The sequence below is a fragment of the Fictibacillus sp. S7 genome (assembly GCF_004127935.1).
Lineage (GTDB): Bacteria > Bacillota > Bacilli > Bacillales > Fictibacillaceae > Fictibacillus_C > Fictibacillus_C enclensis.
In genome coordinates this window covers 130,377-361,062 of the sequence record NZ_QJKL01000001.1, presented here as the reverse complement: position 1 = coordinate 361,062, position 230,686 = coordinate 130,377, and the positions used below count along the sequence as shown (strand labels likewise).

The 230,686-nt window shown below is 42.1% G+C and carries 229 protein-coding genes, 1 other RNA gene, 11 pseudogenes, 1 riboswitch and 2 other annotated features (1 of these 244 running past the window's edge); of the genes and pseudogenes, 56 read left to right on the top strand and 185 right to left on the bottom strand.

Annotation, left to right across the window (positions count from 1 at the left end; genetic code table 11):
* On the top strand, positions 1–437 hold the end of the coding sequence (gene ispG / locus DMO16_RS01790; RefSeq protein WP_090234370.1) for a flavodoxin-dependent (E)-4-hydroxy-3-methylbut-2-enyl-diphosphate synthase. 664 nt of this gene lie to the left of the window's left edge; 437 of the gene's 1,101 nt are visible here — the last part of the coding sequence; its start codon lies off the left edge, out of view; it ends in the stop codon at positions 435–437.
* A gap of 55 nt (positions 438–492) precedes the next feature.
* Here the strand turns inward: ispG and DMO16_RS01785 are convergent, their stop codons facing one another.
* The 6 genes from DMO16_RS01785 to DMO16_RS01760 form a co-directional block, all read right to left on the bottom strand.
* The gene (locus DMO16_RS01785; RefSeq protein WP_129475002.1) at positions 493–870 is read right to left on the bottom strand and encodes a hypothetical protein; all 378 of its coding nucleotides are present in this window, start codon (positions 868–870) and stop codon (positions 493–495) included.
* Between the two features lie 128 nt (positions 871–998).
* Positions 999–1,211, bottom strand: coding sequence for a DUF1540 domain-containing protein (locus tag DMO16_RS01780; protein ID WP_061971114.1), 213 nt, complete (start codon positions 1,209–1,211; stop codon positions 999–1,001).
* Positions 1,212–1,271: 60 nt separating this feature from the next.
* Positions 1,272–1,685 (bottom strand): Fur family transcriptional regulator, encoded by a 414-nt coding sequence (locus DMO16_RS01775; protein WP_061971117.1) that lies wholly within the window; start codon positions 1,683–1,685, stop codon positions 1,272–1,274.
* 15 nt (positions 1,686–1,700) lie between these two features.
* Positions 1,701–2,552, bottom strand: coding sequence for a metal ABC transporter permease (locus DMO16_RS01770; protein WP_129475000.1), 852 nt, complete (start codon positions 2,550–2,552; stop codon positions 1,701–1,703).
* Between the two features lie 15 nt (positions 2,553–2,567).
* Positions 2,568–3,335, bottom strand: coding sequence for a metal ABC transporter ATP-binding protein (locus tag DMO16_RS01765; protein ID WP_061971121.1), 768 nt, complete (start codon positions 3,333–3,335; stop codon positions 2,568–2,570).
* A 63-nt stretch (positions 3,336–3,398) separates the two neighbouring features.
* The gene (locus DMO16_RS01760) at positions 3,399–4,079 is read right to left on the bottom strand and encodes an HAD family hydrolase (protein WP_164988834.1); all 681 of its coding nucleotides are present in this window, start codon (positions 4,077–4,079) and stop codon (positions 3,399–3,401) included.
* A 150-nt stretch (positions 4,080–4,229) separates the two neighbouring features.
* Here DMO16_RS01760 and DMO16_RS01755 point away from each other — a divergent pair, with 150 nt between their 5' ends.
* Positions 4,230–5,504 carry an NCS2 family permease gene (locus tag DMO16_RS01755; protein WP_129474996.1) on the top strand — a complete coding sequence of 425 codons (1,275 nt, stop codon included), beginning with the start codon at positions 4,230–4,232 and terminating at the stop codon, positions 5,502–5,504.
* Positions 5,505–5,593: 89 nt separating this feature from the next.
* Positions 5,594–5,854: a DUF2624 family protein gene (locus DMO16_RS01750; RefSeq protein WP_061971128.1), complete on the top strand. Its 261-nt coding sequence runs from the start codon at positions 5,594–5,596 to the stop codon at positions 5,852–5,854.
* A 60-nt stretch (positions 5,855–5,914) separates the two neighbouring features.
* Here the strand turns inward: DMO16_RS01750 and DMO16_RS01745 are convergent, their stop codons facing one another.
* Complete coding sequence (locus DMO16_RS01745) at positions 5,915–6,808, bottom strand: deoxyribonuclease IV (RefSeq protein ID WP_061971130.1); 894 nt, start codon at positions 6,806–6,808, stop codon at positions 5,915–5,917.
* 28 nt (positions 6,809–6,836) lie between these two features.
* Positions 6,837–8,123, bottom strand: a complete 1,287-nt coding sequence (locus tag DMO16_RS01740) for a DEAD/DEAH box helicase (RefSeq protein WP_129474994.1) — start codon at positions 8,121–8,123, stop codon at positions 6,837–6,839.
* A 178-nt stretch (positions 8,124–8,301) separates the two neighbouring features.
* Between DMO16_RS01740 and vrrA the strand changes: the two genes are divergently transcribed.
* The gene (gene vrrA / locus DMO16_RS01735; RefSeq protein ID WP_164988833.1) at positions 8,302–8,988 is read left to right on the top strand and encodes a VrrA/YqfQ family protein; all 687 of its coding nucleotides are present in this window, start codon (positions 8,302–8,304) and stop codon (positions 8,986–8,988) included.
* A gap of 123 nt (positions 8,989–9,111) precedes the next feature.
* Positions 9,112–10,053, top strand: a complete 942-nt coding sequence (locus tag DMO16_RS01730; protein ID WP_129474990.1) for a 4-hydroxy-3-methylbut-2-enyl diphosphate reductase — start codon at positions 9,112–9,114, stop codon at positions 10,051–10,053.
* Positions 10,054–10,091: 38 nt separating this feature from the next.
* Here the strand turns inward: DMO16_RS01730 and DMO16_RS01725 are convergent, their stop codons facing one another.
* The 37 genes and pseudogenes from DMO16_RS01725 to gpr form a co-directional block, all read right to left on the bottom strand.
* Positions 10,092–11,213, bottom strand: a complete 1,122-nt coding sequence (locus DMO16_RS01725; protein WP_129474988.1) for a Nif3-like dinuclear metal center hexameric protein — start codon at positions 11,211–11,213, stop codon at positions 10,092–10,094.
* A complete protein-coding gene (locus DMO16_RS01720) occupies positions 11,210–11,926 on the bottom strand; it encodes a tRNA (adenine(22)-N(1))-methyltransferase (RefSeq protein WP_061971142.1) in 717 nt (238 codons plus the stop codon). The genes DMO16_RS01725 and DMO16_RS01720 overlap by 4 nt, the downstream gene beginning before the upstream one ends.
* A gap of 114 nt (positions 11,927–12,040) precedes the next feature.
* A complete protein-coding gene (gene cccA, locus DMO16_RS01715) occupies positions 12,041–12,385 on the bottom strand; it encodes a cytochrome c550 (protein ID WP_061971144.1) in 345 nt (114 codons plus the stop codon).
* Positions 12,386–12,607: 222 nt separating this feature from the next.
* The gene (locus DMO16_RS01710) at positions 12,608–14,233 is read right to left on the bottom strand and encodes an AMP-binding protein (RefSeq protein WP_129474985.1); all 1,626 of its coding nucleotides are present in this window, start codon (positions 14,231–14,233) and stop codon (positions 12,608–12,610) included.
* 21 nt (positions 14,234–14,254) lie between these two features.
* Complete coding sequence (locus DMO16_RS01705) at positions 14,255–15,394, bottom strand: acyl-CoA dehydrogenase family protein (protein ID WP_129474983.1); 1,140 nt, start codon at positions 15,392–15,394, stop codon at positions 14,255–14,257.
* A 256-nt stretch (positions 15,395–15,650) separates the two neighbouring features.
* Positions 15,651–16,775, bottom strand: coding sequence for an RNA polymerase sigma factor RpoD (rpoD, locus tag DMO16_RS01700; protein ID WP_061971150.1), 1,125 nt, complete (start codon positions 16,773–16,775; stop codon positions 15,651–15,653).
* Positions 16,776–17,363: 588 nt separating this feature from the next.
* Positions 17,364–18,623, bottom strand: a pseudogene (gene dnaG / locus DMO16_RS01695) (DNA primase); the annotation flags it as partial.
* A 70-nt stretch (positions 18,624–18,693) separates the two neighbouring features.
* Positions 18,694–19,164 carry a YaiI/YqxD family protein gene (locus tag DMO16_RS01690; protein ID WP_074440499.1) on the bottom strand — a complete coding sequence of 157 codons (471 nt, stop codon included), beginning with the start codon at positions 19,162–19,164 and terminating at the stop codon, positions 18,694–18,696.
* A 274-nt stretch (positions 19,165–19,438) separates the two neighbouring features.
* Positions 19,439–20,263, bottom strand: coding sequence for a pyruvate, water dikinase regulatory protein (locus DMO16_RS01685; RefSeq protein WP_074440500.1), 825 nt, complete (start codon positions 20,261–20,263; stop codon positions 19,439–19,441).
* Positions 20,264–20,285: 22 nt separating this feature from the next.
* Positions 20,286–20,936 carry a helix-turn-helix transcriptional regulator gene (locus DMO16_RS01680; RefSeq protein ID WP_061971155.1) on the bottom strand — a complete coding sequence of 217 codons (651 nt, stop codon included), beginning with the start codon at positions 20,934–20,936 and terminating at the stop codon, positions 20,286–20,288.
* Positions 20,937–21,018: 82 nt separating this feature from the next.
* Positions 21,019–21,762 carry a DNA repair protein RecO gene (gene recO / locus DMO16_RS01675; protein ID WP_061971157.1) on the bottom strand — a complete coding sequence of 248 codons (744 nt, stop codon included), beginning with the start codon at positions 21,760–21,762 and terminating at the stop codon, positions 21,019–21,021.
* Between the two features lie 35 nt (positions 21,763–21,797).
* Entirely contained in the window at positions 21,798–21,941 is a 144-nt protein-coding gene (locus tag DMO16_RS01670; protein ID WP_074440501.1) for a YqzL family protein, read from the bottom strand.
* A 94-nt stretch (positions 21,942–22,035) separates the two neighbouring features.
* On the bottom strand, positions 22,036–22,944 hold the full coding sequence (gene era / locus DMO16_RS01665; RefSeq protein WP_061971159.1) for a GTPase Era: 909 nt from the start codon (positions 22,942–22,944) through the stop codon (positions 22,036–22,038).
* On the bottom strand, positions 22,937–23,335 hold the full coding sequence (locus DMO16_RS01660) for a cytidine deaminase (RefSeq protein WP_061971161.1): 399 nt from the start codon (positions 23,333–23,335) through the stop codon (positions 22,937–22,939). The genes era and DMO16_RS01660 overlap by 8 nt, the downstream gene beginning before the upstream one ends.
* An 80-nt stretch (positions 23,336–23,415) precedes the next feature.
* Positions 23,416–23,781, bottom strand: coding sequence for a diacylglycerol kinase family protein (locus DMO16_RS01655; RefSeq protein ID WP_061971163.1), 366 nt, complete (start codon positions 23,779–23,781; stop codon positions 23,416–23,418).
* A gap of 5 nt (positions 23,782–23,786) precedes the next feature.
* Complete coding sequence (ybeY, locus tag DMO16_RS01650) at positions 23,787–24,257, bottom strand: rRNA maturation RNase YbeY (protein ID WP_061971165.1); 471 nt, start codon at positions 24,255–24,257, stop codon at positions 23,787–23,789.
* Complete coding sequence (locus DMO16_RS01645; protein WP_061971167.1) at positions 24,258–26,396, bottom strand: HD family phosphohydrolase; 2,139 nt, start codon at positions 26,394–26,396, stop codon at positions 24,258–24,260.
* Between the two features lie 146 nt (positions 26,397–26,542).
* Positions 26,543–27,511, bottom strand: coding sequence for a PhoH family protein (locus DMO16_RS01640; RefSeq protein ID WP_061971169.1), 969 nt, complete (start codon positions 27,509–27,511; stop codon positions 26,543–26,545).
* A gap of 5 nt (positions 27,512–27,516) precedes the next feature.
* Positions 27,517–28,710, bottom strand: coding sequence for a sporulation protein YqfD (gene yqfD / locus DMO16_RS01635; protein WP_061971171.1), 1,194 nt, complete (start codon positions 28,708–28,710; stop codon positions 27,517–27,519).
* A gap of 21 nt (positions 28,711–28,731) precedes the next feature.
* Positions 28,732–29,019 (bottom strand): sporulation protein YqfC, encoded by a 288-nt coding sequence (gene yqfC / locus DMO16_RS01630; RefSeq protein WP_061971698.1) that lies wholly within the window; start codon positions 29,017–29,019, stop codon positions 28,732–28,734.
* A gap of 106 nt (positions 29,020–29,125) precedes the next feature.
* Complete coding sequence (locus DMO16_RS01625) at positions 29,126–29,575, bottom strand: hypothetical protein (protein ID WP_129474978.1); 450 nt, start codon at positions 29,573–29,575, stop codon at positions 29,126–29,128.
* Entirely contained in the window at positions 29,575–30,588 is a 1,014-nt protein-coding gene (gene floA, locus DMO16_RS01620; protein ID WP_061971176.1) for a flotillin-like protein FloA, read from the bottom strand. The genes DMO16_RS01625 and floA overlap by 1 nt, the downstream gene beginning before the upstream one ends.
* Complete coding sequence (locus DMO16_RS01615; RefSeq protein WP_129474976.1) at positions 30,589–31,929, bottom strand: NfeD family protein; 1,341 nt, start codon at positions 31,927–31,929, stop codon at positions 30,589–30,591. It abuts the gene before it with no gap.
* Between the two features lie 166 nt (positions 31,930–32,095).
* A complete protein-coding gene (locus tag DMO16_RS01610; protein ID WP_061971179.1) occupies positions 32,096–32,539 on the bottom strand; it encodes a GatB/YqeY domain-containing protein in 444 nt (147 codons plus the stop codon).
* Between the two features lie 15 nt (positions 32,540–32,554).
* Positions 32,555–32,728: a 30S ribosomal protein S21 gene (rpsU, locus tag DMO16_RS01605; RefSeq protein WP_007202240.1), complete on the bottom strand. Its 174-nt coding sequence runs from the start codon at positions 32,726–32,728 to the stop codon at positions 32,555–32,557.
* 114 nt (positions 32,729–32,842) lie between these two features.
* Positions 32,843–33,517, bottom strand: coding sequence for a deoxyribose-phosphate aldolase (gene deoC, locus DMO16_RS01600; RefSeq protein WP_129474974.1), 675 nt, complete (start codon positions 33,515–33,517; stop codon positions 32,843–32,845).
* A 121-nt stretch (positions 33,518–33,638) separates the two neighbouring features.
* Positions 33,639–34,991, bottom strand: coding sequence for a tRNA (N(6)-L-threonylcarbamoyladenosine(37)-C(2))-methylthiotransferase MtaB (gene mtaB / locus DMO16_RS01595; protein WP_129474972.1), 1,353 nt, complete (start codon positions 34,989–34,991; stop codon positions 33,639–33,641).
* Between the two features lie 5 nt (positions 34,992–34,996).
* Entirely contained in the window at positions 34,997–35,749 is a 753-nt protein-coding gene (locus DMO16_RS01590) for a 16S rRNA (uracil(1498)-N(3))-methyltransferase (RefSeq protein ID WP_129474970.1), read from the bottom strand.
* A gap of 1 nt (position 35,750) precedes the next feature.
* Positions 35,751–36,707: a 50S ribosomal protein L11 methyltransferase gene (gene prmA / locus DMO16_RS01585; RefSeq protein WP_061971188.1), complete on the bottom strand. Its 957-nt coding sequence runs from the start codon at positions 36,705–36,707 to the stop codon at positions 35,751–35,753.
* 27 nt (positions 36,708–36,734) lie between these two features.
* The gene (dnaJ, locus tag DMO16_RS01580) at positions 36,735–37,853 is read right to left on the bottom strand and encodes a molecular chaperone DnaJ (protein ID WP_129474968.1); all 1,119 of its coding nucleotides are present in this window, start codon (positions 37,851–37,853) and stop codon (positions 36,735–36,737) included.
* Between the two features lie 183 nt (positions 37,854–38,036).
* Positions 38,037–39,869, bottom strand: a complete 1,833-nt coding sequence (dnaK, locus tag DMO16_RS01575; protein ID WP_061971193.1) for a molecular chaperone DnaK — start codon at positions 39,867–39,869, stop codon at positions 38,037–38,039.
* A gap of 45 nt (positions 39,870–39,914) precedes the next feature.
* A complete protein-coding gene (gene grpE, locus DMO16_RS01570; protein ID WP_061971196.1) occupies positions 39,915–40,511 on the bottom strand; it encodes a nucleotide exchange factor GrpE in 597 nt (198 codons plus the stop codon).
* A gap of 39 nt (positions 40,512–40,550) precedes the next feature.
* Positions 40,551–41,573, bottom strand: coding sequence for a heat-inducible transcriptional repressor HrcA (hrcA, locus tag DMO16_RS01565; protein WP_129474966.1), 1,023 nt, complete (start codon positions 41,571–41,573; stop codon positions 40,551–40,553).
* A 90-nt stretch (positions 41,574–41,663) separates the two neighbouring features.
* The gene (gene hemW, locus DMO16_RS01560; RefSeq protein ID WP_129474964.1) at positions 41,664–42,803 is read right to left on the bottom strand and encodes a radical SAM family heme chaperone HemW; all 1,140 of its coding nucleotides are present in this window, start codon (positions 42,801–42,803) and stop codon (positions 41,664–41,666) included.
* A gap of 84 nt (positions 42,804–42,887) precedes the next feature.
* Complete coding sequence (gene lepA, locus DMO16_RS01555; RefSeq protein WP_061971203.1) at positions 42,888–44,711, bottom strand: translation elongation factor 4; 1,824 nt, start codon at positions 44,709–44,711, stop codon at positions 42,888–42,890.
* A gap of 142 nt (positions 44,712–44,853) precedes the next feature.
* Positions 44,854–45,204 (bottom strand): DUF3679 domain-containing protein, encoded by a 351-nt coding sequence (locus DMO16_RS01550; RefSeq protein WP_240482247.1) that lies wholly within the window; start codon positions 45,202–45,204, stop codon positions 44,854–44,856.
* A 63-nt stretch (positions 45,205–45,267) separates the two neighbouring features.
* A complete protein-coding gene (gene gpr, locus DMO16_RS01545) occupies positions 45,268–46,383 on the bottom strand; it encodes a GPR endopeptidase (protein ID WP_129474961.1) in 1,116 nt (371 codons plus the stop codon).
* 153 nt (positions 46,384–46,536) lie between these two features.
* On the opposite strand from gpr, the gene rpsT reads away from it, so the two are divergent.
* Entirely contained in the window at positions 46,537–46,803 is a 267-nt protein-coding gene (gene rpsT / locus DMO16_RS01540) for a 30S ribosomal protein S20 (protein ID WP_061971210.1), read from the top strand.
* A 100-nt stretch (positions 46,804–46,903) separates the two neighbouring features.
* Here rpsT and holA read toward each other — a convergent pair whose 3' ends face one another.
* A complete protein-coding gene (gene holA, locus DMO16_RS01535; RefSeq protein WP_129474959.1) occupies positions 46,904–47,923 on the bottom strand; it encodes a DNA polymerase III subunit delta in 1,020 nt (339 codons plus the stop codon).
* 340 nt (positions 47,924–48,263) lie between these two features.
* Between holA and DMO16_RS01530 the strand changes: the two genes are divergently transcribed.
* Positions 48,264–48,398, top strand: a complete 135-nt coding sequence (locus tag DMO16_RS01530) for a YqzM family protein (RefSeq protein WP_074440502.1) — start codon at positions 48,264–48,266, stop codon at positions 48,396–48,398.
* Positions 48,399–48,431: 33 nt separating this feature from the next.
* Here DMO16_RS01530 and DMO16_RS01525 read toward each other — a convergent pair whose 3' ends face one another.
* From DMO16_RS01525 to DMO16_RS01515, 3 genes are all read right to left on the bottom strand, one after another.
* On the bottom strand, positions 48,432–50,729 hold the full coding sequence (locus DMO16_RS01525; RefSeq protein WP_129474957.1) for a DNA internalization-related competence protein ComEC/Rec2: 2,298 nt from the start codon (positions 50,727–50,729) through the stop codon (positions 48,432–48,434).
* Between the two features lie 2 nt (positions 50,730–50,731).
* Positions 50,732–51,313: a ComE operon protein 2 gene (locus DMO16_RS01520; protein WP_061971218.1), complete on the bottom strand. Its 582-nt coding sequence runs from the start codon at positions 51,311–51,313 to the stop codon at positions 50,732–50,734.
* Between the two features lie 70 nt (positions 51,314–51,383).
* Positions 51,384–52,049, bottom strand: coding sequence for a helix-hairpin-helix domain-containing protein (locus DMO16_RS01515; RefSeq protein WP_129474955.1), 666 nt, complete (start codon positions 52,047–52,049; stop codon positions 51,384–51,386).
* A gap of 87 nt (positions 52,050–52,136) precedes the next feature.
* Here DMO16_RS01515 and comER point away from each other — a divergent pair, with 87 nt between their 5' ends.
* Positions 52,137–52,973, top strand: a complete 837-nt coding sequence (gene comER, locus DMO16_RS01510; RefSeq protein ID WP_061971222.1) for a late competence protein ComER — start codon at positions 52,137–52,139, stop codon at positions 52,971–52,973.
* Positions 52,974–53,036: 63 nt separating this feature from the next.
* Here the strand turns inward: comER and DMO16_RS01505 are convergent, their stop codons facing one another.
* The 8 genes from DMO16_RS01505 to DMO16_RS01470 are packed head-to-tail and all read right to left on the bottom strand — an operon-like array spanning position 53,037 to position 58,070.
* Positions 53,037–53,777 (bottom strand): class I SAM-dependent DNA methyltransferase, encoded by a 741-nt coding sequence (locus DMO16_RS01505; protein WP_129474953.1) that lies wholly within the window; start codon positions 53,775–53,777, stop codon positions 53,037–53,039.
* 15 nt (positions 53,778–53,792) lie between these two features.
* Positions 53,793–54,146 (bottom strand): ribosome silencing factor, encoded by a 354-nt coding sequence (gene rsfS, locus DMO16_RS01500; protein ID WP_129474951.1) that lies wholly within the window; start codon positions 54,144–54,146, stop codon positions 53,793–53,795.
* A 2-nt stretch (positions 54,147–54,148) separates the two neighbouring features.
* Complete coding sequence (yqeK, locus tag DMO16_RS01495; protein WP_129474949.1) at positions 54,149–54,736, bottom strand: bis(5'-nucleosyl)-tetraphosphatase (symmetrical) YqeK; 588 nt, start codon at positions 54,734–54,736, stop codon at positions 54,149–54,151.
* On the bottom strand, positions 54,714–55,304 hold the full coding sequence (locus tag DMO16_RS01490) for a nicotinate-nucleotide adenylyltransferase (protein WP_129474947.1): 591 nt from the start codon (positions 55,302–55,304) through the stop codon (positions 54,714–54,716). The genes yqeK and DMO16_RS01490 overlap by 23 nt, the downstream gene beginning before the upstream one ends.
* A 12-nt stretch (positions 55,305–55,316) precedes the next feature.
* A complete protein-coding gene (gene yhbY, locus DMO16_RS01485) occupies positions 55,317–55,607 on the bottom strand; it encodes a ribosome assembly RNA-binding protein YhbY (protein ID WP_061971234.1) in 291 nt (96 codons plus the stop codon).
* The gene (aroE, locus tag DMO16_RS01480) at positions 55,594–56,433 is read right to left on the bottom strand and encodes a shikimate dehydrogenase (protein WP_129474945.1); all 840 of its coding nucleotides are present in this window, start codon (positions 56,431–56,433) and stop codon (positions 55,594–55,596) included. The genes yhbY and aroE overlap by 14 nt, the downstream gene beginning before the upstream one ends.
* An 18-nt stretch (positions 56,434–56,451) precedes the next feature.
* Positions 56,452–57,552, bottom strand: coding sequence for a ribosome biogenesis GTPase YqeH (gene yqeH, locus DMO16_RS01475; protein WP_061971239.1), 1,101 nt, complete (start codon positions 57,550–57,552; stop codon positions 56,452–56,454).
* A 2-nt stretch (positions 57,553–57,554) separates the two neighbouring features.
* Complete coding sequence (locus DMO16_RS01470; protein ID WP_061971241.1) at positions 57,555–58,070, bottom strand: YqeG family HAD IIIA-type phosphatase; 516 nt, start codon at positions 58,068–58,070, stop codon at positions 57,555–57,557.
* Between the two features lie 425 nt (positions 58,071–58,495).
* Here DMO16_RS01470 and DMO16_RS01465 point away from each other — a divergent pair, with 425 nt between their 5' ends.
* The 8 genes from DMO16_RS01465 to pssA all read left to right on the top strand — a co-directional run bounded on the left by DMO16_RS01465 (position 58,496) and on the right by pssA (position 64,843).
* Positions 58,496–58,651, top strand: a complete 156-nt coding sequence (locus tag DMO16_RS01465) for a sporulation histidine kinase inhibitor Sda (RefSeq protein WP_061971704.1) — start codon at positions 58,496–58,498, stop codon at positions 58,649–58,651.
* Between the two features lie 234 nt (positions 58,652–58,885).
* Entirely contained in the window at positions 58,886–61,237 is a 2,352-nt protein-coding gene (locus DMO16_RS01460; RefSeq protein ID WP_241840415.1) for a Na+/H+ antiporter subunit A, read from the top strand.
* Positions 61,237–61,575 (top strand): Na(+)/H(+) antiporter subunit C, encoded by a 339-nt coding sequence (locus tag DMO16_RS01455; RefSeq protein WP_061971246.1) that lies wholly within the window; start codon positions 61,237–61,239, stop codon positions 61,573–61,575. Before DMO16_RS01460 ends, DMO16_RS01455 begins: the two co-directional genes overlap by 1 nt.
* On the top strand, positions 61,568–63,046 hold the full coding sequence (locus DMO16_RS01450; protein WP_061971249.1) for a Na+/H+ antiporter subunit D: 1,479 nt from the start codon (positions 61,568–61,570) through the stop codon (positions 63,044–63,046). Before DMO16_RS01455 ends, DMO16_RS01450 begins: the two co-directional genes overlap by 8 nt.
* A 7-nt stretch (positions 63,047–63,053) precedes the next feature.
* Positions 63,054–63,530, top strand: coding sequence for a Na+/H+ antiporter subunit E (locus tag DMO16_RS01445; RefSeq protein WP_061971251.1), 477 nt, complete (start codon positions 63,054–63,056; stop codon positions 63,528–63,530).
* Positions 63,527–63,817 (top strand): Na(+)/H(+) antiporter subunit F1, encoded by a 291-nt coding sequence (locus tag DMO16_RS01440; protein ID WP_061971253.1) that lies wholly within the window; start codon positions 63,527–63,529, stop codon positions 63,815–63,817. Before DMO16_RS01445 ends, DMO16_RS01440 begins: the two co-directional genes overlap by 4 nt.
* The gene (mnhG, locus tag DMO16_RS01435) at positions 63,798–64,136 is read left to right on the top strand and encodes a monovalent cation/H(+) antiporter subunit G (protein ID WP_061971256.1); all 339 of its coding nucleotides are present in this window, start codon (positions 63,798–63,800) and stop codon (positions 64,134–64,136) included. Before DMO16_RS01440 ends, mnhG begins: the two co-directional genes overlap by 20 nt.
* 167 nt (positions 64,137–64,303) lie before the next feature.
* Positions 64,304–64,843: a CDP-diacylglycerol--serine O-phosphatidyltransferase gene (pssA, locus tag DMO16_RS01430; protein ID WP_061971705.1), complete on the top strand. Its 540-nt coding sequence runs from the start codon at positions 64,304–64,306 to the stop codon at positions 64,841–64,843.
* A 60-nt stretch (positions 64,844–64,903) separates the two neighbouring features.
* Here pssA and DMO16_RS01425 read toward each other — a convergent pair whose 3' ends face one another.
* A complete protein-coding gene (locus DMO16_RS01425; RefSeq protein ID WP_129474941.1) occupies positions 64,904–66,685 on the bottom strand; it encodes a M3 family oligoendopeptidase in 1,782 nt (593 codons plus the stop codon).
* Between the two features lie 539 nt (positions 66,686–67,224).
* On the opposite strand from DMO16_RS01425, the gene DMO16_RS01420 reads away from it, so the two are divergent.
* Complete coding sequence (locus tag DMO16_RS01420) at positions 67,225–68,448, top strand: Nramp family divalent metal transporter (protein ID WP_061971707.1); 1,224 nt, start codon at positions 67,225–67,227, stop codon at positions 68,446–68,448.
* Positions 68,449–68,489: 41 nt separating this feature from the next.
* Here DMO16_RS01420 and DMO16_RS24080 read toward each other — a convergent pair whose 3' ends face one another.
* A complete protein-coding gene (locus tag DMO16_RS24080; protein ID WP_156412566.1) occupies positions 68,490–68,639 on the bottom strand; it encodes a hypothetical protein in 150 nt (49 codons plus the stop codon).
* A 216-nt stretch (positions 68,640–68,855) separates the two neighbouring features.
* On the opposite strand from DMO16_RS24080, the gene DMO16_RS01415 reads away from it, so the two are divergent.
* Positions 68,856–69,410 carry a hypothetical protein gene (locus DMO16_RS01415; protein WP_129474939.1) on the top strand — a complete coding sequence of 185 codons (555 nt, stop codon included), beginning with the start codon at positions 68,856–68,858 and terminating at the stop codon, positions 69,408–69,410.
* Positions 69,411–69,476: 66 nt separating this feature from the next.
* On the opposite strand, the gene sigK (DMO16_RS01410) is transcribed toward DMO16_RS01415, so the two are convergent.
* The 3 genes from sigK (DMO16_RS01410) to DMO16_RS01400 all read right to left on the bottom strand — a co-directional run bounded on the left by sigK (DMO16_RS01410) (position 69,477) and on the right by DMO16_RS01400 (position 71,495).
* Positions 69,477–70,202 (bottom strand): RNA polymerase sporulation sigma factor SigK, encoded by a 726-nt coding sequence (gene sigK / locus DMO16_RS01410; protein WP_129474937.1) that lies wholly within the window; start codon positions 70,200–70,202, stop codon positions 69,477–69,479.
* Positions 70,203–70,436: 234 nt separating this feature from the next.
* Positions 70,437–70,922, bottom strand: coding sequence for a GyrI-like domain-containing protein (locus tag DMO16_RS01405; RefSeq protein ID WP_129474935.1), 486 nt, complete (start codon positions 70,920–70,922; stop codon positions 70,437–70,439).
* 162 nt (positions 70,923–71,084) lie between these two features.
* Complete coding sequence (locus DMO16_RS01400) at positions 71,085–71,495, bottom strand: VOC family protein (RefSeq protein WP_129474933.1); 411 nt, start codon at positions 71,493–71,495, stop codon at positions 71,085–71,087.
* A 557-nt stretch (positions 71,496–72,052) separates the two neighbouring features.
* On the opposite strand from DMO16_RS01400, the gene DMO16_RS25095 reads away from it, so the two are divergent.
* Positions 72,053–72,187 (top strand): hypothetical protein, encoded by a 135-nt coding sequence (locus DMO16_RS25095; RefSeq protein WP_277873752.1) that lies wholly within the window; start codon positions 72,053–72,055, stop codon positions 72,185–72,187.
* 512 nt (positions 72,188–72,699) lie between these two features.
* Here the strand turns inward: DMO16_RS25095 and DMO16_RS01395 are convergent.
* The 9 genes and pseudogenes from DMO16_RS01395 to DMO16_RS24740 form a co-directional block, all read right to left on the bottom strand.
* A pseudogene (locus DMO16_RS01395) lies at positions 72,700–73,302 on the bottom strand (aminotransferase class I/II-fold pyridoxal phosphate-dependent enzyme); the annotation flags it as partial.
* A gap of 470 nt (positions 73,303–73,772) precedes the next feature.
* On the bottom strand, positions 73,773–74,309 hold the full coding sequence (locus DMO16_RS01390) for a DUF4309 domain-containing protein (RefSeq protein WP_129474929.1): 537 nt from the start codon (positions 74,307–74,309) through the stop codon (positions 73,773–73,775).
* A 1,303-nt stretch (positions 74,310–75,612) separates the two neighbouring features.
* Positions 75,613–76,485, bottom strand: coding sequence for an aminoglycoside phosphotransferase family protein (locus DMO16_RS01385; protein WP_129474927.1), 873 nt, complete (start codon positions 76,483–76,485; stop codon positions 75,613–75,615).
* 371 nt (positions 76,486–76,856) lie between these two features.
* A complete protein-coding gene (locus DMO16_RS01380) occupies positions 76,857–77,159 on the bottom strand; it encodes a Type 1 glutamine amidotransferase-like domain-containing protein (RefSeq protein WP_061971271.1) in 303 nt (100 codons plus the stop codon).
* A 598-nt stretch (positions 77,160–77,757) separates the two neighbouring features.
* Positions 77,758–78,483: pseudogene (sigK, locus tag DMO16_RS01370) on the bottom strand (RNA polymerase sporulation sigma factor SigK).
* A gap of 993 nt (positions 78,484–79,476) precedes the next feature.
* The gene (locus DMO16_RS01365) at positions 79,477–80,571 is read right to left on the bottom strand and encodes an Ig-like domain-containing protein (protein ID WP_129474925.1); all 1,095 of its coding nucleotides are present in this window, start codon (positions 80,569–80,571) and stop codon (positions 79,477–79,479) included.
* Between the two features lie 379 nt (positions 80,572–80,950).
* Positions 80,951–81,655: a YrrS family protein gene (locus tag DMO16_RS01360; protein ID WP_129474923.1), complete on the bottom strand. Its 705-nt coding sequence runs from the start codon at positions 81,653–81,655 to the stop codon at positions 80,951–80,953.
* A gap of 561 nt (positions 81,656–82,216) precedes the next feature.
* The gene (locus DMO16_RS01355; protein ID WP_129474921.1) at positions 82,217–83,311 is read right to left on the bottom strand and encodes a hypothetical protein; all 1,095 of its coding nucleotides are present in this window, start codon (positions 83,309–83,311) and stop codon (positions 82,217–82,219) included.
* A 454-nt stretch (positions 83,312–83,765) separates the two neighbouring features.
* Positions 83,766–83,981 (bottom strand): hypothetical protein, encoded by a 216-nt coding sequence (locus DMO16_RS24740; protein WP_241840414.1) that lies wholly within the window; start codon positions 83,979–83,981, stop codon positions 83,766–83,768.
* 544 nt (positions 83,982–84,525) lie between these two features.
* On the opposite strand from DMO16_RS24740, the gene DMO16_RS01340 reads away from it, so the two are divergent.
* Positions 84,526–85,272 carry a COG4705 family protein gene (locus tag DMO16_RS01340; RefSeq protein ID WP_082635785.1) on the top strand — a complete coding sequence of 249 codons (747 nt, stop codon included), beginning with the start codon at positions 84,526–84,528 and terminating at the stop codon, positions 85,270–85,272.
* 322 nt (positions 85,273–85,594) lie between these two features.
* Here the strand turns inward: DMO16_RS01340 and DMO16_RS01335 are convergent, their stop codons facing one another.
* Entirely contained in the window at positions 85,595–86,962 is a 1,368-nt protein-coding gene (locus DMO16_RS01335; protein WP_129474919.1) for a HAMP domain-containing sensor histidine kinase, read from the bottom strand.
* A gap of 1 nt (position 86,963) precedes the next feature.
* On the bottom strand, positions 86,964–87,665 hold the full coding sequence (locus tag DMO16_RS01330) for a response regulator transcription factor (RefSeq protein WP_129474917.1): 702 nt from the start codon (positions 87,663–87,665) through the stop codon (positions 86,964–86,966).
* A 171-nt stretch (positions 87,666–87,836) separates the two neighbouring features.
* Here DMO16_RS01330 and DMO16_RS01325 point away from each other — a divergent pair, with 171 nt between their 5' ends.
* Complete coding sequence (locus tag DMO16_RS01325) at positions 87,837–88,433, top strand: undecaprenyl-diphosphatase (RefSeq protein WP_129474915.1); 597 nt, start codon at positions 87,837–87,839, stop codon at positions 88,431–88,433.
* A 130-nt stretch (positions 88,434–88,563) separates the two neighbouring features.
* Here the strand turns inward: DMO16_RS01325 and DMO16_RS01320 are convergent, their stop codons facing one another.
* The 7 genes from DMO16_RS01320 to DMO16_RS01290 form a co-directional block, all read right to left on the bottom strand.
* The gene (locus DMO16_RS01320; protein WP_129474913.1) at positions 88,564–89,232 is read right to left on the bottom strand and encodes a phosphatase PAP2 family protein; all 669 of its coding nucleotides are present in this window, start codon (positions 89,230–89,232) and stop codon (positions 88,564–88,566) included.
* Complete coding sequence (locus DMO16_RS01315) at positions 89,205–89,654, bottom strand: GtrA family protein (RefSeq protein WP_347232822.1); 450 nt, start codon at positions 89,652–89,654, stop codon at positions 89,205–89,207. Before DMO16_RS01315 ends, DMO16_RS01320 begins: the two co-directional genes overlap by 28 nt.
* Positions 89,647–90,642 carry a glycosyltransferase family 2 protein gene (locus DMO16_RS01310; protein WP_129480283.1) on the bottom strand — a complete coding sequence of 332 codons (996 nt, stop codon included), beginning with the start codon at positions 90,640–90,642 and terminating at the stop codon, positions 89,647–89,649. Before DMO16_RS01310 ends, DMO16_RS01315 begins: the two co-directional genes overlap by 8 nt.
* Before the next feature lie 2 nt (positions 90,643–90,644).
* Positions 90,645–92,339, bottom strand: coding sequence for a DUF6044 family protein (locus DMO16_RS01305; RefSeq protein WP_129474911.1), 1,695 nt, complete (start codon positions 92,337–92,339; stop codon positions 90,645–90,647).
* Positions 92,340–92,696: 357 nt separating this feature from the next.
* A complete protein-coding gene (locus DMO16_RS01300; protein WP_129474909.1) occupies positions 92,697–94,073 on the bottom strand; it encodes a sensor histidine kinase in 1,377 nt (458 codons plus the stop codon).
* A complete protein-coding gene (locus DMO16_RS01295; RefSeq protein WP_129474907.1) occupies positions 94,051–94,764 on the bottom strand; it encodes a response regulator transcription factor in 714 nt (237 codons plus the stop codon). Before DMO16_RS01295 ends, DMO16_RS01300 begins: the two co-directional genes overlap by 23 nt.
* A 16-nt stretch (positions 94,765–94,780) precedes the next feature.
* A complete protein-coding gene (locus tag DMO16_RS01290) occupies positions 94,781–96,058 on the bottom strand; it encodes a VTT domain-containing protein (RefSeq protein WP_129474905.1) in 1,278 nt (425 codons plus the stop codon).
* Between the two features lie 304 nt (positions 96,059–96,362).
* Here DMO16_RS01290 and DMO16_RS01285 point away from each other — a divergent pair, with 304 nt between their 5' ends.
* Positions 96,363–99,485: an efflux RND transporter permease subunit gene (locus tag DMO16_RS01285; protein WP_129474903.1), complete on the top strand. Its 3,123-nt coding sequence runs from the start codon at positions 96,363–96,365 to the stop codon at positions 99,483–99,485.
* Positions 99,486–100,292: 807 nt separating this feature from the next.
* On the opposite strand, the pseudogene DMO16_RS01280 reads toward DMO16_RS01285, so the two are convergent.
* Positions 100,293–100,641 (bottom strand): annotated as a pseudogene (locus tag DMO16_RS01280) (sigma-70 family RNA polymerase sigma factor); the annotation flags it as partial.
* Complete coding sequence (locus tag DMO16_RS01275; protein ID WP_129474901.1) at positions 100,628–101,608, bottom strand: NAD(P)-dependent alcohol dehydrogenase; 981 nt, start codon at positions 101,606–101,608, stop codon at positions 100,628–100,630. The gene DMO16_RS01275 and the pseudogene DMO16_RS01280, both read right to left, overlap by 14 nt.
* Before the next feature lie 770 nt (positions 101,609–102,378).
* On the opposite strand from DMO16_RS01275, the gene DMO16_RS24530 reads away from it, so the two are divergent.
* The 3 genes from DMO16_RS24530 to DMO16_RS01260 all read left to right on the top strand — a co-directional run bounded on the left by DMO16_RS24530 (position 102,379) and on the right by DMO16_RS01260 (position 105,197).
* Positions 102,379–102,627, top strand: a complete 249-nt coding sequence (locus DMO16_RS24530; RefSeq protein ID WP_241840413.1) for a hypothetical protein — start codon at positions 102,379–102,381, stop codon at positions 102,625–102,627.
* 1,195 nt (positions 102,628–103,822) lie between these two features.
* Entirely contained in the window at positions 103,823–104,479 is a 657-nt protein-coding gene (locus DMO16_RS01265; protein WP_240482250.1) for a carboxymuconolactone decarboxylase family protein, read from the top strand.
* Between the two features lie 229 nt (positions 104,480–104,708).
* Positions 104,709–105,197 (top strand): hypothetical protein, encoded by a 489-nt coding sequence (locus DMO16_RS01260; protein ID WP_129474899.1) that lies wholly within the window; start codon positions 104,709–104,711, stop codon positions 105,195–105,197.
* Positions 105,198–106,142: 945 nt separating this feature from the next.
* On the opposite strand, the gene DMO16_RS01255 is transcribed toward DMO16_RS01260, so the two are convergent.
* Together DMO16_RS01255 and DMO16_RS01250 are read right to left on the bottom strand one after the other, a co-directional pair.
* Positions 106,143–106,535, bottom strand: coding sequence for a hypothetical protein (locus tag DMO16_RS01255; protein WP_129474897.1), 393 nt, complete (start codon positions 106,533–106,535; stop codon positions 106,143–106,145).
* Entirely contained in the window at positions 106,525–108,039 is a 1,515-nt protein-coding gene (locus tag DMO16_RS01250) for an FTR1 family iron permease (protein ID WP_129480282.1), read from the bottom strand. The genes DMO16_RS01255 and DMO16_RS01250 overlap by 11 nt, the downstream gene beginning before the upstream one ends.
* A 637-nt stretch (positions 108,040–108,676) precedes the next feature.
* Between DMO16_RS01250 and DMO16_RS01245 the strand changes: the two genes are divergently transcribed.
* Positions 108,677–110,122 (top strand): metallophosphoesterase family protein, encoded by a 1,446-nt coding sequence (locus DMO16_RS01245; RefSeq protein WP_206738040.1) that lies wholly within the window; start codon positions 108,677–108,679, stop codon positions 110,120–110,122.
* Between the two features lie 1,079 nt (positions 110,123–111,201).
* On the opposite strand, the gene DMO16_RS24735 is transcribed toward DMO16_RS01245, so the two are convergent.
* From DMO16_RS24735 to DMO16_RS01225, 3 genes are all read right to left on the bottom strand, one after another.
* Entirely contained in the window at positions 111,202–111,411 is a 210-nt protein-coding gene (locus tag DMO16_RS24735) for a hypothetical protein (RefSeq protein ID WP_241840412.1), read from the bottom strand.
* A gap of 38 nt (positions 111,412–111,449) precedes the next feature.
* On the bottom strand, positions 111,450–111,662 hold the full coding sequence (locus DMO16_RS01230; protein WP_061971344.1) for a hypothetical protein: 213 nt from the start codon (positions 111,660–111,662) through the stop codon (positions 111,450–111,452).
* Between the two features lie 310 nt (positions 111,663–111,972).
* Positions 111,973–112,464, bottom strand: a complete 492-nt coding sequence (locus DMO16_RS01225) for a GNAT family N-acetyltransferase (RefSeq protein ID WP_129474891.1) — start codon at positions 112,462–112,464, stop codon at positions 111,973–111,975.
* Positions 112,465–112,986: 522 nt separating this feature from the next.
* Here DMO16_RS01225 and DMO16_RS01220 point away from each other — a divergent pair.
* A complete protein-coding gene (locus DMO16_RS01220) occupies positions 112,987–113,466 on the top strand; it encodes a YndM family protein (protein ID WP_129474889.1) in 480 nt (159 codons plus the stop codon).
* A gap of 319 nt (positions 113,467–113,785) precedes the next feature.
* Here the strand turns inward: DMO16_RS01220 and DMO16_RS01215 are convergent.
* A pseudogene (locus DMO16_RS01215) lies at positions 113,786–113,944 on the bottom strand (sigma factor); the annotation flags it as partial.
* A gap of 290 nt (positions 113,945–114,234) precedes the next feature.
* On the opposite strand from DMO16_RS01215, the gene DMO16_RS01210 reads away from it, so the two are divergent.
* Both DMO16_RS01210 and DMO16_RS25365 read left to right on the top strand, forming a co-directional pair.
* Entirely contained in the window at positions 114,235–115,716 is a 1,482-nt protein-coding gene (locus DMO16_RS01210) for a S8 family peptidase (RefSeq protein WP_241840411.1), read from the top strand.
* Between the two features lie 114 nt (positions 115,717–115,830).
* Positions 115,831–116,027 (top strand): annotated as a pseudogene (locus DMO16_RS25365) (IS5/IS1182 family transposase); the annotation flags it as partial.
* A 316-nt stretch (positions 116,028–116,343) separates the two neighbouring features.
* Here the strand turns inward: DMO16_RS25365 and DMO16_RS01205 are convergent.
* The 3 genes from DMO16_RS01205 to DMO16_RS01195 form a co-directional block, all read right to left on the bottom strand.
* Positions 116,344–116,547, bottom strand: coding sequence for a hypothetical protein (locus tag DMO16_RS01205; protein ID WP_061971355.1), 204 nt, complete (start codon positions 116,545–116,547; stop codon positions 116,344–116,346).
* Between the two features lie 174 nt (positions 116,548–116,721).
* Positions 116,722–117,720 (bottom strand): aldo/keto reductase, encoded by a 999-nt coding sequence (locus tag DMO16_RS01200; RefSeq protein ID WP_129474887.1) that lies wholly within the window; start codon positions 117,718–117,720, stop codon positions 116,722–116,724.
* A gap of 689 nt (positions 117,721–118,409) precedes the next feature.
* Complete coding sequence (locus DMO16_RS01195; protein WP_129474885.1) at positions 118,410–118,805, bottom strand: hypothetical protein; 396 nt, start codon at positions 118,803–118,805, stop codon at positions 118,410–118,412.
* Between the two features lie 990 nt (positions 118,806–119,795).
* Here DMO16_RS01195 and DMO16_RS01190 point away from each other — a divergent pair.
* A complete protein-coding gene (locus DMO16_RS01190; protein WP_061972869.1) occupies positions 119,796–120,068 on the top strand; it encodes a stage V sporulation protein S in 273 nt (90 codons plus the stop codon).
* A gap of 545 nt (positions 120,069–120,613) precedes the next feature.
* On the opposite strand, the gene DMO16_RS01185 is transcribed toward DMO16_RS01190, so the two are convergent.
* From DMO16_RS01185 to DMO16_RS25355, 4 genes are all read right to left on the bottom strand, one after another.
* Positions 120,614–120,835: a hypothetical protein gene (locus DMO16_RS01185; protein WP_062234420.1), complete on the bottom strand. Its 222-nt coding sequence runs from the start codon at positions 120,833–120,835 to the stop codon at positions 120,614–120,616.
* A 463-nt stretch (positions 120,836–121,298) separates the two neighbouring features.
* Positions 121,299–121,613 carry a hypothetical protein gene (locus DMO16_RS01180; RefSeq protein ID WP_129474883.1) on the bottom strand — a complete coding sequence of 105 codons (315 nt, stop codon included), beginning with the start codon at positions 121,611–121,613 and terminating at the stop codon, positions 121,299–121,301.
* A gap of 262 nt (positions 121,614–121,875) precedes the next feature.
* The gene (locus DMO16_RS25360) at positions 121,876–122,064 is read right to left on the bottom strand and encodes a DinB family protein (protein WP_129480280.1); all 189 of its coding nucleotides are present in this window, start codon (positions 122,062–122,064) and stop codon (positions 121,876–121,878) included.
* A 193-nt stretch (positions 122,065–122,257) separates the two neighbouring features.
* Positions 122,258–122,578 carry a YggT family protein gene (locus DMO16_RS25355; RefSeq protein WP_425590055.1) on the bottom strand — a complete coding sequence of 107 codons (321 nt, stop codon included), beginning with the start codon at positions 122,576–122,578 and terminating at the stop codon, positions 122,258–122,260.
* A gap of 362 nt (positions 122,579–122,940) precedes the next feature.
* Here DMO16_RS25355 and DMO16_RS01165 point away from each other — a divergent pair, with 362 nt between their 5' ends.
* Both DMO16_RS01165 and DMO16_RS24730 read left to right on the top strand, forming a co-directional pair.
* On the top strand, positions 122,941–123,111 hold the full coding sequence (locus tag DMO16_RS01165) for an imidazoleglycerol-phosphate dehydratase (protein ID WP_129474879.1): 171 nt from the start codon (positions 122,941–122,943) through the stop codon (positions 123,109–123,111).
* A 24-nt stretch (positions 123,112–123,135) separates the two neighbouring features.
* A pseudogene (locus tag DMO16_RS24730) lies at positions 123,136–123,278 on the top strand (Fe-Mn family superoxide dismutase); the annotation flags it as partial.
* A gap of 208 nt (positions 123,279–123,486) precedes the next feature.
* On the opposite strand, the gene DMO16_RS01155 reads toward DMO16_RS24730, so the two are convergent.
* Complete coding sequence (locus DMO16_RS01155) at positions 123,487–123,702, bottom strand: hypothetical protein (protein ID WP_129474877.1); 216 nt, start codon at positions 123,700–123,702, stop codon at positions 123,487–123,489.
* Between the two features lie 125 nt (positions 123,703–123,827).
* Here DMO16_RS01155 and DMO16_RS24075 point away from each other — a divergent pair, with 125 nt between their 5' ends.
* Positions 123,828–123,977, top strand: a complete 150-nt coding sequence (locus tag DMO16_RS24075) for a hypothetical protein (RefSeq protein ID WP_164988832.1) — start codon at positions 123,828–123,830, stop codon at positions 123,975–123,977.
* 587 nt (positions 123,978–124,564) lie between these two features.
* Here the strand turns inward: DMO16_RS24075 and DMO16_RS01150 are convergent.
* From DMO16_RS01150 to DMO16_RS24070, 5 genes are all read right to left on the bottom strand, one after another.
* Complete coding sequence (locus DMO16_RS01150) at positions 124,565–124,756, bottom strand: YbxH family protein (RefSeq protein ID WP_061972838.1); 192 nt, start codon at positions 124,754–124,756, stop codon at positions 124,565–124,567.
* A gap of 554 nt (positions 124,757–125,310) precedes the next feature.
* Complete coding sequence (locus DMO16_RS01145) at positions 125,311–126,150, bottom strand: DUF2935 domain-containing protein (protein WP_129474875.1); 840 nt, start codon at positions 126,148–126,150, stop codon at positions 125,311–125,313.
* 207 nt (positions 126,151–126,357) lie between these two features.
* Positions 126,358–126,654: a peptidoglycan-binding domain-containing protein gene (locus DMO16_RS25350; RefSeq protein WP_129474873.1), complete on the bottom strand. Its 297-nt coding sequence runs from the start codon at positions 126,652–126,654 to the stop codon at positions 126,358–126,360.
* A gap of 22 nt (positions 126,655–126,676) precedes the next feature.
* Positions 126,677–126,862 (bottom strand): hypothetical protein, encoded by a 186-nt coding sequence (locus DMO16_RS01135; RefSeq protein ID WP_061972831.1) that lies wholly within the window; start codon positions 126,860–126,862, stop codon positions 126,677–126,679.
* 5 nt (positions 126,863–126,867) lie between these two features.
* A complete protein-coding gene (locus DMO16_RS24070) occupies positions 126,868–127,008 on the bottom strand; it encodes a hypothetical protein (RefSeq protein WP_164988831.1) in 141 nt (46 codons plus the stop codon).
* A 249-nt stretch (positions 127,009–127,257) separates the two neighbouring features.
* Between DMO16_RS24070 and DMO16_RS25345 the strand changes: the two genes are divergently transcribed.
* The 3 genes from DMO16_RS25345 to DMO16_RS01120 all read left to right on the top strand — a co-directional run bounded on the left by DMO16_RS25345 (position 127,258) and on the right by DMO16_RS01120 (position 130,729).
* The gene (locus DMO16_RS25345; RefSeq protein ID WP_129480279.1) at positions 127,258–127,407 is read left to right on the top strand and encodes an Ada metal-binding domain-containing protein; all 150 of its coding nucleotides are present in this window, start codon (positions 127,258–127,260) and stop codon (positions 127,405–127,407) included.
* A 165-nt stretch (positions 127,408–127,572) separates the two neighbouring features.
* Entirely contained in the window at positions 127,573–128,922 is a 1,350-nt protein-coding gene (locus DMO16_RS01125; RefSeq protein WP_129474868.1) for an amino acid permease, read from the top strand.
* 379 nt (positions 128,923–129,301) lie between these two features.
* Complete coding sequence (locus tag DMO16_RS01120) at positions 129,302–130,729, top strand: PQQ-dependent sugar dehydrogenase (RefSeq protein ID WP_129474866.1); 1,428 nt, start codon at positions 129,302–129,304, stop codon at positions 130,727–130,729.
* A 133-nt stretch (positions 130,730–130,862) separates the two neighbouring features.
* On the opposite strand, the gene DMO16_RS01115 is transcribed toward DMO16_RS01120, so the two are convergent.
* From DMO16_RS01115 to DMO16_RS01105, 3 genes are read right to left on the bottom strand one after another with little or no spacing between them, the layout of a single operon-like run.
* The gene (locus DMO16_RS01115) at positions 130,863–131,468 is read right to left on the bottom strand and encodes an FMN-binding negative transcriptional regulator (RefSeq protein WP_129474864.1); all 606 of its coding nucleotides are present in this window, start codon (positions 131,466–131,468) and stop codon (positions 130,863–130,865) included.
* Positions 131,469–131,491: 23 nt separating this feature from the next.
* Positions 131,492–132,010, bottom strand: coding sequence for a GNAT family N-acetyltransferase (locus DMO16_RS01110; protein ID WP_129474862.1), 519 nt, complete (start codon positions 132,008–132,010; stop codon positions 131,492–131,494).
* Positions 132,011–132,026: 16 nt separating this feature from the next.
* Positions 132,027–132,479 (bottom strand): MarR family winged helix-turn-helix transcriptional regulator, encoded by a 453-nt coding sequence (locus DMO16_RS01105; RefSeq protein WP_129474860.1) that lies wholly within the window; start codon positions 132,477–132,479, stop codon positions 132,027–132,029.
* Between the two features lie 120 nt (positions 132,480–132,599).
* On the opposite strand from DMO16_RS01105, the pseudogene DMO16_RS24725 reads away from it, so the two are divergent.
* A pseudogene (locus tag DMO16_RS24725) lies at positions 132,600–132,680 on the top strand (YitT family protein); the annotation flags it as partial.
* 99 nt (positions 132,681–132,779) lie between these two features.
* On the opposite strand, the gene DMO16_RS01100 reads toward DMO16_RS24725, so the two are convergent.
* From DMO16_RS01100 to DMO16_RS01085, 4 genes are all read right to left on the bottom strand, one after another.
* The gene (locus DMO16_RS01100; protein WP_061972816.1) at positions 132,780–133,379 is read right to left on the bottom strand and encodes a response regulator transcription factor; all 600 of its coding nucleotides are present in this window, start codon (positions 133,377–133,379) and stop codon (positions 132,780–132,782) included.
* On the bottom strand, positions 133,376–134,503 hold the full coding sequence (locus DMO16_RS01095) for a sensor histidine kinase (protein WP_129474858.1): 1,128 nt from the start codon (positions 134,501–134,503) through the stop codon (positions 133,376–133,378). The genes DMO16_RS01100 and DMO16_RS01095 overlap by 4 nt, the downstream gene beginning before the upstream one ends.
* A gap of 127 nt (positions 134,504–134,630) precedes the next feature.
* A complete protein-coding gene (locus DMO16_RS01090; protein WP_129474856.1) occupies positions 134,631–135,668 on the bottom strand; it encodes a fatty acid desaturase in 1,038 nt (345 codons plus the stop codon).
* 234 nt (positions 135,669–135,902) lie between these two features.
* Positions 135,903–136,745 (bottom strand): STAS domain-containing protein, encoded by an 843-nt coding sequence (locus DMO16_RS01085; protein ID WP_129474854.1) that lies wholly within the window; start codon positions 136,743–136,745, stop codon positions 135,903–135,905.
* A 281-nt stretch (positions 136,746–137,026) separates the two neighbouring features.
* On the opposite strand from DMO16_RS01085, the gene DMO16_RS01080 reads away from it, so the two are divergent.
* Both DMO16_RS01080 and DMO16_RS01075 read left to right on the top strand, forming a co-directional pair.
* Positions 137,027–137,830: a ComEC/Rec2 family competence protein gene (locus DMO16_RS01080; protein ID WP_061973061.1), complete on the top strand. Its 804-nt coding sequence runs from the start codon at positions 137,027–137,029 to the stop codon at positions 137,828–137,830.
* Positions 137,830–138,051, top strand: a complete 222-nt coding sequence (locus DMO16_RS01075) for a DUF3006 domain-containing protein (protein ID WP_129474852.1) — start codon at positions 137,830–137,832, stop codon at positions 138,049–138,051. The genes DMO16_RS01080 and DMO16_RS01075 overlap by 1 nt, the downstream gene beginning before the upstream one ends.
* Before the next feature lie 28 nt (positions 138,052–138,079).
* Here DMO16_RS01075 and DMO16_RS01070 read toward each other — a convergent pair whose 3' ends face one another.
* The 3 genes from DMO16_RS01070 to DMO16_RS01060 all read right to left on the bottom strand — a co-directional run bounded on the left by DMO16_RS01070 (position 138,080) and on the right by DMO16_RS01060 (position 140,492).
* Positions 138,080–139,171, bottom strand: a complete 1,092-nt coding sequence (locus DMO16_RS01070) for a sensor histidine kinase (protein WP_241840410.1) — start codon at positions 139,169–139,171, stop codon at positions 138,080–138,082.
* Positions 139,146–139,844, bottom strand: coding sequence for a response regulator transcription factor (locus tag DMO16_RS01065; protein WP_129474850.1), 699 nt, complete (start codon positions 139,842–139,844; stop codon positions 139,146–139,148). The genes DMO16_RS01070 and DMO16_RS01065 overlap by 26 nt, the downstream gene beginning before the upstream one ends.
* A gap of 81 nt (positions 139,845–139,925) precedes the next feature.
* The gene (locus DMO16_RS01060) at positions 139,926–140,492 is read right to left on the bottom strand and encodes a YdhK family protein (protein WP_129474848.1); all 567 of its coding nucleotides are present in this window, start codon (positions 140,490–140,492) and stop codon (positions 139,926–139,928) included.
* A gap of 235 nt (positions 140,493–140,727) precedes the next feature.
* On the opposite strand from DMO16_RS01060, the gene DMO16_RS01055 reads away from it, so the two are divergent.
* Positions 140,728–141,120: a glyoxalase superfamily protein gene (locus DMO16_RS01055; protein ID WP_129474846.1), complete on the top strand. Its 393-nt coding sequence runs from the start codon at positions 140,728–140,730 to the stop codon at positions 141,118–141,120.
* Positions 141,121–141,565: 445 nt separating this feature from the next.
* Here DMO16_RS01055 and DMO16_RS01050 read toward each other — a convergent pair whose 3' ends face one another.
* The 3 genes from DMO16_RS01050 to DMO16_RS01040 all read right to left on the bottom strand — a co-directional run bounded on the left by DMO16_RS01050 (position 141,566) and on the right by DMO16_RS01040 (position 146,071).
* Complete coding sequence (locus DMO16_RS01050; protein ID WP_129474844.1) at positions 141,566–142,789, bottom strand: ATP-binding protein; 1,224 nt, start codon at positions 142,787–142,789, stop codon at positions 141,566–141,568.
* A 190-nt stretch (positions 142,790–142,979) separates the two neighbouring features.
* Positions 142,980–144,386: an MFS transporter gene (locus DMO16_RS01045; RefSeq protein ID WP_061972795.1), complete on the bottom strand. Its 1,407-nt coding sequence runs from the start codon at positions 144,384–144,386 to the stop codon at positions 142,980–142,982.
* An 800-nt stretch (positions 144,387–145,186) separates the two neighbouring features.
* On the bottom strand, positions 145,187–146,071 hold the full coding sequence (locus tag DMO16_RS01040) for an SDR family oxidoreductase (protein ID WP_129474842.1): 885 nt from the start codon (positions 146,069–146,071) through the stop codon (positions 145,187–145,189).
* 216 nt (positions 146,072–146,287) lie between these two features.
* On the opposite strand from DMO16_RS01040, the gene DMO16_RS24065 reads away from it, so the two are divergent.
* On the top strand, positions 146,288–146,431 hold the full coding sequence (locus DMO16_RS24065) for a hypothetical protein (protein WP_156412586.1): 144 nt from the start codon (positions 146,288–146,290) through the stop codon (positions 146,429–146,431).
* Positions 146,432–146,498: 67 nt separating this feature from the next.
* On the opposite strand, the gene ppdK is transcribed toward DMO16_RS24065, so the two are convergent.
* The 3 genes from ppdK to DMO16_RS01025 all read right to left on the bottom strand — a co-directional run bounded on the left by ppdK (position 146,499) and on the right by DMO16_RS01025 (position 152,083).
* Entirely contained in the window at positions 146,499–149,174 is a 2,676-nt protein-coding gene (gene ppdK, locus DMO16_RS01035; RefSeq protein WP_129474840.1) for a pyruvate, phosphate dikinase, read from the bottom strand.
* Positions 149,171–149,989 carry a pyruvate, water dikinase regulatory protein gene (locus tag DMO16_RS01030; RefSeq protein ID WP_129474838.1) on the bottom strand — a complete coding sequence of 273 codons (819 nt, stop codon included), beginning with the start codon at positions 149,987–149,989 and terminating at the stop codon, positions 149,171–149,173. The genes ppdK and DMO16_RS01030 overlap by 4 nt, the downstream gene beginning before the upstream one ends.
* 261 nt (positions 149,990–150,250) lie before the next feature.
* Positions 150,251–152,083: a terpene cyclase/mutase family protein gene (locus tag DMO16_RS01025; protein ID WP_129474836.1), complete on the bottom strand. Its 1,833-nt coding sequence runs from the start codon at positions 152,081–152,083 to the stop codon at positions 150,251–150,253.
* Between the two features lie 176 nt (positions 152,084–152,259).
* Between DMO16_RS01025 and DMO16_RS01020 the strand changes: the two genes are divergently transcribed.
* Positions 152,260–152,451, top strand: coding sequence for a hypothetical protein (locus DMO16_RS01020; protein WP_129474834.1), 192 nt, complete (start codon positions 152,260–152,262; stop codon positions 152,449–152,451).
* A gap of 30 nt (positions 152,452–152,481) precedes the next feature.
* Positions 152,482–152,568, top strand: a pseudogene (locus tag DMO16_RS25340) (hypothetical protein); the annotation flags it as partial.
* Between the two features lie 308 nt (positions 152,569–152,876).
* On the opposite strand, the gene DMO16_RS01010 reads toward DMO16_RS25340, so the two are convergent.
* The 4 genes from DMO16_RS01010 to DMO16_RS01000 form a co-directional block, all read right to left on the bottom strand.
* Positions 152,877–153,077, bottom strand: coding sequence for a cold-shock protein (locus tag DMO16_RS01010; protein WP_026694123.1), 201 nt, complete (start codon positions 153,075–153,077; stop codon positions 152,877–152,879).
* Between the two features lie 600 nt (positions 153,078–153,677).
* A complete protein-coding gene (locus DMO16_RS01005; RefSeq protein WP_241840409.1) occupies positions 153,678–153,893 on the bottom strand; it encodes a group-specific protein in 216 nt (71 codons plus the stop codon).
* A gap of 307 nt (positions 153,894–154,200) precedes the next feature.
* Positions 154,201–154,470, bottom strand: a complete 270-nt coding sequence (locus DMO16_RS25335) for a virginiamycin B lyase family protein (RefSeq protein ID WP_425590054.1) — start codon at positions 154,468–154,470, stop codon at positions 154,201–154,203.
* Positions 154,471–154,627: 157 nt separating this feature from the next.
* Complete coding sequence (locus DMO16_RS01000) at positions 154,628–155,254, bottom strand: zinc dependent phospholipase C family protein (RefSeq protein ID WP_241840408.1); 627 nt, start codon at positions 155,252–155,254, stop codon at positions 154,628–154,630.
* Positions 155,255–155,421: 167 nt separating this feature from the next.
* Here DMO16_RS01000 and DMO16_RS00995 point away from each other — a divergent pair.
* A protein-coding gene (locus DMO16_RS00995; RefSeq protein ID WP_129474832.1) for an IS3 family transposase occupies positions 155,422–156,770 on the top strand; the annotation gives its coding sequence in 2 pieces (ribosomal slippage) (positions 155,422–155,881 and positions 155,881–156,770; 1,350 coding nt in all).
* A 55-nt stretch (positions 156,771–156,825) separates the two neighbouring features.
* On the opposite strand, the gene DMO16_RS00990 is transcribed toward DMO16_RS00995, so the two are convergent.
* Positions 156,826–159,186: a heavy metal translocating P-type ATPase gene (locus tag DMO16_RS00990; protein WP_241840407.1), complete on the bottom strand. Its 2,361-nt coding sequence runs from the start codon at positions 159,184–159,186 to the stop codon at positions 156,826–156,828.
* Positions 159,187–159,307: 121 nt separating this feature from the next.
* Positions 159,308–159,631 (bottom strand): ArsR/SmtB family transcription factor, encoded by a 324-nt coding sequence (locus DMO16_RS00985; RefSeq protein ID WP_061972775.1) that lies wholly within the window; start codon positions 159,629–159,631, stop codon positions 159,308–159,310.
* A gap of 282 nt (positions 159,632–159,913) precedes the next feature.
* On the opposite strand from DMO16_RS00985, the gene DMO16_RS00980 reads away from it, so the two are divergent.
* Positions 159,914–160,831, top strand: coding sequence for a cation diffusion facilitator family transporter (locus DMO16_RS00980; protein WP_129474827.1), 918 nt, complete (start codon positions 159,914–159,916; stop codon positions 160,829–160,831).
* A gap of 190 nt (positions 160,832–161,021) precedes the next feature.
* On the opposite strand, the gene DMO16_RS00975 is transcribed toward DMO16_RS00980, so the two are convergent.
* Positions 161,022–161,861, bottom strand: coding sequence for an aldo/keto reductase (locus tag DMO16_RS00975; RefSeq protein ID WP_129474825.1), 840 nt, complete (start codon positions 161,859–161,861; stop codon positions 161,022–161,024).
* 160 nt (positions 161,862–162,021) lie between these two features.
* Between DMO16_RS00975 and DMO16_RS00970 the strand changes: the two genes are divergently transcribed.
* Complete coding sequence (locus tag DMO16_RS00970) at positions 162,022–162,222, top strand: hypothetical protein (RefSeq protein WP_129474823.1); 201 nt, start codon at positions 162,022–162,024, stop codon at positions 162,220–162,222.
* 516 nt (positions 162,223–162,738) lie between these two features.
* Here DMO16_RS00970 and metC read toward each other — a convergent pair.
* The 7 genes from metC to DMO16_RS00935 all read right to left on the bottom strand — a co-directional run bounded on the left by metC (position 162,739) and on the right by DMO16_RS00935 (position 169,771).
* The gene (metC, locus tag DMO16_RS00965) at positions 162,739–163,917 is read right to left on the bottom strand and encodes a cystathionine beta-lyase (RefSeq protein WP_061972762.1); all 1,179 of its coding nucleotides are present in this window, start codon (positions 163,915–163,917) and stop codon (positions 162,739–162,741) included.
* Complete coding sequence (locus tag DMO16_RS00960) at positions 163,910–165,028, bottom strand: methionine biosynthesis PLP-dependent protein (RefSeq protein WP_129474821.1); 1,119 nt, start codon at positions 165,026–165,028, stop codon at positions 163,910–163,912. Before DMO16_RS00960 ends, metC begins: the two co-directional genes overlap by 8 nt.
* A 79-nt stretch (positions 165,029–165,107) precedes the next feature.
* Positions 165,108–165,222: riboswitch (SAM riboswitch) on the bottom strand.
* Between the two features lie 74 nt (positions 165,223–165,296).
* On the bottom strand, positions 165,297–165,845 hold the full coding sequence (gene hxlB, locus DMO16_RS00955) for a 6-phospho-3-hexuloisomerase (RefSeq protein WP_061972757.1): 549 nt from the start codon (positions 165,843–165,845) through the stop codon (positions 165,297–165,299).
* Positions 165,842–166,480, bottom strand: a complete 639-nt coding sequence (hxlA, locus tag DMO16_RS00950; protein WP_129474819.1) for a 3-hexulose-6-phosphate synthase — start codon at positions 166,478–166,480, stop codon at positions 165,842–165,844. The genes hxlB and hxlA overlap by 4 nt, the downstream gene beginning before the upstream one ends.
* On the bottom strand, positions 166,477–167,757 hold the full coding sequence (locus tag DMO16_RS00945) for an MFS transporter (RefSeq protein ID WP_129480275.1): 1,281 nt from the start codon (positions 167,755–167,757) through the stop codon (positions 166,477–166,479). The genes hxlA and DMO16_RS00945 overlap by 4 nt, the downstream gene beginning before the upstream one ends.
* A 53-nt stretch (positions 167,758–167,810) precedes the next feature.
* Positions 167,811–168,581 carry a hypothetical protein gene (locus tag DMO16_RS00940; protein ID WP_129474817.1) on the bottom strand — a complete coding sequence of 257 codons (771 nt, stop codon included), beginning with the start codon at positions 168,579–168,581 and terminating at the stop codon, positions 167,811–167,813.
* An 86-nt stretch (positions 168,582–168,667) separates the two neighbouring features.
* Positions 168,668–169,771 carry a LacI family DNA-binding transcriptional regulator gene (locus DMO16_RS00935; protein ID WP_241840406.1) on the bottom strand — a complete coding sequence of 368 codons (1,104 nt, stop codon included), beginning with the start codon at positions 169,769–169,771 and terminating at the stop codon, positions 168,668–168,670.
* Between the two features lie 231 nt (positions 169,772–170,002).
* On the opposite strand from DMO16_RS00935, the gene DMO16_RS00930 reads away from it, so the two are divergent.
* Entirely contained in the window at positions 170,003–171,736 is a 1,734-nt protein-coding gene (locus DMO16_RS00930) for an ABC transporter ATP-binding protein (protein WP_241840405.1), read from the top strand.
* Between the two features lie 50 nt (positions 171,737–171,786).
* Here the strand turns inward: DMO16_RS00930 and nasC are convergent, their stop codons facing one another.
* Genes nasC through nirB form a run of 3 tightly spaced genes read right to left on the bottom strand, consistent with a single transcriptional unit; the run spans position 171,787 to position 176,701 of the window.
* Positions 171,787–173,928, bottom strand: coding sequence for an assimilatory nitrate reductase catalytic subunit NasC (nasC, locus tag DMO16_RS00925; RefSeq protein WP_241840404.1), 2,142 nt, complete (start codon positions 173,926–173,928; stop codon positions 171,787–171,789).
* Positions 173,929–173,963: 35 nt separating this feature from the next.
* The gene (nirD, locus tag DMO16_RS00920; RefSeq protein WP_061972743.1) at positions 173,964–174,269 is read right to left on the bottom strand and encodes a nitrite reductase small subunit NirD; all 306 of its coding nucleotides are present in this window, start codon (positions 174,267–174,269) and stop codon (positions 173,964–173,966) included.
* 23 nt (positions 174,270–174,292) lie between these two features.
* A complete protein-coding gene (gene nirB / locus DMO16_RS00915) occupies positions 174,293–176,701 on the bottom strand; it encodes a nitrite reductase large subunit NirB (RefSeq protein ID WP_129474810.1) in 2,409 nt (802 codons plus the stop codon).
* Positions 176,702–176,923: 222 nt separating this feature from the next.
* On the opposite strand from nirB, the gene DMO16_RS00910 reads away from it, so the two are divergent.
* Positions 176,924–178,129, top strand: a complete 1,206-nt coding sequence (locus DMO16_RS00910) for a nitrate/nitrite transporter (RefSeq protein ID WP_129474808.1) — start codon at positions 176,924–176,926, stop codon at positions 178,127–178,129.
* A 230-nt stretch (positions 178,130–178,359) separates the two neighbouring features.
* Here the strand turns inward: DMO16_RS00910 and DMO16_RS00905 are convergent, their stop codons facing one another.
* Complete coding sequence (locus DMO16_RS00905; RefSeq protein WP_061972732.1) at positions 178,360–178,560, bottom strand: CsbD family protein; 201 nt, start codon at positions 178,558–178,560, stop codon at positions 178,360–178,362.
* 152 nt (positions 178,561–178,712) lie between these two features.
* Between DMO16_RS00905 and DMO16_RS00900 the strand changes: the two genes are divergently transcribed.
* Together DMO16_RS00900 and DMO16_RS00895 are read left to right on the top strand one after the other, a co-directional pair.
* On the top strand, positions 178,713–179,279 hold the full coding sequence (locus DMO16_RS00900) for a LemA family protein (protein ID WP_061972730.1): 567 nt from the start codon (positions 178,713–178,715) through the stop codon (positions 179,277–179,279).
* Entirely contained in the window at positions 179,279–180,013 is a 735-nt protein-coding gene (locus DMO16_RS00895) for a TPM domain-containing protein (RefSeq protein WP_129474806.1), read from the top strand. Before DMO16_RS00900 ends, DMO16_RS00895 begins: the two co-directional genes overlap by 1 nt.
* On the opposite strand, the gene DMO16_RS24060 is transcribed toward DMO16_RS00895, so the two are convergent.
* The 3 genes from DMO16_RS24060 to DMO16_RS00885 form a co-directional block, all read right to left on the bottom strand.
* Positions 180,014–180,181, bottom strand: a complete 168-nt coding sequence (locus DMO16_RS24060; protein ID WP_164988830.1) for a hypothetical protein — start codon at positions 180,179–180,181, stop codon at positions 180,014–180,016.
* 97 nt (positions 180,182–180,278) lie between these two features.
* Complete coding sequence (locus DMO16_RS00890; protein ID WP_129474804.1) at positions 180,279–180,428, bottom strand: YrzI family small protein; 150 nt, start codon at positions 180,426–180,428, stop codon at positions 180,279–180,281.
* Positions 180,429–180,562: 134 nt separating this feature from the next.
* Positions 180,563–180,712, bottom strand: coding sequence for a YrzI family small protein (locus DMO16_RS00885; RefSeq protein WP_240482347.1), 150 nt, complete (start codon positions 180,710–180,712; stop codon positions 180,563–180,565).
* A gap of 109 nt (positions 180,713–180,821) precedes the next feature.
* Here DMO16_RS00885 and DMO16_RS24525 point away from each other — a divergent pair, with 109 nt between their 5' ends.
* Positions 180,822–181,022 (top strand): hypothetical protein, encoded by a 201-nt coding sequence (locus tag DMO16_RS24525; RefSeq protein ID WP_206738039.1) that lies wholly within the window; start codon positions 180,822–180,824, stop codon positions 181,020–181,022.
* A gap of 293 nt (positions 181,023–181,315) precedes the next feature.
* Complete coding sequence (menA, locus tag DMO16_RS00880; protein WP_129474802.1) at positions 181,316–182,206, top strand: 1,4-dihydroxy-2-naphthoate octaprenyltransferase; 891 nt, start codon at positions 181,316–181,318, stop codon at positions 182,204–182,206.
* 67 nt (positions 182,207–182,273) lie between these two features.
* Here menA and DMO16_RS00875 read toward each other — a convergent pair whose 3' ends face one another.
* The 26 genes from DMO16_RS00875 to DMO16_RS00755 form a co-directional block, all read right to left on the bottom strand.
* On the bottom strand, positions 182,274–182,513 hold the full coding sequence (locus DMO16_RS00875) for a YrhC family protein (RefSeq protein ID WP_061972722.1): 240 nt from the start codon (positions 182,511–182,513) through the stop codon (positions 182,274–182,276).
* 145 nt (positions 182,514–182,658) lie between these two features.
* A complete protein-coding gene (locus DMO16_RS00870; protein ID WP_061972719.1) occupies positions 182,659–183,792 on the bottom strand; it encodes a bifunctional cystathionine gamma-lyase/homocysteine desulfhydrase in 1,134 nt (377 codons plus the stop codon).
* Positions 183,793–184,716: a PLP-dependent cysteine synthase family protein gene (locus DMO16_RS00865; RefSeq protein ID WP_129474800.1), complete on the bottom strand. Its 924-nt coding sequence runs from the start codon at positions 184,714–184,716 to the stop codon at positions 183,793–183,795. It lies immediately after the preceding gene.
* A 14-nt stretch (positions 184,717–184,730) separates the two neighbouring features.
* Entirely contained in the window at positions 184,731–185,198 is a 468-nt protein-coding gene (locus DMO16_RS00860) for an S-ribosylhomocysteine lyase (RefSeq protein WP_061972714.1), read from the bottom strand.
* Positions 185,191–185,895 carry a 5'-methylthioadenosine/S-adenosylhomocysteine nucleosidase gene (gene mtnN, locus DMO16_RS00855; protein ID WP_129474798.1) on the bottom strand — a complete coding sequence of 235 codons (705 nt, stop codon included), beginning with the start codon at positions 185,893–185,895 and terminating at the stop codon, positions 185,191–185,193. Before mtnN ends, DMO16_RS00860 begins: the two co-directional genes overlap by 8 nt.
* Before the next feature lie 24 nt (positions 185,896–185,919).
* Positions 185,920–186,567 carry a class I SAM-dependent DNA methyltransferase gene (locus tag DMO16_RS00850; protein WP_129474796.1) on the bottom strand — a complete coding sequence of 216 codons (648 nt, stop codon included), beginning with the start codon at positions 186,565–186,567 and terminating at the stop codon, positions 185,920–185,922.
* Positions 186,568–186,764: 197 nt separating this feature from the next.
* Positions 186,765–187,394 (bottom strand): YrrS family protein, encoded by a 630-nt coding sequence (locus tag DMO16_RS00845; RefSeq protein WP_061972706.1) that lies wholly within the window; start codon positions 187,392–187,394, stop codon positions 186,765–186,767.
* 86 nt (positions 187,395–187,480) lie between these two features.
* Positions 187,481–189,217 carry a peptidoglycan D,D-transpeptidase FtsI family protein gene (locus DMO16_RS00840; RefSeq protein ID WP_129474794.1) on the bottom strand — a complete coding sequence of 579 codons (1,737 nt, stop codon included), beginning with the start codon at positions 189,215–189,217 and terminating at the stop codon, positions 187,481–187,483.
* Positions 189,218–189,313: 96 nt separating this feature from the next.
* Entirely contained in the window at positions 189,314–189,790 is a 477-nt protein-coding gene (greA, locus tag DMO16_RS00835) for a transcription elongation factor GreA (RefSeq protein WP_061972701.1), read from the bottom strand.
* Between the two features lie 163 nt (positions 189,791–189,953).
* Positions 189,954–190,595 carry a uridine kinase gene (gene udk, locus DMO16_RS00830; protein WP_061972698.1) on the bottom strand — a complete coding sequence of 214 codons (642 nt, stop codon included), beginning with the start codon at positions 190,593–190,595 and terminating at the stop codon, positions 189,954–189,956.
* A 22-nt stretch (positions 190,596–190,617) separates the two neighbouring features.
* Positions 190,618–191,274, bottom strand: coding sequence for an O-methyltransferase (locus DMO16_RS00825; protein WP_129474792.1), 657 nt, complete (start codon positions 191,272–191,274; stop codon positions 190,618–190,620).
* Between the two features lie 62 nt (positions 191,275–191,336).
* Positions 191,337–192,491 carry an endolytic transglycosylase MltG gene (gene mltG / locus DMO16_RS00820; RefSeq protein ID WP_241840403.1) on the bottom strand — a complete coding sequence of 385 codons (1,155 nt, stop codon included), beginning with the start codon at positions 192,489–192,491 and terminating at the stop codon, positions 191,337–191,339.
* A gap of 154 nt (positions 192,492–192,645) precedes the next feature.
* On the bottom strand, positions 192,646–192,942 hold the full coding sequence (locus tag DMO16_RS00815; protein ID WP_061972691.1) for a DUF1292 domain-containing protein: 297 nt from the start codon (positions 192,940–192,942) through the stop codon (positions 192,646–192,648).
* Between the two features lie 9 nt (positions 192,943–192,951).
* A complete protein-coding gene (ruvX, locus tag DMO16_RS00810; RefSeq protein ID WP_061972688.1) occupies positions 192,952–193,380 on the bottom strand; it encodes a Holliday junction resolvase RuvX in 429 nt (142 codons plus the stop codon).
* Positions 193,380–193,652 (bottom strand): IreB family regulatory phosphoprotein, encoded by a 273-nt coding sequence (locus tag DMO16_RS00805; RefSeq protein ID WP_061972686.1) that lies wholly within the window; start codon positions 193,650–193,652, stop codon positions 193,380–193,382. The genes ruvX and DMO16_RS00805 overlap by 1 nt, the downstream gene beginning before the upstream one ends.
* A gap of 61 nt (positions 193,653–193,713) precedes the next feature.
* The gene (alaS, locus tag DMO16_RS00800) at positions 193,714–196,350 is read right to left on the bottom strand and encodes an alanine--tRNA ligase (RefSeq protein ID WP_129474790.1); all 2,637 of its coding nucleotides are present in this window, start codon (positions 196,348–196,350) and stop codon (positions 193,714–193,716) included.
* 81 nt (positions 196,351–196,431) lie between these two features.
* Positions 196,432–196,650: a binding site (T-box leader), on the bottom strand.
* Positions 196,651–196,675: 25 nt separating this feature from the next.
* Positions 196,676–197,758 (bottom strand): AI-2E family transporter, encoded by a 1,083-nt coding sequence (locus DMO16_RS00795; RefSeq protein WP_129474788.1) that lies wholly within the window; start codon positions 197,756–197,758, stop codon positions 196,676–196,678.
* Positions 197,759–197,866: 108 nt separating this feature from the next.
* Positions 197,867–198,052: a hypothetical protein gene (locus DMO16_RS24055; RefSeq protein WP_141687091.1), complete on the bottom strand. Its 186-nt coding sequence runs from the start codon at positions 198,050–198,052 to the stop codon at positions 197,867–197,869.
* 10 nt (positions 198,053–198,062) lie between these two features.
* Positions 198,063–198,260 carry a hypothetical protein gene (locus DMO16_RS00790; RefSeq protein WP_129474785.1) on the bottom strand — a complete coding sequence of 66 codons (198 nt, stop codon included), beginning with the start codon at positions 198,258–198,260 and terminating at the stop codon, positions 198,063–198,065.
* Positions 198,261–198,283: 23 nt separating this feature from the next.
* A complete protein-coding gene (locus tag DMO16_RS00785; RefSeq protein WP_162264554.1) occupies positions 198,284–198,754 on the bottom strand; it encodes a PRC-barrel domain-containing protein in 471 nt (156 codons plus the stop codon).
* A gap of 43 nt (positions 198,755–198,797) precedes the next feature.
* Positions 198,798–201,098: an SF1B family DNA helicase RecD2 gene (gene recD2 / locus DMO16_RS00780; RefSeq protein WP_129474781.1), complete on the bottom strand. Its 2,301-nt coding sequence runs from the start codon at positions 201,096–201,098 to the stop codon at positions 198,798–198,800.
* 45 nt (positions 201,099–201,143) lie between these two features.
* Positions 201,144–201,785 (bottom strand): tetratricopeptide repeat protein, encoded by a 642-nt coding sequence (locus tag DMO16_RS00775; RefSeq protein ID WP_129474779.1) that lies wholly within the window; start codon positions 201,783–201,785, stop codon positions 201,144–201,146.
* A gap of 100 nt (positions 201,786–201,885) precedes the next feature.
* Positions 201,886–203,010: a tRNA 2-thiouridine(34) synthase MnmA gene (gene mnmA, locus DMO16_RS00770; protein WP_129474777.1), complete on the bottom strand. Its 1,125-nt coding sequence runs from the start codon at positions 203,008–203,010 to the stop codon at positions 201,886–201,888.
* Between the two features lie 37 nt (positions 203,011–203,047).
* Positions 203,048–204,187 (bottom strand): cysteine desulfurase family protein, encoded by a 1,140-nt coding sequence (locus DMO16_RS00765; protein WP_129474775.1) that lies wholly within the window; start codon positions 204,185–204,187, stop codon positions 203,048–203,050.
* A gap of 25 nt (positions 204,188–204,212) precedes the next feature.
* On the bottom strand, positions 204,213–204,632 hold the full coding sequence (gene cymR / locus DMO16_RS00760) for a cysteine metabolism transcriptional regulator CymR (RefSeq protein ID WP_061972664.1): 420 nt from the start codon (positions 204,630–204,632) through the stop codon (positions 204,213–204,215).
* Complete coding sequence (locus DMO16_RS00755) at positions 204,565–205,272, bottom strand: YczE/YyaS/YitT family protein (RefSeq protein ID WP_129474773.1); 708 nt, start codon at positions 205,270–205,272, stop codon at positions 204,565–204,567. Before DMO16_RS00755 ends, cymR begins: the two co-directional genes overlap by 68 nt.
* A gap of 147 nt (positions 205,273–205,419) precedes the next feature.
* Between DMO16_RS00755 and DMO16_RS00750 the strand changes: the two genes are divergently transcribed.
* Complete coding sequence (locus DMO16_RS00750; protein WP_129474771.1) at positions 205,420–206,754, top strand: AAA family ATPase; 1,335 nt, start codon at positions 205,420–205,422, stop codon at positions 206,752–206,754.
* A gap of 116 nt (positions 206,755–206,870) precedes the next feature.
* Positions 206,871–207,611 carry an RsfA family transcriptional regulator gene (locus tag DMO16_RS00745; RefSeq protein WP_164988829.1) on the top strand — a complete coding sequence of 247 codons (741 nt, stop codon included), beginning with the start codon at positions 206,871–206,873 and terminating at the stop codon, positions 207,609–207,611.
* A gap of 28 nt (positions 207,612–207,639) precedes the next feature.
* Here the strand turns inward: DMO16_RS00745 and DMO16_RS00740 are convergent, their stop codons facing one another.
* From DMO16_RS00740 to DMO16_RS00690, 11 genes and pseudogenes are all read right to left on the bottom strand, one after another.
* Entirely contained in the window at positions 207,640–208,407 is a 768-nt protein-coding gene (locus DMO16_RS00740) for a tRNA threonylcarbamoyladenosine dehydratase (protein WP_129474769.1), read from the bottom strand.
* A 203-nt stretch (positions 208,408–208,610) separates the two neighbouring features.
* A non-coding RNA gene (gene ssrS / locus DMO16_RS00735) (6S RNA) lies at positions 208,611–208,788 on the bottom strand.
* 89 nt (positions 208,789–208,877) lie between these two features.
* A complete protein-coding gene (aspS, locus tag DMO16_RS00730) occupies positions 208,878–210,665 on the bottom strand; it encodes an aspartate--tRNA ligase (protein ID WP_061972651.1) in 1,788 nt (595 codons plus the stop codon).
* A 14-nt stretch (positions 210,666–210,679) separates the two neighbouring features.
* Complete coding sequence (hisS, locus tag DMO16_RS00725) at positions 210,680–211,948, bottom strand: histidine--tRNA ligase (protein WP_061972648.1); 1,269 nt, start codon at positions 211,946–211,948, stop codon at positions 210,680–210,682.
* An 86-nt stretch (positions 211,949–212,034) separates the two neighbouring features.
* Positions 212,035–212,270: a binding site (T-box leader), on the bottom strand.
* Positions 212,271–212,345: 75 nt separating this feature from the next.
* Entirely contained in the window at positions 212,346–212,519 is a 174-nt protein-coding gene (locus DMO16_RS00720) for a hypothetical protein (protein ID WP_061972646.1), read from the bottom strand.
* A gap of 58 nt (positions 212,520–212,577) precedes the next feature.
* A complete protein-coding gene (dtd, locus tag DMO16_RS00715; RefSeq protein ID WP_129474767.1) occupies positions 212,578–213,021 on the bottom strand; it encodes a D-aminoacyl-tRNA deacylase in 444 nt (147 codons plus the stop codon).
* A 19-nt stretch (positions 213,022–213,040) separates the two neighbouring features.
* The gene (locus DMO16_RS00710) at positions 213,041–215,221 is read right to left on the bottom strand and encodes a RelA/SpoT family protein (RefSeq protein ID WP_129474765.1); all 2,181 of its coding nucleotides are present in this window, start codon (positions 215,219–215,221) and stop codon (positions 213,041–213,043) included.
* 154 nt (positions 215,222–215,375) lie between these two features.
* Positions 215,376–215,888, bottom strand: a complete 513-nt coding sequence (locus tag DMO16_RS00705) for an adenine phosphoribosyltransferase (protein ID WP_129474763.1) — start codon at positions 215,886–215,888, stop codon at positions 215,376–215,378.
* A 20-nt stretch (positions 215,889–215,908) separates the two neighbouring features.
* Entirely contained in the window at positions 215,909–218,248 is a 2,340-nt protein-coding gene (gene recJ / locus DMO16_RS00700; RefSeq protein WP_129474761.1) for a single-stranded-DNA-specific exonuclease RecJ, read from the bottom strand.
* A gap of 77 nt (positions 218,249–218,325) precedes the next feature.
* Positions 218,326–220,522, bottom strand: a pseudogene (gene secDF, locus DMO16_RS00695) (protein translocase subunit SecDF).
* 208 nt (positions 220,523–220,730) lie between these two features.
* The gene (locus DMO16_RS00690) at positions 220,731–220,982 is read right to left on the bottom strand and encodes a post-transcriptional regulator (protein ID WP_061972636.1); all 252 of its coding nucleotides are present in this window, start codon (positions 220,980–220,982) and stop codon (positions 220,731–220,733) included.
* A 133-nt stretch (positions 220,983–221,115) separates the two neighbouring features.
* On the opposite strand from DMO16_RS00690, the gene spoVB reads away from it, so the two are divergent.
* Positions 221,116–222,666, top strand: a complete 1,551-nt coding sequence (gene spoVB, locus DMO16_RS00685; RefSeq protein WP_129474758.1) for a stage V sporulation protein B — start codon at positions 221,116–221,118, stop codon at positions 222,664–222,666.
* 26 nt (positions 222,667–222,692) lie between these two features.
* Here spoVB and DMO16_RS00680 read toward each other — a convergent pair whose 3' ends face one another.
* Positions 222,693–223,367 carry a DUF421 domain-containing protein gene (locus DMO16_RS00680; protein ID WP_129474755.1) on the bottom strand — a complete coding sequence of 225 codons (675 nt, stop codon included), beginning with the start codon at positions 223,365–223,367 and terminating at the stop codon, positions 222,693–222,695.
* A 170-nt stretch (positions 223,368–223,537) separates the two neighbouring features.
* Here DMO16_RS00680 and DMO16_RS00675 point away from each other — a divergent pair, with 170 nt between their 5' ends.
* Positions 223,538–223,915, top strand: coding sequence for a TIGR04086 family membrane protein (locus tag DMO16_RS00675; RefSeq protein ID WP_338082335.1), 378 nt, complete (start codon positions 223,538–223,540; stop codon positions 223,913–223,915).
* 49 nt (positions 223,916–223,964) lie between these two features.
* On the opposite strand, the gene yajC is transcribed toward DMO16_RS00675, so the two are convergent.
* The 9 genes and pseudogenes from yajC to DMO16_RS00630 all read right to left on the bottom strand — a co-directional run.
* Positions 223,965–224,225 (bottom strand): preprotein translocase subunit YajC, encoded by a 261-nt coding sequence (gene yajC, locus DMO16_RS00670; protein WP_061972633.1) that lies wholly within the window; start codon positions 224,223–224,225, stop codon positions 223,965–223,967.
* A gap of 29 nt (positions 224,226–224,254) precedes the next feature.
* Positions 224,255–225,397, bottom strand: coding sequence for a tRNA guanosine(34) transglycosylase Tgt (tgt, locus tag DMO16_RS00665; protein WP_129474753.1), 1,143 nt, complete (start codon positions 225,395–225,397; stop codon positions 224,255–224,257).
* Entirely contained in the window at positions 225,375–226,436 is a 1,062-nt protein-coding gene (queA, locus tag DMO16_RS00660) for a tRNA preQ1(34) S-adenosylmethionine ribosyltransferase-isomerase QueA (RefSeq protein ID WP_061972631.1), read from the bottom strand. Before queA ends, tgt begins: the two co-directional genes overlap by 23 nt.
* 43 nt (positions 226,437–226,479) lie before the next feature.
* The gene (locus DMO16_RS00655) at positions 226,480–226,677 is read right to left on the bottom strand and encodes a DUF2905 domain-containing protein (RefSeq protein WP_061972630.1); all 198 of its coding nucleotides are present in this window, start codon (positions 226,675–226,677) and stop codon (positions 226,480–226,482) included.
* Complete coding sequence (ruvB, locus tag DMO16_RS00650; protein WP_061972629.1) at positions 226,677–227,675, bottom strand: Holliday junction branch migration DNA helicase RuvB; 999 nt, start codon at positions 227,673–227,675, stop codon at positions 226,677–226,679. Before ruvB ends, DMO16_RS00655 begins: the two co-directional genes overlap by 1 nt.
* A 13-nt stretch (positions 227,676–227,688) precedes the next feature.
* Positions 227,689–228,282: a Holliday junction branch migration protein RuvA gene (ruvA, locus tag DMO16_RS00645; RefSeq protein ID WP_061972628.1), complete on the bottom strand. Its 594-nt coding sequence runs from the start codon at positions 228,280–228,282 to the stop codon at positions 227,689–227,691.
* 187 nt (positions 228,283–228,469) lie between these two features.
* Complete coding sequence (locus DMO16_RS00640) at positions 228,470–229,066, bottom strand: YhcN/YlaJ family sporulation lipoprotein (protein ID WP_061972627.1); 597 nt, start codon at positions 229,064–229,066, stop codon at positions 228,470–228,472.
* Between the two features lie 87 nt (positions 229,067–229,153).
* Positions 229,154–230,143 (bottom strand): phosphotransferase, encoded by a 990-nt coding sequence (locus DMO16_RS00635; protein ID WP_129474751.1) that lies wholly within the window; start codon positions 230,141–230,143, stop codon positions 229,154–229,156.
* Positions 230,133–230,686, bottom strand: a pseudogene (locus DMO16_RS00630) (hypothetical protein); the annotation flags it as partial. The gene DMO16_RS00635 and the pseudogene DMO16_RS00630, both read right to left, overlap by 11 nt.

Below are 230,686 nucleotides of genomic sequence, written 5' to 3'. Positions count from 1 at the left end.
TGGCCGTTATTTTAAACAAAGGCATCGGAAATACACTTCGTGTTTCGCTTAGTGCCGACCCGGTAGAAGAAGTAAAAGTAGCAAGAGAACTTCTCAAATCCTTTGGATTGCTTTCTGATGCTGCTACACTGATCTCCTGCCCGACATGCGGAAGGATTGAAATTGATCTGATTTCTATTGCCAATGAAGTGGAAGAATACATTTCCAAAGTGCGTGCTCCAATTAAAGTAGCGGTGCTCGGATGTGCCGTAAACGGACCTGGCGAGGCCCGTGAAGCTGACATCGGAATTGCCGGTGCCAGAGGCGAAGGGCTGCTTTTCCGCCATGGCGAAATCGTACGCAAGATCCCTGAAGATCAATTGCTTGATGAGCTTAAAAAAGAAATAGACAAGCTGGCTGAAGAATATCATGCCAAACAGCAAGCTGAACTTGTATAAATGGAAAACCCCTGCCATGCTGGCAGGGGTTTTTTATGTGCTCCACAGATTGTTTCTAAAAGAAAGGTGCAAACAGCAAACTGATTACGATAGAAGCAATTCCAATTCCGATCGCCCAGTAACCGGAAGTGGCAGCTCCGCGCTTTACAGCAACAAATCCTCCGATAATACCGGCGGCGCCAAAAAGCACGGGAAGAATAAACAATGACAGGACAGAGAGAATAACCGAAAACATGCCAATGACCCTTCCGGTTTGGCCTGCATCCTCCCTGGCTTCCTGTCCTTTTCGCCTTTCATGAATCTCTGAGTCGTCTCGCGGACGCTCGTATTCCGGCAGTGCTGTACCACTTGTGATGGGCACAACATCTGCAGCCATTTCCTCTCTGTAATCCGGATCACGGTTAACCGGTTCCGATTCATTATTTTCTGCCATACTAATCCCTCTCTTTCTGAATTGGAGCGTTTTTAGTATGTCTTGATCCCGTTGAAATATAGTTGTTAATAATTATGAAATTTAAAAGGTCCAAAATAAAAAGGAGCGCGCGTGCGCTCCTCTTTTTATTACTGCTTTTGTTTAAACGTATGGCAGCATGTTTCAGCAGATTTATCCGCGCTGTCTTTATGCCTGGCATCTCCGATCAGCTCTCCGCTTGCTTCCATTTTGTAGTCTTTATTGGCATGCTTATCGATTTCTACAAGGATGGCATCGGCAACACAATTATTGCCTTCTCCCCAATAGGTACAATTTGCTACATTACATTTTACGGTTGGCAAATGACTCTCCTCCTTTTACAGCTAGGATGCGCCATTTGGAGAATCATCATACCGGCCATTTCAATTCACACACACTTGGCAGACACCGTAAATTTCGAACTTATGGCCCGTTACCTGAAAGTCGGACAAATCCGTTGCTACATTTTCCATGGGACACGCATTGACCTCTTTTGTTTTTCCGCATTTCAGACAGATGAGATGATGATGATGCTCCTTGGTCGGACACGTAAAGCGGAACTTCTTTTCTCCTTCGAGCTCAGTCTCCTCAAGAATATCGAGCTCGGAAAAAGTGGAGAGATTCCTGTAAATGGTATCAAAGCTAAGTCCTGGATAATTTTCCTTTAAGGCATCCTGAACCTCTTTTGCACTTAGATATCGTTTTTCATCCGAAAATAATTGCAGCAAATCCCTGCGTTTGTCGGTGTATTTAAAGCCCTTCTTTTTTAATAAATCCATCGCGGTTAAAACGTCCAAATTTTTCCACCTCCACTATTCACTCAATATCGGTTTTCTGGCTCTCCATTTTTTCCAGGCAAGAGAAAGCAGTAATATCAACACAGAGATCATAACAATGGTTCCGCCGGGAGCCAGGTTCAAGTAGTACGAAGATATCAAGCCAAGGATCACGGCTGTCTCACCAAAAATAACAGAAAGAACAAAGGTCTGCTTAAATCCATTGGCAATGCGCAGACTTGCCGCAACCGGAAGCGTCATCAGTGCGGAAACCAGAAGTATTCCAACAATCTTCATGGAGGATGCGATGACCAAGGCTACCATGATAATAAACAAAAATTGAATCCACTTTCCTTTAATTCCTGAAACAGCTGCCTGTTCTTCGTCAAAAGAAAGCACAAAAAGTTCCTTGTACAAAAACAGGACAAAAGCAAACACGAGCAAAAGGATGAAAAAAACGGTCCAAACATCCGATTGTTTCACAGCCAGCACACTTCCAAAAAGATAATTAAATAAGTCCGTATTAAAGCCGTTCGCCAATGAAATAAAAATGACGCTGAGTCCAATACCTGCAGACATGATGATAGGAATCGCCAGCTCTTCATAATGCTTATAAACCTTCCGGAGCTGCTCGATTCCAATTGCTCCACCTACTGAAAAAACCATCCCCATATATAACGGGTTCAACCCCTGGAAAAACCCAGGGCTCCGGCCCAGCATCAAATTGGCTGCGATGCCGGCCAGCGTAATGTGCGAGAGTGCGTCGGCGATCAGGGACTGTCTTCTGACAACGATAAACACGCCAAGAACCGGGGCCAAAAGGCCGATCATGATGCCGGTTAAAAACGCGTTTTGTAAAAACTCATAATGAAAAAACGGAAATGACATCCAAACTTCCTCCGGTTAATGAAGATGTTCCAGTACATGGACATGATGCCCATACATCTGAGAGAAACCCTCTTTTGAGATTTCTTTGAATTCTTTTGTATCCCCATGAAAATGCAACTGATTATTTAAACAGGCAACATGGGTTACATAGTCGGACATTACACCGACATCGTGGGTGACGAGCAATAATGTCAGTCCTTTTTCTTCGTTGAGGCTCTTAAGCATCTGATAGAAGTTGGATACAGATGCGGCATCCACTCCTACTGTCGGTTCATCAAGAATGAGCAGCCTTGGATCACTGACCAGGGCTCTTGCGATAAATACTCTCTGCTGTTGGCCGCCAGAAAGTTCACCGATATTCCGGTGAGTGAATTCGGTCATACCCACCGTTTCAATGGCCCCCATTATTTTTTGTTTGTGTTTTTTCGTTAAAAAACGAAAAAGCCCGACCTTACCGAACAACCCCATTGACACCACTTCATATACGGTTGCTGGAAAAGCCGTGTTAAAACTGTTCGCTTTTTGGGAAACATACCCAACTTCTTCCCAATTTTTAAATCGACCGAGAGGAATACCAAAAAAGGATACCCTTCCGGATTGGGGCTTCAGCAAACCCAGAATGCATTTAATCAGGGTGGATTTTCCGGAGCCATTTGGACCGACAAGCCCGATAAAAGCACCATTCGGTATTTCAAAATTTATGCGATCAAGAACATACCTGTCTCCGTAATGAAAAGATAAATTCTCGATTTTCACGGCAGCCGTATTATCGTGTTTTGACATAAGCGCCTCCAAGCAATAGTAACGATTACGATTTATATTCCTGTAAAGTATACAAGAATCCCTCTATTTTGTAAAATCCCTCGCCTGCACACCAACTTCACTCAATAAGTACTCTTTAAGTTCTTGATGATGCTTCAAAATGTCATTCGCCAAAATCAGCTTCTCTTCAGGCAGTGTAGTTAAAAGAGCCAGAACGAATGCTCCTGAAGCCACAGCTGCCTGGATGCCAAGCGGTGCATTTTCAACCACGATCCATTCATTTGGACGGTATGAAAATTGCGCAAAGACCTTTTCGTAAGGTTCAGGTGAAGGCTTTCCCTTTTCCACATCATCACCTGTAATCACCGCATCAAATGTTATACCCATCTCCTCAAGCCTTTCCAGTACCTCGTTCACAAATTCCTTCCGGCTGCCCGTGGCCAAACCGATTGGAATTCCGGATTGGGATAAACCTTTAAGAGCCTGTAAGGTGTGTTGATAAAACCCATACTTGGAATGCTTCACAAAGTGGGCCCGCTTGTTGCGGTAGATCGCCTCCTGCTGTTCCAAAGGAAGCTGCAGTCCGTAAATACGGTTCACATGAAGAATAGTCTGCATGCCTGGCATACCTTCCAACTCGTAAAAATCGGCCGCTTTGACTACATGCCCCTGTTCGCGGAACGCGTGGTGCCAAGCCAAAGCATGATCGTCCATTGTATTTACCAATACTCCATCCATATCAAAACAAACTGCTTTATAGTTCATATGTATCATCCTTTTTTCGCTCAAAACCAATCTCATTCTCAAAAGAAGAAGTAGTCAAAAGATTAGCGGTGCGTTATAATTTTTAATTGGCAGCCTGCGATAGCAGGATGCCGGGTGGGCGAGGGATAAGTAAATAAAGAAGGGAAACACTTGAAGTTATCAAGATTTTTTGAAGTAGAAAAGCACCACAGTACAGTGAAACGGGAAATATTGGCGGGGGTTACATCGTTTTTTACGATCGCCTATATCATTATCGTCAACCCGCTTATATTGGCGGACGCCGGAATGCCCTATTACGGTGTACTGCTGGCTACCATTCTGACATCAGTTGCTGGATGTTTCTTTATGGGGTTTTACGCCAATGCCCCTATCATATTGACTCCGGGAATGGGCGTCAACGCTTTTTTTACCTATACGATTATACAGGGTATGGGGCTGTCCTGGAGAGAAGCGCTCGCTGCTGTTATTCTCTCAGGCATTTTATTTCTTATCATCGCATCAACAAAGCTTAAAGATGTCCTGTCAGAAAGCATCCCAGCTTCCTTAAAGCATAGCATAACCGTAGGAATTGGTTTGTTCCTGGCGTTTATCGGCCTTCAAAAAGGCGGTATTATTGAAGCGAGCACAACCACATTTGTGAAACTTGGCCATTTAAGCCATCCCACAACCTTGCTGACCATCATCGGTCTTATTATTACTCTGTTTCTTTTTTCAAGAAACATAAAAGGAAGCTTTCTTATTGGAATTGCGGTCACCTGTCTGATTGGCTATGTTACAGGATGGGCACATGCGGCCGAAGACAAATTGGAACTTTCTCCATTTATGCAGCTTTTTTTCGGAGCCGATTTTAAAGGAATGTGGAGCCTTCCTTTCTGGATCGCTACATTTTCCTTAACCATGATTGTAACATTTGAAAACATGGGACTTTTGCACGGCCTTCTTCCGGACCAAAAAAAGTTTCCAAAAGCGTTTCAGGCCAATGCTGTCACGTCTCTTATCTCGGGAGTTTTCGGGACAAGTCCTACCATTTCTACCGTAGAAAGTGCGGCCGGCATCTCAGAAGGCGGTCGGACCGGGCTGACAAGTGTGGTGACTGGAATCCTGTTCCTTGCTTCCATTGCCGTTACGCCGTTTTTAAGTCTGATTCCGGATGGGGCGATTGCGCCTGTTCTGATTATTATTGGGGGATTGATGGTTCAAAACATACAGCAGATTCCTCTCTCCGATTTTACAGAAGGATTTCCTGCATTTTTGATCATCGCGCTTATTCCGCTCACTTACAGTATTGTGGACGGGCTGGCATTTGGCTTCATCGCCTACCCTATATTAAAATTGGCTGTTGGGCAACGAAAGCAGATTCCTGCCCCCATGTACATCATCGCTTTATTATTTTTAATTAACTTTGTCTTTCATTCTTTCATATAAATGATCACCCAAAAAGCCGTTTTAAACGGCTTTTTTCTGTTCACTTTTTTTCCGCTCCTTCATAGGATAGGGTGACAGGAGGGGATATAATGAATCCGATTATGGTTCATATGATCAACAACAAGTTAAATCAGCTTACTGCACAAGAGCTCGTCGGTCTGGCCGCACAGCACCAGTTTCCCGTTTCGATGCAGGAAGCCACTCAAGTAGTAAACATTTTAAGAAGATATAACATAAACATAATGAATGCTGCACAACGGGAAGAAATCATTCAAGCCATAGCTCATGAAGTCAATCGCGAAAAGGCAGCAACCATCCAATACTTAATCAACAATTATTTAAACAGATAAAAAAAAGAGACGGACATGAACAGCATACCCTGGTGCAGTTCACCTTCCGTCTCTTTTTAGTCATACCGTCAGCAGCTGCTCCTGCAGAGTAGGAACAAATTCTTTATTCTTCAACATCTCGATCTCCAATTGGTAAGGAGGCTTTTTGTTGTTTTTATCTGTTCCCACATAAGGAGTTTCTAAAATTTTTGGAATATCGTCTAGCTGCGGGTGATGGACGATGTAATTCAATGCATCAAATCCAATTTTCCCAAACCCAATATTTTCGTGACGGTCTTTGCTCGCTCCACATTCGTTTTTGCTGTCATTAATATGAAGGACTTTCAGACGGTCAAGCCCGATAATTTTATCGAATGAATTGATAACGCCATCGAAGTCATTGATAATATCGTAGCCGGAATCGTGCGTATGGCACGTATCAAAACAGATGGAAAGCTTGTCATTTTGATGTACCCCTTCAATAATAGCTGCAAGCTCCTCAAAGGTACGCCCGCACTCTGAGCCTTTTCCGGCCATGGTTTCAAGTGCAATTTGCACGGTTTGATCCGGTGTAAGTACTTCATTTAATCCTTCAATGATCTTTTTGATTCCCTCTTCTGTTCCGGCACCCACATGTGCACCCGGGTGAAGGACAATCTGCTTTCCGCCGATTGCTGCAGTCCGTTCAATTTCCGAACGCAGAAAGTCTACTCCCAATTGGAACGTTTCAGGCTTCAATGAGTTTCCGATATTTATAATATATGGTGCATGCACCACGAGTTCCGTCATGCCGTTTTCTTGCATATGCTTGATCCCGGCCTCAATGTTAAGGTCTTCAATCTTTTTTCTGCGCGTGTTTTGGGGAGCGCCGGTATATACCATAAAGGTGTTTGCTCCGTAGGAAGCTGCTTCCTCACTTGCGCCAAGCAGCATTTTTTTTCCGCTCATAGATACATGTGATCCTAGTTTTAGCATCGCTTGTTCTCCTTCTCTAACCGGTTTGTTACTTTTTATTGCGGTTTTGCCTTTTTTCCATTCTTCTCTTTTCTTCAGCCATCTTTTTCTTATAGCCCGGCTTTACTTTTTTGGGCTTTGGAAGGCTTGCTCCCTGCTTTCCTTTTTCAACGGAAGCTTTTTTCATCCGTACAGGAACTTCAATCCATTCACCGTTCTTGATTTCTTCCTGGACAAAATGAATCTTGCGGCTTTGCAGCTTTTGGATCGCAAGCTGATCGGATGGTTCATAAATGGTTGCGGCAATACCAGACATGCCCGCACGTCCCGTCCTGCCTGTACGATGAATATAATAATCCAAATCAGACGGCAGTTCAAAATTAATGATGTGGCTGATGCCTTTAATATCGATACCACGCGCAGCCAGGTCGGTCGCAACTACATATTGGAACTCGGCTTTTTGTACGCGTTTCATGATGTTTTTTCGCTCACGCGGAGGCACATCCCCATGAATGCGTTCAACATTCATTCCCTCTGCAAGCATTGCATCCGCGACCTCGTCCGCTGTTTTTTTCGTATTAACGAAAATTAAGCAAAGATACGGATTATAGGCCTTTGCCACCTCAATCAGTGTTTTCTTTTTATCCCTGTGTTTTAACGGGATTAACACGTGCTTGATTTCTTTGGCCGTTGCCTGTTCCGGACTGATATGAACATGCCGGGGATTATTCATGTACTTTCTCAGGAAAGGCTGCAGTTTTTCAGGTATGGTTGCTGAAAACACCAGCATTTGAATTTCATTTGCCATGCGTGAAGCGACCTGGTCAACGTCCTCAATGAATCCCATATCAAGCATCTGGTCCGCTTCATCCACAATAAGTGTGGTTGCCGAAAAAATACTGATTCCTTCGTTGTTAACCAGATCCTTAATGCGGCCCGGTGTTCCTATGATAAGATGGGGTGCATTCTTCAAACGGTCTGCCATTCGTTTCCGGTCGGTACCACCGACCACGGTCTTGGCTCGCACATACTGGTCTTCCGGAAAATAAGGAGTCAGTTTTTCGTACTCATCAAAAATCTGTTGTGCCAGTTCTCTTGTTGGTGCGGTAATCACAGCTTGAATTTCATTTCTCGCTGGATCGATCTTGCTCAGAACCGGAAGCAAAAAAGCAAGAGTTTTTCCTGATCCGGTTTGTGACTGGCCGATAATGTCGTGGCCCTTCAATATCCCGGGAACAACCCGTTCCTGAATATCGGTTGGTTTTTTAAAACCTTGCTCGGTCATTGCGTTTAATAAAAAAGGTTTTATATTTAAACGGTCAAACGCTGTTTTCATTTTTTATCACCTGACTTTTTACATTTGTAGGGTCTACTTTTAGTATTATAGAGGAAGTCTTTGAATTTAGCCATGTAGAATAGGAAATCCGCCTAATAGCATGACATCCGCACACCTCCTGGCCATCCATTTCATATCTTTAAGGGAAGGGTATTTTTTTGAAGGGAGGGTCAAAACCATGTATCCATTTCCCCCTAGAGGTCCTCAGAGAGGACGTACGCCTCATGCCAACGTGCCGCCCGGACAACGATTCGCTCCTCCAGGCGGCATGCGTTCCCTGCCAGGCCTGGGCGGTGCGGCAAGATCACCATTGAACATGCTGACGATGGTGGAAAACGTCCAGAAAATGTTGCAAGTGGCTGAAACTATGGGCCCGATGGTTAAACAGTACGGACCAATGGTTAAAAATCTGCCAGACATGATGAAATCGCTGAAGGAATTCAGAGATAATACCAATAAAGCCTTTAAAGAAAAAAAGGAAGCAAGAGAAGAAGCCAAAGTCCAAAAAGCAAACACAGTCCAAGTTCAGGCAGAATCACCAACCAAAAAGAAAGAAAAGCCTGCTGCAAAAACCAAAAAGACACCAAAGGTTCAGCAAAAGCGCCAGTCCAAACCACCTGTTAAAATCGAAGTAAACAGTGAATGGCTGGATGAAAGCAGTTTTCCTTATGATTTGCCTGTAAATGGAGAGAGCTCAAGCTTTCCGTATGACATCCCCGAAGGAACACCAGAAGATGCAAAAATTATGATCGGTCCTGCCGCTGCCCCAGCTGCCCCAAAGGTAAAGAACATCCAGGCACCACCAAAAGCTCTAAAAAAAGGGCCGGTCAAAAAGCTGCAGCCTGCACCAAAACTGTTTATCTAGCGGTGCAGGGTCCCTTCATTGTTTTCTGATACACTCTCCTTTATAATGGTATAAGGTGTTCAGACCGTCTTCGTGACGGATTCTGCATATCCTACTTTTACGTTGTATAAGGGAGAGATGTACATGAAGGTAGTAAGAATATCTCCTCGAGGTTATTGCTATGGCGTAGTCGATGCCATGGTATTAGCAAGACAGGCGGCTAAAGACCCATCATTGCCCCGTCCTATCTATATTCTGGGCATGATTGTTCATAATAAACATGTAACTGACGCTTTTGAAGAAGAGGGAATTATTACATTGGACGGCAAAAGCCGTCTCGATATTATCCGAAACATTGAATCCGGCACAGTGATTTACACCGCCCATGGTGTATCACCTGAAGTGCGGCGCCTCGCCCATGAAAAAGGGCTGATGGAAATAGACGCCACCTGCCCTGATGTAACCAAAACCCACGATTTGATCCGTGAAAAGGAACAAGATGGGTATGAAGTGATCTACATTGGAAAGAAGGGTCACCCTGAACCCGAAGGAGCCATCGGTATAGCGCCCCGGGCAGTTCACCTTATCGAGAATGTGCAGGATATTCAAAACTTGCAAATCGATAACAAAAAGATCCTGATCACTAACCAAACAACCATGAGTCAGTGGGATGTGGCCGAGATTATCAAACAGCTGCTTGTAAAATATCCTGAAGCCGAGGTTCACAAAGAAATTTGCCTGGCGACTCAAGTCCGTCAGGAGGCAGTTGCCGAACAGGCTAAGGAATGTGACCTCGTTCTAGTAGTTGGAGACCCAAAAAGCAACAATTCCAACCGTCTTGCACAGGTTTCGCAGGAAATCGCAGGAACACCGGCACACCGGATTGCAGATGTGACTGAAATTGAACTGGATTGGCTAAAAGGTGTGAAGACACTCGGTGTTACTTCAGGAGCCTCCACCCCAACCCCGATTACAAAGGAAGTCATCTCTTTCCTCGAACAATATGATGAAATGGATCCTTCGACATGGGAAAAAGAACGTAAAGTAAGTTTGGCCAAAATATTGCCAAAAGTAAAAGCAAAATAAAAAAAGTCTGGTTCAAGATATTTGAACCAGGCTTTTTTTTAGAAAAAGAGAAAAGGATCGGTATGAACTTCGGAAGAAACGACTCCGGTTGAGTATCCCTTTTTTTCCAAACTTGCCGTGAGATACTCCCGAAGCCCTTTCTTCATGATTTTCTCTACATTATGTCCTGGATCCACAATCGAAAGGCCCGCCGCTTGAGCATCATGTGCATTGTGATAGTACATATCACCGGTTACAAGAACATCTGCACCTTTCATAATCGCGGAAGAAATAAATTTATTTCCATCCCCTCCAACAACTGCAACCTTTTGTACCTTTTTATTGTTCCCTTTCACCGCGCGCAGCGAACGAACATCCAGCGTTTTTTTCACATGGGCAATAAACGCTTCAAACTCCATTGGTTCTTTCAGCATTCCGATTTTGCCAATCCCGAGAGCTTGTCCTTCGTTTTTCAGTTCGTACACATCGTAAGCCACTTCTTCATAAGGATGAGCCTGAACCATAGCTGCCACCACCTGATTCATTCGTTCTTCCTGAACAACCGTTTCGATTTTAAGCTCGCTGACCGTCTCTAGCTGGCCTTTTGTTCCAATGAAAGGATCAGTTCCTTCTAGCGGCTTAAACGTGCCTTCGCCGGATGTGTTAAAGGTACAATGGCTGTAATTTCCGATATGTCCCGCTCCTGCAGCAGCCATCGCATCTCTCACTTTTGTGCTGTGCTGCTCTGGAACATAAACAGCCAGTTTGTACAGCCGCTTCTTAACCGTGGTTTTAAGCACTTCTGTGTTTTGAAGCTCCATCGCATTTGCCAGCCAGTCATTCACTCCACCCTTAGCAATATCAAGGTTCGTATGTGCCGCGTAAACAGCAATATCATGCTTAATCAGCTTCTCAATCATCCTTCCCTGCGAAGTGGATAGATCGACTTTCTTTAAGGGACGGTAAATCATTGGATGGTGGGCAATGATGAGCTGTACTTCTGATTCAATAGCTTCATCCACCACCTCCTCCAATACATCCAGTGCAATCATTACCTTTTTGACCGGTTGGTTAAGGTTTCCCACCTGCAATCCAATCGGATCCCCTTCTTCTGCCAGTTGTTTGGGTGCGAGGACATGCAAATCTGAAATGATCGTTTGTCCGTTTGCATATTTACTCATAGACTTAACTCCTCCTTCACCGAATCAATGCGCTTTTGCAGACTTGCTTTTCTTTCGGCCAGATCAGGGGATTCACTTCGTTCCATCTGCTGCAGAATCTTTTCCCACTGACGAAGCTCGCCTTTCCACTTTTCAACAAATGCCTCGTTTTTCTCTTTCATGAGGAATGGACCAAGAAGCAATTCCAGCTCTTCTTTTTCGCTATAAGGCTGCTGTTCTTTTTTGTCCCAGTCCCAATCAGCCACAAGTACTTCGTATATTTTACCGTCCTCTTTAATAATTTCTTCATGCACAAGGATCCAGTTTTCTTTCATAAGCCATTTTCTTACAGTATCTGCGCCAACATTGGGCTGCAGCACGAGCCTTTTTACACCTTCAATTTTCGTTTTTCCCTTTTCCAGAATACTCGAAATTAATTGGCCGCCCATTCCGCAAATGGTGATCACATCTGCCTCGTTTGGTGAGAGGATGTCCAAACCGTCTCCCTTGCGCACTGATATTTTGTTTTGAAGGTTGGCCGCCTGAACTTCGTGGAGAGCGGATTGATAGGGGCCTTCATTAACTTCACCAGCAATCGCATAGACCACCTGATGTTCAAGGATTAAATAACACGGAAGATAGGCATGGTCAGAACCGATATCCGCCATCACTGCCTCCCTGTGTATATGGGCTGCCACCGTTCTCAGCCTGAGGGAAAGGTTATCTCGTTTCATTAATTCCACCTGCTTTTATTTTCATAGTTCTTATTATGAACAACTCGTGCTAAAAAAACAAAAAGCTGGCTCTTCACAACACATCACCTGTGTCGTCCGGAGTCAGCTTTTCTATTACTTTTTCTTTGAAAGCCATTGAGCGATAATTTGTTGCTCTTCACCTTTTACAACACCCGCCGGCATTCCGCCTGATTTACCATTTTTAAGAATGTTGGTAATCTGCTCTTTTGAATACTTGCCTCCAACCTTTTGAAGATTCGGTCCAACCGCGCCTTCAAGGTTTTGTCCATGGCAGGAAGAACAGTTTTGTTTAAAAATCGCTGCCGGATCCAGTGCTGCCTGTTCTTTTTCTTTTTTCGCTTGTTCCTGATTATGTATTCCCCAAAACGACATGCCAATAACGAGAATAATACCAATCACTGCAGTGAATATAAAAGGAATAAGCGGATTTCGTTTCATGATTTTTCCTCCTTCGTCTGTTATACAATTGGTGTACATTCTGCCTGCTTATGTAAGTGCTAACAATCCATATCCTATTTTACTTGAAAATAGAGTTGAAGGAAAGAAAAAGTTAAACTTTTGCTAGTTTTATCAATCTTACACAAGTATCGGTACAACACTTTACTTTCGGGCCTGCCTCTTGGACTTGATGAGAAAAAACCGTCCGCTGGGCGGACGATTTTACCTTACCAGGCCTTCTTTTACGTTCATCAGTCGTTGTGCCTCTTCACGGAGTTTATACTTTTGAATTTTACCTGAAGCGGTCATGGGATATTCTTTCATAATGAAAATATGCTCCGGGATCTTAAATTTGGATATTTTCCCTTGGCAATAATCCACCAATTCTTCCTTGGTCAGCTGTTCCCCTTCCTTCAGCTGCACACAGGCCGCTACTTTTTCACCATATTTCTCATCGGGAATCCCAATCACCTGAATATCAAGAATCGATGGATGGGAGTATAAGAATTCTTCCACCTCACGCGGATAAATATTTTCTCCACCGCGTATGATCATATCCTTTAAACGTCCGGTGATTGCCACATAGCCATCATTGTCCATAACAGCCAGGTCGCCCGTATGCAGCCAGCCTTCAGAGTCAATAGCTTTAGCTGTTGCTTCAGGCATCTTATAGTAACCTTTCATCACATGATACCCTCTTGTACAAAGCTCTCCCTGCATTCCCGCTTTCAAAAGATCTCCTGTAACAGGGTCGATCACCTTCACTTCAACCCCGGAATGCGGCTTTCCTACGGTTTCCACCCGTTTTTCAATGGGATCATCAGGAACCGTCTGTGTAAACACAGGAGAGGTTTCCGTCTGACCATAGGCAATGGTGATTTCTGACATCCCCATTTTGTTGATAACACTTTTCATCACTTCAATTGGACAGGTAGATCCCGCCATCACACCTGTTCTTAGCGAGCTAAGGTCATAGCGTTCAAAGTTCTCGTGGTTTAGCTCGGCAATAAACATGGTTGGAACACCATGAAGAGCCGTACATTTTTCTTTTTCAACCGTATCCAGCACTTCTTTCGGGTTGAACTGGACGACAGGCACCATGGTGGCGCCTGCCGAAACAGCTGTGAGCGTTCCTATGACACATCCAAAGCAATGAAAAAATGGAACTGGGATGCAAAGTCGGTCCTCACTAGTGAGTTTCATTGATGCAGCCAGCCGGTGGGCATTGCCCATTATGTTGTTATGCGTCAACATAACGCCTTTGGGAAAACCTGTCGTCCCTGACGTATATTGCATGTTGATGACATCATCCGGGTGCAGGCTTTCCTCTCTTTGGGCAAGATCATCATCCCAAACGGCTTCGCCAGCGTCCAGCATTTCTTCCCAGGTCAACATGTTGTCATGTGCTTCATTGCCCATAAATATCAGCTTTTCAAGAAATGGGAATTCTTCTTTTTTCGCCTGAATGGTTTGTGCCATTTGTACATAGGATGTATCTTTAAATCCTTCGATTAAAAAAAGGGCTTTGGCATCCGACTGTTTGAGCAGATACTCGAGCTCGTTTTGCTGATAACTTGTATTTACCGTTACAAGGACAGCACCAGCTCGTGCAGACCCAAATTGAAGCAAAATCCACTCCGGAACATTGGTCGCCCAGACTGCAATATGGTCCCCTTTCCTGACCCCGAGGGCCATTAAGCCTTTTGCCACTTTTTCGGTTAACTCATAAAACTCCTGATATGAATAACGAATTCCGAGCGTGCTGTAAACAACGGCTTCATGTGAGGCCAGAGCATGTGCCTGCCCTTCAAGGTATTTGCCAATTGTCAAAGAACCATTCACAGCCATAGTTCACCCCTTCTACTGGATTTAACAGCCAATTTCTCTTGCGATAACCATACGTTGGATCTCCGATGTGCCTTCACCGATTTCTGTCAGTTTGGCATCCCTGAAATATCGTTCTACGTGATAATCTCTCATATAGCCATAGCCGCCATGAATCTGTACGGACTCGGAACAGATTTGCATGCAAATCTCTGATGCATATAGTTTCGCCATAGCCGCTTCTTTTGAAAACCTCTTACCCTGGTCCTTCAGCCATCCTGCCTTATAGACCATGTTTCGTGCCAGTTCAATCTTCATGGCCATATCCGCAAGTTTGAACTGAATCACCTGAAACTTCGAAAGAGAGGAACCGAATTGCTTCCTTTCCTTTGAATATGCAAGCGCTTTATCGTAGGCTGCCTGGGCAATGCCTACAGCCATCGCTCCGATGCCGATCCTTCCCCCGTCCAGGGTAATCAAAAATTGCTTAAAGCCATCTCCACGTTTTCCAAGCAGATTTTCCTCCGGCACGTTGACACCGTCGAGAATCAATTCAGTTGTATTGGAAGAATGAAGCCCCATTTTTTCATAGTTATCAATAACCTTAAAACCTTCTGCATCCGTTGGAACAATAATAGCGCTGATTTCTTTTTTGCCGTTACTCTTTCCAGTAACCGCCGTGAGCGCCAGGTGCTTTGCATAACTCGCGTTTGTAATATAGCACTTGCTTCCGTTGATGGTCCATTGACCATCTTGATTGATCGCTGTTGTCTGTGTACCCCCTGCATCTGAGCCAGCGTTCGGTTCGGTTAGTCCAAAAGCACCCATCGATTCACCTGTACAGATCGGCACAAGGTATTTTTGTTTTTGTTCTTCTGTTCCAAACATATAAAGAGGAGCGCCACCCAGTGATACATGCGCAGAATAGGTAATGCCTGCAGAACCACAGGCTCTGCTGAGCTCTTCTACGGCGATAGCAAACGATATGGTGTCGGCTCCTCCACCTCCGTATTCTTCCGGAAATGGAAGACCCATGATTCCAAGCTTCGCGAGCTTTTTAAAAATTTCCAGAGGAAACCTTTTTTCTTTGTCGCGTTGTTCGGCACCCGGAGCCACCTCTTCGTCCGCAAATTCCTTCATCATTTTTTGAATCATTGCCTGTTCATCTGTTAATGCGTAATTCATGGCAGACCCACCTTTTGTGTAATTTCACCATTGTGTGTAATCGCTTTCAAGTTTATTATAGATATAAAGGCAGAATTTTTACAACATTAACATTTTTGATTTCTTTCTTTTTTTACCTCTTATTGGAAGTCTGTATTTCTCAAAGGCATTTGCATTCCGTTCTCAGAATCAGTAAAATACATATTAATAAATGGTAAATTTGGAAATCACATCAACAAAAAAGCCTGCCCTAAGGCAGACTTGATCATTCACTATTCTATTCCAAGAAGTCCTTGAGTCTTTTGCTTCGGCTTGGGTGACGAAGTTTACGAAGAGCTTTTGCTTCGATTTGGCGGATCCGTTCACGTGTAACACCGAACACTTTGCCGACTTCCTCGAGCGTTCTTGTACGCCCGTCATCCAGGCCGAATCGTAAGCGAAGCACGTTCTCTTCCCTGTCAGTAAGGGTATCAAGAACGTCTTCCAGCTGTTCCTTTAAGAGCTCATAAGCGGCTGCCTCTGAAGGAGCAAGTGCATCCTGGTCTTCAATAAAATCACCAAGATGGGAATCATCCTCTTCCCCGATCGGTGTTTCCAGAGATACAGGTTCTTGAGCTATTTTCAAGATCTCACGCACCTTGTCAGGTGTAAGTTCCATTTCTGCTCCAATTTCTTCCGGAGTTGGTTCACGGCCCAAATCCTGAAGAAGCTGCCGCTGGACACGGATCAGTTTATTGATGGTTTCAACCATGTGAACAGGAATTCGGATGGTTCTTGCCTGGTCCGCTATCGCACGGGTAATCGCCTGTCTGATCCACCATGTGGCATAAGTACTGAACTTATATCCTTTACGGTAATCAAATTTTTCAACGGCTTTGATCAATCCCATGTTACCTTCTTGAATCAGGTCAAGAAAGAGCATTCCGCGGCCTACGTACCGTTTGGCAATACTGACAACGAGCCTGAGGTTGGCTTCCGCCAGACGGCGTTTTGCTTCCTCGTCTCCTTCTTCAATTCGCTTTGCAAGAGAAATTTCTTCTTCAGCGGAAAGAAGGTCCACACGGCCGATCTCTTTCAGGTACATTCTGACGGGGTCATTTATTTTAACACCTGGAGGAACACTCAAGTCATTGAGGTCAAATTCCTCTTCTTCTTTACCGGCTTCAAATTTTGGCTCTTCCTCATCGCCATCGGTTTCATCGGAAACTTCTACCCCTTGTTCTTCAAGGAAGTTGTAGAACTCATCCATTTGTTCGGAATCCTGGTCAAAAGGAGCCAGTTTATTTGTGATGACGGTATACGTCAGCACCCCGTTCTTTTTACCTGCTTCAATTAGTTGCTCTTTTACTTGATCGATGGTTAATTCGCCTTCCGTCTCCTGACGGTTTGGTTTTTCAGCCATTCGATCCCCTCCTTCCACACTTCACCAAAAAAATTATGAACCTTTTAACTCTTTTTGCATATGAAGTATTTCCATTGCTATTTGGGCCGCCCTGGCAAAATCCTGCCCGCGTTCCGCTTCCTTTTTTTGTTTCTCTTTACTCTGTATCTCCAACCATTTCGGATAGTTGGTGATCTGCCTTATATAATCACTCATTTCCCTGTCGGAAAGATGTTCATTGACAGTCAGCATGGCCAGTTCGGATGCAATCTTGTTTAACCTTTCATCTTCAATGCGCTGCAGGAATAAACCAACATTGGGCAAATTTCCTTCTTCGTAGAAGGCATATAAATAAGCTGCAACTGCATTGTGTTCTTCAATGTTAAATGACGCTCCAACTGACTCCTGAACCCTAATGGCCACATCGGTGTTTTTCAGCATATGTGCAAGAAGAATCCGTTCAGCATTATGATAGGCAGGCAAAAGCGGTTTGTTAAAATATGTTTTATACCTAGGATTATTATTCCTGTTTGGTTCCACATTATCCTTTTTTCGCTTCTGCTGCTTTGCAGTAAGGTACTGCTGCTGTTTAAGTGCCTCCAGAGAAAGGTTGAATTCATCGGAAAGCTGCCGTAAATAATGGTCTTTTTCGACAGCATTGGACAGCCTGCTGATTTCCTTAATAATCTCTTCGATGTAGAGCATGCGTTCTCCTTCATCGTTAAGATTTTTCCCTCTTCTGAAGTATCGAATCTTGAATGCCATTACGGTTAAACTTGCCCCTATTACATCCCTATTAAACTTCTCAGTGCCAAATTTTTGGATGTAGTCATCGGGATCAAGTCCATCAGGCATCTGCGCAATTCTGACATTAACGCCAGCTTTTTGAAGAATGGCAGAGGCACGGAAGGCAGCTTCCACACCTGCATTATCCGAATCATAGCAAATGACAACGGAAGGAACATTCCGTTTCAGCAATTTAGCCTGCTCCTCGGTCAGGGAAGTACCAAGTGTGGCCACCCCGTTCTCCACGCCAGCCCGCCATGCCGCAATCGTATCGACATAGCCTTCAAACAGAACCGCCTGCTCTTTCTTCCTCATTTGCGGCCGCGAAAGATGCATGGCATACAGGTTGTTCCCTTTATTAAACAGCATGGTTTCAGGACTGTTTAAATACTTGGGTTCACCGCTGCCGAGGATTCTTCCACCAAAAGCAATGACCTTGCCGTTTCTATCCCAAATCGGAAACATTATCCGGTTTCGGAAACGGTCAAAAAACTTCCCGTCAAAATCACGTGTACCGAGCAAGCCCGCTTTTTCACAGAGATCGAGCGAAAATTTTCTTCTCTTTAAAAAATTGGTCGCCGCATCCCATGAGTCAGGAGCAAAACCGATCTGAAAGCGTAAGATAACTTCATCCGTAAATCCCCGGTTCTTTAGATACTCCAGCGCCTTAAGCCCTTGCTCAGTGTTGAGCAGGTAATGGTGATATAGCTTTGCCAATAGCTCGTGGGCCTCTGTCATCACCGCACGGCTATCGGAAGCCTTAGAGTTCCCCTGCTGGCGTTCCAACTGAGGTAAATCTATTCCGGTTCGCTGTGCAATATGCTTGACGGCTTCCAGAAAGGAAAACCCTTCAATATTCATTAGAAACGAAAAAACATTTCCGCCCACCCCGCAGCCAAAACAGTGATAAATCTGTTTGTCCGGTGCAACGGAAAAAGAAGGAGATTTCTCACCGTGAAAAGGACATAACCCAAAATAGTTGCGCCCTTGTTTCTTTAAGTTTACGTATTCACTGACAAGCTCAACAATATCTTGAGACGTTCGAACCTTTTCAATTAGTTCGTCCGGAATTCGTTCTGCCATGTTTAAACACCGCTTTATTTACTTTCCTGTCTCAGAAAAATTCAGACAGGTAATAATTATTCGTTATAAATTAATGAAGTCCTTCAATATTCGACAATAATTTTTGAAATTGTTCAGAGAACCGTTCCAGATCACTTTCACGGAACTTCGATGGGCCCTTTGTTCGCTTCCCTGCTCTTCTCTGTTTCCCGGAAATGTATCTTTCAAAAAGTATTTTTTCCATTTCTTCCTCCTGGTAAATGAATCCACGGGGATGAAAGGTCACCACACCTTTTGGAACGAGAATGCTTGCCAAGCCAAAGTCCTGTGTAATGGCAATATCTCCCTTCACTGAATGATTCATAACATATAAATCTACTTCTTCCCGGTTGGAATCGACAAGCACCCATTCCACACCAGGCGCAGGATCCGTGTAGTGGGCATAAGAGATAACAAAAAATACCGGTACTCCAATTTCACGACAATGTTCGATAATTGCCTTTTTTATCGGAGCCGGACATGCATCCCCATCAACCCATACTTTTACTTTAGAATTTAGCATAAATTACAATTCTACATCCTTCATAGGTTTCCTTCTGTTAAAACCATTTTGTCGAAGAAAACCTCTTTTTGTTTTACTGCTGTAGAAGAATGTTGTTTCATAGAATTCCGCAAGCATGCCCTTAGAAAGAACATTCCAGTCCTATTCTTGGTTGCATTGCTAACTTTTAATCACAATTTTATATTATAACTAAAAATTAATCATAATGCCAGAGAAAATAATCACCAGGAAAAGGCGCACAAAATCCATTTGATTTCGTACGCCAGACAGACGTTTATCTGTAATTTTTCCCTGTGTATATATTGTAGATCAAATTTGCCGATTCTTCGACCGCTTTATTTGAAACATCAATGACTCTGCAGCCAATGCGGTCTATCGTTTTATTGAAATAATCAAGCTCCTGGCGAATGCGATCCATATTCGCATAGTTCGCTTCTGAATTTAACCCGAGAGCCATCAGGCGTTCCCGACGGATATTATTCAGTTTTTCAGGTGTAATACTTAAACCGAAACACTTTTTGGCAGAAACCTTAAAAAGCTCCTCTGGCGGTTCAACTTCGGGCACCAACGGAACATTGGCCACTTTCAGCCGCTTATGTGCCAGATACTGGGACAACGGAGTTTTCGAGGTTCTTGAAACCCCGACCAGAACAATATCTGCCTTCAAAATTCCGCGCGGATCTCTTCCATCATCATATTTGACGGCAAATTCGATCGCTTCCACTTTTCTGAAATAATCATCATCCAGTTGATGTACAATGCCAGGCTCATAACGTGGAACCTGCTGAAGCAGCTGCTGCATCTGGCTCATCATTGGACCGATAATGTCCACGGCAACAACACCTGACGCTAACGCTTGTTGAAGCAAGAATTCTTTCATCTCGGGTATAACGAGTGTGAACGCAATCAGCGCGTTGTGCTCTTTGGCCAAGGCAACGACTTCTTTAATGGTGCCCTGGTCCTCCACATAGGGTACTCGTTTCAATTCAATGGCTGCGGTATTAAACTGGCTGGCCGCGGCTTTAACCACAAGCTCTGCCGTTTCCCCCACAGAATCAGATACAATATAAATCATTGGTCGATCTATTTTGTCAGTCATCCTTACCTCCTGATAGTTAAGATCAAAGGATCATTTCATCCCTGGCCAATTCAACAAAGGCCTTGGTGACGTTCGTTTTTGTAATCCTGCCCACGACTTCATAGCCTTCGCCGGCTGTGGATTGCTTTACGACCGGAAGTCCGTCAATTTGCTTGTCAATCATGATTTGTGCCACATCGAGCAAATGGTCTTCCTTGAAACAAAACGTGATATTTGGCATTCTGGTCATAATAATATTGATAGGAATGGCGTTCAGTTCCTGTTTGCCCATACTTGCCCTCAGCAAATCTTTCCTTGAGACCACACCAACAAGATGAGACTGTTTATTTACGATAAACAATGTTCCTACGTCTTCTAGAAACATGGTACAGATCGCTTCATAAACCGTGGAGGATTCTGAAACTACGACCGGGATGGATGAAAATTCGTGTACCTCTATTTTTTTGATTTTCTCGGTCAATAGCTGCGATCCGGTTTTTCCCGTATAAAAATAGCCTACTCGCGGCCTGGCATCCAAATAGCCAGCCATTGTCAGTATGGCAAGGTCCGGCCGCAGCGTGGCCCTCGTCAGGCTCAGACGGTCAGCTATGTGTTCCCCGGTTATCGGCCCATGATCTTTTACGATCTGCACTATCGTTTCTTGCCTCTTATTTAGTTCGATTGTTCGCACCACCTTAGCAAACTTTTAAATGTGTTATACTCTTAATTAAACATTATATACTAATTAAGGGAGCAAACGAAACCATAACACAGGGTTATTCAAATTTATTCAATTGATTGAGAAACTTTTTTGATTTAAAAACCATGCCTGAATTTTCATCGATATATGTAGTCAGGACAAAACGGATCTGATCTTTTGTTTGTTTTTTTAATGATATGTTTCCCAGACGGTTCAGGTCGAAATGATAAAAAAGCCGGAGAAGCCTAGCGGCCGGCTGTGACAAGGGTATCCGGTTCGGATCCAAGTGGCTGCATCTTTCACAAAGTAAACCACCCTCCCGAATTGAAAAGGAAAATTCTCCTTCCGTTCGGCCGCAATTGGCGCAGTGATCCACCTGAGGGCCGATTCCGGCCTGCCGCAGCATTTTCATCTCAAAAATAAAGGTAATAACTTCAGGATCTGCTCCTTCGTCCAGTTGGTGCAGGGATTGCCACAGGTGCTCAAATAAATAAGGCTGAGGGTTCTGCTCCTCAGTCACTTTATCCAAAAATTCAATCATATACGCACAATAGGCGGTTTTAAACAAATCTTCTTTAATTCCCCGAAATGAGTCAATAATTTCTCCCTGATTAAGGGTACCCAGGCCTCTGCCCTGTTGATAAACAAAATGACCGTATGTAAAAAGCTGCGCAACAGAAGAGAGGCGACTTTTAGGTTTCTTCGCCCCTCTTGCCATAACACCGATTTTACCTTTTTCCCGTGTAAAAAGAGTCAGGATGACATTTGTTTCACCGTAGTCCACTTTTCTGATGACAATTCCTTCAACCTTTTGCAGCAAGTTTACCACCACCAGGTTCTTTTAATGAAGGCTCCTTATTGGATGGGAGAGTCAATAGGTGCTTGAGGATCCTCCTCTTGTACCGTTCTCGCTGACATGTCCACTTCAAGTTCTTTAAACAACAAATAGGTATCGATACTGCCCGTTTCGCAAAATACCTTCCAGGTAAATTCTTTCATGGGAATGTTCCACCTTTCACGTTGTTTTTTTAAACTCTCTTGTCCTTAGGGTTGCCTTATAACAAAAATTAAATGTGAAGGAAAATATGGAAGCTTAATACTCGTCTTCGTTAAATCCAAATTCTTTCAGATTGCTCGTTTTATTTCTCCAATCCGCCTGAACTTTTACAAACAGCTCAAGAAAAACTTTGGTTCCCAGCAGGTTTTCAATATCAGTGCGTGCCCGCTTGCCCACTTCCTTGAGCATGGAACCTTGTTTTCCAATAATAATTCCTTTTTGCGACTTTCGTTCAACAATGATGGTAGCATTGATAAAGACGACATCGCGATCTTCGCGGCGCTGCATTTGTTCAATCACGACAGCAATCGAGTGAGGAATTTCCTCACGAGTCAGATGAAGCACTTTTTCCCGAATCAGTTCTCCGACAATAAAGCGTTCCGGATGATCAGTGACCTGATCCTCGGGATAGTACTGCGGTCCTTCCTCAAGGTATTCCGTAATCTGATTCATCAAGGTGTTTACATTATTCCCCTGAAGCGCGGAAATAGGAATGACTTCCTGTACCTCGACTTTATTGCGGTAAAATTCAATAAGCGGCAGAAGTTTATCTGGATGAATGGTGTCGATTTTGTTGATTACCAGAAAAATCGGCTGGTTGATTCCCTGAAGTTTATCAATGATAAATTGATCGCCCCGTCCATAGCCTTCCTCCGCATTAATGACAAAAAGGATCAAATCCACTTCTCTTAATGTCTGCTGGGCAATCTTTGTCATAAAATCACCCAACCGGTGTTTTGGTTTATGAATACCCGGAGTATCGATAAAAATAACCTGTGCTTGGTCAGTTGTATAAACTCCTTGGATTTTGTTTCTTGTTGTTTGCGGCTTATCACTCATAATGGCAATTTTTTGGCCGATGATATGGTTCAATAACGTTGATTTTCCTACATTTGGCCGTCCAATGATGGATACAAAGCCTGATTTATAACCAGTTTTATTCATTTAAATCCCCCGGTGAAAACGCTCCAGGAAGCAACTCTTCCACAGTCGTTTCCAAAATGTCTCCTTGTAAATTGGTTAAATACACTTTCATGTCAGATGGGCATAATTCCGAAATGACCTGTCTGCAGGCTCCGCAAGGCGGAACCGGACGTTTTGTGTCTGCCACAACAGCCAGTGCAGAAAATTCTTTATCGCCCTCTGAGACCGCCTTAAAAAGCGCGGTACGCTCCGCGCAGTTTGTCACACTGTAGGCCGCATTTTCGATATTGCAGCCATGATAGACCTTTCCGTCTTTGGTCAGAAGGGCTGCCCCCACCTGGAATTTGGAATAGGGAACGTACGCACGGTCTCTGGCTGTAACCGCTTCCCTGACCAGTTTGTCTTTTTCCATATTCGTTCCACCTTTCAACATTCATCCTTTATCCTACTGATTGATACAATGCTTCATCTATTTTGTTTACGTTTATGGCTTTAAAAAAGATAATGCAAGACAGGTTTTACAAATAGCAGTAATCCGATTATAACAGCAATCAGTGAAAAAACCAAAACGGCACCCGCTGCCATGTCCTTGGCCTGCTTGGCCAAAGGATGGAATTCCTCCGTAACAAGATCTACCACCCGTTCAAGAGCAGTATTGACGATTTCCAACGAAATGACAACTCCAATGACAATGAAAAGAATCGCAAATCGCACTACAGAAAAATCCAGCACATACGCAGTACCCAAAACAACCAGGCTGATCAAAAGGTGGATTTTAATATTTTGCTCCCCTGCTAAAGCGGTCTTTATACCGGACCATGCAAATTTGAAACTTCGAAAAAACCGGCGGGCAGCCATCCCTGTTATCTCGTCAGGCCGTATGCATTTAGGATTTCATCCTGCCGGCCAAACATTTGTTTTTCATCCTGCTCACATAGATGATCGTAGCCTAAAAGGTGAAGAAAACCATGGACCGCAAGAAATCCAATCTCCCTCATCAAGGGATGCCCGTATTCTTCGGCCTGCTGCTTTGCAGTATCCACGGAGATAATAATGTCCCCAAGGATTCTTGGCAGTTCGGCTCCCGTGATTTCAATTTCCCCTTCGCCCATTTCTTCCATGGCGAATGAAATCACATCCGTTGGCCGGTCCTTGTCCCGGTATTGTCTATTGATTTCGTGGATCCTCTCATCGGTCACGAATGTTAATGACAGCTCGGTTTCATCAGGCAGCTCCTCCATGGCTGCAGCATGATTGAGAAGATTGGTCAATTCCTCTACCTGCTCCGGTGTCACCTGTTCGGTTTCGTCAGTAAAATCAATGTGTAAGCTCATTTATAAATCCACCTTCTTTTTAATTTGCTGTTCGGGGTATTCAATCCTCGAATGGAAGATACCGTTCAATGTCTGGCTTAGCGTTTTAGCGACCGTATCCAATTCTTTAAAGGTCAGTTCACACTCGTCAAACTGGCCATCCTCCAGCCTGTCTGTGATAATTTTGCGAATAATGGAGTCAATTTTAACCGGTGTCGGCTTAGATAGAGAACGCACGGCTGCTTCGACACTGTCTGCAATCCCTACAACAGCAGATTCCTTTGATTGTGCTTTTGGACCCGGGTATCTGAAATCCGATTCCGGAATATCTTTTTCGCTCTGTTCTGTTGCCTTATGGTAAAAGTATTGAAGCAGTGTGGTTCCATGGTGCTGTTCGGCAATATCAATAATTTCTGCCGGCAAGTTATATTCTTTCAACATCTCCGATCCATCATACGGATGCGCAATAATGATGGTCTTGCTCAGCTGTGGAGTTAATTTCTCATGGGGATTGTCCATATTCATCTGATTTTCAATAAAAAAGTGCGGCCTTTTTGTTTTTCCAAGATCGTGATAATATGAGCCCACCCTTGCAAGCAACCCGTTCGCACCGATAGATTCACAGCCTGCTTCGGCAAGGTTGGCAACCATGACGGAATGATGATACGTCCCCGGCGCTTCAAGCAAAAGCTTGCGCAGAAGGGGATGATTTGGGTTGGAGAGTTCAATCAGCCTTGTTGTGGATAACACACCAAACCATGATTCAAATACAGGCATCAGACCCAACGCGAGCACGGATGCCAAAAATCCGGAAACAAAACCAAACCCAATCTCGACTCCAATCTGTACGGGTGAATATTTTCCGTTTTGAAGCAGCAGAATGATCAGTATCGATACAACATTAATAAACGAAACGAGAAGCCCCGCTTTCAGTATCCTTGATTTTAAATGGCGCTTGCCCAGATAAATAACGCCTGCAATACACCCCAGCAGTACATAGATCCCGAGCGGAAAGTTAAATGTACCGGTCGATCCTTCATTAAACATCAATGTGGCGCACAGCGCAAATAAAACACTTGAAAGAATAGCTGTAAATTCGTTAAAGAGCATTTTGATCATCATCGCTCCTGCTGCAATAGGAACGATAAAAAAGATTCCTGTAATCTCCATTTTGTCAATGAAGCTGGACAGCTTCATCACCAGGAGGGAAAAAGCCATCAGGATGATATAAAGGAGAATCTGTTTCCTTTTGCTGCTCTCTTTGGCAGCAAATGAATCTCTTATTAAATAATACAAGCCTATGACCAGGATAAGAACAAAAAGGAGCAATCCAACATAGGGATATACCGCAACTTCTTTATCCAGCAGACCGACTAGCTTTAACTGTTTAAATTTTTCAGGCGTTATGACATCGCCCTCTCTTACGATGATTTCCCCTTCTTTAATCTCCACAGGCTCTGCTTCATCAATGGCTTTTTGCTTGGCAAGCTTCGTTTTATCCACATCAAGCAGATAATTAGAAACAATATTGCTTCTCGTCAGCTCGATTACTGCACTTTTTAAAGAAGAAGCAAAGTTGGAATTTTGCTGGATGTTATCTTCGGCCCGGTCGCGAAAAAATCCAAGTTGGTCCACTCTGATTTTATTTTTCAGAGTGTCATTGATAACCGAACTAGCCAAATCTCTTGCTGAACGCAATTCTGAAGAAGATGCATTAAACAGAGCAGTATAAGCTTCGGGTGAAATTTGATTGTTGCCGACCATGCCCTTGATTTGATCGATTTTCTGATCGAGTGTAAGTGGTTCTTTGTCTTTGTCCTTTTTTTCCGCTTCGTTAATTTTTTCAATGGCCTTGAAGATTTCATTTGATTTTTCAGCTTGTTTGAGCGGACTGTCTTGATCATAGGAATAGATATTTTCTACCTTATCCGCCGCATCCTTTTGCTTTTTTAGCGTGTCTTCCTTCATTTCAATGGTGATCGGTGATTGTATGTCCCGAGGAGAAATGGAATACGGCTCAGCATCCACCGTATCAGGTGTGACATTGCTTAATAAAGTCGAGTAAATGATCAAGGCCAATAATCCAAAGAGCGGGATCGACCAACTTTTAGGTGAGTTCTTTCTTTTAAGCTTAAACCGTTTTATCACATTATTGCTCATCACATTCAGCCCCCGCCTGTCACTGCTTTGTATTTCCATATTAACAAAAACTGGACAGAGAAGGTATAGCAGAATTGCAAGCGTAAATTTTTCTCTGCAAAAAAAGAAGAAGCCTCAGGTTTTATTTAATAAACCTGAGGCTTCTTCTACTTGCCACCCTCGTTCTTTTCGTAGGCCGAAATGATGCGCTGGACCAGCGGGTGTCTTACCACATCAAGCTGCTTTAAGAAAATAAACTGTATGCCTGGCACGCCATTCAAGGTGCGTTCTGCCACTTTTAACCCTGACTCTTTCCCTCTTGGAAGGTCAATTTGGGTTAAATCGCCCGTAATGACCATTCTTGAGCCAAAGCCAAGGCGTGTCAGAAACATTTTCATCTGTTCTGGAGAGGTATTTTGAGCTTCATCAAGAATGACAAAACATTCATCGAGCGTTCTTCCCCTCATATAGGCGAGCGGTGCAATTTCGATGGTGCCTCTTTCAATCAGTCGTTCTGTATGTTCCATTCCCAACAAATCATGAAGAGCATCATACAGCGGACGTAAATAGGGGTCGACCTTTTCTTTCAGGTCGCCAGGGAGGAAGCCAAGGCTTTCACCAGCTTCAACTGCCGGCCTTGTCAAAACAATCTTTTTGATTTTTCCTTCTTTCAAGGCAGCTACTGCCATAACCACAGCCAAGTAGGTTTTCCCTGTACCTGCAGGGCCAATCCCAAAGACCAGGTCGCCTTTTTTCATCGCTGTTACATAATGACGCTGACCGAGTGTTTTTACTCTGATTGGTTTGCCTTTTACGTTGGTTGTAATCTCCTGCTGATACAATTCAGTGATTTCATCGAGCATTTCCCGTTCCGCCAGCTGAACAGCATAAACAATGTCTCGTTCGGAAATATGAATTCCTTTTCGGATCAATCCCAGTAGCACGATCAGCACATCTTCCACCTTTTGAACGGCATCATCCGTTCCCGTAACCGATATGTCTTCGCCTCTTGTGACAATGGTGACTGAAAGCTTATCTTCGATAATATTCAGAAAAGCATCGTTCGGTCCGAAAAGCGCCAGGGCTTCTCCCTGATCTTCTAGTTGTAATCGCTGTAATTTAGTGGTTTCTGACAAACTACTCAGTCTCCTTGTTGGATAAGTATAGGTTGTTCAGATGCAATATTTTCAATTACCTGGTAGTGCATCGATAAATTTACTTTACCATTTGAAACGGACTGGCGCAAAATTTTTTCTCCCTTAATTTTCGCATCGTGGGACAGCAGTTTCCTTACTTCTTTTCTGGCCATTGCTTTCCCTGCCTGGATGGCTTGGGAACTTGTATACACACGGTGCACGCCATCCGTTTCCCTGATTTCCTTCTTTATATAAGAAATCGGCAGTGTCCATTTCCAAAATTTCAGCGGAGTTTCATTCTTGCTGACCTCTTGTGTTTTATATTCCTCGTCTTTCCAGCCCCAAATCGGAATTTTGAGACCAAACAGATTTATTTTATGCTGCGTTACCATGTTTCCCGTAAAGGTTTGAAATTCCGTTTTTAGCGGAACGGTCACGCTTGTCGTATACCATGTTTCCCCCCAGACTACTCCCTTGGCCGGGACAAGCTTGGTTTTCCCTTCCTTTCCAATATATCCGGATACGAGGAGACTGCCCTTATAGACAAACTGATGCGGGGAAACCACGGGTTGTCCTTTTTCAACGAACATATCATAGATCACCGCATCCTTTTTTGCCACCAGATGCTTTGGTGATGACGTTTCCTTTCTTTTAGGGATTTCCTTTTCTACAACCTGAAAATTATAGGTTGTCCCATTCAGACTGACTCCGATCCAGGTTACATTGTCCATGGCGTTGGTCAGCTGCTGCTGAAGCTGTCTGACATTGGGGAGAAGGAAGATAAACTTGCCTTTTTTTATCCCCAATTCTTTTGCCGCTTTGAGAAGCTGGTATTCTGTTTTAGGATTTGCTCCTGTCACATTAATATTCCAAACCATATTGGATAGCAGAAATAAAACCACAAAAAAACCTGCAAGTCCAAGCAAGAGGCCGTTCCTTTTCCACATCCTGACTGCCCAAAACGGCAGACCGTTCTTCTCTAACAGGCGAAACTTGCACCTTGTTTGTTTCATAAGCGGCCGTACTTCTTTCATGTTTTTGGTATAAAGGCAGGCGGATACTGACCCCTCTACTGTCCGTTCGATGTTCCAGATTGCGATCCCCCGGGCCAGGCATTCATTGATGAAACCTTCAATATCGTCGCCTCTCAATTCGATTTTCACATAACTGTTTATCGGCTCCAGCCAGTCCTTTTTCATAGCGGCCTCCCGTACTGGTTTTTAAGTGGATTTGTCATAATAGACCCCTTCAATGGTTCCTTCAAGCAATATTTCTTCGGGAAGAATGGTTTTAATAACAAAGTCCTGACCTTTGATCACAAGGTGTCCCTGCTTTAAACGAAGCTTTAGTTCTTCCCTTGAAAAGGCCATAACCCCTCTGTGATTTTCTATATAGATATGTAACTGGCCAATCATCGTAATGCGGGGTAAATCCATCATGGCATCAGCTGGGAGATCAAGTTTTTCCACTAACCATTTTGTTACTTGCTGCCTCCACTTTGCCATCAGCAACACCCCTCTCATCTCATTTTTATGAAAGGGTGAGATAAACTATCACCATAAATTAAAAAAAGGACCGCATAAGATGCAGTCCCCTTTGACACATGGTTCTTCTTCATTTTTTTCTGTGAAGCGGCTGATAAGCGCGTGGCTTGCCAAGAATCTCCGACCAAATAATTCCCTCCACGAGATTCTCTTTTTTTACCGTAAAAGATACAATTTCATTGCTTCGGTCCTTGTATCTGTCGTTTAAAGAGACACCGGACCGGGAAGTTGAAGATGACCGTGGCTTCATCTGGATGTTTTGATAACTTTCCAGCATCGTTGTTGCTGAAGAAACTTCTTCTAACTTTTCATTCTTTGCGGTCTTTTCCATTTTTGCTTTCTGGGCAGCTGCAGCATCCGAAGCTTCCACTGTTCTCCTTTGAACCCGCCGGTGTCGCTGATGATCATTCTGCTGCGACAGACCTTTTTTAATCAATCCATACAGCCCCACGACCACAAAAATGATAAATGGAAGCAAATCACCGATGGCATCGAAAAGATGATTGATAAGGGTATCCATTATTTCTTCCCTTTAGTGCCCGGCAAATCATCTTCTCCTAATGAAGGATTCGCCTGTTTTCCAATCGATTCTCTCATGTTTGTGTCTGCAATCACGTTGGTCAAATTGGCATAATCAAGCACACCCATATTTCCCGAACGAAGTGCTTCGGCCATGGCAAGTGGCACCTCGGCTTCGGCTTCCACCACTTTTGCACGCATTTCCTGAACCCTGGCGATCATTTCCTGTTCGTTGGCAACAGCCATGGCCCGGCGTTCTTCTGCCTTCGCCTGTGCAATATTTTTATCAGCCATCGCCTGGTCGGTTTGCAGTGCTGCCCCAATATTCTTGCCAATATCAATATCAGCAATATCAATTGACAGAATTTCAAACGCGGTTCCGGAATCCAGTCCTTTGGATAAAACGGTTTGCGAAATGGTGTCCGGATTTTCCAGAACCTTTTTATGATTCTCACTTGAACCAATCGTAGAAACAATACCTTCCCCTACACGGGCAATAATGGTTTCTTCTCCTGCTCCCCCGACCAGGCGTTCAATATTGGCTCTAACAGTTATTCTCGCTTTCGCTTTTACTTCAATGCCATCCAGTGCCACACCGGCAATAAACGGCGTTTCAATTACTTTGGGGTTAACACTCATTTGTACGGCTTCCAGGACGTCTCTTCCGGCTAAATCAATCGCTGCCGACCTTTCGAACGTCAAATCAATGTTCGCTCTGTGTGCGGCAATGAGAGCGTTTACCACACGGTCTACATTTCCTCCCGCCAGGTAATGGCTTTCGAGCTGATTGGTCGTAAGATTTAACCCGGCTTTTTGTGCCTTGATCAGCGGATTGATGACCCTTGAGGGGATAACCCGTCTTAACCTCATACCGATCAGTGTAAAAATCCCAACCCGTACTCCTGCAGCAAGTGCTGAAATCCAAAGAGCAACCGGTACAAATGTAAATAGAATTGCAAGCACAATAATAATAACGCCAATTAAAACAAGCGTTGCGATGGAACCTGAAAACATTTAATCTCCTCCTTTTTCTGATAAATCTTCTTTTACTTCTCTAACTACGATTCTAGATCCCTGTACTTTAACAATTTTTAACTTTTTCCCTTTTGGAATAAAGCTGCCTTCTGTTACAACATCCAGATATTCTCCATCGAGATCTGCTGTACCAGATGGTCTAAGAGGCGTGATAGATTCCGCAATCCTCCCTGTAAGATCCGCTCTCTGGTCATTTGAAATGTATCCCTTTTCCGTGCTCGTGCTGTCAAACAAGATCAGTTTTCTCAGTGGTCCCCGATAGCCAAAATATTTAAGGAAAAAGAAAGATCCTACTACAGTAACAATAAAAGCGATTCCTATCGAAATGGCTACAGTCGTTACCGATCCTGCTGCCATGACCAAGCTTGCAATCACTGCAACCACCCCCAACACTCCTATAATGCCTCCCGGAACAAAAATTTCCAGGAACAAAAACACAAGACCCAGCACAAAAAGCGCGACGGATTCCCACCCGGCAAGTCCTGCAATCATATGACCAAAGAAATAAAGACCCATTGAGAGAAGACCGATGGTGCCAGCAATACCGAAACCAGGTGTAAAAAGTTCAATGGCGAGCCCCAAAAATCCAACAGAAAAAAGGATGGCTACTGCAATTGGATTTGTAACCACACGAGCTACTTTTTCGGCCAGGCTTAAATTTACTTCCGTAATTTTTGCGTCATCCAGCTTAAGATACGAAAGCAGTTCATGCCGGTCATTCACTATTTTTTCTGCATAGCCTACCTTAAGCGCCTGATTGGCTGTCAGGGTTAACAGTTTCCCTTTCTCAAGGCCCAGGTCCTTGATTTCTATGTTTTCATCTGCCATGGCCCTTGCATATTTGGGATCGCGGTTGTTGAGTTCTGCTGCCGCTTCCATTTCTGCAATCCAGGCGGATTCTGCTTTTTTCCCAGCAGTATTGCCCTGTGCATTGATTACAGCAGCAGAGCCCATTGTTGTTGACGGTTTCATAACAATTTCATTTGCATTCAATGCAATATACGCTCCGGCAGAAAAAGCATCTTTAATTATGTAAGCAGTAGTGGGTATTTGCGTAGATCTGATCAGCTGGGCAATCTTATTAGCTGAATCCACTCTTCCCCCTGGCGTGTTGATTTCAAAAATAATGTGGTCTGCACCTGCTTTTTCGGCATCGTCCAAACTTCTCTCAAGGAAGGCTTCAAGACCTCTTTCAATTTCCTGCTGTACCGGAATTACATATACCGTCTCGCCATTCCCTTCACCGGCCGCCGGCTTGATGACCGTCAGCAGCGGGAGCATCATTAGTCCAAGGAAGAATATCATCCGGATTATTCTCAACGTTTCCCCCCCTTTTTAATCTCCCTTTATTCATACGACTGACCAACAAAAAAGTTTCAATATCTGGAAAGTTCCCTCTCCATTGTATAGTATGTATTTTGGAAAAACCAAGGATAATTAACGCAAAAAGACGCCTTAAGGCTAAGCCTCAAGGCGTCTGTTCGATTTAAGATAAATTTTGTTGAACGAGCTTGTTGACAAGAGAACCATCGGCTTTGCCTTTTACTTGAGGCATCACCACTCCCATCACCTTACCCATATCCGCTTTTGATGAAGCACCAACTTGTTCGATGGCTCCCAGGACAATCTCTTTCACTTCATCCTCGGATAATTGTTGTGGCATATAGTCCGTAATGATGGCAATTTCTTCTTTCAAAGGATCTGCCAAATCATTGCGTCCAGCTTTTTCAAATTCTTGGAGGGAGTCTTTTCTTTGTTTCATTTCACGTGCAAGAACAGTGAGCTCTTCTTCTTCATTCAGGTCGTGCCCGAGCTTGATTGATTCGTTTTGAAGGGATGCCTTCACCATGCGAATCACAGAAAGCTTTTGCTTGTTTTTGTCCTTCATCGCTTGTTTCATATCCTGGTTTAATCGATCAAGAAGACTCATAAACTTACACCTCTCTTAGAACTTGCGCTTTCTTGCTGCCTCAGCCTTCTTCTTACGTTTAACGCTTGGCTTTTCATAATGCTTGCGCTTTTTCACTTCTGCCAAAGTTCCATCTTTGGAAACGGATCTTTTAAAACGACGAAGAGCATCATCAATGGATTCGTTCTTACGAACACGGGTTTCTGCCATTTTCTTTCCCTCCCTCCAGACCATTTCAGTCACCATGAGTGATAGAAATGCGTCACATATCTTTTGCCATTATAATATATCAATTGATAATGGTCAACAAAAATCCGCTTTGTTTTAATAATCTGATTCTGAGCTTACGCCTTTAACAATGGCAATTCCTGCACTTGCCCCGATCCGGGTTGCCCCAGCTTCCACCATGGCAATCGTGGTTTCCCTGTCGCGTACTCCGCCTGAAGCTTTTACGCCAATATTCGGGCCGACCGTCTCTCGCATAAGGCGGATGTCTTCTACCGTTGCTCCTCCTGTGGAAAACCCGGTAGAGGTTTTCACAAATTGGATGCCAGCTTTAACAGCGATTTCACAGGCCTTTACTTTTTCTTCATCTGTAAGCAGGGACGTTTCAATAATGGCTTTGGTCAGTGCACGCCCCTTTGCAGCTTCAACGACAGCACGGACATCTCGTTCAACCAGATCATACTCTTTCCCTTTTAAAGCACCGATATTGATTACCATGTCCACTTCAGTTGCCCCGTTTTCAATGGCATTTTTTGTTTCAAATGCCTTCACTTCAGGGGTGCTCGCACCAAGCGGAAAACCAATGACTGTACAAACAGCCACGTCTGTACCTTTCAGTTGCTCAAACGCAGTGTATACCCAAACCGGATTAACACAAACTGAAAAAAAATCGAATTCCTTTGCCTCGGCACACAATTTTAAAATATCTTCTTTTGTTGTTTCCGGTTTTAAAGCGGTATGGTCAATGAGTTTAGCAAGATCTGATGCAGCCATTTTTTATCATCCTTTCTACACTTCTTCTCTTCCTATGTATTTTACCAAAACCCGACATTAAAATACAAAACCCTGGTTTACACAAAAAAAGAAAGCCCGGGTATCCGGACTTTCAGTGGTATTAGAAGTTTGCAATTTCTTTGGAAAGATGATCATCGATTACTTTTACAAACTGGCCGTCATTATACGGGTAACCCGCTTTCGAAATTTTCACAAGGACTTGTTTTCCGATCATCTCTTCGGTTGCAGGGAACCTGACTTTGAGATAGTTCGGTGTGTACCCAACATACAGGCCTGTTCCCTTTTCTTCCTTATATGCTTCTTCAGGAATTACCTCTACGACTTCATCTTCGTAATCTGAAGCATATTCTTTGGCGAGCTGATCTGAAAGCTCGATCAAGCGGTGAACTCGTTCGTTCTTCACCTCTTCAGGAACTTGTTCCTCCATCCGTGCGGCGGGTGTGCCGGTGCGCTTGGAATATGGGAATACATGAAGCTCGGAAAATTTGTGGTCGCGGATGAAATTATAGGTTTCCATAAATTCTTCTTCCGTTTCCCCGGGAAATCCGACAATGACATCTGAAGTAATCGCCAAACCAGGAAGTGCATTTTTCAACTTGGTAATGCGCTCTGCAAAAAGCTCCATAGTATACTTTCTGCGCATTCTTTGAAGAACCGTGTTGGAACCGGACTGAAGCGGGATATGAAGATGGGGAACGACCTTATCGGATCGGTTCATGACCTCGATCACTTCGTCCGTAATCTGGCTCGCTTCAATGGAAGAAATGCGAAGCCTTTTCAATCCTTCCACTTTCTCATCCAATTCTGAAAGAAGCATGGCAAAGTTGTAATCTTTCAAATCTTCACCGTATCCCGCAGTGTGAATGCCAGTAAGCACGATCTCTTTATATCCGGCACTGACAAGCTGCTGCGCCTGATGGATGACTTCTTTTGAATCCCGTGAGCGCAAGAGCCCGCGTGCCCAGGGAATGATACAAAATGTACAGAAGTTGTTGCATCCTTCCTGAATTTTCAGGGATGCACGTGTACGGTCCGTAAATGATGGAACATCAAGTTCTTCATACACACGTGCTTTCATGATGTTGCCGACACCATTGATAGGAAGCCGTTCTTCTTTAAACTGCTCAATAAACCCAAGCATCTTCCCACGATCCTGGGTTCCGACCACAATGTCCACACCCGGGATCGCCATGATTTCCGCAGGAGAGGTCTGGGCGTAGCAGCCCGTCACACAAATGACCGCATCCGGGTTTTTACGGATCGCCCGGCGGATCACCTGACGGCTTTTTTTATCGCCTGTATTGGTTACAGTACATGTATTAATTACATAAACGTCAGCTGTCTGCTCGAACTCTTTACGTTCATAACCTTCACTCTGGAACAGCTGCCAAATCGCTTCTGTTTCGTAATGGTTTACTTTACAGCCTAATGTATGAAAAGCCACTGATGGCATTTCAATCACCTCATTAATTCAAAATGATAGGAAACAGCGCTAAGGAGATAAGAACTTGCTGTTTCTGTACGCAGTATTCGGGGGCCAAGTCCACAGGAAACAAAACCAGCTTCCTTTAATTCAGATACTTCCTGCCCGCTAAATCCGCCTTCCGGGCCGATGGCGCAAAGGAGCGTCGAACCGGGAGACATGGAATACAGGACTTCAGCCAGCCGCTTTGTCTCTCCCTCTTTCGCTTCTTCTTCATAAGCCACAATTTTATAATCAAAATCAGTTGCTTGTTTCAAAAGAGTTGTAAAGGAAACAGGCGAAAACACGTCAGGAATGACGCTGCGGTGTGACTGCTCAGCCGCCTCTTTTGCAATTTTTGCAAGCCTCAGGATTTTTTTCTGACCTTTTTTTTCATCCCATTTTACAATACACCGTGATGAAGAAAAAGGCAAAAATCCCTTTGCCCCTAGCTCGGTTCCTTTTTGTACAATCGTTTCCAGCTTATCTCCTTTAGGAATTCCCTGGGCAATGGTGACCTGTATAGGAGATTCCTTTTGTTCCTGTATCTCTTCGATCACAGAGGCATGGACAGAATCCCGGTCGACCGCCGTGATTTCACAGAGCACCGTCCGGCCCTGACTATCGGAGCAAATAATATGATCGCCGTTTTCCATTCTCATTACTTTTGCAATATGATTTGCATCATCGCCCGTGATTGTCACGTTGGTTTCGCCCATATCGTTTCCTGAAACAAAGTACCTTTGCATGTTAGACCTCTTTCGAGTCCGAAAGATTGCGCGCAATGATTGCTACCCAGTCTTCCATCTCCAGCACTTCTACAATGGTAAACCCGTTTTGTTTCAGCTCTTCTTTTACTTCGTTCTTTTTTCCTTGAATAATGCCTGAAGTAATAAACAGGCCATCTTGTTTAAGCACCCTTGCGGCATCTGGAACAAAACGCAGGATAATATCAGCAAGCAGATTGCCCACAATTAGATCGGCAGGACCTTCAATACCGTTTAACAAGTTATTCTGCTTTACAGTGATTTTTTCCGCTGCTTTATTCAGTTTCACATTAATATTGGCGCTTGAAACTGCTACTTCGTCCAAGTCAAATGCCTGAACATGCTTCGCTCCCAGGTGGGCCGCAGCGATACTTAAAACACCGGAGCCGGTTCCTACATCAATGACCTCATCCCCTGGGTTCAGGTATTTCTCGATGGCTTGCAGGCACATGACCGTTGTTGGATGGGTCCCGGTGCCAAAAGCCATTCCCGGATCCAGTTCAATGATTACTTCATCAGAGCTCACCGGCTGATAATCTTCCCATGTCGGTGTAATGGTTATCTTTTCGGAAATTTTTACCGGCTTGTAGTATTTCTTCCAGGCGGTTGCCCACTCTTCTTCATTTACCTCACTGATGGTTACATGGTTATGGCCGAGATCGATATCATAGGTCATTAAATTATTAATGGCTTCTTTGACCTCATCTACTGTTTCACCGAGAAAACTTGTTACCGGCAAATACGCTTTTATCAGTACGCCTTCTTCAGGATAATCATTAGGATCGAGTTGATAGATTTCCCCAAAAACGGATGTTCTCTCTTTTATTAAATCTTCCGGATCTTCTATCACCACGCCGCTGGCACCTGCTTCGTGTAGAATGTTTGAGATTGGTTCAACCGCTTCCTGGGTAGTATGAATGCTAATTTCTGACCATTTCAATTCTATCAACTCCATTCCTATGATCCATTACTCGCCCTTAAAGGCTCTTTTTACTTTGTCAAAAAAGGATTCTTCATGCTCATCCGGCACATCTCCGCCGATTTCGGCAAAATCCCTCAGCAATTGCTTCTGTTTGTCGGAAAGCTTGGTAGGTGTCAGCACTTTCACTTGGATGTGCTGATCTCCCTGACCGCGTCCCCTGACATTTTGAACTCCTTTTCCGCGCAGACGGAAATGAGTTCCGGTCTGTGTTCCAGCCGGTATTTTCAATTTGATTCGCCCGTGCAATGTAGGAACTTCAATTTCATCTCCCAAGGCAGCCTGAGCAAAGGTAATAGGCATTTCACAATAAATGTCGTCTCCGTCTCTCTCGAAAAATTCGTGAGGAAGAACTCTGAAAACCACATAAAGGTCTCCTGGAGGACCTCCGTTTACGCCTGGTTCACCGTGCCCGGAAAGGCGGATTTGCTGGCCGTTATCCACGCCTGCAGGAATTTTCACATTGATTTTCTTTGTGGTAGTTACTTTCCCTTTACCATGGCACGTACCGCATTTTTCTTTGATAATCTTGCCTGTTCCGTTGCAGTACTGACATACTCGTTTGTTGACGATGCGTCCAAACGGTGTATTTTGCTCGACGTTCAGCTGGCCTGCACCTTTACAGTGTGAGCATGTTTCCGGTTTCGTGCCAGGCTTCGCGCCTGATCCGTGACATGTTTCACATGTTTCTTCCTTAGGAAGCTCAATTTCGGTTTCTTTACCGAAAACCGCTTCCTCAAACTTGAGGTTCATGTTGTACTGTAAATCTGATCCCTGTCTCGGGGCATTAGGGTTTCTTCTTCCCCCGCCGCCGAAAAACATATCAAATATGTCTCCGAAGCCGCCAAAGTCAGCTCCTGCGCCTCCAAAACCGCCAAATCCCTGATTAGGATCCGTATGGCCAAATTGGTCGTACTGTGCTTTTTTTTGAGGATCTTTTAACGTATCATACGCTTCCCGCACCTCTTTAAACTTCTCGGCAGCATCCGGTTCCTTGTTTACATCAGGATGGTACTGCTTAGTCAGTTTGCGGTAGGCTTTTTTTATTTCTTCGGTGGATGCATTCTTATCCAAACCGAGTACTTCATAGTAATCTCGTTTACTCATAGAAACCCACTCCCGAATCTTCACATAAAAATTATCTTACCATTGTTGCTTTTCTTTTTTCAACAAAGATCGTTAAATATGTGAATTGTTTTTAACATCTGCAAGTGAAATGCATCAAAACGGAAAAAAGTCAAAGCCAAGATGATCGCCTGACTTTGACTTTTTCCTTACCAAATCACATTATTATTTCTTTTCGTCGTCGTTCATTTCTTCGTATTCCGCATCTACCACGTTGTCATCGGCTTTCTTCTCGCCCTGCTCTTGGCCTTGAGCTGCCTGTTGTGCTTGTGCAGCTTGTTCATAAAGCTTAACGGATAGCTGTTGAACAACTTCGCTCAACGCGTCTTTTTTCGTTTTAATCGCTTCGATATCCTGGCCTTCAAGCGCTGTTTTAAGCTCTTCTTTTGCTTCGTTTGCTTTGGTTACTTCGGCTTCATCAACCTTGCCTTCAAGATCCTTAAGCGTCTTGTCTGTTGCAAAAATTAGCTGGTCAGCTTCATTACGAAGGTCAATCTCTTCACGTCTCTTCTTGTCAGCTTCTGCATTTTCTTCCGCGTCACGTACCATTTTTTCAATCTCTTCTTCTGAAAGACCTGAAGAAGACTTGATGGTGATGGACTGTTCCTTGTTTGTTCCAAGGTCCTTCGCACGCACGTTTACGATACCATTCGCATCAATATCGAAGGATACTTCGATTTGAGGAACACCGCGTGGAGCTGGAGGAATGTCTGACAATTGAAAACGGCCCAGTGTTTTATTGTTTGCAGCCATTTCGCGCTCACCCTGCAAAACATGAATGTCAACAGAAGGCTGGTTGTCAGCAGCTGTAGAGAATACCTGAGATTTTGTAGTCGGAATCGCAGTGTTTCGGTCAATCAGCTTTGTGAATACACCGCCAAGTGTTTCAATACCAAGAGATAGAGGAGTTACGTCAACAAGAACAACGTCTTTAACGTCACCAGTAATTACTCCACCCTGGATTGCTGCACCAAGAGCTACTACTTCATCAGGGTTAACCCCTTTAAATGGATCCTTTCCTGTGAACTTTTTGATCGCTTCCTGAACAGCTGGAATACGAGTAGATCCCCCCACAAGAATAACCTTGTCAATGTCGCTTGGTGAGAATCCTGCGTCGTTCAATGCCTGGCGAGTCGGCCCCATAGTACGCTCCACAAGGTCAGAAGAAAGCTCTTCAAATTTCGCACGGCTCATGGATACTTCCAAGTGCTTAGGACCAGTTGCATCAGCGGTGATGAAAGGTAGTGAAATTTGAGTTTGAGTGACACCAGAAAGATCTTTTTTCGCTTTCTCTGCAGCATCTTTCAAACGCTGAAGCGCCATCTTATCTTGAGAAAGGTCGATGCCGTTTTCTTTTTTGAACTCAGATACAAGATGATCAATGATTACTTGGTCAAAATCGTCACCGCCCAGCTTGTTGTCACCTGAAGTTGCAAGAACATCAAAGTTACCATCACCGATTTCAAGGATGGATACGTCAAAAGTACCGCCACCAAGGTCAAATACGAGGATTTTTTGATCGTTCTCTTCTTCAAGACCATATGCAAGTGCAGCAGCAGTCGGCTCGTTAATGATACGTTCTACTTGCAGTCCTGCGATTTGCCCAGCATCTTTGGTTGCCTGGCGCTGTGCATCGTTGAAATAAGCAGGAACAGTGATTACTGCACGTTCTACTTTTTCTCCAAGATAGCTCTCTGCATCACTTTTCAATTTTTGAAGGATGATCGCAGAAATTTCCTGAGGTGTATATGCTTTGCCCTCTGCTTCCACTTTATGATCAGAACCCATATGGCGTTTGATAGAAATGATGGTATTCGGGTTGGTAACCGCCTGGCGTTTTGCCACTTCCCCAACTGAACGCTCTCCATCTTTAAAGGCTACAACCGAAGGAGTTGTGCGATTGCCTTCCGGATTCGGAATAACCGTCGCTTCTCCGCCTTCCATTACAGCAACACAAGAGTTTGTTGTACCTAAGTCAATTCCAATAATTTTGCTCATGTAACATACCCTCCACTTTTATATGTAATATTAAGTGCCTTAATATTACTGATTTACTTTTACCATTGCCGGCCGAATGACTCGGTCCTTTAATTTGTATCCCTTTTGCAGGGTTTCAACGATCACGTTGGACTCATATTCTTCATCCTGGACTTGCATGACCGCCTGGTGAAGATTCGGGTCAAATGCTGCTCCCTCGGTTTCAATAACTTCCAGTCCTTCGCTCTTCACCGCCTCAAGAAGCTGGCGATACACCATTTCCACTCCTTGCAGAACAGAAGCGGCTTGAGCATCTTCCACCTTAACATCCATGGCTCTTTCGAAGTTATCAAGAGCAGGCAACAGCTGTGTAATCAGACTTTGAGATTTATATTTTAACTGAGCCGCCTGGTCTTCCCGTGTACGGCGTTTGAAATTTTCAAAATCGGCCTGTACACGAAGCAGCCGGTTCTCAGTATCAGCCAGGCTGGCTTCCAGTTGAGCAATTCTGCTGTCTTCCACAACAGGTTCAGATGATTCAGCCGCTTGATCTTCATCACCCTGCGCGTTTGGAACTTCATGTTGTTCAGCCTCAGCAGCTTCCTCTTGCAAAGTATCATTCATTTCCTCAAATTCAGCAGTATCTTTATGATTGTTTTCCATGTTGTCACCTCCCTAACCTGATACGGTGTTCGTTAAGATTTAATATCTCGCATTAAACAGATTCGTAAATTCTTTACTGATGGTATCAAGCAGACCGATAACCCGTTTGTACTCCATTCGGGTCGGCCCGATTAATGAAATTGTGCCGATATGCTTTCCGTGAAAAGAGTAGGATGCTTTAATCAGACTACAATTCCGGACCGCTTCCACCTGGTTTTCCTGTCCAATCGTTACGGTTATCCCTTCATTATTCGCAGATAACAGCTGTTCGATGACCGTCTTCTCTTCCAGTGCATCAAGCAGAATACGGACTTTTTCCACATCCCTGAATTCTGGCTGATACAGCATCTTTGTTTTTCCACCAAAGAATATTTTATCCCTGTTGCTCCACTTAAAGATATCATCGATAAACAATGACGCTTGCTGGTGATTATTAATATGCTTTCTGAACACAAGATTAAGCTCATCTCGTATTTTTTGGTGGAGCTCCGCGAGCGGAACACCCGTCAATTTTTCATTCAAAATATTGACGAGTGTTTCAATTTCTTCGGGCGCTATGCCACCCGGCAAGGAGATATGCCGGTTTTCCACATGGCCCGTGCTTGTGACGAAGATCGCGACGGCCTGCTGTCCTCCCAACGGAATCAGCTGAATGTGCTTTAATGTCGTTTCCAGAGCCTCAGGTCCCAGGATAATGGAAGTGTAATTGGTAAGTTCGGATAGAATTTTGGCGGATTGCTCAAAAATCCGTTCCGTTTCTGCCAATTTCTCATTGAATAAATCCTGTATGTTAAAAATGTCAGCTGTTGAAAGAATGGTCGGGCTCAACAGATGATCCACATAGAAACGGTACCCTTTTTCAGAAGGCACCCGTCCGGAAGAGGTGTGCGTTTTTTCAAGATACCCCATGTCCTCCAGATCAGCTAATTCATTTCGAATGGTAGCAGAACTGAAATGAACGTCTTCTCTTTTAGAAATCGTCCGGGATCCAACAGGTTCAACGTGCTGGATGTAATCATCGATCAGCACCTGAAGTATAAAAAGCTGCCTTTCAGATAACATCCTTTTCACCTCCGTGGCTGTTAGCACTCCAAAAGAGTGAGTGCTAAATCTAATATTAAATTACCAAATGCCACTAAAGATTGTCAACGATTAAACTACTCCGATAAATTCTTGAAACACTTCATTGCCCAAAAACGTTCCATTCCTGGTTAATGCAAGCATCTTCCCCGATCGTTTGACCAACCCACGCTCCAGCAGTTTATCGATTTGACTTCCGAACACATCAAACATCGACAGCCCGTAGCGTTCCATAAATCGCTGATCAGAAACACCTTTCATTTTCCTGAGTCCCATAAAAAGTTCCTCTTCCATTTTCTCGGAAGATGACAGAACATCTTTATGTATATAAGGAAAACCCGTCTCATCAATGAGCGACATATACTTTTTCAGCGGTCCTGCATTAGCATTTCGTGTTCCGTGCACATAACTGTGAGCCCCCGCACCAATACCATAATATTCGTTATTATCCCAGTATTGCAGATTGTGCCGGCTTTCATAACCACGTTTCGCAAAGTTTGAGATTTCGTATTGAACATAACCATGCTTATCCATCTCTTCCATGAGCACCTCATACATCCGCGCCTCTTCTTCCTGTTCAGGCAGCAGAAGTTCCCCTTTGGCAGCACGATTATAAAAAACGGTTTTCCTTTCAAGCTGCAGGGAATAGGCAGAAAAATGAGGCACCTCAAGCGAAAATGCGATATCAAGCGTTTCCTTCAGCATCTCAACCGTCTGGCGTGGAAGACCGAACATAATATCGAGTGATATGTTATCAAGCCCCAGCCTTTTGGCCTCCGAAACCGTTCGTACAACATCCTGCTGGTTATGAGTCCGTCCGAGCTCTTTCAATAAATTATCCTGAAATGCCTGTACACCAATGCTCAATCGGTTAACACCCGCATCTCTCATGATTTCAAGTTTTCTTAGATCCGTCTGTTCCGGGTTGGATTCCACCGTGAATTCCTGCCGGTCAAAAGACGAGAAGTACTGATTAACCATGTTTAAAAACCGTTCAAATTGCTCATAATCCAGAGCAGTCGGAGTCCCTCCTCCAACAAAAAGTGTCTTCATGCTGGAGAACGGTGACTGTTTTAGCGTGTTTTTCATTTCCTTTTCCATATAGTCCAGGTACTCGTTGACAGGCTGGCCCTTCAGGAAAACTTTATTAAAATCACAGTAATGACAGATGTTCACACAGAATGGAATATGAAAATAAGCCGCATCCGGCATACGATCACTGCTTTCGTTTCTAAAATTTGTGAAGACCGCAAAAAATCTGCGGTCTTCTCTTGGTGCCTATTTTATTCGGCTAAATCAATCATTGTCCATGCGCAGGACCGCCATAAACGCTTCCTGAGGGACTTCAACACGCCCGATCGTCTTCATCCGCTTTTTACCTTCTTTTTGCTTTTCAAGAAGCTTTCGCTTACGAGAGATGTCACCGCCGTAACATTTCGCCAGTACATTTTTACGCAATGCTTTAATGTTCGATCTGGCAATGATCTTCTGACCGATGGAAGCTTGAATAGGAACCTCAAACTGCTGGCGCGGAATAAGCTCTTTCAATTTTTCGACGACTACTTTCCCCCGCTCATACGCGAAATCTTTATGAACGATAACCGATAGTGCGTCAATCTTTTCCCCGTTAAGCAAAATATCCATCTTTACCAGTTTGGAAGGCTTGTAGCCGATCAATTCATAATCGAGTGAAGCATAGCCCTTTGTGCTTGACTTCAATTGGTCAAAGAAATCATAAACAATTTCAGAAAGAGGGATTTCATACAGCACATTGACCCGATTGTTTTCAAGATAGTCCATGGTCTGGAAAATCCCGCGTTTTTTTTGACAAATTTCCATGATCGTTCCAACATAATCATTCGGTGTCATAATCGTCGCTTTTACATACGGCTCTTCCACCGTCTGAATGAGTTGGGCTTCAGGCATGTTGGCCGGGTTATCCACGATGACCTGTTCACCATCGGTCATCGCCACATTGTAAATAACACTTGGAGCAGTGGCGATCAGATCGATGTTAAACTCTCGCTCGATTCGCTCCTGAATGATTTCCATATGAAGCAGGCCAAGGAAACCGCAGCGATAACCGAAGCCAAGCGCCTGGGAAGTTTCTGGTTCATATTGCAGTGCTGAATCGTTCAACACAAGTCGTTCCAATGCTTCGCGCAAATCATTATATTTGGCATTGTCCACCGGGTACAGACCGCAATAAACCATCGGGTTCATTTTTCGGTAACCCGGGAGCGGTTCTGCCGCCGGTTTAACCGCGCTTGTAATGGTGTCACCCACCTGGGTATCCCCAACATTTTTAATCGCCGCGGCTAAATAGCCAACATCGCCGACCGTTAAAAAGTCTTTGTTGACCGCTTTAGGGGTAAAGACTCCAAGCTCCACGACCTCAAATTCCTTTTGGGTGGCCATCATACGGATCTTATCCCCCACTTTTACCGTTCCTTCTGTCACCCTAATATATGTGACAACTCCGCGGTATGGATCGTAAAGGGAGTCAAAAATAAGGGCTTGAAGCGGGGCATCGGGATCGCCAGCCGGTGCCGGAACTTTCTCAACAACCTGCTCGAGAATTTCTTCAATACCAATTCCCGCTTTAGCAGAAGCGAGGACAGCTTCAGACGCATCAAGACCAATTACTTCTTCTACCTCATTCCTTACCCGCTCCGGCTCTGCACTTGGCAGATCGATCTTATTGATGACCGGAAGAATTTCCAGGTCGTTTTCAAGCGCCAGGTAAACGTTGGCAAGCGTTTGTGCTTCAATCCCTTGAGCAGCATCAACAATAAGCAGGGCTCCTTCACAGGCAGCCAGGCTCCTGGATACTTCATAGGTAAAGTCAACATGACCCGGGGTATCGATCAAATGAAAAATGTATGTCTCCCCGTCTTTTGCTTTGTAATTCAATTGCACAGCATTCAGTTTTATCGTAATTCCACGCTCACGTTCAAGGTCCATGGAATCAAGAAGCTGTTCTTTCATCTCCCTTTGGGTAAGAGCGCCGGTTTTCTCTAAAATCCGGTCTGCCAGCGTGGACTTTCCATGGTCAATATGAGCAATGATGGAAAAATTCCGAATCCTCGATTGCCTCTCCAGTTTTTGTTCTCGGTTCATTCATTTCACTCCTACATTTTTGCGCAAAGTACACTAGTTTAGATTATAGCAATACAAGCACTGTTGTTCAATGCTGAACCCACCTAATTGCGAAAGCGCTTATAAAGCAAAAACAGTTATTTTTCCGCGAGAAAAATAACTGTCAGCTCAGGGAACCAAAAATTTGTGAAAGGATGGCTGAAATCAGACTCAATATTCCTTGGAATAAGGAAGAAACAAGGCCGGACACTTTCTCTCCCATTGAAGAAAAAAAGTTAAACGCTTTTGATTCTTCCAGCTGCTTTTGCTTTGTTTTTAAGTCATGCACATCGACCTGGGTGCCAAGTACTTCAGCCTCCCCAGCACCTTTGCCTGTTTCAAGCGTCAAGGTTTCACCATTCTCCTTATTTCCTTTTAATGCGCTCATTCCATCAGAAGCCTGTTGCATTCCAAGAAGAACGCCGAAAAAAAGGACAGCAGTAATTAAAAAACACTTGATCATAAATTTCGTCACAGGACCCACTCCGTTCACCTTCAATTTAATACATTCGTATGTGAAAGCTTGTCCTATTATGTGTTAATGCGTATAAGAAGAGCTGTTCGATTGGTCCACCTGTCTGTGAAGCGAGGTATTCAGCCCCACTGCGATCACGTTGGCCATGTCCTCCACAAACGTATCCACTTCCTTCGGAGTTACCATTAAATTATGACCGATCGGTGACAGAACTTCTCTTATCAATGCCCTCTTTTCATCTTCCTCCAATGTGCCCACCATTCCAAGAAACGACTGTCTTTGCTCTTGCGCCGGAAGATCATCCTCATTCAGTACCTTTTTTTCTCCAAATGTCATCCATGAAGGAGCAAGAGATTTAGAAGGCTTATCCTTCTCTTTAATTTCCCGTCCAAAATGTTTCAAAATATAGTCAATCGTGTCACTTGCAATGGTAACTGCATCCACAACCGTTGGAACGCCAATTGCAATCACGGGGATACCAAGCGTCTCCTTGCTGAGTTCCTTTCGTTTGTTGCCTACCCCTGAACCCGGATGGATTCCACTGTCAGAAACCTGAATGGTGGTGTTTACCCGTTCAAGCGAGCGTGACGCAAGAGCATCTATGGCAATGACAAAATCAGGATTGACTTTTTTGATCACACCTTCAATAATATTGCTTGTCTCTATACCGGTGATTCCCATCACTCCTGGAGAAATGGCGCACACCGGCCGAAACCCCTCCTCCACGTTCTCAGGAGATATATCAAATAAATGTTTGGTGATCAGCAGATTTTCCAATACGTTTGGACCCAGTGAATCAGGTGTGACGTTCCAGTTGCCCAGACCGACGACCAAAGCAGTATCCGTCTCCTGGATGCCCAGCTCGTTCATAAAATTTCTGAAATCGTGGGCAAATACTTCCTGAACCCGCTCCTGCAGAGCGGAATCCTTTTCTCTGATGCCCTGCATTTCAAACGTTAAATATGTACCTGGCTTTTTGCCTGTAGCCTCTGCTCCACGTTCATCAATTTCCACCCGGGTCAGTTTTATCCCGTCATGATCCTGTTCTTTAATGATGATTCCTTCTATTGTGCTTTCTTTCTCCTTCATCTTTTCATCATTGACCAGCATTTCATGCGCTTCAATCGCTAAATCGGTCCGGACATTGTATTTGTTCAAATCGAGATCTTTGCTGTTCATTTAGGCACCGTCCTGTCATGGGATATATTGTCTCTATTTTTGCCCGCAAAAACCCTTTTCATTCTTGTATTGCAATTGAAGAATGAAACTGATAGAATACTTTGTGTCCTATTTTTTTGCAACCCAAGTTGCAATGTTAGGGAGGTGAATGGATTGGCTAATATTAAATCTGCTATTAAACGTGTAAAAACGAACGATAAGAACCGTGCTCACAATGCATCTTTAAAGTCTGCTATGCGTACAGCTGTGAAAAATTTCGAAACGAAGGTCGCTAACAACGATGCTGAAGGTGCGAAAGAAGCTTTTGTAGCTGCTACTAAAAAAGTTGATAAAGCGGCAACTAAAGGACTTATCCATAAAAACGCAGCATCACGTCAAAAGTCTCGTCTTGCTAAAGCGTTGAACGGAATTAACGCGTAATACGGGAACAGACATGAAACGACCTTATGGGTCGTTTTTATTTTTGGAGCAGAATCTAAATAAAAACGAGGAAGAATCCCTTTTACGGGTCTTCCTCGTTTTATTTGGCCATTTTTAGCATGATAAGCTCCAAAATCAGCTGCTTGTCCATTTTACCGGTTTTCATTTCATAATCGGCTTCTGCAATCCGGTCCAGAAGGGTAAACAGTTCTTGTTCGTCAAACATCCTTGCCTGTCTGGAAGCAAGTTTGACCGCATAGGGATGCAGCTTAAGCGCCCCGGCAATTTGCTTTTCTCCGTATCCTTTGGCAAACAGCTCTTTCACACCAAAGATAATCCGGAATTGACGAGCCATTAAAGAAAGAATTTTAATGGGCTCCTCATTTTGTTTCATTAAATCATAAAATGTTCTGAGAGCCTCATCAATTTTCTTATGAACGATATCATCAATCAGGGAAAAGATATTGTCTTCAAGCGTGCGGGGAACCAGCTGATCAATGACTTCAATGGAAATGTTGTTCCCCTCACCTACAAACAATGCAAGCTTATCCATTTCCTGCACGAGAGCCATCAGCTCATTACCGACTTTTGAACTCAAATATTGGGCAGCATCTGCATCTATAAAAACGCCATGCTGCATGGCACGGTCCTTGATCCATTCAATCGCAGAATCCCCGCTTAGCGGGGAGGCGGCAAGAACCTCGCCGTTTTTCTTCAATGTTTTGACAATCTTTTTCCGTTCATCCAGCTTTTCAGCCGGCACCACAAAAACAAGTATTGTAAAATCAGCAGGATCCTGTATGTACCGTTCGACGGTGGATAAATCATGCTCCACCTTGCTTTTGTATTTTGCTCCCGTAAGAAAAAGGGCATTTTTTATGACAACCACACGCCTGTCTCCCATGAACGGGAGTGTCTCTGCATCCTCCATTACCGCCTGTACCGGCGTTTCCTGATAGTCGTATACTGAATAATTGAAATCCTTGTCTTCATCGTTCAATGCGTAACTCACAATAGATGAAATGGCTTTCTCTATAATATAAGATTCTGTACCGTACAAAATATAATAGGGAGCAAATTGATTCTGTTTTAATTTCTGTTGTAATGCTGTAATTGACAAACCCTTCACCTCAAACTTTCTCTATTCTATCGTAAGACGGAACGCATTTTTTTTCAATAGTGGAACCTCATTGCATGTAATGCAGAAAGAAGAAGCAGCATATGCTGCTTCTTCATTTATATTAAACACCGGTTACCAGGAACCCGGGACTCCCGGCAGCCAGCGAGTAAACCCTGAGATGCCCTTTAATGTTATGATATCCTATGCGGCTCAGCAATATTGGTGACAACAGTTAGCAAAACAGGCAAAGAATACAGGATTTGCTGTGCAATTCTGAATCCTTTATGGATTTTTTTTTAGGGATAGCTTATACTTATATCGATATGGGAGGGTTGCGGAAATGAATCAGTTCGAAAAAGACGTTCAAAGCAAACGGAATGATTTAATCGATTCAGGCATGGGCTTTGTTTGGTCCTTTGGTTTTTTCACGTTAATCTTTGCACTGGGAGTTATCATCAAATTAATTGCATCTTAATACATAAAAAGAAGCCCCCAGTGAGGCTTCTTTTTATTTTTTGGAGGCGGTTACACTATGCCGGATTTTCCAGCCTCCACCTGTAACCGTAACTTCTACATCACCCTGTTCATCCGTTCGGATTGTTTTAACCCCCCGGTCAAGAAATCGTTTCATCACTTCAGGATGGGGATGCCCGTACCGGTTATTTTTTCCGGCTGAAATCAAGGCATAGGACGGTTTTACTTGATCAATAAACGCAGCAGACGAGGAAGTCTTGCTGCCATGATGGCCAGCCTTAAGAAAGGTCGCCTCAGTCGCCTCCCCCTCTCTCAGAATCCGCTGCTCTCCCCCCTCCTCCAGATCTCCGGTAAATAAAAAGGAAGTGGCATTTATTTGTGCCCTGATAACAATGGAGCGTGCATTGCTTTCCGTTTCGTCTCCATAGGGAGACAGCACCTCAAACACCCCGCCTCCCCTTTTACCCCGCTGTGTAACGGTGATTGGCACGTGTCTTTTTGCCGCCTCATATAATACCCGTGTTTCCAGCGGTTCTTTGATCGTTCCCTTCGGAAACAGCACTTCTTTCACCTTTATACCTGATAGAAGGGTTTGTGCCCCGCCGATATGATCCATGTCACCATGTGTGAGAATAAGTTTATCAATTTCCCTTATTCCCCTCGCTTTTAAAGCCGGAAGCACTACCTCCTTTGTGACATCATACTCCTTCTTTCGTTTCTTCCACGCTTCCGTTGGAAAATGGATGGTGCCTCCTGTATCAATCAAATAGACTCCCTTACGAAATGGGAGCTCAATCAATGTACTGTCCCCTTGTCCCACATTTAAATAAGTCACTCTTGCCTTATTATCGATAAGATGAATATTCCAATGCAGGATCCCGGCAGAAAACAGACAGAGGAGCGGCGGGATCAACATCCGGGTCAGACCACCTTTTTCCAAACAAATCAAAAAGTATAAAATCCCCGCGTAATAAACAGGGAACATAATGAACGGCGGTTTACCAAACGTCATGGCATAGGTACCAAGATCCAAGCCAAGAAGCGTGTGGTTTGTAAATTTCAGGACAAGCACTGCCGGATTAAAAAGAAGTTTAGCTAAAGAAACCGAAACAAATGAAAAAAGAACACCAAGGATGGCACTGGGAAGAGCAATGATAGATAATAACGGGATGAAGAGGAGATTTAGCGGCAAAGACCAAAGGGAAACTTCATAAAACGAGGTAATAATCAGCGGGTAGGACACCAACTGGCAAATCAAACTGGACATGAAGATTTGAACCCAGTAGGAAGAATAGCGGATGAAAATAAAACGGGAAGAAACCATCAGCGCAAACACATTCAAAAAAGAAAGCTGAAAACCAAGCTGAAAGGCATAATAGGGGTTGATGAGAAGCATAACCAGGCAAACGCAAGAGATGATGGCTAAAGGATGCACTTCCGTTCTATATAGCTGCAACAGCACGATACACATTCCCATTATGCCGGCACGCACAATGGATGCTTCACCACCTGTCAAAAATATATACAAAGGCAGTATGGCAGCAATACATACAGCGGCCTGTTCTCGGGTCACACCCGCCCTTAGAAGCAGAACGAAGAGCATCCCGGAAAGAATGGCGACGTTCAATCCTGATACAGCAAGCAAATGGGATAGGCCGAGACGCTGATACGCCTCATTGATTTTATCGGGAATATGGTCCCGATATCCGAAGATCAGCGCATTCAACAAACTTGAGATTTCCTCGGGGTAGGTACGCTCAATGAATTGAATTTCTTTCGATCGAAAAGAGATCAGATGGTCAAAAAACGAGCGATCCTGTGATTTGCACTGGGATGACAGCAGAGCTTTACCGGTGACCAGCCAATGAATCCCTTGTTTTCTTAGATACTCGGAATAATTCATTCCGGCAAAATTCTCTTGCCCTGGCGGAAGTTCCAGCTTCCCCTGAAACTGGCAGACCATCCCCGCTTTTAGCTGACCCCGTAAGGATTTTTGATGTTCCTGTGAAGAAATTTTTTGCCGCACAATGACCGTTTCTTCCTTCAGTTTGAGCCTAAAGCTCAGCAAATCCCCGTCAATGTCAGGGATGCTTTCGATCTTTCCGAGGAATACTCCTTCATCGCCCTTCAGATCCGTTATATTTCGTCCATCGGCCAATTGATAATAAAAATAAAAAAATACAAAGACAAGCAAACAAAGGGAAACCGTTTTTCCATCCACCCTCGGTAAAAAATAAAAAAGAGCGATTATGAGAATCGCCCAGATGCAATGTTCATTCGATGAATAGATTGCCGCTATCGCACATAGTGCATAAAGATAGCCTGCCTTCATCTTTATTTCAGATGCAGTGGGGCAGGATAGAGCTGCTCAGCCTTCTGTCTGAGCCTTTCGACTTTATCCTGACTGTCTGCAGCCCCTTGTTCCATGGCTCGTAAAAGTTCAAACGTCAGCTCCATTTGATCCTCATAATGTGGGTTCATCTTGTTCTCATTAAACGGAACCTGCTTCACAACAAGGCCAGCTTCCCTGAATTGTTCAATGGCATAGGGATGGTTTTTGTAATCCTGTGCGTAATACAAGGTTTTAATTCCACTTTGTATAATGGTTCGGCAACAGTGAAGACAAGGAAAGTGTGTTACATACATTTCTGCACCTTCTACGGGAACCCCGAACTTTGCACACTGCAGGATAGCATTCATCTCTGCATGAATGGTGCGTACACAATGTCCGTCAATAACATAGCATCCTTCATCTATACAGTGGACACCCCCTGAGATAGAACCGTTGTATCCTCCCGCTATAATTCTTTTATCTCTCACAATCGTCGCTCCCACTGCCAGCCTTGTGCATGTGCTTCTGTAGGCAAGCAAATGGCTTTGCGCCATAAAATATTCATCCCAGGAAATACGCTCCATTTTTTCTCTCCCCCAATCGAATCTTGTCTTTAGTGTAGGCATTCTCCAAGTGGATAGTCAATGAAAAATCCTAATCGACAGTAACTTGGGCTCTCATATTTTCAAGCGATTTCTCTCCAATGCCAGGCACATTCAACAGATCGTCAACCGTTTTAAAGCCACCATTCTCTTCCCTGAATGTGATGATGGCTTTCGCTTTTGAGGGCCCGATGCCGGTTATGGTCTGCAGTTCCTGATCATTGGCTGTGTTAATATTCACTGCAGCCTGTCCGCTGTCAGTCTCCTGTCCTGCTCCATTTCCCAAGGTATCACCCCCAGCTGGCACTGTTGCTTCTTCACCTTTTTCAAGAATATAGAGCAGCATCTCATCTTTTACCTTGCCTGAAAGGTTTACACTGCGCTGTTCAGCGCTTTTCGTGAATCCTCCGGCTTTTTCCACTGCATCAATCACCCGGTCTCCTTCCTTCATTTCGTATACACCCGGTCGGACCACAGCTCCTTTTATATCGAGCATAATTTTTGCCGGTTGCAAATTCGCCGGCTTTTGGCTCTCTTTCACAGGACTCTGGGCAGCATTCAATTCTTTCGCTGTTAATTCCTGTGGCAGCTCCTCTATGGCTGTTTCCTCCGTAGGTACCTTTTGTTCATACACGTACACTGCCCCTATCCCCACTACAAGAACAGCAGGCAGTATATAACGCAGCTTACGAAACCAAACTTCATATTTTTTTAACATACCGTGTCTCCTTTCATTTTTTCATAAAACAGGCCGCGTATGCATATGTATCAAGGTAGGATGGATCAAGGAGAGGAGGAGTAAACAGTGAAGCTAGGGTTTATTGGAACGGGAAATATGGGAAGCATCCTGGTGTCTTCCTTTATTGAATCGGCTGCTATACAACCGTCACGCATTATGGTGACCAACCGGACACTGTCCAAGGCCGAAGCGCTGCAGGCTGCCCATCCCAAACTACGGGTGGCAGCTGCCGCAGAAGATGTGATTCGTTTTGCAGATATTCTGTTCATTTGTGTAAAACCGCACCAATTTTTTGACCTTCTTTGTGAAAATAAAAAACACATTTCAAAACATAAACTTGTCGTCTCGATTACAAGTCCCATCTCTTGTGAACAGATAGAAAATTTACTTGACTGTAACGTAGCCCGGGCGATCCCAAGCATTACAAACCGGGCACTTTCCGGCACTTCCCTTATTACGTTTGGCTCGAGATGCCACACTGAATATCAGGAAAAATTGTTATCGCTCATGTCATTCATATCAAAGCCTGTGATTATCGGCGAAAATGTCACCCGCATTTCATCCGACATCGCCAGCTGCGGTCCAGCCTTCATCGGTTACCTTGTGCAATGCTTTGTGGACAGTGCTGTAAAAAAGACGGACCTTACCAAAAATGAGGCTACTCTTCTTGCCAGTGAAATGATTATCGGCATGGGCAAACTGTTGGAAAAAGAGGTTTTTTCTCTTCCATCGCTGATTGAAAAAGTGTGTGTAAAAGGTGGCATAACAGGAGAAGGAATCAAGATATTGAATGAGGATGCAGGAGAAGTATTTGATCGTGTGATCGAACGGACGCATGAAAAATACCATGAAGAATGTGAAAAGATCAGTGAGCAATTCGAGGTAAAAGAAGAACTAAAATAAGATTTCTCTCATTATCCCCGAAATCCTTCCTTAAAAAAAAAATAAGCCATCGGTTATGATGGCTTATTTTTTACAAATAAAAAAGATTCTCTCGGCTTCGGATTCAAGTTTATTCTCTGAAAAGTCCCCAGTAATTTTCAAAACCGTGAAGCCTGCTTCTTCAAGAAGTTGCTCATAAGCCTTCACTGACAATGTTCTTTGCATATGTACTTCATCAAATCGGGAATATCGCGAGTCCTCTTCCCGTACAAAAAAGCTTAGTTCATGTTCTACACTGTCTGGATATTCCCCTTCATAGCACTGCCAGATGTAGGAAACCTCTTCCGCATTTTCAGCGAATGTATTCCCTGACAAAATATTATGAATTTTATAAAGGCTGTGTACATCAAACAAAAATAGCCCGTTTTCCTTCAGATGCCGATATATTGACTGAAAGGCTGCAGCTACCTTCTCTTCTGTCAAAAGATAGTTCAGTGAATCACAAAAAATGACAGCAGCATCGAACTCCGCCAAGCCGTCGATCTCGGTCATATCCTGTTGCAGAAATTGAACAGAAGCATGCTGGGTCAACGACTTTTCGTGAGCCACAGCAAGCATATCGCCGGACAGGTCGATTCCGGTTACATCATAACCCTTTAACGCAAGCGGTATGGAAATCGAGCCTGTCCCGCAGCCAACATCAAGAACACTCGATATGTCAGCTCCAACAGAGACAATCGCCTGTTCAAAAAAAGAGATCCACTGCTCATAAGGAGCGTCTTCCATTAATTGATCATAATAATACGCAAAATGTTGATAGCTCATGCCTGCTCCTTTTATTTATGAAAGGATTTGGTTCAGGTCAACAGATGGGGCATCTCCCCATAATTTTTCCAGGTTGTAATAGGATCGTTCATCACGGTGAAAAACGTGGACGACCATATCCCACATATCAACAAGAACCCATCTTGCCTGATCAAAACCTTCCATCCTTCGAATATTGATTTCCTTCTCTGCGGCTACATCCTTAAGCTCCCGGGCAATGGCCTGAACCTGTTTCTCAGAATTCCCATGGCATATTAGAAAATAATCTGCGACAAGAGAAATCCCCTTCATATCGAGCATTATAATGTCTTCTGCCCGCTTGTTATCCACCGCTTTCACTACGAGTTCAATCAGTTCCTGTTCATTCAAAATTACATTCCTCCGTTTCCTTTATTTTTTTTCAGCTGCGCCAAAAGACTGTTATACGTATTGATCGTTTCCGGATAGACCAGCTGATTCTGCTTCATCAGAAAAGTTACTGTATTTTTCAGCGCTTGAAGGCACGCTGTGTCCAGATCTTCGTTTGCCAGCTGCCGAACCTCTTCCACCCCGGGAAACTTTCTTCCAGGTTCGATATAATCGGCCAGAAAAATAATTTTTTCAAGCTTCCCCATCCCTACACGGCCGGTCGTATGATAGGCGATTGCAGCCAAAATGTCACGATCATTAATTCCTGCTTCCTTTTCTACCAGGTAGGCGCCGACTGGCGCATGAAGGAGCTCTCCTCCATAATGAAGCAGACTTTCCGGCATGGCTTGCTTTCTTACAATTTCCTTCATCTCTTCCTTTGACCGGAACTTGGCATAATCATGAAAGATAGCGGCCAGTTCTGTCTTAACTTGATCCTCTTCATATCGGTTTGCAAGTTCAAGAGCGGTTTGCACAACGCCAAGCGTATGCTGATAGCGGTGCTCTGTTAATTGTTCTTTAACTATTTCAAGGGCTTTTTCGCGATCCATAAAGTCCCTTCACCTCGATTTGTTTTCTGACACGTTCCGGAATGAGATACGTGGTGTTTTCCCCTTGAGACACTCTTTCCCGGATAAGGGTAGAGGAAACATCAAATAACGGCACTTCAAGCATGGCGGCCTGATATGGATTATGTTCGGCGTTAAGCGGATGACCGCTACGATTGATGGCGATAAAGGTTACCATACGGCTCAATTCATCAATCTCATGCCAGGTGTCGAGTGAATCGAGCATATCTCCACCAATGATAAAAAAGTACTCATGATCCGGATTCTTTTTTTGAAGTTCTTTGATCGTATCTATAGTATATGAAGGCCCTTCCCTTTCAAACTCGATCAAAGAGAGGGAAAATTTAGCATTATCCTGGATTGCCGCTTTAACCAGCTCAATCCTGTCATGATCTGAGACACCAGATGCCAATTGTTTATGCGGAGGATGATTGGCTGGCATCCAAATCACCTCATCAAGTGAAAAAGCACTCAGCGCTTCCTGAGCAATGAGTAAATGCCCATTGTGAGGAGGTTGAAAAGACCCTCCAAATATCCCTATTTTCGCCATTGTATCATTCCTTTAAGGAAGTACGATCTCTTTGTTTTCTTTGGACTCTTTATAAAGAATAATGACGTTCCCGATCACTTGAACGAGCTCAGCCTTCGTGCCTTTGGCAACGGCTTCCGCCACTTCCTCGCGCGGTTCTTCACAGTTTTGAAGAATGCTGATTTTAATCAGCTCTCTGGCTTCCAGCGCTTCCTGGATTTGTTTGATCATATTGCTGTTGACTCCGCCTTTTCCTACCTGAAAAATAGGCTGAATCGGATTTGCTTTGGAACGCAAAAAGCGTTTTTGTTTACCTGTTAACATAACTTCCTCCCAATTCTTCAATCACAATCTTCTCCATCAATGATGCGTCCGGCGCAACACCTGTCCATTTTTCAAACGACAGCGCGCCCTGAAAAACCAGCATGGCCACTCCATTATCAATAATGGCCCCTCGTTTTTCGCTCTCTTTTAATAAAGCGGTCTTAAAAGGATTATAAATAATATCCGAAACCACGGTTCCTGCTTTTAGATGATTCACACGTAAAGGCAAACGGTCCTCTTTCATGCCGATCGATGTGGTATTAATGACAATGTTGAATTCAGTGAGCCTTTCTTCCGCTTTCTGAAGAGAGATGACCTGGTCCTGGTCTCTCAAACACTCGCTAAAAATGTCTTGTGCCTTTTCCATCGTCCGGTTCGTGATCGCAATGGTGTTCGGTCCTTCTTTGCCCATTGCATAGCTGATGGCCCGGGACGCTCCTCCTGCTCCAATGATGAGAACCTTTGCCTCTTCCATTGGAAAGCTGACATGGCGCATCAAACCCTTTACAAAACCGGCGCCGTCTGTATTGTACCCGGTCAATTTTCCGTTTTCATTGACTACCGTATTGACTGCTCCAATTTTCAAGGCATCTTCTGCAATTTCATCAAGATACGGCATAATGGCCTGCTTATGCGGAATCGTTACATTCCACCCGGCAAAGCCTTTTTCACGCATGTCCCGGACAGCTTCTGCCAGCTGGTCCGGATGTACCTCATATTTATCATAAACATAGGAAAGCCCTGCTTTTTCAAAAGCACCATTCTGCATCTGTGGAGACATGGAATGGCTGACAGGATATCCAATTAAACCAACTTTTTTTCTCATCCTTCCCTCTCCCCTCAGTTAAATGAGCGAAGGCCTTAACGTCACAGCAACGCCTTCTGGTGCATGGGCTGCAATCCTGACCCCCGGTTCTTTAACCGTAACCCAGCCAAGGCCCGATATGACCACATCTGTATCCTTTTCCTTAATGGTAAACTCATGCCTTTTTAGCGGAGGCAGGTTATCCGGTTCAGAAGGCGGTGACAAAAGATCACCGAGGTGATTTTGATACAGCTCATCTGCATTTTCAAGCTTCGTCCGGTGGATATTTAAGTCATTGGACACGTGGCAGACAAAAGACCTTCTTCCTCCACTGATATAATCGAAACGTGCGAGTCCTCCCAAAAACAGAGTCTGAGCCTCATTCAACTGGAAGACCATCGGCTTGATTTCTTTTTTAGGCATAATGAACTTCAGCTCATCCTTGCTGACAAAGTGAGCCATTTGGTGATGGTTGATAATACCTGGCGTATCAAAAAGAGCACTTTCTTCATCCAAAGGAATATCGATCAAGTTCAACGTGGTTCCCGGAAAATGGGATGTTGTAATGATGTCTTCCTGCTCCGTGCCAAGCTGTTTGATTAGCCCATTAATGAACGTTGATTTCCCCACGTTCGTACAGCCTACTACATAGACATCTCTGCCGCCGCGCAGCTCATCAATCCGTTCAGCCACATCCAAAAGACCCGTTCCTTTTGCAGCGGATACAAGATGGACTTCCTCTGCCTTTACACCTAGCTCCCTGGCCATGGAAGACATCCACTGTGTCAGTCTGTTTTTGTTAACGGATTTAGGAAGCAAATCCACCTTATTCCCAATCAGCATAAGTTTGTTTCTGCCGATGTAGCGGTGGATGCCCGGCAGCCAAGAACCGTTAAAATCAAAAATATCAACGACTTTAACAACCAATGCATCCGTATCTCCGATGCCGGATAAAATTTTGCGGTAATCATCATCCGTAAGGCTGACATCCTGGATTTCATTATAATGCTTTAAACGAAAACAACGCTGGCAAATGACAACATCCCTCTTTAAACTCGAGGGTGGTGCATAGCCGAGCTCCTCCTTGTTTTCTGTCTGTATGGGCGCTCCGCATCCGATACATTTAATCTGTTCCTTCAATCTTATTCCTCCCAGTTGAGCATGCCTTTCCTTTTCATCCAAGACAATAACATTCTTTCGATTTTTCTGTTTACTCTTGTCCATAATCCGTCAGTGCTGGCCACAGGCACAACCATAATGGTGTGCAGTTTAAGGCGGTTTCCTCCCAGTACATCCGTTAACAATTGATCGCCGATTACCACGATCTCATCGCGCTTCAGGTTCATGTCGCGGATTGCCCGCTTAAACGCTCGGGACATCGGTTTTCTTGCGCTATAAATAAATGGTATTTGTACAGGGTCAGAAAAACTGCTTACTCGCTGCTGCGTATTGTTGGAAACTATCGTTATTAAAATTCCCTTCTCCTTAAATGAACTAAACCATTTTATCAGTTCTGGAGTCGCTTCCGGACGATCCCACTCAACAAGGGTATTATCCAGGTCAGTGATAATTCCTTTTACATTCCGTTTCACTAACATTTCAGGCGTTATATCAAAAATGCTCTGGACATGTTCATCCGGCAAAAATTGTTTTAACATGCTGGACACCTCTATACTATTTCATTCAGTTACACTTTTACATTGTACCAGTTATTCGCCATGGAACAACTTTTTTATTGTTTTCAGACAGCTGCCAGCCTCTGAAAAAGAAGGCTTGTTCAGAAAAGTTTTCGACAAATTGTTCGCATCCGACAATGTGGATAACTTTATCAACATTTTTCCCTGCGAAATGAGCAGAATTTTCTGTCTTATAAACAACCTACCCACAGGTTATCCACCAAACATTGTGGATATTCGAACGATTGTTCTGTTTTCTTTTTCATGGTAAGCTGAATTTAGAAAGTATCAGAACTTATAGTTTATGCCGAACTGAACCATTTCATAACCCATTCACCGTGAAAAAATGCATCCTAGGGCATTTTAAAAAACAGGAGGTGAACATGCCACCCGATGGCAGCTCACTTATGGAAAATTTATCGGACGAACTTTTGATTGAATCTTATTTTAAAGCAAAAGAACTGCGACTGAGCTCTGACTTTATCTCTTTAATCCAACAAGAAATTGAACGAAGATCCCTTGAGAAGAGATTGAACGTTTATTTCCTGAAAGCCCATCACTAGATGAGGCTTTTTTTTATGTTGATTATAGAACCCTCCCTTGCAGGAAAAACTAACCGTATTTTCAACTCTCATCATTCATGTTTTTTCAGATTTTTATATTAAATAGGAAGAAACAAAAACATTCAGTATTTTCAACGGTTTTAAGTTGATTGTCCCTGTTTTTTCTGCTTACAATGAAATGGCATTGGTTAAAAAATCACGTACATAATCATGACTTTAGAAGGAGGAACGGATTTGTTTTTGTACTACATTGCTTTGCCTTTTATCGCGGCCCTTTTGCTTTCTCTTTTTTCCCGCCCGCATTCAAAGACGTTCCATCCCGGATGGTTGGTGGCAATTATCCCTTTCGTTCTGTTTATTTTGTTTTTGACACACAGTAGCGGAATTTCAGAAGGACAGCCTTTAGCTTCATTGACGAACTGGATTCCATCGATGGGTATACAGCTTTCCTTTTACCTGGATGGGCTTAGCCTTCTTTTCACGTTGCTCATAACAGGCATTGGCTTTTTGGTTGTTTTGTATTCGATTTTTTATTTGAGCAAAAAAGAAAATTTGATTCACTTTTATATTTACTTGCTGCTTTTCATGGGATCCATGCTGGGGCTTGTGATGTCTGATAATCTATTTGTTCTGTATACGTTCTGGGAATTTACCAGCATATCTTCTTTTTTGCTGATCGGTTTCTGGTCACACCGTGCGCGATCCGTATATGGCGCTCTAAAATCCATGATGATCACAGTGTTTGGCGGGCTTTCCATGCTCGGCGGTTTTCTACTATTGTGGATTGCAACTGACACTACCAGCATCAGGGAAATCATCAGCCAAAAAGAAGAGTTAATGGCAAGTCCTCTATTTACAGCCATCTTGCTGCTCGTTTTAGTCGGTGCCTTTACCAAGTCGGCTCAGTTTCCTTTCCACACCTGGCTTCCGGATGCCATGGAAGCTCCGACCCCTGTTAGTGCTTATCTTCACTCCGCCACCATGGTAAAAGCGGGGATCTACCTGGTTGCCAGATTATCATTATTGTTCACCGGCAGTGATCTGTTTTTCCTTTGCGTATCAGGCTTTGGTCTGGTCACCCTATGTTGGGGTTCATTCATGGCCGTCCGGCAAACGGATCTCAAAGGCATACTGGCTTTCTCCACCATCAGCCAGCTTGGAATGATCATGGCCATGCTCGGATTTGGTTCAGAGGCTGCCATTTTTGCGGCGGTTTTTCATATTTTTAATCACGCCACCATTAAGGGCAGCCTGTTCATGGTTGCCGGGATTGTGGACCATGAAACAGGGACTAGAGATATTCGGAAACTCGGCGGTTTGATGACCTTTATGCCGATAACCGCAACTCTTGCATTCTTTGGAACGTTTTCCATGGCAGGGTTCCCTCTACCTATCTTTAATGGGTTTTTAAGTAAAGAAATGTTTTTTGATGCATCGCTGCAAACAGCGGCTCCATCCGGTCTTGCCGAACAGGCAGCACCTTTCTTTCCCTATCTCGCTGTTTTGGGCAGCATCTTTACGTTTGTCTATTCCATGTATTTATTCTTTGGAACCTTCAGAGGGAAAGTCCAATTGGACCGGCTAGAGAAAAAACCGCATGAAGCCCCGTTCGGCATGCTGATTCCGCCGTTCTTGCTCGTTTGTTTCATTGTCGTAATCGGCGTTCTTCCCAACCTGATCAATGAATGCCTTTTGGCACCCGCAGCTGGTGCAATAGCCGGAAATCCAATCCAAATACATGTGGCGTTTTGGCATGGCATTAAACTTCCGCTCATTATGTCTCTGATCGTAGTCGCTGCAGGCGCCTTGTTATCTCTTTTCAAGCGTTACTGGGAGAATATTTTCCTGTATCTTCCCGGAAAACTTTCTGCTGACAAAGCATATCAGGCACTTCTTAACAGTTTGCTGCGGGGAGCAAAAAAGACTACATCTTCTTACATGACAGGTTCATTAAGTCTATATTTAGCAATCCTTGTATTGTTTTTGGTATGCGTGACCGCAGGGATGATGGCTGCCACAGGTGGATTTGCCTTCAGTACGGCGGGTCTTTCACCTGTAAAATGGCCGGAAGCTATTACGGGCTTTTCCATGTTGATAGCAGCAGTGGCCACCATTTTTATGAAACGCCGCATCGCTGCCGTAATTGTAATCGGCGTGGTCGGTTATGGATTGGCGCTGTTGTTTGTCCTGTTCCGTGCTCCGGACCTTGCGTTAACTCAGCTCATTATTGAAACAGTAACCGTTGTTCTCTTTTTACTCTGTTTTTCCCACCTGCCTGTGATGAAACCAGACTCTAAACCGCTGCGTTCCAAGGTGGCGGATGTCCTGATTTCGTTATCAGCAGGTACACTCGTTACATTAGTCGCTATCTCATCACACAGCTCGAAATGGTTTCAGCCCATCTCTGATTACTTTGTCAAAACCTCCTACTCGCTTGGCGGTGGTAAGAACATCGTAAACGTTATTCTTGTTGACTTCAGGGGGCTGGACACCATGTTTGAGATCACGGTTCTCGGCTTGGCTGCACTAGGGATCTATGGAATGATTAAAATACGATTACGAAAAAAAGGAGGAATGGAGCAATAATGGAAATTTTGATGTGTATTTTGGGAGGCGCCCTTTTTGCAGCAGGGATTTATCTCCTGCTGCAGCGCCAATTGCTCCGCATCATACTGGGGACGGCTTTGGTTTCCCACGGAGCCCATCTATTGATATTAACAATGGGAAAATTAAACCGAGGCGCACCTCCTGTATTAAATGAAGGAATCCAGCACTATACAGATCCACTTCCTCAAGCGCTCATCCTGACCTCCATTGTTATCAGTTTTGGAGTGACCAGCTTTTTACTTGTTTTGGCTTATCGTGCTTACCAGAAAAACAACACAGATATGATGGACCAATTGCGAGGTACTGAAGATGAGTAATCTGGTCATCCTTCCTATTCTGATTCCTTTGTTTTTTGGTACAATGTTTATTTTTTTTCATAATAAATTAGCAACTGTCCGGCTATTGTCTTTTTTTGTCCTCTTGATCAATACAGCTACTGCGGTATTCATCGTTTACGAGGTTTTTTCGAAAGGCGCATTGATCCTTGAGACCGGCGGGTGGAAAGCCCCCTATGGCATTATTCTTATTGCCGACAAGTTGTCTTCTTTGCTGATTTTAACCACCAACATCATCGCGTTGGCGGCTTGCTGGTATGCAGGAGCGACACTCGATGAAGAACGTGAAAAACACTATTTCTACACGCTGTTTCTGATTCTCATTGCGGGGGTCAGCGGTGCCTTTCTGACAGGTGACCTTTTTAACCTGTTCGTCTTTTTTGAAGTGCTGCTGATGGCTTCCTATGGATTAATTGTGCTTGGTGCCACAAAAATCCAGTTGAGAGAATCCATTAAATACGTACTGCTTAACCTTTTTTCATCCATGTTGTTTGTTACAACCGTAGCGTTTTTGTATTCGGTTACAGGAACCGTGAATATGGCCCAGCTGGCCGAGCGTGTAGGCGATGTACAGCAAAAAGGAGTTCTAACGGCCATCGCCATTTTATTGTTTGTCGTATTTGGCACGAAAGGAGCCCTTTTCCCGCTTTACTTTTGGCTCCCAAAATCGTACACTGCACCGCCACCTGTCATCTCCGCTCTGTTTGGGGCTTTGTTGACGAAGGTTGGAATTTACTCCATCTTACGGGTCTTTTCCTTAATCTTCATTTACAAATTGGAAACAACTCACACCTTCTTCGTCATACTGGCAGGTTTCACTCTGGTTTTCGGTGTGATAGGAGCTTTGTCCACCCATAATGTAAAACTGATTATTGCATACAACATTATTCCTGCCATCGGTTTTATGATACTTGGAATCGGTACGTTTTCATCAGAATCACTGGCGGGTACTATTTACTACCTGGTTCATGACATGATTATAAAAGCGGCCCTGTTCTTCCTGGCAGGCATTCTCGTTTATATTGCCGGAACAAGCGATTTGCGGCAGATGGGTGGGTATATACAAAAATATCCGCTGGTCGGCTGGATGTTTTTCCTTTCGGCTCTCGTTCTTGCCGGAATCCCTCCGTTTAGCGGATTTATCGGTAAACTCTTACTGCTAAAAGGAGCTTTTGCAGAAAAACACTATATGATCGCTGCCATCGGTCTTGGCTGCAGCCTGTTGATCCTGCTGTCCATCATTCGAATCTTTATCATGGCGTTTTGGGGTGAACAAAAAGAGGTTAAAAGGATAAAACTGAAGCCAGGAATGGTGATTCCTCCTCTTGCGCTTCTTTGCTTCTCCATTTTTCTAGGCATAGGAGCAGAATGGATCTATCCGCATATACAATCGATTGCCGATGGTCTTGCCAATCCGTCGGAATATATAAATGAAGTTTTAAAAGCGAGGTGAGTGATTAATGGCCGTTCAATTGTTGATCAATATTTTTATTGGGGTTATCTGGATGTTCCTGTCTGAAAACTATTCGTTTGGCAGTTATGTCAGCGGGTTTATCGTCGGGATTGGCTTGATTTATCTGCTGAACCGCTATATCCCCGACGAATTTTATTTCCTGAAGGTCTGGGCCATCATTAAACTCATCTTCTTGTTTATAAAAGAATTGATCCTAGCAAATTTTGATGTTCTAAAATGGATTTATAAACCAAAAATGAATTTCCGGCCGGGGATTATTGCCCTCCCCATCGATTTGAAGACCAACTGGGAGATCAATTTGCTGGCGAATTTGATTACTCTGACACCTGGCACCCTGTCGGTGGATATTTCGAGAGATCAGCGCTTCATTTATATCCATGCTATCGATCTGCCCGACACAAATGAAACAATTCATTCCATCAAAGAAACCTTTGAAAAAGCAATTATCGAGGTGACAAGATGAGCAGCTGGTTCGAAAATGTGGTTACTGTCTGTCTTATTGTCAACTGCCTTTCTGTTCTTTTACTGGTCTATCGGGTGGTTTGGGGGCCTTCTAGTGCAGACAGAGCGGTTGCCATTGATACAATCGGGGTAAATCTTATCGCCATTACCGCTCTCGTTTCCATTCGTCTGAATACCATTGACCTGCATGATGTCATATTGCTAATTGGCATCCTCACCTTTATAGCAACCGTGGCCATTGCGAAATTTTTGGATAGGGGTGTGCTCATTGACAGAGATCGTAATTAGTATTTTTCTTATCCTTGGTACCTTTGTTGTGTTTTCGGGAACGCTGGGCGTACTCCGGTTCCCCGATGTGTATTCCAGGCTTCATGCCGCAACCAAGAGTGCCACATTGGGTGTTTCCGGTATATTGATTGGCTCCTTCCTTTTCTTTCTGTTTGTTCAGGACTTGGTCAGCGGTAAGCTTCTTCTTGGAATTGTATTTGTTCTGCTGACAGCGCCTGTAGGGGGTCACATGATTTCCAGAGCCGCCTATCGAAGTGGTGTTCCATTATCCGAAAAAACGATACAGGATGAGTTGAACAGCGAGAGGGATTACTATTAATGAAACCGGACAGGAAGGTATTGGGAAATTTACCCTTTCCAAATTTACAAAATTAACATATAATGATAAGAATCTAATATATTTCATTAATAGTGAATGATTGATTACACAAGTATCTTTCCTGTCTTACGGACATAAGGTACGGAGAGTGAAGTGATGTTATGTTCATGACGGCAAGAGAACGGGTTGATTCCACAGTAAAAAAAGTAAAAGGCCAAACGGCCAATATTTTAACATTGATCAACCTCTCACTCGGTGCTCTCGCTTTATTGTTTATCTTTAAAGAGGATTTGAAAACTGGCTTTATTTTAATTTTTTTAGCTGGTCTTTTTGACCGTTTTGATGGTATGGTTGCCCGTAAATTAAACATAGAATCAGAGTTTGGCAAACAGCTAGATTCCCTTTGTGATTTAATTTCATTTGGCATCGCACCCGCGTTTTTAATGTATCAAGCTTCTCTTTTTGAATTTGGTGTTCCCGGCATTATTTTTACGATTTTATTTATCGTCTGCGGTGCCATACGACTGGCGCGTTTCAATATCACGGAATTCACCGGATCATTTGTCGGAGTCCCGATTACGGTGGCAGGCTGTCTGATTGCCATGTGCTACCTTTTGATTCCGTTCATTCCCGGATATTTCTTTATGTTTATTATGATCGCCTTTTCCTTTCTGATGATCAGTACGATCTCAATACAAAAAAGATAAAGCCAATAAGGCCAAACAAAAAAACAGCTTTACAGCTGTTTTTTTTGTTTTTTTATAAGGTTAATCTTGAGTCAGTTCCAAAAATTCCTTCACGTCTTTGATTGCCACTTCAATCCCTTTTTTCCAGAACTCAGGCTTTGTTACATCTTCATTCAAATGCTTCATTGCAAGCTCTTCGACCGTCATGCTCGCAGTGTCTCTGAGCAACGCAATGTACTTTTCTTCAAAGCTCGTTCCTTCCTGTTTGGCAATCGCATAAATGCTGGCACTGAATAAATAGCCAAACGTGTAAGGAAAGTTGTAAAACGGAACATCTGTAATATAGAAATGAAGCTTTGATGCCCAGAAATACGGGTGGTAGCTTCCCAATGAATCACAAAATGCTTCTTTTTGTGCTTCGACCATGATCTCTTTCAAGCGTTCAACAGGAACAAGGCCTTGTTTGCGCTCTTCATAGAACCTTGTTTCGAATAAAAAGCGTGCGTGGATGTTCATAAAGAACGCAACCGAGCGCTGAGCTTTGTCTTCGAGGAGGGCGATTTTTTCCTCCTTGCTTTTTGCGTTTTTCACGGCGGCATCAGATACCACCATCTCCGCAAACGTAGAAGCCGTTTCAGCCACATTCATCGCGTAATCTGTCGCCAGAAATGGCATGTCGTCCATCACGTACGAATGAAAGGCATGGCCAAGTTCATGAGCTAATGTGGAAACATTGCTTGGAGTACCGGAGTACGTCATGAAGATCCGCGTTTCATTTTTCACCGGGAATCCTGTGCAGAATCCGCCAGGTCGTTTTCCGGAGCGGTCTTCTGCTTCAATCCACTGCTTTTCAAAAGCATGTTTGGAAAACTCCGACATCTTGGGACTGAAGGATTGGAATTGTTCTACAATAAAGCTGGCACCTTCGTCATAGCTCATTGTACTGTCAACATTGGTAAGAGGAGCATCCACATCAGCCCAGCTCAGCTTCTCCACACCCAACAGTGAAGCTTTTCGGTTCAAATACGTCACGAACAGCTCCTTGTTTTCCTCGATCGCCTGCCACATCGCCTTTAATGTCTCCTCTGACATTCGGTTAATATCGAGAGGCTCTTTCAGGACATTGTCCCATTTACGATGTTTATAAACACTGTTCCGGAATCCAGCAATATGGTTTAAAGCTTCTGCACAAAAATCTGCCTGCTCATCCCATGCTTCTGTATACTTGGCAAAAACACTTTCTCTTTCCTCTCTGTCCGGACTTGTCATGCGGTTTTCGGCCTGCCCGACAGAAAGGGTTTCCTTGTTTCCGTCTTTTTCCACTTCTATGCCAATTTTTCCGACGACTGTGTCATACAGAGTGGACCAGCTGTGATAACCGTCGACTGCCAAATCATTCATCAACGCTTCTTGTTCATAAGAAAGCTTTTGTGAAGCAAGATTTCGTCTTTCAGACAATGGAAAAGCAATGGCAGCAAAATAAGGTTTTTGAATCACACGATTCCACTCTTCATCCGGAATGTCCGCCATCTTGTTATCCAAAAGAACTAATATTGTAGAATAAACAGCATTTAATGATTCCAATTTTCCGCGAAGATTCAGGGCCTGCTTGTCATTGACATCCTGCGCCGTCAAACATCCGACAAAAGATACACATTCATTGATAAGCGCAGCGTTTTGCTGAACGCCTTCAACAACCTCCTGAAGGGCTTCCTCCGAAAATTGAAAGCTCTCGACTTTTTGATTAAGATCAGCCAGTTGTTTTTCAATGCGTCCGATAGCGGCAAGCAGTTCCTCCGAGCGGCTTCCGCCCTTAAATATTGATTCCAGATCCCAGCTTTGACGCAAACCTTGCAATAGCATCTAAAATCCCCCTTATGTATAAAATATTCGATCTATTTCCATTATAGTGAAATTTTTATTAAAAATCGACCCTTTAGTTTATTTTAAATAAAAACTCTCTTCCTTCATTCAGGAAGAGAGCCAAGAAGCTATTCTGCGATGCAAAGATACATGAAATAAACGAGAGTAATGATCATTATGGCAAATAGCAAAACTTCCTGCATACGCCCGAGCCTCCCTTATGTAGATTGTTCTTTACATCTATTCCCCTTAATTACGAGATCAATCCCTTTATTGGTATTATTCGATCGAAAACATTATGTCCTTTCTTTCAAGTCTTTTTGATACAAGAAGCTTCCTACGAAAATACTATGGAAAGGGAAAAAGAAAAAAGCTTGTGTTTTAATTCGAATTTGTTGCATTTTCCTGTATCGTCGCATATATTATAGTCAATTCTCAAAAAGTTGAATGCAGGAAACTTTTTAACCTTAAGGACACCCTGTGACTTATTTTGCAAAAGAAGGTGAGCAACATTGAATAGTAAAGCATTGGAAGCTGCAATGCCCAGAAAAGGTAAACTTCGCAGAGCCATTCCTTTTCTCGGCCCCGCGTTTCTTGTGAGTGTGGGCTATATCGATCCCGGAAACTGGGCCACCAATATCGAAGGCGGTTCTGCTTTTGGCTACACGCTATTGTGGGTTTTACTGCTCAGTAATCTGATGGCCATTCTGTTGCAGACAACAGCTGCAAAACTCGGGGTAGCCACAGGAAAGTCATTATCAGAAAACTGCCGGCAGCATTTTAAAAAGCCGGTCGCTGTTTTTTTGTGGATTACAGCAGAGCTGGCTGCCATGGCAACCGACCTCGCCGAATTTCTCGGAGCAGCACTCGGGATCTATTTATTGCTGGGGATTCCCTTGTTTCCGGCTGCATTGATCGGAGCTGCTGTTACATTTGGTATCCTTTTGCTTCATAAATACGGCTTCCGTTTTATTGAACAATTGATTCTGGGCTTTGTAATTATAGTGGCGGCTGTTTATATTGTTGAATTGTTTTATGCTAAACCGGACCTTGGGCAGGTCGGCTATCATCTGGTCGTCCCCCATCTTAACTCGGCAAGCATCCTTGTAGCCATCGGAATGCTCGGTGCAACCGTTATGCCGCATAATATTTTTCTTCATTCTTCCGTTGTGAAAAACAGGCTGAAAAAGAACCAGCCAAAGCATAATCACCGGGTGTATAAGTATGCCATCGTAGATTCACTGCTTGCGTTAAACGTGGCATGGTTCATTAACTCAGCCATGATCGTCGTAGCGGCAGCAGTCTTTTACAAGAATGGCTTGAAGGTTACATCCATTGAAGATGCCTATTCTACCCTGACACCGCTTCTCGGTGGTTTTGCCAGTCTTGCCTTTGCCATTGCCTTGCTTTCCGCCGGTCTTTCATCCTCTGTAACCGGAACCATGGCAGGACAATATATACTGGAAGGCTTTTTAAACATTAAGATACCGATTTGGGTGCGAAGACTCGTTACCATGATCCCAGCATTAATCATTATTGGAGCAGGAATTAATACGTGGAAAGCGCTCGTGGTCAGCCAGGTCGTTCTAAGTATGCAGCTTCCGTTTACGATTATTCCATTGATCATGTTTACCCGCAGTAAAAAGATCATGGGAAGCTACGCCAACAAGCGGTGGACCAACATCCTGCTGATTTTGGTAGCAGCCATCATTATTATTTTGAATGGCCTCCTCATTTATCAGACATTTGGAGGCGAATTTTAAAAAACAACAAGCCGGGCTTATGCCCCGACTTGTTGTTTTTTTTATCCTATCAATTTACTCACAATGACCACTATAATTCCAGCTAAAGCAAGAATGTAATTCATGATCAGGTTATTTTCTTCTGGTGGTTCTGATTGATTAAAAAGCTGATCAAAGGCTTGTTTCCGAAGCAATGTATCATACCTGTACATCGTGCGGTTCCTTCCCTATTGTAATCGCTTTCATTTATACTATATTAAACAATTATCTTTAAAATTCTTTGATTTCCTTCCTCTAACAAGAATATCCTATGTTTTACATAAAATTGGTTTTAAGAAATTAACCCTGTTTCAATTTACGTTTTATAGAAAATTACCGTGGTATAAACATTAATAACAACTTTCGTACTGCAATGAAAGGAGTTTATTATGGCGGAAAGACTTGCCCCAGACACGAAAATACAGGGTACCGAGTTTAATATATCCGACTTTTGGTCTTGGGGGTTTTCAGATGTTCTAACGAATTCATTAAGAGGTGTTTTTGCAGAATTTCTTGTGGGAAGCACATTAGATGTATTACACCGACCTCGTATTGAATGGGACGCCTATGATTTAATGTACAAAGACAAAAAAATCGAAGTAAACTCTGCTGCCTATATACAATCCTGGCATGAGGGCCAATATTCCAAAATTAGCTTTGGGATTGAAGCAAAACGAGCTTATAACTACGAAACACGAACCTACACAACAGAACCTATCCGAAATGCAGATCTTTATGTATTTTGTTTACTTTATGAAAAGGATGCCAATCTGATTGATGTTCTTAATACCGAGCAGTGGCACTTTTATATAGTCCAAACCACTGTCTTAAACACCCTATTCCCACTGCAAAAAAGGATTTCATTAAGTACTTTAGAAAAAGTCACTCAACCGGTTGCTTTTACAGAAATAAAAGAGACAATAGATCTTGCGATAAACCAATAAGTTGTTAACCATTACACTCACAAAAATAAAAGGGTACTCCCTATTTAAGGAATACCCTTTTGAATTTTAATAATTTGGCTGATCTTTCTGGCTCTGCTGCCGGCTTCGGTAAAACTCGTGGAACAGCTTCATCAGTGCCCGCTTTTCAATCCTTGAGACATAACTCCGCGAAATGCCCAGCATTTTTGCGATTTCCCGCTGGGTCTTTTCTTTTTGCATATCCAGGCCAAATCGTCCGACAATGACTTCTTTCTCCCGGTCATCAAGCACATGAATATAATCATATATTTTCTTTTTTTGCATTTTCAGCTGAATGGTATCCACCACGTCCTCTGTTTCCGCTTTCAGCACATCAATGAGCGTGATTTCGTTCCCTTCCTTATCGGTCCCAATCGGATCATGAAGAGATACATCTTTTTTCGTTTTTTTCAGAGCCCTCAGATGCATAAGGATTTCATTTTCAATACAACGTGCCGCATACGTCGCAAGCTTCGTGCCTTTCCCTCTCGAATAGCTCTCGATCGCCTTGATCAGTCCGATGGTCCCGATGGAAATCAGGTCTTCCGTATCTTCCCCTGTATTCTCAAATTTCTTGACGATATGTGCAACCAAACGCAAGTTGTGTTCGATCAGTTTGCTTCTGGCCTCCTGGTCTCCCTCGGCCATCCGTTTTAAGTATTCTTTCTCCTCGTTTTCGTTGAGGGGCTGCGGAAACGCATTGTTTTTCACATACGAGACAAACAGCATAACTTCTTTGAAAAAGTACCCTAATACAACAAGCAACCCGGACATTCAGACACCTCCCGGCGGTTATTTCTTACTCTTATCTGTATGCCGGGTTGGGCTTGTTAGGTGTCTGTACAAATGGAATGAAACACACTCTAAAATATCTAATTTTTCTCATCGATTTTTCCATTATATTTTAAATCCCTCTTCCACTAGCTGACCAATAAATCCATAAGAAAAAGCTGTCTTAAAGACAGCTCCGATCTTCAGCTAACGCACCCGTTAGTTCAATAAGAAACATTATTTTTTCACAATCGGTATATAAATATCAAAATGCGGATCATTCGGATCACGCTCAACTGGGTAATATTCATGTTTAATTGGCATATAAGGGTCATAGTAATCTACACCAGCTTCTCTAAATGCGGTATAGTCACTATCAAATAGCCATTTATGTAAATCCGTATATGTCTTTTGTATATCTTTTCCTTTGTTATGTGCAGTCTTCACATACGTCCATTCAGGAACCCTTATTTCAATCATCCCATCAGGAATCTCCTGCTCCTCACTCACTTCATACACAGCGTAATGTGCGAACCCATTTTCAGCTACATGATAAGATAGACCTAATTGAACACTGGGATTAACCTTATACTCTAATTCATCTGCTCGGTCTTCACTTTGTTGAATGACGTATTTTAAATTCGGTACGATTTCAGAAAATGTTCCCTCCCATTTTAATCCTACTGCTCGATAGGCTGGTAACGTTAAAATTTCATAGTACACTTTATTTTCTCCCTATATCTTATAGTGTTATAAATTCCTTATACAGTTTTCGCTATCTATGGGTGAAATACCTTCTTCCACTAAACTGCCCCTTTAGTTGAACAAGAAAAGGCTTTACTTTCTTTTTATACACTCGTCACGAAATGGCAAATCTTTTTAGCCTTACGGCATTTTGCTCATATCCATATACAAAGCGTTCCACCGATGACCGTCCGGATCCGTAAAACCGCAGCCGTACATCCAGCCACTCTTTTCGCCAGGCTTGCTGAATACAGCGCCGCCGGCACGTTCGACTTTCAAGGCGAGCTCATCAACTTCATCCCTGGAGTTCGCCCCCAGAGAGAATAACACTTCAGTACCTTGCCACGAATCCGCAACCGCATTACCAGCAAAACCGCGAAACGCGGATTCCGGGAAGAGCATCAAAACAACCTGATTTTCACCGACTATCAAGCTGAATGAGCCGTCTTGACTCGCATACCGCTCATTCAACCGAAAACCGAGCTGCGTATAAAACGCCTTTGACCGTTCTGGTTCTCGCACTGGCAGGTTCAACCATAATTCTCTCGACATACTAACAACCTCCTGATATAGAGATGCAGTGATTACTTACCCCTAAATAAATTCAATTTTTATTATAATCTTTCCTCCTTCATATTTGGAAATAAAATCCTTATTAAACTATCCTGCCGTTAGTTGAAGAAGAAAATCAACAGTATTCTTTAACAGATCTTTGTCATTAAAAGTTGTCGTTACCCATAAAGACCCGAAACCAATAACGAAATCTATAGCGATCATTCAGACGTGATCATTGGGAGAAATCCCTGAACTCATGCATTTATTCCTCACCCCATGGGGGGACGAAAAGGGCTTGGCGATGGAACTCGCCGGCCTTTTTTGCGTTGTAAATGTAATCAAACCTTTACATTCTTCCCCATTCAGAAAAAAGGAAGAAAGCGAAACCTATAAAAGGTCAAGATTAGACCCCTTGACCGAAACCCATAAGCTATAACGATAGTAAAAGGGCTTTGGCGCTTCACACGCTAAATCCCTTTTACTGTACATATAAAGGTGAACCCCATTTCACACAGAATTAAAACGAATGAGTGTAAATGTGAAAAGAGGGTGAATTGAAGGATGAACCGGAGCGTATTGATCCGGAGCTAAGGGTTTTTAATCCGGACAAAGAACAGCCGGAAAAAGCCGCAACCAATACAGAAACAGAGCACGAAAAGTCTACCTCCGAAGAGATAGACTTTTACTAACACTCAGCTTTAAAACCATTGGTTCTGTTGTTGAATCTTTCTTTTCCAACAACTTGAAGATGAGCTTGAAGATGAGCTTGAGCTTGAAGATGAACGTAGGCGTCTACATTTACATTTGATTTTGAATTTAGATCTATTTCTCTTTTTATGAGAAGATGACATTATTTTTCACCTCCTCGCATATCAATTTGAGAATAAGAGCATCTCTTAATCTCTCAATATAGTATGTAGAAATTTAGTAGATTGTGAAAATAAACCGTAAAAATGTTTGGTTACTAATTGCAACACAGCGCCTTTCTCTGCCTTTTCTACCTATTTTTAGGGGTAATCGTGAAGACGATAATCTTTTCGATCGACAAGCTCGAATTTCTAGAGAGCCGTTTGAGAGATTAATACAGGAACTGAAAAAGTACCGAAGCTTGCTTTATCCTCCATATCCTTCAAAAGAGGAGCTGTTTCATCTTTAATCAAAACAGCTCCTCTGGTTTGCTATTCGATACGGTTTTTAGAAACTAGCCCTTTCGGAATATAACCCTATTGATTTTTCTATTTTTAACAAATCTTTCTATCCTATTTAATCCTTCTTCTAACTGTTGAAGAGAATTGGCAAAAGAGATTCGGATGAAACCTTCTCCCAAAGGTGTAAATGCATCACCAGGCACCACCCCCACTTCCTCAGATCGAAGCAACTGCATTGCGAAATCAGACGATTTCATGTTCCACTTTTTAATAGAAGGAAAGAGGTAAAAGGCACCGTCTGGTTTAACGACATCAAACCCCATATTGACCAGCCGCTCATACATGTAATCTCTCCGCTTTTTGTATTCCGTTCTCATTTGCAATGGATCGTTCGTTCCATTGGTTAACGCTTCAATGGCCGCGTATTGACTGATAGAACTAGCACAAACGGAATTATACATATGAACTTTCAACATTTCCTCCGCCACGTACGAGGGTGCACAGACGTAGCCGATTCGCCAACCGGTCATGGAATGAGATTTGGATATACCGTTCACTACAATTGTTCTGGCACGCAAACTAGAATATGAAGCAATGGAATGATGGCTTCCGTCATAAATCAGTTCGCTGTAGATTTCATCTGAAATGACAAAAATTTTCAAGTTATGCTGTTCACCATATATCCCTCTCCTTGAAATACTAGATCTTTAATTCAAAGTGTACTAATAACATAGCAAAGCTCCATGAGCAGGTATTTAAGCTTCTAGTAATTAAATTAATTAGTTTTCCGTTTAACTGAAGTTTTGGTTACTCTTTATCAGTCAGTTTGAATTCTTTAACTCTATGCTGCGGGATGTAGCTAATCATGTAAACCAAGCAAGACGTTTCAAAGTTGCCTGTCACAAATGAAGCAGTTCAAAAAAGTAAGATGTGCCACTATTTGCATTGTTACGCCTAAATCTTTTATCAAACACCTGGTAAATTCGCAATAAAAGTATTATATGAATATACGACACTTTAAATCAATTGATTTCTTTATTAATACTCCAGTTAATGTTAACTTTTTTCTCATATAAAGAACCGCCCATCTAAGATAAGCGATTCCTTATGCCTGGTATTTTACTTATTATTCATCTGCCAGTTCAACCGTATACAAATACAATAATGGATCAGTGTTAATCCAGGAGCTTTCAAACACGAAGACCACCTTATAATTCTCATAATCAGTGTAAGTGACATAGTGCATTCCTTCATTTTCCTGTTCACTTACTGGTTCACCTATCAATGTCTTTAACTCTGATAAATGAATGGTTTGCAACTGGGGGTCAAAATCCTCAATGGCGGTAATCGTTTTTCTACCGGTTGAATTGTCATAGAGGAATCGAACATTATGACTCCAATAATTGGCTGCAGCGGTACTTAAATCTTCAGGTGGACCCCAGGATTTTTTGACTTTCTTCAATGAATCACCAACAGAAAAAGGGAGACTGTTTATCGACTGTTGAGATTCATAAGCTAAGCCCATGATTTCGCGAATCAAGATATCCGGTGTAGACTGCTGAGATGCTGCGGCGGCAGAGGTAAAAGCAGGTCCACTAAGCATGAAGAGTGAAAGTGTTAAAAAAACAATTAAACTTCGAATGAAACGACTTTTTTGTTTCAAAATAATACACTCCTTCTAGAGGTTTTTGAAAATGGTAAAACAATACGAAAAAAGATGATTGTGCAATTGCCAAGCCCCGCCCATCACTCCTGTCGTACAGTTAACCCTTTTCAAATTTTTAGTCGTAATAAGATCAAAAAAGGTCACAAAGAAATGCTACTTTAGATAAAGCAATCAAACTACCGTGTGATGGCAATTTGCGCTACAGATACTTGATTTTCATCTGCAATTTCAGGCAACTCTACAAGGGCTTTGTTCTTTCAAGATTCCCGCTGGTTATCCCCCATAACTAACACCCTATCTTATGACCATGTACCACTCATCACCCTCTAGAAAGAACACCGTAAGCAGCCTTCAGCGAAATGCCTAATTTCAGTAGAGAAGGCAAGGTATTTTAAAAAGCGACTATCTTATTTGCAACCAACTAATTGGATGTACAGCATGCGCGCTGAATGGGAAGTGTTCTGTTTGAAGAGATTTCTGAGTTTAATTTGCGCACTCACTTTTTTTAGAAAATTCTTTGGTTAGTTAACCATTTCCAAAATTTTTTACTCTGTAAGTCAAACTTATGGCTTACTTCATCAAAACTACAAAGAATTTTCTTTATTTATAAATATGAAATATGATAGTGGCTGGACTTTTTCTGTGGGGTTGGCAATAATCAATATCGCTAATCGATTAAAAATTCTCTCAAAAATGAGAGGATTTTTGTTCTGTGATTAAGTGCAGTAATGCCCGCACAAAAATTGTAAGTTCAACAAAATACACCCGTTTATAAAAACGCAAGCATACACACAAACATTTACACACTCTTTAATCACAATTTTAATAACAGAATGTTCAGCTAATAACCGATTTGAAAATTATAGATTTATGGGGTCCTACCAACAAAACGCGGAAAACATACGCTAAGAGAATTTTGAAATGAAAAAAGCCGATTTTCCCTACGCTAAGAGAGTAACATTAGGAAAATACGGTTTACAACGGTAAGGAAATTCAAATAAAAAAAAGCCTAATTTCTCGCTTTTAACACCGAGAAATTAGGCTTTAATTACTTCATTAAAGCTCCGGATTGTTGAAGATTGGTTATTAAAGAAAATTGCCCGATCTATGAAGAGCGTTCTTAATCAAATCTGTCCTTCATTTTAATTAGATTATGTTTCATATTCTTATAACATGGTAAAAGCATTCTTGATAATAATCGCTAATTACGTCAATATGGACTGCTGAAATAGTCCATTCTTATTCAATTCTTGCGCTCGTTGAATGAGTAACTGAGACATGTTTCATTTTGAAAACAGAATTAATTTTGAACTAGCACTAGGTCTAGCCAGGATTTCGCCTCATTGTACAAAACTGGATTGTTTTGCGGCGTGTAGTAGGCAAGAATTGCAACTGCCTGTGATACGACCCATCCGCGGGCCCTTGCTAATGTAGCGTCATCCGTACGAATAGCATCAAGGAACACATCGCGCGCCTCTGGCGAGTGCAACTTCCACGCGACCATCACATCACACGCAGGGTCACCTATGCCCATCGTCTCCCAATCAATCACACCGCTAATACGCTTATCACGTACGAGCCAGTTACGTACATCTAGATCGCCGTGATGCCAAACAGGAGGACCGTTCCATGGTGGCGCAGAAAGAGCCGACTCCCACACATTAGACACCGCGGGATCGCCATTAAATCGTGCTAGCCAATATCGGAAGTCCTTGTCCAGTTGGGCCAAAGGAATGCCGCGTCCTAACGGCCCTCCCGTTGAATCGACTTGTTGCAGTGCTAGGACAAACCTTGCGAGATCGCGTGCTGCCTGAATCTCGTCAATCGCTTCAATCGGCACTATTTCACCCCTCAGCCATGAATGTATCTCCCAAAACCATGGGTATTCGTTATTGGGGCGCCCCTGAGCGATAGGTATAGGGATTTCAAGTGGAACTGATGATGCGAGTTTTGGTAGCCATAAGAACTCGCGCCCTCCTGGTGTTTTCGGTCCTTCCCTTCTCGCCAGCCGAATACAATATTCGTCGCCAAGTCGGAAAACGGCATTTACCGTTCCAACTGGCTCTACCTTTCGAAGGGGCAACTCTGCCCAGTGGGGGAACTGATCGACAAGCAAACGACGCACAAGTCCCTCTTCAATTTCCAATTCGTCAGCATGCATCTTCTCGGTCATCGTATGACCCCTCCTTATACCTCTGACATAAACTTTTATTGGTGAAAATTATAATAATGCTCCATAAACCATAAGTCATAAAGCCACATTTTTTCGTAATATGATGCAGTCACACCTTTTAGCTGCTCTTAATTTATTCAATTGTAACACAACTTTAATAACTTAATCCCTTTGATTTCTTCAACAATCTGGCCCGATTGTTGAACAAAATTAAAAAAACCATTTACATCATTAGTTTATGGGTAAAATCGCCATAAACAGCCGTTTTTGGTTAAAAACAGAGAACTTCTCTAAAACCTCAAAAACTACTTAAAATACATAACCAAAAATATAACCAAAATCTAAATACCAATATATCTATTACAAACCCCTTAGCTTTTTAAAAAGCTGAATGTATTGCCACCACCTATATATACTGCAGAAAATTGTCTTAAATCTTCAGCACTTTTGTTATCTAGCTCGCTTTCGGTCCACATTGTTATACCTTGAACTCCAAGTGGGTTAAAAACACTGTTTATCCAAATAAAGCAAGAATCATAGGGTATGGAGTTCGTATCCATTGCAATAGGGATGTATAACAATGGTTTTTTCTTGTTGATTAAACTTTCAAATACTTTATCAATTGGTAGGGTTTGTTCAGCATCCCCACCTCCAGCAAGAATCAATTTACCCATAAAAATACGCTCCTTATAGGAGTTATCCTTGTTTAATATTTAATATTTCTGCCATGTAGTTTCATAAGAAAAGGAGCTGCTGATCATTCCTAGTAATGAAGTAAAGCACCAGTTTGTTTAGTCGCCCTCGGAGGTGGTAGTATCCGAGCTGAAGTTTCTCTTCTTTGAAAAAAGCGTAAATATCCCCATCAAAATCAACTAACCTTTCCTTTAGCTCAATAAGAAAAGCTGCCTGAGATGGCAGCTAAGATCTTAAAGGAATTCACCAGTTATCTTAATAAAAATTAGAGCCTAATTTTAGGATTCTTATGTATTTAGGATATAAATACAGCTATAGTAATGACATTAGAATCTCATTTTCCACACAACGTGCCACATAAGTCTCAAGCTTCATGCCCTCCCCTCTTGAATAGCTCTCAATCTTACTGTCCTAAACACATTAGTCCCACAGTAAAGTACTTTAGAAAAAGTCACTCAACCGGTGGCCTTTACTGAAAGAAAAAAGGCAATAGATCTTGCGATAAATCAATAAGTTGTTAACCATTACACTTACAAAAATAAAAAGGTACTCCCGATTCAAGGAATACCCTTTTGAATTTTAATAATTTGGGCGATCTTTCTGGCTCTGCTGCCGGCTCCGGTAAAACTCGTGAAATAATTTCATCAATGCCCGCTTTTCAATTCTTGATACATAGCTCCGCGAAATACCAAGCATTTTCGCGATTTCCCGCTGCGTCTTTTCTTTTTCCATATCCAGGCCAAAGCGGCCGACAATGACTTCTTTCTCCCGGTCATCTAGCACATGGATATAATCATAAATTTTCTTTTTTTGCATTTTCAGCTGGATAACATCCACCACATCTTCTGTTTCCGCTTTTAGTACATCAATGAGAGTAATTTCATTTCCTTCCTAATCGGTCCCAATCGGATCATGAAGAGATACATCTTTTTTTGTTTTTTTCAGTGCCCCCAAATGCATAAGGATCTCATTTTCCACACAACGGGCCGCATACGTCGCAAGCTTTGTGCCTTTCCCTCTTGAATAGCTCTCAATCGCCTTGATCAGCCCAATCGTCCCAATGGAAATCAAGTCTTCCGTATCTTCCCCTGTATTATCAAATTTCTTGACGATATGTGCAACCAAACGCAAGTTGTGTTCGATTAGTTTACTCCTGGCCTCCTGGTCTCCCTCGGCCATCCTACTTAAGTATTCTTTCTCCTCATCCTCGGAGAGGGGCTGCGGAAACGCATTGTTTTTAACATACGAGACAAACAGCATAACTTCTTTGAAAAAGTACCCTAATACAACAAGCAACCCGGACATTCAGACACCTCCCGGCGGTTATTTCTTACTCTTATCTGTATGCTGGGTTGGGCTTGTTAAGTGTCTGTACAAATGGAATGAAACACACTCTAAAATATCTAATTTTTCTCATCGATTTTTCCATTATATTTTAAATCCCTCTTCCACTAGCTCACCAATAAATCCATAAGAAAAAGCTGTCTTAAAGACAGCTCCGATCTTCAGCTAACGCACCCGTTAGTTGAACAAGTTTTGACAAGTGCATAAGTCTTATTTTTCAGACTTCTTTTTAAAAACAAAGAAAATCAATAAACAAATGACCAAATATACTAATGCTTGACCAGTGAATTTTCACTAAGAAAATTGTGAATGCCATTGGCACGAAGTATGGAACCAATAACAACGGAAAGAATTGCAGCGATAAATATAGAAATAAAGACTCTTTTGCCCATAAAATTTCACTCACTTTTGGTATTTTATCTTAAATGTTTTAAAACATAGGTCGTAAAAGGTATTCAAATTCCTCCGCCTAGATGACTAATAAACAACCAATCAAAACAGACATTGCACCCAATAAATCCATTATCTCACCCTATACTTTTCACTCTGTAATGCAAAGAAAAGCCAAATTAGAACCATAAAAGTTACTACATATTCTGTATCTCTTTCTATTGGATGCCCAAGAATCAAAGCAATTATATCTGTACATATGTTCGATAAAAATGAAAGAATAATCGTAAGAAAAATTGTATGAAGAAACAATTTAATAAATTTAATCCTTGAACTTTTAAGAAAAGCCATAAAAACCCCTTTTTCTAGTTGTGAGCAATCATATTTTACTATACCCAAATGTTTTTACATATGGAAATTGAATCCTTTTTTTCATATACATTGTTGAACTAACCTGTCCCGTTAGCACAATAGAAAAAAGCCGCCAAAAATGGCAGCTGGTTCTTCAACTCTTGCACCCATTAATTGAATAAGAGAGGGCGTAGCCCTCCCTGTCCAATGTTTTTACTTAGCTTTCTGAACGGTAACTTTTACAGTTTTAGTGTTCTTGGCAGCATCAGTAGATGTAACGGATAACACTCTACCTTTCTTCTGTTTCTTAATGGTGATCTTGAATTTACCATCAGAACCGGCTTTCTTGCTGCCTAGCTTTGTGCTGCCATACTTCACGACAACACTTGCATTCTTTTCTGTCTTACCGCTAACTGATTTATCATTGTCATCCACTTTATTTACAGTTAATGAAGGAGCAGTCTTGTCGATAACTTTCTTCACAGTCACCTTACTTTTATTCTTGGCCGCATCCGTCGCTGTTACAGATAATGAAGTTCCCGCTTTCTGTTTAGCAATCTTAACGGTGAAATTACCATTTTTGTCAGCTGTCGCTTTTCCAATGGATTTCTTATTAACACTTATTTCAACTGTGGATTTAGCCTCTGCCTTACCCTTAACAACCGTATCATTATCATCGACTGTATTCACCGTCGGAGCTTTCGGTGCTGTTTTGTCATAAGGCGTGAAACGGTAGCTTAGCATGTACTCATCACCACTACCGAAATTCGCTAAATCAAGTGCAACGAGGTAATAGTGGCCAGCTTTCTTCACATCATACCCTTCACCAATAATTCCTTCATTTGTTACCTCGAGGTAATCGATAGGCAGGAAGTTCTTTTTGGTATCGATCATGCCATATCCAAGGTCCATGAGGGAATAGGGGTAATCAACCGGAAGTGCTGCTGCAGAAAGGTACCCGGGTGTTTTAATATCAAATCCAAAGATATCGACATCATAATCGTAAAAGGAACCAACCACATACTCTCCAGAGTTTAATAAATCAGCAGATGATAGGTCGTTATTTGGTTCATTTTCATAATATATATCCCCTGCTTTTAACATTTTCATAGCTTGGGATTTTGCTTTAGTGGTAAAAAGCGGATGACTAAAGCGTTCTGTGTGGTGGCCGCTATTTTTTACAGCCACTTTTAGTTCCTGTTTTGTATCACTATATGTAGGAGCAGATGCTGCATGTGCTGACGATACCCCTAAAGTACTTGCCAAAAGTGCTGATGATAAAACTAAGCCTGCAATTTTCTTTTTCAAGTCGATAACCTCCAAAATTTTCTATTGTTTATATATTCCATTTTATAGTACTTTTTTCCTTTAACAAATATGATAAAACTATGAAAAAAATCATAAGAAAAAGCACCACTAGGCCGGAATACCCAAGTGGCGTTGTTTTGTATTAAACATATTCATTGTTTAAGATGGAGGGGTCATCAACAAATACATCCATGTTTTCCCAGTACACATCTCCTCGTTTTTCTTCATATCCACCTATTGTTTTCGAAAGTTTTCCTCAACATTCTGGCCCTAAAATTAAAAAAGCGCTGTTCCTTGTTACAGGAAAGCGCCCGATTGTTTTTACAATGTATTGAGCTCTTGTTTTCCATTATCCAGGGTTTTTTTTCGCCTTTTTAAATTATCGATTTTGTTTACTAACACTTGTTACTTTCCACCCTTTTTGATCCACCCATTCAAGATTCACAACGTACATCCAACTATCTTCGCCGTCAGGGCTCACTTTTCCAACTGATTTTTGAGGTCCCCCGCCATTTTCAATACGCCAGATGTTCATGTTGACCCCTAGACCTGTTGCCATTTGAATCGCTTTTACTTTTTCGTTCCAATCCACTGAATCCTTAACATAACTCGAAGTATGTGGTCCAGTCTGACTCGTTCCAATGGGTTTCGACGACCCAGGTCCTGTCACTTTCTCCTCATCTTGAGAATTATGCTTCTCGCGCTCTTCCTTGGCTTCTTTTGCTTTCTGCTCTTCTCTGTCTTTTTCTACTTTTTGTTTTTTTGTAGCTTGTTCTTCGGAGTCTTTCTGAATTCTTTTAGCTTCTTGCTGCTCTTTAGTTTTTTTATTTTCCCTCAATTTTTTATCTTGGTTTTTTAATTCGATCTCTTTATCTTTACTGATCGTTGTGTCATTATTTTGTTGGTTCCTTTGTTCACTTTCACTTTTGGTTAGGTTGTGTCGGTTACCGGTTGAGGCCTGATTGCTGTCTCCCCACATTATTTTTCCTGCTGCAATAAATATTAGGACCAATACGACACAAATTAGGCCGTTCAGAGTAATATGCATCTTTTTTCTCTTTTGGCGTTGAACTCTTGATCTCATCTTATCTCCCTTCAGTTCTATCACTTCATCACAATGGTTTTACAAAAGTTTCGATCTCTTCTTTACACGATGCTATTCTTTTTTTTACAACGAAATGATGTTGTTTAAATAATATTCGACAGGTTTTTTTTAAACATAAGGGGTAAAATGAAGAGGTAAAATATTCTTTACATTGAGCGATTTAAACAAAGCCTCTTTTTTTTATCTTTGATTGGGACCATCTAGTGTTAGACCATACTGTCTAAAGAGTATTTTCCAATTCTTATCTTCCGCTCTCCCCGAAGAGAAACAACCACAGTAAGCCTTTGCATGTACTCTATGAAAATAACCCTTCCTCAGGCCGTCGAGAGTTTCTCCGCTCCCATTTTTCCACAGAAAAAGTATAGCGTCCCCCATTGTTTCATATTTTTTAACCCCCCGCGCTTATTTTAGTTTAAACTTTTTACTTCGTTAGTTCCCATAGACATTCTCCTCTTATTAATACTTAGAGGTTAAGATATATATCAAATTTACTTATTATACCAATTTATCTCAAGTTCCTTCTTTAACTAACCTGCCCCGTTAATCAAGCGGATATTTTTCAAGTTCTTTCAGGTAAATTTCCAGACGCTCTTTTAGTTGTTCTTTTGTACCGTAACGAATAATTTGTTCACGGCTTAAAGATTCTTTATTTAATAACTGATAATGTGTATATGCCATAGTTACGAGCTTCAAAAACACTTCAACGTTCAAATCTTTACTTTTCTGCTTAGAGCCATTGGTATACCCTTCAATAAATCCTTCAGCATTAGCTCTTAACTGATGGATATGAAGATAATAATTACTTTTTCTATATCTTAGGGTGTTATGTACTGTATAGAAAAAGGTCTGATAATTGAATACGTAATTGGCAGCTAGAGAAGTCCCTGTATATAGAAGTGGATAAGGGTCTATAATCCTAGCACCGTTCTTTGAAAAAATGATATTCTCTGGAGATGTATCCTGATTTGTCAGGATAATTTTTTCGCGGTCTATCGAACGAACAGAAATTAAATCCTTCGCAGTCTTTATCACTTTTTTCTTATTAAATTCGTAAGGGCTTGAGAGTAAAACATCTAATTCATCTTGATATTCTTTAGTTTCTTCAAGGATGAACTCTCTCAAGTCAATTTCTAGTTCACCTTTTATTTCACCTTTTTCTCCAATTTTCAAATATCCTAAGCCTTTATAAGGGGGATCAAGATTTTCAAGTGCAAGAAAGAACTCTCCTAACTCCGTCCCATAACGTTTTGATTGTGTCGTTGTTTGGTCGCCAAGGCCTATGGATTTCCCTACATAAGATTCAATCGTATAGGTCAATTCTTCATTGACAAAGTACTCGAAATGCTCAGGGCAAATTCCTTTTTTTGCTCTGTTGGCTTGCTTGTAAAACGCTTTTGTAGCAGCGTAATCCGCTATAAACTCTTCACGATTGAAGACTACCTTTTTATCGTAGGCAATTTTTTTCGGAATACGGAGTACGAGTTGCTCCTTGTCTATCAAATAGGCAAAATGCCAAGCCCCTTCTCCTAACTTTTTAATCCCAGATTCACTTGGTATCTCTTCTAGTCCTTCATTTTTCAAAGCATTATTAATGATTTCCAGCTCTGTCAAAGTTTCTGTTGTAAGGAATTTCATCTTTTGTAGACTCCTTTTTATTTCTATGAACATCATTTCCTAGTGTAAAAGTAGGTAGAAATTATTATAGATATGCCCCTGTTAATACAATAACCTTATTTTCTATCGGTGCCTTTAATAACATCGTTTAATTGTAATGCAGAATCGTACCTTGGTGGAAATATAATTGCCATCTACCATCGATAAGTTTCCATATGGAACTGCGAAGTTTATTTCGATTTATAGTCTTATCAACTACAAAATAAGTGGATAAAAACACCTCTGATGATAACGTTTTCAACGCACTGTCCATCATTGTTCTGTTATTTGATGACATTTTCTGATACCCCCGTTTGGTTCAACTCCTGCACCCGTTAGCTTAATAAGAACCTACAAAATACCAATTTTTATCTAACGTTTTTATTTGTTTAAAATCTCCATCAAAATCACTTTGATTTGGCTTTTTATCATTGGGTTAGTATACGAACCCAGAGAAATTATCTAACATTCCACGGTATGTGAAGAACAAAACCAGGTCACCGTTTTTTTCAATAACAATTTCTCCACCACCTTTAGATAGTTGTTCATTTTTTTTAGGTAATAGGATAAGTGATGAATCGTATGAAACATTTGGTTTCAGAGTACCTTTTTCCACCATTTCCACTACTTCTTCTCTTTCTGATTTATTCATTTTGAAGTCCAAATCTAACATAACTTGAGTAAAAGGAAAGATCAGCCACAGTAAGATAGTTAATAACTGGATTGTGAACGACTTCCAATCCTTCTTTTTAAATAAATTGATAATGGTCTTCACTGTAATGAAAATAAAAAATCCAAATATCACTAACCAAATGGGAATCATTAAAAATTCGGTTATTATATCATTAAATACCATTGAAAAAATGCAATTAAAATAACCAATATGCTACTTGCTAACGCTAAGAATAAAAGTCGATTTAGCTTCAAGTTTTTCACTCTCTTATAGGATAGATTTGCTTCATTTTAAAAGTATAATTACGAGAATACCAATGGTATTTTGTGACAAATCTTCTTCCACTAAACTGCCCCGTTAGTTGAATAACAAATTCTGTTTTTCACACATTTTTAATTTGTTTTTCAGGTGATTTTCATTCTTCCTATGTAAGGTTGATGTTGTACTCATTATTGCCTTAAAAAAGGAGGAAACACGATTGGATACGATTATTGAAACAAGAGAACCCTCTCTTGGCCGCAAGATGCTGAATAAAGTCCCCGAGGTGACCATTTTCTTTTGGATTATAAAAATTATGGCCACAACCGTTGGGGAAACAGCAGCAGACTTTCTCACATTCAAGCTGCACTGGGGACTCACGAATACAACCTTTGTCATGAGCGCTCTATTAATCATCACCCTTATTTTTCAATTTAAGGCGAGAAAATATATTCCTGGCGTCTATTGGCTTGCTGTCGTGTTGATCAGCGTAGTCGGAACGCTGATTACCGACAATCTCACTGACCATTTTGGAGTGCCGCTCGTTACATCAACGATTGTCTTTTCCATCATCTTGGCGATTACATTCGCCGCCTGGTATAAGAGTGAAAAGACGCTCTCCATTCACTCCATCTTTACAACGAGACGAGAGACATTTTACTGGCTCGCTATTTTATTTACCTTTGCACTCGGTACAGCAGCAGGAGATCTTGTTTCTGAAGATATTGGATTAGGCTATTGGAAATCAGGCATCCTTTTCGCGGTTGTCATAGCTTTAGTAACTCTTGCCTTTTTCAAGTTTAATATGAATGCTGTTCTTTCCTTTTGGATTGCCTATATTTTAACACGTCCACTTGGAGCATCCATCGGAGATTTTCTTTCCCAGTCCCGTCATGCAGGAGGGCTTGGTCTCGGAACGACTGGAACAAGTATGATTTTCTTGGCTATTATATTAGCTCTCGTAATATATTTAACAAAGACCCGGAGAGACGAGATCCCGGTAGAAGAATAACACAAAAAGAAAGCGTTCCTTGATTCGGAGCGCTTTCTTTTTGTGACAGCTTTCTATACTTCTTCATAGTCACCTTTGGAAAGTATTTCATAGTACTTTGACTCTTCAATCTTGCCTGTTCTCCATCACAGTAGTCATAAGCTATACCATTAACAAATTTTCCCGTGCCTTCGCATTCAGGACATGTTACATATTCATCCTTGCCGCCAAATGAAAGAGAACCAGTGGGTAAGAGCGAAAGGACTTTTTTTAGAATTGCTACAGTTTGTTTACACTGTAGCATTCATTTATATTTAAAGTTCTTCTCAGTAAATTTTAATGTTTAGGCGCCTTCAGTCTTTTTGAATAAAACAGGAATTCTTAATTCCACTTCAGTCCCTTTCCCTTCTTTACTTTGTATAAAAATATCGCCTCGATGGAGTTTCATGATTGTTTTCGCAATGGATAATCCAAGGCCAGTGCCGCCTGTTTCTCTAGACCTTGCTTTATCTACCCTGTAAAACCTTTCAAAGATGTTGTCAAGGTCTTCTTCCGGTATCCCAACTCCGCTATCTTTTACCCTAATGAAGGCGTCCCCCTCATCTTCGCCAACTGTAACTTCAATTTTCGATTTGCTGTACTTGCTCGCATTATCAAGAACGATAATGATAACCTGTTTCATCTTCAGCTCGTCGGCTTCAACAATAACAGGTTTATTTTCCTTGTGAAGAAGGATTTCACGTTTATACACACTTTGAAGCTGCATCACCAAGTTTTCGCATACTTGTGTCAGGTTCACCTTGCCCACATCAATGGAGGTTTCATTTTCAGAAGATGCCAGATCAAGCAGTGTCTCGGTCATCTTTTGCATCCGCATCGCTTCCTGATGAATGGCTTCAATTGCATCCTTGGAATGTTTGACGTTATTCACACCTCGCCGCAGTAATAAGTCGGCATAGCTGCCGATGACCGTGATCGGGGTTTTCAACTCATGGGAGGCATCAGAAGCAAATTGTTTCTGTCTTTTGATGTTTTCCTGTAAACGGCTGATCATGCGATTAAAAGTGTTGGCAAGTGTATAAAGTTCATCTTTCGAGCGGTTCTGAATGAATATTGTTTTTGGGACTCCGCTTTGCTCGATATCCTCCATCGTTCTGATTATTCTTGAGATGGGTTTCATAATCACGCTGGAAAGCAGTGTGCCCCCAGCCAATGAGAGGAGAAGCGTAATTCCTGAACATGCCGCCAAGATGGATAAAAGCTTGTCCTTCATCACTTCTAGACCCGTTACCCTTTGCGCGATTTCCATCGAATAGGAAACATTATGATTGATGGAGATGGGGACACGTACAATTTGAAACTGTTCCTCACCGATCTGCCGCAGTTCGGACTTTTCCTTGCGTGTAAACTCTGGTTGTACGTTTGCTAATTCTGTATCATCCGTAATTTGCTTGATGACCGCCGAATGCTTGTCCACGATCCGGATGAAAGAATGGTCAGAAAGATAGACCTCCAGCAGATCCTTCGTTAATTCCTCTGGTCCTTTCTTTTCTGTTCTTTTGATGATCTCATGAGCCTTCTGATTGAGAAACCGTTCTTCAATAGTGCCAATCGTTTTCATGAAGGTGAAAAAGACGAGGACATTCATAATCAATAGAATAAAAACGAGCCAGGCTGTTGTTAAGAGGTTGATCTTTGTGGTAATTTTCACTTTACTTCTCCTTCATGGTATATCCTACACCGCGAACGGTCTGTATGAGTGAATCCGGAGAATTATCTTTAAGTTTTTTCCTCAAATGGCGAATGTAAACATCAATAACATTGGTCTCTCCTTCAAATTCATAGCCCCAGACATTTGTTATAATTCCATCGCGTGTGACGATTTTGTTTTTATGATGAAGAAGGTATACAAGCAAATCGTACTCTTTAGGCGTTAAAAAAATGCTTGTCCCGTTTCTTGAGACTTCCCTCGTTTCCGTGTCCACACTTAAATCCTTGAAGAAAAGCTTTTGCCCCTCAGTTCCTCCTGCTTTTATGTTAAGGATTGAAGAATAATAGCGTATCGTGGATCTTACGCGTGCGAGCAGTTCCTCCATCACGAATGGCTTTGTCACATAATCGTTCGCTCCGAGATCCAATCCCATTACTTTATCCAGCGTTGAATTTCGGGCGGTTAATAAAATAACTGGTGTATTTGTGCCTGCTTTCCTCAGCCGCCTCAACATCTCTACTCCGCTTAGTTTCGGAAGCATCACATCTAGGAGGATTAAGTTGTACTCTTCGCGAAGAGCCCTTTCAAGTCCAGATTGGCCATCATGCTCAACATGAACATCATACTCCTCATATTCCAATTCAATCTTAAGAACTTTAGCAATCTGCACTTCATCTTCAACCACTAGTATCCGCTGCTTCATTTATATTCCTTCTTTCTTGCGCTCCTTAAACTTTATCATGAGACCCATTCCGAATTTCTTATTTTCATTGAATTTTAATGTAGACTTCAGTGTTTTTTCAGCTAACCGGTCTATACTTTGTTTTGGTCCAGGATCATCCACTTTGATAGTCAAAATAAAGGAGAGCAGTCTATGAATAATATGATTTTTCATTGGGTTAATAGCTGGGCAACGCAATCAGCTATTTTAGATAAAAGTATGATTTTACTGTCAAGCAGTGTACCTTATACAGCTGCAGCGATCATGTTGATGCTATGGTTTACTTCAGGAAAAATGAATGATATAGAAAACAAACGCACGGCAATTTATGCTGGCTGTACTGTCGCTCTTGCATTAGGGCTGAATATCATATTTCATCTTGTTTATTATCATCCACGGCCGTTCGCTGTGCAGCATGTACACAAACTGATTCCTCATGCCAAGGACTCCTCATTTGTCAGTGATCATGCCCTAGTAGTATTCTCTATCGCATGGATTTTATGGATGAGATGTAGTACTTGGCGGATACCTGTCCTTTGCTGGGCGGCATTGGTTGGCATTTCGCGCATCTTTGTCGGTGTTCATTATCCGGTCGATGTAGCCGGAAGTGCACTCCTGGCATATGCTTGCGGATATCTTATATTGCACTTTTCAGCCAAGCTGGAACCTTTCGTTCAGTTTGTAATGAATCTCTCTCGTAAAGTTAAGTTCTTTGAAGACAAGGAACTTGAAAGAAAGGAAAAGCTGTGATTCCCATTTCAACATGTTTTTTAAGACTAACTTTAAAACGTTCGCTTGCTTATCAAAGAAAATTGAAAAGGGTTTTGTCTACGGTCTGAAAAGAGTGCATTTCGCACTCTTTTTACTTTGCACTGCAAGGTCAGTCGCCTCCACTTTTCATTTGCTGCTTCCTTCTATCTTTGTATTTCTGAAAGCTCCATATCACCACTGCTACCCAGCATCCACTAGCGGTATAGCCTCCAAGAACATCGCTTGGATAGTGAACGCCAAGATAAATCCTGCTTATACCGATAAGAAGGATCATAAAAACACTAAATAGTACCAATGCTGTCCTTCCTGCTCTTGAGCGAATATGCCTCCAAAGGAGAAAAGCAAGAATTCCATACAAAGAAAAAGCATTCATGGAATGTCCACTCGGAAAACTGAATCCCCCGATGTCTATTAGCCGGTGGTATTCAGGGCGTACTCGATGAAAAAATCGTTTTAACCCCTCATTAAACAGTGGGCTGCCCACCAATACAATCATGAAGACGATCAGCTCCGCCTTTTGTTTGTACAGTTTAAACAAGAGAAGAAGGATTAACACACTGATACCAAGAACCACAGGAAATGATCCTATAAAGGTAAAGAATCTCATGACGGTTGTGAAGAGTGGAGACTCAAATCCCTGGACAAAGCTGATAATTGCCATGTCAGCAGGGAAAACGGCATTGCTCATTACCAGAAATGCAAGCAGACTGAACCCTGCTGCAAAAAGAAGGATAAGAACAATGGCAGGGTCTATTTTTTTTCGTGAAAAATTATGCATGCATTTCTCCTCCTCTCCTCCTTTTTCCTGAAAACAAAATTCCTCTGTCCAAGGTAGTTGAATAGTGTATAAAGAACAGTCCCAGCCAAAACAGAAACATCTTTTTGAAAGAGGGAAGGAAGGAAATGAACCGTGTTCGCCAAGAAGTCAGCTGTCTCCCTGCCTAATGAGTAAGCTGCATAATAGCAAACAAAAATGACTGCCACAAATCGGATCGAACTGCTCCCCATCTTTTCACTGCTTCTAAAGGTAAACGTACGGTTCAGAAAATAGCTTACCAATGCCCCGGTTGCATTACCCAAAAAAGTTGCCGGCCAATATCCCAACCCTCCCAAATAAAGCAATATATAAATGGAAGATAGTCCAACTGCAGTATTTGCCACCCCTACTAATAGGAAGCGAAAAAAAGAATGGTTAATCATTTCGCGTTCCTTCAAGATGAACGGACGGAAAAACAGTGTTTTTCTTGGTATATTTATCGATTTCAATGGCATATTTTGGCCGTCTTTTTACTTCCGTGAAGATTTTCCCGATATATTCCCCTAACAGGCCAATTCCGAGGAGCTGCAGACCACCGATGAGCCAAATCGAAATAATCAGTGAGGTCCAGCCGGATTCCGTATGGCCCAAGAACTTTTGTGTTAACGCGTAAAGGCCGGCTGCAGAGCTAAGGATAACAGACAGCAGTCCAATAATGGTTACCAGGCGTATGGGTGCCACACTGAAAGACGTGATGCCGTCAAAAGCAAAAGAAAGCATCTTCTTTAAAGGGTATTTGGATTCACCCGCCTTCCTCTCCTTCCGTTCATAAGCAACGGTTGAAGATGGAAGTCCAATAAGGGGAACCAAGCCGCGAAGGAAAAGATTTTGTTCTTTATAGTTGGATAATTCATGTAAGGCTCTGGAACTGATTAGACGGAAATCCGCATGGTTCTCGACCAGATCAATCCCAATTTTACTCATAAAACGGTAAAATCCCAAGGCTGTCGTCCGTTTGAAAAATGTATCTGTATCTCTTTTGCTTCTTACGCCGTATACAATTTCATTGCCCAGCATGTACTTTTCAATCATCTTCGGAATGGCGTTGATATCATCCTGAAGATCGGCATCAATCGATATCACACAGTCTGCCTGGTCCTTGGCAGCCATTAAACCAGCGTATAATGCGTTTTGATGACCGGAATTCCTTGTCAGCTTAAGGCCTTTCACGAAACTGTATTTTGACATTTCAAGGATATCCCACGTGTTGTCCTTGCTTCCGTCATCCACAAACAATAGGTCGCTTGCAGGGGCAACCATGCCGCCTTCAATCATGTTCTCCAGCAATTGACCCAGCTGCTGCAACGTATCTTCCAGCACATCCTCTTCGTTATAACACGGAATGACAATCGTTACATATGGATAGTCCATTTTCATAATCCCTCCTGTTTGGTTTGTACTTTATACAGATAAATTTTCCATGCCGAATCTTTTTCACTGAATGCTTTCAGAAACTTAAGTCTGTTTTCCTGAGCATTTTCGATTGGAACTGCTGAAAAGAAATAATCGCCGCCCAACCGCTTGAAAGCATCGGTATTTAGATCAAGATGGCGGATTTTCTTATCGGAGTTCTTTGTAAAATCATAATTCTTCCCCAATTCATCGACGAAGATATAACAGCGATTTCCCCAATCATCGAAGTAGGTCCGAAGGATACGGTTCTTTTCCAGCTCTGGCGCAATGATTTTCCTGAACTTCTTTTTATAGGACAAAGGGTAGTAGTTGTTATACGTATCAAGTGTATAAAAGCCATTATACTGGGCGATGGACGGGTGTAGCCCAATGCTTGCCACCCGGTATGACGACTGCGGCTTTCCGATATACTCTTTGATTTGTTCAAATTGTTTTTCTGCATAAAATTCTTTAAAGGAGGGTTTTCCTATTACTCTGTAATCAATTTCAGGATTTGCCCCGAACAAGATCAGGATCTGCAGAACAAGCGCCCATTTAACGGCCTTTTTCCAGCCAGATCCCATTTTCCATAAAAAGCGGCAGCCAAGACCGAACAAAAGATAAATGATCAGTGGCCGAAGGAAATGAAACCTCGCAAAATTAAAGGTATTTAAAAGACTGACTTTATCCTTGATTGGCTGCCATCCCTTATAAAACCAAAAAGCATACCAAACGGACAAAATAATATTAATCATAAACAGCCATATAAATGTCTTTTCGGTTTTGATCCCCGATTTCCAAATTTTCCACATCACAATAAACAGAACAGGCAGGATCACAGCGGTATGAAGGGTCATTACATGGGTGTGGCCAAGCAGGTAGTTTTCAAACGTTAATCTTACAGCATGCCAAAATCCCAGATTTGAACTGACAAACTCATCCCTGCTGGTTGGCTCTTGTGGAAACAGCAATGAATAAACAAGCCGGTATTCCACCAGAAGGTATACTGCCGTCATCAGGGCAATTCCCCCAAAAAATACCCAGTTTCGCTTCTTCCGAATGAGAGCGTCATAAAGCCAGAAAATACCCATGGAGGCCAAAAAGAAAAAAAATCCAAGCACGAAGCTGGAATACAAAGGAAGAAGAATAAGAGTCAGCCAGTTCTTAGGCGTGCTGTCCCCATTTCGGATATTTAAAAAGGCCCATAAAGCAAGGGGCATGCCCAAGGTGCTAAGCATCCCGGATGGCCAAAAAGGCGTGATCGCAAATGCGAAAGACACCCAAACTGAAATGGGCCACACCTCGGGTTCCTTCAGAAAATGTTTTTTCAGCAAAAGGTACATCCCCATGAATGCAAAACATCTTGTAATCGCCTGGCTCAGGGCAAATGCCATCATCGATGGGAATAAATGATGCAGCCACTCGATCCCGCTGAACTCTGTCCCGAAGGTATCCCGGGGCAGGCCGTTTATAATTTGAGGAACAGTGCTGTCGACCGGTCCAAACAGCAGGCCGCTTTCCCGCAATACCTTATACCAGGAGATATTGGAATCAAGGTTGTCATGTACCCGGATATGGGCATTCTCCCCTAGAATAAAAAGAGGTGACAGGTATACGGCCAATAAGAGCCAAGCCAGCCATAAATGTTTATTTTTTAGTTCAAGTTCACTCCACATCCTACTCCAATTTATAAGTCATCATCCTTTATATCTCTAATAATTCATTTAAAACAGTACCCTTCTCCCATGAAAAGACCCTTAATTCTCCATTAAAAAAGGATTAATTTTTTATTGTAAAGATTCATTGCTAAAAAAAGCTGCCAAATTTGGCAGCTTCAGCTTGTTGACAAAGTCTCATGTCTACAAGCTTTTTTTATTCTAGAATGAAACCAGATACGGTTTGAGGGGAGAATTTACATGTTATCGAAGCATTCTACTGTTGAACGCATCATACACTGAACAAATATGCTGGAATTTGAAAAATATTTTCGATTGCGTTTCCGATAAAAGGATTATATTTCAACAACACCACAGCTATTTTAGTAAATTGTTTTTTTGTGAAAATCTTAATATTACCTCTGTTCCTTCCCCTTGTGTACTTATCAAATTGATTTCTCCCTTGTGTAAATTCATAATACTTTTGGCTATTGGAAGACCTAAACCAGAACCTCCAGTCTCTCGACTTCTTGCTTTATCGACTCTGTAAAATCGTTCAAAAATGTGCTGGATCTCATCTTCAGGGATTCCAATACCATAATCCTTTACACGAACCAGGACTTGATTTTCATGTCCTTCTAGAAATACATCAATTTTTTCATTGCTGTATTTTATGGCATTATCTAATAAAATAATGATAACTTGCTTGATTTTTAATTCATCACCATCCATCAGGATTTGATTTTCTTTATAGTGAAAGCTTATCTCACGTTTATACACTTGTTTGAATTGCTTAATGATACTTTTACATAAAGACACCAGGTCAAACTGATCTGTTTCGAGTAGAGTTTCATTCTCTAATTCAGCTAAATCAAGGAAAGTTTCAGTCATTTTTTGGATCCTTGTTGCTTCTAAATGAATAGCTGCGATGGCTTCATCCGTCATCTTCTTGTTTTTCAGCCCATGTCGTCTCAATAGATTGGCATAACTTTTTATCACGGTTAACGGTGTTTTTAATTCATGAGAAGCATCTGAAACGAATTGTCTTTGTTTCTCTATATTTAGTTGAAGCCTGGCAATCATCCGATTAAAGGTTTTGGCCATGGTTTGAAGTTCATCTTTGGTGTTATCTTGAATACTGATGGTTTTCGGCACCCCGCTTTTTTCTATATCCTCCATCGTATGGATCATATTAGAGATCGGCCGCATGATCGTATTGGCTAACCATCGTCCTCCAAGCAAGGATAAAAAGGCAGCTATAACCGTGGAGGAAATTAAAATGACTCTAAGAAGCTCCCTTCTGGCTTCAAGACCTTGCAGGCGTTCTGCGATTTCCAAACTTCCTTTGAAATTCGTACCATTCTTTATGGGAACACGAACCACTAATACTTGTTCTTCTCCATGTTCAGCAAAAATAATATGGGTTTGAGTCTTCTTTTTTGTTGTATACTTTCCTTTTATTTTCTTTGAAAGTAACTTATCGTTTGTTTCATGGAGGATGACCTTGTTTTTAGGTCCTATTACACGGATAAAGGAATGTTCCGTTAGCGAATCTCGTAATGTTTCCTCCATTTGAGAAGATGACTGATTGAGGTGAATCTCTGCCATAATATCCTTCGCCTTTTGAAAAAGCATATTCTCATCCATAGTTACAGTGTTTTTCATAAATAAAAAGAAAACCAAAAAATTAGTAAGAATCAAGATACACAACATCCAGGCAGTGGTTAGAAGATTAATTTTTGTTGTGATTTTCACCATTTTTCTCCTTGATGGTGTAGCCAATCCCTCTGACAGTATGAATTAATGGGAAAGAAAAGTTCGTATCCACCTTTTGTCTCAAGTGCCTTATGAATACATCAATAACATTGGTTTCGCCCTCATACTCATATCCCCACACGTTGATAATGATCTTCTCTCTTGTCACTACTTTGTTTTTATTAAGAATTAAATACACCAGAAAGTCGTACTCCTTGGGCGTTAGCGTAATAGGTTGACCAGCCCTTGTCACTTCTCTTGTTTCCGTATTAATGATTAAATCTTCAACCGTTAATAAGGAGGGGTCCTCGTTCGTTTCTACTTTCTCGCTGTTCCGGAGACAAGCTCTGATACGAGCCAGTAATTCTTCAATTTCAAATGGCTTTGTCACATAGTCATTTGCTCCATGATCCAGCCCTGCCACTTTATCCCATGTTGCATTTCGGGCAGTGAGAAGAATTACCGGCGTTTTCTTGTTAGTTTTTCTCAATCGCCTTAATACTTCTATGCCGCTTATTCCTGGCAGCATGACATCCAATAAAATTAAGTCGGCCTCGGATTCCATAGCCGCTTTTAAACCTGATGCACCATCATGCTCAACGGCGACCTGGTACCCTTCGTACTCCAGCTCCATCTTCAAAACCCGCGCAATTTGAGTCTCATCCTCAATCACTAAAATTGTTGTTTTCATTTTAAATTCAACCCTTCTAATGCTTTTCCAATACAAGCCTTATCATTTCAAACAATAAAAAGTTAAAAAAGATCCAAACACCGCCATAGACATATCCACCCACAATATCACTTGGAAGAACTGGGGTTACAGCAATGTTTATAACGGCCAGTCCAAGAAAAATAACTAAACCAACGAGAGCAGCGAGTATATAAAAGTAATTATTTTTCGAATGGCGAACAAGCAAAAACAAACAAACGCCATAAACAATTATTATAATAGTTGCGTTAAAGTCAGGAAAATTAGCCGAATGAGGCTGCTTGATGAAACCGATGGACTGTAAGTAAGAAAACACCCCCAAGACTGTATCGTGAAAGGGCTTTGCGCCCAAGACTGAAACACTAAGGAGAAGATATTCCAATCCTCTGTTCTGTCTTTTATGCCAAATACGAATCATGGCTCCCGCCATAATAAGTCCCATAGCCAGGGGAGATTGGAAAACTAAAATCCCCCTCATCCAGTTACTGTAAATCACTGATTGGGCCATATATTCCGCAATATCGTTAAACTGAGTAAATTCATTATAAATATAGTCTTGAGCAAGTCCGAGCATTAACGTAACCATTCCAATGAATACAAGAGTAAGGAAAACAAGAAAAATTTCGGTCGCTCTGATTGTTTTTAGCTTTTTAATCAAACGATTGATCCAATGAATAAAAAAATCTTTAATTTGTACTTTATAAAAACGGTAAGCAAAATAGCTAACTACTAATACACCTGCCACAATGACAAATATGATTACATATTTACTGGCAGCTTGATGGAATGTTTCCCATTGCGGTCCCAGAACCTTGCCAAGCGTAATAAAGCAAATCCCCCATAATATGGCTCCTGTATAGGCTGGAATAATGAATTTGCGAAAAGGCAATCTGGAAATCCCCGAAATGTAACCAGTAAAATGCCTGATCCCTGGAATAAAGTAAGCGAAAACTAATAGCTTACTGCCTGACCGCTCAAACCAGGCAGATGTTTTTTGATACCTTTCAGGTCCAAGGTGGATGTACTTCCCATACTTTTCAACTAATTTATAGCCCCCTGCTTTGCCAATCCAGTACGTGACGGTAATACCGGCACCGGCTGAAGCAACCACCACCAAGAGGGCCAAAATATAATTCATCTTGCCTTGATAGACAAAATATCCAGCGTAACTCATTAAGAATTCTCCCGAAATAGGGAGAGCCATCAGCTCCAGAAAAATTCCTATAAATAAGATCAAATAACTGTGCTGTTCAAATAAAGTGATTAAATGTGACATGAAACTGCCCCCGAATATAAACAGAAAAATGATTACTAATCAATACCGTTTCTTTTTCAATGTACCACTATTTTTAAGAAAGGTTTTCAGATTAAGGAATTATTAATCTTTTATTAATAGAACAAAAAGGTTATACGCCCAGTCTAAATCTTAAACCGAGGTTATTAGTTTTAATCAAATATTAATCCTTTGTTAAGGAGAAACTAAAAATTTATTTCGTATGGTTAGATTGCCCAAATTGATTGAACGAAACGCATAAAATAATTGGGTTATTTTTATAAAAATGACGGGGGATGGCAATGAAGTGAAACGAATAGTGGAGGCAACCATGCAGCGGGCAATTCTTATGATTGTATGTGTTGTCATTATTTTGGCGTGGGGAGGTATTTCTGCTTACCAGATGCAGAGAGATTATTTGCCTGGGATTAACAATACGACTCTTTCCGTTAGTATGAGAGTACCCGGTTATCAAGCCGCTCAGGTCAAACAGCAAATCACCGATAATCTGGCAAGTGCCGTTAAAACAGTGGATGGCTTATCCAATGTGGAAAGTACTTCCTATGACGGCGGATTGTTTATGAGTTTGTATTTTCCCATGAATACGGACATGAAACAAGCGGAGGATCAGGTAAACAAAGCTTTAGCAAATGCGGATCTTCCACAAACCCTTACAAGCACGCCTTCGGTAACACGATTAACAACCAGCTCATTCCCGATTTTGACATACAGCATATCAAGTTCAAAATTGGATGAACAAACCCTGCGCTCCACTGGCACACAGGAAATTGTAAAACAATTAAAATCTGTTCCTGGTGTATCGGATGTATCTGTCATTGGGGGAGCAAAGGATGGCTATGTATTAACGATTCGCATGAAAGACCTGGTGAAAAACGGATTAACACTGGATGATGTCAATAAATCATTTGCGTTAGCTGTTCCAGCCATGCCACAGGGAACGATTATAAACAACCAATTATCCATTCCAGTGTCGTTTGATGGACTGCAATTCACACCAAAACAAATGGAGAACGCAACGATTAAGAATTCGGAAGGAAAAGTCATTCCTGTATCAGCGTTCGGTACCATTACACATTCCTTAAATGACCTAAAAACCGTTTCCAGAACAAATGGAGCACCAAGTGTTACGTTAAATGTGATTAAGACACCATCAGCCAATATCACGGATGTGGCCAATGGAGTAAAAGACCGTGTGGCACATCTTCATTTGGATACCGTAAATCCGAAAGATGTCTCGTTCAGTGTTCTGCTGGACCGGGAGCATGAATTGAACAGCTCACTTTTCGGATTGATTCGAGAAGGGTTATTAGGCTGTTTATTCTCGATGATTTGTGTGTTCTTTTTCTTCCGAAATGTAAGAAGCACCTTATTGATTGCCATTTCACTGCCGATTTCATTACTGGCAACCACAGCTTTCTTAAAATCGATGGGGATCACGCTAAACATTTTAACCGTTTCAGGTTTGATCGTAGCGATGGGCCGTATTGTCGATGACTCGATTGTGATCCTGGACAATATGTACAGAAAACGTGAGGAACAAAAGGATAAACCATTGCTTTCTATTCTGGCATCATCGGTGGTTGAAATGATTCCAGCGATTCTGGGCTCAACGCTTACCACGATTGCCGTTTATATTCCGATTGCTTTTGTCGGAGGGGTCATCAGTGCCTCCTACAGCGGTTTTGCCTGGTCAGTCGTTATTGCACTCATCATTTCATTCTTTGTCGCAATGTTAGTTATACCTGCCCTTGCTTTTATGGGATGGAAAGGCGGAAATGCAGATAAACAAACTGTCAAACTCGATACAAAAATGAAACCCATTTTGCAATCGGCCTTTAAACATAAGAAAGCCATGATCATTGCTTCGATCGTAGTGTTCCTGGCCGCTGGAACGTGTTCTGCATTCCTTCCTGTAAGTTTGTTACCGAGCGGAAAAATTGGACAAATTGCCATTAAAGCAGAATTGCCAAAGGGAAGTACATTACTACAAGTGGATTCTGAAGTGCAAAAGATCGAAAAAGAATTAAAGAATAACCCGAAGGTTGCTGCGTATTCATCCAATTTCGGGTCTACCATGACACCGCAAAGTGATGATGTGTTTGACCAGGGCGGCGGCTTTATCACGTATCCGAACGTCGCGAACCTGGCCGTTGTGTTGAAGAATGATAAAGAAGCGGATTCAGTCATTAAACAATTACAACAGCAGCTGCCATCATTATCAAAAGATGTAACGTATACGGTAACAAGCCAGAACATCTCTGGTGACGATTCCCAAATGCGTATCCTGTTTACAGGTTCGGACCAAGAAACCTTGGACCAAGCAGCACAAAAAGCAAGAACCAGCTTATCAAAAGTTTCGGATCTAAGTGTAGATGGAAAAGTGGATTTAACCAATGGTTCACCTAAGTATAAGGTGACGTTTAACCAAAAAGCGATGCAGGATAAAGGCGTAAAAGTGACAGACATTCTGCCGGTCATTAATCGTTATATCGCTCCATCCAAAGATGCTACCGTTACAGTGGATCATAAAGCACTTCCTGTGGACCAATATTTAGACCAAATTGCGAGTGGAACGGACTCCAGCATTACGTTAAACGCAACGGCCGGTGATGTTTTAGCTTCTCTTTCTGCTGAAACCGTACCTGGTAAAAATGGTGAAAAGATAAAATTGGACCAGATTGCTAAAATTTCAAAGGATAACACGCCTTCAACCATTAGCGAACGAGATGGTCAGCCATTCTCTCTTGTGACCGCACAGATTACCTCAAACGATATCAGTAAGGTATCAAGCCAGGCAGATCAAGCATTAAGCGGCATGAAACTTCCTAAAGGTGTAACCTATTCAATGGGTGGGATCACGCAGCAAGTAAAAGATATGATCTTTGATATGTCAGTGGCAGTCGCATTCTCTTTTCTTTTAGTGTTGCTCATTACGTCTTCCATTTTCAAAGGATGGAGAGCACCGTTATCGGTACTGTTAAGCATCCCGCTGGCCTTAAGCGGTGTGGTCATTGCGTTAATTCTGTTCCACGGAGAATGGAACTTAGCGGCATTGATTGGCGTTCTGATGCTAACCGGTATCGTCGTTACAAATGGTATTGTGTTAATTGATAAGATCGAAAGAAACCGAAGAGAAGGAATGCCCGTGAACGAGGCGGTACTAAATGGAAGCCTCTCAAGGATTCGGCCGATTTTAATGACAGCAGCAGCAACCATCCTAACGTTGTTGCCACTAGCAATATCACACAGTGCAGATACAGTCATTTCTCAGACGCTAGGTATTGTCGTTATTGGAGGTATGGTAACTTCAACCATCAACAGTTTTATCATCATTCCTATTATTTATGATTGGCTGCATAAAAAGTCTGTCTCAAAAAGTACTCCAACAACAGTAAATACTGTTAACTAAGGTTTTGATTTAAAGTTTTGATTTTCGCCGCATTAATTTGCAACGAATGCGGTGAAATCCAGGGAATTAGATAAACTATCATATATAATAAACACCTTGTAGGGAAATAGATGCCTGAGAGAATTGAACACTCTCAGGCTCTATTCTTATACTTATTGCCTATCCAACTGAAAATTTAGAAAGACAATTTTTTTGAAACGCTCACATTTTCATAACTGTATTTATGGATATGTAGATGAGAACAAAAACATCTCAACGCCGCTTTCCAACTCTAATTGAAACGGACTGTATGGCAATTAGAAATCATTTACCAAGCTATATACAGTAAAAAAGGCAACAGCGTTTTACCGCCGCGCCCTACTTACTATCGTTATAATATGGATTTTTGAATCAAGTGGACTAGACTTGATTGTTTATATATTTGGCTCCCTAGTTTTTATATAATTGGGGGACAAATGTAAATATTTGATTACAAAAGAGTCGCAACGAATTCAATCGTCGGACCTTCTTGCACTCATAGGTTGAGGATGAGCAAAAAATCAAGGAATCATCCCATCTAAGATTGGAATTGATCACGTCTGAATGATCATTAATGGTTTCGTTATTGTTATTCGTTCTTTATGGGCAGTTACAACTGTTAATCTCAAAATAAAATAGCTCGGTCTACAGAGCTTCAGACAGTAGACAAACCCCTATTTAAATTAATTTGAATGGGGGTTTGTCTTTTGCACTTTTTCTAACACATACATAGGCCAGAACTTACAAAAACAGGGGGAGAAGTTCAATCACTACCATGCGCTGTGGAGGCGTTTTTTTATGAACAAGTAATGACATTTGAATCTCATTTTCCACACAACGGGCCGCATACGTCGCAAGTCTCTCTTGAATAGCTCTCGAATGCCTTGATAAGCCCAATGGTCCCAATGGAAATCAAGTCTTCCGTATCTTCCCCTGTATTATCAAATTTCTTCACGATATGTGCAACCAAACGCAAGTTGTGTTCGATCAGTTTGCTCCTGGCCTTCTGGTCTCCCTCGGCCATCCTACTTAAGTATTCTTTCTTCTCATCCTCGGAGAGGGGCTGCGGAAACGCATCTTTGCGGGACTGGTAACATTCTAAATAAATTCCATAGTGGCTTTGATTAAGTCTGATTATTTGTCATGCAGACGACCACCTTTCCCTTGACGTTTCCTTCACCAAGATGAAGAATAGCCTCTTCAACCTGATGTAACGAGTATCGTCTATCTATAATAGGTACAAGTTTACCAGCAACGAAAAGTTCCTTTAAAAAATTTTGGTCATTTTTATTAGGTTTATGAATAAGAATAGCCATTTTCTTACTTTCAGTTTTATAAATCATGGGTCCCAGTATCAACAGTTGCAAGATTCGAGACGTGGAGCCTCCAATCATAACATATCTTCCTTTAGGATTTAGTACCCGCTTGTAGTCGAAAATAGAACGAGTTCCTACAACATCGAGAATCAAATCATAGAACTGTCCTTTTTGTACGAAATCTTCTTCAGTGTAATCAATAACATGGTCTGCACCAATGGACTTAAGAGTATCTAATTTTTTCTTACTGTCCACACAAGTTACTTCAGCTCCATATAATTTGGCAATTTGCAATGCAAATGTTCCAACGCCTCCACCCGCACCATTAATTAAGACGTTTTTAGCTTCATGAATCTGTCCTATATCACGAAGCCCCTGTAGAGCTAGAACTCCCGCTTGTGGTATCGCAGCAGCCTCCTCAAATGTCATTCTGGCTGGCTTCAACGTAAATGCCTCTGCATTCACACTTACATATTCCGCAAACCCACCCCAACCACACCAGGATATGTCACCGAATACCTCATCCCCTACAGAGATATGGTTGACTTCTCTACCAATTGCTTCAACCCTTCCTGCTATATCCGCACCCAGGATTTTGTATTTTGGTTTTAGAAGACCCCCAAGACGATTCAGGAATGGTTTACCTCTAAGGAGGTCCCAGTCCCAGGAATTTACAGAAGCTGCATGAATCTTTACCAATACTTCATTTTGTTTTAGAGTAGGTATTTCTATCTCTTTTAGGTTAAGAACGTTAGTCGTTCCATACTTATTGTATACCATTGCTTTCATAATGGGTTCTCCTTCACATTTGAGTTTTGATAAAAATTCATTCTGTACTTGCCTTTACATTGCATATTTTAACGAAGTTATAAAGGATATTTATTTTTAGAAGATTACCTTTATGGATGGCTCTAATATATATGTGGAATATTATATATTTCTTCCTTATTTTGTTAATTACTTCTTAAACTAACCTGCCCCTTTAGTTCGCATAAGAAAAAGCCGCCTTTAAGACAGCTCTGATCTTCAGCTAACGCACCCGTTAGCACAATAAGTACTTTTAAGTTTATTTCAATAATCGATTGTTTCACAAAAGAAATTGTTTATTATATTTTTCTTCTTTGGAAACTGAGGAATACTTATTTGATTTTAGTCTTAAATGGTTTATCAAGGATACACTTGATAATATTTCTTCATTAACCTGACCGCCTCTTGAAGAAGAGAAATGTTCGCCGTAGCGATCTTTTTGTGCTCAAGTTCCCTTTCGTTGAACAAGAACTAACCCGTTTTATAAAAAAAATTTTAGTTAAATTTTTAATTACAAGGTAACCCCAAGTAGAAAAGGTGGAATATTTTTACTATTCTTACTGTTAACTAAAAAAACTAATCAAAGGCAATCATCTTATCATAATGATTTGCTAAAAGTTTAAATATAATGAACCATGACCTTATTTTAAAAGAAAAGAGGTTATGGGATGAAGTGTAAAATACATCGGTGTAATTGCCGAAAGATCTGGTCTGTTCAGAATCGGAAAAAGAAGATAATAGCTAAATCGATTTTGCTTAACGGCAATTGGATGACAGAAGTAAAACCTGATCGAAGATTAGATCCAAAAGGATTTGTCATTACTAACTACACTCAGGACATTATCACAGATCCCCCGATGGAATTACTAATGCAATTTAAAAAAGTAACAAAGTTAATTTATAATAAAAAAACCGTTGAGTTTAATATTAAATCTGGTAAATTTTTATGGTTTGCCGAAGATGGAAGCTGTTATTTGTTAAATAGGATGTATGAGATGTAGCCGGGCAAGCCCTGCTGCATTTTTCATTTGTTAATATCAATTAACCTGCTTTAGTAACCTGCCCCTGAGTAAAACAGCATCATAAAAATGCGGCCAAACGATATTCAACTAACGCACCCGTTAGGAAAAAGTTCACATTCTAAAGCAAAGTTAATATTTCCCTGTACAAACTTTAATTTATTATTTGTAAAATCGCTAATTAGCTTCCAATGATTACGGGTTTGTCCCCCATTTAACAATAGGTCTGTCTAGCTTTGAATCAAGTGTCCAGTCCCTAAAGTGCTGCCTAGTTAGTGTAGTATGACATGCCAGGTTGTCGGATGAAGAAACATCCAAGGGATTTAAGAATCTCATATTTATAGAAAAACTGTTATCTACGAACAAAAAGCAAAACATTTGAACTTTCAAAATCGATGCGAAACCCATTTCTTAAAAGACAACTTTCAGCATGTACTACGTCGTTACCTATTTTTAAAAACTCCCTACATTTGCCGGCACTGCCGATGATTGAAAAATTAACGATTCTAAATCGTCTGGACCTTGGACTTCTGTCGAACACAATAAGAACTAAATCCTTTGAGGTGCGTGACAATAGGTTTCCTCCTTAGCGCATTTATGGTTGATACTCTTATAGGATGCAGTAAGAGACAAGAACGTAAGGGGCAAATATGGATTTTTATCAATTTTTTTCGAAGTACTCTCCAATTGGATGGACACCTGAGACCTTTAATGATTGGCATACCATTACTTTTAAGCCAACATAATATAGAATTAGCTACTATCATAAGTGGATAAATTTTCTAACCTAATGATTTCTCGACCTCTTAATAAATAGAAAGTGAAAAAACGTCTTCGTTCTATAAAATGGAGTGAATTCCTTTTATGTTCGCTATGCTTCATAACCTTCTGGGGAATAAGAAGCAACATTTGCTGCATGCTTTTTAATTTACTAAAATAATCCAAAACTGAATTGAAGTATATACCTTGTAGTTAACTACAACTCAAGTGATTTTTTATTGTGTCCAAGAAAATACCTACTGATTTTTAATTCCTAGTAAAATACGGTCTGGCAAGCTTTGAATACTCTTATTTAAAATGGATAGTATAAAAAATGGAACAAGCAAAGGTGAATCTGAGGAAGTAATATTGGATGGACTTTGAATTTAAAAAAAGCAGTTTTTAGAGAGGAATATGAATGATGGCAAACAACTTATATCAAAGGGAAAACTTACGTCATCTTGCTAAGCTGGGCGAATTAGCTCCTGCACAACAGCAAGCTTACGAAAATTTTAGTAGAACCGTAATGCAAGAAGGCGCTCTTACAAAAAAGGATAAAGAAATTATTGCTGTTGCTGTGGCGCACGCAACTGAGTGTCCTTATTGTATTGATGTGCATACCCGTAATGCCAAAACATCGGGTGCATCCCTCGAAGAATTGGTAGAAGCAGTGTTTGTAACAGCTGCACTTGAAGCCGGAGGAGCAGTTACTCATAGCACTCATATGCAAAATGCCCTTGATCAAGATGAAAATGATACCCTCTATCGCCGATCCAATCTTAAAAAGTTAGCCAATTTGAAACAATTAATCCCTAATGGTTTTAGTGCGTATTCCCGTTTCAGCACTGAAGCAACCAAAGAAGGAAAATTAAATGCAAAGTTAAAAGAATTAATAGCAGTTTCGATAGCACATACCACAGAATGCCCGTACTGCATTGACGTTCATACAAAATCTGCCCAACGAGCAGGATCAACAAAAGAAGAGCTATCAGAAGCTATTTTAGTTGCAGCTGCACTGTTGGCAGGTGGTGCTTATGCCCATATGGCCAACATGATTGAAAGCTACGGGGAATAATTAGAATCACTCAATAAAAAAGAGGCATTATAGTCTTTAACAAACTGGTTATGGAACCGTCATAGAGGCATCGAACATTTCGGCTCCAATAATGTGTCGTTGGGTGTTACTGCCTATAAAAAGGGATTACAGTATTTTTTCTTCCACTAAATAGAAGTCATAAGCAACAAAGGTTTTTTCCACTCACATCTCGAATTTGTTTCTATAGCAAAGAACGGGAGAAGATGAAATGAAAGCAAAAACGTTATGGATTACTTTAGGGATACTACTCCTTACAGGGTGTTCTTTATTCGCAAATGGACAAAAGAAACTCACTTGGCAAGATACTTCCTATGATGCCATCCATAAAGGGGCAAAAGAAGAAAAAATAACAGAAGATGAAATAATGGGAAGAACTGAAATAGCAGGAGATGTTTTTATCTTTTACGAGAAGAAGGTTAGCGATGGAGATGCTGTAGGTGTCGTCAATATTGGCAAAAAGAATGGAAAATATACTTGGTATCGTTCTTCCAATGAGATTCAGATAAAGAACAAGAAAAACAACTCCTCACCATCTGTTCATTTCAAGGTAGAATCACTGACCAAACAAAAGTATACGGTATATCTAGGAAGAGTAAAATCGAACTTTCATGGGATTGACACGGTCAATGGAAATAGAGTTGCGCCTACCATTGATAAAAAGCGGCAGATATATTACTTCATGGAGCCCATGCAATAGCTGACTACATATATTAGAGATGGAATGTATCCTTCTGTCAGCCATCTGTCCAAATTCCCCTCCCCTCCCAACTTATTCAAATGCTTTCTAAATATCTTGTTAAGTGTGCCAAATACATACCTAAGATGATAAAGGAGATGATGAGTACGCCTTAATGCTTTCACCCGTTTGAAAAGCCTATTAATCCCAGAAGTAATAATGCTGCCCGAGTACAACTGAACCCTTTTTGGTTCCACCCTTTCAATCTTATCCTTATTATTTTCATTTATATTGCCAAGAAATCTTGTTTAAGCTATCTCTTGTTTTGACTTCACCCCATCAGACTAAGGTACTATCAACAACATCCTAACCACTTCTAAGTTTAAAGTTACCAGTGTATGACCACTTTTTGATAACAAATACCGAAACCTATTATGACCCTGAATCCACCAACAAAATTACGGACTAGAAGAAAAACGTTCCTATTCCTTTCGCGTTTAATAGGGACGTTTTTTCTATTGGTTAATGTAAAATTGCATGAAATGTATAAAAAAGAAGCCTGTCATTAAAAGTAAGCGTTATTTGTTTCAGTAAAAAATTAAAGCTAACGGTGGTTTTTGGATTTGTTTCTATTTCTCTTCTATTACTTATTTTCGTAGGATTGGTTAGCTTTCATAGCCTTAACATAAAATCAACTATAAAAAAGAACCATTTTTTAGTACCCGATCCCCATTGTTTTCCGCGGTCAGAGGGACATTCCCCGAACTATACTGCTTCATGAATCACAGACAGTTGTCATTTATATAAAGGAGCTGAGAAACAGGCTAAATCCCCACCGATTGATGCAAAAGAGATTATTCAACAGGTCAAAAATATTATGCCATACTCCAGTAGAATTCAGGAGCATGGCAGCCTAGGTGTTTTTTCTGTCCCAATTAGCTAGGTCAGTTCATATTCATTTTGTTTTTATTTCAATTTTTCAACTTTGGATAAAGCACTATTTAGTACGTCAGCTGCGTTAGTTAAGGTCTTTGCATCCAGAGGCTTGGATTTTGCACCTGCTTCAATGGTGTGCAGCGGTGTTTCTACTTTTTCATAAAGATCGGCGTCTTTTTCTTTAACACCGTCTTCGAATGTTTCCCAGGATTTCTCTAACTGTTCTCCAGATTCTTTCACTTTATCTGCGTCGTTCGCTTTTAACTGAGATTTAAGATCCGTCAGTGTTTGTTTCATTTCTTTGGATCCTTCAGCGATTGTTGATTCTTTCGCTTTATCTGATCCGTTATCTTTTGTTCCACAAGCTGATAATGTAAGAGAAGCTGCTAGTACGATAGGTACGATGTATTTTTTAGTTTGCATTTCGAAGTTCCCCCTGATGTTTTTTGAGTTCAACTTTTAATTTGATATCCTTTTTTCTATTCATAATGGCTGCCACGATGGCGACCAAAATAAGAAATGCCTGTGGAATCATGCTTTCAATTGTGGGATAGAACGCAAAAAAATCAATCGTTGTCAAAGAATTCACTTGTGTCACTGGCAATAATCCAGCAAGTTGAAGTCCGTGAATCCCCATCCCTGTGAATTTGAAGCAAAGGTAAAACATGAGAACACTGGATACTAAGAAGAACGGCCGCATCGGAATTCTTAACCCTAGCTTAAGTATGAAATAAGAAAGGATCACAAGTACCAAAACCCCAATACCTATACCAGTTAATAAGGAAGGTAGCTTGATTGAATTCGCCATACCTATGAAAAACAATACCGTTTCTGTTCCTTCACGGAAAACGGCAAGGAAAGACAAGGCCGCTAGTGAAAATAAACTTCCAGTATTCAGTGCATTTGTACTTTTTGTGCGAATGTATCGCTGCCATTCCGCAAGACTGGATTTACTGTGAAGCCAATAACTCATGTATAGCAACATCGCAGCCGCAAAAACACCTGTCCAGCCTGCAATCAAGAAATTGTTGCTTCCGAATGCTCCTGCCGAAAAGAGGAGATTCACAATGACACCCAGGATAATGCTGACGCCAATTCCTGAACCTACTCCCATCCAGATCCATTGTTTTTTGTCTTCGTGTCCTGCTTTTTTCAAGAAACCAAGCAGCGCTACTACTACAAGCAAAGCCTCAAGTCCTTCACGAAGCAGAATCGTTGTCGCATCCATCATGTTATAGCTTGTTTTCATGGCTATGGGAGCCAGGTAATCCCGCATCTCTTGAATGGTTTTTTTAGCCCCGTCTATATTGTTTGATGATAACTGGGCATAAGAAGTAACCATATCCCGTTCAGCGTTGCTATAAACTTTTGAAGATTGGGTAAGTACAGCACCTTCTGCATTTAACCAAGACTTTCTAAACTTCTCGATGTCAGCTTTGGCCCCTTGAACATCATTTTGATCGATATTTTTCAAGGAGTGGTCCAGTAAGGAAACAAGGCCTGCCACGTCTCCTTCTTTACCTGAACTGCTTTTTTCATCATTAGACGTTTTAGGATATTTCCCGTCAATGAACTTTTGGTTCGTTTGCTTTAATTGTTCCAGGCCAGCGGTTACATTTTTTTTATTTACAGGCTTTTGAGCAAGAGCAAACTGAACTTGTCCCATCGCATCCTCAATATCATGATAAGCAGTAGTCGATTGTTCCTTAATTCCATCCTCAATGGACAACCAAGTACTTGAAAACGTTTTAAATTTACTAGAGGTGCTATTCATATCTCCTTTTTGGGATGATTGTAAAGCTTGTGTAACGAGCTTGTTCGCTTCGGTCATTTCATCAGCTGCATTCCCCTTAGCAAAGCTATGTATAGGTAATATCAAGACTCCCATTAGAAGTATTGTAAGAATGAATTGAACCTTACGTTTCATCATTTCTCCCCCAACTCTAAAATTAACCAATTTATTTGCAGGTAATGAAAATCATTATCATTTGTTCCATTACAAAGTATAATACCTATGAGAATCATTGTCAATTGCCCTTTTGTAAAGATCCTAAAAGACAATGAGAAGTCCAACAATGCACCATTCCTCACCAAATTGAGAAATCATACCTTTTTTAAGTTACGAGGACTTTTTCAGTGCCCTCCGTCGGTTTGGGGGGATTTTTTTATTTACTTAAGTTATACAGACAATTAAAAAAGCCGTAACATTTTCTTTATAATGGACTGTTAGTCTTACGCTGTACAACAAAGAAGGGAGCAACCCAATGAAAATTTGGAAAACTATCATAGGAATAATTACCATTGCATCGGTCGCGTTTCCTGTCACCCAGGCACATGCTCTAACCAGTATGGACAAGCAAGACGGTGGGATCGGAAATACCACCCATTATATGGATAAGAATCCTGACATAGCAGCTGATCCAAAAGTTAAAAATATTATTTACCCGTTAATGGCAACACCTGCAATTAAGAAAAAGGGCTCTGCATTAACCATCCAGGTCGATACGAAAGGAAAAGACCCTTCCGGATGGAATGTAAAGCTAAATGAAAACTCGAATTCCAAGGTGGAAGGTGAATATTCACTTCCTGTAACAAAGGCTGAAAAAGGTTCTTCGTATTGGAAGAACAGCAGCTCCATTTACAACGTTACCGTCTCTATTCCTAATGATGTCACAGAAAAGCTTTACGACCTGGATGTGTCATATACGGCTGACGGAGCTCAAGTAAAAGATGAAGAACCTAACTCGGTCAAGGTCGTTAATGACTTTAAAAAAGATTTCCGTTTTATTCATTTAACGGATATCCACGTAGGATCTCCAAGGAATATACAAGATCCTGCCAATGCAACTGAAGCTGGAATGTGGAACCCTGATGAATCAAAACGCTGGCTTTATTTGCAAAAAACCATCAAAGAGGTAAATTTATTAAAGCCTGATTTTGTGGTTTTGACAGGTGATTTAATGTTCGGCCAAATGAATCCTAAAGAATATATCTATGAATATGAAGAGACATACCGCATGTTAAAGAAGTTTGACGTGCCCGTCTATATTATCCCGGGTAACCATGATTTTTACGCCCAGGACGCGACTTTGACAGACGGAGCAAAATATTGGGGAGAATACTTCGGTCCAGAATATTATTCCTTTAATTACGGTCCCTATTGCCATATGGTTGGAGCTAATTCCATGGATTGGGACAAATTTGACAGGCAAGGACATGGGAGCCTTTCTGTTCCGACTTGGGGCGGTCAAATTCGACAAGCACAAATGAATTGGATCAAGAAAGATTTGGAGCAAAATGATCAGACAGCTAATGCCAATCAGGTAAAGGGTTTGTTTTCCCACAATAATCCAGTCAAACGCGACAGGGAAATATGGCCGTCATCTGACCCTGATGTTCAGGAATACTGGAAGGAGTATGACGCACAACACAATCCGCAAAATCTCAGCACATTGCTCAAAGCAGAGGAACTTGGACAAAAGTATGATCAGCTTTGGCATGGTGAAGGGGCTCAGGAATTAGTTGATGTTATGAAGCAGCATGGCGTGAGTTTTTCACTTCACGGCCACACACATAATGATAATATAACCCAACAGAATGGAATTCTATATACCACTACCGCCTCCATTGAATTGTCTGCAACACCATGGGAAGGCTATCGTACATTCCAGAAAGACCCTGATAGTAAAAACTTTAATTCCTACATTTATGAAGGAACTGACCGTTCAATTCCAGTTTATGAGAATGGTAATTCAGCTGCAGGAACGGTTTCTTTTGAGGCAAACTTAGCGCAACCCAATGACGGTACGCAGGGAGCACAGACTGCTACCGTGACGAATCGTCTGAAAAAAAAGGTCACTATCACTGTTCCTTTATATATGAAACCAGGAACCTATAAAGCAACAGACGGAGAAATCACCGAAAATAAATTATATGGAACAAAGCAATGGATGGAATTAAAAGTGACGGTGCCAGCTAACTCCACAAAAGAAATAAAAATCCAGCCATAAAAGGTGTTAAACAGAAAATCAATAACTGATTAAAAAGACGTGCGAGATTATCGAGGCGACTGAAAAACTTGCGTTTTTTAAGAAGAAAATAACTAGCTACATAAAAAAGACGACTCACATTCAATTATCGAATCGAGAGTCGTCTTTTTCTAACCGTTTTTCAGTTTAATTTACTTATTTTTCATCGGTTAGTTTCAAAATTCTCTTTACGAGTTACTCCATGCAAATTAGACCCGAAGATGACGTCACATCCTACCCTGTCTGTGTTTTAACTGGCTTGCTTCCCACGGGATGAGTTTTCTTTGTTCGTCCTCCCTATCTTCGGGTAGCTTTCCATTGAGTATACTGTTTCTTAAGACAAGTACCACACGGTCGGTATCCCGCAAAAATTGCTGTCCTTTCATCTGCAAAAAATACGCGATGCTCTACATACCCGCCCTGTCTAATCGCACGAAGTGCAGAGGGGCAATCGAATCGGCCATATATCTTGCTGCGACCATTGCCAGCTAATGTACCGGGATTGATACTCTGGTAAAAGCGTCCATCTTCTCCTAGGAGAGTGTATTGTTTTTTGTCGTTTGGTTCCTCTTTCCTAAAATTACCGCTAATGCTCATTATCTACACCTCCTTTTCTTATCTCGCCACCTAACAAGCCAAGAGATGTCTTTACAATACACATATTCTTCATTTCAGATTCAAAAAACCTCTTATTTTTTTCCAATGTTAATAAAATGATTCATGTTATCTCCTAATCTTCTTACCTTTCTTAGGTACTTTTTCTTTTTTCCATTTTAAAACTCCTTTGGATTTTAAAACCTTTTTGTTAAAAAAATCGTAATTATGATACCTTATCTTGAATATTTGACATATAAATGACATCCTTTCCTCAAAAAAACCGGTAAGCAAACTTCACTATTGGAATGTTATTCTTCGATATTAAACCAAGGACCTGAAGCTCGAATTACTTTCTAAAGTTTTTCTGGAAGCTCAAGCTCGCTTACTTTTGAAGAGTTAATTGCTGTCTCAATTTCAGATTCTTTTCCATTTTGAATCTTTTCTACCCAGTCTGGATACATGATTCATCCATGACCAACAGCTGCTAGGGATAGACCTTTATCTAAGGAAGATGCAACGTCATCCGGAGTTACCATAGAACCAGCAGCCATTACAGGAACTCTGCCGTTTACATGTTCAACAATTAATTCAAGATATGTTTTTTTATCTTTACTATCGACTGGCTTTGAAGAAAGAGCATCAGCTAATGAAACATGTACATAATCAACATCCACTTCGATAAGACCATTAATTAATTCGGTTGTATAACTATTTATTTTCTAAAGAAAAAGAAATACAGTGCTAATAAATATATACAAATGTATACCCAAGAACCCATTATCAAGAAAAAATTAAAACATCCTTTATTTTTTCTATTTAGTATTACATTTAAAATAGCCACTATTACCACTAAAATATATAAAGGGGCTACCACTAATTTTGAGATAAGTTCTGGAAAGGGCATTTCCATTAATTTGTCATCCACATTATCTCCCCCTAACTTAAGTTTATATTAGCATAATTATCTAATTCCCTTTTCAACTAAACTGCCCCGTTAGTGCCATAAGAAAAAGGCTGCCGCAGCAACCCATGTTATTGAACTAAGCCCTGTTAGTTGTGAGCAAATGCATAAACACTAAAACAAATAAAGGCAAATATAAATAACAATGTTTTGGTAACCTGATATGGAAACAGTCTCAAAAAGTTCAACTATCCTGCCCCTATAGTTGCATAAAGAAAAAGCTGTCTTTAAGACAGCTCGATCTTCATCTAACGCACCTTTCAAGAAGGAAGGATTATTTAGTTTTTTTTGAGATAGAATAAATCGCTTGCTCAGCTCCAAATCTGATAATGGTCCGTTCTAATTCCATACCTAATCTTTCTAAAAGCTTACAAGAGGTCTTATTTGCAGTTTGAGTTTCAGCTACTACTTTTTTAAGACTTAGCTCGTTTAAAGCATAATTAATTATGCATTGGACTACTTCTGTTGCATAACCTTTTCCCCACCAATTCGGTAATAATTGATATGAAATTTCAAGGTAAATGCCTTCTTGATGGGGGTCAAGAGAAACTAAACCAATAAAAATATCTGTGTGTTTTTCTCTAACAACCCAATAAAAGGAATGATCACTTGAATTAAGCATTTCGTCTAATAATACTTTTATTGAATCTTCCTGACGGATGCCACCGAGGAATTTTCTTACTTCTGGATTTACAAATACTTTTTTCACATCAACAAAATCTGTCTTTTTGAAGGTATTAATAAAACATCTTTCTGTTTCAAACAACTAATTTCATCCCCTTAACCTTTATTTAATCCCATTTTATACTTTTGTAACCTCATTTGTAGTTTTCCTTTATTAAACTAAACTGCCCCGTTAGCACAATAAAAAAACGGGATCACCGCAGCCATCTCATTTTTAACATAAGCTACCCGATAGTGTAAGTACCATTCAAAAACTCATTAATTGTTGAGTGTACAATTGGCATTACCTTAGAGCTTCCAGGCCTTCTTTTAATAACTTAATTCCTGTATTGATTTCAGTTTCCGTTACTCCTCCAAATCCAAGCAAAATTCTAGAACCTATGCTTCCTGTTTCTCCGCTATAATATATCGATAATGGATAAACCTACACCAACATTCATTGCAGCATTAATTAACCCATCTTCTTATCCCTTTACGTACTTAGTACAACAACAATAAAAAATGACCTTCAAGTTAGCATCCGATTTAACCTCCTGAAATTCTTTTTATCTGGGTGTATATCTAAAAAGATTTTATCGAAAAATAAACAAAGGAGGTGTAAGAAATGCATATTTTAAGAATTGTCATGAAGTTTATTGCAGCTGCTGTTGTTCTGGGCATTATCGATGCGTTGGGCTACGATTTGGGTGCTTCTGATATCCTAGGGATTTCAGCGGTATTAGCTATTGTTAGTTATGTAGTGGGTGACTTATTTTTATTACGGGTTACCAATAACACAGTGGCAACTATTGCTGATTTTGCCTTAGCGTTTGTAATTCTCTACCTAATGATCGATAATATGACCATTGAGGATGACGTGTTTTCCGCTTCACTTATTGGCTCGATAGCAATCACAGCTTTTGAAATCTTCTTCCATCGCTTATTAGGAAGAGAACCTGGCAAACAGGCTTCCAATCAGCGACAAACCATGCAAACTGGAAGACCACAATTTCAAACAGAAGCGTCTTCTGAATTAACTCCTGTTAAACGGGATGTAAGAAGTGCTCAACAGGACAAGTCTCAGGAGAACCAAGATAAACAATAATAGTCAAAAAAGCGTACATTCCAAAGAATGTACGCTTTTTTATATTATACCAATTATTCCGCTGGTGGATTTTCGACGGCAATTTGATATGCGTTCAAGATGGCATTGCTCTCTGCCGGGTTCGTAATTCCCACCGAAACCTATTACGATAAATATCAATTTATTACCCAATTTCTTCAACTATCCTGCCCTTTAGCTCAATAAGAAAAGCTGCCTGAGATGGCAGCTAAGATCTTAAAGGAATTCACCAGTTATCTTAATAAAAATTAGAGCCTAATTTTAGGATTCTTATGTATTTAGGATATAAATACAGTTATAGTAATGACATTAGATTCTCATTTTCCACACAACGGGCCGCATACGTCGCAAGCTTCGTGCCTTTCCCTCTCGAATAGCTCTCGATCGCCTTGATCAGTCCGATGGTCCCGATGGAAATCAGGTCTTCCGTATCTTCCCCTTTATTCTCAAATTTCTTGAGAGTGGATGGTCCATATTGGATGTACGCAATATCGGTAACCCACTTCTGATTGGGAGCACTGGCCATAAAATTCATCTCCAAAAAGTTGGGGCTACGACAACGGTTTCTCCTTGGGATTTCCACTTTCTTTTTGGCTGCACGCATGCAAGGAATATTACTAGTTTATACAGCAGAATAAGTGGAAGGTTTCCATTAATAGTGTCGTTTTTTATCGAGAAGTTATTATTTCCAGAGGTTGGTTGTTAAATTAAAATGGAAGTGTTAGATAAATTTTTTAGGAGGTTATTCTATTGAAGAAAAGAAAAATGGGAATGGCTATCGTAACCAGTAGTATATTAGCACTCTCTCTAACATCTTTTAATCCGCAAACTTCTGCAGCCCCTCTATCTAAAAACTACCTCATCGCTTACAATCAGTCATCATTACCTAAAACCTATCAAACAGACATTAAGAATGCCGGAGGAGTGGTGATAAATGCCATTCCAGAAATCGGCGGATTAGAAGTTCGCTCATCGAATCCTAATTTTCTCAGCAATTTAAAATCTAATTCTAGTATTATTGCGGCAAATGTGGAAATGCACTATAAACTTGATGACGAACAACCGGCAGGGGCTGATGGCCAGCCTGTAACACTTCAGCCTGATAAGAATGGTACATACTGGTCCTCACAGTGGGATATTAGTCATTTAACTAATGATGGAAAATCGTACAAAATTGAGTCAGGCGGTACGGAAGCAAATGGAATGGTCACTCATAAGGCCATTGTCGGAGTGATTGACACAGGTATTGACGCAAACCATCCCGATCTTAAAGCAAACTATGTTGGAGGGGAAAGTTTCGTTCCTAAAGGTGGCTATAGTGGGGATGATCCATCGGAAACGGGTAACCCCAATGATGTACTTGATCGTGAAGGTCATGGTACACACGTAGCCGGTTCCATTGCGGCCAACGGAAAAATAAAGGGTGTCGGCCCGGATCTGGGAATCAGGGCATACCGTATATTTGACAGCTCTGGAAGCGCCCCAACTGCACCAATTGTTGAAGCAGTTATTCAAAGTGCAAAAGATAAAGTTGACGTTGTGAATATGTCCCTTGGCGGCTATGATAATTTAAAATATGAGTTCAATGGCTCGAAATATAGTGACATTGCAGATGTTCTCCTTTGGAAACGGGCGGTCAAATATGCATTGAATCATAATGTAACTATTGTGGCCGCTGCCGGTAATGAGTCGTTAAACTATGCTGATAAAAAATCACTTACCGACTATTTGAATGCTAATTATGGTGATACTAACCTTGTTTTTAAAGGCGTCACCATTGAAGTACCAGGAGGGACCCCTGGCGTTATTACGGTATCTTCCTCAAATAAATGGTCGAAAAATCAACTCGCATTTTATTCAAACTATGGAAATAGCTTTATTACTGTAGCGGCACCTGGCGGAGACAACGGTCCTAAATATGCTGGAACGGGAGATTTAAACGATCGTGACTTTACTTACCGTTCGTTGTCCACTTGGCCAACTTATTTAGAGCCATATTTTACGACAATTGATCCTGAGCATCCAGGATACGCATACCTCCACGGAACTTCCATGGCTTCACCAAAGGTTGCCGGTATTGCTGGAGTCATCAAAGCTGCACATCCGGACTACAAACCAGCTCAGGTGGAGGCGCTTATTGAAAAGACCTCATTAGATTATGGCAAACCAGGTCATGATCAATACTTTGGTGCCGGTGAAGCAAATGCATATACGTCTTTAACGGGTAAGTAAGATAACAAAGGCCTGTCTAAAAAACTTAAACAAGGAATGATTTCTCATCTTAGTGAGGAATCATTCCTTGTTTATGTATAATGGTCGTATCGGCAATTCATGTGGTAGGTTGCGATGATCCAAAAACAACAATCCATGACGTTTAGTCCTTTTATGGAGATCTATGTGTAGTGGTTCCTAAAGATAATATGTTAAGAAAAGTTAATGAGCTGATCGATTCCTCTTTTGTATAAGACGAACTTATAGATAAATATTGCTTAGATAACAGTCGAAACGCCATCGACCCTATTCCTCGTTTAAACTTCATAGTAGGGCTTCCTTCGAGAAGGTGTTTGGGATATATATCTTACTGAGGAGCCCTATTTTTATCAAAGATGAAAATTAGCGAGCCTAAAACATGGTGTAACAACAAAACTTCTGCCATCATTTTTTCCCCTGCACCTTGCTTATTCAATAATCCTGCACCATTATTTCCATAAGAAAAAGCCGCCTTTAAGACAGCTCCGATCTTCAGTTACCGCACCCGTTACTTGTATAAGGATTTATTCTTCCAGTTAAATTATCAAGAAAATTCTTAATTTAAAGGGATATGTTTCTGGTATATACAATATAAGTTTGTACTCATCCTTAGAGCTTTTTTCTTTTTTTCTTTTTATTGAGTTTTCTTTTTAACTTTGGCTTTATCCAGAAAAGAAAGCGGTCATAATCTTTTTTTTGCAAGATGACTATCCAAATAAAAGCGAATAGTTCCCACAGCACTCTACAAACAAGAAATGCAAGGGTAATGTATGCCACCCAAGTTAATATAAATTCTATGGGGTCACCATTCATTACAACCCTCCTTTGTTTTTACCCGGTTCCAATATTCCCTTTTATATGTTTCTATGTTCTAAATAAACTGTTTATCTTTAGTTTTCTAAGCTCATACTTCAACTAACCTGCCCCTATAGTTCCATAAGAAAAAGCCGCCTTTAAGACAGCTCCGATCTTCAGCTAACACACCCGTTAGTTGAAGAACCATTTTTTCCGAGGTACCGGGTAATATTCGCCGGCGACAAGTTCTGAAGGTACGGCTCCTTCAATTCGTAAAAGGTCGTCTGAACTTAAATTCAGGTCAACTGCGCCGAGTGAAATATGAAGTTGTGACTGCTTTCTTGCGCCGATCAATGGGATAACATCCTCACCCTTGGATAAAACCCACGCGACAGCAATCTGCGCAATGGTTGCTTGCTTTTCTTCAGCAATTTCACGCAATGCCTCTACAAGGGCTAAATTTTTTTCAATATTTTCGTTGGCAAACCGTGGACCATTACTTCGTTTATCATCCAAACCTAGAACCCGATCTTTTGACCATGTACCGCTCAATAAACCTCTTGAGAGAACACCATAAGCCGAAAGCGAAATGCCTAATTCCCGTAGAGTTGGCAAGATATTTGATTCGATGCTCCTATTAAATAGTGAGTATTCCATTTGCAGCCAACTAATAGGATGTACAGTGTGCGCGCGACGAATTGTATCCACTCCTACTTCAGAAAGACCAATGTAACGCACATATCCCTTCTTTACCATATCGGCAATTGCACCAACCATTTCTTCAATTGGAACGCTTGGATCGATGCAGGCTGTGCCTGGTTGATAAAGATCGATGTATTCAACACCTAGGCGCAGTAGGGTATCCTCAAGGAAATTCTTTACTGTATTAGGGTGGTTATCACTCTTTCGATGACTCTTGCCCTGAGAGTGTAGCTTGCCATCGAATTTTACTGAAATGAACACATTTTCCCGTTGGATTCCTTGGAATGCTTCACGTAGAAGTAATTCATTGTGTCCATCGCCATAGAAATCCCCTGTATCAAAGAGTGTAATGCCTTCCTCAAGTGCTGCGTGGATTGTTGCAATGCTTTCGCTTCGTTCAGCATTACCATATAGCCATGACATCCCCATACAACCGAGACCAATCTCAGAAACCAGTGGACCGTTATGACCAAGTGCTCGTTTTTTCATAGACACATTTCCCCCTCGGCAGTCTCAATGACAATCTGTAACCAATTTCGTTCTGAAATCCCGCTCCAAACGGCATATCGAATGATGTTTTTTCATTAGTCTATTGGCTATCCCTCCAGGCTGAGTAGACCTTTCATTGGTACTGTACCCCTACTTTCACTGATATAAAGACAAGTTATACAATAACTAATGTCATTATTGCTTTCCTTGCCAACGCTTCTTTGGGAGTAAGCCCTCCACGTTATCAGCTTACAACATTGAATTACATCTATTATAGAATGAACTTAGGTGCTTCCTGTAAGCCTGTTAGCATTCATACGCCGGTAACGTATCATGGATATTCATATTAGTTATTTTTACTCACCCACATCTAACCTCACAATTTGGTGATATACACATTTCTATGTATCGCAGGTATAGACCCGTACATTCAGAAGTTCGTCAGCTTAACCTATTACGGTAAATTCTCACGCCTTTTCGCCGAGCTTATAACACTATCATCTTACTAAGTCCAGTGCTATTCCACTAAGAGAGAACCCTTCAGGGCGCTTTACCCCCTGCATAGGTTCCTGTTATAGCTCTGATATTTACATATGATTTAGGCAGTATCACCAGAACAGTTTTACTATACGTTTATAAACTGATAAAGAAGTCATATTCGATTTAATGAAGGGAGGTTTTTTTATTGGTTAATCGACACCAGCAGCCTGGCTCATGGATTCCAGGAGGAGTGATGGTTCAACAACAACATAGTGATCATAGCAGCAGCCAGCATCACATGCCACAAACCCAGCACGCTCAATGGTCGCATGGTCATCATCCCCACCATATCCATTGGCCACATGGACACCATGTACATCACCCTCACACCCACCCGGCACATTGGGCACCTGGACAACATGGGCAGCACATTCATCCAGTACATTGGACACCTGGTCAACAGGGTCAACACACTCATCCAGTACACTGGACACCTGGTCAACAGGGTCAACACACTCATCCAGTATACTGGGCACCTGGTCAACAGGGTCAACACACTCATCCAGTACACTGGACACCTGGTCAACAGGGACAGCATCAGTCACAGCCTATGCACTTTATGCCATGACAGTACTGGGCGCCGTTACCGTAGATTTACAATCTCATGACCAGTATACAAAGTAGGTCTAATGTTCTGTGGACACTACATTATAAAGGGTAAATTAGAAAAAGAACTGCTTCAAAGGAGCTGTCTAATAAGTCCCTAAAATGAAAGCAGGACGGAAAAACGACTCGTTTTTCCGTCAATGTCATTAAGTTAAGGCACAGGGCCAAAAAATCAAGAAAAAAGAGCAGGTTATGAAAAGATAGCCCGCTTTTTTTGCACGAAAAAGAAAAATAGGACTTGACAAGAAGATGGAAATGCGTAGCGAAGTCCCTTGAAAAAACGAGGAGGTTACGCCAATAAATGAGTACGCAAATTCGCTAAATGAAACGCTGACATCCCTCATAGGAGAAATGTCAGCCGCACCAGCACCTTATATCAAAAAAGATTTTACCCGAAAGAAAAAGATGCCCTTTGAAACGGTTATGCAACTCCTGATCTCCATGGGGGCAACAGCATATATAAGGAACTCTTGGAATCGCAGGGCTATATTGCTTGTTATTGGAGCCGGGAGTGCTGATGCTTGAATGGCTCGAAAGATAATCCGTTCGTTAAGGAGAAACCCAGGATTTCTCCCAAAAATCCTCCTAAGAATGCACCTAACTAGTACACCACTCTTTATTTTTAAGTCACATCGTATCTGCAGAACCCAACTTCAATGCCTCCATTTACCTATTTCCATATACATATCGTTAAGAAAAAGATAGTTTGTATACAAACTACATGTATAATGGAAGGAACTAGATTCAGCTGTTAATAAATTGCGTAGGTTTTTAATCATTTTGTCCCTTTAATCACCTTACATTAGCCATGAGTAATACGCTTAATTGTTCTGTTTGATTTAGATATGAATATATTTAAAGATCTTCGATAAATATATTCCTTCTAGTAATCAAATTCATGCGATCAAATAACAGGGGGGCCCATGTATATGGATAATGTATTAAAAGTATCATCAAAATCAAAGCCGAAATCAGTTGCGGGTGCAATAGCAGGCGCAGTAAGAGAAATTGGTCATGTAGAAATTCAAGTGTTGGGAGCAGGTGCATTAAATCAAGCAATTAAATCCATTGCAATTGCAAGAGGATTTGTAGCTCCCAGTGGTTTTGATCTGGTTTTCGTTCCTGGATTTACAACTATTTTAATCGATAGTAAAGAAAAAACTGCAATAAAATTAAGGATAGACTCTAGAAAACAACGATAGATTTTCATTATGTAAAGAGCCTGTTAAAGCCGATGTTAAAATCCCTAATATAGCGAAAGGCAAACATGTATTTTACGCATACCGTTTTCCATCCTCACGCATAGAATAGATTACAGGATAAATCCTGTAATTCTCCTTAAAAAATCGGACAACCTGTAAAAGATTATGTTTAAGTGAAGGTTTGATCTCAATATCGGTGGAGGATTGAGAGGGGGTATGGATATGACGACTATTCTTTCCATAACTGTTGTTGCACTGACTCTCCTTCTATTCGCAAGTTTATATAAAGATAAATAAACTTTTATATTTCTATGTTTTCAGATTGTAGCATTCTCAAAGAGTGATGCTAATTAAATAACTAAACCGATTGTTGTATAGATAGTAAGAGGTAACAGTCAGAAAAAGGTGTTTCCTCATGTATGAAGAAACACCTTTGATATATTTTTACTTCTACATTTTAAGTGAAACAACAAAAACTAGATTTTGCTTCTTATTTATGATTGCGCTATTTAGAACTCATTTCGAGCAAAGTTTTTTTAGATTCTTTAAGTTCTCCGTTCAAGAATTTTCACTGTCCAATCGTCTCTATTTTTTTCTACGGTGACCTTATTTCCATCTCCTGCCAGATAACCCGCTACAAAACAAGCCTCATCATACTCTTTAAATGTTTTTTCATCGAGATCGGACGACCGCTTCATTGCTTCTATGGCCCTTCTTAAATAGCCCTCCCCTACACTGAAGAACATGTTGATCTTGATTGATTTCATATGTTGATTTCCCCTTTATGTATCTACTAGCCTTAAACCATCGAACAGCATTAGTCTTGGGAAGACTCCGGTTCTTGTGGTTCCTTTATTGAATGCTTCCAATCTTTGTAGTCCGGCTCATCAAGCTCATAGATATCATTTTACCATCAAACTTACATTGGTCATACTTCGTTTCATATTCTCGGATGGATTTCTTACTTTCGTTTACAACCTCTGTTTGTTAAGGTTAGGTTATTGCCGTTTAGAACTAACTTCGTCAATCTTACTTTCTATATTATTCTGTTGTTTGTTTCGATTGCTTTGACTTCTAAATAACAATACAACCATAGTAATAAGAAATGCAAAGAATACGATGAACATCAATTGAACTATTATGTCTCCTGTATTCAATCAAATCTCCTCTCTAAAATTATTCTCTTCTTTGTTTTTGTGTTTCATACCCCGTCACAAGTTCTCCTGCTCCCTAACCTCTTTTACTTTTCTGTGCGGGAATATAAAGAGAAACTGATTCAAGGGGTTCCCAATTGTTATCATACAATTGAAAATGAACTAGGCGGCCTTCCTCGTTATAAAAAGAATGACGGGATCCGACTATATTTCCGTTTACATTATAAAGATATTTAGTAATTGACACGATTTTTTGCTCTTTTCTAAATTCTTCATGTTCTATATCCAGTTCATTTTCTTTGTACTCTTTCCACTTTTCTACTGGCAGTGTTATTTGGTGCAGTCTCCGATTACTAGTATAAACTTCTAATACGATGGAATTAGGATTCATAACATTTCCTCCTTCCTTTCATATAAAACTTATTATTTGCACAATTTTCTGGATTTAAGAGTTTCAGTACAAATCAATTATTTTTATCAGAATACCAATAACGCGAAAAAACAGTCTGACAACGTGCCTTACAATTTCAGATTAACTCGTTTCGCGTTTCTCTTCCCATGGAATATTAACCCTTAACTTTTCAAAATCCTCTGGCTGGTTTAAAAATACTTTATACCTCTAAGATAAAATGTAAAACAACCTATCCATTTCTTCAATACCTTTCCCTTCCCCTGTTTCTTTCTCTACTTCCAATGGGCATATCTTTACCAGAAATAATATGAAACCAAAGTGGATAGACGATGTACATGTGAGAAACCACTTTCAATATAAAGGGGAAAACGCTCTGAATTTCTTGATGGTAAACATTATCAGAAAGCTCTTTTAATCTTTTAAATTTAATGCATCAAATAATAATTCGATTATTTTATTAACTTCTTCTGTAATAATTCGAGAAAACCTTCTTCAACTAAACGCCAGTTAGTTCAATAAAAAAAAGCTGCGATGCAGCCCTGTTAAATAGGTTGTTTACATTATTATACGCCCATCATATTTATTAATTGGCGGAGATCTTCTAGAGCAAATCCCCTTAAACACTATATACAATTAAAGCGATCATATAGGTGAAAAATCACACCAAGCGGCGGGATAAAACGCCGAAAGATAGCAAAGTAAGGGTCAACTAGTTTACTAATCCATATGCAAACCTTTGTTGCATTAAATTGAGGAAACCAGGAACCAAGAATGGTTATGAACATTAACCAATAATAAATATCGTAAATATATTGCCCAATTAGCAACCGATCAACAATGTTAAGAACTGCTGGAAGCACTGCTGGAACTCGATCGCTTTTTTCTTTTCCGATTTTTCTCCCGATGTTTCTTCCGACTTTCCTCCGAATTCGATTTAGATTCATTGCATTTGTTATTTTCATCCGTACAACATATACAAAATGTTTTTTTCCCGTGCGATATCACCCATTTCTATGGCCTGTAATCACAACAAAGTGCGTTTTACTTCAACTTCCCTTTTGGAGAATCGGGAACCGTTCCAACACGAGGTATCGGTAGAGGTACTAATACTCTCTAGAATTTCCCGGAATGTCTTTCCCGGAAAAAATATTAGATCCGTCCACATGATTATCTTTTAAGCCATTCAAGGGATAGGAGCATCAGCCACCCTGGCTCCAATAATAAGCAATATAATTTTCTGCAATGAGTAAAAGGCAGCGTTTAAGCAATACTAAGAAGGAAGTTTTTGAATAAAGGAGGAAATGTAATGACAAGTCGCAATGGCAGCAAAGGAAGCCAAAATCAAGGTTCACCCCGAGCACAAAACAATCAAGAATTTAGCAGTGAATTTATGAGTGGGGATGATAACAAAGGAAAAGAATATCGTTCTAAAAAGGGTAGTAAATCAAAGAGTGATCCAAAGGAAAGCGGAGCATAAAAAAATCGTGAGGTTTACGCCTCACGACTTTTTATGCCTACTGCTGAAAAGCATCAGAATCTGACTCAATGGGATGTTATTCCGTTGCTTGTTCTAGATGTTTGGGACGAGCTAAATATATTGATAATTGGTGGGAAATCGTGAATTGGAGAGAAGTGGAGCAACGAAACATAATCAAGCAAAACAAATTGTATGACAGCCGTTATTTTAAGAGGTCAATATCCATATTTCGGTGTAGAAAGCGTTATTACCTTTTGGCAGTTAGATGAATTAAAGATTTCAGCTTTCTTCAGCCCGTGAAGTAAAAGCAGTTATAGAGCAAATAAGGAGCGCTTTTCCTCTTAAGCATAGGCATTTAGAAAGCGAGTTACCTTATTACTCATTTTCCCTTTGCTGTTTAGTAGAGAAAGACGCAGTTTCACCCTCATTACCCGGTTCTTTTTGAAACCCCTTATCGAGCTGACCGGCATTTTCAATATCTCCGGATGCCCGGTATCCTGCTACTTCCTCATTGCTTGTTGTGCCATATAGGCCCATGCCACCAAGCTGTGTTCGTACGTTTTCCTGAATTTTATCTTTTTTGTCTGCCATTTTCTTCACCTCCGCTTGTTGTTAATGTAACCAACAATTAGTACGGTATGTAAGAAATAAAACAACTTTATTGAAGTATAGTTTTTATTTTTATTGAAACTATATTAAACGGAGGTGTGTTCATAATGGCAAAAAACAAAGATGTTCCAAATACACTCAAATATAGTATATGGAATACACGAACGGATGAAACTCAACCCGGTAATAAAGAAAAATATACTGAGTCAATTGACAGATCTAACCCAGAATCAAAAACAGCAGACAATCTAGAATAACAATCGCTCCATAGTTTCAGATTTGGCGGTTACAAAAATAAAGTACTAAATGAGCAAACGGTTACACAAAGGGCTACAAAGAAGGAATGTAAATAATTATAGGATCTATAGCTTGTTATCTTTTAACGTGCGCGGGAATAATAATAAATAATGACATACATTAAAAAAGACAGCTGGTGCAGCGAACACCAACGGCCATACAATAGAGGTTCCCTGAAAGGGGGATCGACGTAAAGGTAGAAATAATCCACCGGAGCCGTTAACTCGAGGGTGGATTATTTTTTTGGTTAAATGACAGTACCGATTGACATTGTCCATAGTGGTGTAATAGGCTTTGGTCACGTCTCGAATGCCCTGATTTATCTCTTGAAACAATGAAAAAACAGATTTTTGATGATTAATAAACGCACCCTACCGTTGAAGAAAAACAGACACCATTCTTAAACTAACCTGCTGCTATAGTTCATTAGGAAAAATCTTACAGGTTTGGCAGCCGGATCTTCAAGTAACGCACCGTTAGTTCAATTGAAAAGCCTTACTCCTTATTAAAGTAAAACGAAATATTTTTCCATTTACCCTCAAAAAAATCAAATGCCTCGCTGATTACAGTAGGTGTCAATTAACTTTTCAATTTGATCAAGATCCGGAAATTTTCCTGAAAAAGAAAATTTTATTTCTTCCAAAAACTCTCCTTTGTTATATACATGAATCGCGCCATTTTGGTTGATTACACTATATTCTGGTTCAAACCGAAAACCATTTCGTTCCACAGCACCCATTGGCCCAAACACCCTCCTTAACCAAATATATAAACACTACAATTAATATTTCACAAATCTGCTGTTAACAATCTTATAATTCATATTTTTCTTTTCGATCTAGTAAGAAAGATGCAAGAACGTGCTATAGACCTACAAAAAGCCTGGCCTAAGTTATCATTCGAATAAAAGGTATCATCCGCCGATTTTGGTGCTATCTGTCCATTACATGGACTGAAAGCGTCTCGATATCTTTGTGACTGAATTATCATCTAAATACAAAGAAAATCAGCCATTCTCGTCTGGTTGTCAATTCCATCTTTTGTTGAACACAACGAAAGGCGTATCCTTACGTCTGTTGTAGGCTTTTACCGCACGCCTACAGGTGTCGCTTTAAATATGCAAGTGCCGATCCTCACCTAGCTAATTGGGGCAGAAAAAAACACCTAGGCTGCCATGCTCCTGAATTCTACTGTTCACAATCTTTAAGTAAAATAAAAAAAGAGCAGCCTCCACAACTCGGCCAGCTCCAATGTTTTATTAAACCAAGTTGCACATTCTTTAACTTTTGCTAGTTATCGGGTACCGCCTGTGAGATGCGCGTCAAACATATCAATGATTTCAAGGAACCTATCCGCTTCCCTGAAAACATGGTCAGCTAATAGAGGATGAATTATGCTCTTAATTTTACATTGTTCAATTAAATCACGGGCTGTTTTCTTGAAGTCCCTAAGAGATACGACAGACACCCGGTTTTGATCAAGAAATTGATCTAAAAGTGGAACTGTTTGAGATTGTGGCTTCATAGATTCTAAGTCCCTTGCTTGATACAACAATTGATCAAAATCATTGCTGAAATTCCGTGCTAAATCAACTAGTTTCCTTTCTGATGGATCAAGGAGATGACCAATAAATTTGGCATGGTCTGCCATAATCCTTAAGAAGAAGACATTTTCTTTAATAATGGCATCTGGAAGCTCTTGTAATTTTCCTTCATTTAATTCTAATAATCGTTTTCTAAAATAATTTGCTTCCCTACTTGTATGGTCAACTAATAGTGGAAAATTATTTTGCCCAGGCAATTTGCATGTGAGAATGAGTCCTAATATTTTCCGTTTGAAGAAGAAAATATTAGTTGCCGCTTGTTGAACTTCGGAATTAAACCTTCTTATTTGTTGGGGATCTGTTTGATTATTAAAGGAATGTGCAGTTTGTTCGATGCGTTCAAATATGCGATAAAATTGATTAGCCTCTTGAATTAGTTGAGTATCTTCTGCTCTAAAACCCAATCGAAGAAATAAAGAATGTTCTTTCATGATTCTAGCCCAAAAACGAATTTCATTTAAAGAGCGTTCAACAAACAATCCAGAGGTAACACCGGTATCAGCATGCAAAGATGAATCTTCCCCGTTCATTCTATAACCTCCCTGATATACTTCCTTCATTCAATTTATATATACTTGGCCGTTTGAATATGCTTATTTGAAAATTGAGGAATAAAGAGAGGAATATTTTTGTTCTACCTATAACTATCCTATATAATGTGTTCAACACTTATTGTCCAGCATAAAATTATCCTCTCCTTAATATCCTTTTGATTTCAGAACGGCTTGCAGTTTCTTTCATGTGTTAGGGCCAAAGATTCTGTCAACTTCATATGGAAGATAAACCTTCTGGAACCTTCCAAGTGCATCCTGGGTTTTTGGTCCCCATAGTCCATCCTCAGCCCCGTATTTAAATCTAACAGCATTCAACGCCTTTTGAAGCTTCAGGATCTCAGCCTGCAATTTCTTCTTACCTTTACCGACTGTGATAGAAGGCAAAGGGTACTTATAGGAAGACTGCGGCAAGACATCACAAACACCGAAGTAACTAAATGTTTTCCTCTCTATATGTAGGGAATAAAAAAAGCCACCCACTCACAGGCGACTTTATGTAATTCTATTTAACTTTGATATTTGAATTTAATATTTTTTTAATCTGATCGAATGCTTCTTCCTTACTAATCCCCGCATCTGCCGGCTCTTTCACTTGATCTAAAACTAAAAAAGCTTCAGTCACAATTCTTCTCGCCTCTTCAGGCGACATGCTCTCAATCTCTTTATCTAATCCACGCTGCAGACTCATCATTCTCACCTCCCTTCACCAAAGTGACAGGTGATATGCTCACAATCATCACAGTAGTGCAATTTCCCTTCTTGCTTAAGGATCTTCCAGTCTGTAGGATGCAGCACAACTTTACCATTCAAGTATTTAATATTTCTTTTTTTCATTCACCAATTCTCCTTCCGACAAAAATAATTCGCGAGAAGGTTCTTAAATCCTTTAATAAAGGTACACGATGTTATCAAAAATATAGTTGCCTTTGCTTAATTAAAAAAGCTGATTAGGTTTTAACCAATCAGCTTGAATCATGGACATGGCCAATAAAAAAATTCTCGGGATATATGTAATATTAAGATTTTTCAGGTCTGAAGAATTCTGGCAGGCTGTACATATAAATGATTCATAATAGATAGCAAATTTTATACAACGTCACAACAAAAAATATTCTGCTGCCTTTTTGTAAATTAAGGAATCCTAATAAAAATAACGTACGATTCTTCTCGAGAATTGTAGAAGTCTTTTCCAGCCAATTTCATCCTTGCAAGATGCTGTCCCGATCACTTTAACTTGCCTGAGGAAGAATGGGTAAATGCTTGTGTCATTTAAACACTGCTTAACTATACGATTGGACATGGATAAATCTACAATTGGCTAATCTCTTATAAGTATGTATAATTACTTTATGGGTTTAAAGCGTTTATGTATAACATAGCATGAGAGGCAGGGACATCATGGGAAAAAGTCACCAAGATTTAAAGAAGGGTTTATTACCCCGGCATGTTCAATTTATTGCCTTGGCGGGCATGATTGGAACCGGGATATTTAAAGGGAGTTCAGATACATTAAGTATGGCGGGGCCAAGCGTTGCTTTAGCCTATTTGTTAGGCGGGCTGTTATTATTTATTGTCATGACTGCACTTGCTGAAATGGCTATTGCTTTTCCAAACTTAAATGTTCAGAATTTGGTCCATAAAGCCTTCGGGCATCGAGTATCGTTTATTGTAGGCTACCTTTATTGGATCAACTGGGCGATCGTAACGATTGTGGAGATTTTGGCCGCAGGAAGCTTTCTTCAATTTTGGTTCTCCTCCGTACCGCTCTGGCTGTTAAGTTTGATTTGTGCCATTTTTATTATTGGGATTAACTTATTTCAAGTAAAGTATTACGGAGAGATCGAATTTTGGTTTGCGGGAATAAAAATCGTCGCTTTAACCGCTTTTATTATTTTGGGGAGTTGTATTTTGTTTGGTTTCATTCCAAGCCCCATTGACAACCCTTGGAACAATTACACAGCGCATGGCGGTTTCTTTCCAAATGGGATTGGGGGTATGCTGAGCGCATTCTTAATCGTCATGTTCTCTTATGGAGGCGCAGAGCTGATTGGCGTGGCGGTTACAGAAACAAAGGACGCTCAGAAGGTTTTGCCAAAAGTCATTAAAGGTACCGTGGGAAGGGTGATCCTTTTCTACATTCTCCCTATTCTCATTATTTGCGGCTTAATGCCTTGGAATAAAGTAACGGGTGCAGAAAGTCCTTTCGTACAAGTTTTCAGCCTTACAGGATTGCCTGGAGCTGGACATATTATGAATTTTGTTCTTTTAACAGCTGTATTATCTGCAGCTAACTCTGGCATTTATGCCACATCGAGAACACTCTATTCCATGGCTCAAAACGGTGAAGCACCGAAAAAGCTATTAAAAGTAACAAAAAACGGGATACCCATCATTGGGATCATCATTACATCGATTTTTATATTTATAGGGGTATTTTTAGCTTATTTAACGCCTGAACAGATTATTAGCTATATGATGACCATACCAGGGTTTACGATTCTTTTAATTTGGACAGTAATCTGTCTCTCCCAATTGAAGCTTCGCCGTCAATATACGAGCAAGCCATTCTTTCAAGTAAGAGGGTTTCCATACACAACCATACTGGGAGTAATCGCCTTATCCGTTATTTTTATCTTTTTCATATTCAATAAAAATAATTGGATTGGCTCCACTGTTTGTCTCTTAATATTGGTGGTTCTTACAATACTTGCCCTATTGAGGAAAAAACAAAACGGCTCCCCTGTGTAATTGAAACCTAAAGAAAACCAACTTAACAGGCTGGTTTTCTTTTTTTTTTTATAGGATAAGGATTCCCGAAATATCTTTATCCGTCATATCCTACATCTTTAACTTCTTCGATATTTTCAAGTGATGAGACATGAGATGGGTTAATGATCAATCCCTCAAACTCAATAAAGCTATTGATTGCGTCCCCCTCCTGCTCTTTTGGTGTCTTGTATGGTCATATTTCTTAAACTTTAAATGTGTATTCCACGCCATTTTATTACCCACATGTAAAAATCCAATAACCTAGTAAATGAGCCAGCTTTTCTGATCTAAATTGATACTAATAGAACAATTCTAGACATATGTTTTACAAAAAGCATAAGAAGGAGTGTAAAGTAAGTTGAGATCAGTGAAGGTTCGGTTACGGCCCATTGTAAGTAATATTAATTTACCAACTGTTTTAAAAACAACTATACTTCCGGGTGACTCCATTGAAAGATTATTTATTGCAACCCAGGTGGGAGAAATCTTTTACATAGGAAATGGAGTAATCAAGACTTTTTTGGATATTCGACAACGAATCATAAAACTCGGTACTTCTGAACCCGGTGTTTCTCGAGGTGGGTATGATGAACGGGGGTTACTGGGGCTGGCGTTTCATCCGAATTTTTATTATAACCGGCTTTTTTACCTGCATTATTCAATGGCAGGAACACAAGGTCCAGGTGCTCTTTCTAAACATTTTAAACCTGACCCATGTGATCCTAAAACGTTAAACCTGAAATGGGTCAATAGAGAAACTAAATATGATCATATCGATACAGTTGAAGAATGGATATTGCAATCAAATGGTCAACCTCAAAAACGGCGGACATTACTTAACCTAAGAAGACCTTTTTTCAATCATAATGGGGTCAACAGCTTAACCTTTTCACCTGAAACCGGCAAACTTGTTTTAACGACCGGTGATGGCGGGGCGGGCTTTGATCCATTTAATTTAAGTCAGAATGATTTGGAAATCGCCGGTAAAATAATTGAGATTGATATCGTTAAAAATACCTTTATCAATAACCCACCAGTAGTTACACGTTTTAATGAACTTCCCCTTCCTATTCAGGAAACACTTACGGTAATTGCCAAAGGGGTTCGTAATATCCCAGGTATTTCATTTCAAAGATTTTATAATCAGTACATTAAATATGCGGGTAATGTCGGACAGGACTTGGCAGAATCCATTTTTTCGTTCGTTCATTATAAACCGATACCGGTTACTCAGCTTGTTCAGCACGCTTCTTTAATGGATTCTGTCACAGACCAAGAGGGATTTATTAACTTTGGCTGGCGTGGCTGGGAAGGTACTTTTCCTACTATGATTAAAAGGGGCTGCTCTGCAAACTCTGCTCTAGATGAGAAAACAATTGCTTATTACAATGAGGCAATAGAAACGTCAGTAAAACGGCTTGAACCTATAACGAGTTATTATCACAAAGATCTTCGCCCTGATAAGTTCGGCGGCACTGCTCTTACAGGTGTCCAGCCATATCTAGGGAATAATATCCCTGATTTATCAGGAAGCGTTGTATTTACCGATGCTGCCCGACAAGAATCTCAACCGGTTAGAGGTGTTTTAGCCTACACCAGGGCAAGAACAGATGGTAAGCTAAACGATTTTGGTGTTATTGAGACCGATTATAATTTCGGGTCTCAATCGGCTCTTTACATGAGCTTAGGAGCGAATCTGGAGAAAACCAGACTATATTTAGGGGCGTACGGTTCAATGAAAGTAACCGATTTTAACCAAGGTACTATTTTTGAGGTTATTCCATAACTATATTCATTGTTAGACATTATTTATTGCACAAAAAATGACCGATTTTACGGTCCTTTTTCGAGTGAAAATAGTCGGTTGGATAATAGACAAATCAGTAAAAGATTAACGAATCATTAATGCATATGGTTAATTAGAGATTTTTCTTCATTAAAGCTGCTACTTGCATATTATCTTCTTGAGAAGTTTCTTCCAGATGTTTAATAATCAATTCTTGCCTTTCCAGAGGATGATTCTGACTTAATTTCGCTTTTGCTTCAATATTTGTGATTTTTATTCTAAACGCTACAATTCCTTTCGTCATCCCTTCTATAAAACTAGGTTCTACGTGATTTAAGTTGTATGGACTATCAGAGATTTCATATTTATTTACCAGATCATTTAAAGAATCAATGATTGCGTTTCTGTCTTCGACAATCTCCATCTTTCCATAGACATGGATAGAAACATAATTCCAAGTTGGCACTGCTTTACTTGTCTCATACCACGATGGTGAAATATAACAGTGAGGGCCTTGGAAAACCGCTAGCACTTGCTGGCCTTCAGCATCCTGCCATTGTTGGTTTGTGCGTGCAAAATGGCCATATAACAAATATTCAGATTTATCTAACAACAGCGGAAGATGAGTAGCGTACGGTTCTCCTTTATGCTGAGAAAATAACGTTGCAAAGCCGTATTTTTCGATAAAATCATAAATTACTGCTTCATCCTCAATCTTAAAAGGCTTAGGGATATACATAACATCCATCCTTTCATAAAAAGTTAGTTGAGTGTTTTTATCATGATATAGTCCGTTTGTTCTTCATCCCCCATATAAAATGAGTGAGCTCCCGTTTGGACAAAGCCTAATTTCTTATAAAAAGAAATGGCATTTTCATTCTTTTCCCATACACCTAGCCAGATTTTCTTTTTACCACATTCCGTCGCAATTTCCATAGCTTTATTCAGCAGATATTTACCAAGTCCTTGTTTTTGAAATTTGCTTTTTACATAGATCCTTTCAATTTCAAATGAATCGTCCCCCATTTTTTCAGACTGGGCATCATTGGTATTGACCTTTAAATATCCTGCTACTTCATTTTTAAAATAAACAAAAAAGAACTGCGAAGAACGATTGGATAATTCTTTTTCTAATTGTCTTAAGTTAAAGGCTTTTTTCAAATAGGCAATCATATTCTCCGGTGAATTCTCATGTTTAAATGTCTCGTCAAATGTTTCATAACTAATCTCTTGAAGTATGCGTGAATCCTCTTGGGTGCACTTTTTTATTTTGATCGTCATTCTTATTGCCCCTCCATCAATAAATTCTCTTGTTTCCTTTTTTTACAAATTCCCAGTCTTTTTCTACATTTTTTCTTACTCTTACAAGAAGATTGAAAATGGTTTCTGCTTCCTCTTCGGTTAATCCCTCTAATGCAACATTATTGGAATACTCATTTTCTCTTTTAATAAAAGGAAAAACACTTTTCCCCTTCTCTGTTGGAAACAGTTTTTTAATTTTTTTGTTATATTGATCGTCTTTTTTTTCAACAAAGCCATTCATTTCAAGTTTTTTTATAGCACGTGATGCCGTTGTTCGATCTACTTTAATCATCTCAGCTACTTTCTCCTGAATCATTCCAGGGTTTTCACAAATTCGCACAAGGTATAAATACTGTCCTTTTGTAAGATCATATTCTTTAAATTCTATATTACTGATTGAATCCAATGCCCTTGCGATCATTCCAATTTCACGAAGAATTTCCTTCATAATTCACTCCCTTAGCATTTTTTTGTTGTAAATGCAATAAAATTTACTTATATTAAATGTAGCTTATATTTGTTGTATATGCAACAATAAAGATTCAAAAAGGGAGCGGTAAAATTCAAATTGATTATTTACGTTTTAGGAATGGTTATATTAACCCTTGGTATTTCTTTCACAATACAATCCAATCTCGGAACATCACCGATTATGATACAGAAAAAAAGCATTCTATTTAGAATGCTTTTTTAACTGCTGTACTTATTATAATTGGTATATTTATCTTCTTCCAGCCTGCTTGAACACTTACTTAAACCAGCCTTTTTCCTGAAACCGGGTTATGGCCTCAATCCGATTGGTGACTTCGAGTTTTTCTAATATGGTGGAAATGTAATTCCGTACCGTTCCGGCTTTGATAGAAAGCTGAGTGGCGATTTCCTTTGTATTTTTTCCATCGGCAATGAGGGTCAATACCTCTTTTTCACGGTCAGTCAGCGGGTTCTCCTCACTGTAGGCATCGTCCACAAGTTCTGGAGCATATATTCGCCTGCCTGCCATCACACTGCGGATGGAGCTTGCCAATTCTTCACTTGGACTATCTTTCAGTAAATATCCTCGAACCCCAGCCTTCACCGCACGCTGGAAATATCCTGTACGAGCGAATGTAGTTAAAATGATCACTTTGGCACCTGATTCTTTCAGTTCTTCCGCTGCTTCAAGTCCCGTTTTTACTGGCATTTCAATATCCATAATACAAATGTCAGGCTGATACTGATGAACAAGCGAAATCGCTTCTTCTCCGTCGCCGGCCTTTCCCACGACTTCCATATCCTCTTCCAAATTAAGCAACAGACCCAGTGCTCCCAACATCATTTGCTGGTCTTCCGCAATGACGATCCGAATCATTTGCCTTCCTCCTTTTCCGCGGATTTTATGACATTCGGCACTCGTATAATTAACGTAGTCCCATCCTCTGAAAAGAGTTCAAGACGTCCGTTAACAAATTCAAGTCTTTCTTTTATTCCCAGTAATCCGTGACCTTTTGTTATATCTTCATTTACTTTTAAACCTGCGCCGTTATCCTTTATGGAAATATTAACTTCGTTTAATGATTGTTCGATAGAGATATGGCAGGTTGTTGCGTTACTGTGTTTTACAACATTGGTTACCGCTTCTTTCAAACACATACTCAGAATGTTTTCAATCAACAGGGAGACATTTGTTAGGTTTATTTTTTGATCACCTATATATTCAATTTGCGCTGCTTTAAGTATTTGTTTCACATTGATGAGTTCCTCTTCTAATCGAATGCCTCGCATTTGAGACACCATTTTCCGGACTTCGTTCAGTGCTGTTCTAGCCGTCTGCTGGACGTCATTTAACTGAGATCGGGCCTGCACTGGATCTTTTTCAATTAATTTTTTGGCCAAATCACTTTTCAGACCAATCAGCGAAAGCTTTTGTCCTAACGTATCGTGCAGATCACGGGCAATTCGCTGTCGCTCCTGCTGTTTTACGAGTACCGCATTTGCATCTTGCAATTGTTCTTCGAGATGCTCACGCTTTTTTCGATTATATAAACTGAAAGGCATCAGGATGATACTGATCCAAATGATAATGATAAAAGGCAGTTGTTTTAGGAACTGATCATCTTGAAAAACGATGTTGAAGTTAAAAGAGACGGTCATACTGACGAGATGTAGAATATATAAGGAAATAAAAGGGATCCGTTCTTTTATATTACCAATAAAATAAGCTAGAAAAAATGCAAAATAAATATAGTTGTAAAGGCTTGTCATGGTAATGGATATGGCAATAAGAATGCAAGCCCAACCGTAAACAGGCCACCCTTTTGAAATGAAAGCAAAACGATAAGAAATAAAGAAGAAAATGGTTAGTATAATACCCGCTACAATGGCTTTCGTGGAAGATGATTGAAAAATAAAGTAAAACGGTAAAATACTAAAAACGCTCCAAACATACGGGGAAATCCCTGTATTCCTTTGAAACAGTTGATATATCTTTTTCATATTGAAACCTCTTTTGCGGTGTTAAATGCCTATTGTAATTTTATCACAATATCTTTTCAAGAAAGAATGTAGTCCTGAAAACAATGGGTTGACCCATGCTTTCAGGACTACGTATGTTATGTGCCGCTTAAACTGATTTCAAATAGGCGTTTACCTTATTCTTTTTTGATTTTACCTTTTGAATGCCTTTAAAGCTAATAAACGTTCTGCTCTCCTCATCCCAAAGACGGAATCCAAGGGAACGAAGGCTTGAAGTAAGAGTGATCGTTTGTACATTTTGGAATGTTGAATCAATACGATGAACATCTTCCAAGTTATAATTAGGCACCCTTGGGCTTAAATGATGAATATGATGAAATCCAATATTGCCTGTCAGCCATTGCAGAACTTTCGGAAGCTTATAGTAAGAACTGCCATCTATAGCGGCTTTCACATAATCCCACTCTTCGTCATGTTCAAAATAAGAGTCTTCAAATTGATGCTGTACATAAAACAGCCAAATACCAGCAACACCCGATACAAAGAAAATGGGACCTTGAACAAGCAAGAATGCCTCCCAGCCGACTGTCCAACAAAGTAATGCAGCCAACGCAGCGATAGAAAGGTTTGTTATATATAAATTTATACGTTCTTTGAATCTTGCTCCTTTGCGGTTAAAGCGATTGGTAATCAGGAATACGTATATTGGCCCAAGACCAAACATTATGATCGGATTTCGGTATAAACGATAAGCGATGCGCCTCCAAAAAGATGCCGCTAAATACTCATCTACCGTCATGATCCAAATATCACCTGTTCCACGTTTATTTAAGTTACCACTTGTAGCATGATGAATGTTATGTTCATGCTGCCATTGATGATATGGGAATAAAGTAAGGACTCCTGTCATCGTTCCAACAATTTTATTGGCTTTTCGGTTTCGAAAGAATGAATGGTGACAGCAATCATGAAAAATAATAAAAATGCGAGTCAAAAATCCGGCACCAATTATCGTTAAGGGCAAAGCAAGGAAATATGAAATGGGCAAGCTTTCGTAAGCTAGGTACCACAGAAGAATAAAAGGTACAAGTGTATTAATTAGCTGCGTTACACTATTTTTTGTACTTGGTTTTTCATATGGGGCAACTTGTTTTCGTAAATTAACAGCATTTTTGTGTTTTGACATTAGTATGTTTCCCTCCCATTGGTTCTACTTAAGTATACAGATGGGAGTCTTGGCTTTTAAGACATATGTGTCATTCCTAAAGTATGATAAATGTCATGTATACCGTTAGACCTTTTATTTAACAAACAAAGGGCTATTTAGTTTAAAAGCGTTTATTACCATGGAATAAAGGATAAACAAGGACTGAATCCCCAAAATAAAAACAGCCGGAAAGCTATGTGCTCTCCAGCTGTTTTACTTTTGCACCTCCAAAAAGGCCTGGTGCAAATTGCCCTTCACTTTAAACTTATCGATGTTTAATCCTAATGAAACCATCGTTTGAGCTACTTCCGGACGTATTCCAGTGAGTACGGTTGTTACCCCAAGTAACGATAAAGCATCCATCACTTTATACAATTGGTCCGCCACCATAGTATCCACAAGGAGTACCCCGGATAGATCCAAAATAAGATTTTCCAGTTTTAGTTTGGATGATTGTTTTAAGGTTTCTTCCAAAATAAGTTGAGCTCTTTCTGTGTCAATATTGCCAATTAACGGTAAGACCCCTGTTCCTTTGACCAAAGGGACGATCGGGACTGACAGCTCTAAAAACGCCGATTTAGCCTGTTCAAGAACTTTTTGGTAAGACTCCACATAACTCAAGCTAAAAAAGTAAACAGCATGGTCCAGAAGAGGGTCGATTATTTCAATAACCTCAAATACAGTTTCTACAGACAACCCGTGACTTATCGTTTCTTCTTTAATCGCTTTCCAAAGGTATGTGCGATAAAAGCTCGTATCAAACAAGGCTTGGTCAAGAGGGGCTCCGATTTTAAATAGAAAATCCCCCGCTTCTCTTCCCCATTCGCGAAACTGCTCAATGCTGCGATCCGGATTTTCAAATTGGATCAGTGATTCCCCAAAAAGTTGAATCAATTGCTCCCGAAATTCCATAATTTTAGGCAATACTCTTTGAAAATCATTGGTTTGTTCAGGTGTCATCTGCACACCAGCCATTCGGTTTGAATGAATCATTTCGGCAATCGCTTGTTTCCGATGGATAAGTGCTTCTCCGAGCAGCTGTAAGTCTTCCTTCATTAGTTCAAGTCCTCCGGATTATTTTGATGGTATTATTTATACCCACATCATAACCTAAGTTTTTGGTAAGGGAAAGACGATTATTAAGAGCGAATAAGATACATTCATAAAAGTTATCATTCTACCGTAAGTTTTTGGATCTCTCACTAAAAAATTAAATAGTTTATTATTATAGTATAGAAATTTTTCATGAAATGGTTTATTATTACATAGTTATTTATTTACATTCATAGGGGGAAAAGCAACAAGTGAAGAAACCAACATGGGTATTCTCTGCATTAATAAGTAGTAGTCTGATATTTTCAAGCACGCCAACAACCGCGGCCACCAAAACGACCACTGTCCATTTTATGGATGTCGGCCAGGGAGATGGCACGTATATTAAAACAGCTGGCGGTGATGATATGATCATCGATGCAGGAAACAAGGATGGCAGCGATGTAGTTGCTTACTTGAAGAAGCAAAAAGTGAAAGATATTGAAGTTATGATCGCGACACATCCTGATGCGGACCACATTGGCGGACTGGATGAGGTGCTAAAGGCATTCAAAGTGAAATCTGTTTATGCACCAAAGGTTTCTCATACAAGTCAAGCCTACAAAGATTTTCTGCTCGCCGTAAAACGTGAGGGGTTAACCATCAAAACGGCGAAAAAGGACGTAAAGGTGCCGCTTAAGGGTGTGTCAGCAAAGTTTGTTGCTCCGGTTAAAACGTACAGCAAAAGTGACCTAAACGACTGGAGTGCCGTTCTCCGTCTGGTGCATGGCAAGAAATCGTTCCTGTTCACAGGAGATGCCGAGGCTAAATCAGAGGCAGATATGATAAAATCCAAGGAAACCTTAAGAGCAAACGTTCTTAAAGTAGGTCACCATGGTGCGAAGACATCATCGAGTAGTGCGTTCATTAAAGCGGTGAATCCGCAGTATTCTGTCATCTCTGTCGGTAAAAAGAATCATTACGGTCACCCTACAAAAGAGGTATTGAACCGATTAAAGAAAACGAAAGTATATCGAACGGATCAAAAAGGAGCTATCGTCTTTACAACCAATGGCTCAACGTTGACTGTAAAAACGGAGAAGAAGTAATGAAAAAAATCAAAGGAATCATTGATCGCATCGAGGGTGAGTATGCTGTCGTTGAAATCGGAAATGAAACCAGAGACATCCTTCGATCCATTCTGCCTAAAAATGTTCAAACCGGTGATGTCGTTTATTTTCAAGGTGATAAAGTCCTTGTTGATAAAGAACAGACAGAAAAGCGGAGAAAAGAAATTGAAGATTTGATGGATGAAATTTGGGAGGATTAGAAAAAGCAGCCAATTTGGGCTGCTTTTTCTATTGTAATGGCAGAGTAACCATTACAGCAGTCCCTTCATTCGGATCACTTTCCATCCATATACTTCCCCCATGAGCTTCAGTTAATTGTTTGGCGATGGTTAGCCCTATGCCACTCCCTCCAAATCGGCGGTTTCTGGATTTCTCCGTCCGATAGAATCGTTCAAATACCTTAGAAATTTCTTCTTTAGATATTCCTATCCCGGTGTCTTTTATTGTGATAACAGCATCCCTCTCTTTAATCTCTATTGTAATGTCGACCCTCCCGCTTGCAGGGGTAAATTTCAAGGCATTTGTTAACAGGTTAATCATAACTTGCATGATTCTTTTTTTATCAATAAGCAATTGTATCTGCATTTTTTCATGAAAGGATAAGGCTACTCCTTTTTGCAGATAAGACTCTCGTAATGTACTCATACTTTGTTGAAGGACTTCCCCCAAGTTTTCTTTTCGCTTTTCAAGTACAAAGTTGGGTGCTTCAAACGTCGTTAATTGTTCGAGATCATAAACCAGCAGGATGAGCCGATCAATTTCTTCTCCAAATGAATGCAGCCGCTCAGGTGTAGCCTCAAAGATTCCATCTTCAATGGCTTCCATATGACTCTTCAGAGTGGCCAGAGGCGTCCGTAATTCATGAGCGATATCACTGGTCATATTTTCTCTTGCAATCTCCTGTTTTTGCAGCTGTGCTGCTAACTGGTTTAAAGATTGCCCTAACTCCTGCAATTCATCATTTCCCTGGACCTTCACTCTAACATCGAGATCGCCTTTTGCCATTTTCTCTGCTGCCCATTTCATTTGCACAAGGGGTTTTGATAGTTTTCTGGCTACGAAATAGCTAATCATACAAACCAGAATGAATACCCCCAATAATGTCCATAGTATTGAACCGATGACCGCTCTCTCAAAATGAATGGCCAGAGGCTTAATCACCCGAAATTCAGGCGCATCCAATTTAAACATTGTAAAATGATAATGAATTTCCAACAAAATGACCAGGCTTGCTACCATTAAAATAACCGTTGCTGCCAGTATAAAAACAAGGGTCAACCGGGCATGCAGTCCTTTAATCTTCACTTCGGTTTCCTTCAAACTTATACCCCATTCCAAAAACGGTCTGTATGTACCGGGGCTCTTTAGGATTGTTCTCTATTTTATAGCGAAGGTTTTTGATATGCTGGTCGATGGTGCGGGTTTCCCCTTCATAATCATAACCGAGCACTTTTTCCACAAGCTCGTCTCTAGTAAATGTGCGTTTAGGATGTCGCGCAAAAACAAGTAACGCTTTATATTCGATTGGAGTCAGACTGATAGAATTGCCCTTTAAAAAAACTTCTTTTGACTTTGCATTTATCGTTAACTCGCCTTGATTATAAGAAATTTGGTCCGCCAGTAGATCGTTCTCATTGGAACGTCTCAGAATCGTTTTCACCCTCATTACAAGCTCCCTCGGACTGAACGGTTTAACCATGTAATCATCCGCTCCCAGCGACAGACCTTTTATCCGTTCTGTTTCCTTTGCTTTTGCCGTTAACATGAGGATGGGAACGGAAGCTTCTTGTCGAATGCTCTGGCAAATATCCTCGCCGCTGTAATCCGGAAGCATTAAATCCAAAATAACAAAATCAATGTGCCCTCTCTTTATATACTCAAGGGCCGCTTGTCCAGAAGCCGCTTCAATCGTTTGATAACCTTCGTTTCTCAAATACGAAGAGACAACCTCGAGTATTTTCTCTTCATCATCTACAATCAGGATGGTTTTCATCTATTTTCTCTCCCTTTCTTCTTCCTCAATTATAGACAAAAAGAGAATCCTTATGAAACACTTGGATTCTCTTTGTTATCTTTATTTAGCCTCCAGCTCGTTTTCCGTTACCCATTTATGATTTTTAACCCTTTTTCCACCTGTTGTTGGGGTATAGTCCACCATATAGACGGTTGTTTTTTCAGAGGATTCGATTATGGCTGAAGCATCTTTCATGCCCTTCATATGATCCGCCTTCAGCTTGACCTTTTGCCCTTTTTTCAGTGTTTTGTTTCCTGCATCCTTGATTTCCTCTTGAATGACCCATTTGTGATGTTTAACGGGTGTTCCACCTGTTGTTGGGGTATAGGTTACCACATAGGCTGTTGTATCATAGGCCCCGGCTATTTTTGCTTTTGCGCCCTTCATCCCCTCCATATGATCCGCGTTAATCACCGCCTGACTGCCCACTTCATACTCTGGGTCCATAGCTTTCTTCAGGTCCTTTGGTACCTCCCCGGAGCCCGAATGATTCATTCCCTCATGACTCATTCCTTTATCTTTTGTTTCATGTTTTTCCGAATTTTTATCGCCAGTGTCATTTGAACACGCTCCAAGAGTCAACGACACCGCAAGCAATGATACAATCCAGATATTTTTTCTTTTCATGCTGTCTTCCTCCTTATGATTCATGCTGCTTTCATAATAGAAAGCAGTTATGAAGAACTTGTGAAGAACCAATTAGGAACATGTCCAAACATTTGATGAGGTGTCTTTTTTTGACCATTCTTCGTTTCATCAAAGTGCTACAGATTGCCAGCATTATAAAACATGTATAATTAATCCATAATATATTTTTATTTTAGAAGAGGAGTTATTTCAACTGAGCCATTCACCCCTAACCATGAAAAGCCCCATCCCCATTCTCCGTATGTTTGTCGAGGAAAATGCCAGGGAATTTTATCTAACCTTTTTAGGTTTTAAGGTCGATTGGGAGCATCGTTTCGAAGATGGTTTGCCATTGTATATGCAAATTTCATATAACAACTGTGTGATTCATCTTTCTGAGCATCATGGAGACTGTTGCCCCGGGGCTGCCCTCAGAATTGAAGTTGAAAACTTGGAGCTGCTACATACCAACCTGTTATCACAAAAATACAAATATGCCCGCCCAGGCATTGAGAACACTCCATGGAATACACGGGAGATTCGTATTGGCGATCCTTTCGGAAATAGACTTGTATTTTTCGAGAACATAGGACTGGATTTGAACAGAAGTAATATCTTTAACTTATAAAAAGCAGTTCCAATTAATCTCCCTTGCACACGGATACAGGGGAGATTTCTTTACTTAACACTTATAAGGGGCTCCTAAAATGTAGACCTATACTAATTTAGAGTTTTTAATTAATCTACATTTTCAATATATTTCTTCCTCTTTACCCCATAGTTATACAAATACTTGAATTCTCTCATTGGCTCATCTAAACATGACACTTGATAGCGACAAGAAACTTGTAAATCACTTAGTCTACTTTAATCTAACCGTGCTTACTTTTTCTAAATCTTCCTTATTTTACCAATAGAGATAGATTCTTTTGGAAAGAAGGATAATTAAAAATTGACTAGACAAAAAAGGTAAGAGCATAATAAATGTGCTCTTACCTTATAAATTCATAATTCGAATAACATTTTTCATTCATTTATGCTTTCGTTTACGGAAGTAAAATTGTGTTTGTAAATTACACATTTAGTTTTCTTTCATTGATAATGGATATTGGCATACTAATGCTTACTGTGGTTCCTTGATTGACCTTACTGTCTACTTTAAGAGTTCCTTTATGTGATTCAATTATCTTGTAACATATCAGCAATCCTAACCCGGTACCATTCTCTTTTGTCGTAATAAAAGGCTGTCCCAAAATGGGGAGTTGTTCCTTTGGAATACCGACTCCCTCATCTTTGATAGTTATCAAAACTTGTTCAGGATGCATTCTACTAACTACAATCATTATCTGACCACCATTAGGCATTGCCTCCATTGAATTCTTTAAAAGATTAAGAAAAACTTGCTTCATTTGATTCTTATCAAGATAAAAATCAGGCAAATCTGATTCATATTCTTCTGTAATTTGAATGTTGTGATTTTCCGTCTTTAAATTCAATAATGCAATAACTTCTTTCAATACATGTTCTATATTTTGTTCTTTTAAGTCAACTTCCTTTGGCTTTGATAGATGTAAAAAATCGCCGACTATATTATTTATTCGTTCAAGTTCACTTTCCACGATCGCTATATATTGGTTGTCATGCTGGTTCACTTGTAATAATTGAATGAATCCCGATATAGAAGTTAAAGGATTTCGAATTTCATGAGCAATGCCTGCAGCCATTTGTCCCAACAGCGCCAATGCTTCTGATCTTTGTAAAAGAATTCGTATCTCTTCTTTTTTTAAAGTTATATCTTTAATAACAGTTAGACTGACGTCTTTATTTCCATACTTAATATCATATGAGCTTACCTCGTAAAAACAAGCCATGCCATTTTTACTCTTTATTTCTATATCAACTGGTTTAGATTTACTTTCTTCTAGTAGGATTGCGTTCAACAATTGTTTGGTTAGGGGGGGCCCCACAAAATTATTCAACTCATTACCAATTGCTACATCCATGCTACTCAGATTTATTAGTTGAAGAAAGGGCTGGTTTAAGTACAGTATTTTTCCATTTTGGTGAATCAAAATAGATTCTGGCAAAGTATCGATAAGAAGTTTGTAACCTTCTTCATTAGCCTTTGATTGTTTTGCAAATTCCCGTATTTTGTCATAATGCCAGCCAATGAGCCAGGCAATGAATGTGAAAAGGAAAAAATCAAAGGTCCAAAAAGGGTGACCGCTCCATATTTTTTGATAAGTGGTAAAAGCAATTGAAAGTGAAATTAATGAAAGCTGTCCAACTTTCCTCATATATACTTCTCCAACAGATATTTTTATCTTATAATATCATATACGGTTTGAATTTTCAGTCAATTAATGAAAAATAATTGATTGTAATTTATCTAGCTCTGGCTTCATGCCGGGCACACAAAAAAAAGACTGTTCAGGAGCGAACAGCCTTTTTTTTACACCAACGCTTAGTTGCTTCCTATTATGCTTTTTATTTCTCGGTTTGTTCGGTATGCCACCATAAAGCATCTTTTGGATTTTCAACAGCTTCATTGAACTCAGACTTAGAAGCAACTGTCGGGTAAGAACCCTTGAGAGATTTTCCTGCTGTGTTAGTGAAAAAGAATAAAATAACTAAAAATCCAATAATACTTACAATGGTTAAATAGAATGCAGGTGCTAAGTTATTCCCTGTTTCGTGAACTAGCCATGTGGCAACTAGTGGAGTCGTTCCACCAAATAGTGAAACAGAGACATTAAAAGTAACAGCTAATGTTCGATAGCGAATATCTGTATAAAACATTGTCGGTAAGGTTCCAGGCATGGTTCCTTCATAAGATGCGAGGAGAAAACCTAGGATCAGTATACCTATCGATATAAAGACTAAAGTATTCAAGTTTATTAAATAAAAACAAAAAACAGACAGTAGGGTTAAGCCTCCTAAACCAAATAAGAAAACAGCCTTGTTTCCAATTTTATCACTAAGCTTACCAAACATGAAAGCAAGCGGCACCATAAGAATCATGATAACTGTAATTAATACGGTTCCTACAGTGTTAGACAACCCTATTATTTCATTTAAATAAGACGGCATGTACGATAATAGCATGTAGTTTGTAATATTAAAGAAGGCCACAGCTACAAAACATACGAAAACATCCCTTTTGTGATTTTTTAAAATGGTGAAGAAGCTCTCTTCTTCAGCCTCTTCATCAGAATCAGCAAGTTCATTTTCAAAGATTGGTGTTTCCCCTAAACTGCTTCTTAAATAAAAACCGATTAGACCTAAAGGTAAACCAAGTAAAAACGGGATTCTCCAACCCCAAGAGGCCATCTGATCATCAGATAGAAGTAGAAACAGCAAACTAGCCAGCAATGAAGCCAGTATATATCCAGTGAGAGTACCAATTTCCAATCCACTTCCAAGGACATTGCGCTTATTGTCTGGAGAAGATTCAGCGATATAAACCATTGCACCAGCGTATTCACCGCCAGTTGAAAACCCTTGAATAATCCTTGCTATTAATAATAAAATCGGAGCCCAAATACCAATTTGATCATATGTAGGTAATAAACCGATTAATAATGTGGATAAAGCCATCAAAATAATGGTGGTTGTTAGAACAACTTTTCTCCCTAACTTATCTCCGATCCTTCCGAATATAATACCTCCTAAGGGGCGCATTAAAAATGCAATCGCAAAAGTGGCAAATGTAAACACTAATTTTAGCTCGTCATTCTTAACTGCACTAAAAAAGTTCTGACTAATAATAACCGCTAGATAGGAATATAAACCAAAGTCATACCATTCCATTGCGTTTCCTACACCAGTGGCAAACACACTTTTTCTCGCTTTTTTTATATCGACAACATTAATTTTTTTCTTGTTAAACTTCATTAGTAGTATGTCACCTCCGCAGTAAATGATTATACAAAAATGAGAAACAAAATCAAACTTTAGGCTTGCTTCATAAGTAATACAAAAGAATAAGTATCATTTTCACAAAAATGATTACATACATGTAATTTCGTAAATATTTGAAACACCATTACCATCCCTCATGATACTACTTGAATAATCTGCAAATGATAAATTGGTAACTGTTCTTTCCAATTAGATACACCTCTTTTATTAAGGGTTTACACACTTAAAAAATACTATTCATTTTTCGGTAATTATTAGAAGAAACATTATCCATTTTGCGTGAAAATATAATCATCTCCAGGATCAGGATCTGAAGAAATAAAGTTGCCTTGCTCAGGTTAAACCACGCCATTTAGTAAATAAAAGATAAAATGACCAAAGAAACTGAACAAACATGATGCGGGAATCTTTAATGAAAAATAAACTTAAAATAAAGAGCAGGAGTGAGATCCAAGAGAGGATAGAATAAAGTGCCCTTATCTAAGGGTGAAACTGCATCCAACTCATGATGCGATGAACAATGGCCTCGATTTTATGTCGCAGTGTTAAGCGTACACGTTCCAGTTTGGTTTTCAACATAACCACTCCCATAGAAGTTACTTCTGTTAAGGACATGGTGTTTTCGGTTTCATACTATAAGCGAATAAGAAGCAAATCTAAATAGGTCAATATTTTCAATTTTCCAAATCATTCTATCGAATTGCCTAGAAAAGACAAAAGAAAAAAGACTGCTAAAAAGATAGCAGTCTCCTACTCACTCCAGGATTATATTCTTAGGCTAATTCAATACCACCTGTAATTCCATACGTTTGAGCGGTTACGTAACTGGATTCATTGGAAGCCAGGAACACGTAAACACCAGCCAGTTCAACCGGTTGCCCGGCACGCTTTAATGGCGTATCCTGACCGAACGTCGGGATAGCTTCTCCGGGCTGTCCTCCGGAAATCTGAAGCGGCGTCCAGATCGGGCCGGGCGCTACTGAATTCACGCGAATTCCCTTTGGGGCCAACTGCTTGGCCAGTCCCCGGCTGAACCCATTAATCGCAAATTTGGTAGCTGCATAATCCAGCAGGTTTGGACTTGGGTTATAGCCCTGTACTGATGTGGTAGTAATGATGGACGCACCCTCCGGAAGATACGGCAACGCCGCCTTCACCGTCCAGTACAAGGAGAATACGTTCACTTCAAAGGTTTTCCGAAGTTGCTCAGTGGACAGGTCTTCGATATTTTCAACTGCCTGCTGTTTTCCTGCAACGAGCGCCAGAATATCCAATCCATCTAAAGCTGAGTAAGATTCCTTAATCAATTCCTCACAAAACGCTTCATCACTCAAGTCGCCAGGCAATAGCACAGCTTTTCGGCCTTCTGCTTCAATGAGCTGTTTGACTTCCTCTGCATCAGATTGTTCCTCAGGCAAATAATTGACGGCAACATCCGCCCCTTCCCGGGCATAAGCAATGGCTGCTGCCCGGCCAATCCCTGAATCTCCCCCGGTAACCAGCGCTTTCCTCCCTGACAGCCTTCCTGAACCTTTGTAGCTTTTTTCTCCGCAGTCAGGAAGCGGACTCATTTGACCCTGAACCGCAGGTGGATCCTGGTATTGTTTGGGATAATCTTCATTAAAATATTGTGTTAAAGGATTTACTGGTTTGGACATCATCATCGCTCCTTAGGTAGATAGGTCACTAGCATTTATACAGTAAAACAACACAAGTCAGTATTCTCATTCTGTATAAATATACATTTTTGGACTTCCCCAATCGATGGTCCTTTAAACCCTTCAACACATGAAATATTAAAATATCCTTCAACGTGTTTACGAGAGCTGTTCATCAGGGAAACCTATCAAAAATGGAAAAAAGGAGGATGCAAGATGGATAGAAAAAAACCCATTCTTTCACCACTCATTGCCTTTTTTGTCATTATCGGTGTCTGGATCGGGGCTGGGATTCAATCAGATGATGAACATGTCCAGCACAACAGTAAAAGTGATGCTAAGGTTTATTATAAATTGTAAGTTTTATAGAGCCAGCTGCGTGATACATGAAAAGTAAGAAGCTGTCCGAATCGGACAGCTTCTCTTATTAGTGCAGTTGAAGTTCCCTGCTTTCCCCCTGTTTTTGTGCCTGTTTTATTGCGGCATGAGCTGCTGCAAGACGGGCCAGCGGCACACGGTATGGTGAACAGCTGACATAATCAAGTCCTGTCTCATGACAAAAACGAATGGACTCTTTTTCCCCTCCATGCTCACCGCAAATACCTGTTTTTAACCCCGGCTTCGTTTCCCGTCCCAGTCTGACACCCAGTTCTACAAGTTTACCAACGCCTTCCTGATCGAGAGTGGCAAAAGGATTTTCAGGCAGTACCTTATTTTCGATATAAGTAGAAAGAAACTTGCCTTCCGCATCATCCCGGCTGTAGCCAAAGGTTGTTTGGGTAAGGTCATTGGTACCAAAGGAGAAAAAGTCAGCTTCCTTGGCAATTTGATCCGCCGTTAACGCTGCCCGAGGCACTTCAATCATTGTCCCAATCTGATAATTAAATTCCTGCCCTGCTTCTTGCTCAATTTCCATAGCTGTACCGATCACCAATTGTCTCATCTCTTTTAATTCATTTACATGGCCTACCAAAGGGATCATGATCTCAGGGGCGGCATCCATCCCCTTATCCCTCAGGTTGCATATCGCGTAAAAAATCGCTTTAACCTGCATTTCATAAATCTCGGGAAAAATCATGCCCAGTCTGCAGCCTCGATGCCCAAGCATTGGATTGCATTCATCCAATTTACGAACATTTCGAAGCAATCGTTCTTTTTCCAATAATTCTTCTGAAAAGGAACTGGATAGTTGTAGCTTCGTAACCTCTACAAGAAGTTCTTCCTTGTCTGGCAAAAATTCATGAAGCGGCGGATCAAGCAGCCGAATGGTCACCGGCAATCCCTTCATCGCTTCAAAAATGAGTTCAAAATCTTCCTGTTGCATAACCAGCAGCTGATCAAGAGCTTCCATTCGCTCATCAAAGGTTTCTGCGAGTATCATTTCCTGAACAACCGGTATTCTTGCACTATCCATAAACATATGCTCGGTGCGGCAAAGCCCAATGCCTCCCGCGCCAAATTCCAATGCTTTTTGGGCATCTTCAGGATTATCCGCATTGGCTCGTACACCCAATGTTCTCTCCTCATCTGCCCAAGTAAGAAGCAATTGAAATTCTTCCGAAAGTTCCGGATCAATCATCGGAATTTCACCATTCATAATCTCACCTGTTGACCCGTCAATGGTAATTACATCGCCTTTTTCAATTATCGTTCCTGCTACAGCAATCTGCTGTAATTTCAGGTTAATCGATAAGGCTTCACATCCACATATACAAGCCTTTCCCATTCCCCTGGCCACCACTGCCGCATGACTGGTCATCCCGCCACGGCTGGTAACCGTTGCCTCTGCCGCCACGATTCCATGAATATCATCCGGTGTCGTTTCCGGACGGACAAGAATCACCTTTTTACCGTCTTTCGCCATTCTTTTGGCTTCATCTGCATCAAATACCACTTGGCCCGTAGCCGCACCTGGAGATGCGGGAAGGCCTTTTGCCATGACATTTCTTTCCTTGGCATCATCCAGACGGCGGTGCAGCAACTGATTCAGCTGTTCTGGTTCAATGCGCAAAATCGCTTCTTTTTTATCTATGATGCTTTCTTTAACCAGTTCCGCCGCAATTCGAATGGCCGCCTGTGCAGTCCGCTTTCCTGTCCGTGTTTGCAGGATGAAGAGCTTTCCCCGCTCGACGGTAAACTCAATGTCCTGCATATCCTTATAATGAGACTCAAGCAAATGGCATGTTTCTGCAAACTGCTGATACACTTTAGGCATAGCCGTTTCCATGGCTGCAATCGGCTGCGGTGTCCGAATCCCAGCAACCACATCTTCTCCTTGGGCATTGATCAGATATTCGCCATAAATCTTTGCTTCACCTGTGGAAGGATTTCTTGTAAAAGCAACGCCGGTACCAGAATCATTGCCCATATTCCCGAATACCATGCTTTGTATATTGACAGCAGTACCCAAGTCATCCGGGATCTTATGAAGCCGGCGGTACACAAAAGCACGTTGGTTATTCCATGAATCAAAAACAGCAGATATGGACAATTGAAGCTGTTCCTTAGGATCTTGCGGAAAGTCTTTTTTGGCGTGTTTTCGAACCAGTTCCTTATAGCCTTCTATCACTTCTTTCCAGTCTTCCGCGGTCATTTCAGGATCTGTAGTATATCCTTTTGCTATGCGGACTTCTTCGAGCAACTGTTCAAAGTAAAAACCGTCCACATGAAGCACAACATCACTGAACATTTGAATGAACCGGCGGTATGTATCATACGCGAATCGCGGATTGTAAGTGAGACTCGCCACTGCTTCTACTGTTTTATCGTTCATGCCCAGATTCAGCACGGTATCCATCATCCCCGGCATCGAGTGAACCGCCCCTGAACGCACAGAAACGAGAAGCGGATTTCTGGTATCCCCTAATTTCTTTCCTGTTCTTCCTTCAAGATGATGAAGGGCTGTCTCGATTTGCTTTTTCATCTCGGACGGCAGACGTTTCCCTTCCTGGTAATAGGCATTGCACGCTTCCGTTGATATGGTGAACCCGTAAGGAACCGGGAGTCCAATACGCGTCATTTCTGCCAGGTTGGCCCCTTTTCCGCCTAAAAGTTCTTTACCTTTTTTCCCATCCTCATCAAACAGATATACGAATTGCGTCATGATATCCAGCTCCTCTCCTTTTTTAACATAGCCAAAATTAAATCTGCCGTCTCTTCAACCGCCTTATTGGAAACATCAATCACCGGGCAGCCAATTTTCTTCATGATTTTTTCGGCATAATCCAATTCTTCCATGATCCTCTCAAAGTTCGCGTAATGGGCTCTTACCGTTAACCCAAGATTCTTTAAACGTTCCTTCCGAATCTCATTCAGCTTATCCGGCGTAATAATTAAACCTATACATTTCCTTTTGAAGTGAAAGACTTCTTCCGGCGGCTCCACCTCAGGCACTAACGGAACATTAGCCACCTTGAATCTTTTATTGGCTAAATACATCGAAAGCGGCGTTTTCGATGTTCTGGAAACACCAATCAAGACGATATCCGCACGGGAAAGGCCGTGTGTATCCTGTCCGTCATCATATTTAACAGCAAATTCAATGGCTTCCACTCTTCGAAAATAGTTCTCGTCCATTTTCCGGAGCAACCCCGGCTGATAAACCGGCTCTTTATGAAATTTTTCGGTGAAGGCATGCATGAGCGGCTTCATGAGGTCAATGGCAATAATACCTTCTTCTTGCGCCCGCTGGTCAAGATACTGTTTCAAAAAAGGAACCACAATCGTATAGGCAATCACTGAGTTTCGATATTTGGCGACAGAGATTACATTTTTCAAATCCTGGATATCTTCAATAAAAGAGACATTTTGAATTTCAATATCTCCCCCATTAAATTGAGCGGCGACCGCTTTAACCATCAGCTCTGCCGTTTCCCCTACTGAGTCTGAAACCACATAGACGATCTTCTTCGTATCCAATTTGAATCTCCTATCCTATGAGTTTTGAGTGTACCAAATTTCTAAGCTTTACTCCCCCTCCTAACAAATGTGTCATACTTTTAATTTATTTCCCTTAAATGTGTTATACTAATTTAATTTAAATCCTATAATAACACCAATAATTCAGAGATACAATGTATTTCTTGGATTTTTAAGCAAAAAAATAGAAATGAACAATTAGATGCTGGTTAACCGCGGCCACACAAAAAGCTGAATCCATTACGGATATCAGCCTTCTTCTTAATTATTTCCGTATTTATCCTTGTAATGACATAATGCCAACAGCGGCCAAATGTAATTGTAGCTGTGGTAGTACATATAAAATGTTCCTGGCAGCCCTGCCCCTGTTGGATAGGAAACATGTATGCCATTATAATTTTCGCGATGTAATAGATAGTCAATTCCTCGTTTTATCGAATCGGTTGGTTTTGGACATGCCGCGATTAGTGCATCAACTGCCCATGCTGTCTGGGTGATTGTGCTGTATGGAAGATCACAATAATGCTTATTAATGTCACTTTTGCATGATTCTCCCCATCCTCCGTCATATTTCTGAATCGAAGTCAGCCACTCCACCGCTTTTTGTACCGCAGAGTCTTTATGTGTGATCCCAGCCGCCATGAGTCCTGTTATACCCGCCCATGTCCCATAAATATAGCAAATACCCCAGCGCCCATACCAGGAACCATTGCTTTCCTGATGTTGCTTCAGCCATTGAACAGCAGATTGAATGTGGGGAGATGAGAGCCGTATCCCTTCATAGTTTCCGAGAAACTCAAGCGTCCGGCCCGTTAAATCAGCTGTGGAAGGATCAGTAAGCGCATCCCCGGCATTTTCAATGGGCAGTTTCGCCATCCATCTTTTATTTGTGTCTTTTTCAAATGCTGGCCATCCCCCATCTTTGTTTTGCATGGAGAGAAGCCAACCGACACCTCTTTTGTAGGCGTGTTGAATCGTTCTATCGGTTTTTGCATAATGAAACATCGTTCGCAGAGCAGCCTGGGTATCATCGATGTCCGGATGGATGGTGTTACTTTTGCTGAATCCCCAGCCTCCTGGCATGACATCCGGATTATGAAATTTCCAGTCTCCGAGACGGGTTTGCTGATGCTTCTGCACAAAACTCAAACTCTTTCTCATTTGTGAAGATGAAGGAGGGGCCCCTGAGGACAAAAGGGTATAGCTTATGAGAGAAGTATCCCACACCGTCGGCGGTGAGTTCTGTAGATGAAAGGTTTTCCCAGTATGATGAACCAGACAAATCAGCCCGGTAATCGCTCCATGAATGACGGGATCGGTGGGCTTGTAACCAACCGCGAGAAGCCCGTATATCATGAGAAAAGTAGAAGTGGCATAGCTTAGGAGAGTTCCATCCTCCTCAACCCTCTTTAGTATGTAATTTTCCAAAAAAGCGCTCTGGATGGAATACAACGGACGTTTAGAATTCTTTTTTCCCTTCGCCTTTCTGCGGTCTTCTTCTGTAAACAAATGCTTCAGACAAGGTTTACGGCTGTTATGCACCTGAAACTTTTCTGCCATTCCCAACAAAACCGGAGCAAAGTGGGCCCTTGCATAGCTTCCAAGATCGTAAAAGTTCATATTCACTTTTTTCATGATTCGAAATAGTCTCGAAGGATCCACTTCACGGTCTGGCCATGGATACAGTCCGTTAAATGCAAAGAATACCTTCGTTAACAAACTGGTCTTTTTTAATCCGCCGTTTTCTCTGATAAACCTTGCAGCTTTTTTCATCGGGATGGCATCCCGGGAAATTACCCCTGAATAAAGCAGGGCGGCATACGCTTCCGCTGTGGCAGACAAATTGCCCATTCTTTCATCAGGATAGGCTTTCCATGTTCCGTTCTTTGTTTGCTTGGCTAATAATCTCCTTGTCAGTTGCCGGATCAGCATCTCGTCATCCCATTCCAGGGTACGTAACATAATGATCATATAGGCATCCGTGAGCAAGGCATTTTCAAAAGAAAAACGCCATGAGCCGTCAGGCTGCTGCAGGTCAAGAAGACGGTCGGTGCGCCGGTCAATTTCTCTTATCACTTTAGCCAGTCTGTTCATTGTCCATCACTCCGGTCAGACTTACAGCCAGTGGTGTTGGCTATATTGTATGCTCACGAAAAGAGTAAGATTCCAATGAGAAAGAAATATACAGAAAAGTGCAAATAAAAGTTGATACGGGTATAATTATCCATTACGATAGAACTATAATCTTGTTTATTCCAAGGAGGATGCACATGTCAGACTTGCAGGTTGAAACCGGCTCTATTCTTTTGGAAGACGTTTACACTTCCAATGGGGTTCTTTTATTAAAAAAGGGCACCATTTTAAATACCACTCATGTAGGGCTGTTTAAAAAGCACAATGTAGAAAGTGTGAAAACCGTTCAGTTGACCAATCCCGAAAACATACTAAATACCCTGAAGTAATGAACCGATTGTTAAAATCAAGATTTTGAGACTCCGGCTTCGGTCATTGATGCAAATGGCATGTCAGCAAATCAAGTCTGCAAACAGGTAGAAGCGAAGCCTGAGATCGAACAGTAAAACAGAAAGAATGATGTACTTGTACTCAAAAAAGACGCGTATTTCTCCTCGGGAGAAGCGCGTCTTTTTTTCTTATCCCCTTCATTCCCGTGAGAAAAATTGTTAATTTCATCCGAAAGAGGGATACACACTGACACCGGGTTATGAAATGATACAATTATATGCATGGGAAAAAGAGGGATTAATTTTGAAAAAAAGAAGGATTGCATTCCTGTTGTCTGTGCTTGAGCGGGTTTTTTATTGCGCTTTTTTTAGAAATCAAAAAAACAGGCCCTTTTAAAAAGGACCTGTTTTATTATAAATAATTATTATGCTTTTTGAACGTTTGCTGCTTGAGGTCCACGAGCACCTTGCTCAACGTCAAAAGTAACTTTTTGACCTTCGTCTAATGATTTGAAACCTTCAGATTGGATAGCAGAGAAATGAACAAATACGTCCTCTCCACCTTCGCGTTCGATAAATCCGAAACCTTTTTCTGCATTAAACCATTTAACTGTACCTTGTTCCATAATTATTTCCTCCTAGTGCGTTAAACACACAAAATGTTACTATCCTTGCCCAAAGTGATCATCAAGATGAAAAATCGAATTCTTAAACTTCTTTTACACCGAACAAAAATAATCCTTTTTATTATAACAGAAAATAGAAGAGAAAGCAAAATTTTAAGAAAATAAATAATATTTAAAACCGACCTGAAGTACGACCTTTGTTTAACCTCTTCTCTCATTGAGGGAAGAGAAGAGCCCTGGTATCTAAAACAGATGGAGCTTTCTCGATGTTTTAAATAACAAAATTGTTCCCTTACAACTGAGAGGGTTCTTCCTATCCAACGCAAAAATTATATTGCCCTTCTTTTTCCTTTTTCATACATGAAGGTAGAGTAATTTACATACGTATTCATCAACTAACCTGTTTTTGATAAAATTACGATACGTGAAATTATAATCATTTAAAGGGGCATATTCCGAAAAACGGTTTAGACCGATTCTTCTATTCTTCCTATCATAAAAATTCACCATTAAAAAGAACTTATGTCGAAAGATCGACAAAAGTTCTAAAATGCCTATTGAATTGTCAGCACACCTGTAATAGGAAGTCTTATTACATCCCTATTTAAGAAGTAACGATCTCATTTTTCTATTTCGTTCTAATCTTTCCAATTCATCAACTAAATCATATTTTTTGAGAAGATGAAACATCTCATTTAAGGTGGGTTGTGAGTTATTCCTGTTTAAAAAATCATCAAATAACCCACAAATATCTTCTGGAAGTTCCTCCTTCCGTGCCTCGTATTTACGTTTGACATCATCTTTTGAATGATCCATATTACACTTGTTCATAACATCCTCCTTCCTCTCACTCTCTTTATCTTAATATGACCCTACAACGTGAAACAATATAACCTTTTAAATGAGGGAAAACAAGGACACTATCATTATTGTTACCATACGCAGTTAAATTTTTCCTCATTTTGTTCATGCTCTATTTTTGTGTTAATTAGATGAGACATCGACCTCCTATGTTAGCCAAACTGGCTTGCGACGATATTTGTTTTCCTCCACTCACGTATGGGGAACGTTTAACCACTCCAGAGCCAGAAGTTGTAATTAGGAATTTGTAAAAAAATTACGGTTATATGCAATCTCTCCCACATAAGCTTTTCACCACATCGTGTCCAAAAGGCGCTGATTCCGGAGTCGGCACATTATATTCCTTTAACCCTTGATCTGGAGTGAATACAGCGATTTTATTTGCCTGATTTTCGGTAAACCCGATTGAACCATTCGATGCAGTTGTAATTCCCATCACACCCGCTTGTAGTGTTGGAACTGGGTGGGAAGTGATGGTTCCTTCTTTGTTTATACTGCTGATAAAGTTTGCTTTATGCTGTGTAAACCATATTTCTCCTTTTTACCACTTGCCATTCCATATGGACACGAATCAGGAACGGTATAGGAGATTCATCTATTTTCATATTCACCATCTCCATCCTCCCTTTCATTTACCTGAAAAAAAACTCCAAGAGAATTCCGCCGAATCCGCTTGGAGTTTGGTTATCTTATGCCGTTTTGCCAAAGTCATTCAAATAAATCTTTTCCAGGATAAATGTACAGATCGCACTGCACACACTGATGGAATAAACCATATCCCGTTTATAATCCTTTTTTTGTTCATACTCGCAGAGCAGCTCTTCAAGGAAAAACGTAACGCTTTCCTTGGAATGCTCTTTGATCTCGGGCAGTGTTAAGCAGTTTATACTGTTGAGCACCCTGGCCTTTTTATCCAAAGCTCTTTCATACTTCACATGGGGAATCATGGCATGCTTAAATTCCCAGCGCTGGTTATGTGGAACACAGAAGAAATCCGTAACGAAATGGCAAATTACACCCATTTCGATTTCAAGCCATCTGCGCTTTTGTTTATCCAGCAGATCGGATGCGGGAATGTCCAGCAGACGCACAATTTTATCAACAACAAATTCAAAGCTTTCTTCTATATAATGCTTTCGTTTTGCCAGTTCCGGAATGAAATCGGGTTTCATGTTAGCCCAGGTAAACGTAGACTTATTTAAATCATACTGAACGCTTTCTCTGACATGTGATTGAATGTGGTGCGCCATCACTTTATGCGAATAAGCAAACAGATCAGAACAGTCCTTTCTTATTGAAGAAATAGGTTGAATCAACAATACTACATCCAGCCTGTCGAATCAATAAATGTGTAAGAAATTTAATATATCTCTATACTATTCACATCTTAATGAAAAGCAACTGTAATAATAAACAACCTGCCAAAAATTGAACTGCACCCCTTTTGTTAGACACATCTAACAATAGGAGGTGCAGTTTTTTCATGACCAAGTATTCTTTGGAAACTAAATTAGCTGCTGTTCATGCTTATCTTCAGGGGGGAGATTCCTTTAAAGAAACCGCTTATAAACACAGTGTGACTTCATCAATGTTAAAAGAATGGGTGGCCAAGTTTCGAAAACACGGAGAAATGGCTTTTCAAGAATCATATACAAATCATTCTATCGAGTTTAAAATGGACGTACTTCACTATATAAACGAAACGGGAGTATCTATCTCAGAAGCTGCCGCCCATTTCAACGTGGCTTCTCCCAGCACCGTTTGGAATTGGTATCAACTTTTTGAAACGCAAGGGATTGAGGCTCTTCGATCAAAGATAAAGGGGCGTTCATCCATGAAAAAAGATTCAAAAAGAAAGCAGCCATCAGAAGGATCCGTCGAAGCTCTACGAGCTGAAAATGAGAGATTACGTATGGAGAATGCATACTTAAAAAAGTTACAAGCCTTAATTCAAGAAGAGGAAAAATCACAGAACAAGTCAAAGCGGAAGTGATTGATGAGTTAAGGCATGAATATAAAGTCATTGACCTCGTTGAGGTCGCAGGCATTCCACGAAGCACGTATTATTACTGGATGAAACAAAAGAATCGTGCAGATAAATATCATGAAGTGAAAGCTGTTATTCAACAGATTTTTAATGAGCACCAAGGTCGATATGGCTATCGTCGGATCCGATGGGAATTACAAAATCAAGGCTATTCACTTAATCATAAAACTGTCCGTCGCTTAATGAATAAAATGAAGATCAAGTCTCTGGTGAAGGTGAAGAAATATCGCTCCTATCGTGGAAATGTTGGAAAAATCGCTCCAAATGTTATAGCACGTAAATTCCAAGCAGCGAAACCGAATGAAAAGTGGGTAACCGATGTGACGGAAATTCAATTACATGGTGAAAAGCTATATTTATCGCCAGTTCTTGACCTATATAATGGAGAAATCGTTGCCTATCAGATGGAACACCGTCCGGTTTACTCTTTGGTTTCAAAGATGCTGGATAAGGCATTCAAACAATTGAAAGAGAACGATGCCCCCATCCTTCACTCTGATCAGGGATGGCATTATCAAATGAAACGGTACCAGCATGCATTGAAAGAAAAAAATATAACACAAAGCATGTCCCGTAAGGGCAACTGTCTTGATAACGCCGCCATGGAGAGTTTCTTTGGCTTATTGAAAAGTGAATTGCTTTATCTCAAAGAATTTGAAAGTATGGAACACTTTAAAAAAGAATTGGAACAGTATATCGATTACTACAATAAAAAACGGATAAAAGCAAAATTAAAAGGCATGAGCCCGGTTCAATACCGGACTCATGCCGAAGTAGCTGCTTAAAATTTCGTGTCTAACTTTTTGGGTTCAGATCAAAATTTGGCAGGCTGTTTTTCTTTTATGCTCTTGTTTTAACATTCAATACTCGCATGGCGTTTAAAACGGCAATCAGAGTTACACCGACATCCGAGAAAACCGCTTCCCACATGGTGGCAATTCCAAAGGCCCCCAATGAGAGAAAGACCGCTTTTACCCCTAAGGCAAAAATAATATTTTGCCAAACGATTTTTCTTGTTCGTTTTGCAATTTTTATGGCTTCAGGGATTTTGGAAGGTTCATCCGTCATTATGACCACGTCAGCAGCTTCGATAGCCGCATCTGACCCTAATCCACCCATTGCCATTCCGATATCGGCTCTGGCTAATACAGGAGTATCATTAATGCCATCCCCCACGAATATCAGCTTTTCATTTTTAGACTTATTGCCATCCCATTTTTCAACTTGTTCCACTTTTTCATGAGGAAGCAGTTCTGCATGAACCTCATCTAACCCTAATTGATGCCCCACACGTTCACCAACGGCTTTGGAGTCTCCAGTCAGCATTACCGTTTTTTTTATTCCAAGCTCTTTCAGCTGCGCAATAGCCGATGCTGCATCTTCTTTTACTTCATCTGAAATAACCAGGTGCCCGGCATATGTCCGATTAACAGCCACATGGACGACGGTACCTTCTGCCTCATGTTTCTCATAAGCTATTTTTTCTTGATTCATTAATTTTTCATTTCCGGCGAGCACTTCTTTTCCATCTACTGTTGCCCTAATGCCATACCCGGAAATTTCGTTATATTCTCCTACTTGATCGGCCTGAATCTCTTTACCAAAGGCGGAACGTACGGAAAAGGCAATGGGATGATTGGAATGCGCTTCTGCCATGGCAGCATAATAAAGCAATTCATCCGATGAAAACCCATTATCCGAGTGAATACGTGTTACATCAAAGACACCTTTTGTCAGCGTACCTGTTTTATCAAACAGGACATATTTCACATCATTCAACGCTTCAAGATAATTGCTTCCTTTAATAAGGATGCCCGTTTTTGAAGCTCCTCCCACCCCGCCAAAAAAGCTGAGGGGAATGGAAACAACAAGCGCACAAGGACAGGAAATGACCAAAAAGACCAATGCCCTGTAAATCCATTCTGAAAATGATGCACTCTGAATAAGTAGCGGCGGCAGAAACGCCAAAACCGCAGCTGTAATGACCACAACAGGAGTGTAATACCTCGCAAATTTTGTAATGAAATTTTCCGTCGGTGCCTTTTTGCTGCTTGCATTTTGAACAAGGTCCAAAATTTTGGATACGGTGGAGTCTTCAAATTTCTTGGTTACTTCTACAGTAAGCACTCCGTTTTTATTGATCGTACCGCTTAACAGGTCACTGCCAGGCTTCACTTTCCTGGGTACGGATTCGCCGGTTAACGCCGAAGTATCCACCATGGATACTCCTTCAACGATTTTACCGTCCAAAGGAACCTTTTCTCCCGGTTTGATAATAATTATATCACTTATTCTTACGTCATCAGGCGATACACGCTCTGTCCTGCTCCCCACTTTACGATTGGCATAGTCCGGCCGGATGTCCATCAAGGCACGTATTGATTTCCTTGAACGGTTGACCGCTAAGCTCTGAAACCATTCACCCACTTGGTAAAACAGCATGACAGCTACTCCTTCGGGGAACTGTCCAACTGCGAATGCACCAACTGTCGCAAGTGACATTAGGAAGTTCTCGTCAAACACCTGCCCCCGAACTATATTTCGGACAGCTTTAAGCAGGATCTCCCCACCTATAATTAAGTAGGCGACAAGAAAAAGGGAAAACTCCAACCAATAGTTTAGGGGCGCAAACGCAGCAACTGCCGTTAAGACGGCTCCCATACCAATCCGTGTTAACATCACTGCGTTTTTATTCCCATTATTTTGTGATGGCTCGCTATTGATGTGACGGGGTTGCTGTGTCACCTTTACTCCAGGTTCAAGACGCTTTACGATTTCCACAATTTTAGCTGACAGATCTTTTTCCCTAGTGGAAGGATCCGTTTTTATCCGTAAGGTTTTGGAAACGAAATCCATACTTGAAAGACTTACACCTGTCAGCCCGGCTGCTTCCTTCTCTATTTTTGCTGCACAGTTGGCACAGTCCAGGCCTTCCATATAGAAACTCATGGAAGAATTTTGCCTTGTATTTGGCTGATCAAGTACTTTTATATGCGGCTCAATCGATTGAATCAAATCTCTTGTATTTTCAATTACGGGGATGTCCCTCCCCTGTTCGGTTTCCATTCTTAATGTTTTGGTTACAAAATTTACGCTGCAGGATGATACCCCTTCAAGTTCCCGAACACCATCTTCAATCTTGGAGGCACAATTTGCACAATCCAAGCCATCCAATAAAAATTCTCTTTGTTGATCAGTCACCAGGTTCTCTCCTCTCTGGCCGTGAATCTTTTCATCTATGCTTATATGAGCAGAAATTCATATATAAATCATTATATGTTCGCACCACGAAAAGTGTCAACGCAACATGTTAAATTCATAATCAATCATGGCATGCATGATGAATTGCTTGATTTAATAATGTAATCACATGATTATCATCAATCGAATAAAACAGGGTCGTTCCTGCTCTTCTGAATTTAACAAGGCGAAGATTTTTTAAAAAACGTAATTGATGAGAAACCGTAGATTGTAAAAGTGAGAGCTTTTCAGCAATTTCATTTACAGATGATTCTTTATGAGATAAAAGATGAAGGATTCGGATTCGCGTCGGATCTGACAGCGCCTTGAAGGTTTGAGATGCGACAAAAAGAGTTTCTTCATCTAATTGTTCACTTTCAATAATTGCTTTTTCGTGTTCATCCATTTAATATCAACTCCTTACCACTAAACCATATATGAATAATTACTCATATTGTAAACGACGGTTATGCTTCTGTAAATGCTGAATCGAATTCTCTTTTCTTTAACTATAATGAATAATTTACGCTTCTATTCCGTATTTCATTAGAATAATTTCGGGTAATAATAGAGTGCCAGGGAAAAGTATACAAAATAAAGGAAAATTATTGCACGTCGGAGAATGTTCTTATACAATATATATGAGCATATATTCATATACATATATTCAAAAAGGAGTTGAGCATTTATGGCGCATTCTCACGGTCACGGTGAATCTCATGGGCATCATCATGGTACAAACAATAAAAGAGCATTGAAATGGGCGTTTTTTCTAATTGCAGCCTACATGCTCGTGGAAATTGCCGGTGGCATTACTACCAACAGTTTGGCTTTATTATCTGACGCAGGACATATGTTAAGTGATGCGGCTGCTCTTGGATTAAGTTACCTGGCATTGACTTATGGCCAAAAATCATCCTCCCAATCCAAAACCTATGGTTATCGCCGCTTTGAAATTTTAGCCGCCTTTATCAATGGCATTGCTCTGTTAGCGATCGCCCTTTATATCTTTTGGGAATCCTATCAGCGCATCTTAAATCCCCCTTCAGTCATTAGTAAGGGGATGCTCATTATTTCGATTATTGGTTTAATGGTAAATATTGTCGCTGCCTACATCTTAATGAAAGGTGACAAGGATGAAAATCTCAATGTGAAAAGTGCTTTTTTGCACGTCCTTGGGGATATGCTTGGATCCGTTGGCGCAATTGCCGCTGCCCTTGTCATCATGTTTTTCAACTGGAATCTGGCAGATCCTATCGCAAGTATTATTGTAGCCATTCTGGTTCTTATCAGCGGCTGGAGGGTGACCAAAGAATCTGTTCATATTTTAATGGAAGGCACTCCTCAAAATGTGAACTTTAAGGAGATCAAACAGGCGTTGCTTTCCATCCCTGAAGTGAAACAGGTCCATGATCTTCATGTATGGTCAATCTCTTCGGATTTTCCTGCCTTAAGCTGTCACCTGGTGGCCGACGCAGAGGATCATCAGCAAACCTTGCTTAAAAAGGCGAATCAGCTGCTTATGGAACAATTTCATATTGAGCATACAACCATTCAGATTGATCTTTCGGATACTGATTGCACAATGAATCATACCTGCGAGTAAATGCGAGGGCTCAATGCAAAAGGATTTTCGGTTTCTCAAGAGATGAAAAAAGTAGCGGTTCTGCTGAATTTAAATACGTTTACCATCATGGACATTCACAATCGAGCAAACACTCGAATGTGTAAAAAGGCACTTTAAGCTAAATGAACACCAAAAAGGATGACCATTTAACGGTCATCCTTTACACGTTTTATTCAAAACCAACTGTCATGCTGTCCGGATGAGAACCGGCTCGGCTATCCTGGTTCAATCCGTCGATACGCTCCATATCCTCACTGCTTAATTCAAAATTGAACACATCAGCATTTTCAATAATACGATGCTCTTTTGTTGATTTTGGAATCGTTACCACTTCATTTTGAAGATCCCACCGCAAAATCACCTGTGCTACCGTTTTATTGTGCTTATCGGCAATTTCTTTTAATGCAGGATCTTCCAGCAGCTGCCCCTGCTTAAGCGGTGACCAGGCTTCCAATTGGATTTCATTATTTTTGCAGAACGCATGCAGCTCTTTTTGGGTAAGATGCGGATGGTATTCCACCTGGTTGACCATTGGTTTAATTTCACAGGAACTCATCAAGTCCTCCAAATGGTGAACCTGGAAGTTACTTACGCCGATGGCTCGAATTTTGCCATCATTGTACAGCTTCTCAAACGCTCTCCATGTCTCTTTGTATTTGTCTTTTCCAGGCCAGTGAATGAGATAGAGGTCCAGATATTCCAGGCCAAGTTTTTCCATACTTGTTTCGAACGCCTTTAATGTAGATTCGTATCCTTGCTCACTGTTCCAAAGCTTTGTTGTGATGAATAGGTCTTCACGGGAAACTCCGGACTCTCTGATCGCCTGCCCCACTCCCTCTTCGTTCCCGTAAATCGCTGCCGTATCAATGCTGATGTATCCGTTTTTTATCGCAGCTTTTACAGACTCGATTACTTCTTCTCCTTCTTTTACTTTAAATACACCCAACCCAAAGCGCGGCATTTTCACGCCGTTATGTAGTGTTGTTGTATCTTTTAAACTGGTTGCCATCTTTTATTCCTCCTATTGTCGTAATTGCTTGCTCTAGGTACATACCACTATTTCTCTGGTCTTAATCCCATATCCTCCTGCTTCTTTGTACGAAAGGGCATTTTATAAAATAATTTTCATGCCGTATGATTTAGACAAAAGCATAAAAGAGGTAGAGTACATGTCAAATGTCCAATCACTGGTACGAGCTCTCACACTATTAAACAAACTTGCCGAATATCCTGAAGGAATTCAAATCTTCCAACCATACCTGGCAAAGCTGTGTAAAGAAATTAATGAAACGGTTCATTTATGTATTGAAGATTATCAAACAACAAGCGCTTTCATTCCGGAATCTCCAGGTTTTTTTTCAATAAAATGAATGAAATAAGGATATTTGTTAAATCAGAAAGACCTCCCGCGTCCTATCTTTCTGGGAATCTGGGAGGTTTTTAGAAGACTGCAGCAACATACTTGCAATCAAATGTAAGATTTCTACCCTCTTCAAGGGAAGCCGTCATGCAGTTCGTCACTGAATTATACGAAATAAATGACAACCTCACCGGGACGGTTGAGCCCCGGAAGACAAAAAAGTGAGTATCCCCGGCTTGAACATTTTGCAGGAAATCCTCCGCACAAAAAGGCAGGTAGGATGAGTCTTTCATGCTGTTCTCCCTTTCTGTATGTGTGTCTGTTTATTTTATGTACAAATACTAAAATGGTATAGACACCTCACATACAAAAAAGAGGAATTCCTGATTAGGAATCCCTTACTGACTAAAAGTCCTTATTTTGATAGATCCGAATGGAAACCATCCACGAAAGTGAAAAGCAAACGAGAGAAAAGGGCGCAAGCAGAAAAACGAGCCTTCTTAAAGACCCGTTTTTTTCATTGGCTCTATCGTGCCAGTGTGTGTATGGTGCTTTGTGCTAAGGCAAATTCAAAATCCGCAATTATATCTTCAGGGTCCTCCAAGCCTGCTGAAAACCGGAAAAGCGTGTTCGAGATTCCTCTCTTCTTTCTTTCGGCTTCCGGCATAGCGGCATGTGACATTTTTGCCGGATAGGATAAAATAGATTCCACCGCTCCGAGGCTCACCGCCAAAACAGGAATCTGAAGATGGGAAGTAAACGGCCGGACCAGCTGTTCGCTTTCCAGTTCAAATGAGAAGACAGCACCTGGCCCCTCCGCCTGGCTCCGATGTACAAAGTATCCTGAATGCTCCTTTAAGCCAGGGTAATGTACCTTTTTAATCAGCGGGTGTCCGTTTAAATAGTCTGCGAGTTTCCCAGCCGCTTCTACAGAATGACGGAGGCGTACGTATAATGTTTTCAGTCCCCTCATTAATAGCCAGCAATCCTGGACACCCAGCACGGCACCAAACGAGTTCTGCAAAAAGTAAAGGCGATCAGCCAGCTCTTCATCTTTCACCACGGCCAGACCTGCCACCACATCACTATGCCCGGCAAGGAATTTGGTTGCACTGTGAAGAACAATATCCGCTCCAAGCGACAACGGCTGCTGAAGAGCCGGTGTTAAAAAGGTATTGTCAACAAAGGTTAGCGCACCTTTCTCCTTCGCCAACTCGCTCACTGCCCGAATATCGGTCACTTTTAAAAGCGGATTGGAAGGCGTTTCAATATAAAAGGCTTTTGTATTGGGCTGGATTGCCTGTTCTACGGCATCAAGGTCAGTCATATCGACAAAAGTGTGGGTAATCCCCAGTCGTGAAAGCACCTGTGTGACCATTCGATACGTACCGCCATACACATCCTCTGATATGATCATATGATCTCCTTGGGATAAAAGAAGAAATGACGTAGAGATCGCTGCCATGCCCGATGCAAAGGCAAAGCCTCTGCATCCGCCTTCGAGCTCAGCGATTTGCTGTTCGAGTGCTTCTCTTGTCGGATTGGCAGACCGTGCATAATCATATTTTCCAAATTGATCAATATCCTCTTGATGGAACGTGGAGGACAGATGCATGGGCACACTCACCGCGCCGGTAGCCGGATCGGTTTTATGTTTATGATGCAGCAATTTGGTTTGAAAGGTATGACAGTTATGGTCACTCATAAATTACAGCCTCCTTCTGGACAATGTCCAGCGCTTGTTTTAAGTCGTTAATCAAATCATTTTCGTCTTCAATACCAACAGATAAACGCAAAAGCCGGTTGCAAACTCCGCGTGCTGTACGTATTTCTTCAGGAATGTCCGCATGTGTTTGGGTCGCGGGATACGTTACCAGACTTTCAACCCCGCCCAGGCTTTCGGCAAAGGTTATCAGATTTACGGACTTCAAAAAACGGGGGACCCATTCTTCTTTTTTCAGCCGGAAAGAGATCATGCCTCCCCTTCCCGGATAAAGGACGTCATCTACACCATCATGATTCTGCAGGAATTGAATCAACACCTTAGCGTTTTCTTCATGTTTTTTCATTCGAAGGGCCAATGTTTTCATTCCGCGCATCAAAAGCCAGGCATCAAACGGGCTTAACACGGCACCTGAGGCATTGTGATGGTACGAGAGCTCCTGGCACAATTCCTCGCCTTTGGCCGCAATCAGACCTGCGAGCACATCATTGTGTCCTCCGAGGTATTTCGTTGCACTGTGGATTACAATATCCGCTCCGAGCTCGATCGGCCTTTGCAGCAAAGGGGTATAAAAGGTATTATCAACGATAACGAGCAACCCATGTTTCTTGGCGAGACGTGCAACAGCTTCAATATCACATACCTCCATGAGCGGGTTGGTCGGCGTTTCCAGAAAAATGGCTTTTGTTTTTTCAGTGATCGCCTGTTCAATTTCGGCTACGTCTGCCGTGTTTACATAGATACTGGACAAACCCCATTTTTTGTATCCTTCTTCGAGCAGGCGGTAGGTGCCGCCATACAAATCACTGGATACAATCCATTCATCACCTGATTGAAAGAGGGAGAGGATGGCCGCAATGGCCGCCATCCCCGAGCTACAGGCAAACCCGGCGTCTGCTCCTTCCAAATCGGCGATCGCTTTTTCAAGCACTTCACGTGTCGGATTGCCTGTTCGAATATAATCGTAACCACTTGATTCTCCAATTCCGGTATGGCGGTATGCTGTAGAAAAATAAACGGGCGGATTAACCGTTCCCGTGCGGTCTTCACTTCGGTTTCCAATTTGAGCTAATTTTGTTTCTGTTTTATACATGGCAGCCTCCTAAGTCAAAAGAAAAAATAAAAAAGCCTTCTTAAGAAGAAGACTTTTGAATACCATCAAATTGTCGTTCTCCTTATCTCCCAAGTTCGTCATCGAACTTGCTGGACTTAGCACCTTTTCAGCAGAAATCACTGAAGGTTGCTGAGGTTTCATCGGGCCATTCCCTCTACCTCTCTTGATAAGAAAATCTAATCCGTATCTAATTGTAGTTCCTAGTGTACCGCAATTATCTGAATGTTTCAAGCTTTCTTTTTATATTTTATTCCGTGTTGCTGTGCCTGGACAGAACTTCCTCATGGCTGAGCGTTTTCTGTGTGCTGCTCCTCAGACATACCGCATCGCAAAACACATGAAGACACTGATCAAAAAGAGAGCTGAGTGGCTGTATGCTTTTGGCTTCATTCTCTCCCCTTTTCTTTGTAGCTGCCGGAAGGACAAAACATGTATCAGCCACTTGTGCCAGAGCAGAATCTCCATTTGCTGTAATGCATACTACTTTGGAGCCTGCCGACCTTGACCGTTCCGCCTGATGGATTACGGATTGTGTGGATCCTGAACCCGAAATGGCGATAAGACAATCCCCCTCGGCTACCGAGGGAGTTACCGTCTCACCAATGACAAAGACGTTATAGCCCAGGTGCATGAGGCGCATGGCAAATGCTTTTGCCATAAACCCCGACCTTCCCTCGCCAGCCACAAAGATTCTCGTTGTATTTTGGAGTTCTGAATCAAAACGCTCAATCTCTTCTTCTCCAATTTTCTCAATAACTCCCTGCATCTCTTTTACAATCACATTCAGTTCGTTCATACATTTTCTCCTGTCCGAATCGTTTTCCAAGCTGTATACATCTGTTTGGCTGCTTCCTGGATATTCGCAGCTTTCGTAATGGCGGACCCGACAACAATGATCTCCGGATTTTTTTCGGCAGCCATTGGGAGAGAGGATAGAGCAATTCCCCCTGCAAGGGCCAGTCGGTCAACAGGAAGCCTTTCTTTGTTCTGTTTCTCCATCGTTTTGTTGTCTGACTCCTGTTCATCTTTGCTTACATGTTCGCAAAATACGGCAGATGTATAGCTTAGCAGACGTTGCATTTGCTCAGATGAAACATTTAGCAGATCAATCATCACTTCTTTTCCATTTTCGTCGGCAACCTTCAAACAGGTTTCAATCGTTACGAGGGGAGCCGCCCCCATGACAGTTGCCATGTCTGCTCCTGCGTCAAAGGCTATGGAAAATTCATAGGCTGCATTATCAAAGGTCTTCATATCTGCCAGCACTGGTTTTAACGGAAACTCTTTTTTAATCTCAGAAATGCTCTCAACACCATATTCCTTAATTAATGAAGTACCGACTTCGATAAGATCAACATATTGCTCTGCCTCTTTTGCCGTTTCAATTGCCTCAGAAATCGTCATCCAGTCCAGGGCCAGCTGAATCTTCATTGAGAAACAACCTCCATTCTCTTTTTCGCTTCTTTTGCAGCCGGAGCTTTAACAGCCATTGTAAGCAATACGGATACAAAAAGCGCGGATGCCATGAATACGAAGGAAGCTGACGGCCCTCCGGTAACGCCGTTTAAATATCCAACAATGTAGGATCCAACAAAAGAACCAAGCGCCCCCATGCTGTTGATGAGCGCCATCGCTCCCCCAGCCACGTTTCGCGGAAGGATTTCAGGAATGATCGCAAAAAACGGTCCGTAAGGTGCGTACATGGCTCCGCCAGCTATGACAAGTAGTGTATACGAAAGCCAGAAATTGCTGGAACCGATCAAATAAGAGCCAAAAAAGGCAATGGAACCAATCAGCAGTGATATCCATACAAATGTTTTACGGTTCAGTGTTTTATCCGAGTAATAGGATAGGACAAGCATGCCGACCACAGCCACAACGTAAGGAACCGAAGAGAGCCAGCCTGTTGAAACAATGTCCAGGTTTGACGCTTTTTTAATAATGGACGGAAGCCACATAACAAATCCATATACCCCTATGCTCCAGGCAAAATATTGAAGGCTCAGCAGAATCACGGCTTTGGATTTAAACGCTTCCCGATAATTCTTGACTGGCTTCAATGTAGATTGTTCTTTGTTAAACTCATTCTCGATACCCTGCTTTTCCTTATCGGTAAGCCATGATGCATTTTTTGGACGGTCTTTGACCAGCTTCAGCCAGATAAATGCCCATAATACCGCTGGAGCACCTTCCAAAATAAACATCCATCTCCAACTGAACGAGTTTAATAGATAACCCGATAAAACAGACATCCATAATACGGTGGCCGGATTACCGAGGATTAAGAATGTATTTGCTCGTGACCGTTCTTCCTTTAAAAACCAATGACTCAAAAATACTAGCATGGCTGGCATAACAGCGCTTTCAACTACTCCTAAAAGAAAACGGATAGGATACAGCCAAGCCACATTGGTTGCCATGCCTGTTGCTGCGGCAAGGCCGCCCCATAGAATCAGGCTCCAAAAGATCAGCTTTTTGGCACTATGCTTTTCTGCATAGTGAGCACCCGGAACCTGGAAGAAAAAGTACCCGAGAAAAAAGAGAGATGCCAAAAAAGAAGAAACTCCCGCTGTAATGTTCAGTTCATCTCCCATGCCCCCTGCTACACCGAACCCATAATTTGCCCGGTCCAGATAGGCGAGACTGTACGTAATAAAAGCTAAAGGAATCAAACGGCGAAACCGTTTTTTTGAAGCTATAGAATCCATCATCGTTAAACCGCTCCTTTTTCTATCAACTTTTTAAAAACTTCATGTACATTCTATTTCACTTGCTCCTGCCAGCTTTTCACCCTCTCTTTTCGCAGATTTGCTACATGCTGAGATGCATTTATGACTTTCACGGGATACTCGATCGCCAAGGGAACTTCTTCAGGAATCAGCCCAATGATCCCATCGATCTCATCAGGAAGCTCAGGGAAAACCGGGACTGTTCTCCAACTTCCTTTGTCATCAACCACGTGTTTGATGTGAACGTATCGAATAAATGTTTTCAACCGTTCATACATAGCCAACGGATCCTCTCCCACATACTTTGGATTGCCCACATCAAAGGTAAATCCGGCAGGAATCTCTTGTGCACGGCAGTCCAGAAAAAAAGTCTCCAGAAGATCTGTTCGTCCGCCACAACTGGTCTGATCATTTTCGATGGTAAAAATCATTTTTGGAAACTGCAGCAAAAGACGCTTTACATGGGAAAGTTCCTCCTTCATTCCGCAATAGTGGCCAAGAGGTGTCTTCAACAGCCATGCCCCTACGGCTTCCGCCTCCTGAAGAAGACAGAATAGGGAATTGAAATTCAGCTTTCCGTTTTCATCAAACATAGGCTGGGGCGAGGAAAAAACAACTTCAAGATTCAGTTCCTTTAACCTTACTCCTGCATCATTCAATGAGATCCCGGAAGAAAGCAACTCCCTGCGAACCTCTATGCCATCCGCCTTTACCTCTGCCAAGCACAGTGCAATCTCTTCAAACTCCCGCGCATTCAACTCCGTATTTCCGAATGCGTTTTGTGTACAATAAATGTGATTCATTACCCCCGCTCCTTTGAATGCGCTTACTTATTAATGGTACCGGTACCATTTAACTATTGAAAAAGGGGTCCAGCGATAAGACCTCTTTATTTCTCTGGTGTTGAATTCCTTTTAATCAACTTCCCTTTATACATGAAGGATTGCGAGGTTGTCCGTTCTCCTCTGATTCGTTCGAGGACCATTTTCATCGCGCTTACCCCAATTTCAAATGTTGGCTGCTCAATGCAGGTAATTCCTCCAAATACAACAGGTGCCCAATCTGGATTATCAAATGTGAGGAGTGAGAGTTCATCCGGCACAGAAATGTTCATGGTATTTAGTTCATTCGCAACTTTTAGCATTAAAAGCGCATTTACAGTAAAAATGGCTTTGGATTGCCCCTGGGCATCTTCCAGAAATGAAACCAGCTTATTTCTGAACAGGCAGCCATCATCTGTTGAAACAATATAGATATCATCTGAGCTTTCGTGATTGTTCTTTTTCAAAACGTCTTGAAAAAACTGATACCTCTCATGCCTTGTACTGATTTCCTGAAAAGGTTCACTAAAAAACGCGATACGTTCATAATTTCGCTGTAGCAGAAATCCGAGAGAATCCTCTGTTGCCTGCCGGTTATCTAAGCCGACAAAATCCATATCCAGTTCAGGAATATTTCGATCCAGCAGTACGACCGGAATGGAATCATCTTTCATTTCCAGTAAGGAAGAGTTATTCCCACCCGTTGTATGAATAATAAGCCCATCGATCCGGTGAGATTGCAGCATATGAATAAAGTTTCTCTCCTTCTCTGGATTGTTATCGGAATTGCAGATCATAAGACTGTAACCATTTTTCGAAGAGATTTCTTCAGCGCCTCTTAAAATGGCTGTACTATATGGATTGCGGATATCTGCAATGATGACGCCAATGAGGTAGCTTTTTCTTCCTTTCAGCCCTCTTGCAGCCGTACTGGGCCGATAATCCAATTCCTGAACAGCAGATTCTATTTTCTTTTTTGTTTTATCGGCAAGTTCATCCAGCCGCCCGCCTAAATACCGTGAAACCGACGTTTTTGAAACTCCCGCCCGTTTCGCTACATCATAAATGGTTATCTTTTGGGCCATTTTCCCCACCTTACTTTCGGTCAAATCTTTTTTTGGAACCGGTTCCATTTTTAAAAAGTCTACCATACGCTGTGAAGATGTCAACAAGCAAAAAGAATTTTTTAAATTTTCTTTTTCTTTATGTTTTCCTTTAAAGAAATCGTTTACAATAAAACCAACGATTAACAAGGAGGCTGTTCAAATGAGAAACGAAAGAAATGTCCATCGCCAACCAACATATAAGGGTGATACACATTCTTAAGCAGTGAGTGAACAGTGTGCCCCCCTTATATGTGTGTCTTTGAATCACTCATAAAGGGGTAAATCATGCGATTTCCAATGAAAAAATTTCTATCTTATTATAAACCTTACCTGCGTTTGTTTCTTTCCATTTTGTTTTGCGCGCTGATCACGTCGACCATTGCGCTCGTCTATCCGCTTCTTGTCCGGTACATTACAAAAGACGTGCTGGCCGATCAAGAGGCTTTGGACATCCAAAACGTTTATTGGACCGGTGGCCTGATGCTTGTTTTGACCGTGCTTCAGAATATCGGGAACTATTTTGTGGACTACAAAGGCCATGAGGTTGGCGCCCGTATGGAACGTGATTTACGAAGTGAACTATTTGCGCATATGCAAAAGCTTTCCTTTAGTTTTTTTGATCATGAGAAAACCGGAAAGCTGATGTCACGGATTACGAATGATCTGCTTTTACTTTCTGAACTGTATCATCACGGTCCGGAGGATTATATTAAATACTTGGTGCGCTTTGTGGGTGCCTTTGTCATATTGTTTGTAATTAATCCTTCATTGACGATCGCCGTTTTTTGCTTCTTGCCTGTGCTCGGCATCTTTTCACTGTTCTTCAATAAGATATTGAACCGTGCCTTAACCAAAAACAAAGAGCGGATCAGCGACGTACATGCCCGGGTTGAGGATAGCCTGGCGGGAATACGCGTCGTTAAATCGTTTGCCAATGAAAACATTGAGATCCATAAATTCAAGGTTGAAAACAATCGATTTTTAGACAGCCGAAAGAACATTTATCGGACAGAGGCCCTCTTTTTCAACGGCGTTGAAAGTTTCATTCAATTGATCACTCTAACTGTGATTATCTATGGAAGCTCAAAAATCATGCATCATACGCTTGACCTTGCTGATTTGATTACTTTTCTTCTTTATGTTAATTACATGGTTGAACCGATAAAGCAGATGACCCACATGAGCACACAGCTTCAGGAAGGGCTTACCGGCTTTGCGCGTTTTATGGAGATTATGAATACGAAGCCGGCGATTGAAGATGACAGTCATGCGGTAACTCTTTCATCAATTGAAGGAAAAATAGAATTCAAGCAGGTCGGCTTTCAGTATGAAAAACATTCGGATCCGGTCATCTCCAATCTGTCCCTTACTGTTCAGCCGGGAGAGTATGTGGCACTTGTTGGTCCCTCCGGTGCCGGAAAGACGACATTGTGCTCCCTCATTCCCCGCTTTTATGAGGTGACATCAGGAGAATTGCTCATCGACGGAATCGACGTCCGCCATTTTGAACAAAAGGGGCTGCGAAAGCATATTGGGATCGTGCAGCAGGATGTTTATCTTTTTGACGGTACTGTCCATGAAAACATCCGCTACGGAAATCCGGAGGCAAACGATGCCCAAATTATAGAAGCAGCACGACAGGCCAATGCCCATGATTTTATCTTGAGCCTTCCAAACGGCTATGATACGGAAATCGGGCAACGTGGAGTGAGGCTGTCCGGCGGTCAAAAGCAGCGGTTAAGCATTGCCCGTATATTTTTAAAAGACCCGGCGATTTTAATTCTCAATGAAGCAACCAGTTCGCTGGATAATGAGAGTGAAAGCATCGTCAAAGCGTCCCTTGACCAGCTGGCGAAGGGAAGAACCACCATCGTTATTGCCCACCGCCTCTCGTCAATCCGCAACGCAGAACGCATTATTGTCCTAAATCAAAAAGGCATTTCGGAGCAGGGAACACACCGGTCATTACTCGCAAAAAATGGAGATTACTCCCGCTTGTATTCCAGGGAGTTTTCTTCCAAGTCAGGTTGATATAAAAAAGCATTCTTTCCGTGTAAGGAGAGAATGCTTTTTTGCCTTGGTCAATTTCTGGTCAAGTCAATAACTGGCGACACCCTTACGGCGCATACTTTAAATCCGGGCATCTTGCAGACAGGGTCAAGCCCCTGGTATGTAACGTTGTTCACATTCTGTTCTCCGCCCCAGTGAAACGGGATAAACAAGGTATCTTCCCGTATCGAATCATCATACGCGCCCCTGGCTTTCATTCTTCCTCTAGAAGAATCCACATAGACCATGGTCCCATCTTTTATGCCAAATGCATTGGCTGTTTTCGGATGGATTTTGACAAAGCTTTCAATTTGGCGGGCAGAAAGAGCCGGGCTCCTTCTGGTTTGTGAGCCGGACAGATAGTGGCTCATCACCCTTCCCGTCGTCAAATGAAGAGGATAACTCTCTGACGTTCGCTCCTTTGGCACATGGTTGATGACAGGAAGCATCTTCGCTTTGCCATTTGGCCGGGCAAACGTTTCACTGAACAGCCTTCCCTCTCCATTATGTCCCTCTTTAGGGCATGGCCAGTAAATTCGTTCCTCCTTCAGCCGTGAATAAGTAATCCCGAAATAGTCCGCTTTTCCTCCCTTGCTCGCCAGCCTCAGTTCATTGAAGATATCTTCTGCTTTGGTGTAGGAAAAATAGGCTTCTTTCCCCAATACCCTTGCCACATCACACAGGATTTGCCAGTCATGTCTCACCTCACCCGGGCAGCTTCGGGCCGCTCTTCTTAACGTCACCCTGCCTTCCAGATTGGTTAATGTCCCTTCATCTTCCAAATACGAAGAACTTGGAAGCAACAGGTCAGCGAGCATGCCTGTTTCTGATACAAACATATCGACCACCACCAGACATTTAAGCCGCTTAAGCGCTTGAGCCGCAAGTGTGGCATTTGGGGTGGAAATCAGTGGGTTGGAACCCATGATGAATAATGCCTTAATTTCGCCATCCGCCATCTTTTCCATCATTTCATAGGCAGAAACCCCCTTTCCTGGCAACTCCTTTTCAGGAATACCCCACAGATCGGCAATATAGTTCCTGTGTTCCGGGTTTTCTATACTCCGGTATCCGGGCAGCTGGTCTGCTTTTTGGCCATGCTCCCTGCCGCCTTGTCCGTTCCCTTGTCCGGTGACAGCTCCATAGCCTGCTCCAGGCTTACCCATATTCCCGGTGGCCAGAACCAGATTAATAAAGTTTCTGACGGTATCATGACCGTGTGTTTGCTGCTCGACCCCTCTGGCTGTAAAGACCATAGCACGGGAAACGGAAGCGAATGTTACCGCCGTGTACTCAATGATTTGACGGGAAAGACCTGTTAAATCAGCGATAGCATCCAGGTCAACACCAGAGAGGTGTTCTAACACTTCATCAAAACCTTCCGTTCGCTCCTGTATAAACCGCTCATCATGGAGATTGCGGTCAAGGATTACTTTTAACATGCCGTTAACCAGAGCAGCATCCATGCCCGGTTTTACTTTTAAATGGAGATCAGCCAATTTGGTGGTTAAGGTTTCTCTTGGATCAATAGCGATGATAAATGCACCATTGTCCTTCGCTTTTCGAAAATAAGGAAGAAGGGTCGGCTGGCATTCGGCAATGTTGGTTCCTGCAAGAATGATGCATTCTGCCAGTGGAATCTCTTCCATTTCGTTCGTTAACCCACGGTCCAGGCCAAATGCTTCATTCATCGCGGAGGCAGCCGCCGACATGCAATAGCGGCCATTATAATCGATATGCTTTGTCTTTAATCCCACTCTGGCAAACTTTCCAAGCAGGTAGGCCTCTTCATTAGTTAATGAGCCGCCTCCATACACTCCGACAGCATCGAGGCCGTCCTGCTCCTGAATCGTGCTGAACTGCTCCATGATAAAAGACAATGCCTCTTCCCATGTAATCTCCTCAAATTGTCCATTCACCTTTTTCATCGGATGCAGAATCCGTTCTTTATGGAGGGCGTGCTGATGAGCATTTCTGCCTTTTATGCACAGTCTTCCATCGGAAACCGTATCCTTCAGCGGAAGAACTTTATATTTTTTCCGGTCTCCCGTACGATGTTCAAGCAGTTGCATAGTGCATTGAACACTGCAGAAGGGGCACTGTGTATCCATCACAGTTTCTGTTTCTGCATCCTGCTGCTGATGGCGAAAATGTTCCAGAAAACTACCAGTCAACTGTCCTCACCTTCCTCCCTCCTATTCTCTCATGCTTATAAACAAAGGTAGACTTTCTCTTCCTGCACTTCCACTTTATATGTTTTCACACAGCCTGTATCCGGCCCTTGTGCCTCTCCACTATTAGTGCAAATCTTCCAGTCATGCATCGGGCAGAATACATACTCTCCGCTTACCATTCCCTGAGCAAGTACTCCCCCTTTATGCGGACAGCGATTTTCCACCGCTTTGATTTTTCCGTTGGAAAGCTTGAAAAGAGCAATATCATGCTCTCCCACTTTTAATGACATCCCCAGTTTTTCAGGTAATTTGCTCAGCTTGGCCACTTCAATCCGGTTCATTTGTTTGTCCTCCCTTTGATCTATTAAACACTCAGGCTTTCAAACAATTTCTCTTTGGTTTCCTTATTTTTAATAATTTCTTTCCACGGCTCCTTCGTGTAGGAAAGAGCTTCTTCAATCCGCCCGACCAATTGGGAGCGGCTGTCTTCGTCAAAAAGGACTTCCCTGACATGTTCAAGACCCATTCGTTCAATCCATTTTGACGTACGCTCCAGATAATGGGCGGTTTCTCTGTAATACTGTATAAAGGCGGCGGCCATCATCACGACTTCTTCTTTCGTTTGGACGGTGCAAAGCAAATCACCGGCTCTCAGGTGAGTACCTCCGTTCCCTCCTACATACAGCTCGAAACCGCCATCCACTCCCACGATTCCAAAATCCTTGATTCCCGACTCGGCGCAATTCCGCGGACATGCAGATACACTCATTTTCACCTTGTGCGGAGTGTTGAGCCGTTCAAATTTTTTCTCCAGTTCAATCCCCAAACTGGTGGAATCCTGTGTCCCAAAACGGCAAAATTGTTCTCCCACACAGGTTTTCACCGTTCGAAGGGTCTTTCCATACGCATAGCCTGACGGCATATCCAGTTCTGCCCAGACGTTTGGCAGATCCTCCTTTTTAATGCCCAAGAGATCAATCCGCTGGCCGCCGGTCAATTTAATCATCGGAACATTATAAGCTTCCGCGACGTTAGCGATCTTTCGCAGGTCTTCTGCGGTGGTCACACCTCCATACATTCTGGGCACCACGGAATACGTCCCGTCTTTTTGAATATTTGCGTGCATCCGCTCATTCACAAATTTGGAAGCTGCTTCATCTTCATGCTGGGGATTCATCATCCCCAAATAATAGTTAAGGGCAGGACGGCATTTGGAACAGCCCTCCTTTTCCTTCCAGTCCAGAACATGCATAACTTCCTTCACAAACTTCAGATTTTTGCTTTTAATTTCTTCAAGCACTTCTTCCCTGCTAAGACTGGTACAGCTGCAGATCGCTTCTTTTTGTTCGATATACTTGAAATCATCTCCCAATGTGTATTCCAGCAGCTCCGAAACGACCGGTTTGCATCCCCCGCAGGAACGGGAAGCGTTGGTGCAATCTCTTACTTCGTCCAATGAGGTTAGTCCCTGATTCACAATGGCATCGCAAATGGCCCCTTTGGTTACCCCGTTGCATCCGCAGACAACTTCATTCTCAGGCATCGAGGCAACAGCACTTTCTGAAGCTTCTTCCTCAGGCGTTGCCAGTACTGCAATTTTCGGAATACCGGAAACATCCTGTTTTTCAAGTATCATTTTAAACAGCCGCGGGCCATCCTGAATTTCGCCGAACATCACCGCACCAATCACGCGGTTATCCTGAAAGACGATCTTTTTGTATACACCCTCCACTTCATCAAAAATTTTCACTGATTTTGTGTGTTCATCCTCCATAAAGTGGCCGGCAGAAAACACATCAACACCCGATACTTTTAATTGTGTGGAAATTACAGATCCTTCATATTTGTTTGATCCCGTTTCTGTAATACGTTCTGCTAAAATTTTCCCTTGTGCGTATAGCGGTGCGACAAGTCCGTAAACCATTTCACGGTGTTCCGCGCATTCTCCCACTGCATAAATGTCCGGTACTTCTGTCTCCAGATAATCGTTGACGAGAATTCCTCTGTTCACGGCTATCCCACTGTTTTTGGCAAGCTGCACATTCGGCCGGATGCCGACAGCCATCACCACCAAATCAGCATTTGCCACCGACCCATCACTGAACCTGACACCTTCTGCCCGCATATCTCCTATAATTTCCGTTGTTTGTTTTTCCATTAAAAAGGTCATCCCTTGCTGCTCCAGCTCTTTTTTCAAAAGTGCAGCAGCTGTTCCGTCGAGCTGACGGTCCATCAACTGGTTGCCAAGATGGACCACATCCACTTGCATTCCGAGATTGATCAGCCCCCGTGCCGCCTCTAATCCTAACAGCCCTCCGCCAATGACTACCGCTTTTTTGTAATTCTGTGCAGCATCGATCATGGTTTCACAGTCTTTTATATCACGGAAAGCCGTGACTCCCTCTTTATCAGCACCAGGAACCGGCAGCATAAATGGTTCTGATCCCGTTGCCAGTATCAATCGGTCATATTCGACTTCCGTTCCAAGATCGGTATGGACGCTTTTCCGATCTGAATCAATGCTGGTGACCGTTTCTCCTGTATATAGCGTGATGTTATTCTTCTCATACCACGCCCGGTCATTAAGGGTAATATCCTGAATCGAAGTATCGCCTTGAAGAACAGTAGATAAAAGGATTCGATTATAGTTCGGATGCGGCTCACTTCCAAAAATGGTAATATCAAATGCTTCAGCGTTCATTTTCAAGATTTCCTCGATGCAGCGAACTCCGGCCATGCCATTGCCTACAAGCACAAGCTTCTTTTTTTCCATGGTAGCCTCCTGTTTAGTCAATATCCTATCTCTCTTTTTTAAAAAGGTACCACAACCACTGGAATCATTTCTCATTGTATGTAAGAAAAACTGACATACTTTTTTCTCTGCCTGGAATATTTTATTAGTTAAAAAAGTTTGTTACCTTTTCTTCCATTAACAAAGCAAAGCAGAAAAAAGAACCGTAGACTAAAAAGAAAAATCAGGAATGGAGAGAGATGAATGAGACTAAAAGAGTTAAGAAGTCACGGACATGCCCCATCACTGTTAGGTTCCTTTTTGTATTTTGATGTAAGCTTTATGATCTGGGTGCTCCTTGGTGCTCTGGGCGTCTATATTACAAAGGATTTTGGGCTTTCCCCTTCGCAAAAAGGGCTGATTGTCGCTATCCCTATTTTGAGCGGATCGTTATTCAGACTTCTGTTTGGTGTACTCACCGATCGAATCGGCCCCAGGAAGACCGCCGTTGGAGGAATGCTGGTAACCACCATTCCTCTTTTATGGGGTTGGTTATCGGGAACACATATTGCCGAACTGTATGGAATTGGCCTCTTGCTTGGTGTAGCGGGAGCGAGCTTTTCCGCCGCTTTGCCAATGGCAAGCCGCTGGTACCCTCCGCACCTTCAAGGGGTGGCAATGGGCATTGCAGGAGCCGGAAACAGCGGAACACTGCTTGCCACACTTTTTGGTCCAAGGCTTGCCGAACACTATGGTTGGAACGGAGTCATGGGCATCGCGCTCATTCCACTGCTGTGCACGCTGGTTTTATATCTTTTCATAACCAAAGATGCTCCCTCTCAGCCTGCTGCTAAGCCGGTCAAAGATTATTTAAACGTGCTCAAAGTAAAAGATACCTGGTATTTTTGCCTTCTTTATTGTGTTACCTTTGGCGGATTTGTAGGCTTGACCAGTTTTTTAAGTATTTTTTTCGTTGATCAATATCACTTGTCAAGCGTTTCAGCCGGTAATTTTGTTACATTGTGTGTCGCAGCGGGCAGCATTGTCCGTCCGATTGGCGGCATGATCGCCGACCGGATCGGAGGGGTCCGGCTTTTGAGTTATTTGTTGATTGGCGTGACGTTGTGTATGCTCGGTGTCAGCCAGCTTCCTTCCCTTTCATTAGCCACCTTTTTGCTATTTGCCGGCATGTCCTGCCTTGGCATGGGTAATGGTGCCGTCTTTCAATTGGTGCCTCAACGGTTTAAAAACGAGATTGGAGTGATTACCGGAATTGTAGGGGCTGCAGGCGGGGTTGGCGGTTTCTTTGTTCCAATTATCCTTGGCTCACTGAAGGAACTTTCAGGCACTTATGCTTCCGGTTTCATTGTATATTCATTGATTGGCGGTTGTGCCTTCGTTCTTTTAATGGTCGCACAAAACGCCTGGAAGAAGACATGGGCTCTTCAGAAAAGCTCCATAAAATTATAAGTGCACATACAAACCGCCCTCTTCTTTTGAAAAGAGGGCGGTTTTTTTTTAGTCTAGCTTTCGAATCATGACCGTAATTGTGTTTTGTTCTTCCTTTAATGGATTATATCCGGCTTTAAGATCACGCTTGGGCTTTCTTTATATAAAAATCCTCTTCAAAGAACAGGATCCCCATAAAAAATGAGGCAAAAAGACGTTTCGCCCTTTTGCCTCATCCGTACTCTATAGTATTATCTTCTGTTATCAAAAACTTTATTTACTTTGTCTGCTGCCTTCTCTTTCAGATCACCGACACCCTCGCGTGCTTCGCCTTTCATTTTGTCCTTGTTGCCTTCTGCCTCTGTTGTTTCATCATTTGTCAGTTTGCCGAGTCCCCGTTTCGCCTCGCCTTTCAGCTTGTCTAATTTCCCTTGTGTCTGATCGTCATTCATGGATTAGTTCCTCCTTTAGTAAATTCAATAATTGTCTATAGTGGTATATACCCATGTCCAAGGAATGTTAATCACCCGCCATATTTTTCGTTTTTAAATCATAGGATAGGGGAAAAATAAAAAATATCCAAATAGAATTGAGGAGTGTACAAATGAAAAAAAGTTGGCTATGGCCCGTTCTTATTATTGCCGTGCTTGTGATTCTGTTTTTCACCAGCTACAACGGGTTCGTAAATAGCGAAGAAGATGTGGACCAGTCCTATTCCCAGATTGAAACCCAGCTTCAGCGGCGTGTTGATCTGGTACCCAACCTCGTCAGCACGGTTAAAGGTTACGCCTCCCACGAAAAAGAGGTTCTCAAAGATATCTCTGATTCCCGTGCACGTCTTGCAGGGGCCAAATCCCCTCAGGATGAAGCCCAGGCGAACGACCAGTTGACCGGGGCCCTTAGCCGCCTGCTTGTGATTCAGGAAAGATATCCAAACTTAAAAGCAGATAAGCAGTTCACCCAACTGATGGATGAGCTTGCCGGTACAGAAAATCGAATTGCTGTGGCAAGAAGGGACTATAATGAAAAAGTTGCTTCCTATAACAAAAAAGTTAAAAGGTTTCCAGGAGCCTTAATTGCAGGGATTGGAGGATTTGATAAAAAAGAATACTTTAAGGCCAGCGCCAATGCTCAGGAGCCTCCAAAAGTTGATTTTGGAGGAAACAGCTGATGATTCCCAAAAAATTCTCCCTCTTACTAGGGTTGTTTGTTGTTTTTTCATTATTAACAACCGCCATTCCGGTATCTGCTGATGCGATACCGGAGCCAGAGGGAGACATTTATGTACAGGATCATGCAGGCGTGCTTAGCCCGCAGGAAAAGTCGAAGCTCCTGTCCCAGGGAAGACAGCTGGAAGATCAGACAAGTGCACAGCTTGCTGTTCTTACCGTTAAATCCATTGGTGATACACCGATTGAAACGTATGCCAATGATGCCTTCAGGAAATTTGGACTTGGAACAAAGGAAGCGGATAACGGTGTTCTGCTTGTTTTGGCCCTCTCGCAGAAAAAAATCCGGATCGAAGTGGGGTATGGCCTTGAAGGAGCGATTCCAGATGGCAAAGCTGGAAGAATTCTGGATGAAAATGCAGTTCCTTATTTGAAGCAAGGAAAAAACGATGAGGCCATTACCCATACGTATCAGGCCCTGGCCAAAGAAATACAAAAAGAATACAAAGGACAGGATGCTCCCCCGTCCAGGACCGAGGAGAAGAAAAAGGACCCTTTTTCCTGGTTTTACATCATCATTATTGTGGCCATTATCTTTTTGGACATCAAATTCTTTAATGGTTTCCTCACCTATATGATTCTTTCCATGCTTTCAAGAGGTGGAGGTGGAGGCGGGGGACGCCGGGGTGGCGGAGGTGGATCATCCGGCGGAGGCGGCGCAGGAAGGGGCTGGTAACTACTTTTCCAGCCACTTTTTAACATGTTCCTTCGGATCCCAGCAATTAAATTTATAGGAAGGCTGCGTATCAAACCCCAGTCTCACACATTCATATTTCATTCCGTTATCCGTCCGTGAAGCCTTGAAGTTTACACACGTTGCACAGCAATGGATGTCTTTTTTCATGGCTGACTCTCCTCCTTCTTTACCAAAGTCGTTATCTTCATCATACCGTAAAAAAACCGCCCTGCAATCATTTTGCATGGGCGGTTTTGCCGTTCATTTATCTTAAATAGTTCGCCTCGCCAGCCTTTGTATGGGCCGCTTCGAACAATTCGTTCACATTTTGTTGATGCACATAATCTTTGTATGTTCTTTCTTTCTTCCTTAATGAAATTGTCAACGTAGCAAAGAAAAGGTTCAATGTCAGCATACAGACTCCTCCTTTCCTGCTTTCTTACCCTTTCAGGTCGTATCTTTCTCTGTTACCATCCAATCCAGAAATACCAGTTTTCGCTTCATCATTTCTACCCTCTCCTTTTTCATTCATTTTTTCATGTTTGTGTTTTAATACATGTGAACATTGTTCATCAATTTCTCTTGAGTTTCTTGGTACATTTTCTTTACATGCTGCTGATGAATCAATTCATTTTGGCTGTTCATTTTACCCTGAAACGATAGCGTAATCGTTCCAAAAAACAAGTTCAGTGTAATCATTAGGCATTCCCCCTTTCATATTCATTTAAAAGTCCATATCCTTCTCCAGTGAAAACCAGGTTAATAAAGCAATGCTAATCATCATTCCTGTCATCTCCTTCACGTTTAGTTGTATAAAAAAAGGCCGCAGGGAGTCAGATCCCTGCAGCCTTCCCTAAAAAAGGGCGCAAAAAAGCCACAGGGCATCATTCGGCCTGCGGCGCTTTTTTATCAAAAATTGCAAATCAAAAAAGCTGGTGTCCAATGGCCGAACAACGTAGTGTTGCATGAAGTTGTAGTTGTGCAGAAAAAAGTTGCAGTGACGCTGTAATCGGTTGTAATCTCATCATCGTGTTCGACCTCCTTTATAAATTCTGATTATTCTTTACACGGTAAGTATAACCATAACTTGGTAACTTGTAAACCACTTTTTTCAAACAATTTATTTATATGCGGAAGAAGGGAAAAAGATCACCCATTTTATAACGTTTTTCCGCTCAAAGAAAATGATTCCATTCCTGCCATTACAATTTCGTTGGAACAGGTATATTGTGTACATTTTCACAAACATTTGTATTATAATGGTTATGCTACATTATTTGTTTTTTAGTAAGGAGGAACATTATGATAAGCCCTAAAGTTTTTTTGGCTTCTACACGGCCATTTTCATTAACGGCTTCCATCATACCTGTTATTTTTGGAACCATACTTGCTCTGCAATCCACAAGCATTCATTGGGGACTATTTGTTTTAACACTCCTTGGTGCCGTCTTTATGCAGTGCGGAACAAATCTGGTCAACGATTATTACGACCATGTAAAAGGTGCTGACCAGCCTGGATCACTCAGCCCTTCAGGCGTTATTGACCGCGGAGAAATGACCCCAAAACAAGTCCATATTACCGGTCTCATCTTTTTTGCTCTCGGCAGTATCATCGGCTTGGTTTTGGCAGGTCTCACAGGCCGGTTTATTCTTTATATCGGTATTCCATCTCTCTTGATTGGCTATTTCTATACGGCCACTCGTTACGCTTTGGCCTATAACGGGTTTGGAGAGTTCGCTTCCGGCACCACGCTCGGCGTACTTGCCGTCATCGGTTCGTTTTATGTCCAGACACTTGCCGTCGATTGGGGTACTGTTCTTATGGCACTGCCGAATGCCTTTTTGATTATGGCAATTTTGCAGGCCAATAATTTAAGAGACATTAACAGCGATAAATTGATTAACAAAATCACCGTGGCCGGCTTGCTCGGCAGAACCGGCGCCCGCGTTGAATATTTGATTTTAATGATTGGCGCCTATGTACTGTTGCTGATCCTGGTAGCAATCTCTATGCTTCCTATATGGAGTCTGCTCGCTTTCTTGTCACTTCCCGTGGCGGTTAAAGCTCTGTCCATCAGTCTCCGCACTTGGGATCCCAAAGAATTGAACACTTCACTTGGATTAACGGCTATGCTTCATTTAGGCTTTGGGATTCTTCTTTGCATAGGCACCTTAATCGGTATATCAATATAGAATGACTATTATTTCAACATACAAAAAAATGACCGGCAGCTTGTGGGCTGCCGGTCATTTTTTTGTTTTATGATTCTATATCCTGCAGCTGTTTTTTCAGCCGCTTTGCCTGAAAGTACATAAGTGCTGTAAATCCTAGTCCAGTTAATGATGTGGTTCCGCAGACGATTTCATCGGTGACGTCTTTGCCTGCGAACGGAATGACGGTTCCCAAATACATAAAAGAACTTAGCCCTAATAGGACAATCCCGTAGTGCTGATAGTCCTGGATCTTCTGCTTTAGGTCTTGCAATCCTTTTGATTCCATACTTTTAACCAGCCTCCTAACCTCTTGTATTACAATAACATAGAACAGGTACAAGGACACACGTAATTTTTGACAAATAATTGAAAAAAAAACTCCCGTTTCCTCCAAAGAGGAACGGGAGTTTTTAAACGAACCAGCTATGGTTTTAAGCCAGTGCTTCTTTTAAGTCTTCAATCAAATCTTCAGCATCTTCAATACCAACAGAGATTCTGATCAGTCCATCGGTAATACCGAGCTCAGCACGGCGCTCAGCCGGTATGGAAGCATGAGTCATTTTTGCTGGAACAGAAATCAGGCTTTCCACTGCTCCAAGACTTTCAGCCAGCGTAAAGTAACGAACCTTTCTGAGCACCTCTGTTGCTTTTTCTTCACTTCCTACATCGAATGAAATCATGCCTCCGAATCCGCCGGATTGTGCTTTGGCAATCTCGTGCTGCGGATGGCTCTCAAGACCCGGATAGTAGATTTTTTTAACCGTTGGATGACCGGAAAGGAAATCCACGATTTTTTTTGTGTTGGCTTCCGTAGCTTCCATTCGCAAGCCAAGTGTTTTAATCCCCCTGATAAGAAGCCATGAATCTTGAGGTCCCAAAATGCCGCCTGTGGAGTTTTGAACAAAGTGCAGGTCCTCACCAAGTTTGTCATCATTTACTACAACAACTCCGGCTACCACATCACTGTGTCCGCCAAGGTATTTCGTTGCTGAATGCAGGACGATATCGGCACCGAATTTGATCGGAGTTTGCCAATATGGCGTGCTGAACGTATTGTCCACGATCAATAAAAGGCTGCTTTCTTTTGCCAGCTGGGACACCGCCTTCAGATCGGTTACTTTTAGCAGCGGGTTTGTTGGTGTTTCCACATAAAGAGCTTTTGTATTAGGCTGAATTGCTTCTTTAATGGCATCCAAATTAGTTGTATCAACAAGTGTTGACTCAATGCCAATACGGTTCAGCACCTTGGACACCACCCGGTACGTACCGCCATACACATCATCCGTTAAGATGACATGGTCTCCTGAACTGAAAAGCATCATGACTGCAGTGATGGCAGCCATGCCGGAACCAAATGCAAATCCTCTTCTTCCTTCTTCAAGGTCTTTTACAAGCTCCTCGAGTGCAAAACGGGTAGGATTTCCGGTTCTGGAATACTCATACCCTTTATGGACTCCGACTTCTTCCTGTTTATATGTGCTCACTTGATAAATGGGAACAGAAACAGCGCCTGTTGCTGCATCACTTGGAATCCCACCGTGAATTAATTTTGTTTTACGTTTCATTTAAATTCCCCCTTCATAAATCTTCTTGCTTAAATATCGGTCACTTCCGTCGGGGAAGATCGTGACAATCGATGAGCCTTCAGCTGCAGTTTCTGCTTCCAGCAAGGCTGCGTGAAGCGCAGCACCCGAGGAACTGCCTACCAAAATCCCCTCTTTTTGCGCGAGTTCCTTCACCCTGGAAAACGCGTCTGTATCCATTACTGTATGAATGGCATTGAAATAAGAAGGGTCCATATAGTCCGGCAGAAACTCCATGCCTATTCCTTCCGTTTTGTGAGGACCCGACTGGCCTCCGTTAAGGATGGAGCCCTCCGGTTCGACGATCACCGTTTTTAGTGATGGATTCTTTTCTTTTAAAAATTGGGCAGTACCCATGAAGGTGCCTCCCGTTCCTGCTCCTGCAACAAAGATATCTACCTTACCGTTCAAATCGTTCCATATCTCAGGCCCCAGTGTTTTATAGTACGTCGTCGGATTGGAAGGATTGGAAAATTGGGCAGGCGTAAACGAACCTGGGATTTCATTCAGGAGCAGCTCCGTTTTTTTGATAGCCCCCTTGATTCCATCATTTGTTGGAGTGTGGATGATGGTTGCGCCCAGCGCCTTCATAATTTCCTGTTTTTCTATACTGAACTTCTCTGGGATTACGAAAATGACACGGACTCCACGATTAAGCGCAGCAAGAGCCAGCCCGATACCCGTATTCCCGGCCGTAGGTTCAATGATGGTTCCTCCTTCAGCTAATTTCCCCGAACGAAAGGCTTCATCCAATAATTCTCTTCCTAACCGGTCCTTCACACTTCCGCCCGGATTAAAGTATTCCAGCTTCGCAAAGAGTTTCACCTTATTAGGCAGCGGAAAGTGGGTCAGCTGAAGCAGTGGTGTATTTCCAACCAATTCATGTATGTTTTTGTAAACCGTCATTGCTCAGGCTCCTCTTAGTCAGCAAATACCTTATTCCATTCGTCTTTTTTCTCAAGCATCTTCTCTGCAATTTGCTTGGCCCCTTCCAAACTGTGGTTGGCAGCCCATCCGCATTGGACTTCGTTGCAGGCTGGCACTTCTTCGGCTTTTAAAACATCATGCAGTGTTTTTTCCAAGACATCGAGAATCTCTTCATAGTTATCGTGATTGATCACAGAAAGATAGAAACCGGTCTGGCATCCCATCGGACTGATGTCTACTACAGAATCATGATGATTTCTAATGTTTTCTGCCATCAAATGCTCGATGGAGTGAAGTCCGGCCATATCCATATGATCCTTGTTCGGCTGGCAGAAACGGATATCGTATTTATGAATCACATCTCCGTTTTTACCTTGTGTTGTTCCAGCCAGGCGCACATAAGGCGCTGCTACTTTAGTATGATCCAAATTAAAACTTTCTACATTCATTTTTTTAACCATTCTGTTTCAACTCCTCAATCATTAATAAAATCAATTCTGCAGAATGCTTCGATGCAGTTTCCAAAAATTGGTCATAGGATATACGGGCGTCCTTGCCAGCTATATCCGACAGTGACCGAATAATAACAAACGGGACATTAAACTGGTAAGCCACTTGCGCAATGGCGGCTGCTTCCATTTCAGCGGCATAAAGACCTGCAAGTTTGGTCCGGATAAATTCTACACGGTCATGATCGTTCATAAAGGAGTCGCCGGAAGCGATAAGTCCTTTAGCGACTTGAATACCACTGACTTTTTCCGCGCTTTTTACTGCAACAGACACTAATTCTGGGTCCGGTACATAATAGGCGGGCATTTGAGGCACCTGTCCGTATTCATAACCAAAAATGGTGGCATCCACATCATGGTGACGAACCTCAGTGGAGATCACAACATCCCCCACGTTTAAATCCTGGTGGAAACCACCCGCCGAACCTGTGTTGATAATGCAATCCGGGTTAAACATCTCAATCATTAGCGTTGTTCCAATGGCTGCATTTACTTTACCGATACCCGATTTTAAAAGAACGATATCAAGTCCACCGATCCGGCCGGCATAGAATTCGCATCCGGCCAGCTTTGTATCCTTTCTCTCGGCAAGTTGGCTGCGGAGAATGATGACTTCTTCTTCCATAGCCCCAATAATCCCAATTTTCATAGCGACAACTCCAGTATCTTCTGTTCAGATTTTTTTGGTCTTAACAGCTTCCATCAGCCAAACGTAGGTGTTCAGTTTTTCAAAGGAAACGTCAAATCCGTGCTTGCGGAAAAGATCATCCAGCACGTCAATGGTCGTATAATATTCCGTCTGCAAGTCCTGAAGAAGGTTCAGGTATCCCTTTTCCTTTACAATTCGGTGTCTTTCCTCCCGGTCGGCTTCATTAGTGAATGCTGTATCCGCAAAAACAATTTTACCATTTTCTTTTAAAATCTGGCTATATAATTGGATGGCTGAGTCCTTTTCCTCATCTGTGAGATGGTGGAAAGCGTAAGTGCTGACGATCGCGTCCACTTCACCTGGAAGCTGTGGAAACGTTAAAAAGTCACCGTCTAACAATTCAAGGTCATTAAAACGGGCTTTTGTCTTTTCTCGCATTCCTAAAGAAGGCTCTATACCGTATACAGTTCTTCTCGCTTTCAACAGCTTTTCTGTGAGATTTCCGGTCCCTACTCCAAATTCCACAACTGTTCCTGTCGTTTTGGATGCGACGGTTTCGAGAATGTGTTCATACTGCTCGAACACTTCCCTATACTCTTCATCTTTTCCTGAAACCGATTGATCATAGGATTCTGCCCACTCATCAAACAGTGAAATAAACTCTCTGCCCATAATATTTTCACTCCGTTTATCACAAAATATATAATTCCTATCACTATACTATGAATTAAATCGTTACAAGTTACAATTTATCATAGAAATCCGCAATAATCAACGAAACCGCGCTTCCATTCTTACCCTTTTAAAAACACATAAGAAAAGCCGGAGGAAGGCTTGCGCCTCCCCACCGGCTTTAACTAAATTCCCAGTTATTGTTTTTTTACGCTTGTTGGCTTCCAACCTTTTCCGTCTTCCCATTGAAGTTGAACCTCATATCGGGATCCGTCGGCTTTTGAAAGGACTCGTCCGACCGATTTATCCGGTCCTCCGCCGTTACCCAGCCAAAGGATGGTCATTTGATCTTCAGGAATTCCTGAAGCATAGGAAAGAGCTTTTGTCTGTTCGCTCCAGTCTGAGGATCCCTTGTCATACGATTTTGTATGCTCACCGGTTTGAGATGTGCCAACCGGATCCCAAGGACCTTCAGGACCGCCTTTTGCCTTATCTTCCGATTTTTCTTTGTCAGCGGCTTCTTTATCCTTGTCTTCACTATCTTCTTTTTTGGAAGCATCCTTATTCTCATCAGCAGCCTCACTGTCATTCTTATCTTCAACAGCGATCGACGAATCATCGTTCTTATTTGAATCTTTATTTACAGAAGAAGATTGATCTTTCTTGTCGGCTGAATGATTTGATGATGTTGTCTGGCTGCTGCCTCCGTTTATAAAAATGCTCGCTCCCACTACCACGATTAATAATAGCACGACTCCAATTGCTATATTTAGCACTCGATTTTGTTTTCGTTTCTCAAAACGAGAACGGTACTCTTTTCTTCCCATACTTACCTCCTCAAAACTATGCCTACATCAATTTTACCACGATAAACGAATTCGACAAGTTTGAGATTTTGCGTATGTCGAGTGCCTTATTTATTTTTTTTATCATTTTTGTAAATTTGTTTTACGATGTCTGAATAAGCGGAAAGAACCCCATTGGTTCCTCCTTTATAGTCCAGATCGACAATGACCAGTGCGTATTTCGGCTGGTCTGCGGGAAAGTAGCCAGCAAACCATTTATTGGATGTTTTGGAGTCACCCTTTTCGGCTGTACCCGATTTTCCTGCAATCTTATACGGCAGCCCATTTAAAGCACGTCCTGTTCCTTTTGGGTTGTTGACCACCCCGCGCATGAGCATTTGCAGCTTCTTTGCTGTATAGGGCTCAATCTTGTTTTCCTTTTTGTGATCAGAAAAAGAAAGAAACGTTGTTCCATTTTTATACTCAATTTCTGTTGCCGCTTTAACTTCCTTTACCGTGCCGCCCCGTGCAATGGCCGCAACCATGTTGGCAACCGAGAGCGGTGTTACTTGAACATCTTTTTGCCCGATCGCCGTTTGCGAGACTGCCAGCGGGACTTTTTTGTCAGAAGAAGCACCCCATATGTTTCCTGTTTCTTCTTCCGGAAACTGTGCAAAATCCGGATAATGGTATACTTGTCCCCTCCATCCGGATGTTCCGGTCAAGCCAAGCTTTCCTGAATATTCATCGATCATTTTTGGATCTTCTTTCATTATTTCATTGGCCAGCAATCCAAACGTCCGATTGCAGCTTTGGGCAAAGCTCTCTGAAAAATCAAGCGTTCCAAGTGCGTGTTTTGCCTCTTTTCCGTCAATCCCGAGGTTACAGTCAAATGTTTTCCCACTTGCAAGATCTTGATGCTCGATAGCAGAAGCTGCCGTTACAATTTTAAATACAGAGCCTGGAGAATGCCGGCTCAGCATTTGATTTTTCATTAAACCGGACGTATACGGGACACTTACCATACCGAGAAGTTCATTCTTCCCGATATCGAGCAGCACAGCCCCTCCCTTTTTGATACCACTCGCTTTTACCGCCTTTTCCATTATCCCCTGGAGGGTACTGTCGATTGTCGTCTTAACACTTACCGGGTAAAAAGGATTCGATGGAGACAAATACTTGACGTCCAGCCCGAATAACGGGGAACCTGAACGGTCCACATGATAGATTAATTTCGTCTCCCCCTCAGAAATCAAAAAAGGGTCAAACGCCTGCTGCAATCCTGTTTTTCCTATTTTGGTATTAATGGTAATTGTCCCCTTTTCCAGCTTGTCGGGGTATTTTTTCTTAATGAATTCCGGTGCCTGTCCGGTGACTCCCAGCAACGCACCGGCAAAGGGAGAGTGCTTCGTTCGGGAGATGTATTGAGCATAAACACCGGGGAGCTGCAGTCCATTAATTTCTTCCATCGCCTCCTGCGTGATCTGATCCTGATCATCCGCGATGACAAAGGGCTCCTCATGGTCTTTCAGTGCGCTTTTGATTTCTTCGGTTGGCTTTCCCAGTATGTTTGCCACCTTGTCAATGGTGCCTTTTTGGTCCTGGATAAATGGAAATAAGATGATCGCCGGTTTCAATTCAGCTGAAATCATTTGGCCTTTGCGGTCGAGCAGCAAGCCTCTTCCTTCATTGATCATAAAAGAATGGGTTCGCTGTCTGACACTCTCATCGATTAAATTAATGTTATGCTTTGAAAAAGATTCTGTAGATATGAGCTGGATTTGAATCAGCCGCCCCACCAGCAAAAACAATGAGGCAAGAAACAAAGCGCCTGCAATAACTATTCGTTTACGGATCCTTTTCATGGAGACCACCTCACTCCCAGTGTGGTCGCGCGAAGGAATTATTAAACGGTTCAACATAAAAAGACGCCAAGCTTGAGCTTTGGCGCCTTGAGTCATTTATTTTACTTCTATGATTCTGACACTAATTTCTCCGCCAGGAGTCTGAACTGAGACCTGCTCTCCTACTTTCTTGCCGAGCAAGCTTTTTGCCATTGGAGAATCATTGGAGATTTTGCCTTCAAACGGATCCGCTTCGGCACTTCCGACAATCTTGTACGTTTCTTCATCACCATCGGGCAGCTCAAGGAACTTGACCGATTTTCCGATGGAAACCACATCTCCGGCAGCTTTGTTTTCTTCGATGATTACAGCATCACGAATCATTTTTTCCAACTGAACAATCCGCGCTTCAACGAAAGCTTGTTCATCTTTGGCTGCATCGTATTCCGAGTTCTCAGAAAGGTCACCGAAACTGCGGGCAATCTTGATACGTTCTACAACTTCTTTTCTTTTTTCAGTTTTTAATTGCTCTAGTTCGTTTTCAAGCTTTTGCTTACCCTCAAGTGTCATATAATGCTTTTTCTCTTCTGACATACTGTATTCACTCCTTCAATTAATCAGTACCCTGATAACTATATATGTTGTCTAATAGATCGGATATGTATAGTGGATGCTTACACCTTACTAAAAAATAAAGCGCTTGCCAAATTTTCACTTCGCAACATCCAGTATACGAGCAAAAAATGAGGGCTCGGCCTCATTTTTTTAATATTGCTTTTTCTTCAAGGATCGTTTGAATTTTGGTTACCATCAAATCAATGGCTACCCGGTTTTGTCCGCCTTCAGGGATGATGATATCCGCATATCGTTTGGTTGGCTCAATGAATTGATTGTGCATCGGGCGTACAACCGATGTATATTGATCGATCACTGATTCAAGTGTTCGTCCCCTGTCCCGTGTATCTCTGACCACTCGTCGGATGATGCGTACATCGGCATCTGTATCGACAAAGAGCTTGATATCCATCAGATCTCTGAGACGCTCATCTTCCAATATCAAAATTCCTTCAAGAATGATAACATCTTTCGGTTCAACTGGGATAATTTTATCACTTCTTGTATGCGCTGTATAGTCATAAACAGGTTTTTCGATGGATTGAAATTCCAAAAGAGCATTTAATTGTGAAATTAATAAGTCATTATCAAATGCCAAAGGATGGTCATAATTTGTTTTCAAGCGCTCATCCATTGTTTTATCGGATTGGTCTCTGTAATAGGAGTCCTGTTCAATGATGAGAATCGACTGATCGGCAAACTGGCGGTAAATTTCTTTCGCTACAGTTGTTTTTCCGGAGCCAGATCCCCCGGCTACCCCAATGACAATCGGTTTTTGTACCATGTTCTTTCTCCTTCCGAAATCTCTAACGCTGCTCATTATCTTTTTTAATGCTGATGCCCAGGCCATCTCCTACTGGCAAAATCGCAGTTGTATATCCATTGTGATTCATAAGAAATTCATTGTATGAACGTATTTTCCGGACGAGGGAAGCCAGCCTCCTGGTCCCTGGATGAACATCGCCGGTCACATATCCCTTAAACAGAATATTATCTGAAAAAATGATGCCTTTTGGCCGGAGAAACTCTCCATAACTTTCAAAAAAACGCTGATACTGGCCTTTAGCTGCATCAATAAAGACCACATCATAAGGTGCCTTTTTTCCGGCTTCAGCGACCAATTCGTTGGCATCGCCAAACAATACTTCAATTCGTTCAGAAAGGCCAAATTCTTCTATATTTTGAAGTGCCAGCTCATAGCGTTCCGGGTCTCTTTCAATCGTAACGATAGACACATCCGGCAAGGCTTCAGCCATTCTTATCGCAGAATATCCGATAGCCGTTCCCACTTCCAGTATTTTTTGGGGTTGTATCATCCGAAGCTGCTGCAGCAGAACTTCAATGCCCACGAGCTCCATAATGGGTACACCGTGTTCTTTGGCGTACTCCTCTATCTTTTGAATTCGAATATCCCGACTGGGTATTAATTGTTCAATATAATTCTGGACTTCCTGTGATATCAAGGCTATGCCTCCTTACTTAACCGAAACATTATATCATAAAAACAACCTGTCATGTTTTCTTTTTAGCTTTTCCCTGCACGTTCCTGCCATTCATGACGGTATTTCTGAACGATTCTTTTATGCTCGTTATATGTTTTTGTATAGATGACTTGTCCGTTTGGACGTGCATAAAAAAAGTAATACGTTGTTTGTTCAGGATTCAATGCCGCTATAATCGCTTCTTCGCCCGGGGAAGCAACCGGACCAATAGGCAGCCCCTTGTACTTGTAAGTATTATAAGGAGAATCCACTTTCAGCTCGTTGTAGAGAACCTGCACTTTAAAGCTCTTGCGGGCATATTTAACCGTCGGGTCGGAATCAAGCTTCATCCCTTTTTTAAGCCTGTTATAAAATACGCCTGATATTTTGGGACGGTCTTCAGGCCGCTGGGCTTCTTCTTCAATCATGGACGACAACGTGAGAATTTCGTATGGTTTCTTGCCGCTCTTTTTGACTTCTTCCTGATGGCCGTCCATTACTCTTTGCGTTTTCTGCACCATTTTTGTGATGACGGCCTTAACATCGGGTTGCTTTTCATCAAACTCGTATTTGGCCGGAAACAAGTAGCCCTCGAGCGGATAGTATATTTTTTTGTTGTATACTTTATTGTCGATCACAGGAAACTGCTTTTGGAGTTCTTTGACAAATGCCGGATCATTTATCGTCTTCATAACTTCTTCTTTGCTTTTGCCGGTATTTTTCGCAATCACTTCTGCTATCTGCGGAACAATAAATCCTTCCGGTATGGTAAACGATGTTTCAGGATGGCGGTATACTTTTCCGTTTTTAAGAGCAGCGATTAATTGGTCCATGTTCATGGAAGGATTAAGGTCATAGACTCCGGCTTGTAAGTTCCCATTTTCTTTGGTCTTGGCATACACCTGAAAGACCAGACTGCTTTTGATCAGGTTGTTTTTTTCCAAAATCTTTCCGATCGTTGAGACAGAAGAACCGATGGGTATATCAACGGTTACATCCTTTTTATTTCCTGCATCGGCAGGGCCGAGCGCATCTTTAATATATGTATAGCCAAAAATAGCAGCCGCTGCCAGCAGCACTATAATGACGGCCAGGACTGTAAGTACTTTTTTCTTTCTCTTTTTCTTACCGAAACCTGTTGGACCGCCGGGAACACCATTATATTGTGACACCTTTTTCTCCCCTTTCATCTGCTTCATTATACTGATAAGTAATTTTCATGTCTAGTTTCCATAATAAAGAAACAGAAAACAGCATGAATCTTCAAATCTCTGGTGTACTGGTATAGTCATTTAGTATGTTCAATTTGCATAAAAAAAGCAGCTAAAGTTTACCTTTAGCTGCGAAGTCGTTTTATTCTTCTTCATCCTGAAATGCGTTTAAGGTTTCTTCAATCATCTGCCACTCTTCATCTGTTTCCAGAGGGAAGAGCTCGATATCGTCTTCGCCTTCTCCTTTGTCCTCAAAGCGGAAAGGGAAAACTTCCTGCTCGTCGCTATCATCTTCCTGATCTTCGCCTGCCGGTACAAGAAGAATGTATGAATGTCCGGTTGGCGTTGTGCTGCCATCAATCGTCATCAGCACTTCAAATAGATTCTCTTCTCCGTTTTCACCTGGGATAATAATATGTTCTTTTTCTTCGTTTGCCATTTGATCACCTCATTTTTTTAATTGACGGCTGTCCAAATATCCTTGAAGGATTAAAACCGCGGCCATTTTGTCGATGACCTGTTTTCTCTTCTTCCGGCTGACATCAGCAGAAATCAGCATTTTTTCAGCAGCCATCGTCGTCAGACGCTCGTCCCATAATACAACAGGTAGCCCGTACCTGGCTTCTGCCTTATTGGCAAATTCCTGACACGCCTCCCCGCTCGGACCAATGGATCCGTTCATATTTTTGGGCAAGCCGACCACAATTTCTTTCACATCATACTGTTTAATCCAATCGCCAATACGTTCAAAAACTTCATCGGGCTGATGCGGTTTCCTTCTGACCGTTTCGATTCCCTGAGCTGTCCAGCCCATCTCATCGCTCACAGCCACTCCTACCGTATGGGATCCTACATCCAGTCCCAAAATCCGGGTCATTAGAGAGAATCCTCTTTCTTTGTGTCAAGATAGGATTTAACCAGTTCCTCAATCAGTTCATCCCGCTCAATCTTTCGAATCATGGTTCTTGCATCCTTGTGGCGGGGAATATAAGCTGGATCTCCTGATAACAGGTAGCCTACAATCTGATTGATCGGATTGTATCCTTTTTCCTGAAGTGCCTCATACACTGAAAACAGCACTTTTTGGACATTGGGATCCATTGAATCGTCATGAAAGTTAAACTTCATTGTTTTGTCCATAGAACTCACGACCAACACCTCTTTCTCTATCTTCTCCCTTTATATCCTCATTGTACCCTTAATAGGGGGATTAGGAAACAGATTTCACTGCTTCTGCTACGTATTCCAGGGCAGCATCAAGTTTTTCAGGGTCTTTTCCACCTGCCTGCGCCATATCCGGACGGCCACCGCCCCCTCCGCCACAGCGTGAAGCCACCTCTTTTACAAGTTTTCCTGCGTGATAGCCTTTTGGGATCAAGTCCTTGGTTACTCCCGCGACAATATTCACTTTATCATGATTTACCGCACCAAGTACGACAATTCCACTTGAAAGTTTATTTTTCAAATCATCAACAATGGAGCGCAGACCATTCATGTCCGCAGCATTAACCTTTTTCACGATCACCGGAACACCATTGATTTCCACTTTCTCGTTGATCAGGCTTCCTGCTTCGAGATTGCCGAGCTTCGCGGATAATGCCTCTTTTTCCCGCTGGAGCTCCCGCACCTGGTGCTGCAGCGCTTCTATACGGCTCGGAACTTCTTTTGCATTGGTCTTCAGCAAAGCTGCAGAGTCACGCAGTGTCTGGACTTGTCCCTTCATGACCTGATAGGCTTCCTGTCCGGTTACAGCCTCAATCCTTCTTGTACCGGCACCAATGCCAGTCTCTGAAAGAATTTTAAAGAGGCCGATCTCCGAGGTATTCTGCACATGGCAGCCGCCGCATAATTCCAGGCTGTAATCGCCAATTTGAACCACTCGAACCACTTTTCCGTATTTCTCACCGAATAAGGCCATCGCTCCCATCGCTTTTGCTTCCTCAATCGGCTTTTGCATTTTATCCACAGAAATGGTCTTCCAGATCTTCTGGTTGACAATATCTTCAATGCTCTCGATTTCTTCCTGTGAAATGCTGCCGAAATGGGAAAAGTCGAATCGAAGCCTTCCAGGTGCCACTAGGGAACCTGCCTGGTTCACATGAGTACCGAGAACATCCTTCAGCGCTTGATGCAGCAGGTGGGTAGCCGTATGGTTTTTCACAATAGCCGCACGTTTTTCAGTATCAACCTGAGCGACAACTTCTATTCCGTTGCGAAGGTTTCCTTGTTTTACAACGACGGTATGGAGATTTTGTCCATTCGGTGCTTTTTGAACATCCTTAACAAACAGCTCCAGTCCTTCGCCCGAAATCGTGCCTTGGTCAGCAACCTGGCCTCCGCTTTCCGCATAAAACGGAGTAATGTCAAGAATGACCTGGCCTTCTTCTCCCTCGGCAAGGATATCGATGCGGTCTCCGTTTTGAAGGGTTTCCAATACTTTTGATGTGCTCCGCTCTTCGTCATAGCCCACAAAATCGCTGTGTGCTTTGATGTCGCTTAACACACCGGATTGCACCTGCATGGAATCCACATCCTGACGTGCCGAACGGGCTCTCTCACGCTGGCCTTCCATTTCTTTTTCAAATCCTGTACGGTCGACTTCCATGTTATGATCTGCAGCATATTCTTCAGTCAGTTCAAACGGGAAGCCAAACGTATCATAAAGCTTGAAGGCATCTTTACCTGAAACTGTGCTGCTTCCGGCTGCTTTTTCCTTTTTGATGACTTCTTCAAGGATCGCAAGTCCTTCATTGATGGTTTCATGGAATCGCTCTTCTTCGTTTTTAATGACGCGCTGGATAAACGGCACTTTTTCTTTTACTTCCGGATAATAGTCCACCATGATATCTGCTACGGTTGGAACAAGTTCGAACATAAACGGCCGGTCAAGTCCAATCTGCTTGGCAAAGCGAATGGCTCTTCTGATCAGGCGGCGTAGAATATACCCTCTGCCTTCATTTGATGGAAGTGCATTGTCAGATACAGCAAAGGCAACGGTACGGATATGGTCAGCAATCACTTTGAACGCGGTATCCGCTTCCTTTGATTGGCCATACTTGCTGCCAGAAAGCTTTTCCGTTTGCTGAATGATCGGAATAAACAAGTCCGTGTCATAGTTCGTTGGAACGTCCTGAATAACAGAGACCATCCGTTCGAGCCCCATTCCGGTATCAATGTTTTTCTTTGGAAGCGGTGTGTACGTTCCGTCTGGATTATGGTTGAACTCGGAAAACACCAGGTTCCATACTTCGAGGTAACGGTCATTTTCCCCACCCGGGTATAACTCAGGATCATTTGCATCACTGCCGTATTTTTCTCCTCGGTCGTAGAAAATTTCTGTATTCGGTCCGCTTGGCCCTTCTCCGATATCCCAGAAGTTCCCTTCCAAACGAATGATGCGTTCTGGCGGCACCCCTACGGTTTTGTTCCAAAGCTCATAGGCTTCATCATCTTCCGGATGGATAGTGACTGATAGTTTCTCTGAATCAAAACCGATCCATTTTTCACTGGTCAAGAATTCCCAGGCCCAGATGATCGCCTCTTCTTTGAAATAATCACCGATGGAGAAATTTCCGAGCATTTCAAAGAACGTATGGTGGCGTGCGGTAACCCCCACATTTTCAATGTCATTCGTACGGATTGATTTCTGAGCGTTAACGATTCTCGGGTTTTCCGGAATCACCCGGCCGTCAAAATACTTTTTAAGGGTAGCAACCCCACTGTTGATCCACAAAAGTGACGGGTCTTCATAAGGCACAAGGGAAGCGCTCGGCTCCACACTGTGGCCCTTCTCCTGGAAAAAATCAAGAAACATTTGTCTTACTTGAGCAGACGTTAAAGTTTTCATCTTTCCACTCTCCTTTCATTATTAGAAAAAGCGGTAGCGCCCTGTTCTGCCAAAATAAAAAACTCCCGTTCCTGATTCTGCATCAGGGACGAGAGTTGTTATCACGCGGTACCACCCTGGTTATGATTTAAGCCGAACACCGAAATCATCACCTTATGTAAACCGTAACGGGGTTTCACCGGCAGGGATTAACTGCACTCGGGAGTAGCTTTCTGTTCTTTCCTTTTAGAAACCTTACAGCCGGGGGTTTCCTCTCTTGGAAAAGGGTCAAAACATACTTATCTCCATCATCGTTTTGCTTTATCTAGCAGTAGTATAATTCCTTCTAGGGCATCTTGTCAATCTTGGCTTGCAGCCGGTGGTTCCGTATATGCACAATAATAACCTTCATGATTGAAAACACAGGCACAGCCAGGATCAGCCCGGCCACCCCTCCGATTTCACCGCCAGCCAGCAGCGCCATAATGATCAATGCGGGATGGATGTGAAGGCTTTTCCCCACGATCAGCGGACCCAAAATGTTTCCTTCGATGAACTGCAAAACCAGCATGATGCCGGCCACAATGAGAACCATTTTAACAGAAATGGTAAACGCGATGAAGATGACCGGTACAGCGCCAAGAATGGGCCCAAAATACGGAATAATATCCGTGATAGCAATAATAATCCCCAATATAATGGGATACGGCATACCGGCGAGCCACAGTGCAAGCATAGCAGCAGCCCCAAGAAGCGTTCCCACCAATAATTGCCCCCGGATGTAACCTCCCAGCGAACCATCAATTTCCTTGAGAACCTGTCTTCCTTCTCTTCTCCACTTCTGCGGCGTCAAGTACCAGCATACCCGTTTAATGCCGTCAATATCCTTTAAAAAGTAAAAAACAAGGAACGGAATAATGATGAGTACAAAAAAATAATCCACAAGTTTTTTAATAGAGCCAATGACATTGGCTGCGCTTTTCTGCAAATAACGTTCACCTGAATGAATATAATCCTCAATTCTGAGGTGAATGGATTTCGGAAGGCTTGCTGTATGATGATCCACTTCAAGCAGCCAGCTTTGATACGTTTTTGATAAGGTGGGAAGATTGGACGCCAATTCCCTGATCTGAAGGATCATATAGGGTATTCCTTTGTATAGGGCATAACCAGTTCCGCCGAAAAAAAGCAGGTAAATGCACAAAATGGATAAGCTGCGCGGCATGCCCTTCCGATGAAGTATTTCCACAAGCGGATGAAGTAAATAGGTGATGAAAACGGCAATAAAAAAAGGAAACAGCACGGCTTTTAGAATCGTAAGAACAGGAACCCAAAAAGGGGCCAGTTTCAACAGCAGCCAGCCGCAAAGAAACAGCAAAACGAGAAGAGATAAACGGATGATCCACTTTATGTAATTCTCCCGCTGCATGGTATCACCTCACCCTTATTGTTTCCTCCTGACCATTTTTCATGTAAGAAAAGGAAAAGCTCAACCCATCAAAAAAGCCCATGCTTCTAAGCATGGACTTTCTTTTCATTAATAAATGGCTTTTGCCAGTCTTTTACGCAGTCGTCGTACGCGTTTTGAGGACAGCATATCATCCATCCCCATAAAGCTCATCCCGTTTTTCCGGGATTTCATTCCGTAGATAGCTGCCCAAAGACCGAGAGCAAGTACGGGTTTTATATAGCTGTTCATTGAAGTCACCAACCCTTTTATCAAGTTAGCCTGCTTATTGGACATCCGCCTTGTAGGACAAATCTTGATCCTCAAACAGATCATCCAGCGAGGTCAAGCTGCCATCCTCTTCCACCTGGTGAAGGGACAGTGTGCCATTTACAATGGATAATTCAATAAAGCAGTTCCAGCAATAATACTGATTAACGCCGATCTTGCCGATATCCTTACGGCTGCAGTTGGGGCATTTCAAATGTGGGGTCCTCCTTTATAGCACTATCGTACAAAAAGTGACTGCTTCCCGATATGCAACGGCTCATGCGAATAAATCAGCGATCGTCCATCCGTCCAGTCCGAAAACAATCCTTTTGATACCTCAATGGCTACAATCCTGCCCCAATCTTTTGAAAAGTATACATCCTCAACCACCGCTTCTGTCTCTCCATCCTTGGATAAGAGAGCCTGCTTCAGCAGGCAGCAAGGATGTTTTTCCATCCGGAATGTTCCTTTTGAATAGGAAGGCACCCTGGATGGTCTGCAGCTGCAAAGCAGAACGGAGTCCTCCTCCTGAATCCTGGCTGACTCATACGGCAGATACGCTTTCCGGAAGAAAAGGCTGTTTCCGCATAAAATGAAGCCCAGCACATTTCCCCTTGAATCTGTCAGTATATCTTCGACTTTACCGATGGTTTTTCGGTTAGCCGAAAGAACAGCTTTTTTCCCTTTTAAAAATGAAAATGTTCGCAAAGTAACCCCCACCCTTCCGAACATCCTTATCATCCCACCTCTGTCAGGGATTCATGCTTGAAAGGTTTTCCATCTGATATTGAGTCAGCCGGTCTCTCAGACGGGAAAATCTGGACGCTTCATCATTTCTTTGGACTGCCAGTTCAAAAGCAGATTCTTCCCCGCACAGGATTAAAAACTCCCGACTCCTTGTAATGCCGGTATAAATTAAATTCCGTCTCAGCATACGAAAATAACTTTTTACAACAGGCATGATGACAATGGGAAATTCGCTCCCCTGGGATTTATGGATGGAACAGCAGTAGGCGTGAGTAATGTGATGAAAATCAGAGCTTGTATAAACCACTTCCACTTCATCAAACGCCACAACGAGCTGGTCTTCTTTGTCCGTTGTTTCTTTAGCATAAATGATCGATACTATTTCACCCATATCCCCGTTGTACACAAGGTCTTCCGGCTGGTTAACGAGCTGAAGCACTTTATCCCCGACCCGATAAACCACCTGCTGGATGTTTAGTTCGCGCCTTTGCGGTGAAGGCGGATTAAATAATTCCTGCAGTTTTTGATTCAGGATATCGATGCCCGCGTTCCCGCGATACATGGGGGCGAGTACCTGAATATCCCGGGCCGTATATCCCTTTTGACGCGCGTTTTGACACACCTGCTTAACCACTTCCAACACCTGATGGGTCTGGCATGAAAAGAAGCTTCTGTCCGACTTTCTCTTTGCAAGGTCGTTTGGAAGCACACCGTTTTTCATGTGATGAGCGAGTTCAATGATGGAAGACCCTTCGGCCTGCCTGTATATATCCTTCAATTCAACCGTCGGAATGACTTTCGAAGAAATGAAATCGCGTAATACCTGGCCGGGACCGACAGAAGGCAGCTGATCTTCATCTCCCACAATCACCACTTGAATATTTCCGGGCACTGCTTTAAAAAGGGCATGCGCAAGCCAAATATCCACCATGGACATTTCATCCACTATCAGGAGTTTGCCTTCAAGCGGATTTTCATCGGTATGTTCAAAGCCCGCTCCGCCCTTCCAGCCGAGCAGCCTGTGGATGGTGAATGCCGGGATGCCTGTTGATTCCGACATCCGTTTGGCGGCACGCCCGGTCGGGGCAACAAGAAGCACCGGAAACGGCTCATCTTTTTTATATGAGGCTGGATCAAGCGAAACGCCATGAAGCTCCGCATAGACTTCCACGATCCCTTTTATGACCGTTGTTTTCCCGGTTCCAGGTCCTCCTGTAAGAACCATAAGCGGCGAAAAAATGGCCGTTTCAATCGCTTGTTTTTGCGAAGGGGCATATTGAATACCGAGCCGCTCTTCAAGCTCACCTAACGCCTTTAAAAATTCCGCCTGCGGAAACGCTTCTTTATATTCTTCCTGTCCGGCAATTCCTGTTACCGATTCAGCCAGCCCTTTTTCGGAAAAGTAAAGAGACGGCAAATACAGCCTGTCTTCTTCCATCATCATTTTTTTGTCTTCCCGAAGCGCTTCGATTTCACGGAAAATATCGCTGTCACTAATAGGCGCTTCCCCATTTGTCAGCAATTTTTTCACTTCATCCAGCACAAAGTCTGCAGGCAGATAAACATGCCCTGCATCGGTTCCCCTTTCCTGAAGAACAAAAAGACAGCCCGCTCTGATTCTTTCAGGGTGGTTATAGGACAGTCCGATCCCTCTTCCGAGTTCGTCTGCCCGCTGAAAACCGATGCCTTCAATATCGTAGATGAGCTGATACGGGTTGTTTTGGATAATATGGAGGGCTTCTTCCTGATAGGTTTGGTAAATTTTCATGGACAGCTGAGGTCCTATACCAAAGGGATTCAGAGTGATCATCACTTGTTCGAGACCCTGATGTTCAACGAGAGCATCGTACAGGTTTTTCGCCTTTTCCTCATTCAACTGCGGAATTCCATTGAGAACATCGGGATTTTCAAGAATGGAAGATAGCGCATTTTCTCCCAGATGGTCCACAATGGCCTGTGCCGTCTTTTTGCCAATGCCATGAAACAAATCGCCCGATAAATATTGAACCATACCTTCCTTCGTCTGTGGTATGTCTTTGCGAAATTGCGTTACATGGTATTGCTTGCCGTACTTTGGATGTTCTTTAAAATGCCCAAAGAAAATATAACGGTCATCCTGGTAAAGCGGCGGGAGGATCCCGGTAATGACGGCTTCTTTTTCGTCATACGCCTCATTCGTCTCATGAACACGTATGCGGGCTACGGTGTACAGGTTTTCCTTATTAAAAAAAATAGTTGTAATCAACGTTCCCTTTACATATTTTGCTTGTTCATCGAATAAATCGAAAGAAGACTGTTTATCCATCATTTGTCTCCTGACTTCATAATAATTCTGGCATTAAACCAGCTCTTAGTTCAGTATGTTTTCCACATTTTTTTTGCCATTCGCTGCAAGGTAGTGATCCGGCTGGATAGACAGCGCCTGATTAAAAGCCTCGAGTGCTTCCTGCGGTTTGTCAAAATAGACGTAGCCTACTCCAAGGTTATAAAACGCATCCGCATGCTTTGGATTTATTGCGGTTACCCTTTGAAACACGTCTACAGCCTCATTGACCCGTTCCATCTGAGCGAGACAGAGGCCATACTGAAATAGCGATTCCACGTCATTGCTGTCCAGTTCTGCGGCACGCAAAAAGTGCGGAAGTGCGCGCATTTGTTCGTTATTCTGAACGTAGGACATGCCGAGCATAAAATAGACATCGCCTTCCTGGATTCCTTTTTGCAATGCCTGCTGAAAACAGTGTGCTGCCTCCGGATACCGTTCAAGCTCATAGAGCGCGATCCCCATGCTGTACCATGCTGTACCTGCCTCGGGATCAAGCTGAAGCGCCTTTTCAAAAAAAGCAATAGCTTTTTCATACTCATGAACAGCGGAAATCAGGTTTCCGTAATTGATGTAAAGGACCGGATTATCCGGCTCCTGTTCAATCTGCTGTTCCAGTTTTCGTGCGGTTTCTTCCAGTTTTCCCTTTTTTAAATAATCCTGTTCCACTTGTTTCCTCCTGAATCCTTATACTGTTTAAAGTATAACAAAAATTTGTTCTTGAAGAAAAAACCAGTCCACGATCATACATGGACTGGTTTTTATCTTTTTACAGATAAGAAATAGGTTCGCCGTTTTTGATTACTTCATCGATGGTGGCACCGCCAAGGCAGATGTCTCCATCATAGAATACAACCGCCTGTCCGGGTGTAATCGCGCGTTGTGGTTCATCAAAGACCACATGCAGCTTTCCGTCATCAAGAAGGCTAACGGTTACTCCTTTATCAGGCTGCCGGTATCTGAATTTTGCTGTGCAATGGAATGTTTTTTCCATTGGCTTATTGCTGATCCAGCTTGGCTGAACAGCGGTCAGGCTCTCACTGTAGAGCGATTCATGATCAAAGCCCTGCTCCACAAACAAAACATTTTCGGTCAAATCCTTGCCGACAACAAACCAGGGTTCGCCGCTTCCACCGATCCCGAGGCCATGCCGCTGGCCAATGGTATAGTACATCAGACCATCATGCTTTCCTTTGAAGTCACCATCGAGGGTTCGCATCTCACCGGGTTTTGCCGGAAGATAATTGCTTAGAAAATCTTTGAAATCACGTTCTCCAATAAAACAAATTCCTGTGGAATCCTTTTTCTTGGCTGTTGCCAATCCTGCTTCTGCAGCCATTTGACGGATTTGAGGCTTGTTCAATTCTCCGATCGGAAACATTACTTTTTCAATCTGTTCCTGGGAGAGCTGATTCAAAAAATAGGTTTGGTCTTTGTTTTCGTCCACGCCGCGCAGCATTTTTACTTCGCCGTCTTGTTCGGCTACACGCGCATAATGGCCGGTTGCCACAAAGTCAGCCCCCAGACTCATCGCATGATCCAGAAATGCTTTAAATTTGATCTCCTTGTTGCAGATCACGTCAGGATTTGGTGTTCTTCCTGCTTTATATTCTTCAAGGAAATAGGTAAATACCTTGTCCCAATATTCTTTTTCAAAATTGACCGCATAATAAGGTATGCCGATCTGGTTGGCTACAGCAATGACATCATTGTAATCTTCAGTGGCGGTACAGACCCCGAACTCGTCGGTATCATCCCAGTTTTTCATAAAGATGCCGATTACATCATATCCTTGCTGTTTAAGCATCAATGCCGCAACAGAGGAGTCGACCCCACCGGACATCCCGATGACGACTCTTGTTTCTGCAGGTGATTTTTCGTGTCTTGTTGACATTTCATCACCCCCCTTTCTTTATAAATGAGAGTGTACCTCATTTTTGCAGGCGTTTCACTATTTTTGCTGTCTCGTACGCTGTTTTCTCAATTTGCTCCATCGTATTGTTTAAACCAAAGCTGAAACGGATCGAATTCTTTGTCCGCTCTGTCTTCCCAAACATCGCCGTAAGAACATGGGACGGCTCCACCGAACCTGCAGTACAGGCTGAACCGCTCGATGCTGCAATTCCCGCGAGGTCAAGATTAACAAGCATCACTTCTGTTTTCACGCCAGGAAAGCTGACATTCAAAATATGAGGCAGTCCATGCTCCGGATCGCCATTGACCTGAAAATTAATGTCTTCTTTTATTAAAATTGCAAGCATTGCTTCCTTATACGCCAGATACACAGCAGCTTTCTCTGCACCTTGTTCCATCATAATAGAAATAGCCTTCGCCAGGCCGGCAATCCCTGCCACGTTTTCTGTTCCTGCTCTGCGTTTCCGCTCTTGTTCTCCGCCGAAGGATGAAGGTGCAATCGCAACGCCTTCCCTGATATAAAGAAAACCGGTCCCCTTTGGGCCATTGATTTTATGTCCTGATATGCTGAGCAGATCAACCTTCAGCTCATCCACATTCAGTGGCAGAACGCCATAGGCCTGAACCGCATCGGTATGAAAATAGGCCTGATGGTTTTCAAGAAGTTCCCCAATGGCGGGGATATCCTGAACCGTACCGACCTCGTTATTGCCATACATGATCGTGACGAGCACGGTATCCTCACGCAGTGCGTCCTTCACATCCTGAAATGAAATCCTTCCCTTTTCATCCACGGGAAGATACGTTACCTCAAAGCCCTGCCGCTCCAGTTCCTCACATGCATGAAGCACGGCATGATGCTCAATTTGAGTAGTAATAATATGGTTGCCGCGTTCCTTGTTGGCATAGGCAACCCCGAAAATGGCCGCGTTATCCGCCTCGGTTCCGCCGCTTGTAAACATGATCTGATTGGGTGCCGCACCAATACTTTTCGCAGCCGTTCTTCTTGCTTCATCCAGAAGCTGGCGTGTTTTTCTGCCAAACTGGTGAATGCTTGAAGGATTTCCAAAGTACTCCGTAAAATAAGGCATCATTTCCTGAACCACTTCGGGGTGAATCGGAGAAGTGGCGGCATGGTCTACATATATAAGGTCCATTTAGACCACCTTCTTTCTTAATTGACTAGATATAAAACATGTATGCATCCTGGCTGGCATCTCCCTCATAGTTTGCCAAATCATCCAGGGTTGTATTATCAAGAACATCCTTGACGGCATCGCGGATTTTTATCCAGAGATCCCGCTTTGCCGGCTCTTCATCATCCATCAGTTCCACCGGGGTAATCGGGCCTTCAAGCACACGGATAATGTCACCTGCCGTAATTTCTTTGGCATCCTGAGCCAGAATGTAGCCGCCGTATGCTCCCCTGATGCTTTTAACTAAACCCGCGTTTCGAAGCGGAGAGATCAGCTGTTCCAAATAATGCTCAGACAAATTATGCTCTTTTGCGATCAATTTTAAAGCAATCGGCCCTTCACCTTGCTTTTTTGCCAAAGCCATCATGATGGTTAACCCGTATCGTCCTTTTGTTGAGATTTTCATAATACACGCTCCGTTCTATCCAATAATTAACGATTTTTCTGCAAACCGGAAGCGTAAATCCTACAATGCTCCCGATCGTGACACAAAACAGTATGGTTCCAAGTGAGATCGGCCCTTTAAGCAGCCAACCTCCGGTTAAAACAAATAGTTCCATCGCCAGCCGGATATGTGAAATTTTCTTTCCCGTTTTCTCCGTTAATGCCAGCATTAAGCTGTCACGGGGACCGGCACCACAATCGCATGCGATGTAAAATCCCATTCCAAACCCATTGATAACAAGGCCTGCCGCAAGCATGGCAATCGCGCCAATGACCGACTCGGGTGTTTTGAAGAAGGGAATAGCCATAAAGATATCAATAAAAATCCCAACAAAAATCATGTTAAGAAAAGCGCCCACCTGCGGCCATTTTTTCGTTAGCCAGGAAGTAGCTCCAAGAATCAGGAACCCCATTATGATGGACCAGGTGCCAATCGACAATCCGAATTGATGATACAAACCAATATGTAAAACGTCCCAGGGCGCGCTTCCGAGGCTGGCTTTAATCATCAGCGAGACGCCAAATGACAAGAGAACGAGTCCCATAAAAAATACGAACCATTTGACAAAGAAAGGCTTTGCATCGGGATTAACTATTTTCATTAGTATTTCCTTCCGTTTGTCCATTTTTGCACATAAACCCAAACTATTATAGCACGAAAAAGCTAATTCTTGCATTCAAATGACCGGTATAGTACCTTTTGGTTACCAGTCATAACGGGTTAAGGTTTTTTAGTACAGGAGGAAATTATGGATTTATTCAGTGACCATCAATCTTATGAAAATAAAACCATGGGGCCGCTTGCAAGCCGGATGCGCCCCCGATCCATACAGGAATTTATCGGACAATCCCATATTGTTGGCGAAGGGAAACTACTGCGGCGGGCCATTGAAGCGGATCAGCTGACACCCATGATATTTTTTGGCCCACCAGGCACTGGCAAAACCACGCTGGCCAAAATCATTGCCAATTCCACATCTGCCTTCTTCGTGCAGTTGAATGCTGTTACATCAGGAGTGGCAGACATCAAACGGGTAACCGGTGAAGCCAAAGAACGGCTGGTCATGGACGAGAAGAAAACAGTTCTGTTCATCGATGAAATTCACCGGTTCAATAAAAGCCAGCAGGATGCGCTGCTTCCCTTTGTGGAAGATGGCACTGTCATTCTGATCGGCGCCACCACAGAGAGCCCCATGTTCGAAATCAATCCCGCCCTGCTGTCCAGGTCAAGGCTGTTCCGGTTTGAACACCTGACCGATGACCATATCCGCAACGTTCTTCTCCGGACACTCGAAAATACCGAGAGGGGCTACGGAAAATACAACATTGTGATCGAGGAAGACGCCCTCTCCCATCTTGTCTCTGTCGCAAATGGTGATGCAAGGACGGCCTTGAATGCACTGGAACTGGCCGTACTCACCACCAAACCCGATTCATCAGGGAAAATCCGCATCACCCTCGGGATCGCGGCAGAAAGCATTCAGCAGCGCGTGCTGCAGTATGACAAGAAGGGCGATAATCATTACGATACGATTTCGGCATTCATCAAGAGTATCCGGGGTTCTGACCCGGATGCCGCCCTTTATTGGCTGGCCAAAATGATCTATGCAGGCGAAGATCCAAGATTTATCGCCCGAAGAATCTACGTTCATGCAGCAGAAGATATCGGACTCGCAGATCCAAACGCTCTTCTCGTTGCACAGGCTGCAGCCTACGCAGTGGATTTTGTCGGAATGCCCGAAGCACGCATCCCTTTGGCGGAAGCCGTTGTTTACCTTGCAACAGCTCCCAAGAGCAATGCGGTCATCATGGGGATCGATAAAGCCATGCAAGCTGTTAAAAATGAAAAGAGCGGCCAGGTTCCCATCCACTTGCGTGATGCCCATTACAAGGGTGCGAGCGAGCTTGGACATGGCAAGGAATATAAATACCCTCATAACTACCCGGACGGATATGTGGTCCAGCAATACTTGCCTGACCATTTAAAAAACAAGAAATTTTATGATCCCACACCGAGAGGGTTTGAAAAAAATATTCAGAAGCGGCTTGATTATTTTAATGACCGGAAGCGCAAAGAAACCTAAATCTATCACTCTGTTAAGGCAAACTAGCAAATTTTTGAAATGACGTATAGAATCCTCTTCTTTTGCTCAAAATGAAAACATAAACTCGTACTTTATGATTCAAGGAGAGGATATATATGATGAAAATAAGACAGGACGCCTGGTCAGAGGAAGATGATCTTCTGCTTGCCGAGACGGTATTGCGCCATGTCCGAGAAGGCAGCACACAGCTTCATGCCTTTGAAGAGGTTGGCGATAAACTTGAACGCACAAGCGCTGCTGTCGGCTTTCGCTGGAATGCCATTGTCCGGAAAAAATACGAACAAGCGTTAAAGATTGCGAAAAAACAGCGTAAGGAACGACAGAGAGCCCTTGCCAAGGGACAGCAAAATCAAAACAAACCGAAAACCATCGTTAAACCGCCAAAGCCTGCGGATGATGAAGTATATCATCCTGAAGAGTTCTTTAAAACGCCGTATACGGCTCCGGCTATACAAAGTTCCTTGCAGGAACCATCCTATCAGCCGGTTGTTCCTGAGGTTCAAACAACCTATCAATCTCAAGAACAGTCATTAACGCTTGATGAAGTTATTCGTTATCTTTCTGATATTAACCGTAACGGTCTTGCCAGCGGGCGTATGGAGGATGAAAATACAGCCCTGAAGCGCCAGAATGAGGACCTTTTTCACCAAAACCAAAAATTGTCGTCGCAGCTGAACACACTTGAAAAAGAATTCGCTGGAATGAAAGAAGACTACCAGGCACTCCTGGAAATCATGGATCGTGCCCGAAGAATGGTTCTCCTGCAGGATGATGCCGGCGACAACCAAAGCTTCCGCATGGATAAGAACGGAAACTTGGAAAAACTTGCAAAATAAAAGAAGGACTCATGTGAGCCCTTCTTTTTTAATGCATTCGGTTAATCTTGATTTGATGGCTTTCAAGTAAGGTGTTTACAACATGTCCGGCCATAAACAATCCGGAAACCGACGGAACAAAGGAGTTTGAGGATGGAGGCATTTTTGCCTTCCTGATTCCCGGCGCATTTTCCGGCACAATTTTCTCCCGGATTTCTTCTCTGATCTGAACAGGAATTTCATCCGAGAACACAACAGTGACTCCCTTATGGATTCCTTCTTTTCGAAGACGCTGACGCACCACCCTGGCGATTGGATCATAGCTGGTTTTGGAAATATCGGTGATGCGAAGCCGTGTTGGATCCAGCTTGTTGGCCACACCCATACTCGCAATGATCGGTATTTTTCGATTCAGGCACTCTTTGGCGAGATGAACTTTGTACGTAATCGTATCTGAAGCATCCACAACAAAATCCAAATCATAGTCAAAAAATTGTTCGTACGTTTCTTCAGTATAGAACATTTCAAGTGCGATAACTTCGCACTCCGGATTAATATCTGCAATCCTCTGTTTCATAAGCTCTACTTTCGATTGGCCCACCGTGGAGAGCAACGCATGGATCTGCCGGTTCACATTAGTGATATCCACTACATCTTTGTCTACGAGAATCAGTTTGCCGATACCTGCTCTTGCCAGCGCTTCGGCTGAAAATGATCCTACCCCTCCTATGCCCAGAATCCCTACTGCACTTCCTTTTAAAGCAGCCAGCCCGTCTTCTCCGATGGCCAGCTCATTTCTGGAAAATTGATGTAACATTTGTCTTTCTCCTTTCTATAAAAAGAAGTTGTTTCACAGCACAACTCCTATAGGTTCAAAAATCGCACTTTCATTAGTCCTTAAAAAGGATATCCCATTTTTACAATGAGTACAACTGTTATTCATAAGCAAAGCCAAAAAACAGCAAAAAACCCGGACATTCGTCCGGGCTGTTATTTACATTCATTTTAAATAATGCTGATGAGAGTCCCAACTGTGCCGTCACTTCCTAAGTTTTGAACCTGCTCTCGCAGGTGGGTGCCCTGTTCGGCAATTAATGCGTCCCCTGCAAGGAGGCGTGCACGCTTTGTCAAAACACCAGCTCCCGATTAAAAAGTGTTGGCTCAAAACATTCGGTATTAACGAACACATCAGGACTCTTATTGGAATAAATCATATCACATCCAATAGGGTAAGACAAGAGAATATACCCTCATTATTTAAATTTTCTAACAGTTCCAACTTCTTTCCTATGCCTTTTGTCCAGCTTCTTCACCAAGTTTTACAGCCAGGTGAAGTTCGTTTAATTGCTTCTCGCTGACGGTGGATGGAGCATTGGTCAAAAGGTCGCTGGCACTTGCTGTTTTCGGGAAAGCAATGGTGTCGCGCAGGTTGTTCCTACCGGCCAGAATCATGACGAGACGGTCCAATCCAAGTGCTATTCCTCCATGTGGAGGCGTTCCATATTCAAAGGCATCCATGAGGAAGCCAAACTCTTTTTTTGCAGCCTCTTCTGTAAATCCGAGGGTTTTGAACATTTTCTCCTGAATGTCTCTTTGATAGATACGTTGAGATCCTCCGCCAAGTTCATAACCGTTCAGCACCAAGTCATAGGCCTTCGCACGAACCTCTCCAGGATTGCTTTCAAGGAGCTCTAGATCTTCATCCTTCGGCATCGTAAATGGATGGTGAAGAGCGACATAGCGGTCTGCATCTTCGTCAAATTCAACAAGCGGGAAGTCTACCACCCAAAGGAAATTCAACTGGCTTTCATCAATCAGGTTCAAGTCCTTACCGAGTTTTAAGCGAAGTGCTCCAAGAGAATCGGCCACTACTTGCTTGCTGTCAGCCACAAACAGGAACAGGTCCCCGGCTTCTCCTTCAAGAGCCTGAATCAATCCCTGCTGTTCTTCTTCATTGAAGAACTTGGCGATCGGGCCTTTCAGCTCGTTTTCCTCCAGCTTCAGCCACGCAAGGCCCTTGGCTCCATACCGCTTGACGAAATCGGTGAGAACATCAATATCCTTACGAGAATAGTTTGCTGCTTGGCCCTTTACATTCAGCGCCTTAACTTCTCCGCCGCCTTCCACTGTTGAAGCGAAAACTTTAAAACCGCATGATTTTACGAGCTCGGAAACGTTAAGCAGCTCCATTCCAAAACGAGTGTCAGGTTTGTCTGATCCATAGCGGTCCATCGCTTCTGCATAAGTTAAACGAGGAAGCGGCGTTTGAACCGAAAAGCTGCGGACTTCCTGAGCAAGCTGTACCATCAATTCTTCCATCATAGCCATAAGTTTTTCCTGACCGAGGAAAGATGTTTCAATGTCAATTTGAGTAAATTCAGGCTGACGGTCTGCGCGCAAATCCTCGTCACGGAAACAGCGGACAACCTGGAAGTAACGTTCAAATCCAGAAACCATCAAAAGCTGTTTAAACAGTTGCGGTGACTGAGGAAGAGCATAAAAGTGACCCGGATGCACACGGCTTGGCACAAGATAGTCACGTGCTCCTTCAGGTGTACTCTTTGTCAGCATTGGTGTTTCAATTTCCATAAACTCCTGAGCATCAAGAAAATCGCGAATCGTTTTTGTAATGCGATAGCGGAGTTTCATCGTATCCTGCATGGCCGGCCTTCTTAAATCAAGATAGCGGTATTTCAGGCGAACGTCTTCATTGATGTCATTGTCCTCTGAAATGGAGAATGGAGGCGTTTTGGCACTGTTAATGATTTGAAGTTCTTTTCCCAAAACTTCAATTTTGCCGGTTGGTACATTCTCGTTCACGGTTCCTTCCGAACGGGAAACAATAGTCCCCTTTACACTCAACACAAATTCGCTTCTTACTCTTTCAGCAATGTCGAGCGCTTCCTTGGACACCTCCGGGCTGAAGACTACCTGTACCTGACCCGAACGGTCGCGAAGATCAATGAAAATCAATCCTCCAAGATCTCTTCTCTTCTGCATCCAGCCGTTAAGGATGACTTCCTCTCCGACATGCTGTTCATTCAATATTCCGCAATGATGCGTTCTTTCTGCCATGCTGAAACTCCTCCTCAAATTTGCTTCAAAATATATTGTGTTACTTCTTCAAGCTCAACTTCAGTTTGATTACCGGATTCCATCTCTTTCACGGAGATGACTCCATTGGCCAGTTCATCGTCACCCAGCACGGCAACAAACTTGGCGTTTGTCCGGTCTGCGGCTTTAAACTGGGCTTTCATTTTTTTATCCATATAGTCTTTGTCTGCTTTCAAGCCTGCTTTACGGAGTTGATACAGAATGGATGGTGCCTTCTCTTTTGCCGATTCTCCCATCGCGACCAGATAGCAGTCCAGTGAATCTTCAATGGGAAGTGTAACCCCTTCTGCATCAAGGGCCAGCAGCAAACGTTCAAGGCTCATCGCAAATCCGATTCCCGGTGTAGCCGGTCCGCCAATTTCTTCAGCCAATCCGTTGTATCGGCCGCCGCCGCTTAAGGTTGTAATCGCACCAAAGCCTTCTGCATCACTCATAATCTCAAAAGCGGTATGATTGTAATAATCCAATCCTCGAACAAGTGTCGGATCAATCACAAAATCAATACCCATCGCTGTCAGCGTCGACTTTACTGTTTCAAAGTAATTTCTTGATTCTTCATTCAGATAATCATGAATGGAAGGAGCCGTCTTCATCAGTTCGTGATCACGGTCCTTCTTACAGTCCAGAATCCTGAGGGGATTGGTTTGCAGACGGTTTTGGCAATCATGGCAAAACTCGCCGATACGTGGTTCAAAATGAGCGACGAGCGCATCTCTGTGCGCTTTCCTGCTCTCTTTATCACCCAATGTGTTCAGAACCAGACGCAGACGTTTTAACCCAAGTTCTTTATAAACATCCATGGCCAGCGCCATTACTTCTGCATCGATGGATGGATCGTCACTTCCCATGGCTTCGATTCCAAACTGAACGAACTGACGGTATCTACCTGCCTGGGGCCGCTCGTAGCGAAACATCGGCCCGATATAATATAGCTTGGTCGGCTGATGAGGGAGCCCAAACAGTTTGTTTTCCACATAGGATCTCACTGCGCTTGCCGTTCCCTCCGGCCGAAGTGTAAGGCTTCTTTCTCCTCTGTCCGTAAAGGTATACATCTCTTTTTGGACAATATCCGTTGTGTCCCCGACACTTCTCAAAAAGAGTTCGGTATGTTCAAAGATTGGTGTCCGAATCTCCTTATAGTTATACCTGCTGCAAATCTCTCTTGCTTTGTTCTCTACATACTGCCATTTCTCAACGGTTCCCGGTAAAATATCCTGTGTTCCTCTTGGAATTTGATATCCCATCGCCCATCCTCCTTGTATCAGTCATCATTCATTTTCATTTGATTAGAAAAATAAAAAACTCCCGTCCCTATTATTATCGTGATAATAATAGGGACGGGAGTTACATACCCGCGGTGCCACCCTGGTTGAAGCATACGCTTCCGCTCAAATGCAAGTAACGCCTGCATGCGTCCAACTCTACTGGGGTATGGTTCATTTTCCGTTCGAATTGAAACCTCAGGAGTGTCTTTCACTAAATCATCATGCAGAAGTGCTCTCAGCCTGCGGCACTTCCTCTCTGGCCATGTGGGGTTTACCTACTTTTCTCCGTCACTGGTCATTTCATTGAATTGTTATTTATCTTACGCATCCTGAAGAACAATGTCAATATTTTTTTCCGAAATTTTTTCAAAAATGGCTATCGCCTCATCTTCTTGCGCAGGCTGATCACGCTGCGAAGCGGAACTCCAAATTCCTCGGCCAGTTCCATATTGCTTGATGAAGCTTCCTTTTGGATAAAATCATGAAATTCAATGCCCATCAGTTGATTCACAGGGGCATGTACATGTTCTCCTTTTTCTCCGTTGCGCATCCAAATCTTCCTTTCACCTTTTTTTTAGCTTTTCCAAAAGGTGAAGGTTTTATAAGTTTTATTCCACGCTGTCGAGGATCAGGGTGACAGGGCCGCTGTTCGTAAACGCCACGTCCATCATAGCCCCAAAAATGCCGGTTTCAACCGTAATGCCTTTTTCCTTGAGCATTCCGTTAAACGTCTCATACAGCGTTCTGGCTTGGTCGGGTTTGGCCGCATTCATAAAGTTGGGCCGCCTTCCCTTTTTGCAGTCACCGTACAAGGTAAATTGCGAAACGGATAAAATAGATCCCCCGACATCGAGCAACGAGAGATTCATTTTTTGCTGTTCATCTTCAAAAATCCGAAGATTGGCCGCTTTTTCAGCAAGAAATTCCGCATCCTTTTCTGTGTCTCCATGCGTTACTCCGACAAGGAGCAACAAGCCGTGGCCAATTTGGCCCACGACTTTTTCGTCTACGGTAACAGAAGCCTCTGTTACCCGCTGTAAAACTATTCGCATGTCGCTCTCCTTTGTTTCTTTATTGCATGACACGGCGTACCGCGTATATATCAGGAATTTGTTTGATCCGTTCGACTACCTTTTGCAGATGGTTCACATTCTGTATGGAAATGGACATACTGATCGTCGCCATCTTGTTTCTGTCGGATCTTCCCGAAACAGCAGTAATATTGGTTTTTGTTTCGCCTACAGCATGAAGGACCTCGTTCAGGAGACCCCGGCGGTCAAACCCGTTGATTTCAATATCCACATTATAGTTTTTCGGTTTTTCAATGCTGCCTTCCCATTCTACTGGCAGCAGTCTGACCTGAGCATCTCCGGTCGTTACATTCACACAATCCATGCGATGTACGGAAACACCCCTGCCTTTTGTAATATAGCCTACAATTTCGTCCCCCGGCACAGGATTACAGCATTTGGAAAGACGGATCAGAAGGTTGTCAATGCCTTTAACAACAATGCCTGAGTCGGTTTTCTTGGCTGCCGGCAGACTTTTGGATTCCGAAATCACATCAAGAAGCTGCTTGTTTTCCTGTTCCTGATCTTTTTTCCGGCGAAGCTTATCAGTCAGTCTTGTTGCAATTTGGGCTCCAGTTATACCGTTGTATCCGACAGCGGCATACATATCTTCCTCGTTCGAAAAATTGTACTTTCTGATAACCGTTTGAATGTTTTCTTGTGTAAAAACATCTTTAAGGTCAAATCCGCGGCCAATAACTTCCTTCTCTATCAATTCCTTGCCTTTGGCTACGTTCTCCTCCCGGCGTTCCCGTTTGAAAAACTGCCGGATCTTATTTTTCGCGTGTGAGCTTTGCGTAATCTTGAGCCAGTCCTGACTTGGTCCGTAGGAATGCTTACTCGTCATGATCTCAATAATGTCGCCGGTCTTCAGCTTGTAATCAAGCGTCACCATTTTTCCGTTGACCTTCGCACCTATACACCGGTTTCCGATCTCTGTATGGATCCGGTAGGCAAAGTCCAGCGGCACGGAGCCTGCAGGAAGCTCAATTACATCCCCTTTTGGAGTAAAGACAAACACCATATCCGAGAATAGATCCACTTTCAGTGATTCCATGAACTCTTCCGCATCTGCCACATCATTCTGCCACTCCAAAATTTCGCGGAACCAGGTTAACTTATTTTCAAACGTGTTAACCGGGGCTTTCTTGGAGCCTTCCTTGTATGCCCAGTGGGCGGCAATCCCGTATTCTGCCACACGATGCATTTCACTGGTACGGATTTGCACTTCAAGCGGATCGCCTTTTGGACCGATAACCGTTGTATGAAGAGATTGATACATATTGGCTTTTGGCATCGCAATATAATCTTTGAAACGCCCGGGCATAGGCTTCCATGCCGTATGGATGATACCCAAAGCTGCATAGCAGTCTTTGATGTTGTGTACAATTACCCTAACAGCAAGCAGATCGTAGATTTCATTAAACTGTTTGTTCTGCTTGACCATTTTTCTGTAAATGCTGTAGATGTGCTTTGGCCGTCCTGAAATGTCAGCTTTGATCTGCACTTCTGACAAACGGCTGTTGATCTCACTCATCACTTCTTCGACATATTGCTCACGTTCCGCTCTCTTTTGCTTCATCAGGTTTACAATCCTGTAATACTGCTGTGGATTCAGATACCGCAATGAAACATCTTCAAGCTCCCACTTAATGGTAGAGATACCAAGCCTGTGGGCCAGGGGCGCAAAAATTTCAAGGGTTTCATTTGCTTTTTGAATCTGTTTCTCTTTTGGCATATGCTTCAATGTGCGCATATTGTGCAGGCGGTCTGCTAGTTTAATCAAAATACAGCGAATATCCTGGGCCATTGCTACGAACATTTTTCGGTGATTTTCGGCTTGCTGTTCTTCTTTTGACTTAAACTTGATTTTCTTCAGCTTGGTGACTCCATCAACAAGCATGGCTACTTCTTCATTAAACCGGTCGCTGATATCCTTCAGCGTAATAGGTGTATCTTCCACCACATCATGAAGAAAACCCGCAGCCACTGTGACTGGGTCCATTTGAAGATCGACCAGAATACCAGCCACTTCAACTGGATGCTGAATGTACGGCTCTCCCGACTTGCGGAATTGGCCTTCGTGTGCATCCTTTGCATATTCGTAAGCTTTTCGCAAGAATTCAATATCTTCCTGGGAAAGATAGCTTTCTGCATTTTTTAATACTTCTTCTATCGTCATGAAAATCACCTAACGTCAAAATTGTATAGTGCTTCTATTATCTTGAAAAAACGTGAAGCTGTAAAGTAAAAAACGAAAAATGTCGAATTTCCTTTATTTACAATTCTATATGAAAAAGAAAGAGTACTCCATTACAGAGAGCACCCTTTCTATCTTAATATTGCGTTAACGTAAAGATATCATAGCCAGATAGCTTTTCGCGTCCATCCAAATACGTAAGTTCGATCATGAATGCAATGCCGGCAACAACACCGCCAAGCTGCTCTACCAATTCAATAGTCGCACCAATTGTGCCACCTGTTGCCAGAAGGTCGTCCGTAATCAATACTCTTTGGCCGGGCTTAATGGCATCTTTGTGTATGGTAAGCACATCCTTGCCATATTCAAGTCCATAACTTACTTTTACCACTTCACGCGGCAATTTTCCATCTTTTCGAACCGGCACAAAGCCAAGCCCCAATCTATAAGCAACCGGGCAGCCAACAATAAAGCCCCTTGCTTCAGGACCCACAATGACATCTATATTTCGATCCTTTGCGTATTCTGCGATATCATCCACTGCTTTGGCATACACTTCGCCATCCTGCATCAGGGTTGTAATATCTTTGAATCGAATACCTTCAAGCGGAAAATCTTCCACCACGGATATATATTTTTTGTAGTCCATTTTCTTTTTTCCTCCTGTATCTATGCCTGATGGGTTTTCCTTGACTGATGGAAGCAGTTTTTCAATTCCTGATAGGAAGAATAGACGAGCTGGTTTTCAATTGCAGCCTGCTCCAGTTTATTCCTATATGTAGTTGAATGCTTCAAGTCTTTTTTCTCAGGCCGATCCTTGATCGTAATAACACCATTTTCTATTGTAACAAAGTCCAGCTCAAAAAACACTTTTGACATAAAAGGCACGGCTTCTTTTGACCATCCCTTGAGCCTGGCCAGCTCTTCCCCGTGTCGCGCGGCATCAAATAACTTCCGTTTAGTTAAAAATGCATAAAACCATCGGAACTGCTCTCTCGTCGGAACAGATGAAAAGAACTGGTCATTTTCCTGATGAAAAATAACATAGGTTCGTTCAGGCTCCGGATTGCTTTCAAGAAGATAAAAAAATTCTTCTCTTGTTTTTGGCACATCAAGAAAAACAACATATTTACCGGCAAAATCCATTTGATCCTTTTGTTTGGGATAAAGGTAAATCCTCTCCTGAAGCTCCGAAAACGCCGGGTGTTTCATTGTCTCTTCTTCAAACGCAATAATCAGCACTTTGCTTTCGGGAAGAGAGAACAATTTTTTTTGTGCATCTCTTATTCCTCTGAGATCGAACAGCTGCCATTCCCTCACAGCAAGATCACTGAGCATCAGCTGCGGTTTTCGGTAACCGTTCCACTCATTAATGGACAGTTCTCCGACAGCTGATACCGGAGAATGATAGCTCAGCTCATCCATCAATTCACCTTTGTGAAATCCGATGGCATCAAGCTTATGCTTCCCATCTGAGAATTGGATTTTCAGGTGATTGGACTGGCTGCCAATCTTTTTAATTTCACTGATGTTCACATCGGGAATCAAGACCCGCGGTGTCGGATTATTGACCCCAAACGGCGCAAGCTTGTTCATCTGCTCGATCGTTTCAATGGTAACTTCATCCAGAGAACATTCAAGATCAATGGCCGTCACCGGTTTAAAATCTTCTTCTGTCAGCTGCTCCCGGCCCTGGCGGTTCAGTCGGCTTCTCAATTCGTCCAGATCACTTGCTGCAAGCGTCATACCAGCGGCCATTGGATGCCCTCCAAAATGAGGAAGGATATCCCGGCTCAGTGACAGATTCTCGAACATATCAAAGCCCTCAATGCTCCTTGCTGATCCTTTGGCCAGGCCTTTTTCTGAATCAATGCTTAGCACGATCGTCGGACGATAAAATTTCTCCACTAAACGTGAAGCCACGATGCCGATGACTCCCGGGTTCCAGCCTTCTTTAGCGATCACAAGAACCGCATTATCCTCCGGAGGGAAGTTCTGTTCCACTTCCTCAACAGCTTCTTTCGTAATTTCGGAAACGATCGACTGGCGGGTTTTGTTTAATTGATCGATTTCTGATGCGAGCATCTTTGCCGCTTCTTCGTCCTCTGTTGTAAAAAGCTCAACTGCAGGAACAGCGGAATCCAGCCGGCCGGCGGCATTTACCCTGGGCCCGATCGCAAAACCGACATGTTCTGCGTTTAAAACCGTATCCTTTAATCCGGCCACTTCAAGCAGCGCTCTTAATCCTTTTTTGGTGGTTCTCTCCAGTGCTTTAATACCTTCCCTGGCAATGATCCGGTTCTCGTCCACTAATGGCACCAGATCGGCAATTGTGCCAATACAGGCGATGTCAAGCAGGTGCAGCGGTGCTTCTCCAAGAAGTGCATGGGAAACCTTAAATGCCACGCCGACGCCTGCCAAACCTTTAAACGGGTATGGGCAGCCCGGTTTTTTAGGATTAACAATACTGTATGCACCCGGAAGAACAGGAGGCGGTTCATGATGATCCGTTACGATAAAATCAAGACCAATCTCTTTAGCGACCTCCGCTTCGTGAACAGCCGAAATTCCTGTATCCACTGTAATGACAAGGTTAAAACCTTGCTCCCTCGCCCATCTGAGGGCAGGCTCATTCGGTCCGTATCCTTCTGTAAAACGGTTGGGTATGTAAAATTCAAAATCGGCTCCCAATGCCTTTAATGTATATACCATTACAGATGTGCTGCTGACACCATCCGCATCATAATCACCAAAGATCAAAATCTTTTCATTTTGCTCTATGGCCGTTTTAATCCTGTTTACTGTTTCATTCATTCCATCCAGCATGAATGGGTCATAAAATGCTTGCGGGCCGCTGTATAAAAAGCGCTCTGCACTTTCCACGGTCTCCATCCCTCTTGAAACCAGCAGCTTTGCCACCAGTTCCGGTATTTTTAATGCAGAAGATAAGGCAGAAGCCTGCTCTTCAGGAACGGGCAGGAGGTTCCAGCGCGTTCTTGCCTGTAACATGAAATCACCTCTTAACCTTCTCATTATACAAAAGTGGTTAAGAGGTGACAATGAAATCCATAATGAAATTGTTTGTTTTATGCCTGGCTGTCTGCCGGCTTGAAGTTTCGTTTCTTTAATTGTTTGGCCTTCCAAACGAACCAGAGCTGTGAAGCGATACAGATGGAAGAATACATACCGAACATCAAACCGATAAATAGAGCGATCGAGAAGTTGCGGATGGATTCACTTCCAAAGATCCAAAGTGCCACCGCTGCCACCAATACGGTCAGTACTGTGTTGATAGAACGGGTAAGCGTCTGTTTGATGCTGTCGTGAACCACTCCGGCGAGAACGTCTTTGTTCTTGATTCTCGTCTTCTTCATGTTCTCCCTGATTCGGTCAAACGTAACGATGGTATCATTGATGGAATAACCGACAATGGTCAGTATCGCCGCAATAAAGGTAAGGTCCACTTCCAAACGAAGGAAGCTGAATACCGCAATAATCATGAAGGCATCATGCAGCAACGCAATAATGGCAGCGAGGGCCATCAGGAACTCAAAACGGATGCCGACATAAATGATGATGCCCACCGAAGCGATCAACACGGAAATCAAGGCATTTCTGGCCAATTCACGGCCGACCACCGGAGATACCGTACTCACACTCGGTTCTGTTCCATATTTTTCTTTTATTGTTGTTTTAAACTTTGCAATTTCATCCTTTGATAAAACTTTGTTGTATGCAATGGACGCACGCTGGTTGTTTTGTCCTGCGAGCACCGGAATCTCTTCAGGCTTCAGCCCCGCACTGTTCAGCGTGTCAGAAAGATCCTCTGCGTTTATGGACGTCTTCGCCTGGACTTCAGCCTTCGATCCGCTCTCAAAATCAATGCCCAGGTTTAAGCCAAAGACCAAAAGAGATACGATTCCCAGCACGGTAATAATTGAAGAGAAAATAAAGAATATCTTACGGTGTTTGACAAAGTCGTAATTAAAGCTCACTGATTTCACTCTCCTTCACGCCGAAGTACCCTGGCTTTTTATCAAGCCATCTGCTTTTAACCAGCAGTCCAAGGAACACCCGGGAGCCGTACACGGCTGTGATAAAGCTGGCAAGCACTGAAATGATAAGTACCAATGCAAACCCTTTAACTGAACTTGTACCATAGGCAAATAACACTCCTGCGGCCAGGATTGTTGTGATGTTCGCATCAAAGATTGTGGTAAATGATCTGCGGTTTCCGGCTTTAAACGCACTCATCACCGACTTGCCGCTTCTTAGTTCTTCCTTGATCCGTTCATACGTGATAATGTTGGCATCTACAGCCATTCCAACTCCGAGGATCAGTGCTGCAATACCCGGCAGGGTCAGGACGCCATTCATCCAGTCAAAAATAAGCAGGATCAAGTAAATGTATATGCTTAAGGTAATTACGGCAACAAGACCAGGGATCCGGTAATAAAGGAGCATGAAAAGGAAAATGATAGCTACTCCAATAAAGCCCGCATAGATTGTATCATGCAGCGCCTGTTCCCCAAACTTCGCCCCCACAGAAGTGGAATATACTTCTTTCAATTTAACCGGAAGTGCTCCGGCATTTAAAATATCCGCTAAATTTTGCGCCTCTTCCTGTGTAAAGCGCCCTTCAATGACAACCTGTTTTTGGTCAAGAACGCTGTTTACAGAAGGAGCAGAAATGAATTTCGGGTCTTTTTTCCCGGCTTCCGCTTTATAGGAATCGCCTTTTTCATAATCGAGCCAGATGACCAGCTGATTTTGCCCAGGCCCCATATTCATCACTTTTTTTGTTACTTCACCAAACTTGTCTCCGTCTTTCAGCGTAAGCTGGACAATCGGCTGGTTTTGCTGGTTATATGTAACTTTTGAACCGCCGCCTTTAAGGTCGGAACCGTCGAGCAAAACTTTATCGTTTACATCGCGGAACGTCAGCTGTGCTTTCGTGGAAAGGAGCTTACGGGCATTGTTTTGATCCTTCACCCCTGCGAGCTGGACACGGATTCTGTCCTTACCCTCGATGGTGATATTTGGTTCTGATACACCGAGTACGTTCACCCTGCGATCCAATGCCTGTACAGCACTTTTTAACACATCATTATCAATCTTTTGGCCTTTTTTTGCCGGTTTTACCTGATAAAGAACCTCAAACCCGCCTTGGAGATCAAGACCCAGTTTAATATTTTTCACGATTTGCGGTGTGGTGAAACCGATTAATACCGCAAAAGCGGCCAGGATTAAAATAAACGTGGCAATCCTGTTCTTTTTTACCATTATCCCTTTCCTCCTTCATGCTGCTACACTGCTTTTCAAACAAAATGAAGCCATTATGTAAAATGAGTCCAACCTTCCCCATTATATCGACTGATGTTTTTTTCTGTCAATTTCATAAGGTGAACTTTGTAAAAACTTACACAATCCCTATTTTTCCTGAAAAACTGCCCCACAGAAAAAAAAGAAACCATCACGATGCAATGGCCTCTTATTTTACATCCCTTTTATAGGCTTCAAGCGTCAGCCAATTCATAAAATCGGTCAACGATAAATTGAGAATCAAACCTACAAGAACGTGAAGCCTTACTTCCACTTTTTTCTTTTGCGCTTTTTGTATGACGCAATCCCAGATTTCTTCGCTTGTGACGCTCTCATAGCCAAGAAAGTGAAATTCTTCGGTTTTGCTTTTTAACGCGGGTTCTACCTGATCTTGTAACTCTTCAAACGACGTGGCATTCACCGTTTTTTCACCTCGTTTTTTCTCTTTTTTGAACGAAACTACTTGTCATGCTTTGTCCCTTTTCTCCATATAAATGGGTTACACAGATGCCAGACGGTCGATTTCATTTCTGAAAAGAAAGTAGGGCCCAAAAATGTCAAAACAAACACTCATCCAGGGAACTCTCCTTCTCATACTGGCGGGACTGATCACAAGGATCCTTGGTTTTATTAATCGCATTGTGGTGGCCCGGGTCATGGGCCAGGAAGGCGTTGGTTTGTATATGATGGCAGTGCCGACCATGCTGCTTGCCATTACATTAACACGCATGGGCCTTCCGGTTGCGATTTCCAAACTGGTTGCCGAAGCGGATGCAAAAGGAGACCGTAAGAAAATTAAAAAAGTGCTGATCGTCTCTCTTGCGATCACAGGGGTATTAAGCATTATCTTTACAACGGCCATGATGGTAGCCGCTCCTATATTATCTCACTATTTCTTTACAGACAAAAGAACCTTTTATCCATTAATTGCAATTGCACCCGTGGTTCCGATCATTGCCGTATCTTCTGTACTGAGAGGCTATTTTCAGGGGCTGCAAAACATGCGTCCTTCCGCCTATTCACAGGTGATTGAACAAATTGTGCGGATTACTCTTGTTGCACTTTTAACCAGCTTTTTTCTACCCTATGGTGTTGAATTTGCAGCAGCAGGAGCCATGATCTCCGTAATTATCGGAGAACTGGCTTCTCTCCTTTATATGTTTTCCATGTTTAAGTTGAAAAAAAACATGAAAGTGCGAAAAGGCTTTTTCAAACAGTTGAAAAGCGGGCATGATACGCTGAAAGAATTGCTTGGCATTGCCCTTCCTACAACCGGAAGCCAGCTGATCGGGTCGGTTTCTTACTTTTTTGAACCTATTGTGGTCGCACAAAGTCTCGCCATCGCCGGAGTCAGTGCAATCGCAGCCACCAGGCAGTATGGGGAACTGGCCGGTTACGTTATTCCCTTGTTATTCTTGCCCACATTTATCACATTTTCGTTATCCGTTTCACTTGTTCCTGCGATCAGCGAAGCCAACGCCAATAAGAAGTATGGCCTGATTGAACATCGGCTGAATCAGGCTTTGCGACTTTCCATGCTGTCCGGAGGCATAGCCGCTGTGGTGATGTATGTGTATGCTGTTCCCATTATGGATCTAATGTATGATTCACCGGCCTCGGCGAGCTATTTGAAGGTGATGACCCCACTGTTTTTCTTTCTTTACTTTCAAGGTCCCTTGCAGGCTGTGCTGCAGGCCATGAATTTGGCCAGAGCTGCGATGATGAACAGCCTCATTGGCTCTGTCGTCAAGCTTGCCGCCATCTTTGCACTTGCCACCCGACCAGAGTTCGGGATTATGGGAGTCGCACTGGCCATTGTCCTGGGAATCGTTGTCGTTACGCTCCTTCATTTTGCAAGCGTCGCAAAAGCCATCAGCTATTCTATAAAAGCAAAGGATTTTATCTTTGGTTTAATGTCGATCCTGATCACTGGTTTTGGTTCCCACTTTATTTATACGTATATCTTTCCACAGTTTTCAAAAGTGCCTGGCATCTGTTTCAGTTTGTTACTTACCGGAATTCTCTACCTCACAACCCTGTTTTTCTTTCGGCTCATAAAAAGAGACGATCTCAGGCAGTTGCCCATTATTAAGCGATGGGTATAAAAGCAGCTTACCAAAAGGGAGACTGCTTACTCGTCTTTTTGGTCCACATATAAGGTTCCGTTTTTATTGATTGTGCAAAGCGTAATTTTCTTTGTGTCCCTAAACCCCATTTTTCGCAATTCCTGACGCAGCCAGAGGGAGGTTTTATCCAATTTTTTCAAGTGATCTTCCTGAATTTTCCCATCCAGAATCACTGGAAATACCAAAGGAAGGTTACTGTAAGGAATTTCAGAATCACCTGTCTTCACGCTGTCCTCTTTTATAATCACTGAAAGTTTACCTGTAGATTCCAGTATTCCGAATTCCACGTCTGTCACGTTTCTCACATTGTTTTCTCTCAGTTGGGTAAGCAAATCATCAAAATTATACCGTTGCTTTTTCATTTCAGATTCGTTTATGTGTCCGTTCTCAATAATGATTGAAGGCTTACCGTCCACTATTTCTCTCACTTTTTTGCTCTTCAAAGAAAGGAACGCAAGGAAAATTTGTATAAGAAACAGTACGAAGATTCCGATCAAATGTTTAAGCATCGGTACTTTGGGGTCTTCGATCGAGATAACGGCAAGCTCAGCGATCATGATGGACACGACAAAATCGAGAACTGACAATTTTCCGATTTCACGTTTTCCCATCAGGCGGAACACACCAATTAAAATAAAGTAGACGAAAATGGTCCTTAACACAATTGTATAATATTCCATTGCAGTCCCTCCCTTCTTTCAGTCAACCTTAGTTTGACCATGGCAGGGAGCGAACATGAGGCGTAGGTTTTGGTAATTGAAATAAATAATGGTCTTTTTTCCGGTTCTGTTTTTTGGGACAGTGAATATGGTTATAAGGAAGGCTTGTATGTAAAGGGGGACGAATCCAGGTGAATGCAAGGCATATGTTTTCAGCAATGATAAAAGGAGTTGCCGCCATATTGGTTGCCATTATTATAAGCAGTCTGATCCTTTCTCTTCTATTGCGCTTCACGTCTCTAACAGAGGTATCTTTGAAATGGGTAACCACCGGTCTTTCTTTTTTATCCCTGTTTATCGGTGGCTTTCTATCAGGAAAAAAAGGCAAAGAAAAAGGCATGATGCTCGGTATAGGCACCGCCCTTCTTTTTTCCTTATTCGTTTTTTTGGTTCAGTATCTGGGTTATCAAACCACGTTCACCTCCACTCAATACCTGTTTCACGGTATCTTTTTGCTGCTTTGTATGCTGGGAGCCATCATGGGTGTCAATGTCGGCAGTCATAAATAATGTTCAAATCGTAATAAAAGCAGAAACGCGGTGGCGCTTCTGCTTTTCATTATACTTCTCTTGATTCACGGATCGCATTGCGGTCAAACGTCAATGCGGAACCATCTTTGGACTTGATGACAACCGTGTTTTCTTCCAGCACTTCAATTGTGCCGTGAAGACCGCCGATCGTGACAACATGATCCCCTTTTTTCAGATCAGATTGCATAGTTCGCACAGCCTTTTGCCTTTTTTGCTGAGGTCTGATCAGCAAAAAGTAGAAGATGACAAACATTAGCAAGATTGGTAATAAAGAACCTAAGCTACCCATTTATTTCACCCCTTTCAATTAGTTAAACCTTAAAAGTTTTTCGCATCCGGTTTATTAAAGCCATACTGTTCGAAAAATTCTTCACGGAAGTCAAGCAGCCTGTCTTCCCGGATCGCTTGCTTGACCTGCTCCATTAAGTTTACCAAAAAATAAAGGTTATGGTAACTCGTAAGGCGAAAACCAAACGTTTCATTGCTTTTGACCAGATGCCGGATGTACGCGCGCGAGTAATTTCGGCATGTATAGCAATCGCAATTTTCATCAAGCGGTCTGAAGTCTTTGGCATACTTTGCATTTCGGACAACCAGCCTTCCTTCACTGGTCATCAGTGTACCGTTTCTCGCGATGCGTGTTGGCAGTACACAGTCAAACATGTCAATCCCGCGGATTGCACCATCAATAAGGGAGTCCGGCGAACCTACACCCATCAGATATCTTGGTTTGTTACGTGGCAAATAAGGTGTGGTGAATTCCAGCACCCGGTTCATGACGTCTTTCGGTTCACCCACGGAAAGTCCCCCGACAGCATATCCTGGAAAGTCAAGGGATACGAGATCTTCTGCACTTTGACGGCGTAAATCTTCATATTCACCACCTTGTACAATTCCGAACAACCCCTGATCATGCGGCCTTTCATGGGCGTTCAGACACCGTTCGGCCCAGCGGCTTGTCCGCTCAACGGACGACTTCATATACTCGTACTCTGCCGGATATGGTGGACATTCATCAAATGCCATCATGATATCCGAACCTAGAGCATTTTGAATCTCCATTGCACCTTCCGGGCTTAAAAACAGCTTTTCACCGTTCAAATGGTTTCTGAAATGAACGCCCTCTTCCGTAATTTTTCTTAAATCACTTAAACTGAAGACCTGAAACCCGCCTGAATCAGTCAAAATCGAACGGTCCCAATTCATAAATTTATGAAGACCACCTGCTTCTCGGACGATTTCATGACCCGGACGAAGCCACAGATGATACGTATTACTCAAAATAATGTTGGCCCCAAGGTCTTTCAACTCTTCCGGGCTCATTGTTTTTACAGTGGCCAGTGTCCCTACCGGCATAAATACCGGTGTTTCAAACACACCATGTGGCGTATGGACTTTACCGAGCCTCGCTCCCGATTGCTTGCACGTTTTGATTAATTCATACCGGACGGCTGCTGTCATGTTTGTTCTCTCCTTCTAGAATCAGCATAGCATCCCCAAAGCTGAAGAATCGATATCGTTCATTTACGGCTTCCTTGTAAGCTTTCAGGACATGTTCACGGCCGGCTAGCGCACTAATCAGCATGATCAGCGTGGACTTTGGCAAATGAAAATTCGTAATCATACCGTCAATCGCTTTAAACGTATAACCGGGATAAATAAAAATATCGGTCCAGCCGGAATCCTCACAAAATTCATCATGTTTACCTGCAACAGTTTCAAGTGTCCGGGTGGATGTAGTGCCAACTGATACAATCCGTCCGCCGTTCTTTTTCACATGGTTAAGCAGTTCAGCTGTACCTTTTGTGATCTGATAAAATTCGGCATGCATGTCATGCTCTTCAATATTTTCTGCCGATACCGGCCGGAATGTCCCAAGTCCTACATGGAGTGTAATAAAAGTGACATGAACACCTTTTTTCTTAATATCTTCAAGAAGAGATTCCGTAAAATGTAATCCCGCGGTCGGAGCGGCAGCAGAGCCCTGGTGCTTGGCATAAACGGTCTGATAACGGTCTCGCTCTTCCAGCTGTTCTTTAATGTAAGGTGGAAGAGGCATTTCACCCAACGCATCAAGAATTTCGTAAAAAATACCCTCGTATTCAAATTTAAAGGTTCGGCCACCCTGGTCTGTCTCCCCGGTGCATACGGCTTTCAGCAGACCATTCCCAAAAACAACGGTCGTTCCCGGTTTTACGCGTTTGGCTGGCTTCACGAGTGTCTCCCACGTGTCATCTCCTGTTTCTTTCAGCAGCAAGATCTCGATTTTGGCTTTTGTATCTTCCTTTTCACCCAAAAGCCTTGCCGGAAGAACTTTTGTGTCGTTCAACACCAGGCAGTCGCCCGGGTTTAAGTAATCGATAATATTTTTAAATGTATTGTGTTCTACCTTCCCGGTTGCCGGGTCAAGTACCATCAGCCTGGATGCTGTTCGGTCCTTTAACGGAGTTTGCGCAATCAGCTCTTCCGGAAGGTCAAAGTCAAACATATTAATATCCATTTTCTTCTCCTGTTTCTATTACTCGAAGGTCTTTTGGACCTCCTTATTTAAAACGACCGATCACATACATGATCAAAGACAGAACAATACTGGCAATGATCGATGTGACAATCGGAAAATAAAACGTTGTGTTGCCTTTTTTAAATACAAGATCGCCGGGCAGTTTGCCGACAATTGTCCATAGGCTGCCAATCACTATCAATACGATTCCCATAATTATCAACAACCGGGAAATTCCCATTAAGGATGCGGCACCTCCAAATTAAAATGCTCATACGCAAGAGCTGTGGCTACTCTCCCTCTTGGCGTACGCTGTATAAAACCGATCTGCAGCAAATAGGGCTCATACACATCTTCAATCGTATGCGATTCTTCCCCGATCGTAGCAGATATGGTTTCAAGACCGACAGGACCGCCTTTATATTTATGGATGATCCCTTGTAATAATTTATGGTCAATATGGTCCAATCCTAAACGGTCAACCTGAAGCATCTCCAGCGATTTATCAGCCAGGCCCAAAGTAATGGTGTCTGTCCCGTCCACCTGGGCAAAATCACGGACACGCTTGAACAGCCGGTTGGCTATTCTCGGCGTTCCTCTTGACCGCCGGGCAATCTCTGACGCAGACTGCAGATCAATCTTCATATTAAAAACACCGCTTGTTCGGGTTACAATTTCTGTTAATTCTTCAACCGTATAAAATTCAAGCCGGGCCAAAACGCCAAACCTGTCCCTGAGCGGTGATGACAGCGATCCTGCACGGGTAGTGGCTCCTACAAGTGTAAAGGGAGGCAAATCCAAACGGACTGACCGGGCTGTCTCTCCCTTACCGATGACAATATCCAAACAAAAGTCTTCCATTGCCGAATACAGCACCTCTTCTATGGCCCTTGATAAACGGTGGATTTCATCAATGAATAAAACATCTCCCGGCTCCAGCGCAGTAAGAATGGCGGCAAGGTCACCAGGCCGTTCAATCGCCGGACCGCTCGTGGACCGGAAATTGACATTCATTTCCCTCGCGATGATAGAGGCAAGGGTCGTTTTACCAAGCCCTGGAGGACCGTACAAAAGCACATGGTCGAGTGCCTCATTTCTCATTTTGGCAGCCTGGATAAAGATATTCAAATTTTCTTTTACTTTTTCCTGACCTATGTATTGATGCAGGTATTCCGGACGTAAACTCAGTTCAAAAAAATCATCCTTCGAGCTTTCTCCAGATACAATTCTATCGTCCAAAGCGATCACGCCCCTAATGATTCACTAGCTTTTGCAGCGCTTTCCTAATGTATTGATCCGTAGTCAGATCTTCCTTTTTAAGCGAAGGCAGCACTTTGTTGATCTCCTTTTTGGCATATCCCAATGCGGTTAATGCTTCCACCGCTTCATCCAGCTGATCTGAATGGTCAGGCGCCGGAGTCGCAAATAATCCTTCAGCCGGTTCGTCTGTAAAAATCGACAGCTTCCCTTTCAAGTCCAATATCATCTGTCGTGCGGTTTTTTTCCCTACACCGGGGAATTTAACCAGGAACGCTTCATCTTCGGCCTCAATGGCACGGATGACTTGTTCAGGCTGGCCAAAAGCCATAATGGCAAGCGCCCCTTTTGGACCGATTCCTGACACGTTCAGCAGTTTCAGAAACAGATCACGTTCCTTGCGCGCTTTAAAACCGTACAAAGCAAGCACATCTTCCCTTACATATTGGAACGTGTATATGGTTTCTGTTTGCCCCACCCTGTATATAAATGGATTGGGACAGAGAATCTGGTACCCGATACCATTCACTTCAAGCACAGTGTATTCGGCTGAAACATGTACAATTTTACCGTTTATGTGTTCAATCAATCATGTTCTCTCCTTCTAAACAACACGAGCGCTGTGCCGCTGTATAAAGCGACCATACGTTTCCTCTCCGTATTGTATCACAGAGTCCGTCTAAACGGGGATAATAACACCAAAGAGAGGTGTGAACATTTCTTCAAAAGTAACATTTAAACAGCCACAAAAAAAAGAGAACAGAAAAATCTGTTCTCTAGCGGTTATTTTGGAAAGGACGTTTCACTGCATTCCCTAAGTCGGTACCAGCTTTTCCGATGTCGGACATAATGCCTTTAACGTCGGAGCTGACTTCGCGCGTGGTCTTGCCGTTTTGAAGATTATTATCTACATTTTTGATTCGATTGACGATGTTATCATCCGTTGTTACACGAACATCCCGATTGGGAACCAGTTTCTTTACTTCTCTATAGACCCTGTGATCCACGGCCTTTTTGTTGTTTTCGCTGGTATCTATCCCGACAATGACGTTGTTATCATTCAAAATAACATGAGCATCGTCTACATTGTTCATACGGTTGACACGGTCACGGATCTTTTCGGCAAGGGCACCATCATAGTTTTGATCGTATCCAACATTCCTTGGCGCGTTATTGTCCGTACGGTTGTTATCCATCATATCGGTTACAGGACCTTTGCTGCGGTCCATCCCATCGCGGTCACCCTGCTTGTTGTAATAACCGATCGGCCGCACGTCGTTATCATTGCGGTCAAGTGCACCTTTATTGGTATTACATCCCACAAGTCCTGCTGCCAATGTAAGAACCGTTAATCCACTTAGTATTGGTTTCAATGCAAAAAACCTCCTTTCACCACTATAATGGCTGTCGGAGGCTTTTTTTACTCTGTTACATAAAGGTAAGACATATAATTTTTGGCATCACGATTTTTTGGAGATTACTTCCTGAATACGCCTGATGAACTTTCGCCGGTAAGAAAGATCATCTTCTGTAAAAATGGTCATCTCTTTGATTTGTTCCTTCCCCGCTTCAAACGCCCGGTTCCACTCTCTGTATAAATCGGTCGGAAAAACCAATGCGGTTAAAAACCATTTCTTTTTAAGCAAGGCCACAAGCTCCGGATCCTCACACTTTTGTAAAATGGAAGGCGCCCAGTCCCAATACGGCATGACCCTGTTCACATACTGAAGAATGTCATAATCGTGAGGAACCACGGAGAATAAGTCATAATCAATTAAGATAACGTCGTCTTCACTTCTGCGCATAAAATTGTGAGGAGCCACATCACCATGGCAAACTTCCCCCTTTTCCCGCGCCTCCTGTTCCATCCGTTCGAGTTCTTTTCGGTTTAACTGGCTTAATGACCATTTCCCCCAGGCTATCATCTCTTGAAAGGCTTCATCCATCTCGGCAGAAATGGAATGTTTTTTACTATTCCGCTTAAAAGCATTAAATCGCTTCGTCCACTTTTCAATAAGTGAATAGCTCGAAAGAAGTGAAAGATAACTGTCTGATGTATAGACGCTTTGTGCGTGAAATTTTCGGATGGCATGTATTCCGTCCCTGACATCTTTTTCATCGTTCAGATCGAGTTCATCACCTTTATAAAACGGCATAATCCCCCAATACATGTGATCAAAGTAATGAACGTTTTTACCCGTTGGATACGTGGTATAAACCCCCATCATGGGATGATCGTATTGAGAATACCATTGGGAAAGCTTTAACTGCTCCATGCACTCATCTTTTCGGGAAAACCCTTTTAGCACATAAACGCCAGCTTTGGTTTCAACAATGCAAACATTGTATTTTACGAAATAGTGACTGATCACATCCAGTCCTTTTCCAGTTAGACTGCTCAAGAAGAGTCGCTTTCTTTTGAAACCGTCTCTGTATTCTTTATTCTTCATCTTGATCCTGGCTGTCTATTGAGCCATCGCGGTAATCCGCTTCTGAGTATGGATTTGGCAGTTCCTGCATCCCTTCCCCGTGTTCTGGTTCGTAGCCCCCGAATGACTCGTGATCGGTCATGTCTCCATAATAGGTTTCAAAACTGTGGTCTTGAGAATCTTCTCCGTACATGTCAGGACGACCGGTTTCATATTGGCCGCCATACTGCTGGCCGGGTATCATTCCCTGGCTCATTTGTGGACTCATGCCATATTGCTGGCCGCCATACTGCTGGCCCGGCATCATTCCCTGGCCCATTTGCTGACTTGGCATGATTCCCTGACCCATCTGCTGTCCGCTTCCGTATTGCTGGCCTCCGTACAGCTGACCCGGCATCATTCCCTGGCCCATCTGCTGGCCACTGCCCATTTGCTGGCTTCCATATTGCTGACTTGGCATTCCCTGACCCATCTGATGGCCTGACATTCCCGGGTCCGTCTGTTGACCGCTTCCGTACTGCTGGCCTGGCATTCCTTGACCCGTCTGCTGACCGCTTCCGTACT

Bases quoted from the DNA above. Each gene is read 5' to 3' on its own strand.
- DMO16_RS01720 (WP_061971142.1), bottom strand. From the start codon at position 11,926: ATGAAACGAGATAACCTTTCCCTCAGGCTGAGAACGGTGGCAGCCCAT.
- DMO16_RS01190 (WP_061972869.1), top strand. From the start codon at position 119,796: ATGGATAATGTATTAAAAGTATCATCAAAATCAAAGCCGAAATCAGTT.
- hisS (WP_061972648.1), bottom strand. From the start codon at position 211,948: ATGGGATATCAAATTCCAAGAGGAACACAGGATATTTTACCGGGAACC.
- DMO16_RS01145 (WP_129474875.1), bottom strand. From the start codon at position 126,150: ATGAACGGGGAAGATTCATCTTTGCATGCTGATACCGGTGTTACCTCT.
- dtd (WP_129474767.1), bottom strand. From the start codon at position 213,021: ATGCGAATAGTTTTACAGCGGGTAACAGAGGCTTCTGTTACCGTAGAC.
- DMO16_RS00745 (WP_164988829.1), top strand. From the start codon at position 206,871: ATGATGAAAATAAGACAGGACGCCTGGTCAGAGGAAGATGATCTTCTG.
- DMO16_RS00940 (WP_129474817.1), bottom strand. From the start codon at position 168,581: ATGAATCACATTTATTGTACACAAAACGCATTCGGAAATACGGAGTTG.
- DMO16_RS00860 (WP_061972714.1), bottom strand. From the start codon at position 185,198: ATGGTTAAAAAAATGAATGTAGAAAGTTTTAATTTGGATCATACTAAA.
- DMO16_RS01785 (WP_129475002.1), bottom strand. From the start codon at position 870: ATGGCAGAAAATAATGAATCGGAACCGGTTAACCGTGATCCGGATTAC.
- DMO16_RS01730 (WP_129474990.1), top strand. From the start codon at position 9,112: ATGAAGGTAGTAAGAATATCTCCTCGAGGTTATTGCTATGGCGTAGTC.
- DMO16_RS01050 (WP_129474844.1), bottom strand. From the start codon at position 142,789: ATGAGGAAAGTTGGACAGCTTTCATTAATTTCACTTTCAATTGCTTTT.
- grpE (WP_061971196.1), bottom strand. From the start codon at position 40,511: ATGGAAAACAATCATAAAGATACTGCTGAATTTGAGGAAATGAATGAT.
- DMO16_RS01320 (WP_129474913.1), bottom strand. From the start codon at position 89,232: ATGCATAATTTTTCACGAAAAAAAATAGACCCTGCCATTGTTCTTATC.
- DMO16_RS01325 (WP_129474915.1), top strand. From the start codon at position 87,837: ATGAATAATATGATTTTTCATTGGGTTAATAGCTGGGCAACGCAATCA.
- DMO16_RS01445 (WP_061971251.1), top strand. From the start codon at position 63,054: ATGGCCGTTCAATTGTTGATCAATATTTTTATTGGGGTTATCTGGATG.
- menA (WP_129474802.1), top strand. From the start codon at position 181,316: ATGATAAGCCCTAAAGTTTTTTTGGCTTCTACACGGCCATTTTCATTA.
- tgt (WP_129474753.1), bottom strand. From the start codon at position 225,397: ATGACAGCAGCCGTCCGGTATGAATTAATCAAAACGTGCAAGCAATCG.
- dnaJ (WP_129474968.1), bottom strand. From the start codon at position 37,853: ATGAGTAAACGAGATTACTATGAAGTACTCGGTTTGGATAAGAATGCA.
- DMO16_RS01255 (WP_129474897.1), bottom strand. From the start codon at position 106,535: ATGCAAACTAAAAAATACATCGTACCTATCGTACTAGCAGCTTCTCTT.
- DMO16_RS01265 (WP_240482250.1), top strand. From the start codon at position 103,823: ATGATGGCAAACAACTTATATCAAAGGGAAAACTTACGTCATCTTGCT.
- DMO16_RS00980 (WP_129474827.1), top strand. From the start codon at position 159,914: ATGGCGCATTCTCACGGTCACGGTGAATCTCATGGGCATCATCATGGT.
- DMO16_RS00930 (WP_241840405.1), top strand. From the start codon at position 170,003: ATGAAAAAATTTCTATCTTATTATAAACCTTACCTGCGTTTGTTTCTT.
- DMO16_RS01515 (WP_129474955.1), bottom strand. From the start codon at position 52,049: ATGTTAAAAAAATATGAAGTTTGGTTTCGTAAGCTGCGTTATATACTG.
- DMO16_RS01470 (WP_061971241.1), bottom strand. From the start codon at position 58,070: ATGTTAAAACAATTTTTGCCGGATGAACATGTCCAGAGCATTTTTGAT.
- DMO16_RS00710 (WP_129474765.1), bottom strand. From the start codon at position 215,221: ATGACGATAGAAGAAGTATTAAAAAATGCAGAAAGCTATCTTTCCCAG.
- DMO16_RS00875 (WP_061972722.1), bottom strand. From the start codon at position 182,513: ATGGAATCAAAAGGATTGCAAGACCTAAAGCAGAAGATCCAGGACTAT.
- metC (WP_061972762.1), bottom strand. From the start codon at position 163,917: ATGAGTGACCATAACTGTCATACCTTTCAAACCAAATTGCTGCATCAT.
- DMO16_RS01060 (WP_129474848.1), bottom strand. From the start codon at position 140,492: ATGAAAAGAAAAAATATCTGGATTGTATCATTGCTTGCGGTGTCGTTG.
- DMO16_RS01180 (WP_129474883.1), bottom strand. From the start codon at position 121,613: ATGAATCCTAATTCCATCGTATTAGAAGTTTATACTAGTAATCGGAGA.
- DMO16_RS00845 (WP_061972706.1), bottom strand. From the start codon at position 187,394: ATGGGAAGAAAAGAGTACCGTTCTCGTTTTGAGAAACGAAAACAAAAT.
- DMO16_RS00750 (WP_129474771.1), top strand. From the start codon at position 205,420: ATGGATTTATTCAGTGACCATCAATCTTATGAAAATAAAACCATGGGG.
- DMO16_RS01250 (WP_129480282.1), bottom strand. From the start codon at position 108,039: ATGAAACGTAAGGTTCAATTCATTCTTACAATACTTCTAATGGGAGTC.
- DMO16_RS24080 (WP_156412566.1), bottom strand. From the start codon at position 68,639: ATGTACAGGTATGATACATTGCTTCGGAAACAAGCCTTTGATCAGCTT.
- yhbY (WP_061971234.1), bottom strand. From the start codon at position 55,607: ATGTTAACAGGTAAACAAAAACGCTTTTTGCGTTCCAAAGCAAATCCG.
- DMO16_RS24075 (WP_164988832.1), top strand. From the start codon at position 123,828: ATGGCAAAAAACAAAGATGTTCCAAATACACTCAAATATAGTATATGG.
- DMO16_RS00865 (WP_129474800.1), bottom strand. From the start codon at position 184,716: ATGACGGTTTACAAAAACATACATGAATTGGTTGGAAATACACCACTG.
- dnaK (WP_061971193.1), bottom strand. From the start codon at position 39,869: ATGAGCAAAATTATTGGAATTGACTTAGGTACAACAAACTCTTGTGTT.
- DMO16_RS01520 (WP_061971218.1), bottom strand. From the start codon at position 51,313: ATGGAGCGTATTTCCTGGGATGAATATTTTATGGCGCAAAGCCATTTG.
- DMO16_RS00765 (WP_129474775.1), bottom strand. From the start codon at position 204,187: ATGGACCTTATATATGTAGACCATGCCGCCACTTCTCCGATTCACCCC.
- queA (WP_061972631.1), bottom strand. From the start codon at position 226,436: ATGGATATTAATATGTTTGACTTTGACCTTCCGGAAGAGCTGATTGCG.
- floA (WP_061971176.1), bottom strand. From the start codon at position 30,588: ATGTTTTCAGGTTCCATCGCAACGCTTGTTTTAATTGGCGTTATTATT.
- aspS (WP_061972651.1), bottom strand. From the start codon at position 210,665: ATGGCAGAAAGAACGCATCATTGCGGAATATTGAATGAACAGCATGTC.
- DMO16_RS01105 (WP_129474860.1), bottom strand. From the start codon at position 132,479: ATGAAGGAAATTCTTCGTGAAATTGGAATGATCGCAAGGGCATTGGAT.
- nirD (WP_061972743.1), bottom strand. From the start codon at position 174,269: ATGAACCGGATTGAAGTGGCCAAGCTGAGCAAATTACCTGAAAAACTG.
- nirB (WP_129474810.1), bottom strand. From the start codon at position 176,701: ATGGAAAAAAAGAAGCTTGTGCTTGTAGGCAATGGCATGGCCGGAGTT.
- DMO16_RS01025 (WP_129474836.1), bottom strand. From the start codon at position 152,083: ATGAACAGACTGGCTAAAGTGATAAGAGAAATTGACCGGCGCACCGAC.
- DMO16_RS01400 (WP_129474933.1), bottom strand. From the start codon at position 71,495: ATGTCGAGAGAATTATGGTTGAACCTGCCAGTGCGAGAACCAGAACGG.
- DMO16_RS01770 (WP_129475000.1), bottom strand. From the start codon at position 2,552: ATGTCATTTCCGTTTTTTCATTATGAGTTTTTACAAAACGCGTTTTTA.
- recD2 (WP_129474781.1), bottom strand. From the start codon at position 201,098: ATGGATAAACAGTCTTCTTTCGATTTATTCGATGAACAAGCAAAATAT.
- DMO16_RS01490 (WP_129474947.1), bottom strand. From the start codon at position 55,304: ATGGCGAAAATAGGGATATTTGGAGGGTCTTTTCAACCTCCTCACAAT.
- DMO16_RS00900 (WP_061972730.1), top strand. From the start codon at position 178,713: ATGAAAAAAAGTTGGCTATGGCCCGTTCTTATTATTGCCGTGCTTGTG.
- DMO16_RS01420 (WP_061971707.1), top strand. From the start codon at position 67,225: ATGCCCAGAAAAGGTAAACTTCGCAGAGCCATTCCTTTTCTCGGCCCC.
- hxlA (WP_129474819.1), bottom strand. From the start codon at position 166,480: ATGAAGATTCAGCTGGCCCTGGACTGGATGACGATTTCTGAGGCAATT.
- DMO16_RS00680 (WP_129474755.1), bottom strand. From the start codon at position 223,367: ATGGAATATTATACAATTGTGTTAAGGACCATTTTCGTCTACTTTATT.
- cccA (WP_061971144.1), bottom strand. From the start codon at position 12,385: ATGAAACGAAATCCGCTTATTCCTTTTATATTCACTGCAGTGATTGGT.
- DMO16_RS00705 (WP_129474763.1), bottom strand. From the start codon at position 215,888: ATGGACTACAAAAAATATATATCCGTGGTGGAAGATTTTCCGCTTGAA.
- DMO16_RS01010 (WP_026694123.1), bottom strand. From the start codon at position 153,077: ATGGAACAAGGTACAGTTAAATGGTTTAATGCAGAAAAAGGTTTCGGA.
- DMO16_RS01110 (WP_129474862.1), bottom strand. From the start codon at position 132,010: ATGACGATCAAAATAAAAAAGTGCACCCAAGAGGATTCACGCATACTT.
- DMO16_RS01275 (WP_129474901.1), bottom strand. From the start codon at position 101,608: ATGAAAGCAATGGTATACAATAAGTATGGAACGACTAACGTTCTTAAC.
- DMO16_RS01670 (WP_074440501.1), bottom strand. From the start codon at position 21,941: ATGAAAGAATTTACCTGGAAGGTATTTTGCGAAACGGGCAGTATCGAT.
- mtaB (WP_129474972.1), bottom strand. From the start codon at position 34,991: ATGCCATCAGTGGCTTTTCATACATTAGGCTGTAAAGTAAACCATTAC.
- DMO16_RS01710 (WP_129474985.1), bottom strand. From the start codon at position 14,233: ATGGCTGTGAATGGTTCTTTGACAATTGGCAAATACCTTGAAGGGCAG.
- DMO16_RS00905 (WP_061972732.1), bottom strand. From the start codon at position 178,560: ATGAATGACGATCAGACACAAGGGAAATTAGACAAGCTGAAAGGCGAG.
- DMO16_RS01440 (WP_061971253.1), top strand. From the start codon at position 63,527: ATGAGCAGCTGGTTCGAAAATGTGGTTACTGTCTGTCTTATTGTCAAC.
- DMO16_RS01150 (WP_061972838.1), bottom strand. From the start codon at position 124,756: ATGGGTGCTGTGGAACGAAATGGTTTTCGGTTTGAACCAGAATATAGT.
- DMO16_RS01040 (WP_129474842.1), bottom strand. From the start codon at position 146,071: ATGTCCAAACCAGTAAATCCTTTAACACAATATTTTAATGAAGATTAT.
- ppdK (WP_129474840.1), bottom strand. From the start codon at position 149,174: ATGACGCAATTCGTATATCTGTTTGATGAGGATGGGAAAAAAGGTAAA.
- DMO16_RS00960 (WP_129474821.1), bottom strand. From the start codon at position 165,028: ATGTATAAAACAGAAACAAAATTAGCTCAAATTGGAAACCGAAGTGAA.
- spoVB (WP_129474758.1), top strand. From the start codon at position 221,116: ATGTCAAAACAAACACTCATCCAGGGAACTCTCCTTCTCATACTGGCG.
- DMO16_RS01685 (WP_074440500.1), bottom strand. From the start codon at position 20,263: ATGACTGACAAAATAGATCGACCAATGATTTATATTGTATCTGATTCT.
- yqeK (WP_129474949.1), bottom strand. From the start codon at position 54,736: ATGGATCGCGAAAAAGCCCTTGAAATAGTTAAAGAACAATTAACAGAG.
- DMO16_RS01760 (WP_164988834.1), bottom strand. From the start codon at position 4,079: ATGAACTATAAAGCAGTTTGTTTTGATATGGATGGAGTATTGGTAAAT.
- lepA (WP_061971203.1), bottom strand. From the start codon at position 44,711: ATGAACCGAGAACAAAAACTGGAGAGGCAATCGAGGATTCGGAATTTT.
- DMO16_RS01625 (WP_129474978.1), bottom strand. From the start codon at position 29,575: ATGGATACCCTTATCAATCATCTTTTCGATGCCATCGGTGATTTGCTT.
- DMO16_RS01065 (WP_129474850.1), bottom strand. From the start codon at position 139,844: ATGAAAACCATCCTGATTGTAGATGATGAAGAGAAAATACTCGAGGTT.
- DMO16_RS00885 (WP_240482347.1), bottom strand. From the start codon at position 180,712: ATGATTACACTGAACTTGTTTTTTGGAACGATTACGCTATCGTTTCAG.
- DMO16_RS01340 (WP_082635785.1), top strand. From the start codon at position 84,526: ATGCTGAATAAAGTCCCCGAGGTGACCATTTTCTTTTGGATTATAAAA.
- DMO16_RS01085 (WP_129474854.1), bottom strand. From the start codon at position 136,745: ATGAAGGAAGACTTACAGCTGCTCGGAGAAGCACTTATCCATCGGAAA.
- DMO16_RS01655 (WP_061971163.1), bottom strand. From the start codon at position 23,781: ATGGCTGCCCGCCGGTTTTTTCGAAGTTTCAAATTTGCATGGTCCGGT.
- udk (WP_061972698.1), bottom strand. From the start codon at position 190,595: ATGGTACAAAAACCGATTGTCATTGGGGTAGCCGGGGGATCTGGCTCC.
- mltG (WP_241840403.1), bottom strand. From the start codon at position 192,491: ATGAAGCAGATGAAAGGGGAGAAAAAGGTGTCACAATATAATGGTGTT.
- DMO16_RS00895 (WP_129474806.1), top strand. From the start codon at position 179,279: ATGATTCCCAAAAAATTCTCCCTCTTACTAGGGTTGTTTGTTGTTTTT.
- DMO16_RS01310 (WP_129480283.1), bottom strand. From the start codon at position 90,642: ATGGACTATCCATATGTAACGATTGTCATTCCGTGTTATAACGAAGAG.
- DMO16_RS01205 (WP_061971355.1), bottom strand. From the start codon at position 116,547: ATGAATGGTGACCCCATAGAATTTATATTAACTTGGGTGGCATACATT.
- deoC (WP_129474974.1), bottom strand. From the start codon at position 33,517: ATGGCTGCATCAGATCTTGCTAAACTCATTGACCATACCGCTTTAAAA.
- DMO16_RS01465 (WP_061971704.1), top strand. From the start codon at position 58,496: ATGGAAAATTTATCGGACGAACTTTTGATTGAATCTTATTTTAAAGCA.
- DMO16_RS01260 (WP_129474899.1), top strand. From the start codon at position 104,709: ATGAAAGCAAAAACGTTATGGATTACTTTAGGGATACTACTCCTTACA.
- DMO16_RS01220 (WP_129474889.1), top strand. From the start codon at position 112,987: ATGCATATTTTAAGAATTGTCATGAAGTTTATTGCAGCTGCTGTTGTT.
- DMO16_RS01355 (WP_129474921.1), bottom strand. From the start codon at position 83,311: ATGAAATTCCTTACAACAGAAACTTTGACAGAGCTGGAAATCATTAAT.
- DMO16_RS01020 (WP_129474834.1), top strand. From the start codon at position 152,260: ATGTCAGACTTGCAGGTTGAAACCGGCTCTATTCTTTTGGAAGACGTT.
- DMO16_RS01315 (WP_347232822.1), bottom strand. From the start codon at position 89,654: ATGATTAACCATTCTTTTTTTCGCTTCCTATTAGTAGGGGTGGCAAAT.
- DMO16_RS01125 (WP_129474868.1), top strand. From the start codon at position 127,573: ATGGGAAAAAGTCACCAAGATTTAAAGAAGGGTTTATTACCCCGGCAT.
- DMO16_RS01115 (WP_129474864.1), bottom strand. From the start codon at position 131,468: ATGTATATCCCTAAGCCTTTTAAGATTGAGGATGAAGCAGTAATTTAT.
- hrcA (WP_129474966.1), bottom strand. From the start codon at position 41,573: ATGTTATCTGAAAGGCAGCTTTTTATACTTCAGGTGCTGATCGATGAT.
- DMO16_RS01075 (WP_129474852.1), top strand. From the start codon at position 137,830: ATGAAAAAAATCAAAGGAATCATTGATCGCATCGAGGGTGAGTATGCT.
- DMO16_RS00655 (WP_061972630.1), bottom strand. From the start codon at position 226,677: ATGGGAATTTCCCGGTTGTTGATAATTATGGGAATCGTATTGATAGTG.
- hxlB (WP_061972757.1), bottom strand. From the start codon at position 165,845: ATGAACGAACTGAATGTGATTGTAAAAGAGATGCAGGGAGTTATTGAG.
- ybeY (WP_061971165.1), bottom strand. From the start codon at position 24,257: ATGAGCTTACACATTGATTTTACTGACGAAACCGAACAGGTGACACCG.
- DMO16_RS00740 (WP_129474769.1), bottom strand. From the start codon at position 208,407: ATGTTACATCAATTTTCCAGAAATGAGCTGGCCATCGGAGAAGACGGG.
- rpoD (WP_061971150.1), bottom strand. From the start codon at position 16,775: ATGGCTGAAAAACCAAACCGTCAGGAGACGGAAGGCGAATTAACCATC.
- sigK (WP_129474937.1), bottom strand. From the start codon at position 70,202: ATGTCCGGGTTGCTTGTTGTATTAGGGTACTTTTTCAAAGAAGTTATG.
- alaS (WP_129474790.1), bottom strand. From the start codon at position 196,350: ATGAAAACTTTAACGTCTGCTCAAGTAAGACAAATGTTTCTTGATTTT.
- mnmA (WP_129474777.1), bottom strand. From the start codon at position 203,010: ATGTCAACAAGACACGAAAAATCACCTGCAGAAACAAGAGTCGTCATC.
- DMO16_RS24070 (WP_164988831.1), bottom strand. From the start codon at position 127,008: ATGAAAAAAAGAAATATTAAATACTTGAATGGTAAAGTTGTGCTGCAT.
- recJ (WP_129474761.1), bottom strand. From the start codon at position 218,248: ATGTTACAGGCAAGAACGCGCTGGAACCTCCTGCCCGTTCCTGAAGAG.
- DMO16_RS00840 (WP_129474794.1), bottom strand. From the start codon at position 189,217: ATGAAAAGGATCCGTAAACGAATAGTTATTGCAGGCGCTTTGTTTCTT.
- yajC (WP_061972633.1), bottom strand. From the start codon at position 224,225: ATGGGTAGCTTAGGTTCTTTATTACCAATCTTGCTAATGTTTGTCATC.
- aroE (WP_129474945.1), bottom strand. From the start codon at position 56,433: ATGAGAAAAAAAGTTGGTTTAATTGGATATCCTGTCAGCCATTCCATG.
- DMO16_RS00890 (WP_129474804.1), bottom strand. From the start codon at position 180,428: ATGCTGACATTGAACCTTTTCTTTGCTACGTTGACAATTTCATTAAGG.
- DMO16_RS01055 (WP_129474846.1), top strand. From the start codon at position 140,728: ATGAAAAGCCCCATCCCCATTCTCCGTATGTTTGTCGAGGAAAATGCC.
- DMO16_RS25355 (WP_425590055.1), bottom strand. From the start codon at position 122,578: ATGAATCTAAATCGAATTCGGAGGAAAGTCGGAAGAAACATCGGGAGA.
- gpr (WP_129474961.1), bottom strand. From the start codon at position 46,383: ATGAACAGCAAAGATCTCGATTTGAACAAATACAATGTCCGGACCGAT.
- DMO16_RS00815 (WP_061972691.1), bottom strand. From the start codon at position 192,942: ATGGCAAACGAAGAAAAAGAACATATTATTATCCCAGGTGAAAACGGA.
- DMO16_RS00795 (WP_129474788.1), bottom strand. From the start codon at position 197,758: ATGCAGCGGGAGAATTACATAAAGTGGATCATCCGTTTATCTCTTCTC.
- DMO16_RS01745 (WP_061971130.1), bottom strand. From the start codon at position 6,808: ATGCTAAAACTAGGATCACATGTATCTATGAGCGGAAAAAAAATGCTG.
- DMO16_RS01330 (WP_129474917.1), bottom strand. From the start codon at position 87,665: ATGAAGCAGCGGATACTAGTGGTTGAAGATGAAGTGCAGATTGCTAAA.
- DMO16_RS24060 (WP_164988830.1), bottom strand. From the start codon at position 180,181: ATGAAAAAAGACATCCATTGCTGTGCAACGTGTGTAAACTTCAAGGCT.
- DMO16_RS00970 (WP_129474823.1), top strand. From the start codon at position 162,022: ATGTCAAATGTCCAATCACTGGTACGAGCTCTCACACTATTAAACAAA.
- DMO16_RS00755 (WP_129474773.1), bottom strand. From the start codon at position 205,272: ATGAAAATAGTTAATCCCGATGCAAAGCCTTTCTTTGTCAAATGGTTC.
- pssA (WP_061971705.1), top strand. From the start codon at position 64,304: ATGACGGCAAGAGAACGGGTTGATTCCACAGTAAAAAAAGTAAAAGGC.
- cymR (WP_061972664.1), bottom strand. From the start codon at position 204,632: ATGAAAATCTCAACAAAAGGACGATACGGGTTAACCATCATGATGGCT.
- DMO16_RS01155 (WP_129474877.1), bottom strand. From the start codon at position 123,702: ATGGCAGACAAAAAAGATAAAATTCAGGAAAACGTACGAACACAGCTT.
- DMO16_RS01765 (WP_061971121.1), bottom strand. From the start codon at position 3,335: ATGTCAAAACACGATAATACGGCTGCCGTGAAAATCGAGAATTTATCT.
- DMO16_RS00850 (WP_129474796.1), bottom strand. From the start codon at position 186,567: ATGGGCAGAGAGTTTATTTCACTGTTTGATGAGTGGGCAGAATCCTAT.
- DMO16_RS00985 (WP_061972775.1), bottom strand. From the start codon at position 159,631: ATGGATGAACACGAAAAAGCAATTATTGAAAGTGAACAATTAGATGAA.
- DMO16_RS01645 (WP_061971167.1), bottom strand. From the start codon at position 26,396: ATGAGCAATAATGTGATAAAACGGTTTAAGCTTAAAAGAAAGAACTCA.
- DMO16_RS01090 (WP_129474856.1), bottom strand. From the start codon at position 135,668: ATGTCAAAACACAAAAATGCTGTTAATTTACGAAAACAAGTTGCCCCA.
- DMO16_RS01530 (WP_074440502.1), top strand. From the start codon at position 48,264: ATGAATCAGTTCGAAAAAGACGTTCAAAGCAAACGGAATGATTTAATC.
- DMO16_RS01045 (WP_061972795.1), bottom strand. From the start codon at position 144,386: ATGAAGTTTAACAAGAAAAAAATTAATGTTGTCGATATAAAAAAAGCG.
- DMO16_RS01005 (WP_241840409.1), bottom strand. From the start codon at position 153,893: ATGGATCATTCAAAAGATGATGTCAAACGTAAATACGAGGCACGGAAG.
- DMO16_RS01290 (WP_129474905.1), bottom strand. From the start codon at position 96,058: ATGTCACATTTAATCACTTTATTTGAACAGCACAGTTATTTGATCTTA.
- DMO16_RS01725 (WP_129474988.1), bottom strand. From the start codon at position 11,213: ATGAGTAAATATGCAAACGGACAAACGATCATTTCAGATTTGCATGTC.
- DMO16_RS01525 (WP_129474957.1), bottom strand. From the start codon at position 50,729: ATGAAGGCAGGCTATCTTTATGCACTATGTGCGATAGCGGCAATCTAT.
- DMO16_RS01450 (WP_061971249.1), top strand. From the start codon at position 61,568: ATGAGTAATCTGGTCATCCTTCCTATTCTGATTCCTTTGTTTTTTGGT.
- DMO16_RS00945 (WP_129480275.1), bottom strand. From the start codon at position 167,757: ATGGATTCTATAGCTTCAAAAAAACGGTTTCGCCGTTTGATTCCTTTA.
- DMO16_RS01610 (WP_061971179.1), bottom strand. From the start codon at position 32,539: ATGAGTCTTCTTGATCGATTAAACCAGGATATGAAACAAGCGATGAAG.
- DMO16_RS01185 (WP_062234420.1), bottom strand. From the start codon at position 120,835: ATGAAATCAATCAAGATCAACATGTTCTTCAGTGTAGGGGAGGGCTAT.
- rpsU (WP_007202240.1), bottom strand. From the start codon at position 32,728: ATGGCAGAAACCCGTGTTCGTAAGAACGAATCCATTGATGATGCTCTT.
- DMO16_RS00975 (WP_129474825.1), bottom strand. From the start codon at position 161,861: ATGGCAACCAGTTTAAAAGATACAACAACACTACATAACGGCGTGAAA.
- DMO16_RS01690 (WP_074440499.1), bottom strand. From the start codon at position 19,164: ATGCTAAATTCTAAAGTAAAAGTATGGGTTGATGGGGATGCATGTCCG.
- DMO16_RS00720 (WP_061972646.1), bottom strand. From the start codon at position 212,519: ATGCGCAACGGAGAAAAAGGAGAACATGTACATGCCCCTGTGAATCAA.
- greA (WP_061972701.1), bottom strand. From the start codon at position 189,790: ATGTCAGAAGAGAAAAAGCATTATATGACACTTGAGGGTAAGCAAAAG.
- vrrA (WP_164988833.1), top strand. From the start codon at position 8,302: ATGTATCCATTTCCCCCTAGAGGTCCTCAGAGAGGACGTACGCCTCAT.
- DMO16_RS01295 (WP_129474907.1), bottom strand. From the start codon at position 94,764: ATGAAAACAACAATTTTAGTGATTGAGGATGAGACTCAAATTGCGCGG.
- DMO16_RS01165 (WP_129474879.1), top strand. From the start codon at position 122,941: ATGACAAGTCGCAATGGCAGCAAAGGAAGCCAAAATCAAGGTTCACCC.
- DMO16_RS01740 (WP_129474994.1), bottom strand. From the start codon at position 8,123: ATGAAAACAGCGTTTGACCGTTTAAATATAAAACCTTTTTTATTAAAC.
- DMO16_RS01590 (WP_129474970.1), bottom strand. From the start codon at position 35,749: ATGCAAAGGTACTTTGTTTCAGGAAACGATATGGGCGAAACCAACGTG.
- era (WP_061971159.1), bottom strand. From the start codon at position 22,944: ATGAATAAAACTGGTTATAAATCAGGCTTTGTATCCATCATTGGACGG.
- DMO16_RS00870 (WP_061972719.1), bottom strand. From the start codon at position 183,792: ATGAAACGTAAAACAAAATTAATTCACGGTGGGATTCCAAGTGATGCA.
- DMO16_RS00635 (WP_129474751.1), bottom strand. From the start codon at position 230,143: ATGAAGAATAAAGAATACAGAGACGGTTTCAAAAGAAAGCGACTCTTC.
- DMO16_RS01200 (WP_129474887.1), bottom strand. From the start codon at position 117,720: ATGAAAAAACGAGCACTTGGTCATAACGGTCCACTGGTTTCTGAGATT.
- DMO16_RS01380 (WP_061971271.1), bottom strand. From the start codon at position 77,159: ATGGGTAAATTGATTCTTGCTGGAGGTGGGGATGCTGAACAAACCCTA.
- DMO16_RS01750 (WP_061971128.1), top strand. From the start codon at position 5,594: ATGAATCCGATTATGGTTCATATGATCAACAACAAGTTAAATCAGCTT.
- DMO16_RS01095 (WP_129474858.1), bottom strand. From the start codon at position 134,503: ATGAAAAAGATATATCAACTGTTTCAAAGGAATACAGGGATTTCCCCG.
- DMO16_RS01305 (WP_129474911.1), bottom strand. From the start codon at position 92,339: ATGTGGAGTGAACTTGAACTAAAAAATAAACATTTATGGCTGGCTTGG.
- DMO16_RS01425 (WP_129474941.1), bottom strand. From the start codon at position 66,685: ATGCTATTGCAAGGTTTGCGTCAAAGCTGGGATCTGGAATCAATATTT.
- DMO16_RS01385 (WP_129474927.1), bottom strand. From the start codon at position 76,485: ATGACCGAGAAGATGCATGCTGACGAATTGGAAATTGAAGAGGGACTT.
- yqfD (WP_061971171.1), bottom strand. From the start codon at position 28,710: ATGAAAAAGGACTGGCTGGAGCCGATAAACAGTTATGTGAAAATCGAA.
- mtnN (WP_129474798.1), bottom strand. From the start codon at position 185,895: ATGAAAATTGGGATTATTGGGGCTATGGAAGAAGAAGTCATCATTCTC.
- DMO16_RS01660 (WP_061971161.1), bottom strand. From the start codon at position 23,335: ATGGAAAAAGACAAACTGGTCAGGGAAGCGGTTACAGCCAGAGACCGT.
- DMO16_RS01455 (WP_061971246.1), top strand. From the start codon at position 61,237: ATGGAAATTTTGATGTGTATTTTGGGAGGCGCCCTTTTTGCAGCAGGG.
- ruvX (WP_061972688.1), bottom strand. From the start codon at position 193,380: ATGACCCGGATTTTGGGACTGGATGTAGGATCCCATACGGTAGGAGTG.
- DMO16_RS01360 (WP_129474923.1), bottom strand. From the start codon at position 81,655: ATGAGATCAAGAGTTCAACGCCAAAAGAGAAAAAAGATGCATATTACT.
- DMO16_RS24065 (WP_156412586.1), top strand. From the start codon at position 146,288: ATGGATAGAAAAAAACCCATTCTTTCACCACTCATTGCCTTTTTTGTC.
- DMO16_RS01135 (WP_061972831.1), bottom strand. From the start codon at position 126,862: ATGAGTCTGCAGCGTGGATTAGATAAAGAGATTGAGAGCATGTCGCCT.
- DMO16_RS01415 (WP_129474939.1), top strand. From the start codon at position 68,856: ATGGCGGAAAGACTTGCCCCAGACACGAAAATACAGGGTACCGAGTTT.
- DMO16_RS01100 (WP_061972816.1), bottom strand. From the start codon at position 133,379: ATGATTCGGATCGTCATTGCGGAAGACCAGCAAATGATGTTGGGAGCA.
- DMO16_RS01505 (WP_129474953.1), bottom strand. From the start codon at position 53,777: ATGAGCTATCAACATTTTGCGTATTATTATGATCAATTAATGGAAGAC.
- DMO16_RS01705 (WP_129474983.1), bottom strand. From the start codon at position 15,394: ATGAATTACGCATTAACAGATGAACAGGCAATGATTCAAAAAATGATG.
- hemW (WP_129474964.1), bottom strand. From the start codon at position 42,803: ATGCCGGATGCGGCTTATTTTCATATTCCATTCTGTGTGAACATCTGT.
- DMO16_RS24740 (WP_241840414.1), bottom strand. From the start codon at position 83,981: ATGAATAAATCAGAAAGAGAAGAAGTAGTGGAAATGGTGGAAAAAGGT.
- DMO16_RS00910 (WP_129474808.1), top strand. From the start codon at position 176,924: ATGAGACTAAAAGAGTTAAGAAGTCACGGACATGCCCCATCACTGTTA.